Below are 223,538 nucleotides of genomic sequence, written 5' to 3' on the forward strand. Positions count from 1 at the left end.
CGGGGCCAGCCTGTTCTCGCTCGACTAGCGCGAAGGCCGGGCCGGGTTCCTAGAGCCGGACCTCCATGTTGAGGGAGTAGCGGTCCGAGCGGTACCAGGAGCGCGAATGCTCGATGGCCAGCAGCCCTGAATAGGAAACGCGGTCGAACGCCAGTACCGGCGCGCCCGTTCCGGTGCCGAGGAGCGCCCCGACGTCCGCCGGGGCGCCCTCGGACCGGACGCTCTGCCGCGCCCGGTCAATCTGGTGGCCCAACTGCGCAGCAAGTGCCTTGTAAACCGATCCCGTCAGGTCAATGTCCAGCAGCCCCCGGACGTGTTCGGGGTTGTACCAGGCGTCATCCACGCTGACCGGCCGGCCATCCGCCAGGCGGAGCCGCTTGAGGTGGATGGCCTCGGATCCCGGAACCAGGCTGAGGGCGTCGGCGGTGTCATCGGGGACTGCAGCGGCCTCCGCTACCAGCACAACAGTGCTGGGCACGTGCCCCATCGCCTCCATTTCCTGGGTGAATGAGGCCAGGTGCAGGGTGGACTGCACAGGGGAATCGGCAACGAAAGTGCCCTTCGCGGGGACGCGGACCAGGTGCCCCTCGTTGACCAGCCGCCCGATGGCGGCGCGCACCGTAATCCGGCTGACGCCATAGGAGTCCATCAGGGTCCGCTCGCTGGGAAGCCGGGCGCCGGGCTCCAGCTCCTCCTTGGCCAGCCTGAGGATGATCAGGCGCAGTTGTTCATGCTTCGGGACCTGCGAATTGTTGATGGCCGCGCTCGCCGCCGGAGCGCTGCTCCCTGGTGCTGCTGTGGCTGGCACGTCAGGCCCCTCCAATCCGTGGAGCGGTCCGGTAAGGACCACTGCTTCGGATTATTCCACAGCCTGCTTGCCCGGGGCGCACTGGATGTGTTGGCTGAAAGATACCGCCCCGGTATTTCCTGCCTCAGCGAAAACCCTTTAGTGTTAATAACACTAAGCATGCTTCCTATCTCAAAAGGGGTTGTACCTGATGCGAAAAGTACCTGCGCTTGGATTGATGACAGCAGCGATGATTGCCCTCGCGGGCTGCACGGGCGGCGGCGGTTCTGCGAGCCCCACGGCCACCGAAACGGCGAGTGCCTCGGCAACGGCAGAAGCAAAGGTCTACTCGGAGGACGATCTGCGCGAGCTGATCTCCGGCATGAAGGATGAGGACGGCAACGAACTGAAGCTGTACTCCAAGGAGCAGGTGGACCAGGGCGGCAACATCGCCAACCTGCTCCTGAGCACGGCGACCGTGGACCCTGAAGACTGCAAGGACATCGCCACTGCGGGACTGCTGGATACGGTCGAAAGAGGTGAGATCGCCGTCGCGCTGTCAGAGGGTGACCAGCCCCGCACCGTGTCTGCGCAGTCGGGCAGCGAGGGGCCTGACGCCGTCGAGGTCCTGGATGAAATCAGTGGCAAGATGGACCAGTGCGCCACGTTCTCCGTCACGGCGCTGGGGCAGACGTACGAGGTCAACAGCGAGGAGCTCCAGGCTGACACGGATGCCGAAAAGACCTTCGGCACGCTCAGCACCCGCAGCGGGGAGAACCAGCAGAAGCTGATGCAGGTATCGGCCGCCGAGGGCAGGCTGCTGGTTGTTGCCACCAAGAGCGGTGCAAACCTGGGGGATCCTGACCAGAAGGAACTCGAGGACCTGATCAACGAGGTGCTCAAGAAGGCCGACGGCGGCAGCGCAACTTCCAGCCCGACGTCCACTAGCACCTCCGGTTCCGCCAGCGCGTCGTCACCGAGCGGTTCGGCGTCACCTGAGGCAACAGAAACCGAGACTGAAGAGGCCGAGACGTCCTCCGCTTCGCCGACGGCCACGCCTTAGGGCTGGTTCTTATAGCAAGCAGCAGGGCGGGCAGGACATAAATGGTCCTGCCCGCCCCTCTGCGTTGGGATCTGGCTGGCAGTAAGCAGGGCGGGCTGAGGGGGCAGCACCGTACACTGAACCAACCAATACCCAGCATGAAGACATGGCGGACTCAATGAGCGATAAGCTGCACCTCACTCCGGAAGACCAGTTCCCGGAGGACCTGGAAACAGTCCCGGACCACGAATTGCAGGTACTGGACAGCCAAGTCCAACGCCAGCTGGATCACGAAGTGGTGGTTGACGGCGAACCGAACCCCGAAACCGAGTTCCGCCACTACGAACTGGACGAAGAATTCAACGACCGCGACAAACGCTGACGCCCGCTCGCGGACGTTAGGTGAAAGGCAGGATCATGACCACTTCGAATGAGGAACCCCGGAACACCGCCGACCTTCGCGGTCCGGGGGACCCCGACGAGGCCGGGCAGGTGACGCAGGCTCCGCAGAGCGGCCAGCACCCGGAGCTGCCGGGTGCCAGCAATATCCGCGAAGAGCAGCAGGGGCATGCAGCCGGTACTGTTCCGGCGTCGTACTCAGGAAGCGGCGAACCGCCGCAGGAGCACAAGCCGGAGGAAGCCCTGGCCGAGCCGGGAACCTGGGACGACGAAGTCTGAGGTGATTACCCGCGCCGATGTGGATGAAGCGGCACAGCGGACAGCAGGACTCACCCGGCTGACCCCTGTCCTGCAGGCCGACCCGGGCGCGTTCCCCGGCGATGTGTGGTTCAAGTGCGAATTTCTGCAGCACACCGGCACTTTCAAGGCCCGCGGCGCGCTTAACCGCCTCCTTGCCAGCAAAGAGCGCGGTGAGCTGAAGGCTGACGTCGGTGTGGTGGTGGCTTCCGGAGGCAACGCCGGACTGGCCAACGCGTATGCGGCAGCCCAACTGGGAGTGCCGGCAACCGTGTTTGTCCCGGCTGCCGCTCCGGCTGTGAAGGTGCGGAGGCTCGAGGCGATCGGTGCCACCGTAATCCAGGGCGGAGCCGAATACGCCGTGGCCTACCAGGCGGCTGTGGCGCACGCCCAGGAAACGGGTGCTGTTTACTGCCACGCCTATGACCAGCCCGAAATCGCGGCCGGCGCCGGAACCGTGGGGACGGAGCTGCTGGAGCAGATAGCCGGGGTGGACACCGTGCTGGTGGCCGTGGGCGGCGGCGGGCTGATGGCAGGGATCGCTGCTGCTGTCGAAGGCCATGCGAAGGTGGTGGGCGTTGAGCCGGAGAACGCGCCGACGCTCCACGCGGCACTTGCCGCCGGGGAACCTGTTGACGTGGCGGTATCCGGCGTCGCTGCTGATTCCCTGGGAGCCCGATGCATCGGGGACATCGGCTTCTCCGTCGCGGTCCGCGCCGGCGTCGTCAGCGTCCTGGTATCCGACGCCGACATCGTCGCCGCATGTTCGCTGCTGTGGAACGACTACCGCATCATGGTGGAACACGGAGCTGCCGCCGCCTACGCCGCCCTGACCTCGGGTGCGTACACGCCGAAGACGGGGGAGCGCGTTGCGGTGGTTTTGTGCGGGGCGAATACGGACCCGGCCACCTTCCAGGAAGGGCAGCCGGGCCCGGTCAAAGAGTAGGGCTCAGCTGCAGAACTGGCTGTAGGTGCTGCCAGCCTGCTCGTAGCCGGCCTGGAGCTCGGAAAGCTTGGCCTCGTCCGGTGTTTCCTTTGCCTGCTCGTCCGTGTATTCAAGGATCGACTGAAGGGCGGGCTTGAGGTCATCGGAGGCGACGGCATGGATGGGGCGGATCTGGTTGGCCAGGCGGTTCATGCCCGTCTTGCCGGCGTTGTTCGCAGGGTTGGATACAACGCTCTGGATCCGCTCGCACGTTTCCGCGGTGGAGAGCTGGTTCGAAGCGGTGCAGGCTGTGGCGGAAAGAACGAGTCCGGCAGCGAACAGGGCTGTGGTGAGTTTCTTCATGGGTCCCTCAGTAGTTGATTGAGGTTTTGATTGTAAGCAGAATCCGGGACCCGGTGCTGGTCTACCCTGCCTGCGGCCGGGACTATGAAGGGGGCATCAGGCTCTGGCGGGCCTTCCGGCAGGTGCTTAAACTGGCATCACCATCGTGCGGAGCTGCCGCAGATTGGGCCCCGCGCATCAGCCCAATGCAAGGAAGCATCATGCGCCGAACAGCCCAGCGCCGAACCGCCGCCGGATTCATCGCTCTTTTGGCACTGCTGTTACCCACGGCATTGCCGGCCACGGCATCACCGCCTTCCGGGGACGATGTCATAGTTCTCGACGGCGCCAAATCAGCCGAAGGCATTGCGGCAGGAGAGGAAACAACTTTTTACGCCGGAGAACTGATGACGGGCGATATCTTCCGTGGCGATATCCGTGACGGAAAGGCCAAGCGTTTCATTGACGCGCCGGATGGCAGGATGGCCGTCGGAATGAAGGCGGACGTCCGGAACGACCTGCTGTTTGTGGCCGGTGGGGCCAAGGGGAAGGCATACGTCTATAACACCGAAAGCGGCGACGCCGTCAAGGAATATGACCTGGCCCCCGGCTTCATCAATGACGTTACCCTCACCCCGGACGGCGCCTGGTTCACCAATTCGGCCGCGCCCGAGCTCTACTTCATCCCGGTTAGCCGTGAGGGCAAGCTGGGCAAAGCGGACGATGTGGAGACATTGAAGGTAAGCGGCGAGGCAGGCAGACCGTTGCAACCTAACCAGTTCGGATTCAACGGCATTGCAGCAGCCGAAGACGACGACGTACTCATTGTCGCCCACACGCAGAACCAGGCCCTCTATGCCGTTGACCGCGACACCGGCGATAGCAGCAGGATCAAAGGACCGGACCTGAAGTTCGTGGACGGGATCCTGGTGAAGGGCGATACCGTATGGGCGGTCCAGAACATGGCCAACAAGATCAGCCGGCTGGAGCTCTGCGACGACCTGTCCTCTTTCACGGTTGAGGACGTCATCACGAGCAAGCACTTTGACATCCCGACGACGGTTGCCAGGTTTGGCGACACCCTCGCCGCCGTCAACGCGCAGTTCATGCGCCCTGCCAGCCCGCATGAGGTGGTGCTGGTTCCTGCGTGGGACTAGCGAGCCAAAAATTGGCTGGCAGCTAACGTCGCCCTTGGAGCCGTCTGCTGCCAGCCAGTTTTGTATTCCGGGATGGACAGGAGCGCTAGATGGTCCGCGGCGCCTTGGCAAGGTTGTCCTTCAGTTCCTGGGCGTTCTGTCGCACCCCATACGCCGGCCGGTCGCGCTCCACTCGCCAGCTCTCCTCCAGCAGCCCGACGTTCACAGCATCGAAGCCGAATTCGTCATAGAGGCGGGTGACCAGTTCGACCGCTTCCGGGTAATCGCTGGCGGTTGCGAGCGCCCGCCGGTTCTCCGTGCCCACCGGCGTCCCGTCCGTGGTGATTTGGGCGGCACCGATGTGGTTGAAGCCCTTGGCTACCTTCGATTCAGGCAGGTGCTCCTGCAACAGCCCTGAGGTGGTGGCCTCCCCGTTGTCCAGGGCCGGGATGTGGCCGTCGCGTTCCCAGTAGTAGTTGTTGGTGTCGATGACGATCTTGCCGGCCAGCGGCTCCGCGGGAATGTCCTTGTAGTTCTTGAGGGGAACAGTGACCACGGCGAAATCGCCGGCCGCTGCCTCTTCTGCCGCTGTGGTGGCCCGTGCCTTGGGGCCGAGTTCCGCGACCAGCCCGGACAGGGTTTCCGGGCCACGGGAGTTGCTGATGACTACGTCGTAGCCCAGCTCCACCGCCTTCCGCGCGATCTGGCTTCCGATGTGTCCTGCACCAATGATTCCGATTGTTGTCATGTCCGGCCCAACTCCGCTTTGGACGCAGATATTTCCGCACCCCCACGTCCCATAACGAAACGCAATGGAACAAATTCGCCCACTAAGCAACGCAAAAATTCTTGACCCGCCCCCTCCGGCACTGATAAACCAGTAGGGCAGAAAGCGGTTTCCACGCGTCGCCAGCCAACCCCTACTTTCCCCAAGGGGGCTTCGGCTGGCGATCAGTGAAACGTTCCAAACTGTCGTGCGGCAGACTCAGCTGCCGCCGCATCAAAGGAGATGTTCTCTTGCTCTATCCCTCACAATGTTCCCGTCCGTCCCGGGCCGGCCGCGCCTGGAAGGCTGCTCCGCTGGCGGCGGCAGCCTCACTCACAGCCGCCGCGCTGGCGTTCACGGGCGTGCCCCTGGCCCAGGCCAGCCCCGGCACCGCCCCCGAGCAGTCCGGCAAGGCCGGGCTCCAGCGCCAGGTGGAGAACCTGGACCGGGCCCCTGTGGCTGTGCTGACGGACCAGGGCGTCACCCTGGGCTGGCGCATGCTGGGCCTGGACAAGGACAGCGTCGGCTTCCACGTGATCCGCGACGGCGTCCAGCTCACCGATGAGCCCATCCGGAACACCACCACCTACGTTGACCCGGCCGGAACGGCAGACTCCAAGTACGTCATCAAGACCGTGGGTAACGGAAACGGGCAGGACAAGCTCAGCGCGGAGGTCACCCCGCTGGCCCAGAACTACCTCGCCATCAAGCTGGACAAGCCGGCCGACGGCGTCGGCAAGGACGGAAAGCCGTACACCTACACGGCCAACGACGCCACCACGGCGGACCTGGACGGCGACGGCAGCTACGAGATCGTCCAGCTCTGGAACCCCTCCAACGCGCAGGACAACTCGAAGTCCGGCTACACGGGCAATGTGTATGTTGACGCCTACAAGATGGACGGCACCAAACTGTGGCGCATCGATTTGGGCCACAACATTCGTGCCGGTGCGCACTACACGCAGGTGCTTGCCTACGACTTCGACGGCGACGGCAAGGCTGAAGTGTCCATGAAGACGGCGGACGGCACCAAGGACGGGGCCGGAACCGTGATCGGTGACCCCGCCGCGGACTACCGCAACAGCGGCGGCTACGTGCTGTCCGGGCCGGAGTTCCTTACGGTGTTCAACGGCGCCACCGGCACCATTATGGACACCGTGCCGTACGACCCGCCGCGCGGGAACGTCAGCTCGTGGGGTGACGGTTACGGCAACCGCGTGGACCGCTTCCTGGCGGGCGTCGCATACCTCGACGGCGAGCGGCCGTCCATGATGTTCAGCCGCGGCTACTACACCCGCGCCGTGCTGGTCACCTATGATCTGGTGGACGGCAAGCTGGTGAAGCGCTGGACCTTCGACTCGGACGTTTCCGGGGCGGAGTACAAGGGCCAGGGCAACCACAACCTGTCCGTGGCCGACGTTGACCAGGACGGCAAGGACGAGTTCGTCTTCGGTTCAATGACCATCGACGACGACGGCAAGCCGCTGTACAACACCAAACTGGGCCACGGCGACGCCATCCATACCAGCGATTGGGATCCGTCCCGGCCCGGTCTGGAGACCTTCGCCGTACACGAGAGCATGGGCCAGAGTGGCAACCGCGGCGCCACTTTCCGCGATTCTGCCACCGGCGAGGTGCTGTGGAGCATTCCCGCTACCCGGGACACGGGCCGCGGCGCCGTCGGGGACATCGATCCCCGCCACGCTGGCGCTGAAGGCTGGGCTGTTGGCGGCGACGCTGCCTGGAACTCACCGGTCGGTTTCCTGATGTCTTCGAAGGGCGAAAAGATCGCCAACAAGATCCCGGCCGCCAACTTCATGGCCTGGTGGGACGGCGACCTGCTCCGCGAAATCGTTGACCACGACTTCGACGCCGTTGCCGGTGTGGGCGTCCCCACCGTTTCCAAGTGGAACTGGGAAACCGAAACCAGTGACCGCCTGCTGACGGCCACCGGCGCCAGGACCAACAACCACACCAAGGGCAACCCGTCGCTCCAGGCGGACCTCCTGGGTGACTGGCGCGAGGAACTCGCCTTCCCGTCGTCGGACAGCACCGAGCTGCGGATCTACACCAGCACCTCGCCCACCGAGGTCAGGCTCCGCACCCTCATGCATGACCCGATGTACCGGACAGGCGTGGCACGCGAAAGCGTCGCGTACAACCAGCCGCCGCACCCGAGCTTCTTCATTGGTGAGGGCATGGAAACCCCGGCCGCGCCGTCCGTGAAGTACGCCGGCACGGACCAGTAGCACCAGGACAGCGAAGCGCCGCCCGCCTCCAAAAGGAGGTGGGCGGCGCTTTCGTTATATGCGGAATGTCCGACGCCGGAGCCCTGCCTCAGCGGAAAGCCTCAGTCAGTTTCCGGCATCGGTTAGTCCCGGCTAGCCCCGCTGGCCGACTCCGGGGACGGGCGGCAGGCCGTCGCCGGGCACGCGGTCGTCGTCCCTGCGTTCCGCGCCGCTCAGGTTCTCGCCTTCGGCGGTCCCGTCGGACTCGCCGGTGGTGTCCACCAGGCCGTTCGTCTGATCGAAGGCGTGGCCGATCCTGTCATCGCCCAGGTCGGCGACCGAACCGGTGGAGCCGGCCGCCGCCGTCGTGCCCGTTGTTGTGCCGGTGCTTGTGGTGTCTGTTGTTGTGTCCACCGGAATGGGCGTGACGGTGACCGGCTCGCCGGGAACCACTGGAGTTACCGTTTCATCGGCAGCCGCAGTGGTGTCCTTGTTGCCGCCGGCGGCCATGGCTGCTGCTGCACCGGCTGCCGCGGCCACACCCAGGCCTGCGGCTACCTTGCCGGAGATGCCAGCCTTGCCTGAGTCGCCACGCGATCCTGCTGCGTCCTCGACCCCGGGCGTGCCTGCGGGTGCCCCTGAACTGACGCTGCCGCGCCACGCGCCGCTGGCGTAACCCTCATCCTCGATGAATTCCTTGAAGCGCTGCAGGTCTGCCTCTGCCTGGCGCTCCACGACGTTGAGCTTGTCGCCCACCTTCTCAACAATGCCTTCGGGCTCGTACTCAAGCGTCAGCTGCAGGGAGGTCTGGCCGCCGCCGATGTCCTCGAACTCGATTGCGCCGGCGTTCGTGGCGCCTTCCGTAGCGGCCCAGGCCACTTTGCGGTCGGGGATCTGCTCCAGGATCTTGGCTTCCCACTGCCTGCGGATGCCACCGATCTCGGCCACCCATTCCAGCCGGTCGTCACTGAGCTGCGTGACGCTCTTGACGCCGCCCATGAAGTGCGGGAACTCCTCGAACTGGGTCCACTGGTTGTAAGCGGTGCTTACCGGTACGTTCACCAGAATGCGTTTTTCCACCTTCGTGCTCATAACGTCTCCTTCGCTTTGTTACCGGAAGCTGATGAGTCGGTAAAAATCATCAGCATGCTTACCAACATACCTTTTCGGGTGGCTGGTTTCCAGAGCAGAAATAACGACGGCGGCAGCGGGCGCGGAGGGTCCGTGCTGTAGAAGGGCTGGTCAGGGCTGCCCGAAAAGGTTGCCGTAGGGCGGGATTCCCTCCCCGTTATGGCGATTCCGCCGCGCAGTGGAGCTGTAGTTCTCGCCTTCGGCTGTTTCGTCCGACTCGCCCTCGAAGTCCACCAGGCCGCCGGTCTGGTCGAACGGGTGCTCAAACCGGTTGTAGGGCCGCGGCTCTCCGGTAGCCTCTGCGGTTGTCTCGGTAGTCCCTGCGGCGGTCTCGGCAGTCCCGGCTGTCGCCCTGGGTGTGGCCGCTGCCCCGGTGGCGGTCCCCGGGATGGACTCACGCCAGGCCCCGGTGGCGTGGCCCTCGTGTTCGATGAATTCCTTGAACTTTTTCAGGTCGTGCTCGGCCTGGCGGCCCACGACGTGGAGCAGGTTGCCCACCTTCTCCACCACGCCTGCGGGCTGGTACTCGAGCGTCAGTGCCAGTTCGGTCCTGTTGTGTCCGAGGTCCCGAAATTCGATGGTGCCGGAGTTTGTGGCACCCTCGGTGGACGCCCAAGCCACTTGGCGGTCCGGGACCTGCTCGAGGATTTTGGCTTCCCACGTCCGGTGGACGCCGGCGATGTGGGCAACCCACCTCAGCCGGTCATCACGCAGCTGGGTCACACTGTCCACGCCGCTCATGAAGTGCGGAAAATCCTCGAACTGCGTCCACTGCTTATATGCCGTGCTGACCGGCACATCCACCACGATCCGTTTCTCCACTTTCGTGCTCATCACGTCTCTTTTGACTGAACCGATCCGATGAGAAAACTGAGGTCATCAGTAGCTTTACGATAGTCCCGCCGGAAGCCCCCAACCACCATGGGGAGGGGGACGGACGACGGCGGCACCTGGCGTTGGGAATTCGCCCACCGGGGTGCCGCCGTCGTGATCGGAGCCCGGTGATTAGGGCAGGTGGTTGCCGATCAGCGCCAGGTTCTGGATGACCGCCAGGCCGAACTGGGAGGCGTCATTGGTGGAGACGGTGGGTGCCTCGTCCACGGGCAGCAGCACCTGCGGCGGCTCGATCGTCCGCAGCGTGAAGGCCGACTCGTGGTTCAGGTGCTCTCCGCCTTCCTCGAAGCTCGCCCAGGCCCGCGCGGCCAGCTCCGGGTCGTCCAGCCGGGCCGCGGCGTACGCCGTGAGGCGGCTGTGCGCCTGGGTGAGGTAAATCCCGGCCAGCGGCTGGCCCACGGCCTCCACCTGCTCCGCTTTCGTGGCCAGGAAGAGCCGGCAGTACTGCAGCCAGGCCCGCTCGAACTTAGGATCAGGGATCAGGTCCACCAGCTCGCTGCAGATCTCCACCAGGCCGAACACGGCGCTGAGGTGTGAGACCTGGATGAGTTCCCGGCCGGTGTCGAACCGTCCCTTGTCCAGGTCGTACAGGGCCTCACCGGTGAGGAAGCCGTACTTGAGGGCGCCGATGTCTGCCATGGTGCCCAGGAGGCGGTCGCGGGAGCGCGGGTTGCCGGTGCGTTCCCAGTCGGTGAGCCAGGTGGCGGCGAGTGAGCCCCAGTCCGTGCCGAGCCCCACGCCGAGTGCGTTCCGGTTGGGACGGTAGGTGTCAGCGTCGGGCCGGACCTTGCGGACCGGGTCGAGGCCCAGGAAGTTCTGGTCGCTGTCCACCAGTTCGGTGAGGAGGTCCCCGGTGCGTTCGTCCGCGGTGAGGTAGTAGTAGAAGCGGCGGTAGGCGGGCGTGCTGATGCGCAGCTGCTTGGCGCTGCAGCCCCAGTGCTGGACGTTGTGCCGGGAACCGAGGCCCTTCCACGGCCCCAGGTGGTACACGTCCACCTCACCGGTGTGCCGGGTCATGGCCTCCGCGAACCGGAAGATGTCCGCCCTTCCGGAGCGCAGGTACGAGTACCAGAGCCACAGGTCGGGGGAGAGCTCTGAGTTGTCCCAGGCATAGCCGCCCACGTCGTAACGCCACACGTGCCGGTCGTGATCGTAGGTGTGCATGACGTCGCCGTAGTTCCAGAAGCCGTACCAGCGGCGCTGCTCCACCTGCCCGGCATAGAAGTCGAAGAGGAAGTCCAGGTGGTCCTCGAGTTCGGCCCGGGCCGGGGTGCTGCGGTCCACCGGGTCCCAATCGCCGAAGACGCCCACGGAGTGCAGGTATTCGGGGGTGGCCTGCAGCAGGGCCGGGGTTGAGGCGGCATGAGCGTCCGCAGCCAGGCGTTCTGTTGCGGGTGTTCCCTCGTAGGCGAAGAAAGTTAACTCATGTGTGCGGGCAATCCCGGTGGCGTTGCCGAAGCCCGGCTCATAGTCCTCATACGTGATTTCGAGCCCCTCGAGCTGTTCCTCGAAGGTGTCCTGGCCCAGGCCGTCGTGGTAGAAACGGAGGTCCATGGGCTGCGCCTCGGGGGAGTACAGCCAGGCGGTCATGGACGCCTCGCCGGTGGCCGCACCGCGGATGTCCAGCTGGCCGGGGTGGGACTGCCAGAAGTCCTTGATGCCCACGCCGAAACCGCCGCGGGTATCGCTCAGGGAGCAGAATCCGGCCGACCTGGTTCCGCCGGAGATCCCCACCCAGGCGTGGCCTGCGCCGGTGCGCTTGCGGAGTTCGAAGCCGTCGGCGCTGAGCTGGGTGAGCGTGTAGTCATTCCACGCCGGAATCAGGTGCAGCCGCTCTGAAACTTCAGGGTTCCATTCGGCCGGCGGCGGCGTGGGCCGGCCTTCCACCTGCGCCCGGCGCACCTCCTCACCCGGGTCCCGGCGCAGGCCCGTCAGTCCGCGCACGCCTTCAACCAGGAATCCGCCGTCGGCCCCGGCGATCCGGACGTGCCGGTCATGGAGCTCGGCCTCCAGTGGCAATAAGAACCGAACGCCCAGTCCGGCCAGGAAGTCCTGCTCGGCGTCGCCATCCCAAATAAATGAATGCACCATCCGAACACTGCGGGCGTTGGCGTAGAAATAGAACCGCACCACGAACGGCAGCCAGCTGCGCGTGCCGCTCTCCGGTGCGTCCGGGCGGTGTTGTCCTTCCAGCCGGACCACCGCACGAACGGGACCAGCTTGTTCAAGCACGACGGCGGTCACCTCGCCGGTGAAGGCTTCCCTGCTGGCAATGCCGGCATCCTCCGGAATGCTGTCCTGCAGGAGGCTGACCAGGCGGGCATCCCGGGCCACTTCGGTTCCGCCGCGGGTAAGGCTGCTGAAGAGGTGGGAACCGCTGTGGTTGATCACCATCTGCAGCGTGCCCGTGTCCACCGTGAGCGTTTCGGCCGTTTCGGTGACGGTGACGCTGGGGAGGCCCGACGCCGGGAGGCCGCCTTGGATGGGTGAGCGTCCGCCGTCGGCCGTTACCTCGTACGCCTCGGAGGGGGCGTCGGTGGCAGGGAGCGCCAGCCCGGCCCATTTGAGCGAACCGTCGGGCCAAGTGGCAAGGGGCCAGGCCTGGCTTGGGGTGGGAGTGCCGTTCCCATCACGGACGCTGAGTTCCGCAGCTTCCGCTACTTTTCCGCGTGGGAACGGCATACCCCAGGTGGTGCCGCTGCTGACTTCTGCCGGGGCGTCGCCGTCGATCCACCTGACCAGCGTATTTTCAATCATCGTGTCCAATTCTGTTGGGTCAATTTCCGCTGTTTCGGTTTCGTGCCCGAACCGCCAGCCATCGCGGCCCATAAGCGAGCACGGAAGAAACCGTTTTCTGATTCGTTTCAAAATAGTCGCCGGGGAAAGCGAACCGCAAGGGGTAGCCACGATCTGGAGGGCGTTTCTTAGCCCTTAGCCTCGCGGAACGGTGGCAGTTGGATAGCGTGAGGGCCGTGTGGTCTCCAGGGTTTGGCCGTAGTAGTGGTGCTGGCGTTCCGGGCGGCTCCTGCTACGTTGATTTGCCGGGTTCGCCTGGCGCCCCGTTCTCCCTCGTCTTCGACAGGCTCGAGCAGGTAGTGAACCTTCCAGTGGCACAGTGGGCCTGCTCATGATCAGAGGGTACTTCTCAACTGCCGGAACCGGTTCCTGACCGCGGTGATCCGTTGTTTCCGCAGGTCAGAACCGTGCAGGTACTCTTAGCTACAAAAATGTTGGGGAGCAAAAGATGAAACCGATCACTGTTGACGTCGGTAAGGGCACGGTGGAGCTCGGTGACGAGGGAGTTCTCTACCTTGTGTGGAAGCGGGGGACAGTTCTGGAGGCCGCGGATGTCCATGCCGCGATGGCAACGGTCAATGAGCTTGCCGACGGTGCCGAATATCCGATGCTGATCGACATAGCGAACACCCAGTCGGTGACCCGCCAGGCCAAGTCCGTTTTCAGCATCAGGTGCGCCGCTTCACGAATTGCCCTGCTCGGCTCAAGCCCTGTCAATCGCGTCATTGCCAACTTCGCCGTGGCACGGCGGACGCTCCCGTGTCCTACTCGGTTTTTCAGCTCCCGCAATGAAGCCTTGTCCTGGCTTCTCGAGGCGCACCTTCCCTGAGAGGAGGCATAAGTTCACAAATGCAGGTTGTTGTCATCCGAGCCGCTACCTCATTGAAGTCGCGGCGCTGGTTGAAGAGTGCGCTACCCACCTTTGCAGGGCAGCTCACCAACAGTCCCGAGTGCGCCTTTTCAGGCAAATGGGGGGCTGCAGCGCTGGCGAACCAGTGGGGATGACCACAGTCGCCCGGCCGCGGGGCCCGCCATCCGTTCCCGTCATCAGAAATAGGGGAGCACTGGCTTCTGGTGTCTCTTGCGGTCAGTGTTGGCGGGGCGTAACGTCCGCAGCATAAAGGTTGCCTTTGGAGGCCTCCATGCGTGTGCTGCTACGCCATTCCATCTCCATGGCATCAATCATGTCCGTCTGTCTTCCCAGGCTGTGGACTTTAAACCGGCGCCCCCGCGCCACTCACTCCGGGAGCTCACACCCGATCGTTGTCGCCATCGCAGTGCTGGCGTGCGTAGGCCTCTCGGCGTGCACCGCCGCAGAGGCGCCATCCCCCGCAGAAACTACGGAGGCTAGCACGGTCCCACCGCTGCCGGAGAGCGGCGACATCAGCCCCGGTACATACCTCGTCACCAGCTTCACAGAAAATTTCGAGATCATCGTCCCAGACGGCTGGTCGAGTGAAGGCGGCGAGGGCCTTGGAAAGGACGACCCGGATCACCCGGATGAAATGGCAGTCTTCGTGGGTTGGTGGCCCTCCGACCATGTGCCGACGGACGCATGCGCGTGGGAGGGCGCGCTCGTCGAGGTCGATCCGTCGGCCAAGGCGTTCGTCGACGCGCTGACGGCGCAGACGTCAACGGCCAGCACCCCTCCCGTCGAGGTGATGGTGGGCGATTACTCCGGCTTTGAGTTCGGCCACTCCATAGAGGGCGACGTGGACATCGCAGCCTGCGACCGCGACAAGTTCTGCATCCACTCAGAATTCTCAAACGAATGCACCCGCTGGTACACGACTCAGAATGAACGCGAAACCTACCGGGTGGTCGACCTGAACGGCGAACGCGCTATGTTCTGGGTGGTCCAATTCCACGAATCGATCAATCCGGAGCTGACGAGCGAGGCACGCACCGTCTTCGACTCGATCGTGTTCAGGTCCGGCAAGTGACCAGCTGATGCGATAGGCAATCAAGCAGGATGGACCCATGCCGGTCATCAATTGCCGGCAGCCGATCCGCCAACGCGAGTTCATCGACGTCTGGATAGCCGCTCCGGGTCCGCCACACCGGGCTGGGGTTATTTACCGTGCCCGGCGGCTTCCGGAGTGTCAGGTCCCTCGGCCGGGTCCTGGGTATGCACCCGGATCTCCGTGACATCGGCATCCGGGTCACCCTCGGCGGGTGCCTCTGTATGGACCCGCTCATCCTGCAGGGGATTCTCGCTCATGGTTGCTCCTGACCGCGCCGGGGACTTCGCTACAGATCATTCAGCGCTCCCCGGCCCGGGCTGTCAAGCACCTTTCACCGGCTCTGGCAGTGGTTGGTCTTCTGTGCTGGACTGGTGCTGCAGTGAGCACCAACCGTCGTCCAGGAACGGGCGGCACCTTTTCCAAGCAGATCATGGACGGCCGGCAATGACCGGCTTTTGGAAGGAACACTCATGGCACCTTTTAAGATCGGATACTTCGTGGGGAGCCTCGCTACCGGCTCCATCAACAGGGTCCTTGCCAATGCGCTGATCAAACTAGCACCGGAGGACCTCGAGTTTACGGAAATCCCCATCAGGGACCTCCCGCTCTACAGCTACGATTACGACGCCGACTTCCCGCCAGAAGGCCGCGCCCTGAAGGAAGCCATCGAGGCTTCCGACGGCATCCTGTTCGTCTCACCTGAATACAACCGGTCCATCCCCGGTGCCCTCAAAAACGCCATCGACTGGGGCTCCCGCCCCTGGGGGAGCAACTCGTTCGCCCGCAAGCCCACCGGCATTATCGGCGCCTCCGTGGGCAGCATCGGCACAGCCGTGATGCAGTCCTCGTTCCGCAGCGTGTTGAGCTTCCTGGACGCGCCGCAACTGAACGCCCCTGAGGCCTACATCCATTACGACGCCGCGGTGTTCGGTGAGGACGGCGAGGTCCGGAACGAGGGCACCGCCAAGTTCCTTCGGCACTTTATGGACGAGTACGCAGCCTTCGTTGCCCGCGTCCTGGCCGCCAACGCACCCGGCCACATCGGCGACCTGGAGCACGACAGTGCGAAGCTGACGCGGTAGCGGCACCACATGCCGAAAGCTACGGTGCCCGCCGTCCCAGCGGCGGCGGGCATCCGAGTCTTTAGGCAGTCATCCCGGTTTTCAGTCCAGCGGCAGGGTGACGGTCACGCTCGTGCCCTGACCAGGGGCGGAACAGATGTCCACGGTGCCGCCCGCCTCATGCACGGCTACGGCCATGAGGCGGAGGCCGTAGCCGTGGTGGCGGCCGCGCGTGGCGAGCTTGCTGTCAAAGCCTGCGCCGTCGTCGGACACCACCAGGCGGATCCCGTGGTCGACGGCGGCGAGCTGGACGTTGAGCTGCGACGCTTCCGAATACTTGAAGGCGTTGCTGAGCGCCTCCCGCGCCGACTGGTACAGCAGGGTGGCGCAATCCGAAGGTATCTCGATGCCCCAATGCGGAGTGTCCCAGCGGATGGCAGTCCCCCGCTGACGGAGCGGTGCGGTGAGCCGGTCAATGCAGCCGGCCAGCCCCAGGGTGTAGAAGTCGAGCGGATGCTGATCCGTGAGCAGGCCTTCTACGGCTGTTACTTCGTCTGAAACTACTTTGTTTCCCATGACTTCCTGCTCCTGCAAGCTGTTTGTCTGATACCTCCAGCGTGAACCTCCAACTGCAACGGGTGGCAAGGATTACCTCAAGATCCAATCAATTTTCCGCGCGGCGAAGGGACACGGAATCAAAAGCAGTCAGTGCTGGAACTGGGAGCGGAGTTCAGCTCCAGCCGGGGGCCGGGCGCCGGCCCGGGAAACGGTGATTGCGGCCGCAGCAGCCCAGTGAGCGGGAGCCGGGCAGGAGCGTCACCCCGGCGCCGGCGAGGTGCTCCTCGAGCACCTCGCCGCGTCGGTTCGCGCCGATGGAAGTGAGCAACCCGGTGCTGACTCCCAGGCGGGCCAGGCCGTAGGCGACGTTGGCGGTGATCCGCCGGGATGCACAGTTGTCCCCTCGGGTGTGGTGACGACGTCGGTGAGGGCTTCCCCGATCACGACGACGTCCGGCGCCGGCCGCGGAGGGTCCGGCCTGCCGTTGGTGTGCATGGCTGTTTTTCCTGGCTTGGGTGCTGCCCTACGCGAGCTGCGTGACCTGGAGGCTGTTTATGGTTGCCGTGCCGCCGGCGGCGTAGACCGAGAGGTCCGTGCTGGTTTCGGCCGGGAAGATCAGTTCGGTCATGGTGACCAGGCCGTCCTGGGCGAATACTTCAACCGAGCAGCGGTCCACGAAGATCGTGAGGTTGTAGGTGCCCGAGGTTGCCCGGAGCGGAGCAGTGTCGATGGAGGGGAAGGACTCGTGGAAGTCTGTGATCCCGGATTCGCGCCGGTCCACGAACAGTGTGCCGTCACCGGGACGGATGCCCACACGGGTTCCGGTGGCGCCGTYGCCRCGCAGGATGAGGCCGAATTCCGTTGCGCTTCCGGGCGTGAAGGTGACGTCGATGCGCTGGACGGTGCCTTCCGCGCCCGCCAGGACCTGCACGCCGTCGTTGATGGTGGTGTTGGAAAGGCGGAGCGGGGCCGGGCCGGCCAGGGCTGTCCAGTCGCCGGCGGGCTGCTGGACCAGGCGCAGGTCGCCGTCGCGTGTTTGGAGGGTGATGTCGCGGGCGAGGCTCATGGGGCTGCGCCAGGGCGTGGTGGGGATGTGGTTGGCGTAGTCCCAGTTGTTCATCCAGGCGATCATGAGGCGGCGGTTGTCCGGGGCGTCGCTGAAGGAGACGGCGGCGTAGTAGTCCCGGCCCCAGTCCAGCCACCGGTAGTCGCCCAGCCGGTCCGGGTCCTGSAGSCCTTCGGTGACGGTGGTGGTTGAGGTGAAGGTGGTGCCGTCGAAGTCGCCCAGGAAGTATTGTCCGGCTGAGCCGTTGTTGGGCCCGCCGGGGTTGAGGTTGACGGTGAGGACCCACKTGAGGTTTTCCGGGTCGCCGTCSACSGGCAACGGGAAAAGGTCGGGGCATTCCCAGACSCCGCCGGTGGCGTTTGCGGGGCCGAAACTGCTGAGGTATTCCCAGWTTTTCAGGTCSTCGGATTTGTAGAGGACCACTTGGAAGTCTGTGGCTTCGACGGCGACCATCACCCAGTAGCTGCCCGCGCCGCCGTCGTACCGGATAACTTTGGGGTCGCGGAACTCCGCGGAACCCCGGTTAAGGACGGGGTTGTCAGTGTGTTTTGTCCAGGTGTAGCCCCCGTCCAGGCTGTAGGCCAGGGACTGCGCCTGGACCCCCGCATGCTCCGAGCCCGGCTTGAAAGCGCTGGTGTAGACGGCCACGAGCGGGGCGGCGGAGCCGGTGCCGAAGCCGCTGGTGTTGTGCCGGTCATGCACGATGCTGCCGGAGAAGATATCCTCGTCCTCGTCACAGGCGATGGCCACCGCGTGTTCGGTCCAGGTCAGCAGGTCGGTGGAGGTGGCGTGGCCCCAGGACATGTTTCCCCAGACGTTTCCCAGCGGGTTGTTCTGGTAGTAGAGGTGGTAGACGCCGTCATGGAAAATCAGGCCGTTGGGGTCATTGAGCCAGGTGTTCCGGGCGGCATAATGCAGGGCCGGCCGGAAGGTCTCGGCTGTCGTGGCGGTCGCGGCAGTCATGAAGGTGGCGTCTCATTTCTTGGCAGGTGTGGTGTCTGCGGGTCCCATGGGAGTGCCCGCAGGTGGATGAGTGGGCGGGTGGGGCCGGCGCGGGCAGCGCCGGCCCCACCCGTTTTTGGGTGTTAGGAGTTCTTTTTGTAGCGGTCGTAGGCCTGCTGGTAGACCTCGACCATCTTGTCGACGCCGACGTTCTTGAGCTGGGAGACGTAGCCGTCCCATTCCTGCTCGATTCCTCCGGAGACGATCCACTTGGCCATGTTCTGCTTCACCAGTGACGTGACGTCGGTCTGGATGGTGCTGATCTGCTGGAGTTCCTCGTTCGAGAGGGCCACCGGGGGGTAACCGTCGTTTCCGGCGAAGGGCTTGTAGAGTTCCTCAACGGTCTTCTGGCGTTCCGCTGCCCGCGGTTCCGGGGCAACCACCGTCGTGAAGTTCTCAGCGGTGTTTGCCTTCGGGCCGCCGGGAGCGACCTTTTGGCGGCGTTCACCTTCGCTGGTTCCGGCCGGGGCCGGGATCTGGGTCAGCAGGCCGCTGGCGTCCTTTTGCAGGGTTTCGCCGATCGGTCCCCAGTTGGCCTGTGCGGACTGGATGGGGTCGTAGAGGTTGTCGGCCCAGCGCATGGTGGCCGCCGGGTATTTGTTGTTCCGGGTGATGGCGAAGGCGCCGCGGGCGATTTCCTGGTTGTTGGCCTGGCTGGCGATCCGCTTGCCGTCCACGCCTTCCAGCACGGGGACCAGGGCGTAGTCGTTGGCGCGGTCCGCGCCGACCATTTCGGGAATTTCCCACCAGACAAAGGAACCGAGGTTTTCGGTGGCGGCCTTGCCCTTTGCCAGGTACGCCTTGTCGTCCTGCGAGAAGGACTCAGGGTCAATCAGGCCTTCCTGGTACCACTCGTGCAGGGTCTGGATTGCCTTTTTGTAGCCGTCCTGGGTGGCGGTGAAGATGACTTTGTCGTCCTGGACAATGCGGTGGTCCATGTTGTCCGGCACGCCGCCGAGGGCAGCGATCAGGTCCACGATGTCCCCGCACCAGGATCCGGGCATAAAGCTCAGCGGGATGGTCTTTCCGGTCCCGGACGCGTCCTGGGTCTTGAACGCCAGCAAAGCATCGTGGAACTCGTCCACGGTCTTCGGCATCGGGATGTTGAGTTTTTTCAGCCAGGAGGTGTTGATGGCGAGTTCGTGGGGGAACTGGACCAGACCGAGTTCTTCGATGGAGGGCAGCGAGTAGATGTGCCCATCGGAGGAGGTGATGGCTGCCTTGATGTCAGGCCGTTCGGATAGCAGCTTGGAAAGGTTGGGGGCGTTTTTTTCGATCAGGCCCTCGAGCGGAATGAGGGTGCCGCTGGCGGAGTAGGTGGCGATCTCGGCGTCGGTCAGGCCGGTGTTGAAGAACGCGTCGGGCAGGTCGCCGCTGGCCAGGATGAGGTTCTTCTTTTCCTGGAAGACCGTCTCGGGCAGGTTCTCCCAGTTGACGTGGATGTTGGTGGCCTTTTCCCATTCCTGCACCACAGTCATGGTGTTGTAGTCCGGGGCCAGTGCGGTTTTGGTGCCGGAGAAGGTCAGGTCAAGTTTCTTGCTGACGATGGGGAAGCCTGTTTCCTGGAAACCGAAGTCAGCGGAGGCGTCTTTGATCTCCGTGGTGCCCGAGCCGCCGCCGGAGCAGGCGGTGAACGTCAATGCTCCGGCCAGGACGGCGCCGAGGACGGCGTATTTGCGGCTGAATGCCATGGTCATTCCTTATCTGAGGTGGAGGTGGTGCGAGGTGGAGTTGTTCCGGGGTGGGAAGTGCTGTTGCTGGCCGACGGCGGTTGCCGTGGCGGTGGTACTGGAAGGAGCTATTTGACGGCGCCGATCATGGCGCCCTTGGTGAAGTGCTTCTGCATGAATGGCAGGGCAATCATGAGGGGCAGGCTCGAGACGACGATCATGGCGTACTTGGTGAGCTCTGCGATCCGTTGCGCTGCGGCATAGGATTCGATGTCTCCGCCGGTGGTTCCGGTGGATGAGACGTCTGACTGGATGAGGATGTTGCGCAGGACGAGCTGCAGCGGGTATTTGGTGTCGTCGTTGAGGAAGATCAGTGCATCGAAGAACGAGTTCCAGTGCGCCACGACGTGGATCATGATCATGAGCATGATCAGTGGTTTGGACAGGGGCAGCACCATCTTGAAGAAGAACTTGAAGTCGGTTGCACCGTCCATCTGGGCGGCTTCGCGCAGTTCGTTCGGGATGGTGTGTTCAAAGAACGACCTTGCGATGATCAGGTTCCAGACACCTACGGCTCCGGGCAGGACAACTGCCCAGACGGTGTCGAGCATGCCCAGGTCGCGGACCACCAGGTACTTGGTGATGAGTCCGCCGTCGAAGAACATGGTGATGACGAACAAGAGCATCAGGAATTTCCGGCCCGGCATGTCCTTACGGGATAGGGCGTAGGCGCCGCAGAGGATGGTGCTGACGCTGACGGCGGTACCGAGCACTGTGTAGACAAGGGTGTTGCCCAGGCCATTCCAGATCCTGCTGTCGGCGAAGATCCGCTCGTACCCTTCGGTGGTGATGCCCGAGGGGAGGAGCCAGACCTTTCCTTCGTAGACGGCGTTCGGGTCGCTGATGGAGGCGATCACGATGAAGTACAGCGGATACACCACGGCCAGGATGGACAGTACGAGGACGGCGGTGGCAGCGATGCCGAAGGCGCGGTCGCCGTATCTGGCCCGCAGTGATTGCTTGGGACGGGCCTGGCTGACGGTCCGGTTCGGGGTGTCGGTAGTGCGGGGGTTGGTTATCAGGGACATATCGGCATCACCACAAGGTCGCTTGGTTGGCCCGGCGCGCAATCGTGTTGAAAACGAGCAGCAGCGCCAGGTTAAGGAGGGAGTTGAACAGGCCGATAGCGGCCGAGTAGCTGAACTGCGCCTGCTGCAGGCCCGCGTGGTAGACGTACGTCTGGATGATCTCCGAGGATGAGATGTTCAGCGGCGTCTGCATCAGCAGCGCCTTCTCAAAACCAACGTTGAGCAGGTTGCCGATGGCCAGGATGAACAGGATGGTCACCACCGGCATGATGCCGGGCAGATCGATGTGCCGGATGCGCTGAAGCTTCGAGGCGCCGTCCACCTTGGCGGCATCATGCAAGGCGGGATCGATGGCTGCCAGGGCCGCCAGGTAAACAATCATCGAGAAGCCGGCGTTCTGCCACACATCCGAGATCACGTATACGGGACGGAACCACTCCGCGGAGCCCATAAAGAACACAGGCTCCCCGCCGGCAAGCTGGATGGCGTTGTTCACCAGCCCGGACCGTGGTGAGAGGAGGACGAACATGATGCCCACCACCACAACGGTGGAGATAAACGCGGGCGAGTAAAGCACCGTCTGGGTGAACTTCTTGAACCTTTCGCTTTGAAGCTGGTTGACCAGCAGCGCGAGGATGATCGGAATCGGGAAGGCCACCAGCAGGCCGAGGATGGCGATCCACAGGGTGTTTCCGACCACCTGGCCGAACTGGTAGGAGTTCACGAACCTGATGAAGTGGGTCAGGCCCACCCAGGGGCTGCCGGTGAAGCCGTCCACCGGGTTGTAGTTCTTGAAAGCTATCTGCACGCCGTACATCGGCCAGTACTTGAAGACCAGGATATAGATGACGGCTGGAGCTAGTAATACGTATAACTGCCAGGCACGGGAAATTCTCTTGAGGCGGAGCGAAAGAGAATTTTTCCGCTGCGGCAGCGGTGCCGCAGCGGGACCGCCGTGTCGGGCCGGGATGGTGCGGCTCATGGCGTCTCCTTGGGATGGGTCACTGAGTTCCGTTCGATCAGAGGGCAGTCCATGAGCTCGACCCGGCCATCGGGTTCCGCATCCTGGAGGATCAGTTCAACCGCGCGCCGGCCCATGGCGACGAACGGCAATTCAAAGGTAGTCAGGCCCGGCCGCAGGAACGGCGCCAACGTCGCTTGATTATCAAAGCCCACAACGGACACGTCGCCAGGGATTGAAAGGCGCAGGTCAGACACCGCTTGGTAGGCGCCCCAGGCACCGCGGTCGTTGGCGCAGAAGATCGCGGTGGGCGGGTTGCTGGAGGTCAACAGCTCCATCGCGTACTTGTAGCCGTCTTCCTCACCGCCACTGCCGAAGCGGACCAGGTCCGGATCCAGTTCCAGTCCGGCTTCCTCAAGTGCTTTCCGGTAGCCGTCGTAGCGTCCGACGGCGGCCGGCAGCCCGCTTTCGAGGGTCTCAATATTGATCAGCGCGATCCGGGAATGCCCGGCCTGGAGCAGCCGTTGGGTAGCGGCATATCCGCCCGTGACTTCGTCGGGAGCTACGCTCGCAACCCTTCCGGCCCGATCCTGTGAATTCAGGACCACGGACCGGACGCCTGTCAGGGCCTCCGGAACATCCAGGCGGCGGTGGTACATGCCGGCGTAAACCACTCCTGCAACCTTGTAGGAGAGCATTGTGTCCAGCGACGCGGCCTCAAGCTCCTTGTCCCCGCCCGTGTTGACCGTCAGCAGGAGGAGCCCGTCTTCCCACGCCCGCTGCTGCGCGCCTTCAATGATGGCGCCGGCAAAAGGGGTGGTGGCAACGGTGTCGCCGATGAAGCCGATCATCCCGGCCACGCCTTCGCGAAGTGTCTTGGCGTGGGCGTTGGTGCGGTAGCCCAGCCGATTTACTGCGTCCCGGACCTTTCGGCGCGTCTCCTCTGAGAATCGCGATCCTGAAGCCGAGTTCAACACCAGGGAAACGGTGGCCTGCGAGACGCCGGCGGCGGCTGCGACGTCATGCATCGTCGGTCCGGACTTTGGCCGTGATCCAGCCATGAGGCACCTCCTTGGGCCGCTAGTAATTTCAGTAGTTATTCGTATAACCGGCTCAACTGTAGCGGGCGTCACGTTGGAGCGTCAATAGGGCAGTGGATGACGGCGTGCAGGAATATCTCCCCTGGACGCGGGCTTGTCCCCAATGGCAGGAGCAGCACACCACGAGGAGGACCATGACTATCGGCACGGGAACAACAGCGGGCACGGGGCGTACGGCTCTCGTGGTGGGCGCCACCGGCATTGCAGGATCGGCCCTGGTGGACGCCTTGGCAGGCGAAGGGTGGGACGTCCTTGCCCTGTCCCGCAGGCCCGGAGCGGAGCGCGCCGGGATCCGGTGGTTGTCCGCAGACCTGACCTCGGCTGCATCCCTTGCCAGCGTGCTCGGCCCGGAGAATCCCTCGCACGTCTTTTTCACGGCATGGTCGCGGCGCGACACGGAAGAGGAGAACATCGCCGTCAATGCCGGCATGGTCCGCGACCTGCTCGCTGCACTCCGCGGCAAGGACGTGGCCCATGTTGCCCTGATGACCGGCCTTAAGCATTACCTCGGACCCTTCGAGGCATACGCCGCCGGAGAGATGGCGGACACGCCCTTCCACGAGGAGGAGCCGCGCCTGCCGGTGCCGAACTTTTACTACGCGCAGGAGGATGAGCTCTGGGCCGCGGCAGCCGGGCAGGGCTTCACCTGGTCCGTGCACCGTGCCCACACCGTGATTGGGCATGCGGTGGGCAACGCCATGAACATGGGCCTTACGCTCGCCGCCCAGGCCACCCTTTGCAGGGAGCGCGGGGAGCGGTTTGTCTTTCCGGGATCCGAAACGCAGTGGAACGGCCTCACCGACATGACCGAGGCGGGCCTGCTCGCCGAGCACATGCTCTGGGCATCCACTACGCCCCAGGCCGCGAACGAGGCCTTTAATATCGTCAACGGCGACGTGTTCCGCTGGCGCTGGATGTGGCCGAAGCTGGCAGCCTACTTCGGCGTGGAGTGGGAGGGGTACCAGGGGGAGCCCCGGCCCCTCGAGCAGTCCATGGCAGGCCGGGAGGGCCAGTGGAGGGAACTTGCCCGGCGCCATAACCTCAGCGAGTCGGAGCTGGACCGCGTCGCCTCCTGGTGGCACACGGACAGCGACCTGGGGCGCAACATCGAGGTAGTGACAGACATGGGCAAGAGCCGGGACGCCGGTTTTACCGGCTACCGCCGGACGCTCGATGCCTTCATCGCACTTTTCGAGCGCTACCGGGCGGACAACCTCATTCCCTGACCATGGCGCTCGCCGGGGGCGGTGCCGCTGGAGCCCAGGCGCCGCTGCCCGCCCCCTGGGCTCCGGCCCTGGGACAAAGGATTGAAATCCCGACGGCGGGACGCGGCTCCCAGCCGCATCCCGCCGTCGCTTCCTGCTCGGTTAGAGGCCCTGGCGTGCCAGGTCCTCCGCCACGAGCCGTGCCAGTTCAATGGCGCCGGCCCGGTTGGGGTGCAGGGCGTCGCCGGTCATGAACAGGGCCAGCGTTGCCTCCGGACCAATCTCCGTGAAGTAGGCGGACGCCAGGACGTTCAGGTCAACCAGGGGGATGCCTTCCTCTTGGGCCAGGGCAACAGTGGAGTTGCGGTACCAGCGGTTCACCGAGGAGTGGACGCCGTCCACGAAGTCCGTTGCCCGGCCCTGCGGCGTGACCAGGACGGGCGTCGCTCCGGTGGCCGCCACCTGCCGGACCATGTCCCGCATGATCTCCTTGAACTCCGCCTCGGTGGTGGCGTTCTTGGCAGCAGTGTCATTGATGCCCATCTCCAGCAGGAACAGGTCGCCCGGCTTGATGTACTGCAGGATGGCTTCCAGCTGGCCGTCGTTGCGGAAGCCGCGGGCGATCTGTCCGCCGGTTGCCATGTTCCGGATGTCGAAGGCTTCCGGGTCAACAAACTGAGGGAGCATCTGGCCCCAGCCGCCCTGCACGCTGGTCTCCAGGGGGTAGTAGCTGGCTACCGTCGAATCCCCGCCCACCCAGATGGTCGGGTCCATCTCCGGATGGCGGGACACCTTTTCGATTTCCAGTGCGCTCAGCGTGAAGGCCGTGCCAACCTTGCCTTCGGTGACCAGCAGGTTCAACTGGCCGTCAGTTACGGGAATCTCGAAGGAAGCCGTGGCACCGTTTCCGGTCAGGTTCATCTCCTGGAAGACGCCCTCGGCTGCAACGCTCGCGCGGGAGGTGTCACCGAGGGTGACGGACACCTTGTACAGGCCTTCCTTCAGGTCCACATCAAAGGTGTTGGCGCTCTTGGTCCCGAACTGCAGGAAGCGGACGGCGTCGCTCCCTGCCCCGGTTCCCTTGGCGGGAACATTGGCCATGTGCTCGGGCGTGTTGAAGCCGTAACGCTTCTCGGGGCTGTACGCGTCGATGGCGCTGACCCCGATGTAGCCCTCTTCAACCGGTCCGCTGCCGAAGTCAAAGAGGTAGTTGCTGGGCTCAGCGTGGGCGGCGGGTGCGGACACGCTGAGTCCTGCGCCGCTCACCAGCGCCGCAGCTGCCAGGCAGCAGGCAAGGGTTTTTCGAGTGGGTTTGCCGGACGTGTTGGGCAGGCTGGGACTTTCGATCACGTTCATCTCCTTCGATGACGGTGGAGCGGGGACCACGGCGTCGTGTTTCTTGTATCGATTCAAAATGTGCGCCGACGGGGCTGCTTGATTCGAACGGGGCTTGCCGGAGGGGGATGTGAAGTACCGGCGTTACAGCATTTGTAACAGCCCGTAACCAGAGCGGTCAAGACATTTTGGGAGATTCCTGTTCTGTTTTGTTCCGCAATGTATCAGGCGGAGCGCCCAAAACTGGGTTGGCGGACCGGCCCGTTAGCCGAGTTCCCCGCTTCCGGCTGAAGCAATGGGCAGGATCCTGTCCCAGAAATCCGCGGGGATGTCCGTGCCGGCCAGCTGCAGCGTTTCCTCGACGCGGTCTGGTTCGGACATGCCCACGATGGTGGAGCTGACCCGGGGGTCGCGGGTGGAGAACTGCAGGGCAGCGGCCGCCAGCGGCACGGAATATTCGGCGCAGAGCGCCTCCATCTTCCGGACCCGGTCGATGATCGCCGGACTTGCCGGGCGGTAGCAGTAGTTGGGCGCGGCGTCGGGCCCCTTCACCAGCATGCCACCGCCAAAAGGTGCGGCGTTGATGAACGCTACCCCGCGTGCCATCGCGTCCTGGATCAGGGGCTCGGCGGTCTGGTCCACCAGGGTGTAGCGGTTGTGGCTGATGACGACGTCGAACAGGTCCGTGGCCAGGTACTTCAGCTCCAGGTCAATCGGCCCGCCGGCCACGCCCAGGTGCCCGATGACGCCCTGGTCCCGCAAATCCACCAGCGCCTCCAGCGGCCCGCCCTGCCCGGTGCCTTCCTCGAAGGTGATCTTTTCCGGATCGTGCAGGTAGACCAGCTGCAGCCGGTCCATGCCGAGCCGCTCGAGGCTTTCCTCCACGGAGCGGCGGACGCGGTCCCCGGAGAAGTCGTTGGTCCCGCGGATGGGGTCCACCTTGGTGGCCACTACGAAGCCCTCGGGGAGGCCGCCGGCCTCGGCAAGGGCCTGGCCGATCCGCTTCTCGCTGTTGCCGCCGTCGCCGTACTCGTTGGAGGTGTCGATGAAGTTGAAGGGGCTTTCCAGGACGCGGCGGATGGTTGCGACGGCGGTGTCCGTCCCGCGCGGAGCAGGGTGGCTGCCCAAGGAGCTGGTGCCGACACAGATGGCTGAGACGGAGAGGCCGGTACGGCCCAGAACGCGGTAATCCATTGCTTGCTCCTCAAGGGTGGGTTTCCCGGAAAGGCTACCCCGATCTTGAGCCGGAACAACTGGAGTACGCTCGTCCAGGAGCCGGAGCCTCACCCGGCACACCACGCAGGGAGGTGCGGATGACCTGGGAGACCGTCGCCGGAATTGCGGCCGGACTGCTGCTGGCGTACGCCGTGCTGCTGATCCTTCTGTGGTGGTACGCGCGCCGCCACCCCGAGACCGTCACCATGAAGGACGCGCTGCGACTGCTGCCGGACCTGCTCCGGCTCATCAGGAGGCTGGCCGCGGACCGGAAGCTCGCAGTCGGGGTGCGGGTGCGTCTGGTGCTGCTGCTTGCCTACCTGCTCTCGCCCATTGACCTGGTGCCGGACTTCATCCCGGTAATCGGCTACGCGGACGATGCGGTCATTGTGGCCCTGGTGCTGCGGTCGGTGCTCAAGCGGGCCGGGCCTGAGGCGCTGGAAAGGCACTGGCCCGGAAGCCGGCCCGGGCTGGACGTCATCCTGAAAGCGGCGGCCCCGGTCCGCCGTCGGCCCTAAATTCTTTGGCTTTGTCCGTTCCTTTCGCGCCGGGTGCTGTTAGCGTGGAGGCCCGGCCACTGAAGGAGGAGCAATGACCATCAACTCACCAGATTCACTGCCCGACGACGAGCTGCAGGAAGGCGCCACGGCCAGCAAGGGCAAGGACGACGGCGGCGTTCCCGGCGGGGAGGACGGCGTGGGCATCGGTGCGGATGCGGAGCCGAACACCTTCGAACCGGAAGAGGACCCGGACGCAACCGATGGGCCGGAAACGGACTAAAGCCCGGCGGCTTGTTGTTGCCATCGCCGGCTCAAGGTTCACTCAAGATTCGCGGCAAATGGCCCAACCGGGCTTTCCGGTAGTTACCAGCCGGTAGATTTTTAGGTGCTTCCAACTTTTCCCCCAAAGCGGAAGCACAACGGAAGCCCCTGCGCTGGAGCTTGACTCGCGCAGGGGCTTCCCATCACACCTGCACGGGGACACGCTCGTCCTTGATGTCCGTGGTCCCAGCGTGGAAGAGACTGTCGGCGCCGGGTCATTTACAAACGCAGGGCCGAGGCCCAGAATGAGTCAAAATCATGGCCTCCATGGCTGGGAGAGGCTGCGCCGGCTGTTGCCGCAGCCAGCCAATTGGAGGAGTCCTTATGACCATCCTGAAGGTCACGCCCGAGTCTGAGGCCACCGGCGTGATAGCCGAGATTTACGACGCCGACCGCCAGTCGCTCGGCTATGTCCCCAGCCACACAAAGACCATGAGCCTGAACCCCGAGGCCTTCCTTGCCTGGGAGTCGCTTACCAAGGCCATTAGTACTTCCCTGGGGCTGCGGCGTTACGAACTCGTGACGCTGGCGGCCGCACAAGCCATCGGCTCCACCCACTGCAGGCTTGCCCACGGGAAGAAAACGCTCACGATCATCCCTGAGGAGCAGCTTCGTGCCATCGCCAGAGACTTCCACGACGCCGGCCTGCCGGAGGCTGAAGTGGCCATGATGGACTACGCGGTGAAGCTCAGCACCCACGCGGCTGCCATGACTGACAGCGATGCCCTGCGGCTGCGCGAGCTCGGCTTCAGCGACCGGGAAATCGCCGACATCACCATGGCTGCCGCCGCGCGAAACTTCTTCAGCAGGGCGCTGCTGGCTTTGAATGTTGACGTGGACGTTCCGGAAGAACTAAGTGATGAGCTGAGAAATGCGCTGTTCACGCCTCTGCCTTGGCCGCATGTTCCTGCGGTGGGCAGCGCTCCCGGTGGGCCCGCTGTCACCTAACCGCTACAAGGTGAGTGGGGCCGGCGACGGCTGGGGGAGGTGCCCGCGGTCTCAGACGGACACCAACGTCGCCGGCCCCAGCCTGGTCCCCGGCAAATTTGCCGGGAAATCTAGGGGCTGAGAGCCAGTAGCGGGATTTGCTATCCCCGCTGTTGAAAAGACTAAATGGCTTGAGCCACGTGGACACGAGTAGTCAGTACTCGTTAACGGCAAGGACTCCACTTAGGAGAAAAGTGGCCGGTGGAGTCTGGGGGAGTTGCTGGGCCCACAGCAAAAAAGGGCGCCGCTCCGGTTGGAGCGACGCCCTTCCCATGATTGGAAATCAGTCTTTCTTGAATGCGTCTTTGACTTTTTCTCCGGCCTGCTTCAGGTCGCCTTTGGCCTGGTCGCCTTGGCCTTCGGCCCTCAGGCTCTCGTCGCCCGTAGCTTCTCCGGCGGCTTCCTTGCCCTTGCCGCCTAGCTTCTCGGCTGCGTTACCGATCTTGTCGTCCAAACCCATGGTGATTCTCCCTTCGGTCGGAATCCGCCCGCATCGCGGTGACGGACTTACGCCACCATCCTAGCTCGGCGGTTTACCGCGGGATCCTAGGCTTTCTAAAGAAATCCTTGGCTCTGCGTCTTTTCGTCAGCCACCCTGACGCCGTAGTGATAGGCAAGTTTGGCCGCCGAGGTAGCCGGAGGCGCCCACGATGGCGTAGCCCGCGAGGCTGAGGATGAAGGGGACGGTACCGAACTCCTGCTTGCCGTCTCCCAGCCTGAGGAAGAAGCTGACCGTGAAAAGCGCGACGGCGGTGAGGTTCAGTGACATGTGCACCAGCCCGTCCGGTGTGCTGGTGTGCCAGGCGTGAGCGTCATGAAATCCATCAGGCCGAAGACGGCGGCGGCGAGTGCCCCGAGGATGCCGATTGCCACCAGCCACTGCGCGCCGATCAGGAAGGGCGCGTCATCGCTTCCGAGCAGGGCAGCCACGTCGAAAATGAGGCACGCCGTCCAGGCGCCAATGGGGATGGTCACCAGGGTGGGGTGGAGCGGGTGCCCGTAGGGGCCAGCCAGCGGTGTTCGGGGATGCTTTGACCGTTGGTGGGCGGTGGGGTTTTCCATCATGTGCTCCTTACTGGCGGTGCTGGTTGTTAGGGCTTGGGCAGGTTGTCAGGGCTTGGGCAGGGGATAGTCGCGAAGGGCGAGTGCGGCCTGGACCAGCGCGGAATGCGTGAGGGCCTGGGGAAAGTTGCCCAGGAGGATGCCAGAGGATGGGTCCAGCTCCTCGCTGAAGAGTCCCAGCGGTGAGCCCTTGTGCAGGAGGGCCTCGAACAGGGCGGCGGCTTCCGGGCCTTGGCCGGTCATTGCCAGGGCTTGGACGAGCCAAAAGGAGCAGGGCAGGAACGCTCCCTCGGTCCCGGCAAGGCCGTCCTGGCCGGGCGGATAACGGTAGAGCAGCGGGAATCCGGCGGACAGTTCCTTGCGGACGGCATCGATTGTTCCCGCCAGTCGGGCCGAGCCGGGTTCTTCCAGGCCTGTGAGCGGCAGGACCAGGAGGGCTGCGTCGAGGTCATGGGAGCCGTAGGTGCGGGTGTACGAATTCTTGGAAGCGTTGTAGCCCTTCGTTCGCACCTGGGCCGCGATCTGGCTCCGGGCGGATTCCCAGCGGAGCCGGCGCCGTGTGCTGAGCCGGTGCGTAGCCGCGATGCGAAGGGCCCGGTCCAGCGCGAGCCAGGCCAGGACTTTGGAATGGACGTGCTGGGCTGCGTCGCCGCGGATCTCCCAAATGCCGGCGTCGGGTTCCTGCCAGTTGGCGGCGACCAGATCGGCGAATCCGCGCATGGCCCGCCAAGTTTCGGACGTCAGCCTCCGGCCGCTGTCCACGAATGCCCAGGCGGCGTCCAGGACCCAGCCGTAGCCATCGAGCTGGTGCTGGCCCGCCGCGAGGTTGCCGGTCCGCACCGGGCTGCTTCCGGCATAGCCGGGCCACTCTGAGAGGTTACGTTCTGCCGGGACGTGTCCCCCGGTCAGGGTGAGAAGGGCGGGAAGGTGCGGCCGTTCAAGGCGGCTGGCATGCAGGAGCCAGCCGAGGAAGTCCTCTGCCTCCTGCGTTTTACCCGCACGGAGGAAGGCGCCGACGCCGATGCTCGCGTCGCGGGGCCAGGCGTACCTGTAGTCCCAGTTGCGGATGCCTCCCGGGTGCTCAGGCAGCGAGGTGGTGGGAGCGGCCACCGGCGCTCCCGAGGGGGAGTAGGTGAGGAGCCGAAGCGTCAGCAAGCTGCGCACCACCGCATCGCGGCAGGGGATCGCGCCGTCGATCTCCTCCGTCCAGGCCTGCCACCGCGCCTCGTCCCTGCTCACCAGGTCCCACGCTGCCCCGGGGTCCACGTGGATCAGCGGTTCACCGTAGGCCAAGGCGAGGACAAGCGTGAGGGGTTTGCCCGGAACGATGTCGAACGTCAGGGGGCGCCCGGGCTCAAGATCGAGGGTGGGACTGGTTCCCAGGGAAGTTGCCAGGGGCCCCCAATTGCAGACAAGGTCCTGGCCGCGGCGCACGCGCGGGCGCCGGTGCTGTTCGCCAAGCCGCGGGTCGAAAAGCACTGTGGCGCGGACCGGTGAGCCTTCCGCTGCAAGGTGCCGCACCAGGATGGTGGTGGGCAGCAGTTCTCCGGCCACTTCCGCGATCATGGCTTCGGTCAGCGTGAGCCTGCCGTTCCCCGCCGCCCACACCGTTTCCAGCGTGGCGGTGTTCGGGCGGTACCGGCGAAAAATGATCGGGGCAGGGACAGCCGGTCCGGCGAGGAACTGCCCGGCCTCCGGTCCTCCCAGCAAGGCACCAAAGAGGGGCTCGCCGTCGAACGCGGGAGCGCAAAGCCAGTCCACTGACCCTGCCGCGGAAACAAGCGCCGCTGTCCGCGTGTCACCGAGCAGGCCGTAGTCAGCGATGGGCGTGGGTGTGCGCTGCTCCCACAACGTGCCCGGCAGCTCCCGCTCCTGCGGGGCCGTGTCCCAATGATCAACGCTCATCGTGCCCCCAGAAGCAACCCAAGCACCGCGCCGTAAATGACATGCGCCACCACGGCAACGGCAGGGGTCTGGATGCCGTAGTTCAGCCCCAGCAGGCCCGGCGGTTCCAGTACGGCGGTGGTGGTGGGACCGGCCCTGGTGGATGCCATCCGCGGATGGACTCCGGGCAGCAGGGGAAGGATGACCGTCAGGGCCACCGCCACGTGGAGGAGCCCCAGCAGTGCACCGAGCCACCACGTTGCCTGCCCCAGGAGCGCGAAGACCGCAGCGTAACCGAGGGCGAAGGCCTGCCCGGCGCCGAGGTGGATAAAGAACCCTGCCACCCGCGCCTTGTCCGGATCGGGCGTGACGAGGGTCCCGAGCACCAGCGGCAGATCCAGCCGGGTGAGCCCGGCCATTTGGGCGGCGATCATCACGGCGGTCAGCACAGAGGTTGCCACCAGCCCGAACAGGGCCCAGCCCTGCCAGTCCATCTCAGGTCACCTGACCGTTACAGCTGAGCGCGTGGATGCACCTGTGCGTTATGCCCGGATCCCCACAGCGCATCGTGGACTCCTTCTAAAAGTAGATAACCTAACTTTAGAAGCCGCGGCGAGTTTAAACAAGGGATGTGTTTTTAGAAGGAGGGCGTGCGGGGACCCGATGTTCGCGCGCGTGGGGAACCGGCTTAGGCCGGGATCAGGCCCCGCTCCTGCAGGTCCTGCCACAGCTTCTCGGGCACCTCGGTGGACATGCGTTCGGCGCTTTCGCTGATCTGCGCCGGCCTGCTGGCGCCGACGGTGACGTTGACGACTGCTGGGTGGCGGAAGGGAAACTGGATGGCGGCGGTGGGAAGTTCAACACCATGCTCTTTGCAGATGGCTGCCAGTTTGCGGGCCCGGTCCAGGATCTCTGCAGGGGCCTGGGAGTAGTTGTAATGCGCATCGGAAGGCAACTCGGGTTTGGCCAGGATGCCGGAGTTGTAGACGCCCACGCTCACCACCCCGGTGCCCAGCTCCTGGCAACGGTCGAGCAGCCCTTCCCCGGGACGGCCGTCCGAGCCCGGCTGTTCCAACATGGTGAACCTCCCGGCCAGCATCAGGAGATCCAGGCTGGCCGCTTCCACGCACTGCAGGGCGGCCCCGGCGGTGTTGGTGCCGACGCCAATGGCCCGGACGAGGCCTTCGGCGCGGAGCTTCTCCAGGGCCGGCAGAGCCGACTTCACGGCATCTTCCATGCTGTACACGTCGGGATCATGCAGGTAGGCGATGTCGATGTAGTCCAAGCCCAGCCGTTCCAGTGACTGCTCGATGCTGCGCCGCACTCCTGCCTCGGAGGGATCCCATTCGCGCCGCAGTTCAGCGGGCACGTCAAAGCCTTCCGGATCCTTTGAGTCCCTGGTTGCGGGTGACGGGACGAGGACCCTGCCCACCTTCGTGGAGAGAATGAAGTCTTCCCGCGGTTTCCGGGTTAGGACCTCGCCGATCCGCCGCTCGGACAGGCCGAGCCCGTAATGCGGCGCTGTGTCGAAGTAGCGGATGCCGGCGTCCCAAGCCGCTTCCACCGTTGCAGCCGCCTGCTTGTCAGAAATGGCGCGGTACAGATTGCCCACTCCGGTGCCGCCAAAGCCGAGGCGGCCCAGCTGATCCCGTAACTGCCCGTTGTCCTCGTTCATAGCGCTGTTCCTCCGCTTCCTTCGGCTCACAATGGCAGGAGCCTAAGTTGGGGCGTTGGTGCTGTCAACGGAATGTGGGAGGGACGGAGTGTGGAGTTCAGCTATAGGAGGCTTGTTCCGATTTCTTTGCCTATTTTTCGGAGCAGGGTGGCGGAGAGGTAGGGGTCTTTGGCGGAGTCCTGATCGGTGTATTCGGCCAGTGTGTATACGCGGGTGAGGGCCATCTCAGCCCATCGGTCCTTGGGGAGCAGTGAGCGGCCAGCGACGGCAATGATGGGACGGGTGCCTGATCGTCGTGCAACAGCGGCGGGAAGTTTGCCTGCCAGGGTTTGTTCGTCGATGCTGCCTTCTCCAGTGATCACCACATCGCAGCTGTCCTTGCGGGTGTCGAAGTCCAGCAGGTCCAGGAAGTAGTCGGCGCCGGATACCTGTTTGGCGCCGAGCAGCAGGCAGGCGTAGCCGATGCCGCCGGCGCTTCCTGCGCCTTCATGGGCTGCCAGTGACTGCGCGTCGGCGAATCCGGCTTCTGCCATTTTGGTCACGAAGTGTCCCAGACCCTCATCAAGGAATGTGACGTCCTCGGGCGTGGCACCTTTTTGTGGGGCGAAGACCGCCGGTGCGCCGTTGGGGCCGCGGAGGGGGTTGTGGACATCGCTCGCGACGACAAGTTCGGTGTCCAGCAGTTCCGGGAGCGAGCTGCGGTGAACGGACTGGACCTGTCCCAACGCTCCTCCGCTTCCGTAGAGCTGGCGCCCTTGGGAGTCGTGGAAGCTGTAGCCCAGGGCGGTGAGCATTCCCATGCCGCCGTCGGTGCTGGCGCTGCCGCCCAGCGCCAGGACGATTCTTGCAGGGTTGAGGCTGAGGGCGTACAGGACTGCTTCGCCGAAACCGCGGCTGGAGGAGTTCAGTGCCGCCAGTTTGCCTTCGGGCAGCAGTCCGAGTCCGCAGGTGTTGGCGACCTCGACGACGGCGGTGGTGCCGTCGAAAGCGATGCTGGCCTGGACGGGTTGGCCGGTGGGGCCAGCAACTGTGTAGCTGCGGCGGGTGAAGCCGGAGGTGACGGCGGCGTCGACGCTGCCGTCACCTCCGTCCGCCAGGGGGAGGATCTCGCAGTGGACCGCTCCGGCCGTGCCTTGGACATCAGCGGCGGAGCGAAGCCCTGTGGCCAAGGCCTGCGCTACTTCGCTGGCTGTGAGGCTGCCCTTGAACTTGTCGGGGGCGATGAGGGTCCGGACGGTTTTGGGGGCGGTGGTTGTGCTCATGAGAGTCAGACGGTCTCCGAGTGGCTGGGGCGAGGGCTCGTGGGGGCAAGCTCGGCAACCAGGCCTGCGTGCCTTGGAACGGTTTCTTTGGGCCCGTGGTGTCCATACTCGGTCAGGTCCTCGTCGATGTCGACGACTTCGTCCAGATGGATGGGGTCCTCGGACGGCATGGGCTCCACGATTTCACCGGCGAAGACGCGGCGGGCGCGGTCTGCGTCCAGCGTGCGATCCCACCATGCGATAAAGAGGGTGGCGACGGCGTTGCCGGTGAAGTTCACCAGGGCGCGGCATTCGGACATGAACTTGTCAATGCCAAAGATGAGCATGATGCCCGCAGCAGGGATGGTGCCGATGGTTGTCAGGGTAGCGGTGAGGGCGATAAAACCGCCGCCTGCAACGCCTGCAGCGCCCTTGGAAGTCAGAAGCATGACGGCGAGGAGGCCCAGCTGCTCGCCCAGGGTCAGGTCCGTGTTAGTGGCCTGGGCAATGTAGAGGGCAGCCAGGGAGAGGTAGATTGCCGCGCCGTCCAGGTTGAAGCTGTAGCCGGTGGGAACAACGAGGCCCACGGTCTCCTTCTTGACACCTGCGTGTTCGAGCTTGCGCATCAGGCCCGGCAGTGCCGGTTCGGCGGTGGAGGTGCCCAAGATGAGCATGTATTCCTCTTTGAGGTGGCGGATCATCGAGAAGATGTTCAGCCTCAGGAAGGCCATGATGGAGCCGAGCACGACCACCACGAAGAGGATGGAGGTGATGTAGAACAGGGCGATGAGTCCGCCCATGCTGGTCAGGGACGAGACGCCGAACTTGCCGACGGCGTATGCCATCGCGCCGAAAGCACCAATGGGGGCGGCCTTCATGATGAAGCTGAGGATCTTGAACATGACCCCGGTGAGGCGCTGTACGCCGTCCAGGACGGGTGCGCCCACCTTGCCCATAGCGTTCAGGGCGATGCCGAAGATCACGGCGATGAAGATGATCTGGAGGATGTTGCCCTCAGCAAAGGGGGCAACCATGCTTTCCGGGATGACCTTGGTGAGGAACTGCCACCATTCCTGGTTCGCGCCGGCGTCGATTAGTTTTGCGGCGGACTCGGAAGTCTCGATGCTGTCCGCGTCGGCGTTGACGCCGTCACCCAGCCGGAAGATGTTGATGGCGACGAGGCCGAAGATCATGGCCAGGATGGTGCCGACCTGGAAGTAGGTCAGGGCCTTCAGACCCGTCATGCCCACCTTCTTGAGGTCAGCGACGCTGGCGATGCCGCCCACGATCGTGAGGAACACGATGGGACCGATAAGCATCTTCATTGCATCGACGAATGTGGTGCCGATGGGTTCCATAGCGATGCCGACACTGGGCGCGAGCCAGCCGACAAGGATACCGACGACGATGGCGGTCAGTACCCAGAAATACAGTTGGCGGTACAAGGGTGTTTTGCGGGCCGCGTTTTGTGCTGTGTGCGCGCTGCCGGCAGAGCTGGTGTGATCCATGATTCCTACCTCGTTGTGGAATGTAGCTGGAAGATGTGGTGCAAGATGGGCATGACGGAGTGGGCGGCGGCGACTTGCTGCACCGCCGCCGACTCCGGGCGGGTTTGCTGCTGCCTGCCGGGATGTCTCCCGGCTGATTCGCGGCTAGACGGCAGCCAGAGTGTTGGTCAGGGCCTTGATGATGGCCTCGGTGACGTCGTCGGTGTTGGCGTTCCCGCCGACATCGCGGGTCAGATGGCCCGAGCCGGTCGCCGTTTCGACCGCGGCTTCAACCTTGCGTGCTTCCTCGTGCAGGCCAAAGTGGTCCAGCATCAGCGCCGCGGAGGCGATGGCCCCGATGGGGTTGCTGATGCCCTGCCCAGCGATGTCCGGGGCGGAGCCGTGAACCGGTTCGAACATGGACGGGAAGCGGCGCTCCGGGTTCAGGTTGGCGCTGGCCGCCAGGCCCAGGCTGCCGGCAAGCGCCGAGCCAAGGTCCGAAAGGATGTCGGCGTTCAGGTTGGACGCCACTACCACAGACAGGTCTTCGGGCTTGAGGATGAACTTCGCGCTCATCGCATCCACGAGCACGCTTTCGGTCTGCACATCCGGGTAGTCCAATGCCACGCGGTTGAAGACTTCGTCCCACAGGACCATGCCGTACTGCTGGGCATTGGACTTAGTGACTGAAGAAACCTTCTTCACCGTGCGGGTCCGGGCGAGATCGAAGGCGAAACGCATAATGCGCTCACAGCCCTTCTCGGTGAACAGGGCGGTCTGCAGGGCCACCTCGTTGCCGGGGCCGCGGCCGCTCAGGTTCCGTCCGCCGAGGCCGGCGTACTCGCCTTCGCTGTTCTCGCGGACAACAACCCAGTCGAGCTCGGTGTTGTCGGCCTTGCGCAGCGGGGACTGGACGCCCGGGAGGAACTTCACGGGGCGGATGTTGGCCCACTGGTCGAAGTTCTGGGTGATGTTCAGGCGCAGGCCCCAGAGGCTGATGTGGTCCGGGACATTTTCCCAGCCGACCGCTCCGAAGTAGATCGCGTCGAAGTCCTTCAGCGTCTCCAGGCCGTCGTCGGCCATCATCTTGCCGGTCTCTGCGTAGTAGCCGCAGCCCCAAGGGAACTCGGTCCAGTCAAAGGCGAACTTGCCGTTGGAGTTTGCTGCCAGCGCGTCCAGGACGCGGCGGCCTGCGGAGACGACTTCCTTGCCGACGCCGTCGGCGGGGATGGATGCGATGCGGAAATTCTGGGTGGCGCTCATGTGCCTACCTCCTCGTTGAGTGCTTAGCAGTGAGCCTGTTAGCGGGGTCACACTGTTCTTCCTCTTCAAGTAGACGGCCTGCTCCTGGACGGCGTCCAAGACCAAGATTCGATAAGGCATATAGGCTCTGCCTATCGGTGCGGGTTGCGGCAGTTCAGGGCCCGGTTGAGGCGTGGAGTTCTGCTACGGCCAGGAAAGCCCGGGCAGCCGGCGTCAGATCTTCCTTCCTGCTGAGAACCGCAACGTCCAGGTGGGAGACGGGCTCGATCAGCAGGGTTCGTAGTCCTGATTTGTGGGCCAGCGGTGCCCAGGATGAGGGCATGACCGCGTGGCCCACGCCTGCCAGTACGAGGGGGAGGATGGAGGTCCGATGGGCGACTTCGACTACGATTTCGGTATTGACTCCACGTGCCAGCGCGTCGTCGACCAGCCAGCGCATAAGGGATCCCCGCTGGCTCGCAATTAGCCGGTGGCCGCCCAAATCCTCCCGTTGAATCGACGCTCCGGGGTTGAACGTGTCCGCCTTCGGGTTGACGATGAGAATCAGGGGTTGGCGTTCCAGTTGAAGGACCTGGACTCCGGGCACCCGTATGGGTGTGGGGGAGCCGGCGAGGCCGATCTCGGTGCTGCCGGTCCGGACGGATTCTATGACTTCCTCGGGTGTGAAGGCAGCACCGACGTTGAGCCGGATGGAGGGGTGCAACCGGGTGAAGCCGGCGATCATGGATGTCAGCGGTTCGATGCCGGGGGAGGGCATGGTGATGATGTCCAGCCGCCCACTCCGGACGCCCCGCAGTGCCTGGACCGCCGAGGCAGCCGCATCAAGGTCACGCATGACCAGTCTGGCGGGCCCGACGAGTTCCTTGCCCGCTTCGCTGAGGACGGCGCGGCGGCCGATGCGGTGGAACAACGGCACCCCCAGATCCTTCTCCAGGCTTGCGATGGTTTGCGAGAGCGAGGGCTGAGCGATCAACAGATGCTCTGCCGCCCGGTTGAAGCCGTCGTGATCCACCACGGCCAAAAAGTACTTCAGCTTTCGCGTATCCACAGCTGCTTCCCTACATCAATCACTAGTTCCGGTCGCGGCAGGCAGTCTGCCCTTATTGCGTCCCACTCAGAGGCCCTTTGATAGGGTGCGCCTATCGAGTGTATTGCTTCTAGGTCTTGGACGCTTTCAGCTAACGAACGCTCTAATGGGAACGACAGAGCAACCGGTTCGGAAGAAATGTTTGGGTAAGCCAGACGTCCACGCTGGCATCTAAATGAAGGTCATCACATGTGCATCTCGAATCCGCGCGCGCCCCTTGGTCTCTCCAGTTCCCTTCGCCTCGAAGTGACGAACTGGCACCAGCTGAACCCCGACGACATGATCGTGCTGTTGACCTCAGACAAACTCAACCCCGGTTCGCCGGACGCGTCGATGAGATCTCCGCTGACGGCCACTACTTATGGCTGGTCCAGACCAACGGCGCCGGCCGCCGCCTGTTCCATCATGCCGAGGGGTACACGACCCTTCTGGACTCAGTTCCCTAGCCCGTGCGGACACATGCCGGGGGTTCACTGATGACCTCGTCACCTCCTCCGACTGCCTGCCACTGAACTCATTGGCAAAGCAGGCGCAGTTGGCGGGGCAAAAGGTGAAACGCCTCGGCCAGGTAGCCACTAATGCAGCCGGGCCAGGCATCCCTTGCGTGTCTTTTGCGGCACGGCGGTGCCGGGGGTATGTCCTGAGACCTGGCATCACGCAGTCGTGACTACTCTTAGTGCGCACCGATCCCGCCCTGCAACTTCCTGCCTCATGTCTTGCTGATGGCGGAGGGCTGGAGTGGAAAGATCGCGAGGCATGCGGGCCGTTCCTGCTGTGTACCACCCGGGACTGGTCTTAGCCACGCCTGGTGTGGGTACAGACCAATCCCGGCGGGTCGTGTTTATCGGCCGATGCCGGTGACGCCGATCATGATCGGGACGATGCTGATGATGAGGATTGCGCCGAGGATGTCGAAGGCGAATCCGGTGCGGACCATGCGGGTGATGGGAACTGCGCCCGAGCCGTAGACGATGGCGTTCTGCGGTGTGGAGACGGGCAGCATGAAGCCGAAGGATGCCGCGAACGTTGCTGCCAGGGCGGGTACGAGGGGGTCCACTCCCATGGCGACGCACAGCGGGATGACGATTGGAACGACGACGGCGGCGGAGGCGGTGTTGCTGGTTGTTTCCGAGATGAGGATGGCCAGGACGGCCGAGAAGGCAGTGATCGCGACGACGCTGGTGACGCCCAGGTTGTCGGCGGCAGTCTTTCCGATGGTTTCGGCCAGGCCGGTGGAGGAAAGAAGGGCGCCGAAGATGATGCCGGTACCGAAAAGGATGATAGTGCCCCAGTCGATCTTCGCCGCGTCGGACCAGGTCAAGGTGGCTCGGCGTTCCTTCCAGTTGGTGGGAAGGATAAAGAGCAGGGAGGCGCCGATGACAGCGACGATGCCTTCGTCCAGGCGGTCATCTAAAAACGTGTACAGCTCAGAGTCCGGGCCAGCGATGAGGCTGGCGAAGGCCGGGAGCAGCCACAGTGTGACGGTCAGGCCGAAAGCGATCAGCGTATTGATTTCGGCCCGGGACATCTTGCCCTGCCGTTTCTTCTGCTCCTGGATGAATTCGTCAACGCCTTCGATCCTGCGGATTTCGGGCTTGTTGAGCAGGAACATGGTCAGGGCAAGCACTACGAACATGGCGGCGCAGAGTGGGGCCACGGTGGCTGTCCACTGGACGAAGGAAATTTCGATACCGGTTGCTTCCTCGATGAGGCCGCGGCCGATCAGGTTCGGAGGTGATCCGACGGGGGTCAGGAGGCCGCCGACGCTGGCGCCGTAGGCGAGCATCAGCATCAGTGCTGCTCCTACACGCAGGCGCAACGGGTCAAAGTCCGCTTTCACGACGCCGCGGTCCTGCATCAGTTGCGCGATCACGGCGAGGATGCCTAGGGCGGTGGGCATCAGCATCGCCACGGTGGCCGTGTTGGAGACGAACGCTGACAACAGACAGGTGATTACGCCGAAGGCGATGATGACACGGTAGGTGGATTTGGCGACGCCGGGTATGGACAGGACGGCGAAGGCCAGTCGCTGTGCTATGCCGTGTTTGAGCATGGCGGCAGCGAGGATGAACGCGCCGATGAAGGTGAAGATGGTGGTTGAGCCAAAGGGCCGCAGGACGTCAGCGGCAGGTGCCACGCCGAGCAGGACTACGGCGGCCACACCAATGAGCCCGCCGACCGGAATCGGTACGGGCTCGCAGATCCAGAGGATGATGACGCCCAGCAACACGGCCGCGAGCAGCTGCTGGGTATGCTCCATTCCGGTCGGCAGCAGCGCGAAAATAATTGACACTGCCGGCGCCAGGAAGAATCCCAGCGTCTGCCGGGCCCGCTCGAACTTTTCCTCCCGCGGGGAGAGCCTCTGCTCACTCAAACTCCGGAAGGTCTTGCCACCCAGCAGGGCGGCACGAACGTCCGTCCGTTCAGGGGAGGACGCCGCCGCCGAAGACGGCGTTAGCTTGCTGGACATCTTTGTCCTTTCGGTCGTAGGAATTTAATCCCACTGTGCCCCCGTGACACGGATCACGTCTAAGACCAGTTCCCTACTGGACTGATAGGAAAAACCAATACCAGCTCAGCGTGCTCTGCGCACTGAACCTGCGGAAAGGCGAAAAGGCGCGTAAGACCAGTTCACTGCCTGCTTCTACTCGTCCCTGTCGAACGCCGCTATTGGATATTCCGTCAACCTCCCACGGTGCGCCAACCGTATGTTTGCTGATCACGCGGCCGGCACTGGTGGCGACTCTGGTCCGTCCATGGCTGGAGTAGGGAGCCGTCGGGGTAGCTCCCTGGCAGCAGTAGCGGTTGATAACCTACGAAAATTGTCCCCGGCTGTGTACAGGCGGACCGGATTTTCGTTCGAAAGTAGTTCAGTTCCGGTTGTTCTGAGGACCAACACAAGAGAGCCTTGTGCCAGCGTGGAGTTGACGTGAAGCTGCAGTATGGACAACTCATTTCGGGAACATGACCTCGTTCTCTACGGAGCGACGGGTTTCGTTGGCCGACTGATCGCCGCCTACGTCGCGGAGCATGCACCGGCCGGTATGCGAGTCGGACTCGCGGGCCGGTCCAGGTCCAGACTCGAGGCGGTTCGGTCACAGTTGCCGGTCGAGGCGCACGGATGGGCCCTCATCGAAGCCGATACGGAGGACGCGAACTCGATCGCCGCCCTGGCCGCGGGCACGCACGTGCTCTTCACAACCGTCGGTCCATACGCGAAACACGGACTACCCGTCGTCGACGCCTGCGCACGGGCCGGTACCCACCACGCCGACCTCGCGGGTGAGGTGTCCTTCATCCGAGAGGCGATTGATCGCTCCGACGCTCTGGCCAGGACGAGCGGGGCCAAGATCGTGCACTCCTGCGGCTACGACTCCGTGCCGTCCGACCTCGCGGTACTGCTGCTACATCAGGCGGCAGAAGCCGACGGCGCTGGGACTTTGGTCGAGGTCCAACTCGTTGCCACGGCCAAGGCTGGCATCAGCGGAGGAACGCTCGAATCGATGCGCGGGCAGCTGGACGCGATGCGATCAAACACCGCCCTGCGGTCATTAGCCGCTGACCCCTACGCCCTGAGCCCCGACCGCACACGGGAGCCGACGACACAACAGCCTCCTGACGCCGGTCCTGTGCGCCGTTCCGATGACGGCACCTGGACCGCGCCATTCATCATGGCCCCTGTCAACACCCGGATAGTGCGCCGCAGCAACGCATTGCAGGGCTGGGCCTACGGCCGCTCCCTCCAGTACGGCGAGGTAATGGGGGTGGCCCCCGGACCGGCAGGAGCAGTCCTCGCCAAGGCAACGGCACTCGGGCTCCGCGCATTCACGGGCGCGATGGCGTTCCCGCCCACCCGACGGGTGCTCGACCGCTTTCTTCCGGCACCAGGTACGGGTCCGAGCACCAGCACGCAGCGCGAAGGCTGGTTCCACTCCCAGGTCACCGCCCGCACAGAGAACGGGCACCGATACCAGGCGATTGCTGCCGGCCCCGGTGATCCCGGCTATGCCGCCACCGCCGTGATGGCAGGCGAGACTGCACTCGCTCTTGCCCTAGACGGTGACCGGCTGCCGACCGCGAAAGGGTCACTGACACCGGCCACCGCACTCGGCAACGTTCTCATACAGCGGCTCCGCGCGGCTGGCCACACTTACCAAGTAACCAAACTCGCCTGAACCCAGGCTCTCGCTGGCCTGACTTGGCGCAGGTGCTGGTCGGCCGCTTCCCTGCTGATCCCGTAAACGCGGCTAGGGACGAATTTGGAAATGCGGGGGAGGGCCAACGGCGCCTGTCACGAGCGGGTGTCGAGGTAGTGCAAAACTGCCCGGGCCGTTTCTTCCGGGGCGCTGACGTGGGGGCAGTGGCCGGTGGCCTGAAGCTGCACCAGGGTGTTGTGTTCCAGATTCTTGTGCAGGTAGGCGCCCACTTCCGGCGGGGCAAGCCGATCGTTGGAGCACTGCAGGATCAGGCAGTTGGTGCGCACCTTTTTCAGTTCAGGGCGGGTGTCGGAAAAGAAGGTTACCCCGGCGAAGTGCCGTGCGATGGCCGGGTTTGTCCGGCAGAAGCTGGCACGCAGGTCCTCCGCTAATTCCGGCTCCTGCGGGTTGCCCATAACCAGAGGCGCCACGGCCGCTGCCCAGGCGAAATAGTTGCTGTCCAGAGATGCCAGCAGGCCCTCGATGTCTTCCCGCGAAAACCCGCCCACGTAGCCGTCGTACGGGTCATCGGTATGACGGGGTGAAGGGGCCAGCAGGACCAGGTGGGAGAAACGGTTGGGGTCCTGCACCGCGGCGATCACGGCGATCATCGTGCTGACGCTGTGGCCCACCAGGATGATGTCCTCAAGGTCGAGGGCGGCGCAAATCTCCAGCAGGTCCGACGCGTACCCGTCCAGGGTCCCGTACTTCTCCCAGTCATAGGCGCTGATGTCGGAGTGTCCTGCGCCAACGTGATCAAAAAGCACCAGCCGGTAATCATCGACAAAGTAGGGCAGCAACTTCCGCCACATAGCCTGATCGCAGCCAAAACCGTGGGCGAACATCATGACAGGCCCATCATCCCGGCCGGTTATGGTGACATTGTTCCGGCGGATTACCGCAGCAGTTGCTTCAATCACGTTCTCACTGACCCTCGCATAGGGTGTTCTCCTGCCCCAGACTATCCACGGGAAATAGAGAAATCCCAGGGATCCTCCCACTATGACCTTCAAGACGACGTCGATACAGCCCACTACATGCCGAAGATTCCGTCAACCTGATGAGGCTCGGACAAGCTGACCGTGGTGACTCTATCCCGCCCACAGTTGGGGTCAATTCGGGTCCAAATCATCACCTCATTCACCACCTGTGGTGATGTTGGGTCACCACACGCATCCGTAGCTTTGGAAGTGTCCCCGGCACCCAGCCCAGGGCAAACCACAATAACGGAGCCCGAGATGGCAATGAGTTCGCTTACAGACCATACAAAGCGTCGCCGGCCATTCCGTCGCACACGAAAAATACTTGGCTTTGTCGCTATCACTGCGCTGGGCATAACGTTTGCATCCACAGCGGCCAACGCACTGCTGGAACAGCAGGAGAGATCGAGCACTGCCCAATACGGCGAACTAGTGGAGGTCGCGGGAGGCTCACTGAACGTCGTTCGGGCTGGCACCGAAGGTGGACAGCCCCTGGTCCTGCTCAGCGGCCTGGGCACGATAGCTCCGGCGCTGGACTTCGCCCCTTTGATCAGGGAACTCGTGGCTTACGACGTCATCGTCGTCGAGCGCTTCGGGTACGGCTACAGCGACCTGAAAGCACGTGATCGGACCGTGGAGAATATCAACACCGAGCTCCACGAGGCCCTCTCCTCACTCCACATCGGGAAGCCTTACGTTTTGGCTGGACATTCGATCGCGGGCTTTTACACACTCGACTACGCTAACCGGTACCCAAACGAAGTATCCGCCGTTATCGGCATAGACCCCACCGTGCCCACCGCCGAGCTGGAGAAGGAATCCGCGGCTGGCGGCGGAATCAATATCATCGGGATACTTTCCGCAATTGGCCTGGTCCGGACCTTGGTGTCGGTCGCTCCCGGCGAGGTGGACCCAAAAAGCGACGACTTCACCACAACCGAATTGGAACGCATGCGGCAAATGACAATCTGGAACTTCGGCAACGCGGCAGTCGCGGACGAAAGCGCCCGAGTCGCCAGCAATGCCGCAGCACTCCACGGAGTGACCTACCCTGAGAACACACCCGTTCTTCACTTCCTCGCCAGTGACAGTGTGACCACCTTGCCGAACTGGCTCGAGTCGCACAAGAACCAGCTAAAGAGCGTCAACCGCCACGAAATCGTCGAGCTCAAGGGCCTGCATAACCTGCACTGGACGCAGTCAGTGGCCATGGCTCAGAAGATCACACAATTCCTTCAGGACACTGACAGAAACGGCCAGCCGGAGAACAAGGAACAGTCCTCCTAGCAGGAGCTAGTGAAAGCCAGGCAGACAACATAGCATCAGGCGAACCTCGAATTATTTGAGACCGCCCCAACCACGGAGGACGCACCCATGACAGAACTTGCAGAGCGCATCGAGCAGTTCACCGTGACTCAGAAGCTCACGTTGATGGTCAATCGCTATGAGATACGTTCCGTCGCCGGAGACGGGCAACCTGGGCACCTGCTCGCCGTCGCCCAGCAGAAGCGGGCCGCTTTCAAGGAACAGGTGACCTTCTACCAGGACGAGTCAAGGACCCTGCCGCTTTTCTCCTTCAAGGCCCGGCAACGCCTCGACCTCGGCGCCACATACGACGTGCTGGACGCCAATGGACAAGCGATCGGCAGCTTCCGGAAAGACTTTGGCAAGTCCCTGCTGCGGTCCACCTGGCACCTCGAAGCGTCCGGACTCAAGGTCACCGGAAGTGAGCGCAGCCTCGGGGTGGCCATCGGCCGGCGTATCTGGGAAGCGACGCCTATCGGTGATGCGGTCCCTTCGCCCTTCCGTTTCCACTTCGACTTTGTGGACTCGAACGGAGAAGTGCTCATGACATCAGAACGGGGACGGTCCCTGCGCGACCGCTACCTCATCACCCTTCCAGGCGCACGACTCGACGGCCGGGTTGCGGCTGCGATGGCAGTGGCACTGGATGCTCTCCAGTCCCGGTAGAGCAGTCGATTCCTCCAACGGTGAGGACGGGAAAAATCCACGAGAGTGCGGGTCCGGGCGGGCGGCCGCTGCAGCTGGCCCGGACGCATCAGTCAGCGCAGATCGAAGCGGTCCAGCTCCATCACCTTCACCCAGGCCGCCACGAAGTCGTTGACGAACTTCTCCTTGGCGTCATCGCTCGCATAGACCTCGGCAATCGCCCGGAGCTGCGAGTTGGAGCCGAACACCAGGTCCACCGGCGTGGCGGTCCACTTCAGTTCGCCGGTGGCGACGTCGCTGATTTCATAGACGTTCTCCTCCGCCTCCGACGCCTTCCACTTGGTGCCCGGTGAGAGCAGGTTGGCGAAGAAGTCGTTCGTCAGGACCTGGGGCCGGTCCGTGAGCACGCCGTGGGCGGAACCGCCCACGTTTGTCCCGAGGGCGCGCATGCCGCCGATGAGCGCCGTCATCTCCGGTGCGGAGAGGTCCAGCAGGTACGCCTTGTCCAGCAGGAGGGTCTCCGGCTGGAGCTTCTCGCCGGGGCGCACATAGTTCCGGAACCCGTCTGCCCGCGGCTTCAGGTACTGGAACTGCTCGACGTCGGTCTGCTCCTGGGCGGCGTCGGTGCGGCCGGGCCGAAACGGCACGGTGACGGCGAAGCCTGCGTCCCGGGCTGCCTTTTCCACCGCGGCGCAGCCGCCGAGGACGATCAGGTCCGCCAGCGAGACCTTCTTGCTTCCGGCTTGGGCCGCGTTGAACTGCTGCTGGACCCTCTCAAGCGCCTGCAACGCCGTCGAAAGCTGCTCGGGTTCGTTGACCTCCCAGCCGCGCTGCGGCTCCAGCCGGATCCGCGCCCCGTTGGCGCCACCGCGCCGGTCGGTCTTGCGGAAGGTGGACGCGGCGGCCCAAGCCGTGCCGGCGAGCTGCGAGACGGACAGGCCTGAGTCCAGGAGCTGGGCCTTGAGCGAGGAGATGTCCTGCTCGTCGATCAGCTCGTGGTCCACTGCCGGGACCGGGTCCTGCCAGAGCTGGGCTTCCGGGACCCACGGCCCGAGCATGTGCGGGCCGACGGGCCCCATGTCGCGGTGCAGCAGCTTGTACCAGGCCTTGGCGAAGGCGAGCTGGAACTCATCCGGGTTCTTCAGGAAGCGCCGTCCGATCTCCTCATAGACCGGATCGAACCGCAGCGAGAGGTCCGTGGTCAGCATGGTGGGCCGGTGCTTTTTCTCCGGGTCGTGGGCGTCCGGGATGATCTCCGGGGCATCCTTGGCCACCCACTGGTGGGCGCCGGCAGGGCTCTTGACCAGCTCCCACTCGTACTCGAACAGGATCTCCAGGAAGCGGTTGCTCCACTGCGTGGGCTGGTCGGTCCAGGTCACTTCCAAACCGGACGTGATCGTGTCCGCCCCCTTGCCGCTGCCGTAGGTGCTGAGCCAGCCCAGCCCCTGCGCTTCCAGGTTGGCGCCTTCCGGCTCGGGACCTACGTGCGCGTCGGCATCACCGGCGCCGTGGGTCTTGCCGAACGTGTGGCCGCCGGCGATCAGCGCGAAGGTCTCTTCGTCGTTCATGGCCATCCGCTTGAAGGTCTCGCGGATGAAAGCTGCCGCGAGTTTGGGATCCGGGTTGCCCATCGGGCCCTCGGGGTTCACGTAGATCAGGCCCATCTCCGTGGAGCCGACCTCCTCCGACATCTGCCCCTCGCCGATGTAGCGTTCGTCGCCGAGCCAGGTGTCCTCCGGCCCCCAGAAAATCTCCTCGGGCTCCCACACGTCTTCGCGGCCGAAGGCGAAGCCGAAAGTTTTGAATCCCATGGACTCGAGGGAGACGTTGCCGGCCAAAACCAGCAGGTCCGCCCACGAGAGCTTCTGGCCGTACTTCTGCTTCACGGGCCACAGCAGCCGGCGGGCCTTGTCCAGGTTGGCGTTGTCCGGCCAGCTGTTGAGCGGTGCGAACCGCTGGCTGCCGTCCCCGGCGCCGCCGCGGCCGTCGTGGACGCGATAGGTGCCGGCGGCGTGCCAGCTCAACCGGATCATCAGGCCGCCGTAGTGGCCGAAGTCCGCCGGCCACCAGTCCTGGGACGTGGTGAGGACCTGGATGATGTCCTGCTTGAGCGCCTCGACGTCGAGCTTCTGGAACTCTTCGCGGTAGCTGAACGTGGGGCCAAGCGGGTTGCCCTTGGCGTTATGGCTGTGAAGCACCGAGAGGTCCAGCTGGTTGGGCCACCAATCGGCGACGGTCCTCGGCCGGTGCCCCTTGGGCTGCGGCGAATCGATGGCCGGGTTTTCACTCTCGCTGCCGTGTGAGGTGACGCTGCCATGCGCCACCGGGCATCCGCCTTCAACCTTGCTGTCCAGGCCTTGGGCACTTCCGGGGGTGGGGATCGGGGGGTGTTCCGGGCGATCGGTCATGTGCTTCCTTCCATATGGCCGAGGCCGTGGAGCGGACTCGGGCGGCCGGTTCAACCTTCCCATTTGAACATGGACGGCGTGGAGGTGGGAGAGCCCGTCCGCCATGAGAGAAATGGCGGTATTGCCGTTGCACTTAAGAAATTCCCAGCTCCCGTTACGGGTCCACTAGTGCGCTGCACCCAGCTCGATGAGCAGGACACCGCCGATGATGAGCCCCAGCCCGAGCATCATGATGGGGGTGATCGTCTCCTTGAAGAAGACCCGGCTGGCGAGGGCGGTCAGCGCGACGCCGGCCGCGGCCCAGATGCCGTAAGCAACCCCGAGGCTCATTCCCTGGTCCAAGGTTAGGGTGAGGAGCGTGAACGCCAGGAAGTACCCGACGCCGACAGGTAAGTACCAGCGTCGCTTACCTGCGGATGCGACGCGCAGGAACAGGGTGGCGGTCACCTCGGTCAGGATTGCCCCAGCCAGCAACAGCCACATCATGAGCGGGCCATTTCTTTTGCCGGTTCTTTTGCAGGCTCTTTATGTGACCCGAGTTCCACGCAGAGGACGCCGGCGATGACCATGGCGACGCCGATCATCATCACCGGCGTCAACGCTTCGCCAAAGATGAGGGCGGCCAGCAGCACCGTGAGGGTCACTCCCAACGCAGCCCAGATACCGTAGGCAACGCCGAGTCCCAGGCCTTTGCGGAGGACCGCCGCGAGAAAAGCAAAGGAAGCGGAATAACCGAGAACAACCACGACGAAGAATGCAGGATTCTCCAACGCCGCTTTCAAGGAGAGGGACGCCGTCACCTCACTCAGGATGGCACCGGCGAGGAGAAACCACTTCATGAGATTAGTCCTTGAGATTCGTTGGGGCTTGGTCCCCGTGAATGCAACGGCGCCAATGCTGCTGGTGTTCCCGGGCTTCCCACCCCGGCGACAACAGGTGGGAAGCCCGGACGCTGGCTTAAGCCTGGGGGACGAGCTCCAACCCGGCGACTGCTGAGCTCCCGAGATCACTCCTGGTGAGGGCCTGCTGCGAGGACAGTGCGTTGGTCCACGTGTCAGTATCGGCTACTGCTGCCCAGTTCGAGTTCAGCAGCGCGAGCAGCGTCGTGTGCACGGTCTTCGCGTCGGCGGAACCGGCATGGTTGGCAAGGTTGATGGCACCGGTGGCGTCTGAAAGGACTTCCGTGGTGAAGCCAAGGAACTCTGCCTCCACGGCGGAGGCGAGCACGCAGTTGTTGGTCATGTAGCCCGCCAAGGTGACCGTGTCGACGTCGTGCTTCCGCAGCCATTCAGCGAGGTCCGTACCGGCGTATACGGAACCATACTGCTTAACCACCGACTTCCATTCGATAGTTTTGCGGCGTTCAATCTCGGGGTGCAGCCCGAAGCCCGGCGTGCCGGGCGCGAAGACGGGCGCATCTTCGCCGGCAGAGTGTTGGATGACGGCAGTCGGAATGCCCGCGGCGGTGGCTGCATCCACTGCCCGCGCAATCATGGGGAGGGACTCCTGGTGCGGCGGGTACTGGATTTCGAGGGGGCCGCCAAAGTACTGCTGCTGCACGTCAATGAGGATGAGGGCGCGGTGGGGTGTGCTCATGGTTGTTTTCTCCCGGATGGTGACTTTTGGCCGCCGATTGGCAACTTCTCAAGTCTTCCCGGTGCCTATCGGAGCCACCAGTGGCACGAAGGCAGTTATACGATGGATTCGGGCCAAGCTAGCGAAGGGCGTCAGAATGAGGATTGCGGTCTACGCTTTCGACGGGGCGACGATGTTTCACCTTGCTGTTCCGCAGATGGTTTTTGACGAAGTGGCTCGTCAAGGCCTTGCCGAGTGGAAGACCTTTCTTTTCTCCGACCAGGAAGGCGAGGTCACAACCGCTGAGGGCTACCGGCTGGGCGAGGTGAAAGGGCCGGAGGCAGCGGAAGAGGCTGACGTCGTGGTGGTGCCCTCGTGGTTCGACGACGGTCGCGTCCTCAGCGATTCGCTGCGGCAGGTGCTTCAAGGAGCACATGGGCGTGCGGTGCCCATCTTGGGGTTGTGCCTTGGTGCGATTCCCGTTGCCGACGCCGGCTTGCTCGCCGGGCGCCGGGCCGTCACGCACTGGCAGGCTTTTGATTCCCTTGCCGGGCGGCACCCGGATATCGCCCTTGATCAGTCGGTGCTCTACATCGACCACGGTGACGTCCTCACCTCCGCCGGCACCGCCTCCGCCCTGGACGCCTGCTTGCACCTTGTGCGTACCAAGCTTGGAGCGGAGGCGGCGAACCAGGTGGCACGCAGCCTTGTCATCGCTCCGCACCGGGAAGGCGGACAGGCGCAGTACATAGAGCACCCCGTGCCGGAGCGCTCCACCGACGATCCAATCTCGCGCCTGCTCGAATGGACCCTGGGCCGCCTGGGTGAACCGCTCTCCATCGACCGGCTCGCCGCGCAGGCGCACCTAAGCCGCCGCACCTTTGTCCGCGCATTCCGGGCAGCGACGGGGACGACGCCGGCCGCCTGGATCCGCGCCCGCCGCCTGGACGCAGCCCGGCGGCTGCTCGAGACCACTGATCTTTCGATCGACCAGATATCTGCCGACTGCGGATTCGGCAACGCCGTCACCCTCCGGCAGAATTTTGCAGCCGCCTTCTCCACGACGCCAACGGAGTACAGGCGCCATTTTGACGCCCGGGTTGGGTCAGCGGGCTCGCCCTGATCAATAACGCCGGCGAGCGGGCAGCGTGGCCCGCCCGCCGGCGTCGAACATTGGTTTTCAGGGTCCGCGTCAGTCGACGAGGCCTGCTGCCCCCGGCTCGATGGGCAGGACACCGGCTCAAGTGAGCGGCGAGAGGGGAGTGACGGAAAACGGTACTGCCAATAGCGGTTCGACTTCCTTCACAAACTCCTTGACGTGGACTTCTTCGTTATGCGCTACGAGGTCTTCGTCACGCGCCCAGCCTTCGAAGAGAACGAAGGTGCCGGGCTGATGTTCGTCAGAGAAAACGGTGTATTCCAGGCATCCCGGGTCTTTCCGGCTGAGCGTCTGCAGAGCGTGGAGGGCTTCCTGGAGGTCGGCTTCGTGCCCTGCTTTGGCGATGAAAACGGGCATGAGCCAGACTTCTGCAGTCTCCTGGCGGATCGGGAGGGGATGTGGCATCTTGTCTTCCTTGGTTATGGTTTTGAGTTTCGGGAGGGACGGCTTTTGGCCGTCCCTCCCGAAAACGGGTTAATCGGTGATCTGTGGAACGTCCACCCATGATTCTTTTGCAGCAGATTCGACAATGGCGTCGTCGATGAGGGCCACCTGGTAGCCGTCTGCGAAGTTGGGGCTCACGCTGCCGCCTTCTGCAATGGCCTTGAAAAAGTCGTACGCTTCGATGATCTTCGTTTCCCCGTAGCCAATGCCCAGAGCTGGAATGGGCCAGAGGCCTTCTCCGTAGGGATGGTCCGGGCCGGTGTAAACGGTGCGGAATCCCCGGCGGTCGGCCTGGTCGGAAGCGAAGCAGACCTGCAGCTCATCGCGCCGTTCGTAGTTGAAGACGATACTGCCATCGGTTCCGTGGATTTCGAAGGTGATGTAGTTGTTCCTTCCGTGGGCGTTGCGTGTCGCTTCCACGGATCCCACGGCTCCGTTTGCAAACCGGATCATTGTCATGACCTCGTCGTCCACATCAACCTCGCCCCGCGGGCCCTCTCCGCCCCGTACGGTGCCGAGCGCATCGGCCCCGCCCGCCTGGAGGGGCCGCTCGGGGATCCAAGTGGACAGGACGGCGTTGACGGCGCTGAACTCGCCGACGAGGTAGCGGGCCATGTCGAAGACGTGCGTGGCGATATCACCCAGCGCGCCGGAGCCTGCGATCGACTTCTGGAAACGCCAGGACAATGGCGAGTTAGGGTCGGCGCTCCAGTCCTGCAGGTAGGTGCCGCGGAAGCTGATGACTTTGCCTATTGCACCTTCCTCGATGTACTTTTTGGCCAGCGCGACTGCGGGCGTTCGCCGGTAGTTGAAGGCGACCATGTGGACGATGTTCTTGTCTTTGATTGTTTCCGCCCTGCTTGGCGTCGGCACGGGCCTGGTCAGCCACTCGTTCTGGGCCGCCGCGGTTGCAGGCAGCCTGGCTATCGGAGCGACCCTGTGGCTGAGGATGCCGCATTCACCGGCGGCTGCCACAGCAGTCATCGGTACCATGGCAACCACTGGCCAGGTCGCCTTTGTGGTGTGCTCCGGCATCGCGGCCTGCATCCTCGTCGGGTTCGGAATTCTAGGGTCCCGGCTCCGCGGAGCCACGTATCCCATGTACTGGATCTGACAAGGAACGGCAGCCTTCAGAGCCTGACCGCGGACAGCGTAGCCAGCGGGCCCAGTGGCCGGCGGCCACGCTGTCCGGGAACCAGTCCAACCTGACTCCATAGGCCTTTTGCTTGTTGTGGTCCATTCCGCGCCCGCTCATAATGTGGCTGTGGGGATGTCGCTGCTCTTTGGCGTCGTGACTGCCAGTGCTTTGGTGCTGGGGGCCCTCGCCGGTGTGCGCTTTGAGCTGCCCAAGCGCGTCCTGGCTATCATCCTGTCCTTCGCGGCAGGTGCCCTGATCACTGCCCTGACGTTCGAGTTGTTCGAGGACTCCTTCGAGCGCGGCGGAGTCTGGCGCGCGGGTATTGGCCTGTTCGTTGGTGCCTTGGTGTTCACGGTGTTGAGTGCATTGCTCGACCGGTGGGCCCAAGCCGGATCCGAGCCGGTTCCCGCGGATGAATACCGGGGCAGTCCCAAGCTCGACACTGACGCCGCTGCCGAGGGCCGTGCCCCGTCCGCCGCCTCCACCAGGGGTGCGGCGGGCCTGGCTTTGCTGGCTGCCGCCACGCTGGATGGCGTGCCGGAGAATCTCGCCCTCGGCGTCTCGTTGGGTGAGGGGACCGGCGGCCTGGCGCTGCTGGCCGCGATCTTCGTCTCCAATCTGCCCGAGGCCCTTGTGGGTGCAGCATCAATGCGCAGCCAAGGGATGTCCACGGCCGCCGTTATCAGGCTCTGGGGCGTGTGCTCGGTTGTACTGGTCCTTGCCGTCGTGGTTGGTGCCGGCCCGCTCTCCGGCAGCAGCCCCGAGACGATCTCGTTGCCGCTGGCCTTCGCGGCTGGAGCGGTGATCGCCGCCCTCGCGGACACCATAATGCCCGAGGCGTTTGAACATGGGGGACCGGCAGTTGCATTGAGCACGGCGGCCGGGTTCGTGGTTTCGTTCCTGTTGTCCCTGGCGTAGGAGCCGCTGCCGGTTCGTACCCGGCGGCACCCGGGGCCCCCAAATACGCTGTCCGAGAACCGCCCCAACTTCTCCTGCGCATCCACCGGCCCACCCCAGCCGCCGGACGTAAACTGACCTTCGCACCACACCTTGTGGACACTGTGTCAGGAGCCCCCCATGCTCTGGAAGCTGCTTGTTGAATACGTCCGGCCGCACCGGAAGCTGCTGGCCGCCGCCGTGGTTTTCCAGTTGGCGCAGTCCATCGCGTCCCTGTACCTGCCCACCCTGAACGCGGACATCATCGACGAGGGCGTGGCCAAGGGCAACGTCGGGTACATCCTCAGCCTGGGCGGTGTGATGCTTGGGATCACCCTGCTGCAGATCGTCTGCGCCGTGATCGCGGTCTACTTCGCGGCAAAGGCGGCGATGGGCGTGGGCCGGGACCTCCGGGTCGCCATCTTCACAAGGGTGGGTGACTTCTCCGAGCAGGAGGTCACCAAGTTCGGCGCGCCCAGCCTCATCACCAGGTCCACCAACGACGTCCAGCAGGTCCAGCAGCTGGTGCTGATGTCCGCCACCATGCTGGTCACCGCACCCATGCTCAGCATCGGCGGCGTGATCATGGCCGTGCGGCAGGACGCGCAGCTGTCCTGGCTGATCGCCGTCGCCGTCCCGGTGCTGCTGATCGGCGTCGGCCTGATCACCGTCCGGATGGTGCCGCTGTTCCGCAAGATGCAGAAGCGGATCGACACCGTGAACCGGGTCCTCCGCGAGCAGCTCACCGGCATCCGCGTGGTGCGCGCCTTCGTCCGCGAGGACATCGAGACCGAGCGCTTCGCCCGTGCCAACGAGGACGTCACGGACACCGCCCTGCGCGCCGGCCGGCTCATGGCGCTCGCCTTCCCCGTGGTGATGCTGGTCCTGAACGTCTCGTCCGTGGCCGTGATCTGGTTCGGCTCGTTCCGCATCCAGGACGGCTCCATGCAGGTGGGCACGCTCATCGCGTTCCTGAGCTACCTGCTGCAGATCCTGATGTCCGTCATGATGGCCACGTTCATGGCCGTGATGATCCCGCGCGCCGCGGTGTCCGGGGACCGGATCGGGGAGGTGCTGCGGACCGAGTCGAGCGTCCGGCCGCCGCTTCATCCCGTGAGTACGACGGCGGGACAGGACGGACGTCCCGGCGAGCTGGAAATGCGCGACGTCGGATTCGCCTACCCGGGTGCCGATCAGCCGGTCCTCACCGGGATCAGCTTCACCGCCAAAGCAGGGCAGACGACGGCGATCATCGGCAGCACCGGCGCCGGCAAAACCACCCTGGTGAACCTCATGCCCCGGCTCTTCGACGCCACGGAAGGCTCGGTCCGGATGAACGGCGTGGACGTCCGCGAGCTGCACCCGGACCTGCTCTGGGGGCACATCGGCCTGGTCCCGCAGCGGCCCTACCTGTTCAGCGGCACCGTCCGCAGCAACCTGCTCTACGGCAAACCGGACGCCACCGAGGACGAGCTCTGGACCGCCTTGGAGATCGCCCAGGCCCGCGATTTCGTGGAGCGGATGGAGGAGGGGCTGGACGCGCCCATCAGCCAGGGCGGCACCAACGTCTCCGGCGGGCAGCGGCAGCGGCTGGCCATCGCCAGGGCCCTGGTGAAGCGGCCCGAGCTGTACATCTTCGACGACTCGTTCTCCTCGCTGGACACCGGCACCGATGCCCGGCTCCGGCAGGCCCTCAAGCGCAGCACCGCCGGCGCCACGCTGGTGATCATCGCCCAGCGCGTCTCCAGCATCGTGGACGCGGACCAGATTTTAGTGCTCGACGACGGCAGGATCGTCGGGCGCGGAACGCACCGGGAGCTGCTGGAGACGTCCGAGACGTACCGCGAGATCGTCTCCTCCCAGCTGGCAGCGGAGGAGACGGTATGAGCGCGCCGCACCGCCCGCCGTCGTCCGCTCCAGGAACCACCGCGGGAACCGCACCCGGGGCCAAAACGGCAAGCGCCGACGTCGTCCGCATTCCCCGTCCGGCAGGCGGGCCCGGAAGGGGCGGGCCGTTCGCGGGGATGAACGTCCCGGCGGAGAAGGCGATGAACTTCTGGCCGTCAGCCAAGCGGCTGATGGGGACGCTGCGGCCGGAACGGGCATGGCTGCTGCTGGTGTTCGCGACGGCGGTGGCCGGCGTGGCGCTGTCCGTGATCGGGCCGCGGCTGCTGGGGGAGGGCACCAACCTGATCTTCGCCGGCGTGGTGTCCCGGGAGCTGCAGGCCGGGGTGAGCAAGGAGCAGGTGATTGCGCAGCTGCGGGCGTCCGGGGAGGGGCAGCGCGCGGACATGCTCAGTGCCATGGACCTGGTACCGGGGCAGGGAATCGACTTCGCGGCGCTGGGCAGTGTGCTGACGTGGGCGCTGGTGCTGTATGTGCTGTCGTCGGCGTTTATGTGGGTGCAGGCGTATGTGCTGAACGGGGTGGTGCAGCGGACGGTGTTCGGGCTGCGGGAGCGGATCGAGGCGAAGATCAACCGGCTGCCGTTGCGGTATTTCGACTCGATTCAGCGCGGCGAGCTGCTCAGCCGGGTCACCAACGACGTGGACAACATTTCGCAGAGCCTGCAACAGACCATCAGCCAGGCGGTCACGTCAGTGCTGACCGTGGTGGGTGTGCTGGTGATGATGGTGATCCTCTCGCCCACGCTGGCGCTGATCGCGCTGGTGACCATTCCGCTGACGCTGGGGCTGACAGCGCTGATCGCCAAGCGCTCGCAGAAGCTGTTTGTGGCGCAGTGGAAGCACACGGGGGAGCTGAACGGGCAGATCGAGGAGACGTACACCGGGCATGCGCTGGTGAAGGTGTTCGGCCGGCAGCAGGAGGTGGGGGAGCGGTTCCGGCAGAAGAACGCGGAGCTGTACTCGGCCAGTTTTGGTGCCCAGTTCATTTCCGGGCTGATCATGCCGGCCATGACGTTCATCGGGAACCTGGTGTATGTGGGGATCGCCGTGGTGGGCGGGCTGCAGGTGGCGTCCGGGGCGATGCAGCTGGGCGATGTGCAGGCGTTCATCCAATATTCGCGGCAGTTCACCATGCCGCTGGCGCAGCTGGGGTCCATGGCGAACGTGCTGCAGTCCGGGGTGGCGTCCGCCGAGCGGGTGTTCTCTTTGCTGGATGAGGAGGAGGAGTCTGCTGAGCCTGCGCCTTCTGCCGGGCCGGTGTTTGGGCGGGGGCGGCTGGTGTTCGAGGATGTGTCGTTCTCGTATTCGCCGGAGCAGCCGCTGATTTCTTCGCTTTCCCTGGTGGCGGAGCCGGGGCAGACGGTGGCGATTGTGGGGCCCACCGGGGCGGGGAAGACCACGCTGGTGAACCTGATGATGCGGTTCTACGAGATTGATGCGGGGCGGATAACGCTCGACGGCGTGGACGTCACCTCGGTGCCGCGGCGCGAGCTGCGCTCGCGGATGGGGATGGTGCTGCAGGATACCTGGCTGTTCGCGGGGTCGATCCGGGACAACATTGCGTATGGGCGGCCTTCTGCCTCCGAGGCTGAAATTCTTGAGGCGGCGCGGGCGACGTATGTGGACCGGTTCGTGCGGTCATTGCCGGACGGGTACGACACGCTTTTGGAGGACGAGGGGTCCAACGTGTCCGCGGGGGAGAAGCAGCTGCTGACGATTGCGCGGGCGTTCCTGGCCCGGCCGTCGGTGCTGATCCTGGACGAGGCCACTTCGTCGGTGGATACCCGGACCGAGGTGCTGGTGCAAAAGGCGATGAGCGCGTTGCGGTCCGACCGGACTTCGTTCGTGATCGCGCACCGCCTGTCCACGATCCGCGACGCCGACCTCATCCTGGTGATGGAGGCCGGCCAAATCGTCGAGCAGGGGACGCACGCTTCACTGCTGGCCGCCGGCGGGGCTTACGCGCGGCTGTACGAGGCGCAGTTCGCGGCTCCTGTGGCGGAGGTTTGAGCAACTGAGCGTGCCGACAATATCTGAATCGAACTCTGAAGCTGTTTGGATGGGGTTGAACCTGAGGCAAGTGCGGATGCAGTTGTAATCACCAGCGTTTGGTCGGTGAGATTCGCACTGCCCTTCAGCTTCGACCATGAGGACTTCGTACAGATCCTGACGGACATCGCAGGGAAGCTGGGGCCGGCCTTGGGGTGGACTCCAAAAGATGGCAGCGCGGCATCCTAGTCGTCATGGTTGCCCAATTGGGCGGCTGCTCACGACCCGGGACGCGCCTCGCAGGCAACAGTTCCCCGATATCTGCCCCGGCAGGAGTTGGACCCTAACGAGTGCAATCGCGGGCATGTCCGATCCGTTGCAGTGGACCGCGCTGTTACTCCTGCGGTGGTCTGGTGCAATACGGGACGAGATCCGGCGGCTCACCGCGTGAGCGTGAGCTCACTACTGACGCGCAGCTTCGTGGGTGCCCGCGAGAGGCTGAACGGCACCTAGCTACACATCCCCGAATATGACAGCTGCTAGTTAACCTTGCAGACACCTCCAGCCTTGGTGCAAGTTCGCAACAATCTCTCTAGAGCTAGGAGGCAAAAGCGATGACGGATTGGTCCTTTCACCTCCGACCAGAGTGAACTGTCATTCTTATCGAGTGAAAAGAGCCGCTGAAGTCTATGGATTATTCCTCTAAATAGTTGGATTTGCGGCGCTTGGCGTATTTGGAATATCCGAATTACAGAAACAGGACCCTCGAGGGGTCGCCATACTCGCCCTGCTGGTGGGCGGCCTTGTCCTTACACTCATCCATATTTGGGCTCACAATCGCCGTGTCCGAAAGACACAACGGTTCTTGGTAGGAAGACCATTCCGTGCGCACACTTTCCACACATCAGCGTCGGAAGAGTATGCATATCCTCCAGCGGACGTGTGGGATGTGATCCGGGGGCCGAGGTAGCCATCCCCGTAGACGGCGCTCACTCACCAGCGGCGGACGCCGCTCAACGCGACACAAGCCCAAAAACCAATCCACGGCGGGACCCGGAACAACGACGGTCCCCATCCCCGTCGCAGCACCGTCAACAATTCAACTACGCTGAAACACCGATGTCTTTTGCAGAGGAAAACCAGAGCAGGCCAGCGAATACCGTGCTGGCCCGCTCATTTTTGGCGTCGTCATGATCTCCAGTCGGCTGGGGTATCAAAAGCATTTCCCCAAAGTGCTGGCGCCTCGGTTGGTGACTCCAGAGGTGGCGTCGGGCCGGAATAGAGCCACTCATCAAACCCTTCCCCAGTCAGTCCGACAGCAGCCCCGAGCACCCACCCCGAAACGGTCGTACGCCAAAACCAAATTACTTTTCCATCGGCGGATCTTCTCATTTCGATGCAGGGATCGGCCGGCAATCCTGCCTGCTGGAAGTCTTTCGCGCGGTAGAGATCCCCAATTATGGCTCGCTGCACGGCCCCATGTTGAGACAGTTGTGCTATTGCCGGGGTAAGTAGCTTTCTCAGCATGGCCCTTGTTTCGCGGAACTCTCGGTTGTCTATTCGCTGGCCTTTCTCGTTTACACCATCAATGCCGGTGTTCTTGGCCTCACGGTCCCGGCGAAGCCGCTGTGCTTCCTGTTGGGCCAACGGCTGTGCCCATTGGACTAAGGCGTGAATGACAGACCAGGTCTTGGCAGAGTTTTCCTTGGTGTCATAAGCAAGCTCGCGTCCATGTGCAATTGCGTGGCGGGACAAGCTTCCCGCCGCTTGGGTTTCTCCTGCACCCTCCCCGAAGATGGCCTGAAGGGTTGAGAGGCAAGCCTCGATACTGACCAACTGAGTTGGATTGATGAGATTGGCCTTTTGCGGACCCTTCGTAAAGAACTTCTTTCCCGACGACAGATCTATCACCAGCCCCTCAATTTGGGCATGAATGATCGGAATCGAAGCATCGTAGCGCCTGGCTTGGTGATGCTCGTGGGCCTTGCGGAGGAGGCGGGCCCGTTGCCTAAACAAATTGTGGTAGGCATGCTCACCCTCACCTGCCCCCATAACGGAGACACGGGAACACACCTGGCCCGTGAGTCTTCCGTCCTCCCATTGGCCGGCCAGCAAGGCATCTGCCTCAGCAGGGCGACCTAAACGGACCAGAGCGACAGCCGAAGCCACTACCGCCGAATCCATGTTGAACGGCGCCCACCCACGAGGAACCAGAACCTCCAAAGCATCTTCCATAGACCGGAGGAGTTCGACATACTCGTCTTTCCTTGCCGCCATGGACGCAAACTGACCGGCGACTTCTCGGTCCAGCGTTGAAAGCCAGCCGTAGAGGTCCGGCGCTGCATCAATAGCGGCGAACATCATTGACTGCTTGCCGGTGGGATCAACAGCCCGGCGAACCTGCTCTCTGATACTGCTAGTGCTGCCACCCTCAGCCGACTCCACCTAGCCGACCTTCTCATCGTCGGCCGCGGCACGCTTCAAGAGTGCAGGCTTGACTGTTACGAGGTCCTCCTGCGGGTCTCCATTCTCATCCACATAATGAATAGTGAAGTCGACGCCTTCGCTCATGCCGTTGTCTGTGGGCTGCCCTTCAAAGTACTTCCCTGAGAATCCGCCGCCGATTCGGCCCTCGAACGGGTCCGGGAAGCGCGGATCATACCCCCCAAAATCGAAGTATTCACTAGGAGCGGTCAACCGCACCTTGCTCACGGGGTATGCGTAGTTGTAAAGGGCGTAGTTAACCTGACCACGATGTTCCTGCGGTCGAATCTCCCAGTCCGGCTTCCGCACGGCGGCGCGTTCTGCGGCCACCTCAGCACTACGCTTTGCATAGCCCGCATCGAACTTCAGCCGTTTTGCGTCCCGTTGTTGCTCCGCTGCTAGTCGAGCCTTCGCCCAGCGGTGCTTCCTGACTGTAACGGGGGCGCGGAAGCGAAGGCCAGTAACAAAGTCCCATAGCGCAGCCCAGCGTGCTCTGCCCCTTTTCTGAACGATGGACTTGATCAGCAAGAGCAGAACAACGGCTCCGACAATCCAGGGGACAGTCCGCCAGAGGAGGCTCCCAATACGCGCGAATATTGCTGTAGGCGGTTCATTTTCTACCGGCTTGACAACGACGTATTCGAATAACACGCCAAAAATCGCTATACCTACGCCTATGAAAATCGGCAGTATGACGGTGTAAACCCAGGACTTCTTGTACCAGGGACGACCCTGTTTTTGGTTGTTCACTTGTGAATCCTCAGGCGACGTCACGCTTCCTCGCCGCTCGTAAGAGCCAGTAGCGAGCGGAAGTCGTGTTGCCCTGCGACGGGCACAGGGAAACTTCCCTCAAAAGATTGGTGATATCCGCGGGCGGTGATGCGCCATTCCGCTAAAACCTCTGAGGCATGGGCAATCAGTACAAAATCATCTCCATCGCTTACCCAAGGTGTCTGTGGTCGAAGGTTGTCCAACTCGACGACCACCTGGACCCCAGCGGGCTCGTTGCGCCAAGTCAGCGGGTAGGAACCCGTAACCACGGGGCCGGGAATGTATTGGTGGATAAATGAGTGACCATATGGGTTGGAGGCCGGTATGACCGGCGGAATGAGCGAATCAAGGTCAAGGTCATCCAGATCCTTCTTGTCCAGCCCTGTCGCATTTTTAAAAAGTATGTCAATCCGCACTGACTCTAAGAACTGTTGCTTGGTATTGCTGACCTTGATGACCGGAGCGGCAAGCGTGAAGCTGGCCAGTTCATTCAAGATATCCGGCCACGATTCAATGATTTCCTTCTGCCAGGCCTTTGCTTTCGTTTCGAATGCGTCGGACGTCAGGCGCGAAACTCCTAGCAACGCCCTGGCTGAGGACAAGTTAAGCGAGAACGGCCCGGCTTCCGCGGAATCTTCCTCGACCTCCTCTCGTCGTGCCCTCTCAATCTCGTTTTCGATGAGTTGATCTCTGGCATCCTTGGAGTGCAGGACAATGTGTGCTGCACCATTGAGCGAGACGTCGAACTGTGGTTGGTTAGCCAGTTTTCGTGAAACTGCTCCGGCCGGCTCATGTGAATCACGAACGACCGCTGGTTCTGTATCCGCTGTAGACCGAAGGCCCAACTTCTTGACTTGATCACGGATGGTTATTGCAGGCGCGTTGAGCGCGGCAGTGACGTCGCCATCACGTCGGGGACGATACCTAGCCTGGGTGACTCCTGCCAAGTCCGAGGGAAGTTTTAGATCAAGTCCGTGTGGCTGCACCATATAAGTGCGATCTCTACCAAGGGCCCCGATAAAAAGGCCGAGTTCAAAAATAACGTTGTCGCGGGGTGCCTGGGCAATGGTATCTCTACTGGACACGGTGTCATCAGGACTTAGCACCAGGACAGCGAAGTCAGACGTCTGTGCCTGTCGGATCAGGCCGTCCAGCACATGCTCCCCGAGATCAAACACGCCGTAAGTCCAGATATTGGTTTCGGCCGAGCCGTCAGCCTCCAGGTGCACTGCTAGACGCTGGGCAACATCCCTCCCCTCTGAGGACGATCCAATAAATATTCTGGGCACGCGCATTCTTATCTCCTGCAGTGGAAAGGTCTGTGATCACTCTAATTGCTGCGGCAGCCCCACAGCCGCTAGTGAGCGCCCCGGTACGCAATGACGGTAAGACGCCCACTAGCTGGGGAGCATCAGGAACCGGTAAGGCACCACAAGAACGACTGATTTTGAATGTACTTGTATCTGGCGACGGTGCCACGGTGCCGGTTCCTAGCGGACGACTGCGTTTGCCTGGCTTCCTATTTGAACAGTAGTTCCGCTAGCACGCGGCCGGGCCATGGGATAGTCATTAGTGCTAGCTCGCGAAGGACCTTACGACTGCCGCTCTCGCCTTCGTCGATGTCAGTGTTGATGAGAAGGCCTCGTAAACTTGGTACAGCAGTCCCCTCTACGAGGAACTCTGCCATCCATTCAGCTTTTCGAGGCAAGTGCCCAGGATTGAAGCCAATTTGAGCCTTTTCGGTTCCGATGGCCTGCATTGCCATTCCCGGGGAGTAGCCGACTGTACTGGTTGTGCGGATCAAGCCCATAAATGTTGCGTCGAGTCCAACCCAGAGCGGCTGATTCTGATCGAAGTGATCTCGGGTGATGTCGTGAGGACCTACATTCTTTAGCCGCAAGGTCACAAGCTGCGGGTCATTCACGGGCATTCCTTTGTATGTGAAGCCGAGGCCTTCCCGTGGCCCTCCAGTAGGCATGAGATTTGTGACGTGGTAAGCCAGCAGTAGTCTTCCCCTGCGGTTTCCCCAACGCCGTGCTGCCCAGATGCTGAAGAAGATCGCAGCAATAGCTATGACGCCGCCAATCACGATGCTCCAGAAGGCCAGCCATTCACTGCTCGTCCACTTGTCCATTCGACTATCTTGACCCAGCTCCGGTACAGAAGACTGGACTTTGCTGGGAGCCGTCGCCAACTGGTTTCAATCGACTGTCTCCGAGCCGCGCGACTGGGCGCTAGGGGAGTCACTGACGCGGGAGCCGGACTTCAGTTGCTCGGCCCTGATTTCCCGGTAGTCAAAAACGACCGTTTGCCAGTGTCGACGACCAAGCACGGAGTCCTCTCAAAAAGCCGGCTTTAGTTGGTGCATCGCCGTGTCAGAGTTCGACACCGGAAACTACTGGAGCGACCGTGGTCAAAACTTGGCGAGGGAGGTTTTTTGGATTGAGGAAGCCGGAGCCCGTTATCAACTTTGTGCAGTGGGTGGTCGTTGAATGTGGTCGCTCTTACCGTCACATGTAGAGACTTGGCTTGGCGCTCGCTGTATGGCGCCCGGCATCGCACCCCCGCCGTAGCACACAGAAACACTAAGCAATGTAATTGGCCTCCCCGCGTAACCTTGTTTGATGCCCCGTTTTGCGCTCGACATCGAATTCGTCCCCCGCCCTGCCCGTGCGCAGGAGCTCCTGGACGCAGTGAACCACCGCGTCGTCATTGCCGACGGCGCCATGGGCACCATGCTGCAGGGCCGGGACCTGTCGCTCGAGGAAGACTTCCTGGGGCTCGAAGGCTGCAACGAGATCCTCAACGACACCCGCCCGGACGTCCTCGCGGACATCCACGATGCCTACTTCGCCACCGGCATTGACGCCGTCGAAACCAACACCTTCGGCGCCAACTGGTCCAACCTTTCCGACTACGGCATCGACGACCGCATCGCCGAACTCGCCCGCAAGGGCGCCCAGATCGCCCGCGAACGCGCAGAAGCCGCAGAAAAAACAGACGGCCGGATGCGCTGGGTCCTGGGCTCGATGGGGCCGGGCACCAAGCTCCCCAGCCTCGGGCACACCACCTACGACTACCTCAAGCAGACCTTCGCCCTGCAGGCCGAGGGCCTCATCGACGGGGGAGCGGACGCCTTCCTCATCGAAACCAGCCAGGACCTCCTGCAGACCAAGGCCGCGGTCAACGGCTGCAAGCAGGCCATCGTGTCCCGCGGCATCCGGCTTCCCATCTTCGTGGAGGTGACGGTCGAGACCACCGGAACGATGCTGATGGGCTCCGAGATTGGCGCCGCGCTCACCGCACTCGAGCCGCTCGGCGTCGACGCCATCGGCCTGAACTGCGCCACCGGCCCGGACGAGATGAGCGAGCACCTCCGCCACCTCTCCAAGCAGTCCTCCGTCGCCATCGCCTGCATGCCCAACGCCGGCCTGCCGGTCCTCGGCCCCAACGGCGCGCACTACCCGCTCTCACCCACCGAACTCGCCACCGCGCACGAGCAGTTCGTGCGCGAGTTCGGCTTGGGCCTGGTGGGCGGCTGCTGCGGTACGACGCCGGAGCACATGGCCGCCGTCGTCGAACGCCTTGCGCCCTTCCGCACCAAAGCCGTGGCCGCCAAGAGCGAAAACGGCGCCGCCCGCACCCCCACCGAGCGGGAAGCAGGCATCGCCTCCCTCTACCACCATGTGCCGTTCGACCAGGATTCCGCCTACCTCGCCATCGGTGAGCGCACCAACGCCAACGGTTCCAAGGCGTTCCGCCAGGCGATGCTCGAAGAGCGCTGGGACGACTGCGTGGACATCGCCCGCGAGCAGGTCCGCGTCGGCGCGCACCTGCTCGATGTCTGCATCGACTACGTGGGGCGCGACGGCGTCGCTGACATTAAGGAGGTCGTCTCGCGTTTCGCGTCGGCCTCCACCCTCCCGCTCGTCATCGACTCCACGGAACCGCCCGTGCTGCAGGCCGGGCTCGAACTCATCGGCGGCCGCCCGGTGGTCAACTCCGTCAACTACGAGGACGGCGACGGCCCCAACAGCCGCTTCGCACGCATCATGCCGCTGGTAAAGGAACACGGCACCGCCGTGATCGCCCTGACCATCGACGAACAGGGCCAGGCCCGCACCACCGAAGGCAAGGTGGCCATCGCCTCCCGCCTGGTCGACGCCCTGGTGGGCGAATGGGGGATGCGCGTCGAGGACATCATCGTTGACGCCCTGACCTTCCCCATCGCCACCGGCCAGGAAGAAACCCGCCGGGACGGCATCGAAACCATCGAGGCCATCCGCCAGATCACCGCGAAGTACCCCGGCATCAACACCACCCTCGGTGTCTCCAACGTCTCCTTCGGCCTGAACCCCGCGGCGCGCGTGGTCCTGAACTCGGTGTTCCTGCACGAGGCCGCCCAGGCGGGCCTGACCAGCGGCATCATTGACGCCGCCAAGATCGTGCCGCTCGCCTCCCTGCCGGAAGAGCAGCGCAAGGTGGCACTGGACCTCGTCTGGGACCGCCGCGAATACGACGCCGACGGCAACACCACATACGACCCCCTGGCCGTCATGCTGGACATGTTCGCCGGCGTCGACACCGCAGCACTAAAGGACCAGCGCGCCGCCGAACTCGCGGCGCTGCCCACCGGCCAGCGTCTGGAACGCCGCATCATCGACGGCGAGGGCAAGGGCCTCGAAGAGGATCTCGACCTGGCCCGCAGCGAGGGCCTGACCCCTCTCGGCATCATCAACGACCACCTGCTCGAAGGCATGAAGGTGGTGGGCGAGCGCTTCGGCGCCGGCGAAATGCAGTTGCCGTTTGTGCTGCAGTCCGCCGAGGTGATGAAGAACGCCGTCGCGCTGCTCGAGCCGCACATGGAGAAGTCGGATTCCTCGGGCAAGGGCACCATGGTGATCGCCACCGTGCGCGGCGACGTGCACGATATCGGCAAGAACCTGGTGGACATTATCCTCACCAACAACGGCTACAAAGTCATCAACATCGGCATCAAGCAGGGCATCGCCGAGATCATGGCCGCGGCCGAGGAGCACAACGCCGACGTGATCGGCATGTCCGGGCTGCTGGTGAAGTCCACCGTGGTGATGAAGGAGAACCTCGCCGAGCTGCAGTCCCGCGGCCTGGCGAAGAAGTGGCCCATCATCCTCGGCGGCGCAGCCCTCACCCGCGCGTACGTGGAGCAGGACCTGGCCGAGCAGTTTGACGGCGTGGTCAGGTACGCCAAGGACGCCTTCGAGGGTCTCGCCCTGATGGAACCGCTGGTGCGCGTCGCCCGCGGCGAGTCACCGGACGACGTCGGCCTGCCGCCTTTGAAGAAGCGCATCCACAAGGGCGGCGCGAAGTTTACGGTGACCGAGCCCGAGGCAATGCCCGGCCGGTCCGATGTCGCCGCCGACAACGCGGTGCCCGCGCCGCCGTTCTGGGGCACCCGCATTGTGCGCGGCGTGGCACTCCACGATTACGCCGCCTTGCTCGACGAGCGCGCAACGTTCATGGGCCAGTGGGGCCTCAAGCCCGGCCGCGGCGATGACGGCGCCTCCTACGAGGAACTGGTGGAACGCGAAGGCCGGCCGCGCCTGCGCTACTGGCTGGACCGCATCCTCGCCGAGGGAATGCTCGACGCGTCCGTCGCCTACGGCTACTTCCCGGTGGTTTCCGAGGGGGAACAGGTGGTGGTGCTGCACCACGGGGAGGATCACGACGGCGTCCTGGGCACCGCGGGTCTGCTCGCCCCCGATGGTGGTTCAGGTGGCCCGATCGGCACCGACCGGCTGCGGTTCGACTTCCCGCGCCAGCGCCGCGACCGGCACCTGTGCCTGGCCGACTTCGTGAAGGGGCGTGAATCGGGACAGATCGACGTGCTGCCGGTGCAGCTGGTCACCGCCGGCTCGAAGATCGAGGAGTTCACCTCCAAGATGTTCGCCGCCAACCAGTACCGCGACTACTACGAGCTCAACGGCCTGGTCATGCAGCTCACCGAGGCGCTGGCGGAGTTCTGGCATGCGCGGATCCGCAAGGAGCTGGGGTTCGCGGCCGAGGAGCCGAAGGACACGGCAGGGTATTTCAAACTCGATTACCGCGGTGCACGGTTCTCGCTCGGCTACCCGGCGTGCCCGGACATGGAGGACCGCCGCAAGGTGACGGAGCTGCTGAAGCCCGAGCGGATGGGTGTTGTTTTGAGCGATGAACTGATGCTGCACCCCGAACAGTCCACCGACGCCTTTGTGTTCCACCACCCGGAGGCGAAGTACTTCAAGGTCTGAGGTGGGTGTGGTCTTTGGTCTGCGCGTGTGGAGGCCAAAACGCCTGGTCGGACCGATGCTGCCACGGTCAGCTTCGAAATTAGGGCTGCCAACGGAAGGCTGCAGTAAACGCGTTTGGACTCTATTCCGACGGTATTTTGAGGGGCAGTCCGGCGTCAGGTTGGGGTGTGCCCTAGCTGGACGAACTTCGGGCCGTCCTTTAGAGCGGGTCTTTGAGCCGCTGAGTCGGCGTCGCGAAGCCTGGGGCTCGGACCATAACGAAGTCGTCTTCGAACTCGACGTAGTCAAGGATCCCGCCGCGGACCAGGTGCGCGACGCGTTTGCCATGACGTGTTCGGGGCGGTGACGTGATCGACGCCGAGCTGGCCGAGGATTTCGGCGTGGGGTTCGGAGGTGGCTTGGCCTAGATCCGGGGGCCTAGGAATTTCAGGAGCCGGGAGGTGGTGAGGATAGCCCATGCAGGATGAACCTGGCGGCTATACAAGTCTTAGCTGGGCTAGAAGCACCTGAGATTCTGTTTGAGGCTTTGAAAGCCTACGGAATCGATCCGACCTGTAGCCATCTGGTCATGGAAGGACCGGCAGCGGCGGACTACATCATCAAAAGCGGGCGCCCAACATCATTTGATCATCAAGCCTGGGGGAACCAGCGACGGCTATCTGTGCTGCCGGTCTTGCTCACAGACCATCACGTTAGGGGATTTTAGGGGCACCACAATGAGGGGGTACCGGGGGTTGTTTCTGATGCTTCCTGCACCAACACTGATCGAACTGGGCATTGTCTGTGGCATTCAACTCCGGGGAGCGACATGGACTATCCATTTCTTCACAAGGGCGGACGTGATGGAGGTCCCAGGGCTTCCTGGCTTTTGGTAAGGCGGGGAGTTGAGCTCCCTACAGATCAATCGGAGCGATGGTGCTTGCCGCCGTTCTGACCCTTACAGGATGCAGTGGCAGTGGCGGTCAAGATGCCAAGGCCACTGACACGCCCAAGCCCACAACGGATAGGAAATCCATGGCTCAGAATGTTAGTGCTCGACACGCGCAAGCGGCTGCGGGATTCTTGCGCCCCGCTCCTGCGCTGCTCCGGCTCCTGCTTGTCGCGGTTTTAGCTGCGGCCCTCGCAAGCCTCACCGTGCTCACCGCCCCGCAAGCGCATGCGGCGGACGTCCTTGTGGCTCCGTCGGCGGAGACGACACCCGTTCCGAGCTCCAGTGACGCGGCAGACGACACCGCGATCTGGATACACCCCACGGATCCGTCGCAGAGTGTGGTGATCGGCACGGACAAATTAAGTACCGGAGGCGTGGGGGTCTACGACCTGTCGGGGCGCCAGTTACATTTTTACCTGCACGGCAGTATGAATAACGTCGATCTCCGATACAACTTTCCGTTAGGCAGTGAACGCATCGCCCTCGTTGGTGTAACCGAGAGGAACGTAGATTCGACCGGCGTTCGGTTCTACAAGGTAAACGTGGCAGATCGCTCACTGACAGAGGTGGGGCGCATCAGTACCCCGGGCAGGCCTCGCGGCTTCGGCATGTATCACTCCCCAGTCTCCGGGAAGTATTACGCCTTTGTGCATGACTTCAACACGAACGTGATAAGCCAGTTCGAGCTGGACGGCTCCAACGGATCGGTTCGAGGGACTTCCGTGCGTTCCTTCGACAACGGCGACAGCTCCGAAGGCATTTCGGTAGATGACGAGCTTCAACGTCTCTATGTATCCGAGGAGGAAGTCGGCGTGTGGCGGTACGGAGCTGAGCCGGGGGACGGTTCAACCCGGACACTCGTGGATCGCACCGTGGCAACCGGCGGACGAATAGTGGACAACATCAAGAACACCGCCATCTACTATGGCCGGCAGGGGACCGGCTATTTGATTGTGTCGAGCCAAGGCGGATCCAACTTCGTCGTCTACAACCGCAATGACAACGCCTTCGTCGGCTCCTTCAAGATCATCGATGGCGGTGGCGTTGACGGTGTGAATGGTCAAGACGGCATTGATGTCACCAATTTCCCGCTCGGCCCTTCCTATCCCGCTGGACTATTTACAAGCCAGGACCACAACAACACCAATGCGGGCAACGGCAACAGCGGTAACCAAAACCACAAACTCGTCTCCTGGCAGCGAATTGCCGATGCTTTCAGCCCAAAGCTGCTTGTGGACACCACTTTTGACCCGCGCCAGATAGGAGCAGAGGGCGGAGGAGGAGACCCCGGACCGGACACCACACCGCCCGATACGTCGATTACGGGTGGTCCATCAGGGACCAGTGGCAGCACTTCGGCTGAGTTCACGTTCACTGCGACGGAGCCTGGGATCTTCGAGTGTGCCCTGGATGGAGGAGCCTTCGCGGGATGTACGTCGCCCAAGAGCTACGCTAATCTCGCAGTTGGCTCGCACGTCTTCGCAGTACGGGCGACCGACGCGGCGGGCAACGCGGATCTAACTCCTGCGGAGCGAACTTGGACAATCGATACCTCGACGCCGCAAACGGTGACGTTGACGGCCACAGCGGACACGTACGTGTCTAGCGGGTCGGCGACGACGAACTTCGGGACGGCGCCGAAGCTCGCAGTGGACAACAGCCCCGTGGAGAATGCCTACCTGAAGTTTGATACGTCGGCACTCGCAGGCAAGACGATCGTCAGCGCGAAGCTTCAACTGCGGGCGACGACCAGCGGCTCAGTGGGTACCCAGAACGTCAGGTTGGTTACGGACGACACATGGACTGAGAGCGGCCTTACCTACAGCCCAAGGCCCGCGTTGGGCAGCAGCGTGCTGGGCAGCCTTGGACCGGTTACGTCGAACACCAATTATGAAGTGACGCTGAATGCGTCAGCTCTGCAGGGTGAGCTCGGCGGCCTTCTCTCGCTTGGCATCAACGGCACCAGCAGCGACGGGGCCGACTTCGGCTCAAGAGAGACTACAACCCCACCCAAGCTGGTGCTCCAATTGGGATCGGGCACGGGGACGCCACCCGGGGATACCACAGCACCCACGGTGACCTCAGTGACTCCGGCAGAGAATGCACCAAACGCAGCGATCACCGGAAATGTCACGGCTACATTTTCGGAGGCCATGAACTCGACGACGGTCAACAACACGACGTTCACGCTCGCCGAGGGAACGTCAACCACTCCTGTGGATGCGGTGGTCACACTCAGCAACAACACCGCTGCATTGGATCCCACAGCCAATCTCAAGCCTGGTACGCAGTACACCGCGAGGGTTAGCGGAGCGAAGGATTCCGCCGGTAACACAGTCGTGTCTAAGACGTGGACTTTTACTACAGCCGCGGCTACTACGCCCTCGGAGACGGTGACGTTGACGGCCACAGCGGACACGTACGTGTCTAGCGGGTCGGCGACGACGAACTTCGGGACGGCGCCGAAGCTCGCAGTGGACAACAGCCCCGTGGAGAATGCCTACCTGAAGTTTGATACGTCGGCACTCGCAGGCAAGACGATCGTCAGCGCGAAGCTTCAACTGCGGGCGACGACCAGCGGCTCAGTGGGTACCCAGAACGTCAGGTTGGTTACGGACGACACATGGACTGAGAGCGGCCTTACCTACAGCCCAAGGCCCGCGTTGGGCAGCAGCGTGCTGGGCAGCCTTGGACCGGTTACGTCGAACACCAATTATGAAGTGACGCTGAATGCGTCAGCTCTGCAGGGTGAGCTCGGCGGCCTTCTCTCGCTTGGCATCAACGGCACCAGCAGCGACGGGGCCGACTTCGGCTCAAGAGAGACTACAACCCCACCCAAGCTAGTGCTCCAACTGCAACAACCGTAGGTAACGCAGCTTGACCAGCTTCAGGCCTTGCCTGCGTAGCAAGAGGTGGCGTCTCCATTGACGCCCCTGGAAAGATCAAAAGGCGGGGTCCAGTGGATCCCGCCTTTTGCTTGCTTATTAGACAACCCCGTTGTGTCCTCATCCTTCGGGGGCTTCGGGCTTGGGGCCCTGGGCGTTGCCCCGTTCACGAAAAAGCCTTGATCAACTCAGGGCGCAGCTCCACACCGTTTCTATCGACTGCTGGTCAGCACGGGCGAGGTAGAACCAGAACCTGACGAAGCGTAGGCCGGAGCCCCTTCCGGAGCTCCTCCCTCTCATACTTATGAGCCGATAATGAATATTCCGTCAAACCTGCGTCACCGGGCAAGGACACGTTGCGCTCAGTGACCCTGCTCCGTCCATAGTTGGGGTCAATTCGGGTTATCCACGGTTGGAATCGGGAGCCGTTGGCTTAGCTCCCGTAGCAGCAGTAGCGGTGGATGACTTATAGGAATTGTCCCCGGCTGTGGGCGGCGGCGCCGATCCTCTTAGTAACCCACATCTAAGTTTCTTATTTCTAGGGCCCACGCCGACGCCCCTTAAGTCAGTTTTGGCTGTGAATACTCGGACATGTCCACCGGCGAAACTGCCCAGGCCAAGGCTGAGCTGAAGCAGGCCAGCGAAAACCCCAAGATTGTCTTCAAAGAACCGCATGACAGGAAGGGCGCCGCTCCCTATTGGAGCGGCGCCCTTCCTGGTTGATGCAGTTTTGGTTAGGCGCTGGTGGCGTCCTGGACTTCGCCGACGAGTTCTTCGATGATGTCTTCCAGGAAGAGCACGCCGGTGGTGTTGCCGTTGGCATCGAAAACCCTGGCAACGTGGGCACCGGTGCGGCGCATCGTGGCCAGCGCGTCCTCGAGCTCGGCGCCGCTGAAGGCGGAGGCGAGGCGGCGGATCCGTTTCACCGGCACGGGCCGGGCGAATTTCTCCGTGGTGGTCAGGTCCATTACGTCCTTGAGGTGCAGGTAACCGGACGGGACGCCGTCATTATCGGTGAGGATGTAGCGGGAGTACCCGTGCTTGGCCACCGCCTTCTGGATGTCAGCCGGAGTCGCGGATTCGGGCAGGAGCACCATCTCGGCGATCGGTACCTCGACATCTGCCACTGTTTTGGCGGTGAACTCGAAGGCGGCGGTCAGGGTTCCGCTGGTGTCGGTAAGCATTCCGTCGCGCGTCGACTGCTGGACGATGTTCGCGACCTCGTCCAGGGTGTAGGCGCTGGTGGCCTCATCCTTCGGTTCCACCTTGAACAGCCGCAGGATGGAGTTCGCGATCCCGTTGAGCGTCCAGATGACGGGTTTGAAAACCCGAGCAACCATCACCAGCGGCGGTGCCAGGATCAGCGCCGCACGGGTGGGAACGGAGAAGGAGATGTTCTTGGGGACCATCTCCCCAAGGACCACGTGCAGGAACGTCACCATCAGCAGCGCGATCACGAAGGCAATGATGCTGATCGCTTCGTAGGACAGGGATGTCAGTCCCAGCGGGATCTCGAGCAGGTGGTGGATGGCCGGTTCGGAGACGTTAAGGATCACCAGCGAACACACAGTGATGCCCAACTGGCTGGTGGCCAGCATCAACGTGGCATGCTCCATGGCCCACAGCGTAGTCTTCGCGGCTTTGCTGCCTGCCTCTGCCTTGGGTTCAATCTGGGAACGGCGGGCCGATATCACGGCGAATTCGGCGCCCACGAAGAAGGCATTGACCACGAGGAGAACAACCAGCCAGATGATGCCGGGAAGGTATTCACTCATGGGTCAGCTCCTGTGTGAGGTCATCGATGATGCGGTCGTGGGCACTTCGTGGTGCTTCCTGTGAGGTGTCCGGGGTGAAGCGGATCCGCTCCACATGGGTTCCCAGGACCCGCTCCACACGGAGGGTGCCGCCGTCGATCTTCACTTCATCGCCCAGTTCCGGGATGCGGTCCAGCTGGTCGGTAACGAAACCGGCCAAGGTGTCATACTCCTCGCCGTCCGGCACCGCTATGCCGGTCCGGTCCAGCAGTTCATCGGGCCGCAGGGAGGCATCAAAAGTGATGGAGCGCCCGGTCCTGACGACGCCGGTCCGGGCCCGGTCGTGTTCGTCCTCAAGCTCGCCGACAATCTCTTCCACGAGGTCCTCAAGGGTGACGATGCCGGCAGTTCCGCCGTGTTCGTCCGAGACGATGGCCACCTGCAGGCCCTGTTTGCGCAGCAGGACCAAGAGGGTGTCCACCCCCATGGACTCGGGCACCCTCAGCGGTTCGATCATCAACTCCGAAGCACGGACGTGGGCCCGTTCTTCCAGGGCGACGGCGAAGGCCTGCTTGACGTGCAGCACGCCCAGCACGTCGTCACGGTCTTCCCCGATGACGGGAAAGCGGGAGTAACCCGTGGCGGTGGCAAGGGCGACAATCTCTTCGGCGGTATCATCGGCGTTTACTGCCGTCATCCGCACACGGGGTGTCATGACGTCCGCCGCGGAGTGCTCCGAAAACCGCAACGTCCGGTGCAAGAGGACGGCGTGGTCGGCATCGAGGACGCCTTCCATCGCTGAGCGCCGGACCAATGAGCTGAGCTCCTCGGCGCTGCGGGCACCGGAAAGCTCCTCCTTGGGCTCAATCCCAAAAGAGCGGATGATCCGGTTGGCAGTGTTGTTGAACAGCAGGATCACAGGCTTGAAGACGGTAGTGAACAGGGTCTGGAACGGAACCACGACTTTGGCCGTGGCCAGCGGCAGGGCAAGGGCGAAGTTTTTGGGCACCAGCTCGCCGATCACCATCGAAAAAATGGTGGCGATGAAGATGCCCACCACTGCGCCGAGGCCGGGGACAACACCTTCAGGGATTCCCACCGAGAGCAACGGGCCGCGCAGGATGGAGCTGATCGCGGGCTCGAAGGTGTAACCGGTGAGCAGGGTAGTGAGGGTAATACCCAACTGGGCACCAGAGAGGTGCGTCGAGGTGATCTTCAGCGCCTTGATGGTGGAGCTGAGGCGCTTTTCCCCGCGGGCCTGGCGGGCTTCAAGATCGTTGCGGTCCAGATTGACAAGCGCGAACTCGGAAGCAACAAAGAAACCGGTACCGACCGTGAGAACGAGGCCGATGCCGAGCATGATCCATTCATACATTCGGGCGCCCCTCTCCCGTGATGGCCGGCGAACCGGTCAGAAGGTGGAGGGGCCAGGGCATATGTGAAGGAGGGTCATCCATAATGCACCCCATTCTATCGGCCGGGTTTGAACCCCTCCCCGCCTCTACGCCCACAGCGGAAGGGCAACAGCCTTCTCAGCCCACCATTCCAGGCCTCGTTTGTGGCGAGATTCTGGATGGCGCTGACTGCTAAAGCGGCATTATGTCGGTTTGGACGACGGTGGAGGTCGGCTATGATTTTCTTATCAAGGGGAGTACTCCCGTCTGTGATCGGCCCGTCAATACGGATGCACTGAAGCATCTCGGGTCGACGGTTCCGGTGCTATCCGGGCGGAGGAGACCTTGGCGTAACTGTCCAGCGCCTACCCCTTGGGAGCATCCTCATGCAGGTCACACCTCTGATCTGGCTCGTCACGATTGCCGTCACGATCCTGTTTTTCGTCTACGAGTTTTTCGCCCACGTGCGCAAACCCCACGAGCCATCCATTGCAGAATCGGCGCGTTGGTCCGCGTTCTACATCGGACTCGCTCTGCTGTTCGGGGTGGGGATCGGCATGGTGGCGGGATGGACGTTCGGCGGTGAATACTTCGCCGGCTACCTGACTGAGAAGGCCCTGTCGATCGACAACCTGTTCGTGTTCCTCATCGTGATGGCTGGATTCGCAGTACCGAAGAAGTACCAGCAGAAGGTGCTGATGATCGGGATTGTCATCGCACTGATCCTGCGCGGCGGGTTTATCGCCATCGGAGCGGCCCTGATCGAAAACTTCTCCTGGGTCTTCTACATCTTCGGTGTCCTGCTCCTCGTCCTGGCCTACCGGCAAGCGTTCAGCAATCACGACTCCAACCCCGCTGACGGTAAATTCATGAGTCTTGTGCGCCGGGTCCTGCCTGTCACTAACGAGTATCACCAGGACAAGGTCACCGTCATGCAGGGCGGGAAGCGTTTCGCCACGCCGATGCTGCTCACCATCATTGCGATCGGCTTCGTAGACCTCATCTTCGCCGTCGACTCGATCCCGGCAATCTACGGCCTGACCAACGAGGCGTACATCGTCTTCACCGCCAACGCGTTCGCGCTGATGGGTCTGCGTCAGTTGTTCTTCCTCATCGGAGGCCTGCTCGAGCGCCTGGTCTACCTCGCCCAGGGGCTGGCCGTCATCCTCGCCTTCATCGGCGTGAAGCTCGTCTTCCACGCCCTGCACGTCAACGAGCTCCCCTTCATCAACGGCGGGAAACCGCTCCTCTGGGTGCCGGAGATCCCCATCTGGCTCTCCCTGCTCTTCATCGCCGCCACCATCGTCGTAGCGACCGTCGCGAGTTTGCTGAAGACCCGCGGCGACGAGCACAAGGATGACCGCGGACCGATCCACAACGAACCACGGGTGATCACCGCCGACCAGCCGAACGAGGAATCCGAGGTCGACAAGAAGGCGGTGCCGACTGCCAAGTCCGAGTAGCTCCCCACCGGCAGGCGAGCCGGGGACAGGAGGCGGGAATGTGGTCCCGGCCTTAGGACTGCTGCCGGATGGTTTGTACACCCGCTGTCAGCGGACGCCGAGGTCGCTGTCAATATACGAACCCGGGCGGTTTTCAGTGCCATGCTGGCAATTGCAGCCACCATCCAGCTGCAGCCGAACGGTCACCGGACTCGGTGCTTCGAGCCGGATGTCAACCGGCTCCTTCCCGTTGCTGCTAAGGCTGAGAATTGATTCTTGGTCGTTGCCATGGGTCATGTGAGTACCTTTGCTGATGCAGGGAGAGCGGATGCGCGCTGGTGGCGCGGGCCAGGAAGGCCCGCGCCACCAGGGCGGGTTGCTACTTACGTAAAGTTTTACGCCTTGACGTATCCGTTCGGATTCAGCACGAATTTCGTGGCCGAGCCGGCGTCGAATTCGGCGTAACCGCGCGGTGCATCCTCAAGGGGGATCGCTGTGGCGTTTACTGCCTTGGCAATCTGGACCTTGTCGTGCAGGATCGCCATCATCAGCTGGCGGTTGTAGGACATGACGGGGCACTGGCCGGTGGTGAAGGACAGGGACTTTGCCCATCCGGTGCCCAAGGATAGCGACAGGGAGCCGTGCTTGGCGGCGTCGTCGATTCCACCGGGGTCGCCGGTGACATACAGGCCGGGAATGCCAAGGGCCCCGCCTGCGGCGGTGATGTCCATAAGGGAGTTCAGCACAGTGGCCGGGGCTTCGTGCGAGGCGTCCTTGCCGTGCCCCCGGGCTTCGAATCCTACGGCGTCCACGCCGCAATCCACTTCAGGAACGCCCAGAATTTGCTCGATCTGGTCCTTCGGATCGCCGTTGGAGACATTCACGGTTTCGCAGCCGAAAGAGCGGGCCTGAGCCAGCCGGTCTTCGTTCATGTCCCCGACAATTACGACGGCGGCACCGAGCAACTGCGCTCCGACGGCGGCCGCGAGGCCCACCGGGCCGGCGCCGGCAATGTAAACGGTGGATCCGACGCCCACACCGGCAGTGACGGCGCCGTGGAAGCCGGTGGGGAAGATGTCGGAAAGCATGGTCAGGTCCATGATCTTTTCCAGGGCCTGGTCGCGGTCCGGGAACTTGAGCAGGTTCCAGTCAGCGTAGGGAACCAGCACGTATTCCGCCTGGCCGCCCACCCAGCCGCCCATGTCCACGTAACCGTAGGCGCTGCCCGGGCGGTCCGGGTTCACGTTCAGGCAGATGCCGGTCTTGCGCTCCTTGCAGTTCCGGCAACGGCCGCAGGAGATGTTGAAAGGTACAGAGACGATGTCCCCGACCTTGATGAACTCCACGTCCGGACCGACTTCCACCACTTCGCCGGTGATTTCGTGGCCGAGGACCAGGTCCTTGGGAGCCGTGGTCCGGCCCCGCACCATGTGCTGGTCCGAGCCGCAGATGTTGGTGGTCACTGTACGCAGGATCGCGCCGTGGGGTACCTTTCGGCCCACATTGGCCGGATTAACGCCGGGCCCATCCCTAAGTTCCAACGTCGGGTAGTCGGTGTTGATGATTTCGACGACACCGGGTTCTTTGTAGGCGACGGCTCTGTTTCCTGACATGGACACTCCTTTTAGTAGGGGTATGGTGCAAGGTCTTCCGTTCGGATGGCCTTGCACTGGCCCGGCAAAGTTGCAGGCTCTGCCCCATGCCCGAAAGCGGTGCTTCGATGAGGATACCTCCCCAGGTTTCAGGCCACCGAAGCACCCTTTACGGGCACGGGACAGCTCTTCCTTCGCGAGGGCGAAGGCTGTCAGTGGGATGCCGTGCCCAGTGGAACAGCATCCCGCTGCTGCCTGCCCGGCGCTGAATCGGACAAGTATGGGTCCGAAGTTCGAAGAGCCTGTAAGGATGAGACTAGGGTCACAAGGCTTGCAATAAAAGCGCAAAGTCTTGGTGATAATCATGCGGAATAGCTGCATGATCGGTGCACGGCTCATCTCGCAACACGTGCGCCGGAAGGCTTCCGGAACCGGCCATAAACAGCACCGTCAGGACCGGGCAGCGCGTCCCGGGTTGGACCGTGCCACGGGTAGGTATTGCTACTGAGGGCTGAGGGCTAAGGGCTAAGGGCTAAGGGGTGGAAACGGGTGCGGACACCAGCTGAGGCGCAACTGGAGCATCCGGCCCGCTGACATCCATAGCCGCCTGGGCGGTTGCGGCGTGTTCAGCCAGGACGCCCGTCTGGTGCCTGATCTTCAGGCGGTACAGCAGTGCCCCGCCTCCGGCGACGGCGGCCACGAAGATCACGCCGCCCCACTGCAGGTACCACTCAAACGGGGGCACCGAGTTGTAGATCTCCGGGCGGGGCCAGATGAGGTTCAGGGTCATGGCGCCGCCCCACAGAACCGCGAGGATGTTCACGGGCAACCCCCACTTGCCCAGGCTGAAGCCCGGCTCGGTGCCGTCATCGGCAAGCGGCCACTTTTTCTGGAACCGCTTGCGGAGCAGCGGAACGGTGACCAGCAGGTAGGACAGGTAGATCAGGACGATGCTGATGCTGGAAAGGATGGTGAAGATGGCGGGCTGGGAGACGTTGACGATCAGCGGCATGATGGCGATGACACCGATGACGATGGCCGCCACCGTGGGCGTCTTCCGCTCGGGATGCACCTTGCTGAGCTGCCGGCTGAAGGGCAGGTTGTTATCCCGGGCCATGGCGAACATCATGCGGATGGCGGCAGCGTGAACGGCCAGGGTGCAGACGGTCACGGCCACCACGATGCACACCAGGAACGCCTTGCCGAAGGGGCCCCCCAACACGGAGAGCACGATGTACTGCAGGCCGCCGTCGGCAGCGCCCAGCTTGGGGTCGTTGAGGTCAGGAGCGGCCAGGAGTCCGCCCAGGAGAATCAGGCCGCCGAGGATGAAGGACGCCGTGATGGCACGGAGGATGGCCTTGGGGGCGGTCTTTTTCGGGTCCTTCGTCTCCTCGCCCAGGGAACTGGCGGTGTCAAAGCCATACATCACGTAACCGGAGGCCATGGCGCCGATAAGGAACACCCCAAAGAAGCCAAGGTCGTGGTCCATGCCGTAGCCTTCGGTGCTGAAAAGAACTTCCGGCCCCCGCACCACATGCCAGCCAAGGGCCAGGATGAGGAGCACGGCGGCGGCGAGCTCCACGAAGACGCCGATGCTGTTGATTTTGGTCATCAGCTTCACGCCGAAGGCGTTGATGAGGGTGGAGATGGAGATCATGATGCTGGCAAGCAGCACGCCGTTGAGGGCGAAATCGTAGGTGCCGGTGCCGTCGCCGATGATCTGGAAACCGGACCAGATCTGGGGCAGGGTGAGCTGCAGGGCAAGGGCCACGGCGCCGAGCGCCACGATCGAGGAGATGAGCAGCAGCCAGCCCGCCAGCCAGGCGAACGTCCCGGACGAGAGCCGCTTGGCCCAGTTGTACACCGAGCCGGCCACCGGATACCGTCCGGCAAGCTCGGCGAAGCAGAGCGCCACCATGAGCTGGCCGGCGAAAACGAGGGGCCAGGACCACGCGTAGGCAGGGCCGGCCATGGAGAAACCAAAGTAGAACAGCTGAAATACGCCGGTGAGAATGGAAATGTAGCTGACTCCGGCCGCGAAACTGGCGAATTTGCCGATGCTGCGGTCCAGGGTCTGGGCATAGCCGAACTCGTCCATGCCGCTTGAATCAGTACTCTTGCTGGGTTCGAACATCTGAACTCCTAAGTCAGAAAAGCACGATGGTGATGACCCGTGGCCGCCGTTGGACACGGGTTATATCGGCGGCCGGGCGCCGCGCCTGCGGCGCCCGGCCATTTCCCCAAATGCTGGTGCTAGCCGGCGGCCCCCACCCCGGTGTCGCTGGCAGGTGAGCCGAACCAGCCGCTGGGCGCGGGCTGGATGTTCTGCCAGATATGTTTTGCCTCGCGGTATTCGTTGAGGCCGGCGCTGCCAAGTTCGCGGCCAATGCCGGACTTCCCAAAACCGCCCCACTCCGCCTGCGGGACGTACGGGTGGTAGTCATTGATCCATACTGTTCCGTGCCGCAGGGCTCCCGCAACGCGCTGCGCCTTCGACGCGTCCGATGTCCAGACTGCGCCCGCCAGGCCGTACTCCGTGTCGTTGGCGATGGCGACGGCTTCCTCCTCGGTCCGGAACGTCTCGATTGTCAGTACCGGGCCGAAGGATTCCTCCCGCAGTACGCTCATGCCGGAGCGGCAGTTGCCGAGAACGGTGGGCGGGTAGAAGAAGCCGGCCGCAAGGGGCCCGTCGTCGGGGATGTAGCCGCCGCACAAAAGCTCGGCGCCCTCCGCGATGCCGGCCTGGACGTAGGCGTGGACCTGGTCACGGTGCCTGGCGGAAATCAGAGGGCCCGTTTCCGCGTTGGGATCGAAAGGCCCGCCCATGCGGATCTTTTTGGCGCGTTCCACCACCTCGGCCACGAAGCGCTCCGCGATGGACTCCTCGACCACGAGCCGCGCCCCTGCCGAGCAGACCTGGCCGGAGTGGAGAAACACGGCGGTCAGGGCATTGTCGACGGCGGCGTCCCAGTCGGCGTCAGCGAAGACGACATTGGGGTTCTTCCCGCCGAGCTCGAAGGCGACCCGCTTCACGGTCTCGGCGGCTGCCGCCATGATGGTTTGACCCGTGGCCAGGCTCCCGGTCAGGGAGACGAGGTCCACGCGCGGATCTGAACTCAGCAGCGGGCCCACCCTCGAGCCGCTACCCGTGACCAGGTTCGCGACGCCGGCCGGAACGCCGGCCTCCGCCAGCGTTTCCATGAGGAGGATGGAGGTGGACGGCGTGAGCTCGCTGGGCTTGAGCACGAAGGAGTTTCCCGCAACGAGTGCGGGCGCCACTTTCCAGGCCGCCTGCAGGAGCGGGTAGTTCCAGGGGGCGATGAGGGCGCAGACGCCGAGCGGTTCGTAGACCACACGGCTGATGGCGTTCGGCCGGCCGGTATCGATGACCCGTCCGGCATCGAGGCCCGCTATTTTGCCGTAGTAGCGGAAGCAGGAGGCGATGTCGTCAATGTCGTATTCGGCCTCGACGAGGCGCTTGCCCGTATCCAGTGCTTCGGCGCGGGCATAAGCTGCCTTGTCCCGCTCCAGCAGCGCGGCGATGCGAAGCAGGACCTCCCCGCGTTCGATGTCGGTCAGCCGGCGCCACGCACCGCCGTCGAACGCTGCCCGGGCACTGGCGATTGCCCGCTCCGCGTCCTCCGGGGTGGACGAGGCGACCACCGCCACTTCGCGCCCGTCCGCCGGGCAGCGTACAACGGTTGTGCCGCCGTCGGATGCCTGGTGCCAGGCGCCGTCAATGTACAAGCCCTTGATGGCGTCCTGCGCCTGTCCGGCGTCGCGGACCTGCTCAGCGGTGGCGGTCATCGTTTCTCCTTTTCCAGTCCATCAATCATGCCTATGCCTGTGCTGCGGGGGCAGCTGCACCGGCGGTGCCGTTACGCTCGAGCGGGCTGATTCCGTGCCGGTAAAACTCGGCATGCTGCGGCGCCAGCGGGGCCTTCCCTGCAATGAGGTCGGCGGCCTTTTCGGCGAGCATCATGACGGGGGCGTAGATGTTGCCGTTGGTCACGTAGGGCATGGCCGAGGCGTCCACAACCCGGAGGCCCTGCGTTCCGTGGACGGACATGTCGAGCGGGTTCACCACTGCCATTGGGTCGGACTCCGGGCCCATCTTGGCGGTGCAGGAGGGGTGCAGGGCGGTTTCCGCGTCGCGGGCCACCCAGTCCAGGATTTCGGCGTCGGTGCGGACGCTCTGCCCGGGCGAAAGCTCCCCGCCGTTGAAGGGCGTCATGGCGGACTGGCCCAGGATGTCACGGGCCACGTGGATGGCCTCCACCCATTCGCGCCGGTCCTGCTCCGTGGAGAGGTAGTTGAAGAGCATGGACGGGTGGACGGTGGGGTCCGTGGACTTGATCTTCAGGGTGCCGCGGGCATCGGAGTACATGGGGCCGATGTGCACCTGGTAGCCGTGCTTGGCGTCCGCCTTCTGCCCGTCGTAGCGCACTGCCACGGGCAGGAAGTGGAACATCAGGTTGGGGTAGGCAACGTCCTCGTTGGAGCGGACGAACCCGCCGCCTTCGAAGTGGTTGGTGGCTGCGGGGCCCTTGCGTCCCAGCAGCCACTGCAGGCCGATGAGGGGGTAGCGCCAGAGGTCCAGGTTGGGCTGCATGGATACCGGCTGGGTGCAGGCGTGCTGGATGTAGACCTCCAGGTGGTCCTGCAGGTTCTCGCCGACGCCGGGAAGGTTGACCACGGGGTTGATTCCGAGGGAGTTCAGGTGTCCCGCTTCGCCCACGCCGGAGAGCTGCAGCAGCTGCGGGGTGTTGATGGCGCCGCCGGACAGGATGACCTCACCGGCGTTGACCACGTGGGTCTGGCCGTTGCGGCGGTACGTGACACCGGTGGCTACCGTGCCCTTGAAATTGACCTTGGTGACCATCGCGCGGGTGAGGACGGTGAGGTTAGGACGGGCGGCGTTGGGGCGGATGTGTGCCCGGGATGCCGAGAGGCGCTGGCCCTTGTGGACGTTGCGGTCGAAGGCCGCGAAGCCTTCCTGGCGGTAGCCGTTGACGTCGTCGGTCAGGGGGTAGCCGGCTTCCTGGGCGGCCTTGAAGAAGGCCTGGAAGAGCGGGTTGGTGGCCGGACCGCGTTCCAGGACCAGCGGGCCGTCATGGCCGCGCAGTTCGTCATCCGGGTCCGCCGCCAGTGCGTTTTCCATCTTGTTGAAGTAGGGCAGGCAGTGCGCGAAATCCCAGGTATCCATGCCGGCGTCGGCGCCCCAGCGCTCGTAATCGAGGGGGTTGCCGCGCTGGAAGATCATGCCGTTGATGGAGCTGGAGCCGCCCAGGACCTTGCCGCGGGCGTGTGCGACGCGGCGGCCGCCCATGAAGGGTTCCGGGTCCGATTCGTAGCGCCAGTCATACAGCGGGTTGCCGCTGGGGAAGGTCAGCGCGGCAGGCATCTGGATGAACAGGTCCCAGGGGTAGTCGCTGCGTCCGGCCTCGAGAACCAGGACGCTGCTGTTGCCCCCTTCGCTCAAGCGGTTGGCAAGCACGGAGCCCGCGCTTCCGCCGCCGACGATGACATAGTCGTAGTGGGTTTTTGTCATGCTGGAAACTCTCTTTCTACCTGGTGCAGGCCAGCTGCTGAGGCTGGTGTGCTTCTTCCGGAAGCGGCGTTGCGCCGCGATACCGGACAAGCGTTGGAAGTCCCTGAAGTGGTGGATGCGGACTGCTGATGCGTCAGCGCTGACTCAACGCGGTGCCGGAAATCCCTGGGGTGTGGTGTACGTCATACTCATGCACAGTAATGGACGTTGAACGAGTGTTCAATAGTCTGACTGGACAAACGTTCAAGATTTAACGCGGCTGAAACATCGCGCCGTGCCACGGAGGGGGAAAGGCGCTCCCGGCCATCGAATATGACGGGCGGCTGTCATGACACGGGAACCGCACGGAAAGGCGCAGCGATGGAAGTGCGGATCGGTTTCACCCGCACTTCCATCCACGAAAGAGGTAAAGCAGCCTGCTAAGCGGCGAAGGCGATTTCTTCGGTCCGGGCGATGCTCCGCCGGATGGAATCCTTGTCAACACCGAGGAGCGCGGTGAGCCACATCCCGTTTTGCACGACGACGATGTCTGCTGCCCGCTCCCTGCATTCCTCATTGGAAAGCTCGGGCCTGGCATTGCAGATCAACGTCGCGAGCCCTTGGAGGTAGCGTTCAAACGCTGCGGCGTTGATGGAAGCAAAGTCTTCATGGGCTTGTGCCAGGGCCCATAGGTGGAGCCGCAGGGACAGGTACTGCATGGTAAGGAATTCCGGGCCCGCGACCCGCTGCAGGGCCTTCTTCAGCTGCTCGCCGGGGGACGAGCCGAGGTCGGGCGTGAGCAGCATCAGGTCATGCTGGTCTACCCGGTGCAGAGCTGCACGGATCAGGCTCAGCTTGTCTTCGTAGTAGTAGTTCACCAGCCCGAGGGCCACGCCGGCCTCGCGGGCCACAGCCCGCATATTGACTCCCGAAATACCGTGGCGCGACAGCAGATCCAAGGCCGCTTCGAGGATGCGCGACTGCCTGTCCACCTGTTCGCCGGGTTTCACAGTCTTTGTCTCCACTTGGCCAGACTATGGGCAATACCGTGGTGGCGCATCCTGCAGCATGATGATGGCTTAGACCCCGAGATCAACCCGGTCCCTGGACTGGTTGCTGCGCGCCTGCATGGCGTGGCCGCCCAGGCTTCCGCCCGTGCCGGAAACCGGCTTCACCCGCCGGAACGCGGCGAGAATGGCCCGCCCCACCACAACGATTCCGATGATCGTGGTGACGGCACGCAAGGTGTCCCAGCCCGCCGTCGACGTCACCAGCGAGTAGAGCAAGAAGCTGCTGAGGTTGGTGCCCAGCGGCGCACCGGGCTCGTACGAGATGCCGGTGCCGGCGCCCACCGCGAATGGCCAGAACCACAAGTTGGTCAGCAGTCCGAACAGGTAGGACGCCACGGCACCGTAAACGCACAGCATCCACAGTTCCGCTTTGCCGCGCACCCGGCGGGGGAGCAGGCCGGCGCCCGCGCCCACCCACGCACAGGCGAAGATCTGGAACGGCGTCCAGGGTCCGATCCCACCCCACACCGCGCTGGAGACGGCGATGGTGGCGGCGCCAAGCAGCAGTCCGAAACGGGCACCGAACGCCCGGCCGGCCAGGATCAGCAGGATAAAAACTGCCTCCACACCCCCGACGCCGGTGCTCACCACCCGCACCGCCGAACCTACCGCTGCCAGGACGCCGAGCAGCGCCACCATATGTGCCGAACGGACCGAGCCGTCCAAGGAAACGACGACGGCGACCGCGGCGACGGGCGCGATGGCCAACGCCGCGTAGGGCAGGGCCGCGACGGCGTCCTGCGGAAGGGCCGCGGCGAGCAGCGGCCAGCAGAATGCCCCGAGGGCCAGAAGGTTTGCGGCTGCGAGGACGGCGAGTTCGACGCCGCGCGGCATCCGGACGCGGTGCTGCCTTTCCTTGCCATGCGAGTCTGGTTGCTCGTCACCTACCGCTGGTTTTGGTCCGGCACCTGCCTTCCGGAGAAGCAGAGGTGCCGGTTCCGGCGCGTTGTCCTCCACGGCAGAGGGCGCGACGCCGTCACGCATCGGGAGGATCCGGGCGCCGAGGCTGTTGGCAAAGCCGTGGTCGTGGGTGGCGATCAGCACTGCTGCGCCGGCGTCCGCTGCCGCCCGCAGCGCTGCAGAGACTGCCGTGCGCGCGGCTGGATCGAGGCCGCGGGTGGGCTCGTCGATCAGGAGGACCTGGGGATGGTCCATGGTCTGCAGCGCGATGGCCAGGATCCTGCGCTCGCCTGCAGAGAGGTCCCGCGGATGCTCGTGCCCGACGGGAATGGCGATGTCGCCCCGCAACCGGGCAAGGTGTGCAGCTGCGGAACCAGGCGCAGGGTGTCCGCCGTTCTTTCGGCGCACAAGGCGCCGCTCGCCCGCCCGAAGCTCGCCCTCGACCGTATCCCTCGTGAAGAGGTCGTCCGAGGCGTCCGGCACCAAGGCCACGCGGACGCCGTCGGCCGTGCCGCCGTCGTACGTTTTTATACCGCCCGTGCCTTCAGCGCCCGTGCCCTCACCCAGTGCGAGCGCCACGAGCAGGGAGGACTTCCCGGCCCCGTTCGGCCCCACCAAGGCGACCACTTCACCGCGGTGCAGCGTGAGGGACGCGTCGCGCACAAGTGGCTTGCCCTTGCGGTGCACCGCAAGGTTTGTCGCCGCCAGCACGGGAGGGACGTCCACCGGCTGGGCCTGCGCCGGAATGGCCCGGACGGGGGCGGAAGGCGCGGACGGCGCGGCACCCGGCACGAGCGCGCGGTCATCAATGGTCCACCATGAATCCGCGATCGGCACGAGCGCTTCCGCCCGATGTTCCGCCACAATAATGCAGACACCGGCATCGCGGGCGAGGGCGTTAAGTACGTTGATGACGCGTCTGCGGGCTGCGGTGTCGAGGTCGGCCAGGGGCTCATCCACCAGGAGCAGGGCCGGATGGTCCACGACCGCGGCGGCAATGGCGACGAGCGTTGCTTCACCGGCGGAGAGGGTGCTCGGATTCCGGTCCAGCAGATCGGTCACCCCGATACGCCCGGCGACCTCCAGCACACGGGCCTTGGTGGAAGCGGATGGCAAGCCGCGCAGCTCAAGGGCGAGGGCGATTTCGTCCCGGACCCGGGTGCTGGCGAAGGCGGCGCGGGGATTCTGCAGGACGACACCTACGGTGCGGGCGGTGTCGCGCGGGGGAGTGGCGGCACGGTCGGCTCCCGCGACGCGCACGGTGCCGGCGATCTCGCCGCCGTCCACGTGCGAGAGCAAGCCGGCGAGGCCACGCAGGATGGTGGATTTGCCGGAGCCCGTCGGCCCGGTGATGACCGTGACGGACCCGCTCGACGGCGTGAACCCGGCAACGCGCACCGTCGCGTCACCGATGCGGAACTGGGCGTCCCGGATGAGGACCGGGGCTTCAATACCCCGGCCGGGCTGGTGTGCCACCCTGCTCCCAAAGCCGCGCAGCTCCAGAGCCGCGGCAACCCGGCTTGCGTGCTCAAGGGTGCGCTCGAGGATGGGCACCAGGGCGCGGGGTCCAAACTTTTCGCCCCGCAACCGGAACGCCAGGCGTACGGAGGCAACGGCGTCGGCCAGCGCCGGGAGTGCAGCCCACGCCACTACGAGAGTCCTGGCCAGGCCCTGCAGGGGGCCGCGGCGGGCCAGGTGCACGAAGCCCCGGGCCACGTCCACGAACGCGTTGAGCAGGCCGAAGCCGAGGAACATGGCGGCAATCGGGAGGGCGGAGAGGACCGCCTCCCAGAGGCCTTGTCCCGTGACCGGGCCAAGGAAGACCACATGCGCGTACGGGGCAGGCAGCCGCATGGCGGGCAGGTCAAGCAGGACCGGCCCGCCAATGCCCGCGCCGTTGAAAAGGACGCGGTAGATGACCCGCGCCGCGACGAAGACGACGGCGAGGGCCGCCGCTGCACGTAACGGCGCGGGTCGGAAGGTCATGCCGCGGAGGCTGCCGGTTCGCCGTCGACCGTGTAGAGCAGTTCCAGGCTCTCGCCGGGACTGACCTTCAGGGTGGCGAGGCCTTCCTGGGCATAGGCCCAGTCACCGGAGGCCGGCTTGACCCAGAGGGACCAGTACGCGAAAGCGGCGGGCATGCCCTTGCATTCTTCCCGGTAGGTGCCGGCCTTGTGGGTGATGTCGAAGTCCGCGGCGGGCACACCGTTTACGCGGCACACCAGTTCGGTGGGGTACTGCTCGGTGCCCTCGGTCTTGATGTTGGCTTCCTTGAGCACGTCCGCAGCGACAGTGGACTCGTCCACCTCTACGCACACGGAGGTGTCGGCGGCGGCCTGCTTCAGGGCGCCCGAATCAACGATGACCTTTACACCGTCGCAGGGCCCGGAGGCACTGGGTGTGGCACTCGATGAAGTTGCTGCCGAGGAGGCGGGCTCAGAGGCGGCCGGCTGGGTGGCAGGCGCCGAACAGGCGGCGAGGGAAAACAGGAGACCGGCGGCGGCGAGGGAGCTCGCGGCGGCGGTGCGCATCTTAGTCAAAGTCACCAGATAAGGGTAGGGCGTTCCTTGCCCGGATCCGGAGGCCGTCACGTTGTATGACGCCGGGCTTCACGTCAGCTGGTGGGTGCGCCGCCTAAAAGCAAGCGGACGACGGCGGGAGGAGCCGCCGTCGTCCGCTTCCTACTCTTCCTATGCATGGATCAGCGTTATAGCGTGAGGGCGTGATCGTCCCCAACATTTCCCAGGACGCCGTCGCAGTCGCGGATCACTACGACGACCTCGATCCTGTCTATCGCCGGGTGTGGGGTGACCATGTCCATCACGGGCTCTGGGCGACGGGTCGCGAGGCGGCCGCAGAGGCCGTCGAAGCGCTCGTCGACAAGGTCGGCGATCGTCTGCGTCTTATGCCCGGCGAGGCGTGCGTTGACATCGGCTGCGGCTATGGCTCCACCGCAAGGCAGCTCGCGGTGACACGCGGGGTGCGCGTCACCGGCTTCACGATCTCCGCTGAGCAGGCCGACTATGCCGCCGCGCATCCCGTACCCGGCGTAGACATCCGTCTCCGTGACTGGCTTGTCAACGGGCTGCCCGATGCCTCGGTCGATGCCGCATGGGCGATCGAATCGAGCGAGCACATGGTTGATAAGCCGAGGTTCTTTGACGAGGCGCATCGCGTGCTGTTGCCCGGAGGCCGCTTCGTCGTCTGCGCGTGGCTCGCCGGGACTGATGCGAGGGGGTGGAAGGTCCGCCACCTGCTCGAGCCGATCTGCCGCGAAGGGCGCCTGCCCTCGATGGGCACCCGCGAGGAGTACGAAGCGATGGCAATGGCGGCAGGGTTTACGGTCGAGGGCTATGAAGATGTCAGCCGCCGCGTAGCGCGCACATGGACGGTGTGCGCCCGTCGACTTGTGAAGGCCTTGCTCGTGGACCGCGAGACCCGCCGCCTCGCCCTCGGCGCCCGCAATCGCATCTTCATCCTGAGCATCCCCCGCCTGATCCTGGCCTACCGCACCGGTGCGATGCGTTATGGGATATTCACGCTGACGAAGGCGCGGGAGAACGGGGCGCCACACGGACCCGGCACGCCAACCCAGCCGGAGCCAGCCTGATCGCCGCCAGAACGTAAAGGTGCGCGCCTTTGGCTGCGAATTTTTAAGTCGAAACCGGCGAAAGACTCAGCCAAAACGCGACGCCCACGGGTAGCGGCCGTCCGCACCACCCAGCACAAACAGGACTTCCGAAAATGTCACACCCTCCTGCCATGCTTGTGGTTATGGAGACCGGTGTGGTTGTCGAAGCGGAAGGCGCGGCGGCGTTGGCGGCTGCCGTCGCCTCGATGGCAGGGCTGGTTAATGAGCTTGCCGGTGTTGTTGCCCGCCCGATGGCCGCGGATGGAGCTGACCGTCTTCCCGGCGCTGATACTGATCCGTTGCAGGAGTTTTCCGAAGCGTGTTTGGATGGCCTCGGGGTGTTGGCACGGGTTGAGGCCGTGACGGCGGCGGCCAAGGTCCGGCTTGTGGCCGCCTATGCGGAAGCCACAGACGCGATGGAGGGGCCGCCGGCCTGCGCGCACGAGGCGACCGCGCAGGAGATGAGCCGCGTGGCAGAAGTCGCGTGTACGCTCACCATCGGCGAACGCGCCGCAGCCGCCCTCCTTGGGGAAGCCCATGCGCTGACCACCTCGTTGCCGGCGGCACTCGATGCCCTGGAAGCCGGCACCATTGGTTGGCAGCATGCCCGCATTGTGGTCGAGGAAACTGCCGGCCTCACGCCCGCGGCAGCCTCGGCCCTCGAGGCACACTTCTTCGGCCCCGACGAACAGGTTCGCGGTGCCGCACCCGGAGAACTGGTGCCCGCCCGGCTCCGGAGGAAGCTCCGGGCCTGGCGCGAACGCCACCACCCCGAGTCAATTGAGGAACGCCATGCGAAGAGCGCGGACCGGCGGATGGAGTACAGCCCGGACCGGGACGGCATGGCTTGGATCTCGCTGTACGTTCCCGGGGCTACTGCCTGTGCCATCCGGAACAGGACAACCGCGCAGGCCCGCGGGCTCCAAGGCCCGCAGGAACCACGCACCCTCACCCAGTTGTGCGCCGACATCGCCGCAGGGTTGCTGCTGGGCAGTACAAACCACGATGCGGGAGACGTGCCCTCGCCTAAGGCGGAGGTGCTCGTGACCGTTCCCGTCTTCTCCCTTCTCGGCCTGACGGACGAACCCGCCGAAGTCGATGGGCTGGGGCCGGTCCCGGCGTCGATGGCACGGAAGCTGGTTGCTGACGGTGCTAGCTCGTTCTATCGCGTTCTAGTAGACCCGAGGGATGGAGCGCCGCTGGAAATCGGGCGCACCAGCTACCGGCTCCCGGAAACACTGAAGCGATGGCTGAAGATGCGGGACGGCAGATGCACCTTCCCGGGCTGCAGCAACCACAGCCTGGATAATGAGGCGGACCATCTCAAGGCCTGGCAGCATGGCGGGGCCACCGGGATCAGCAACCTTGGACAGGCATGCCCGAAACACCACCGGCTCAAACACCGAACGGGGTGGACACCAACAGAGGCAAGCGTGAATCAGCCACCTGGCTGGACGTCACCAACCGGCCGATACTATCCAGCCGAACACCCGGACCGTGAACCACCACTCATGCCACCCGGCTGGCTACCCCATACCGTTAGCCCCTTTGAGCAGGTCATACAGGCGCGCCTCGCTGCCTGAAGCCCGGCTCAGCCTGTCCTGCCTGGACCCTGGTAGTGCACCTGGAACCCGGGTAGTGCGCCTGGACTCTGGTGGTGCGCCTAGAACCTGGTAGTGCCGCGCATCTTTCGCGGGCGGCCGTCCGGATCCACCAGGAAGCGGTTTGCAGGAGCCGCCCAGAGTCGTTGAAGGGGCGAGACAGGTGCAGTGCTGTGGTGCCTTACGTGTCCGTTGGGCCGGGGCGATCGGCGGCCGGTTTTATGCCAATTGTCCAGGGCGTCGGCGGCGGCGTTCCACAGGCCGAGGGCGTCCGCCGGGTCGTGGAGCCGGGGGTCACTCTGTTCCAGGCCCAGGTGCTCGGCCCAGAGCTGCAGCCGGAGCCTATGGGCCAACGAACGGGAAGCTCCCGGACCAGTGTCTGCGCTTGGCGCTTCCCGCTGAGCAGCACTAGTATCGATGACTGCGCAGGTCAGCTCGCTGTCCGTGGTCCAGGACCGACGGTTGAAGTTGTCCGACCCGCACGTGAACCAGGTGTCGTCGATGATGCAGATCTTGGCATGGACGTAGATCGGCGTCCCGGTTTTGTTCTCGAGGTTGAACACCCCGAATCTGTCCGGCGCAGCGCGGCTTATCGTTTCGATGGCACGCAGTTGCCCCAGCCGCTTGGGCGGTCCTCCCAGCGGACCGTCGGAGTCGGGGTAGCGGGGCACCACTGCAATCACATTCAACCCGGGGTTCTGTTCGAGGGCTGCTGCGATTCCGGCTGCCACCTCAGCCGACCACAGGTACTGGTCCTCGATGTAAATCAGTGAACGGGCCAGGCCAAAGGCTTTTGTGTACGCCCTGGCAACACTCCGCTCACCATGGGGTGCGAACGGGAACGGCGGATGCTTCACTCCGTAGGTGCGCAGCAGCTGCACAGCGTGGGGGCCAGCCGGTGGCGGCGGCGGCGCAGTTTCCGGCAGGGGTTCGGGGTGCCGGGGCATATCGGCCAGGCGTTGCAGCAGCATCCGGTACGGTGTGCGGTGGTCCAACGGATGGGGGTCATTCCACCTTTCCGCGAATAACTCCAGCACGTCCGCCACAACCGGACCGCGCAGTTCGAGGGCGGCATCGTGCCACGGGGGTTGTTCTCCGTACCGGGGATCCATGTCCACCGCCTGGGGGTCTCCCGAGTGGTCGGCGTCGTCCCGGCGGCTGTGGGAAAGGTCGATCCCGCCAACGAACGCGACGTCCCGCGAAGGATCATTTCGATTGCGGATGACGAACAATTTCTGGTGATGGCAGCCGAAGAGGCGCACGCGCTGATCCAGCAGCACCTCGCCGCCGGCGTCGTTGATCTGGCGGCTGAGGTGCTCATTAGACAGGTTGCTCATGGGGGCAGACACACGCTCTCCATGGGACCTCCAGATCAGGCCGCGTACCTCCACTCCCGCCCGTGCCAACCGGGCCAGCAATTCGCCGATGGTAGGCCCGTCCGGCGTGAGCCGCTCGTCGCCGTCGCCACGCCAGTCGGTAAACCACACACGGTCTCCGGCCTGCAGAGCGGACAGCTCCTCATGCAGTCGGGCGAAGTAGGTGGCACCGTGAACCAGGGGCCGCACCAGATTGCCCTCCGACCAGGACGGCGATCCATCACCGCCCGCGTGCACGTCGGTGGCCCCATTCCCCCACTCATCGCCATTCAAGAACCAGTAACCAGCACTACTGTCCACTCGTCGTTCCCTCCGGGACCCGAGGCCGCCCTCATGTCCGGCCTACCCAGTAGTAGCCTACGGCTGTGCTGGTCAATGTCACCGGCCAGGTGATCGGGCAACATTGGCGGACCTTCTTTAGAGGCGGAGTTCCATAAAAACGCTGTGCGGGTCCAGGACATAATCAGCGAACGGCGGGCACTCGGTGAAGCCGTTTCGGGCGTACAGTCGGCGTGCTGAAGAGAAGTAATCCTCAGTGCCGGTCTCAAGGTAGACACACTCGAGGTTCCGGGCGCGGGCATCATCGAGAATGTGGCGGAGCATCAAGGTAGCTACGCCCCGCCCCCGTGCGCTTGCCGCAGTGCGCATCGACTTGATCTCGCCATGCATCGCGGAGCCGGAGGGCGCATCCAGGAGCTTGAGCGCGCCGCATCCCAGCAGAGCGCCGTCCTCACGCGCAGTCCAAAACGTCATTGACGGCGCGGACAGGGCGGAGTGGTCCATGGCATGGACGCTTTCGGCCGGAGAAGTGGCGTACATGTCCGCCAGGTGTTCGCTGAGGAGCTGATGGACGTCGCCGCGTGCGGGGTCGTCCCGGTCAATGGAAATCATCGGCTCAAATCTACCTGCTGTCGTGGAACCCCTAGTAGACGGAGCCCTCGAGCAGTTCCGAGAGTCTCCCGGCGGCGCGGCGGAGTTCCGGCACCCCGGCTTTTAGCGTCGCTTCGCTGGCTGCCTCAACAGGGCTGGTGAGTGAGATGGACTCACTGGGGCGCCCCAGCCTGTTTGGCACGGCGACGGCCACCGAGACAACTCCTGTGGCCCGCTCGTCCGCTGAGTATGCGTAGTCAGCGGACGGCTCAGGCAGCCGGGAGCGCAACGACTCCACCGTGAACGCGGCGCCCTCCTGGCCCCCTGCGATTGCCGCGGCCACCACCTGCTGGAGTTCGTCGTCGGACGCTGACGCGAGCAGGATCTTCCCCGCAGCACCCAGCGTGAGGGGGAGCCGCTTACCCAGGGGCAGGTCATACCGGAGGGGAGCCTCGCCGTCGACCCGGGCCACAAGGATGCGCTCGAAACCGAGCCGTGTATAGAGCGACGCCGTAAGCCCGGTCTGGGAGGCCACCTGCTGAAGGACCGGGCGGGCGGAGACGACGAGCGGGTCATTCTCGAGAAAGCTGCGGGCGGCGGGCAGGACGGCCGGGCCGATCCGGTAGGACTTGTCCGTCTGGCTGACCATGCCGAAATCCTGAAGCACCCGCAGGATTCTCAGGGTGGTGGGCAGGCTCATCCCACAGGCCTTGGCAAGATCGCTGAGCCGCTGCGGGCGCTCCGCCCGCTGAAGCTCCGCGAAGACCTCCAGGGCCCTGGAGAGGGAGCGCATGTTGGAGGCCTTGGGGCCCTCCTCGGCCGAAGGTTCCGTGGATGTCGTCATCGCCATTCTTTCATTCTATGTAAGTTTCTTGCGCTTGACAGTAGGTGTGTCTGCTGTCACTATTTCTCTGTACGCAATATAGTTTCATTCTGTGAAATAGAACAACGCGGAGTGAAAGCAGGCACAGTGAGAAGGAATCCATGACAACGGAGTCAGTCACAGCCAAACCCGCGAGCCCTGCCCGGGTGGCACCCTCCGTGCTGGCCGGCATCGGCGCGTTCGCCGCCGTCGGCGTCTACGTCCTGGTCAGTTCGATCGAGCTCGGCCTGTGGACTTCGCTGGGACCTGGACCGGGCCTGTTCCCCTTCGCCATGGGCGCAGTACTTGCCGCGATGTCCGTCGTTTGGCTGCTCCAGGAGCTCCGCCGGCCCAGCGAAACGGCCGAAGGCGTTGACCGCGGACTGGTCATTGCCGTCGTCGTGAGCCTGGCGATCCTCGCGGCCGTGATGGACCTGCTCGGCTTCCAGCTGAGCATGTTCCTCTTCCTGATGTATCACCTGAAGCTGCGCGGCGGCAGGGCCTGGCGTTCGTCCCTGATCACCTCGCTCGCCGGCAGCGTGGGCGCCTTCTACGCCTTCAACTTTGGCCTGAACGTGTCCCTGCCCGTTTCGGCCTTCCCCCTGCTGAACACGATCGGACTCTAGACGTGGATATCTTCAACGAACTCATGGGCGGCTTCGCGGCCGCCATGACCTGGCAGAACCTGCTCTTCGCCTTCCTTGGCTGCCTCCTCGGCACGATCATCGGCGTCCTGCCCGGCATCGGGCCGGTGGCAGGCGTCGCTCTCCTGATCCCCCTCACGCTGAACCTGGACGCTACCGGCGCGATCATCATGCTGTGTGCCATCTTCTACGGCACCGCCTATGGGGGAACCATCACCAGCGTGCTGCTGAATACTCCCGGTGAAGCCGCCTCGGCCATCACCACCATTGACGGCTACGCGATGACCAAAATCGGCAAGGCTGGAGCAGCGCTGACCATCGCCGCCGTCGGGTCCTTTGTCGGGGGAACGGTAGCCACCCTGGGCCTGGTGGCAGCCGCTAAACCCCTCGGGGAACTCGGCCTGCTCGTCGGCCCGCCGGAATTCTTCGCCCTTATGGTGGTGGGCATATCGCTCCTTGTCGCGCTGGCCGGAAAATCCATGGTGAAAGCAGTCATCTCCGGAGCCCTGGGCCTGCTGATCGCCATGGTGGGAATCGATCCGGTGGCCGGTGCTCCCCGCTTCACGTTCGGCATGGACCGGCTCCTGGACGGCGTCAGCTTCGTGGCCGTCATCGTCGGTGTTTTCGGCCTCTCGGAACTCCTGTCCTACCGCAAGGGCGATCAGCCGGCTGCGGTGCACGCGCCCAACTTCCGTTCTCTGCTCCCCACCGGCAAGGAATGGCGCCGGAGCGCCCCGGCCATGGCCCGCGGCACCGGCATCGGCTTCGGCCTGGGACTCATCCCCGGCATGACCGGCTCGGTATCCTCCCTGCTGGCCTACGGCGCGGAAAAGAAGTTCTCCCGCCACCGCAACGAACTGGGCAAGGGTGCCATCGAAGGCGTCGCCGGTCCCGAAACGGCCAACAACTCCCACGCCAACGCTGCACTGATCCCGCTGTTTACCCTCGGCATCCCGGCGTCACCCACTATCGCCGTGCTGATGGGAGCCTTCCTCCAGCAGGGCCTCACCCCGGGACCCACCCTCTTCACCGAACACTCCGAAATCGCCTGGGCCATCATCGCCAGCCTCTTCATCGGCAACCTGCTCCTGCTGGTCCTGAACGTCCCACTCGTCGGGCTCTGGACCTCCATCCTCCGCGTCCCGTCGTCGATCCTGACCGCACTCATCCTGCTTTTTATGGTCATCGGCGCCTACACCATCAACTTCAGCGTCTTCGATGTCTTCGTGATGATCGGCTTCGGCCTCCTTGGCCTGGCCCTGCGGCACCTGGACATCCCGCTGGCGCCCATGGTGCTGACGCTGGTGCTCGGCCCCCTGATGGAACGCTCGCTGCGCGAATCCCTCGAGATCTCCCAGGGCGACTTCAGCATCTTTACCAGCCGTCCCTTTTCCGCGGTCCTGATCGGCCTTGGACTGCTGATCGTCTTCAGCCCGCTGCTCAAGCTGCGCAAGCCAAAGGCGCTCAACGAAGACCCCGAAACCTAAACCCCAACCCATCACCGCACTGCCCTCCATACCCCTTCAAAGGAGAAGAACAATGAAAACCCGTCCCCGTATCGCCGCTGCGTTCGCAGCAGCAACCCTCATCGCCCTCACCGGCTGCGGCGCCAACGCCGGAGCCACCAACGCCGCCGCCGACGACTTCCCCAGGAAGGGCAAGACGATCGACCTCGTCGTGGCCTTCTCCTCGGGCGGCGCCGTCGACACGGCCGCCCGGCTCATCCAGCCCATCCTGGAAAAGGAGCTTGGCACCAACGTCGAGGTCATCAACAAGCCCGGCGCAGGCGGCCAGATCGGCTACACCCAGCTGACCAGCGCCGCGCCCGACGGCTACACCATCGGTGCCACCGGCTCGCCGTCCGTCGTCGTCTCGCCCTTGGATCCATCGCGCGGCGCCAAATACACCCGCGACAGCTTCCAGCCCCTCGGCCGGCAGGTCATCGACCCCACCGTCATCGCCGTCCAGCCGGACAGCCCGTACCAGACGCTGAAGGACCTCCTGGACGCTGCAAAGGCAAACCCGAAGTCCATGACCGCCAGCACCACAGGCCTGCAGACCGGCGAACACTTCGCGCTGGCACAGGTCCAGGAGACCACCGGCGCAGAGTTCGCCCCTGTCCACTTCTCCGAAGGTGCATCGCAGGCAACCACAGCCTTCCTTGGCAAGCACGTTGACATCCTCGTGGCCAACGTCAGCGACGTGACCGACCTGACCAAGCAGGGCAAGGCCCGCGTCCTGGGCGTTATGACGTCGGAACGGGCACCCTCGCTGCCCGACGTTCCCACGTTCAAGGAATCAGGCTACGAACTCGAAGCCGGCACCGCCCGCGGCTATTCGGCCCCCGCCGGCCTGCCGGAAGGCGTGGCCAAGAAGCTCGAAGCCGCCATCAAGACGGCCATCGAGGATCCGTCCGTAGTGCAGAAGATGAACGACCTTGGCCTGCAGACCAGCTACCTCGCCGGCGAAGACTACAAGCAGTTCTGGGCCGGACAGGAAGAGGACTTCAAGAAGGCCCTCCCGCTGGTCCAAAAAACAGACTAACCCTCCCTGCACCCAGCCGACGGAAGAACCCATCATGACAACCCCAGCACTCGACACCATCGACGCCGACTTTCCCCGCCCCGAGAAGGACCTGGTGGAACGGCTCGCCAAGCTTCCCGCCGCCAACATCGGTGACGCCATGGACCGGCTCGGCGTCGCAAACTCCGCAATCCAGGCCATCTGGCCCGGCGCCCTCCTGGCGGGCCCTGCCTTCACCGTATGGACCCGGCCCGGCGACAACCAGGGCATCCACAAGGCCCTTGAGTCCGCCCGGCCCGGAGACGTCATTGTTGTCGCCGGCGGCGGGGATGAATCCCGCGCACTTCTGGGGGAACTCATTGGCGAGCGCGCCATCAACCTCGGCATCGCAGGTTTCGCCCTGGACGGAGCAGCGCGCGACGCCGAAGCGCTGGCGGAGATCGGCATGCCCGTCTTCGCCCGGGCTACTACCCCCGCCGGTCCTTACAAGAACGGCCCGTTCCGCCTCGGAACGCCGCTCGCCTTCGGCGGCGTGCCCGTCCTGCCGGGCGATGTCATCATCGGTGACTCGGACGGCGTCGTGGTGATTCCCCGTGAACAGGCAGCCGCGGTAGCCGAAGCTGCGGAAGCCGTTTTTGCCGACGAGACCAACCGCCGGCAAGCCATCGTCGCGGCCCGCCACTAAGCAGCCCGCCACTAATACGAGAAAGACAGACGACATCATGACAGCGGTAACCATCATCGGTCTCGGCGAAGCCGGCGCCACCTACGCTGCGGCACTTACAGCAGCCGGCCACGAGGTCACCGGGTTTGATCCGGTTGCCCCGTCCACTCCTGCCGGCGTCACGCGTGCAGCAACGGCGGCCGAAGCCTGTGCAGGGGCTGACATCGTCCTGGTCCTGACCGGAGCTGCGGCGGCGCGAAGCGTAGCCAACGAATGCATTCCGGTCCTGGAGGCAGGCAGCTGCTACGCGGACTTCACCTCGTCCTCGCCCGGCGTCATGCAGGAGCTCGGACGGCTGCCCGGCAAAGCCGACTTTGCCGACGTCGCCATCCTTGGTCCGGTTTCCGCGCTGGGGGAGAAGACGCCCCTCATGGTCAGTGGCCCCGGCGCCCAGGCAGTTGTGGATCTGCTTGGCCCGCTTGGTGTGGACGTTGAAATCGCGGAGGGCGAGCCCGGTGCAGCCATGGCCCATAAGCTCCTCCGCAGCGTCCTGATGAAGGGACTGGCCTCAGTGGTCGTCGAAGCCGTCAACGCCGGTAAAGCAGCCGGACTCGAAGAATGGATCCGGGCCCAGATCGCGGGCCAGTTGGCCGGGGACGGCCAGGCAGTCATCGACCGTTTCCTGGCCGGCACAGCCAAACACGCCCTCCGCCGCTCAAAGGAAATGCAGGACACTGCGAGCTACCTCTCCGACCTCGGAGTGCCTGCAGAAATGACCACTGCCTCCGCTGCCGCCCTCAGCCGCATGGCCGGGGAAACGGTACCGGCCTTGCGCTGACCCCGGTGTCGGGCACAATCATGGACAGGTATCACTTGAGTATCCCCACCACCAGCAGATCGCGGTCAGGAGCAGCAGCATGATCGGCATCTGGGCCCTTGGCGCCTACCTGACCGTCATCCTGCTCTGGACGACTGTCATCAAGCGCAGTGTCGGGGAAGCCATGATCCTCGGTTTCCTGGTTGTGCTCCCCTTCACCGGTTCGGCGGCCGGCCAGATCGGCTGGACGGCGCTCTATTCGGCGATAACCGACGAAATCGTCTACGCAACCATGGCATTCGTGTTCATGGGGTACCTGCTGGATAAAACCGGGGTGCTCGACAAGCTGATCGACCTGCTGAACTCCCTCATCGGGGGAGTCAAAGGGGGACCGGCCTGGGTATCCACCGTGGCATCGGCAGGCCTGGGAGGTGTGGTCCACAACCAGGCCGCCATCGCCGCCACGGTAGGTTCCGTCACCATCCCCTGGATGGAAAAATCCAAGCTGGACAAGCCCGCGGCGGCCACGCTCGTGGCGGGCAACGCCGGCATGGGCATCACGTTCCCGTTCAGCGCGTCCATGTTCGTTCTTGTCGGGTCTGCCACGGTGGGGCCGTTGCTGGACATCAACGCGCTCGTCCTGCCGCTGCTGTTCGGCGGTCTCTGGTGCTTCCTGCACCGGCTGATCGTCACCTGGCTGCTGGTCCGCAAGAGCGGGATGACCCCGCTTGATGCCGCCCACAGGCTTTCCGTCGGTTCAGCGTTCAGCCGTGGCTGGGCAACCTTGCTGCTGTTCGTTGTGGTAGCCATTCCGCTGGTCATCACTTCGGGCGCCATCGCTGAAGCCCTCTCGGACTGGACCGGAGGAGATGTCACCAAGGCAGTGAGCGTCATTGTCTGGATCCCGGTGGTCCTCATCATCACCGGTTTGCTGCTGGGCCGGAAGAAACTTCCCCGTAAGGGACGTGCCTGGTGGGCGTTGCTGCAGGATTCCGCACCACGGTTCGGGATTGTCGGCGTGACGGTTGTGTTCGCTTTCGCCGGGGCAAACGCCCTCGCCGCGACGGGTTTGCCGAAGCAAATGACGGAACTGCTGAACGGGCTGAACCTGCCTCTGTGGCTTCTGGCGATCCTGATTGGGCTGATCATCATCGCCGTCGCCGCGCCCCTGTCAGCGACGGCGACGATGGCGGCCGTCGGGACTGTCGGCGTCGCAACCCTGGTCGCGGCGGGGGTGCCGGCAACCACCGCAGCCGTTGCCGTCCTGGTCTTCTCCTCCTGCGAGGCGGCGGTCCCGCCAGGAGGCGCTCCGTTGTACGTGGCCTGCGGGATCGCTGACGTGGACCCCATCAAGACCTTCGCCCGGCTGCTGACCCACTACGCCCTGCCGCTGCTCGGCATCGGTGTGCTGATCATCTTTGGCGTCCTGCCGATCTAAAGGAACACCACATGCATAAGATCCGAAGCGCCGTTGAAGTCCTCTTCGTCCTCACCCTGGCAGCACTGCTCATCGGCGGAGCCGTGTTCGTGACCGGACAGGCCGTTGCGCTGATCGCCGGCCAAGGCGCATGGCTGACACTGCTGAACGAGACCATCAAGACGCCAATGTGCATCACCGCCTCCGCCTGCGCCATCGCCGGGTTCCTCCTCAGCTACAAACGCCACCAGAACCAGGAACAGCCGCAGAAAGCAGGGGCGCGATGACCTCCCTTGCCGGCAACTATCCAACGTTCGCGGGGCTCCTGCGGCGGGAGGGCGTGTTGGCGGGGACCTCCTGGGGATTGTTTCCCGAGCCAACGCGCGGAACGCCGTCGTTCATTACGCCGGGCGCAATACTGGAGGCCCGGAACTGCATCCGGACCGGCACCGTGTTTGGCCTGGACTATCAGGCAGACGCCTTCGACCCCGGAATGTCCCTCAAACGCGGCGCTCCCCGGCACACCATCTACTCCTCCCACCCAGCCCACCGGGACGACTACCTTGACGGCTACTACCTGCAGGGATCGACCCAGATCGACGGACTGCGGCACCGCCGGGCCGACGACGTCGGCTTCTACAACAACACCCCCGATGACCGCATCCGGGAAGGTACGCCGGATCTCGGCATTCAGGAATGGGCCGACAGCCCCATCATCGGCAGGGGAGTGGTGGTGGATCTTGAGGGATACCGCAATGGCCAGGGCCACCCCATCGACCATGCCGAAGGTGAGCCCCTGGGCCTCGACCTGATCGAGGCGGCACTCAAGAAGCAGTCCGTCAGCCTCATGGCGGGGGACATCCTGATGCTCCACACCGGTTGGTGCGAATGGTTCCTGGCCCTGCCACCAGACGGAAAAGAACGGACGCGGGACAGTCGCCGGGCCACGGGCATTGCCCAGTCCGAAGACTTTGTTGCCTGGGCATGGGACAACCGGCTCGCCCTCCTTGCCGCGGATAATTTCGCCCTCGAATGCTTACCAGCCGTGCCAGACAGCCCCTACCGGAACTCGGCGCCGAACGACCACGGAATGATGCACCAGCAACTCCTCGCTAAACTCGGCATGCCCCTTGGCGAACTATGGCGGCTCGGCCCACTCACCCGGCACATGCGAGGCACCGGCAATTGGGACGCCTTCCTCAGCATCAAACCGCTCAACATCACTGGCGGAACAGGATCACCCGCGAACGCCATCGCGTTGACGTGAATCGGCGCTGGTGAGCTGATTACGGCGGGTTGAGCCCGGCATCTCGCCGCCGTCCACGGCGGCCGTTCCGGGGAATTCCGAAGGTCTGGACAGTGCCAGCCGGCGGACTTATCGTGCAAATGTGGCGGCTGCCTGACTGGCAGGAAGGCAAATGCTGCCAGTCCGCCTTTGCTGCCGTCCGTCATGAGGAGGAAGCAGATGGAACACGTTGAAGAGACCGTTGATGTCGCTGTCCCGGTAAGGACGGCGTACAACCAGTGGACCCAGTTCGAGTCCTTTCCGCAGTTCATGTCCGGTGTGGAATCCGTAACCCAGCTGAGCGACACCACCAACCATTGGGTTACCAAGGTGGGCGGTGTGCAGCGGGAATTCGATACCGAAATAGTGGACCAGGAGCCTGACGACCGGATTGCCTGGCGCAGCACCGACGGCAAATCCCATGCGGGCATCATCAGGTTCACGCCGCTGGACGCCAATCACACGAAGGTCAAAGTCCATTTTGAATGGGCACCCGAAACCGTCACTGAAAAGGCAGGCGCGGCGCTGAAGATCGACGAGATGCAGGTGAAAGCCGACATGCGGAAGTTCAAGGACTTCATCGAATCACGCGGTACCGAAACCGGCGGCTGGCGTGGCGAAGTCAGGGACAGCGGCCCCACCGGGCAGTTCTGAAAGTGCCAGTGGGACCAGCTGGGGAAGCAACGTTTACAAAACGGACAGCGGACGACGGCGGGTGCCTCCCGCCGTCGTCCGCTATGGCGCGAGGTCCAGCGTGGCAGTGAAACCGCCGCCCTGGTCCCGTACTGCAGCGAGATCCTCGAACGTGCCGATCCGGACAATACCGTTGAAATGGCCGACGTATTCGTAGTACAGCACCAGTGCCTGCTCGGGCGCGTAGTAGCCGATGGTCAATGGTTCAGCATCGCTGCCAGCGGGCATGCCCTCGAGGGTGAGCGGTGCCGGCAGGTCGGCGATCTTTTCCTGGCCGCCATGGTCCCTGAACGTGAGCGTCAGGGGCAGCTGATCAATCAATGCGCGGGCGGTTGTGTTGTTGTGGAGGACCCCTCTTACCGATTGCCCTGTGATGTCTATCGTGATCGGGGTGCTGTCTGATGCCGGTGGGCTTGTCATCGTGGCGATATCTTCCGTTGTAGCTGGTGTCGGCGGGAGCGACCGATCGGCAGATGGGGCTCCGCCGCTGGTGCTACAGCCAGTGATTGCGGCGGCGAAGGACAAGGCCAGTGCCGCTACTGTGAGGCGGAAGCGTTTGTCGTAGCCACCCCTGAAGGCGCCGGCGGCCATCCGTTCCATAATTCAGCTGCTCCCTACTCTTTTGGTCTGGTTTCCATCCAACGGCCCGTAGCCGGCATTAACAAGGGCTCTGCCAAGACGGGTTGCGGCAGAACCCCTTCCGTCCACCCCTTGGGGGCTCTGGCATAACCAGTTTCAACAGGGTCTCTCACTCATCAACCAGGCCGTGGTGTGCTCGAAAGGACGACGAAGTCCACCTGATACGTAACCGACCACCACGAGGATGAATACGATGAGCACGGACTACAACGCAAGGCACAACAAGGGAACCCAGGCTGAGGGTGTATCACGCCGGAACATCATCAAATTGACGGGCGCCGGCGCGGCAGCCATTGGGATCGCCAGCGCAGCGGGCCTGGCAGGAGCCGGGCCGGCTTTCGCCGCTCCAACCTCCCGCAAGGACCTGGATCCGGGTGATACCTCGAACGGGGCGGACAACTTCTACACCAGCGACCAGGTCGCGGTCCGGAAGATTTCGTTCAAGAACAGGTACGACATGAAGGTCGTGGGCAACCTGTTTATCCCCAACGACCTGAACCGGGGCACGACGCATCCGGCACTGGTGGTGGGACACCCCATGGGCGCCGTTAAGGAACAGAGCGCCAACCTCTACGCGACCAAAATGGCCGAGCAGGGATACGTGACACTCTCCTTCGACCTCTCGTTCTGGGGTGAGAGCGCGGGCAAGCCCGGCAACTCAGTACTGCCCGACGTTTACGCCGAGGACTTCAGCGCCGCTGTCGACTACCTTCGGACACAGCCCTTCGTGAACAGGGAACGCGTCGGCGCCATCGGAATCTGCGGCAGCGGCAGCTTCGTGATCAGTGCGGCCAAGATCGATCCGAGGATCAAGGCCATCGCCACGGTGAGCATGTACGACATGGGGGCCGCCAACCGGGACGGGCTGCGGAAGTCCGTGACTTTGGAGCAGCGCAAGGCCATCATCGCTCAGGCTGCCGCCCAGCGTGACGTCGAGTTTGCCGGCGGAGCTGTCCAGTACACGGGAGGGACACCGGAAGTGCTCACGGCGGAATCGACCGAGGTAGACCGGGAGTTCTACGACTTCTACCGCACGGCCCGCGGCTACCACCCGAACACCACCACGCATCCGGCCCTGGCCACCAACACCAAGTTCATGAACTTCCACCCGTTCAACGACCTGGAGCTGATCGCGCCGCGGCCGCTGCTGTTCATCACCGGCGACCAGGCACACTCAAGGGAGTTCAGCGAAGAGGCATACAGGCTCGCCAGCGGGCCAAAGGAACTCTTCTGGGTCCCGGGAGCCGGCCACGTGGACCTCTACGACCGCGTGGGCCTCATCCCCTTTGGCAAGCTGACGGATTTCTTCCGGACTCAGCTCTAACCAGGCAGGGGAGCCCGGGCCAATTGCGGCTGGCGGGCTGCTTTCAGCCGCTTGGCACCAACGAAAGCGGACGACGGCGGGTGCCTCCCGCCGTCGTCCGCTTGCCTTTTCAACTCAGTGTGAGGGTGTTAGGGAATCACCGCCCCACGAGCCCCATGTGCAGGTCGTTGTAGCGGTTCCCCTGCACCCCGATCCGGCTGGCGACGGCGTTAAGGTCGGCAACCTCGTCTGCGGAGAGCGGGACGGCTGTTGCCGCTGCGTTCTCCTCGAGGCGCTCGCGGCGCCGGGTCCCGGGGATCGGCACGATCCATGGCTGCTGCGCCAGGAGCCAGGCCAGCGCGATTTGTCCGGGTGTGGCGTTCTTGGCGGCAGCCAGTTCGGCGACGTGCTCCACCAAGGCCTGGTTGGCGGCGCGGTTCTCGGCTGTGAAGCGTGGAATGGTGCCGCGGACATCGCCTTCCGCGAACTGGGTGGACGTATCGACGGTTCCGGTGAGGAAGCCCTTGCCGAGGGGGCTGAAGGGCACAAATCCGATCCCCAGTTCCGCCAGGGTGGGCAGCACTTCCGGCTCCGGGTCGCGCGTCCAGAGCGAGTACTCGCTCTGGAGAGCTGTCACCGGAAAGACGGCGTGGGCGGCGCGGATGGTCGCGGCCGAGGCCTCGGACAGCCCGAAGTGGCGGACCTTGCCGGCCTGGACGAGCTCGCCGACGGCGCCGGCCACCTCTTCGATCGGCACATTGGGGTCCACGCGGTGCTGGTAGAAGAGGTCGAGCGTGTCGACGCGCAGGCGGCGGAGTGACTCGTCCGCAACGCGTTTGATCCGCTCCGGTGAACTGTCCAGCCCCACGGACTTGCCGCCCTCGATCCGCCACCCGAACTTGGTTGCGATGACCACCTCGTCGCGGACCGGAGCGAGTGCGTCACCGACGAGTTCCTCGTTGACGAAGGGGCCGTACACCTCGGCCGTATCGAAGAAGTTGATCCCGATCTCCACGGCGTCGCGCAGTACGCCGACCATCGCCTGGCGGTCCCCGGGGTTGGGACCATAGCTCTGCGACATGCCCATGCAGCCAAGCCCAATAGCTGAAACCTGCAGACCCTGCCCAAGTGTTCGTGTATGCATGATGACTCCTTTGCTCATGACGGTCCCGGTGCGCCGGCCTTCCTCCAGTCAACGCCTTTCCGGGTGCCTGTGGGAGTTTCTGCTGGAACGGGTACTGGCAGGACCTCCCTTAGACACCCTGCCGATTCCCTTCCAGTTCACCGGCAGGCAACCCACCGGCCCCGAACCGTTCTCCCGCGGCCAGCAGTCTTTTCACGCACCCCTTTCTGCCCGGCACACCCCACGGCCGGGCAGATATCCCCGAGGTACCAGGAGTACTCCGTGTTCGTGAAACGCACCCTTGCCGCCGTCGCCGTCCTTGCCTCCCTGGCCGGAACTGCCGCGGCACCCGCTCAGGCCGAGGCAACCAAGCCGGCGCCCGTCGTCGTCGGCCAGCCGCTGGCCCAGGCGCATGCACACAACGACTATGAGCATGACCGCCCCCTGTTCGACGCGCTGGAGCACGGCTTCACCAGCGTCGAAGCCGACGTGTGGCTGGTGGACGGCGAGCTGCTGGTGGCCCACGACCTGGAGGATGTCCAGCCCGGCGCCACCCTGGAAAGTCTCTACCTCGACCCGCTGCAGGACCTGGTCCGCAGCCAGCAGGGCCACAGCGTCTACCCGAAGTGGGACGGCAGCCTGCAGCTTCTGATCGACATCAAGAGCGAAGGCGAAGCCACCTACGCCGCCATCGAGCAGGAACTGGGCGAGCATCGCGACATCATGAGCCGCTACACCAACGGCACCACCAAGACCGGCCCGGTCACTGCCGTCATCAGCGGCAACCGTCCGCTGGCCACCATGCAGGCGCAGGAGAAGCGCTTCAGCTTCTACGACGGCCGCTCCGCCGACCTCACCACCGGTACGCCCGCAGGCCTGATGCCGCTGGTCAGTGACAACTGGACCAAGCTGTTCACCTGGCAGGGCGTCGGTCCGATGCCTGAGGCCGAGCGCGCCAAACTGCACGCCTACGTTGCCGAGGCCCACGCCAACGGCTACCGCGTCCGCTTCTGGGCAACCCCGGACATGCCCGGCGCCGCCCGCGACGCCGTCTGGAATGAACTCTTCGACGCCGGCGTGGACCACATCAACACCGACGACCTCGCGGGACTCCAGCAGTTCCTCATCGCCCGCGAATCCTAAGCCGCACCAGAATCAGGACCCTCCCCATGCCTTCAAAGACCATAAAAACGACGACGGCGGCCGCCGTCCTGGCGCTCGGCCTCCTTGCGTCCCAGCCCGCCACCGCCGCTGACAGCACCAGCGATGCCTTCACCTTCGGCGTCATCGGCGACATCCCGTACGGCGACGCCGAAATCGCCAAGTTCCCTGCCCGCGTCCAGGACATCAACGCCGACAAGGAACTGAAATTCGTCACCCATGTGGGCGACATCAAGAACGGCTCCTCGGTCTGCTCGGATGAGTACTTCACCAACATCCGTACGCAGTTCGACACCTTCGAGCACCCGCTGGTTTTCACGCCGGGCGACAACGAGTGGGTGGACTGCCACCGCACCAACAACGGCGCGTACAACCCGCTGGAGCGGCTGGACAAGCTGAGGGAAGTCTTCTTCAACGAGCCCGGCAAAACTCTTGGTGCCACCATGCCGGTGAAGAGCCAGGAGAACCTTGGGTTGCCCGAAAACGTCCGCTTCAACCAGAACCGGGTGGCCTTCTCCGTGCTCAACATCCAGGGCAGCAACAACTCGCTGCAGCCGTGGAGCGGGTTGGGCGAAACCACCGCCACCTCCGAGCAGCTGGCCGAAGTTGAGCACCGGACGGACGCCGTCCTGGACCAGATCCGCGAGACGTTCGATGACGCCGAGCGCCGCAACGACCGCGCCGTGGTGCTGATGACGCAGGCCGACATGTTCGATCCTTCATTGCTCACCGCGGCCACAGTCAATCCGGAAATTCTCTCCGGGTTCCGCGGGATCGTGCAGGCCATCATCGAGGAGACCAACAGCTTCGACCGCCCGGTCTACCTGATCAACGGCGACAGCCACGTCTTCGCCGAGAACCAGCCCCTTGCCGAGGGCTCACCCTGGCTGGACGTCTACGGCCAGCCCGCCGCGGACCACCTGCAGCGCATCACCGTGGATGGTTCCGCCAACGCCACCAACTACGTCCGGTTCACGGTGGCCGGCAACAGCTCCGACGCTGGCGTCCTGAGCTGGGAAAAGGTCGCCTTCAGCCAGTAGGCACCGAAGGGAAGCGGACGACGGCGGGCACCTCCCGCCGTCGTCCGCTTCCCTTGCTGTGGGTCTCGTCGCCTGCCTTACGGGCTGAGGTCCCAGTGGACCTGGATTGCCTCTGCGACGGGGCCGGTGGTGACGTCCACCCGGAGCGCGACGGGCGCGGTCCCTGTCTCCTCAATGACGGCGTCGCGGTACACCCGCCCGCATCGAGGGCACAGCGTGTAGAGGTCCTCGTCCTCCGGCCAGGGCGCCAGCCCTTCGGGGACCGGGGATTCCGCATAAACGGGCACGCCCTCTGAGTTCGCCTGTATCAATCCGTCCTGGCTGACAGTGTTGCCGCACACGCAGGTGATGGTGGTGACATCATGACCCACCACATCGGCGGTTTCCGCGTCCACGATGACCTCCCGGGTGCTGGAAGGGAACTGGTGGTATCAGCTTATGCCCCCCGATCCGCGTGGCACCCAGGCCTACCCAACTTCCGCAGTTTCCATTGCTTGCCTGCCGCGCGGGGTCCAGAATTAAGGCTGTCGGGAAGGCTGGGGCCAACTGAAACGCCCACGCCTGATCAAGGATTCGACATGGATAATGGTTCCGGTTTCCCGGACCGGCGTACCGTACTGAAGACCGCCGGGATTGGGGTGGCTGGGGCAGCCGGCTTACCTCTCCTGTCCGCTTCCGCCGGCACAGCTGCGCAGCCTGCACCAGGATCACTGCTCCCTGCCCCGCCCGGGCAGGTCGAACCACTGCTGGACCGCGCGAAAGTGGATAATGCCCTGAAAAGGCTTGACGAGTTCATCCAGGACGCCATGGAAAGCACCGGCCTTCCGGGCGTGGCTGTCGCCGTGGTGTACCGGGACGAAGTGGTGTACGCCAAGGGCTTCGGGGTCCGGGAAGTCGGGAAGCCCGAAAAGATCACACCTGACACCGTGTTCCAGGTGGCTTCCGTATCCAAGCCCCTGGCCTCCACCGTGGTGGCAGGGGTAGTGGGACAACAGGTCATCGAATGGACAGACCCCGTTATCGAGCACAACAAGAACTTCGCGTTCCACGATGACTACGTCACCCGAAATGCAACCTTCGCTGACCTGATGTCCCACCGCACTGGACTGCGAACGAGTTCCGGTGATCTGCTGGAGGACCTCGGGTTTGATCGTGCCTACATCCTCAGCCACCTCAACCAGCAGCCCCTTGATACCTTCCGGGCGAGTTACAACTACAGCAATTTCGCCTTCACTGAGGCCGGCCAGGCCGCAGCCGACGCGATGAAGACAACCTGGGAGGATCTGGCCGAGGAGATCCTGTTCCGCAAACTGGGCATGTCCGCATCCAGCTACCGCCACTCGGACTACGAGGGAGCCAAAAACAGGGCCACGCTCCATGTGCCGCTCGGGAACAAGGAGTGGGCAGCGAAATACCGCCGCGACCCTGACGCCGAAGCTCCCGCCGGGGGCGCGAGCTCATCTGTGCGGGACCTCGCCCAATGGCTCCGGCTGCAGCTGGGCAACGGAACCTACGAAGGCAAGCCGGTTATTGATTCCGCTGCCCTCCAGACAACCCACGTTCCCCATGCCTTCTCCGGTCCGGCGTCGGCTCCTGCAGCCCGCTCCCGCTTCTACGGGCTGGGCTGGAACGTCTCCTACGATGACCAGGGCCGCGTCCAACTGGGCCACTCAGGGGCATTCAACCTCGGCGCAGCAACCGCCGTGTCGATGCTTCCCGGCGAACAACTGGCCATTGTGGCCCTGACCAACGGCCGCCCGCAAGGGATTCCTGAGGCGATCAACGCCGACTTTATGGACACAGCCCAGCACGGGCGGCACACCGTCGACTGGCTGACCTTTATCTCTGGCATCTTCAAGCATCAGGACGAGGCCGGCAAGCCTGAGGTGGACTACACCAAGGTTCCCGCCAACCCCTCGCCCGCCAAGCCAAACAGGGCCTACACAGGCACCTACGACAACTCCTACTATGGCCCGTTGGTGGTCTTCGAAGAGAGCGGGAAGCTGGCCATGAGAATGGGGCCGGCCGGCAGCCCCACCACTTTCCCGCTCACCCACTTTGACGGCGACACGTTCAGCTTTGAATCGATCGGAGAGAACGGCAACGGCCTGGCCGGCGCAATCTTTGCGGGGGCGGACGGCGGCTCCTCACCAAACGTCACCCTGGACTTCTACAACAGAACCGGACTTGGGACCTTTACGCGGTGATGTTGGCTGGGATCACCAGGGCTCGGCAAGCAGCATGTACTCCCCAGATGGAAAGAAGGGTTTCCAGTGTCAGACCGAAAATTGTTGAACCCCAAAGAGCTTCATGCGGCGCCCGGATTCACGCACGTTGTCACCGCTCCTGGCGCAGGCCTGGCGTTTCTGTCGGGCCAGGTCGCGCTTGATGCCAACTTCGCCATCGTCGGCGGCGACGACCTTGGTGAGCAGACCAAGGCGGCGATGCGCAACGTCAAGACAGCCCTGGACAGCATCGGGGCTTCGTGGGAGGACGTCTATCGACGAACTATCTACACCCTGCAGCCCACGCAGTACGAAACAATTACCGCAGCTATCGAGGAAGTTCAGGGGTCTTCAGACCATCCTGCGCAGACGATCGTGGGCGTCACAGGCCTCGCAATGGACGGCTTGCTCATCGAAATCGAGACGACGGTAGTCCTGCCCGGATAGGCTAACGGGCCTCCTCGGCCTGCGCGCTGTCGTGTTGGAGGCACCGTCATCAGCCTGGCGTGGCAGCCGGGCGCTGGAAGTTAGGCCCCCGCCTGCAAATCCCCATTGTGGTGGCTGCCCAACCGGTCCACCATGATGCTATGGATGCTGAAACACCTAAATCTGTGGAGCTGAGCCTTCCCCAAGCTTTCCTGCTTTTGGCCACAAATGACCAGAACGGCAAACCTGAAGTGCCGCTGTTCGCACTTAGGACAACGGTGGCGGGGGCAATATTGGCCGAGCTGGACCTGCTCGGCGCAATCGAGCTGCAGGGGAAGCGCGTCAAGGCCACGGGCACCGCCCCGGTAACGGACTACCAGCACGAGCTGGAGCTCATCCGCAGCAAATCCCGGCTCCACACCCCAAAGTGGTGGGTCTCGGTGCTGGAAAGCCGCGCCGAAGTGCTGCGCGTTTACGACGGGCTGGTGTCACTGGGCATCGTGGAACATGTCGGTGAAAAGCACCTGGGCCGGTTCCGGGCCGTGCGGTACCCGGAGAAGGACCATGCTCCGGAGGCTGCGCTGCTGAAGAGGATCGAGGCCGCGCTCAGCGGCGCACCGTCCAACCTCGAGGTGCCGGATACCACGGCAGCCGGGGACGGGGCACCCGGTGCGGCGACGACGGATGGCAGGACGACCGCGCCCGTGGATCCTGGCGCCAACCCGCACAGCGCCAAGCCCGTTACCAAGGCACCCGATGCCCGGACCATCGTGCTGATCGCCCTGCTTCAGGCGTCCGGACTGCTCGGGAAGCTCTTCCCGGACGCAGACAGAATCCGGCCAGGTGAGCTGTCGAAGGACTATTGGCCCTCGCGCGCAGTAGAGGACGAGCTTCGCATGATCAGGCTGGCGGAGGAAGAAGCCGCAAATCTTTGACTCCACTGAACTCTGGCCGATGATGGTCCCGAGGCCCTGTTCTACTTAACCCTCGCCAGGAAGTCCTCCGTGAACCGCGTAACGCCATCCCACTCGGTGTACACGTAGTCCCGCGACGTGTCCGTGTCCAGGGAGCCCTTGTCACTGGCGATTTTCTTCATGACCAGGCGCTTGATGAACCCGTAGTGCGTGTAGAGGATGGCCCCGCTGAAAAGTCCCACCTGGGTAGGCCGCCAACCCGTCTCTTCCTCGAACTTCCCGACGTAATTTTCCGCGTCCATGATGTCGCTGTGCGCGGCCATGCTGACGGAGAAGAGGGCGGACGGCAGGCTTTCCAGGGTGGTTTTGTTCTTCTGCACGAAGTCCCGGACGTAATCCTCGTGCTTGCCCAGATGGACCGAAGCCCCGACGATCACCGAGTCAAACCAGTCCGGTATGTCGTCACCGGCCTGCTTGATATCCGCCGTTTGAGCCTTGTGGCCGTGTGCGTGAACCACATCCGAGATGAACTCGGCGATCTTGGCTGTCTGGCCCTCGGTGGTTCCGAAGGGAATGTAAATATTTGCCATGGCTCGGTTCCTCGTGGTCGGACTGTCAGTCACAACCAGTCTCTATCAATGGCGGTGCGTGGGCCAGAGGGACCAACGTCCTAAAGGAGCTTTGGAGCCCTGATTTTCTTACGCTGCAGCCGAAAAGGACGATGCAAATTCCACCGCGTCTTGATTGGGGCCCACGTTTCAGTGAATTTCCTGGGTTGGTTCCGACCGTTGACAGAAAAAAGACCAAGAGCGGCGCTTCTGTCACGAAGTGCAAAAGGAGATAACCGTACTCGTCAAATTCCCTGGCCGTTTCCCGGCGGCCAGGCCGCCGCTGGAGCAGGTTTTTCGAGGACTGGCATAAAAAATAAAAGTAGGTATGGTATCGGGTAACGCAAAGCATAGAAAGGCGTGATTCCGATGTCCGGAAAATCCCCGAAAAGCGGCGCCGCTAAAAAAGCCGGCAAGTCGATACTCGAAAAAAGAGCCGACAAAAGAACCAAAAACGAAAACAGTGAAATCAACTTCATAAAGCCGCGCAAAAACCAGCGCTAAAAAGGCCAGCGGGCAGCCGAAACGGGACTCCTAGCCCAGTCGGCTGCCCGCGCCATTTCGCCAGCGGCGCCTAAACCTCGTTTTTCAGCTACAAGGACAACACCATGAACACTTCCGTCAATGCCTTAGTGGTCCCTGCCCGCCTCGTTCATCCGGTCCACATCAAAACCGTGGAGCTGGACCTTGCAGCACTACAGCGGGTGGCTGCAGGGGAAGTAGGGCGTATTGCCAGCACTGACTGGCATGCCTACCTGGACAGCGAGGGAATCAGGTACACCGAGAACCTCCGGGCCGAAGTCCTCATCCGTGAAGCAGGCGTCGATCTCGACGAAACCATCCACGGAACCGCCATGTTCCTGGGCCACACAAACCCCGGCGAAGAGACCGACGCTCCCCGCCACCTCATCCGGCTCGCCGAGCAACTGTTCGATCTGCCACTGGCGGCGTAGCCGGAGCGCTGTACAGGGCGCGATGGTGGGCCCTGGCAAAAGGAACGGGCGGCGGCGGGAAGTCCCGCCGTCGCCCGTTGCTTTCCGCTGCTACGCCTCGATGGTCACGCCGCGCCAGAACGCGATGCGGTCCTCGATCTGCTTGGCGCGTGCCTTGGGTTCCGGGTAGTACCAGGCCGCGTCCACGTTCAGCCTTCCGTCCACTTCCAGTGAGTGGTAGCTGGCTTTGCCCTTCCAGGGGCAGACCGAATAGAGGTCACTGTCCCTGAGGTAGCCCGCGTTCACTGCGTCGCGCGGGAAGTAATGGTTGCCCTCCACCACCACGGTGTCCGTGGATTCGGCGATGACTTTTCCGTTCCAGATAGCCCTGACCATGTGGTTCCATTCTGTTGGGTGCCGCCGCATGGGAATGCCGCTCGTAGGTATGCCAACGCGATGGCGTGCGCGCTTGTTCCCGGAGGGCGGGTTGCAGCGCCGGAACCTGAATTACGGCCGCAAGGTTCGACGGCGGAGCTACCCCGGGTTTTGGTCGATGACGCAGAAGCGGTTCCCGTCGGGGTCGGCGAGCACCACGAAGTCCGAGTCCTCCGGATACAGGTCCCAGTCGACGCTCCGGGCACCGAGCGAGATCAGCCGCTCCACCTCGGCTGCCTGGTCGTCCGCATACAAATCCAGGTGGATGCGAGGGTGGTCCTGCACGGGTGTCTCGCTCAGCATAAGTGCCAGCTGCGCTCCCGGTCCCGACGCCGGCACGAGGATTATCCAGGTCTCATCCCCGGGCTCACGGGGAACGTAGCCGAGGGCGGCGTGCCAAAAGGCTGTGGCGCGGGCGACGTCGTTGACGCCAAGGACGGTGCTGCCGATGGTCAACATCCGCCCAGCCTAGCCACCACGGCCGTCGTCTGTCCCGGACGGCGGGGTAACTATCAACAACACCACTAGACTCGCCTGCATGGGGGAAAACAACACACCTGACGCGCAGAAAACGCCAAGACCTGCCCGCTTCCGCGGAGCTGTCCTGCCCATAGCGGCCCTTGCCGTGGTGCTGGTGGGGTGCTTCGTCGCGTGGAGCAACAGCCAAAATGTCAGCTTTGGCTGGTTTGCTTACGCGCCGCTGAGCAACGAGCCCTTCAGCGGAAGCGGCTTGGCGTTCGTTACGCCAGGGACGCAGGCCGGCCTGGCAATCGCCGTCGTCGGTTTGCTCGTCCTGGCATTCTGGGCCGGGTACCGGATTGGCACCAAAGCCAGCTCCGGAAAGCCGTAGCTGCCCTTAGTCGCTTTCACAGCCGGTCCACTCCGCTGATCCCGAGCGTGCGCGCCAGGCTGTTGGCGACCTCCCACAGTGCAGCCACTTCAGCGTCGTCGTAGCCGGCATCACGATGGGCCAGTGCGGCTTCCAGTTGGGCCGCCAGGTGCCTCCTGTCGCGCGCCGACACGGCCACCACATCAGCGGCTGTCTTCACCTTGCGGACATTTAGGGTTTCGGCGCCGCCCCAGCGCTGTCCGCCCAACATGAACTCGGCACGTGTGACCTCTTTGAAGCGGAACGACAACTCGCTGAGCAATTCGGAGACCGCAGCGGGGTGGGACTGGTCATCTACCGTGATGTGGACGGCAATAGTGTGGCTTGTCATCATGGCTCATCCCGCCTTTAGGGGCTATTAATCATCCCGTAGTCCCTTCCGCTTGTCAGCCTCCTCCTGCCCCAAAAATGCACCCCGTTTTGCATCCCGCCCCGCAACCCGGTATGGTGTGAGCCGTGTCACCCACCAGTGGCACGTGCTTATGATCTGCGGCGGGAGAGTCCTGCCGGTACGTTCTGCAGGCGCCGTAGGAGCAAATCCTCCCCAGGAATCTCTCAGGCCCACGTACCGCCGCGGCAAGGCAACTCTGGAAAGCAGTCCGGGCAACCGGGCTCACCGACGGTGCAAGTGGCGCTCTGCTGAACAGCAAAGCAACGCAAAACTCTCAGGTCCAATACAGAGCGGGGAGGAACCCGAATCAACGTGGTGTTTCGGCACCACCTGAATTATGGAGTTCCTCTCATGACGGTTCAATCGTCCCCAACCACCTTCGCAGACCGCCATATCGGCGCGCGCCGCCAGTCCGACATCGACACGATGCTCAAGGCCGTTGGCTACGACAGCGTCGATGGCCTCGTCGACAGCGCGGTCCCCGATTCCATCCGCCAGGACAAGCCCCTCACCCTTGAGAGCGCCCTGAGCGAAGTCCAGGTCCTCGCCGAGCTCCGCAAGCTTGCCGGCAAAAACAAGACGGCCGTGCAGATGATCGGCCAGGGCTACTACGACACCGTGACCCCGCCGGTGATCCGCCGCAACATCCTCGAAGCGCCCGCCTGGTACACCGCCTACACCCCGTACCAGCCGGAAATCTCCCAGGGCCGGCTCGAAGCACTGCTGAACTTTCAGACCATGGTGCAGGACCTCACCGCGCTCCCGGTAGCCAACGCCTCCCTCCTGGACGAAGCCACCGCCGTCGCCGAAGCCGTGCTGCTGATGCGCCGCGCAAACAAGTCCAAGACGGCCAAGGACGGCAAGACTGTCCTCGACGCCGACCTCCTCCCGCAGACCATAGCCATCGTGCTGGGCCGCGCCGAAGCCCTCGGCTTCGAGGTGGAGATCGCCGACCTCACCAACGGACTGCCCGACGGGGACATCAACGGCGTTGTCCTCCAGCAGCCGGGCGTGTCCGGCCGTGTGTGGGACCAGTCCGCCGTCATCGCCGAGGCCAAGGACCGCGGCGCCCTGGTCACCGTCGCCGCCGACCTCCTGGCCCTCACCCTCATCACCCCGCCCGGCGAGCAGGGCGCGGACATCGCCGTCGGCTCCACCCAGCGCTTTGGCGTGCCGTTGTTCTTTGGGGGACCGCACGCCGCCTACATGGCCGTCCGCCAGGGCATGGAGCGCACGCTCCCGGGCCGCATCGTTGGTGTCTCCAAGGACGACGCCGGTGTCCCCGCCTACCGCCTGGCCCTGCAGACCCGCGAGCAGCACATCCGCCGCGAGAAGGCCACCTCCAACATCTGCACCGCGCAGGCGCTGCTCGCCATCGTCTCGTCCTTCTACGCCGTCTACCACGGCCCCGACGGACTGAAGGCGATCGCCGAAACCGTCCACAACAACGCCCGCGCCTTGGCCACCACGCTGAAGACCGCCGGCCGCGAACTGGTGTCGGACAACTTCTTCGACACCCTCACCGTCCGCGTGCCCGGCAAGGCCGCCAAGGTGATCACCGCCGCCGAAGCACACGGCATCAACCTGCGCCTCATCGATGCGGACACAGTTGGCGTGTCAGTCGATGAAACCACGACGCCGGAGGTCCTCTCCGCGGTTGTCGTCGCCTTTGGTGCCGGTCCCGTTGTGGAGGCTGTCGGGTTTGAGCTGCCGGAGTCGGTGCTGCGCACCTCCACCTACCTGCAGCACCCGGTGTTCAACACCCACCGGTCCGAAACCCAGCTGCTGCGCTACATCCGCCGCCTCTCGGACCGGGACCTGGCGCTGGACCGCACCATGATCCCGTTGGGTTCCTGCACCATGAAGCTGAACGCCACGGCCGAGATGGAAGCCATCTCCTGGCCCGAGTTCGCCTCGATCCACCCCTTTGCTCCGGATTCGCAGACTGCCGGTTGGCGCGAACTGATTGCCGGCCTGGAAGCTGATCTCGCGGAGATCACGGGCTACGACCAGGTGTCCATCCAGCCCAACGCCGGCTCCCAGGGCGAGCTCGCCGGCCTGCTGGCGATCCGTGGCTACCACCACTCGCGCGGCGACCAGCAGCGCAACGTTTGCCTGATACCCGCTTCGGCGCACGGCACCAACGCCGCCTCCGCCGTCCTCGCGGGCATGAAGGTGGTTGTGGTGGCAACCGCCGCTGACGGCACCATCGACCACGCCGACCTGCAGGCCAAGATCGAGGCCCACAAGGACGTCCTCTCGGCCATCATGATCACCTACCCGTCGACGCACGGGGTGTATGACTCAGATGTGCGCGAGGTGTGCGATGCCATCCACGCCGCCGGTGGCCAGGTGTACGTTGACGGCGCCAACCTCAATGCTTTGGTGGGCCTGGCGCAGCCGGGCAAGTTCGGCGGCGACGTGTCCCACCTCAACCTGCACAAGACCTTTTGCATCCCGCACGGCGGTGGCGGCCCCGGCGTCGGACCTGTTGCTGCCAAGGCGCACCTCGCGCCGTTTATGCCGGGCGACGCGAACAAGGCTGCGCATGAGGACGGGCACGGGGTGGCGATTTCAGCTTCCCGCTTCGGTTCCGCAGGTGTGCTGCCGATTTCCTGGGCGTACGTGAAGCTGATGGGCGGGCAGGGGCTCACCGAGGCCACCAAGTCTGCGCTCCTGGCTGCGAACTACGTTGCCGCGCGGCTCGACGAGCATTTCCCGGTTCTTTACACGGGCGGGAGCGGCCTGGTGGCGCATGAGTGCATCCTGGACCTGCGCGAGCTCACGGCCAAGACGGGAGTCACCGCCGAGGATGTGGCCAAGCGCCTCATCGACTACGGCTTCCACGCGCCCACGCTGTCCTTCCCGGTGGCGGGCACGCTGATGGTGGAGCCCACGGAGTCCGAGGACCTTGCAGAGATCGACCGCTTCATCGAGGCCATGATCGCCATCCGCCAGGAAATCGACCAGGTGGCCAACGGCGACTTCACGGTGGAGAAGTCCCCGCTGCGCAACGCACCCCACACGGCAGCCGCCGTCGTCACCTCTGAATGGAACCGTTCCTACCCGCGTGAGCAGGCAGCCTTCCCGGTGGCCTCGCTCCGGCAGGACAAGTACTTCCCGCCCGTGGGCCGCATCGACGGCGCAGCAGGTGACCGCAACCTGGTCTGCTCCTGCCCGCCGCTTTCCGAATTTGAGAACTAAGGACTTTGCGATGACTGAGAACTACCCTGCGCCTGAGAACTACACAGCGCTGTATGAGCAGCACAAGATTGCCGGCGCCTCCTTCACTGACTTTGGCGGCTGGCAGATGCCCCTGAAGTACAGCTCCGAGCTGGCCGAGCACCATGCCGTGCGCAACGCTGCCGGCCTTTTCGACCTCTCCCACATGGGAGAAGTCTGGGTCACCGGTCCCGACGCCGGGGCTTTCCTCGACTACGCCCTGGTTGGCAAGCTGTCCGCGGTGGCCGTGGGCAAAGCGAAGTACTCGCTGATCTGCCAGGAAGACGGCGGCATCATCGACGACCTGATCACTTACCGCCTTCCCGCGGCTGCGGACGGAACAGCCAAGTACCTGGTGGTGCCCAATGCCGGCAACGCTGCGGTGGTTGCCGCCGCACTGGCGGAGCGGGCTGCCGCCTTCGACGTTGTTGTGAATGACGTCTCCGCCGCGACCTCCCTCATCGCCGTGCAGGGACCGAACGCCGAAGCCATCCTGCTCCAACTGGTCCCCGGTGAACAGCACCCGCTGGTGACGGAGCTGAAGTACTACGCGGCTGTGGAGGTAGGGATTACCGTCAACGGCACAGTGCAGGACCTCCTGCTGGCCCGCACCGGGTACACCGGCGAGGATGGCTTTGAGATCTACATTCCCAACGAGGACGCTGCCGGCCTGTGGGACGCGCTGCTGGAAGTTGGGGAGGGCCACGGGCTCATCCCCGCCGGGCTGGCCTGCCGGGACTCGCTCCGCCTGGAAGCCGGCATGCCCCTCTACGGCAACGAGCTTTCCCGCGAGGGCAACCCGTACGCCGCAGGCCTGGGCCCCGTGGTTTCGCTCAAGAAGGAGTCGGATTTCGTGGGCAGGGCCGTGCTGGCCCAGCTCAAGGAACTGGGCCCCGGCTCCACCTCCGGCCGCAGGCTGGTGGGCCTCAAGGGCCTGGGCCGCCGCGCCGGCCGCAGCCACTACCCGGTCCTCAAGGACGGCAACGTCGTGGGCGAAGTGACCTCCGGCCAGCCGAGCCCCACCCTGGGTTACCCGATCGCCCTGGCCTACGTCGACGTCGAACACTCTGCACCCGGCACCGCCCTGGACATCGACCTCCGCGGCAAGCCAGAACCCTTCGAAGTAGTAGAGCTGCCGTTCTACAAGCGCCAGAAGTAGCTCCCGGGTGACGCTGGGGCTGACATCCTCTGCGTGCTGCTCCTTCGTCGCTTTGACGCACGCTGCCGGATGCCAGCCCCACCGCCACTGTTGCCGCCTCCAACGCTCTCTCACTTGATGCGCGTTTTGAGCCAACGCTCTCTCACTTGATGTGCGTCTTATCCCAACGCTCTCTCACTTGTCACACACCAAAACCTAAGGAAATACACATGGCAAAAGTTGTTGCTGAACTGAAGTACTCCGCCGAGCACGAATGGGTTGCTGCTGACGGATCCGGCCCCACCAACATTGGTATCTCGGCCGTGGCCGCCGAGGCGCTGGGTGACATCGTGTACGTGGACCTGCCGGAGGTTGGCTCCACGGTCACCGCGGGGGAGACCTGCGGCGAGGTTGAATCCACCAAGTCCGTCTCCGACCTCTACGCACCCGTCACGGGCGAGGTTGTGGAGATCAACGACGAAGTGGTCTCCGACCCCGCCCTGATCAACAACGATCCCTACGGCGCCGGCTGGCTCTTCAAGGTGGCCGTCACCGAAGAAGGCCCCCTGCTGTCCGCCGAAGAGTACGCGGCAGCCAACGGTGGCGAGCTGTGAGCGGCGCGGGCATGACCACAACGGCAGCCTTCGAGCAGGTAGTCTCTCCGTCCCTGGACGCAGACCTGTCCGCCCTGGACCCCGAGATCGCCGCAAAAATCGACGACGAACTCACCCGACAGCGCGACGGCCTGGAGATGATCGCCTCCGAGAACCACACCGCCGTCGCCGTGATGCAGGCGCAGGGTTCGGTGCTGACCAACAAGTACGCCGAGGGCTACCCGGGCAAGCGCTACTACGGCGGCTGCGAGCACGTGGACGTCGTCGAACAGCTCGCCATTGACCGCATCAAGGCGCTGTTCGGTGCGGAGTTCGCCAACGTGCAGCCGCACTCCGGCGCACAGGCCAACGCTTCGGTGATGCACGCGCTGATCAAGCCCGGCGACACCATCATGGGCCTGAACCTGGCCCACGGCGGCCACCTGACGCACGGCATGAAGATCAACTTCTCCGGCAAGCTCTACAACGTGGTGCCGTACGGCGTCCGCGAGGACACCCACACCGTGGACATGGCCGAGGTGGAGCGCCTGGCGCAGGAGACAAAGCCCGCGCTGATCGTTGCCGGCTGGTCCGCCTACGCCCGGCAGCTGGATTTCGCCGAGTTCCGCCGGATCGCCGACTCCGTGGGCGCCTACCTCATGGTGGACATGGCGCACTTCGCCGGGCTCGTGGCCGCCGGGCTGCACCCGTCGCCGGTGCCGCACGCGCACGTCACCACGTCCACCACGCACAAGACCCTCGCCGGTCCCCGCGGCGGCATTATCCTGACGAACGACGCCGACATCGCCAAGAAAATCAACTCGGCTGTGTTTCCCGGCCAGCAGGGCGGCCCGCTGGAGCACGTCATTGCGGGCAAGGCCGTGGCCTTCAAGATCGCGGCCTCAGCCGAGTTCAAAGAGCGCCAGGAGCGCGTCCTCGCCGGCGCCCGGATCCTGGCCGAGCGCCTCGTCCAGCCCGACGTCACCGCCAAGGGCATCAGCGTGGTCTCCGGCGGCACCGACGTGCACCTGGTCCTCGTTGACCTGCGCAACTGCGAACTCAACGGGCAGCAGGCCGAGGACCGCCTTGCGGCTATCGACATCACGGTCAACCGCAACGCCGTTCCGTTCGACCCCCGCCCGCCGATGGTCACCTCCGGCCTCCGGATCGGCACCCCGGCGCTCGCCACGCGTGGGTTCGGCGAAGCAGCCTTCCGTGAGGTTGCAAACATCATCGCCGAGGCTTTAACGGCCGACGCCGATGCGGACCTTTCGGGGCTGCGTCACCGCGTCGAGGCACTCGCCAAAGCCCACCCGCTCTACCCGGGTGTAGCAAACCTCAGCTGATCCCCGGAGTTTTTGTCCAGATAAGACGAGTTCGAGGGCGTTTAAGTCTGCATATCTGGACAAAAACTCCGTACCACCTCTCCAGTTAGGAAACACGCGCATGGCTGTTGGAGTCTTTGACCTTTTCTCTATTGGGATCGGACCCTCGAGTTCGCACACTGTTGGGCCGATGCGGGCTGCCGCCGTGTTTGCCGAGGAGCTCAAGGCCTCCGGCATGCTGGCTGAGGTGGCGTCGCTGCGGGTTGACCTGTATGGGTCGCTCGCGGCGACGGGCCACGGCCACGGGACCATGACCGCCATCCTGCTGGGGCTGGAGGGGTTTCATCCGGAGTTGATCCTGCCGGACGAGGTGGAGGAACGCCTGGCCGCCATTGCCGACACCGGGACGTTGCAGCTGGCCGGTGCCGTGCCGCTCTCGTACGGGGTGAAGGACATGGTGCTGCGGCCGCTGACCATCCTGCCCCGGCACACCAACGGCATGACGTTCACCGTCTTTGATGCGGACGACGGGATCCTGCACACCGCCACGTTTTTCTCGGTGGGCGGCGGGTTCATTGTCCGCGAGGGTGAGGAGGACGCGGCGCAGCAGGAGCTGGAGGAGTCCAAGAAGGAACTGCCCCTGCCGTTCCGGACGGCCGCGGAACTGCTGGAGCACTGCCGGGAGACCGGCCTGGGCATCAGCGAGGTGATGCGGGTCAACGAGGAAGAGAGCCGCACTCCTCAGGAGATCCGTAAAGGCCTGCTGCACATCTACTCCGTGATGGAGGGCTGCGTAGCCACATCCCTGAAGCGCGAAGGCGTGCTGCCGGGCGGGCTGAAGGTCCGGCGCCGTGCCCCTGACTGGTACGAGCGGCTCAAGAAGGAAAGCTCCCGCCCTGACGATGAAGGCCAGGACGGGGACTTCCACGACCCGAAGTATTGGCAGGAGTGGGTTAACTTGATCGCCCTTGCCGTGAACGAGGAGAACGCCTCCGGCGGCCGGGTCGTCACCGCGCCCACGAACGGGGCTGCCGGGATCATCCCTGCCGTGCTGTACTACGCGCTGCACTTCGCGCCGGGCATGGAGAACGCCGGCCAGGAGGACCGGGACGACGTCGTGGTGAAGTTCCTGCTCGCCGCCGCTGCCGTCGGGGTGCTGTACAAGGAGCAGGCGTCGATCTCGGGCGCGGAGGTGGGCTGCCAGGGCGAGGTGGGGTCGGCGTCGTCGATGGCAGCGGCCGGCCTGGCCGAGGTGATGGGCGGAACCCCTGCGCAGGTGGAGAACGCCGCGGAGATCGCGATGGAGCACAACCTGGGCCTGACCTGCGACCCGATCGGCGGGCTGGTCCAGGTGCCCTGCATCGAACGCAACGCGATCGCCGCCGCGAAGGCGATCAACGCGGCGAAGATGGCGCTCTGGGGCGACGGGTCCCACCGGGTCTCCCTGGACGAGGTCATCGTGACCATGCGCGAGACCGGCAAGGACATGAGCTCCAAATACAAGGAAACGGCCATGGGCGGCCTCGCCGTCAACGTCGTCGAATGCTAAAGGAAGTACAGAAATGACATTGGCACCTGAAGGCCGGAAGCTTTTGCGCGTTGAACAGCGCAACTCTGCTGTCCCGGTGGAGCGGAAGCCGGACTGGATCAAGGCCAAGGTCCAGATGGGCCCGGAGTTCGTCCAGCTCAAGAACCTGGTGAAGAAGGAAGGCCTGCACACCGTGTGTGAGGAGGCCGGCTGCCCCAACATCTTTGAGTGCTGGGAGGACAAGGAAGCCACGTTCCTGATCGGCGGCTCGGAGTGCACCCGGCGCTGTGATTTCTGCCAGATCGATACCGGCAAGCCCTCCCCGGTGGACCGGTTCGAACCGACCAAGGTCGCTAGGTCGGTGCAGGCGATGCAGCTGCGCTACGCCACCGTCACCGGCGTGGCCCGCGATGACCTCGAGGACGAGGGCGTGTGGCTGTACGCCGAGACGGTCCGCAARATCCACGAACTGAACCCCGGCACCGGGGTGGARCTGCTGATCCCGGACTTCTCCGGCAARCCCGAACAYATCGCCGCGATCTGCGACTCCAAGCCCGAGGTGTTCGCGCACAACGTCGAGACCGTGCCCAGGATTTTCAAGCGGATCCGGCCGGCGTTCCGCTACGAGCGGTCCCTGGACGTGATCACGCAGGGCCGGAACCTGGGCATGGTGACCAAGTCCAACCTGATCCTKGGGATGGGCGAAACCCGCGAGGARATCTCCGAAGCGCTGCGGGACCTGCACGAGGCAGGGTGCGACCTGATCACCATCACCCAGTACCTGCGCCCGTCCGAGCGGCACCTGCCGGTGGACCGGTGGGTCAAGCCGCAGGAATTCGTGGACCTCCAGGACGAGGCCACCGAGATCGGGTTCCTCGGCGTGATGAGTGGCCCGCTGGTCCGTTCCTCCTACCGCGCCGGCCGGCTCTGGGCCACCGCGATGCGCAAGAAAGGCTGGGACATCCCGGCAGAACTGGCCCACATCGAGTCCTCCGGCACCACCCGCCAGGAAGCCAGCTCCCTCCTCGCAGCCACAGCCTGAGTTGGGATACCAAAACCTGATGCACAGACAGGACCAATGATGTTCCCCGTCAGAATCGAAGTCATCCCATCCCAGGGAATCGTTGAGCAGGTCCAGGCCCTGGTGCCCACGACCACCACGCTGAGCGTGACATGCCTGCCGCACCACGGTATCGAGCGGACCATGCGCACCGCCGTGGAGCTGAGCGACGCCGGGTACAAGGTGATCCCGCACCTCGCCGCGAGGAGCATCCGCAGCCGGGCCGAGCTCACCGAAATTGTCCGCGGCTGCGATGCCGCGGGCATCCGCGAAGTGTTCGTCATCGGCGGTGACCGGAAGCAGCCCGCCGGCATGTACGACTCGGCCCTTCCGGTGCTGGAGGACATTGCCCAGTACAGCAGCGGAATCATGCGGGCCGGCGTTGCGGGCTACCCGGAAGGCCACCCCCTCGTCAGCCCGCTGGAGCTGTTGGACGGGCTTCTGGCCAAGCAGCATCTGGCCTCGCATGTGGTCACCCAAATGTGCTTCTCCGCCGGAAAAATCCATGACTACGCAGCGCTCCTCCGCCGTGAGGGAGTCCACCTGCCTGTCTGGGCGGGCGTGGCCGGGTCCGTCCCGCGGACCAGGCTGGTGGCACTGTCCACGCAGATCGGCGTCGGAAGTTCCCTGAGGTTCCTCAGCCGCAAGGGCCCGCTGGCACGCAAACTCCTGAGCGGGGACCGCTACTCGCCGGACAGCCTGATCACCGGCCTCGAAAGCCAGCCCGGCTCCATCGCCGGTATCCACCTTTACAGCTTCAACAGCCTCGATCCCCTGCCTGCGGGCCCGGAGCAGGCAACCACTTCAGCACTCCAGACAGCATTGATTCGAGGAGCAGCACGTGACAACTAAACCTGTAACGCCCCACCAGGAGCCGCATCTTGAGCGGCAGCTCACCAACAGGCACATCCAGCTGATCGCCATTGGCGGCGCCATCGGCACGGGCCTGTTCATGGGCTCGGGCAAAACCATCTCCGCGGCCGGACCGTCCGTCATTTTCGTCTACATGATCATCGGCTTCATGCTGTTCTTCGTCATGCGGGCAATGGGCGAACTGCTGCTGAGCAACCTGAACTACAAATCCTTCAGCGACTTCGCGGCGGACCTGCTGGGCCCCTGGGCGGGCTTCTTCACCGGCTGGACCTACTGGTTCTGCTGGGTGATCACGGGCATCGCGGACGTCATCGCGATCGCCGGCTACTCCAAGGAACTCTGGCCGGGACTCCCGCTGTGGATCCCGGGCCTGGCTACCGTGGCCATCCTCCTGCTCCTGAACCTCGTCACGGTGAAGGCGTTCGGCGAGACCGAATTCTGGTTCGCGCTGATCAAGATCATTGCCATCGCGGCGCTGATCATCGTGGGTATGTTCATGATTTTCACGGGCTTCCAGTCCGACGCCGGCCCTGCCACCTTCACGAACCTGTGGAGCCACGGCGGCATGTTCCCGAACGAGTTCATGGGCTTTGTGGCCGGCTTCCAGATCGCAGTGTTCGCGTTTGTTGGCATCGAACTGGTGGGCACCACTGCCGCCGAGGCGAAGGACCCGGAAAAGAACCTGCCCAAGGCCATCAACTCCATCCCCATCCGCGTGCTGCTCTTCTACGTGGGCGCCCTGATCATCCTGATGTCCGTCACCCCCTGGACCCAGTTCCAGGCCGGGCACAGCCCGTTCATCGCCATGTTCTCCCTGGCCGGCCTCGGCGCCGCGGCCACCGTAGTGAACCTGGTGGTGCTCAGCTCGGCCATGTCCTCGGCCAACTCCGGCATCTACTCCACCTCCCGCATGGTCTATGGACTGGCGCAGGAGGGGGACGCGCCGTCGGTCTTCCGCGGCCTGTCCCGACGCAAGGTACCGCAGAACGCCCTGTTCCTCTCCTGCGTGCTGCTGCTCTCCGGCGTCATCCTGATGTACGCGGGCCAGGACATCGGCAAGGCCTTTGAAATGGTGACCACCGTGTCCGCCGTCTGCTTTGTGTTCGTCTGGTCCATCATCCTGGCCAGCTACCTGGCATTCCGGCGCCGCCGCCCGCAGCTGCACGAGGGCTCGAAGTACCGGATGCCCGGCGGCGTGCCGATGGTCTGGGTGGTGTTCGCGTTCTTCGCCTTCGTCCTGTGGGCATTGACAACACAGCCGGACACCCTGCTGGCGCTTTTGGTGACCCCGGTGTGGTTCCTGGTGCTCGGCGCCGCGTGGCTGATTCTGCGACGGCGGCCTGCCCACCTGGCCCGCTATGCCACCTTCAAGTCGGAGCTTGCGCAGGACCTGGAAACCGAGGCGTCTGCCATCGGCCGGGATTTTGACGGCGCGTTGAATGACGGGGTGAATAAGTGAGCACCCTGCACACTGTGGAAACGCCCGTTCCAACCCCTGCCAAGGGTGCCTCGACGGCGGAACGTCCTGCCGCCGTCGAGCATGTCCTGACGGTTGACTGCGTGGAGTCCCCAGGAATTGTCCACGCGATTTCGGCCTTCCTGCTGGAGCACGGCTGCGACATCATCGACATCAAGCAGTACGGCGATAAGGCCCAGGGGCACTTCTTTATGCGGGTGCACTTCGCCTCCGGGCCAGATCCGCAGCAGCAGCCGTTCAGCACCGAGGACCTGCGCACCAGCTTCACCCCGCTGGCCGAACAGTGGCAGATGAACTGGCAGCTGGAGCCGCACGGCCGCAAGCGCCGCGTGCTGGTGATGGTGTCCAAAATGGGGCACTGCCTCAACGACCTGCTGTTCCAGGCACGGACGGGCGGTATCCCGGTGGAGATCGTCGCCGTTGTTTCCAACCACCCTGACCAGGCAAGCCTGGTGGAGTGGGACGGCATCCCGTTCTTCCACGTGCCGGTCACCAGGGACACCAAGCCCGCCGCCGAAGCCCGGCTCCTGGAACTGGTGGACGAGCTCGACGTCGAACTCGTGGTCCTGGCCCGCTACATGCAGGTGCTCAGCGACGAGCTCTCCGCCAAGCTTGCCGGCCGGACCATCAACATCCACCACTCGTTCCTGCCCAGCTTCAAGGGCGCGAAACCGTACCACCAGGCGTATGAGCGGGGCGTCAAAACCGTGGGGGCCACCGCGCATTACGTGAACGCCGAACTGGACGAGGGGCCGATCATTTCCCAGCAGGTCATCGAGGTGGACCACACGTACACTGCCGAGGACCTGGTGGCGGCGGGCCGCGACGCCGAGTGCGTTGCGCTGCGGAACGCCGTCCGCTGGCATTGCGAGGGCAGGATCCTGCTGCTGGGCAACCGCACGGTCATCCTGCGGTAGTGCCGTGACAGCGGCGAGCGGGCAACGGTGGCGGGGGGTCTCCTGGAACGCCCTGCCGACGGGGCAGCGGGTGCGGCTTTCGCAGCACGGGCTGCCCATCGGCTCGGGCTTCGTGGACACCGCCACGCCCGATGGCTCGATCATTTGGGTTGTACTCGACGGCTGGCAGGAACGCCGCATGTTCCTTCGGGAGGACTATGTACAAGTGGAGATCAACGGGTAACCGGTCACAGCGCAGGACCCTGCGGCAGCGCCTGGAAGCGTGGGCGGTTGCTGCCACGTTCCTTGCCCTGATCGCGGTCACCGTCGCGCAGGCGCTGCCCTTGGGGGACTGACGGGACGGAAGCGGCCGACGGCGGGAGGGGCCGCCGTCGGCCGCTTTACCTTGAGCGCTTCGGATTATTGACCGTGCACCGGCAAGCGGTAACCATGAGTTATGACTGACTCAGCCGATACCTCAAGCGCCCCCTTTGACGACGACGAAACCGTGGAGGACACAGCCCATACCGAAACTCCTGAAAGCATCGCGGACGAGGTCCGCGACGAAATTCGCCTGGGCCACGTGGAGGATGACGTGAGCCATGTGCTCGAGGAACGCTTCGAGGAGGCCGGCATCGAACTGCGCCCGGAAGAGGTGGACGACCTCGCCGAGGAAATCGAAAAGGACGTGTCCAGCTAGGTAACCGTGCGGGCCGGAAACGGCAGGGAACAACCTGGATTAGTGCGCTGGCCGTGTTGGGCGCATGGCTCCTCAAACACAACGGGTGGAGGGAGCAATACCACTGGTCCAGGTGGCCCGCACTTTCCTGCTGCGAAACGCAAACGGCCGACGGCGGGAGGTTCCGCCGTCGGCCGCTTGCTTGGTTTAAGCCGTTAGTCCTCGTAGGTGTTGGCGATGTAGACATCGCAGGGGGCGTTGTGCGCGACGCTGTTGGCGACGCTGCCCAAGAGCCGGCCGATGCCGCGCATCCTGCGGTTGCCCACCACGATCAGCCGGGCGTCCAGCCGGATGGCTTCCTTGATCAGCGAATCAGCCGGCTTGCCGCGGGCGGCGGAGTGGGTGATCTCCAGGCCCTGCCCCGAGTTACCCAGTGACCTCGCGACGTGCTCGGCGCTGTCGGCGTTCGAGATTCTGACCTTGTCCGACCCTGCACCGAAGGTCTCGGCGGTCTCAAACTCGAATGCGGTCACGATGTGAAGCGACGCTCCCAGGGACACCGCCAGGTCCCTTGCAGTTTCCGCAGCCTTCCTGGCCGACTCGCTGCCATCCACTCCTACAACAACTACTCCACTCATCAATGGCTCCTTTGTTCCTTGCTGCGGCTTGTGTCCACTGGCAAGTCTAGAGAACTTGGGCTTGAAGCCCCCACATAGCAACAGGAGGGGTCCCCCCTTCACGCGAAACCTCTGGAACGAGCTTTCGATGCGGGAGTAGACTACGTCACACCGTCGATGTCGAGGCGCTGAAGCAGCTCCTCATCACCTGCACAAATAGCCACCCGGTAAGCAGACAGGCGAAACTGATGACTTCAAAAACCCTCATTGCAACGACGACGGCAGCCCTGCTCGCCCTGGGCCTCGTCGCGTCCCAGCCCGCAGGCGCTGCGGACAAAGCACCCAACAAGGATTCCTTTAGTTTCGGCGTAATCGGGGACATGCCCTACGGCGACGCGGAGTTTGACAAGTTCCCTGACCGCATCCAGGACATCAACGCGGACAGCAGGCTTGATTTCGTGGCCCACGTGGGCGACATCAAAGATGGCCACTCGGTCTGCTCCGACGATTACTTCACCAAAATCCGGGAGCAGTTCGACACCTTTGAGCACCCCCTGGTCTTTACGCCGGGCGACAACGAGTGGGTGGACTGCCACCGCATCGACAACGGTAAATACAACCCGCTGGAGCGGCTGGACACGCTGAGGGAAGTGTTCTTCGACGAACCCGGCAACACCCTCGGTGCCGCCATGCCCGTCAGGTCCCAGGATGAGCTCGGCCTTCCGGAAAACGTCCGCTTCACCCAGAACCGCGTGGCCTTCTCCGTGCTGAACATCCAAGGCAGCAACAACTCGCTGCAGCCCTGGACCGGCCTCGGGATAAATGGCGTTACACGTGCCCAGCGGGCCGACGTGAATCACCGGATAGGCGCTGCGGTGCAACAGATCCGTGACACGTTCGCTGACGCCGGGAGCCGCGACCTCCGTGCCGTGGTGCTGATGACCCAGGCCGACATGTTCGATCCCTTCCTCCTGGACACCGCTACGGCCAACCCGAACTCAGTGTCCGGTTTCAAGGAAATCGTAAAGACCATCATCAAGGAAACGAACAGCTTCGACGGGCCGGTCTATCTCATCAACGGCGACAGCCATGTCTTCGCCGAGGACAAGCCGCTCGCGGCCGGCTCAGATTGGCTGGACATCTACGACCTGCCGGCCGCGGATGACCTGCAGCGCATCACCGTGGCCGGCGCAGAAAAAGTCACCCACTACGTCCGCTTCACGGCGTCGCGGAACAGCAACTCCGGAGCCCCTGTCCTGACCTGGAAGCAGGTCCCCTTCAGCCGGTAGCGGCACACACAACCGCAGCGGCAACAACGGAAGCGGACGACGGCGGGAGGTCCCGGCGTCGTCCGCTTCCGTTTCTCACGTGCTCAGCTGAAGAAGGTCAGGCCGATTCCCGGACCACCAGTTCGGTGGGAATGGTGATGGCCGCGGGGCGCTTGCCGTTGATGACATCCAGGAGCAGGCGGACCATTTCCTCGCTGATGCGCTCGAAAGGCTGGCGCACGGTGGTGAGCGCCGGTGTGGCAGTGGAGGACGCGCTGATGTCATCGAATCCGACGACGGCGACGTCCTCAGGTGTCCGGCGCCCGGCCTCGTGCAGCACTTCCAGGGCACCGATCGCCATGAGGTCGTTGGCAGCGAAAACAGCGTCGATATCGGGAGCCCGGCCGAGGAGTTCCCGCATTCCTTTCGACCCGCTCTCCTTGCTGTAGTCACCGTGGGCGATGAGCGCCTCATCAATGCCGGCGCCCTGGTCGTCGCGGTAGGCCTCGAGCCTGCGGATGCCGCCGGAGGTGTCCTGCGGGCCGGTGATCGTGGCGATCCGGCGGCGGCCGGCGTCCCGCAGGTACCGCAGGAGGTCCCGGGCACCTTCGTAGTCGTCAGCCGCCACGTAGCCCATCTTCTTCTCGAAGCCGAGGGGGATACCGCAGGAGATGGCAGGGATGCCCGCGGAAATGATGTCCGAGATGATCCCTTTCCGGGTGGCATGCGAGGACACCAGCAGCACGCCGTCCACATGGCCCGCCGTGAGGAAGTCGGTGGCGCGGCGCTGTTCGTCGTCGGTGCCGGCCAGGATCAGGACCAGCGGAATGTCATGAACTGCCAGCGCGTCTGCCGCCCCGCGCAGGAGGACTGCGAAGTTCGGGTCCTCGAACAGGCGGTCATGCGTTTCGGTCAGCAGGAAGGCCACCGAGTTTGCACGGTTGGTGGCCAGGTTCCGGGCATGCGGGTTGACTCGATAGCCGGTCTTTTTGATGGCCGCGTTAACGGCTTCCAGAGCGGACGGGCTGACCCAGTGTCCGCCGTTCAGCACCCTGGAGACCGTGCCGCGGGACACCCCGGCTTCTTTGGCCACATCGTCAATCTTGGGCCTCGGCCGGGAGGTGGGTTGAGTCATGGTCAAAGCCTATCCAGTACTAGGCCTTGACGGCGCCGGCGGCGAGGTCGACCCGCCAGTAGCGCTGCAGCAGGAGGAACATGATGACCAGCGGGATGATCGACAGCAGGGCGCCGGCCAGGACCAGGGTGTAAAGGGCCGGTGCGGAGGCGCCCTGGTTCAGCAGCCCGTTCAGGCCCACCGTGATCGGGAACAGGTGGTCGTCACCGAGCATGATGTAGGGCAGCATGAAGTTGTTCCAGATGGCAACGAACTGGAAGAGGAAGATGGTCACCAGGCCGGGCAGCATCATGGGGGCCGCAATCCGGTTGAAGATGTACATTTCCTTGGCGCCCTCGGTGCGGGCGGCCTCGATGACATCGCCGGGTACCGACGCTGCTGCGTAGATCCGGGCGAGGTAGATGCCGTAAGGGCTGATGATCTGGGGCAGGAGCACGGACCAGTAGGTGTTGGTCAGCCCGGCCTGGGCGAGCATCAGGTACTGAGGGATGGCCAGGATGACGCCGGGCACCAGCACGCCCATCAGCAGCACTTTAAAGATTCCGGACTTGCCGGGAAAGTCGAACTTTGCCAGGACATAGCCGGAGAGGGCGGAGACCCAGGTGGAGACGATGGCGCCCACACCTGCGTACAACGCGGTATTGGCCATCCAGCGCCAGAACAGCCCGTCACGGTATTCGGTGAGGGCAACGATGTTGTCCCACAGGTGCGTGCTGGGGGCCAGGGTGAAGGTGGAGAACAGCTCGTTGCCGTCCTTGCTGGCGGCGGCCACCACCCAGATCACTGGGAACAGGCAGTACAGCGCGCCAAGGATCAGGATCCCGGTGGATAGGTAGCTCGGCTTATCGTGGGCCGAAACTGCGCCCTTGGGCGTACGGGCGGATTTTGTATTCGAGGTGCGGCTGGGCGCGAGGGTGGTCACGGTCAGTTCTCCTGTCCGAAGGCCCGCTTCTGCACAACGCGCAGGAACAGGAAGGAAATGATGAAGGTGGCCGCGGCGATCACGATGCTGGTGGCGGCGGCTGAGTACACGTCGTTACGCGTGAAGGCGTCGCGGTAGACCAGCATGAGCGGGGACCAGCTCGTGGAGAGGCTGTTGGCCAGCGGGCGCAGGGTGGTGGGCTCGGCGAAGACCTGGAGCGTGGCAATCATCGAAAACAGCGCTGTCATGACCAGCGACGGGGCGATGATGGGGATCTTGATCCGCAGGGCGGTCTGGATCTCTGAGCAGCCGTCCAGCTTCGCTGCCTCATAGATTTCGCTGGGCACGGCCTTCAGCGATGTGTACATCACGATCATGTTGAAGCCCACACCGCCCCAGAGGGCGATGTTGCAGATGGCGAACGTGACGAGGTTCGGGTCCAGCAGCGAGGGAAGCGCGACGCCGAACTGCCGGGCCAGGAAGTGGAAGGGGCTCACCCCTGGCAGGTACAGGAAGCCCCACAGAAGGGAGCTGATGACTGCGGGCACGGCGTAGGGAAGGAAGATGGCGGTGCGGGAGAAGCTGCCGGCCCTGGTTCGGCGGGAATCCAGCAGGAGGGCGAACAGCAGGGCGAAGCCGAGCATCAGCGGGATCAGGATGAGGCCGTACAGCAGCACGCGCAGCACGCTGCCCAGGAACTCCGGGTCCGTCAGGGCGCTGACGTAGTTTTCGAACCCCGCAAACACCTGGCTCTGGGAGCCCTTGCCGAGGCCCAGGCCACTGACCTTCTTCTTCTGGAAGCTCAGCACCAGCGTGTAGACGATGGGGGCTGCCATAAAGACGAGGAAAAGGATGATGCCCGGGGCGAGCATCGCGTAGGGGATGAGCACCCGGGATTTGAAATTCTTCGCCCGCCTGGAGGGTCCGGCTGCGGTATCAGCCGCCGGACCGGGCTTGGTCACGGTCATTGCCACGGGTGCACTTCCTTGTGTGGATTGGAGCTGTGTGGATTGGAGCTTGTGGGATTCGAACTTGTCAAAAATTTGAGGTGGTGCCGGTTCCGGGAGGGGCCTTGGGGATGCCCTCCCGGAACCGGAGTCTGTTGCTGCTTGCCGGACGTTACTTGACCGTGAAGCCGGTTTGCTTCAGGTCCTCAACGGTGACCTGCTGCATGGATTTCACGGCGTCGCTGAAGGCGCTTTTCTGCTTGGCCTGGGCAGCTTTGGCGAACTGGTCGTTGTAGGCGTTGAAGGCCACGTTGACGTTGGGCCCGTAGGTGAAGGAGCCCACGTTCTGCGCCGCGTCGGCCACCACCTCGTAGAAATCAGGCTGGTGGGAGAAGAATTCCGGTGCCGCCGTGAGCGCGGACTTGGCGCCTGCGTTGTCGGCGGGGTAGACGCCGGTTTCCTTGACCAGGGCCTGGACTGCTTCGGGGTCGGTGTTCAGCCAGGTGGCGAACTTCGCGGCAGCTTCCGCGTTCTTGGACTGGGTGGTCACGGCGGTGGAGGAGCCGCCCCAGTTGCCGGTGGAGGGCTTGGAGGCATCCCACTGCGGCATGGGTGCCACCTTCCACAGCCCGGCGGTGGCGCCGGCGTTGCCGGAGAGAACGCCAGGGCCCCAGGCCGCGCTCAGCCAGCCCACCTGCTTGCCCGTGTTAAGGGCGGTGTTCCATTCCGGGGTGTACATCGGCTTGTTGTCGATGGTGCCCTCTTCCACGAGGCCGCCCCAGTACTCGGCAACCTTGTTGGTGGGGTCCTCGTCGATGTTGACGCTCCAGGCGTCACCGTCGACACCCCACCAGGAGGCACCTGCCTGCTGCGCCATCCCGGTGAACCAGCCGGCATCGTTGGAGGAGAAGGTGCCGAGGTAGGCCTCGGGATCAGCGGCGTGGACTGCCTTGGCGGCCTGGGCGTACTCATCCCAGGTGGTGGGAACGGAAAGGCCCAGCTTCTCGAAGATGTCCGCGCGGTAGTAGAACACCATGGGGCCGGTGTCCTGCGGAACGGCGTAGAGGGCGTCGCCGCCGAGGGTCACCGAGTCCCACACGCCTTCCGGGAAGTGGCTCTTGGTCTCATTGGCTTCAGTGCCGGAGAGGTCGGCGAGGGCGTCGGCTGCGACCAGCGTGGGGATCTTCTGGTATTCGGCCTGGATCAGGTCGGGTGCGCCGCTGCCAGCCTTGACGGCGGTGAGCAGCTTGGTGACGGCGGGATCGCCGCCGTCCTGCTTGTTGACGGTGACGTGGATGTTGGGGTTTTTCTCGTTCCAGACCTCCACCACCTTGTCCAGGTTGGGGGCCCAGGCCCAGTAGGTCAGTTCCACCTTCTGGTTGGGATCATTTGCTGAGCCGGCGTCCGTACCTGAAGTACCGGAGCATCCTGCGGTGAGCATCGCGGCCGCGGCGAGCATGGCCACGGCGCCTGCACGAAATGACTTACGCATTTCGTCCTCCTTGTCGAAAAGCTGAATGGTCTGTCTGAAATTTCACCGCTCATCCGAACCGAGGCCGCATGACTGTGAGCGGTTCCAGTAATTCATAATGCTGTGAGCTATGTCAATAGCGGATTGGGGATGGTTTTCCCGGTTTGCGCTGTGATAGAACTGGGACCGCACACAGTCCTAAGGAGAATCCCCCATGACAGACGTCCTTCACCGCACGGTGCCGCAGACCGCTGCAGCGCCAGAGCGCTCACCTGCGCCCTGGGTCCAGCGGCCTGCCGGCCTTTGCTACGGCGGGGACTACAACCCGGAGCAGTGGCCGCGCGAGGTGTGGGCGGAGGATATCGCGCTGATGAAGGAAGCCGGAATCAACCTGGTCAGCATCGGCATCTTCTCCTGGGTGCTCCTGGAGCCGCGCGAAGGCGAGTACGACTTCGAATGGCTGGACCACCTGATGGATCTCCTGCACCACGCCGGCATCAGTGTGGACCTGGGCACGCCCACGGCAGCGCCGCCGGCGTGGTTCTGGAAAAAGTACCCGCAGGCCCGTCCGGTCACACGCGAGGGCATCACGCTGGGCAACGGCTCACGGGGAATGGCCAGCCCCAGCTCGCCCGAGTACCGCCGCGCCGCCGCCAACATCACCGAGCAGCTGGCCCGGCGCTACGCCTCACACCCCGCGCTGGTCCTCTGGCATGTGCACAACGAGTACGGCGCGCCGATCAGCGACTCCTACGATGACTACTCCGTGACGGCGTTCCGGGACTGGCTCCGGGCACGCTACGGCACCCTGGAGGAGCTGAACAATGCCTGGGGCACCCTTTTCTGGGGCCAAAAGTACGGCGAATGGGACGAGATCGACGCGCCCCGGCTCTCGGCCAGCGTCAGCAACCAGGCCCAGCGCCTGGACTTCCGCCGCTTCACCTCGGACGCGCTGCTGGAGTGCTACATCAACGAGCGGGACGTCATCCGCCGGTACACCCCGGACATTCCCGTCACCACCAACTTCATGGCCACCAACTGCCTCGCGGCCGACTACTGGAAGTGGAGCAAGGAGGTGGACATCGTCGCCAACGACCACTACCTCGTGGCCCAACGGACGGACAACCACATCCTGCTCGCCATGGACGCCGACCTCACTCGCTCCCTGGCCGGAAACCAGCCCTGGATGCTGATGGAACACTCCACCGGTGCGGTGAACTGGCAGGGACGGAACATCGCCAAACGCCCCGGCGAGCTGGCACGCAACAGCCTCTCCCACCTGGCCCGCGGCGCCGACGCCGTGATGTTCTTCCAGTTCCGGGCGTCCCGGTTCGGTGCCGAGAAGTTCCACTCCGCCATGCTTCCGCATGCCGGCACCGGCACCCGGATCTGGCGCGAAGTGCTGGACCTGGGCGATGACTTGAAGAAGCTCTCCGCCGCCAAGGGGTCCACAGTGAAGTCCCGGGTGGCCATCCTCTGGGACGTGGAGTCCTTCTGGGCGCAGGACCTGGAATGGCGGCCCAGCAGCGACCTCAACCACCGCGAACGTATCGAGGCGTACTACACCGCACTCTGGCAGGCCGGCATCAGTACTGACTTTGCGCACCCGGAAGCGGACCTCTCCGGGTACGACCTGGTGCTCGCCCCGGCCCTCTACCTGGTGGGGGACAAGGCTGCTGCCAACCTCAAGGACTACGTCCAGGGCGGCGGCAACCTGCTGGTCTCCTACTTCTCCGGCATTGTGGACGCCAATGACACCGTTCCGATTGGCGCGTCACCCGGTGCTCTCCGGGACGTGCTGGGCCTGGAGATCCACGAGTTCCTGCCGCTGCGCGAGGACGAGACAGTCACCCTGACCACCGGTGCCGCGGGCAGCGTCTGGGCAGAGGAGATCCATCCCGGTACCGCAACAGTCCTCAGCCACTACGTGGACGGGCCGGCAGCTTCCCGTCCCGCGGTGACCCGCAACCACTTCGGCAGCGGAACTGCGTGGTACGTCTCCACCAAGCTCGACGGCGGCGACCTCGCCGCTGTGGTGCTTGACGCCGTCGGAAGCTCCGGCATTGAGGCGGCACCGCGGCCGCCGGCCGGGCTGGAAGTCGCCTCCCGCAGTGCCGGGACGGACACCTTCACCTTCCTGATCAACCATGCAGACACCGACGCCGAGTACCCGGCCACCGGGCGCGACCTCCTCAGCGGCGAAACCGTCACCGGTACCGCCGTGGTCCCCGCCGGGACCGTCTGCGTTATCCACTCCAGCAAGGAATAGGGGTAGGACATGACCGCCGCAACTGTTGAGTACAGGGAAATCAGGGTTAGCAGCGCTGACGAGGTCGAGGACCGGCTGAATTCCGCCGTCAGGGACCTGCAGGTGATCGCAACCCGCAGCCGGACCCACGGGATCCTGGTCACCCGCCTCAACCCCGGCCACTTCAGCGTCTCCCTAAGCGACCAGGTGCCTTTCGGGCTGACACGGGAGCTGATCCACTAGACGGCTCAGGCTGCGGTGATGATCGCGTCCAGCTTCCGCAGCGGTCCCCAGGCGCCGCCCTCGCTGTTGGCTACAACAGCGAGGGTGACATCCTGGGCAGGGTAGTAGCGGACCATGGCGCTGGCGCCCACGTTGATGCCCTCCTTGTAAATGGAGCGCACTGCTCCATCCGCGGTGAGCTCGATGGCGGGGCCGAGGCCATAGTGCAGCTCGGCCCGTGCGCCCGGCGCCGGGTCCGCCTTGGAGCTGTGCAGCGCGTGCGGCGTGAGGAAGGCCTGGGTTGAGGCCGGGCTGAGCAGTTCGCCCTCGCGCACGGCAGCCAGGAACCGGGTGAGATCCGCCGCTGTGGCGTGGGCGCCGCCGTCGGGAGAGCCGATGGGCGGGTAGGAGTAGATGTTCTGCCGCCACCCCTTGACGGGCCCGCCAGGTTCTTCCCGGACGGGCTCCCAGCCTTCTGCGACGTCGGGCTCGGCTTCACGCATGTCGAAAAACCCGGCGGTCCCCATCCCTGCCCTGGCAAACACGTCCCGGCGCACTGTGTCGCGGTAGGTTTCACCGGTGGCGTGCTCCAGGGCAAGGCCGCACAGGATGTAGCCCACATTGCAGTACCTGCAGCCGTCCCCGGGTTGAAAGACGGCAGGTTTGTGCACGAATTGCGGCAGGAAGTCTGCTGTTTTGGTAACGGAGTAGGAGGGGCGGTCCAGCCAGAGCGCCTCGTAGGACTCACCCGCTTCCTCATCGGCGTCGTCTGCTACGCCGGAGGTGTGGCTCAGCAGGTGCCGCAGCGTCACCGCGGGGGAGATGGTGGTTCCGGCCAGGTCCACGTAGGAATGGATGGATTCACCGAGGTCGAGGGTGCCGGCATCCACCTGCTGCAGGATGGCGACGGCGGTGAAGAGTTTCGTCACCGACGCAACGTCGAAGCGGGTTGCGGGGGTTACCGGGACGTTCCAGCGCCGGCTCGCTGTGCCATGGGCAGCCTCCATCAGCACCTCGCCTGCCCGCTCCACGCGTACGACGCCGGAGAAAGCGTCGGCGGCCGAAAGGGCAGCGAGCTCGGCATTGACGTCCAGCAAAGGGCTTTCGAGCGAAACGGTCATGTGGCGTCCTTTCATCTGAGGCCATCCTAGGGACCACAAGGGGCGGCCACCTGGCAGTCCACACCTTCCACGTGGCTTTGACGTGACCGACGGCACTGTTTATACTTTTATGAAACGATTCAAAGAAAGCAGCGACCTACTGGCCCCTCAGCGTAGCCAGTCAGCTCCGCCGGCGTCCCCGTGATCACTAAGACAATCCGGAATAGGACACTTCCGGTTCCTTGCCAACGACGAGAAGGAAATCAGCGAATGACCATAACGACCACCGGGAGTGCCCAGCCCGGCCACAAAACCGGCATCGAAGGCAGGGACCCGAAGCGGGCCGCGATGAGCGGCTGGATCGGTGGAGCGCTGGAGTACTACGACTTCGCGCTGTACGGCCTGGCCGCGACACTCGTCTTCCCGGCCATCTTCTTCCCTTCCGAAAACCCCACCGTCGCGATCATCGCCTCGTTGGCGACATACGCGGTGGGATATGTCTCCCGGCCTGTCGGCGCTGTTGTCCTGGGCGCCTACGGCGACAGGCACGGGCGCAAGAACGTGCTTGTCCTGGCGATGCTGCTGATGGGCTTCGCGACGTTCGCCGTCGGGCTCCTGCCCACGTACGGGCAGGTGGGTATCCTCGCCCCCATCCTTCTGGTGGCCCTCCGCCTGATCCAGGGTTTTGCGGTGGCAGGCGAACTCGGCGGCGCCAGCGCCATGATCGTGGAGCACTCACCTGACGCCCGGCGCGGCTTCTTCGCAAGCTTCAGCCTTCAGGGCACCCAGGTGGGATCCATCCTGGCCACCGGCGTCCTGCTGCCGTTGGCGGCCCTTCTCCCCGCCGACCAGTTCCAGAGCTGGGGTTGGCGCATTCCCTTCCTGCTCAGCGCCTTCGTGATCCTTGCCGGCTACATCATCCGCCGGCGGGTCCAGGAGCCCCCGGCCTACCTGGCGCAGTCCGAAACCGGTACAGCCAAGCGACGGTTCCCGATCGTTGACCTCCTGCGCACGCACCCGCGCGTCATGATCCTGTGCGTCATCATGACCTTCACCAACGTGGTGGGCATGGCGACCCTGATCTTCGGCGTCTCCTATGCCACCCAGGAGGGCTACGGCATCGGCTTCTCCAGCAGCGAGTTCCTGTGGGTAACCCTCGTGGCCAACCTCGCCGCAGTAGCGACCATCCCGGTGTTCGGCGCCCTGTCCGACCGGATCGGCCGGCGGGTGCTGATGGTGGCCGGCGGAATCGGCGGCGGCCTCATGTCCGGGGCCTACTTGTGGGCCATCGACCAGAAGAGCCTGTTCCTGGTCTTTGTCTGCGTGGTGATCGTGCAGGGCATCTTCTTCCAGATGTGGAACGCAACCTTTGCCACGTTCTTCCAGGAGCAGTTCCCCATGCGGATCCGCGTGACCGGCTTCGCGGTGTCGCAGAACGTCGGCCTTATGATCGCGTCGTTCTTCCCGAGCATCTTCACGGCGGTGGCTCCTCCCGGCTCAGGAAACGTGCCGGTGGTCATTGGCCTCATCACCTTCGGGATTTGCCTTGTGGCAGCGGCGGCTACTTTCCTGTCCTCCGACACAAAGGGCAAGTCGCTCGAGGACCTCGAGGCACATTAGGCCTAACGCACCAGCCAAAAAGCCGCGGCTGCCCCAACGGGCAGCCGCGGCCTTTTTGCGCAAAGGGGTCAGCGCTTGACGTCGGGATCCGGCGCAAATTCCTGCAGCGCCGGAAGGGCCCGGCCGTCGAAGCTGAACATCGCCTGGTTTTCCCACGCGTTGCCCGTGGTGGCGTCTGCGGGATCCCAGCCGTTGCCGGGAACCGCCGTCCAGGCAGGCTCCCAGGAGACAACGCCGAGGCCGCGTCCGCCGGGTGCAGAGGCCAGCACGTCCTGGACCGCACGGAAGTTGGCTGCCTGTCCCTCCGGCGTGGCCGGGTAGCCGGGGATGAGCTGGTTTTCCCGGGCTATGACGTTCTCCCATGGATCAACCGGGTTGTCCGCGAGCGTGAACGGGTAGGAGTTTTCCACCACGATCACGTTCCGGTCGTAGCGGGCGGACAGGGTGGTGACGGCGTTCTGCAGGTCAGCCATGGAACCGTGCCAGAAGCCGTAGTATGACAGGCCGATCGTGTCGAACTGGACGCCCCGTTTGGTGACCTCGTCGTACCACCAGGTCAGGCCGCCGATTCCGTTGTTGATGTTGGTCAAATGCAGGATGACGTCCGTCTGGGCATTGACGTCCTTGGTGGCCCGGGCACCGGCCGAGAGGAACAGTGCCAGGTTGTCCCACTGGGCCCCCTTGACGTCATCCGTCGGGTTGACGTCCCAGGTTTGTCCGAGGGGCCAGAGCATACCCGGGTTGATTTCATTGCCCACCTGCACCGAGTCCGCCGTGGCGCCGGCGTTCTTCAACGCAGTCAGCACCTCGAAGGTGTGGGCGTAGACGGCGTCGGCCACAGCCTGTGGGCTCAGGCCCACCCAGGCCGCCGGCATCCCCTGGGCACCGGGATCGGTCCACCGGTCGCTGTAGTGGAAATCCACCAGGACCTTCATGCCGGCTGCCTTGGCGCGCTTGGCGGTTGCGACTACTTCATCTGTGGTGTTGTAGCCGTCAGCGGGATTGACCCACACCTTGAGCCGCACGAGGTTGGCCCCGGCATCGGCGAAGGCCTCCACAGCGTCCACCGGCCGGCCGTTTGCGTCGAAGTAAACCGCACCCATGTCCTCGTTCTTTGCGAGGTTGGAAAGGTCGGCGCCCCGGACCGCACGCTGCACAGATCCGGGGGTGAGCGTGACATCGTCAACCACTGCCCAGTCACCGGCCCTGCCGCGGGTTTCGATGACGATCTCGCATGCACTCTTTGTGACGTAGGCGTCGGCGGAGATCCGCAGCCACGCGCCGTCCTGTGCCGTGGACGGAAGGACGGTCTCGCCGTCGACACCGCAGTTCCTGAGCCCGATCCGGGAAGCCCCAAGTGTCCCCTCTGCCTTGACCCGCGCCGAAACCGTCCACCAGCCCTCGGCCAGGTTCCCGGTTTTCTGGCGCAGGTTCACCGTGCCGTCCGAGCCGAGCCGCTGGACCAGTTGCGAATTGCCGGCCTCTGCCGCCGTGGTGGTTGAGGCCGGGTCGCCGGTGGCCTTCCATCCGGCCAGTCCTTGGGAAAAGTTTCCATTGACCACGCCGCCCTCCGCCTTGGCGTGCGGGCTCTCAGCAACGGCGGGGGCAATTCCTGCCGGCAGTGCGACAGCGGCAAGGAGCGAGGCCACCACCACTGCTGATCGCCGTTTCCGGTTCCTGGGATGCTGGATCTTTGAGTCGTGCTTTTCCATGTCGTCCTCCCTGACGGTATGAAGTTGGAGCCGGTCCGTGGCTACCAATGCGCGCGTATGGACCGTGTGCGCTCCCAGTAGTAGCACACGGGGATATCCCTGCACTAGAGGCGTTCATACAACTCAGTTGCGGCCCTCCGTGGCAACTCAACTGTAATCGCTCCCAGTAGGGCATAGGTTAGCCTGGATGCCCATTTCTTCACAGGCGGCCGGCCGGGCGCACCGTCAGCCAGTGGCCAGACGCATCCGAAGCGAGTCGAGGAGGAGCTGGAGGCCGGTCTCGAAAGCCCGGTCGCTGCGTTCCCGGCCGCGGCCGGAGGCCTTGAGCAGCCGCGACAAGGTGGCGGCGGACTCGGTCGGTTCCCAGACGTCGTCGGGGGCTGCAAGGTCCAGGCCGGCACCCAGGGAAAACGAGTCGATGACTGAGATGATCGTCAGCACCTCGTCGTCAGGGAACCCGCCGGCGATGAGTGCCGAGGCCATCCGCTCGTAGGCGGTGATCACTCCGGGATCGGTAATGGTCTTACCCACGATGAGCGGCACCACGAACGGGTGGGCCGCGTACATCTCCCGCTGGCCGCGGACAATCAGCGAGACCACCTCATGCCAGCCGGCATCCTCCGGAACCTCGGGGATGGATTGTGTGGCCAGCCGCGCGCGCATCAGCTCGATGATCTCGTCACGCCCGGAGATGTGGTTGTACAGGGACGATGCCGTGACGCCAAGACGGCGGGCGAGGGCATTGACGCCGAAGCCGGCCCCTTCATCCACCAGTTCGATGGCGGCATCGGCGATGCGGTCCACCGACAGGATCGGGGTTCTGGGCCGTGGCATGGGGCTCCCTTCGTCAAATGCCAGTCTATGGACTCTTCCCTTTGATCCACGTCACATGCATAATAAAACGAACGCCATTCGTTTTAGCGGAGGCTGCCGGTGACGGCAGCAGGCGCGGAGGACGCAACGGAGCGCCGCCGGCCCTGTACCGCGCATATTCCTGTTCAAAGGACACATCCAATGACCCAGCCAGAACCGCAGCGGCTTCCGCTGACCACCCAACGCGCTGTCTCCACGTTCGGGATCGGCGTTGTCGGCTTTATGAGCGCCAACCTTGTCCCGTTTATGATCCTCGCCATTCAGGACTCCCTCGGCGTGGGCGCGACGGAAGCCGGAACACTCATGACCGCCTGCCTCCTGGCCACGGCTCTCGCCTGCCTCCTGGTCACCCGCTTCACGGAAGGCCGCGGGCGTTACCTCGTGGCACGGCTGGGGCTGGCCGTGACGGCGGCAGGGTTCGGCCTCGCCGCCCTGGACCTGGCTCCCTCCGCGTCCATAATCGGCATCATCGCCGGTGGTGTTGGGGCCGGTGGTGCCGTGGCATCCGGCGGGGCAGCACTGGCCGCCCTCCGGAACCCAAACCGGACGTCCGGTATCAGCGGATTGGCTAACCGTGCCATCGTCACGGTTGTGCTGGCAGTTATCCCGGCGGTGGGCATCGGGATGGGAAGCGCCTTCGGCTTCGTGGCCGGGCTTGCGCTCGTGCTGCTGTTCACCGCCGGGTGGCTGCCGATGGCTGGAGCGCCAGAGGGACACGGCGGGACGCCGGGCGCGTCATCGGCGCCGAGTACGACGGCGGCAGCCGCCACCGGGGGAACCGTCGCCACGGGGACGATCGCCACAAGGACCATCACCGTGGCAGGTTTCGCTTTGCTGGCAGTTTTCGCGCTCTGGGCCGTGGGCGAAGACTCACTCTGGGCGATGTCCGGAGCCATCGGTGTTGCCCAGGCCGGCATGACGGAGGAACAGTTGGGCCTGGTGCTGAGCGCGTCCACCGCAGGAGGGCTGCTGGCCGCCATCGCGCTGATCTTCCTGGGAACCCGGCTGGGCCGGGCGCTCCCGCTGGGCATCCTGCTGGTACTCGGCAGCGCCTTGAAACTGACCGCCTGCCTCACCGACGACCCCACCATTTTCCTCGTCACCATGATCGCCTGGAACACGGTGTACGCCGTCGCCTTTATGTTCTTCATCGCCACGGCGGCCGCCCTTGATGCCAGTGGCCGCTGGTCCGGCCCTGTGCTGGGCGTCTACCTGGTGGGATCCAGCTTCGCGCCTATGTTCGGGGCGTGGATCGGAGAGGCGTTCGGCTTCCCCGCCCTCGGTTGGGTGCTCGCCGGCTTCAGCCTGGTGCTCCTGGTTCCCGCCGTGCTCATCGCCCGGCTCTCGTCAAGGGTCGAGGCGGAACACGCCTCAACCACACCAACCTCATCCGACATCGCCACCATCCGAACTGCAGGAGTCTGAAACCCCATGACTGTGCTCTACCGCAACGCCCGCGTCTTCACCGCCGACCAGTCTGCCCCCTGGGCTGAAGCGTTCGTTACCGACGCCGGCAAGCTCACCCATGTAGGCAGCGATGCCTCCGCCACGGCGGCTGCCGGTGACGCCGCGGAGGTGGTGGACCTGGGCGGGAGGCTGGTGCTGCCGGGGTTCATCGACGCGCACACGCACGTGATGATGCTCGGCGAGGCACTGGGAAAGGTGGGCCTCACAGATGCCAGGACCCTGCCTGAGATACAGGAACGCCTGCGCACCGCACGGGCCGCCGACTCCGGGGCCAGGCGGATCCTGGGCAGGGGCTGGCTGTTCGACTCGCTGCCTGGAGCACCAACCTCGGCCATGATCGACGAAGCAGTATCCGACGTCCCCGTCTACCTTGACGCCAACGACTACCACTCCTGCTGGGTGAACCGGGCCGCGCTGAAGGAACTGGGCATTACCCGGGACACCCCTGATCCGCTCGGAGGACGCATCGGGCGGGACAGCCAGGGCGAACCGGACGGGATGCTGTACGAGACCGCAGCACAGCAGTTTGTGTGGCCGTTCCTGGGGCAGGTGACCTCGGACGCTGACCGGGATGCCGCCATCGAACGTTCCCTTGCGGCCTACCTGGCCGCCGGGGTGACCGGAGCAGTAGACATGGCCCTGGGGGAACTCGACCTGGCAGCGTTCCTCCGTGCGGCAGCGCGGCGCGGCGGCCGGCTGCCGATCCGCGTCGTGGCGCACTGGTTCATCCACAACACCGGCGACGAGGCCGAAAACCTGGCGCAAGTGGAACGGGCCGTACTGCTGGCCAGGGACGTCAACACCGAGTGGCTCCGCGTGGCCGGCATCAAGCTGGCACTGGACGGTGTGATCGACGCCTGCACTGCTGCCATGAACCGGCCCTACGCGGACGGTTCACAGGCCGGGCCCATCTGGTCCCCTGAGCAGTTGGATCCGGTGGTGGCAGCCGCCGATGCCGCCGGGCTGCAGGTTGCCCTCCACGCCATCGGGGACCACGCCAGTGATATTGCCCTGGATGCCCTGGAACGCGCCGCAGAAATGAATGGCCCGCGCCGCCGCCGCCACCGCATCGAGCACCTCGAATACGCCTCACCGGAGACTCCCGCCCGGATGGCCCGGCTCGGCGTCACCGCGTCCATGCAGCCCGTCCACGCCGACCCCGCCATCTACGGCAACTGGGTGGCGATGCTGGGCGACGACCGGCCGGACCGCAGCTTCGCCTGGCCGGAATACGTGGCGGCCGGCGCCCTGTTGGCCTTTTCCACCGACGCCCCCACCGCGCCGTACGAGGCCCTGCAGAACATGTTCGTCGCTGCGACTAGGCAGTCGGCCCTGGACCCGTCCTTTCCGCCAAACAATCCGCATTTCGCCCGTCCCCTGGCTGACGCCATAGCGCACGCAACCCGCGACGCCGCGGCGTCGGTGATGGAGGAGGGCCGCCGTGGCCGCCTGGCGGCTGGCCTCGCTGCGGACTTCACCGTGCTCGACGCCGATCCTTTCAAGGACGGCGAGGAATCACTGCTGAATGCCCGCGTACTGCGCACCGTTGTTGGCGGCCGCACGGAGTACGTTGCCTGACTCGGCCAGCTGATGGGGCCGGGGCGAGGAAACTCTTCCTATGGCAGCTCCCATGCCGCCACCCGGTGCCCTCCGGTACCCTGTTGAGATGGCGCGAGAACTTGCCGAATTGAACGCGGAGGGCATCCTGCTGGCGGGGGCTGGACGGGCCATCCTGCTTCAGCTTGCCGATCCGGCGGTGGGCCGCGGCGTCGCCGAGAACAGCACCTTCACGGACCGCCCGATCAATCGGCTTAAAGGCACCCTCACTTACGTGTACGCCGTCACCTACGGGACCGAGGAGCAGGTCAAGGAGGTCCGCCGCAGGGTGAACCGCGCCCACATACCTGTCCGCCGGGATGCCGATGACACATCCCCCGGGTACAACGCCTACGACCCGGAGCTGCAGCTGTGGGTGACGGCAACGCTGTACGACACTGCCCTCACCATCATCGAAAAGATCTACGGCCCGCTCGACGACGAATCCGCCGATGCCATGTACCAGGACTACGCCAGGCTCGGGACGGCCCTGCAGCTTCCGCCGGACAAATGGCCCAAGGGCCGCGAAGAGTTCAACCGCTACTACGAAGAACGCATGGCAAACCTTCGGGCCAGCGACGCCGCTGTGCGTGTGGGCCGCGGCCTCCTATACCCGAAGCGTGCAGCACTGTGGTACCGGGCGATCATGCCGTTCGCCAGGTTCCTCACGGCCGGTCTCCTTCCGGACCAGCTGCGCCAGGACTTCGGCCTGCCGTGGAGCGGCCGCCATGAGCGCCGCTTCCACCGCACCATGAAAGTCCTCGCCGTGACCTACCCCAAGCTGCCGCAGGGCATCCGGCACTGGTTCAAGAACTACTGCCTCAACGACCTGGAAACGTCCCCGCGCCGGGCAGTGAGTGCGTAGTTCCGCCCCGCTGGAGCAGCGCCTCGATGAGCGCGCGCGCCGTTTCCTTGAAAGCGCCCCGGCCAGCCGCATCCGCCCCAAGCTCACCGAGTTCGTTGTCTTCGGCCTCAAGCAGGGCTGGGCCTGCATCTTCGGCGCCGCCCTCCTCGCGGTGCTTATGGCCGCCAGGCTCTGGTACCCGGACCACGCCGGCCTGGCCAGGAACGACTTCCTGACCCTGGCCGCCGTCGCCATCCAGGTCCTCATGGTGGTGTTCAACCTGGAGACCCTCAGGGAGTTGCGGGTCATCATCCTCTTCCACCTGGTGGGCACGGTGATGGAGCTGTTCAAGACCGATGTCGGCTCCTGGTCCTATGAGGCCGAGGGCGTGCTGCGGATCGGGGCGGTCCCGCTCTTCAGCGGGTTTATGTACGCTGCCGTGGGTTCGTACATGGTGCGGGTCTACCGACTGTTTGACCTCAAATTCGCCGGCTATCCGCGGCGCTGGATCACGGCGGTCGTTGCCGCTGCCATCTACGTAAACTTTTTCACCCACCACTACATCTGGGATGCGCGCTGGGTGCTGCTGGCCGCCGTCGCCGTCGTTTTTGGCCGGTGCGTCATGCACTTCCGGGTGTTCCGGAAGCACCACCGGATGCCGCTCGTGATTGCGTTCCTGCTGGTGGCGCTGTTCATCTGGATCGCCGAGAACATTGCCACCTGGTCCGGTGCCTGGCTCTACCCCAGCCAGCTGGACGGCTGGCAGCCGGTGGGACTGGAGAAGCTGGTGGCGTGGTTCCTGCTGATGATCATCTCCGTGGTGCTAGTGGCCTGGGTCTACAAGCCCGAGCCGCCGAAGGCGGTGGACATAACGGAGCCCGCCGCGCAAGGTAAGGTTGCTTACTAATTTCATAACGCGGCAGGGAGGGCTCAAAGAGATGGTTGCAGGAAAGACTCCGCCTGAGACCGGTGTGAGCGGTGAAGTCCACCAGGACCGCTTTGTCGGCGGGCAGGACCTCACCCGGTGGGACAGCAAACCCGGCCGGTTCCTGGCCTCCACGGTTCAACGGATCAGCAGGCTGCTCGGCCCCCATGCGGCGTTGGTCCTCACCCTTGCCGTCGGGGCAGTGCTGGCCGTTGCGCTCGCCGCCGTATTCGCCGAGGTGTATGAATCCGTGGTCCAAGCCGACGGCGTCGCCGGGCTGGACCATCCGGTCCTGGACGGTGCCAAGACGCTCCGGTCACCGGGCCTGGACACGATTATCACCGGCTACACCGACGTGGGCGGAACGGTGGGGATGCCCTTGTTGGCGCTGGCCATCATGATTGGGCTGGCGTTGAGGCGGCGGTCCTGGACGCCGGTCATCCTGATGCTGGTTGCCGGGCTCGGTTCGCTCCTGATGACCATCGCGGGCAAGGAACTGGTGGGCAGGACCAGGCCGGACCTGGCAGATGCCGTGCCGCCCTACGAGTACTCCGCTTCATTCCCCAGCGGCCACTCGTTGAATTCCGTGGTGATCGCCGGGATTGTGGCGTACCTGGTGATTCTCCGCCTCAAGTCCCCCCGCGCACGTGTCCTCACGGCAGTGGCAGCAGGGATCTTTGCCGCCACGATGGGGCTGAGCCGTGTTTACCTGGGCCACCATTGGCTTACCGACGTGCTGGGGGCGTGGGCGCTGGGGGCCGCCTGGCTTGCGCTGGTCATCACCGCCCACCGCCTCTACCTCACTACCCGGGTGCACCCGGCCTGACTGGAGTGGCGAGGTTGCCGGACGACGGCGGGAGCTTCCCGCGCCGCCCGGCAACCTGATGCGCCGGCCCGCCTGCTGCCCAGCTTCAGCGGCTGCGGCGGCGCAGCACCGGATCAGACAACGACGGCAGCCGATAGCCGGCGGCGTCGCCATGGTTCAGCCTCGTGCTGGGCGGGACGGCCTCGTCGATCCAGCTGTCTGGCCATCAAAACGCCGATCCCATCGATGCCAGTTTCCCTGCGCCCGCGCCGGCGTAGCGGTTGGCCGGGCGTTCCAGGCCGTAGTGCTCCCGCAGTGTCCTGCCGGTGTATTCCGTGCGGAACAGGCCGCGTTCCTGGAGGATGGGAACCACCCGGTCCACGAATGCCTCCAGCCCCGAGGGCAGCACCGGCGGCATGATGTTGAAACCGTCCGCCGCGCCGCCGTCGAACCATTCCTGGATCGCGTCCGCCACCTGGACCGGGGTGCCGGTGAAGGTGCGGTGACCGCGGCCGCCGCCCAGCCGTCCGATGAGTTGGCGCACGGTGAGCTTTTCGCGGCGGGCCAGCTGGACGATCAGCGTGTAGCGGCTCTTGGCGCCCTCAATCTCGTCTTCGCTGGGCAGGTTGTCCGGCAGCTGACGGTCCAGGGGCAGGTCCTCCGGGGCGACGCGCAGGGTCTTGGCCAGCTGGATCCGCGCGTACTCCGGCTTGATCAGCCGGTCCAGTTCCCGCTCAAGCTCCAGGGCTTCCGCTTCCGTGGCACCGATGACCGGCACGATGCCCGGCAGGATCTTGATGCTTTCGGGATCGCGGCCGACGGCGGCGGTCCGGTCCTTGAGGTCCCGGTAGAAGGCCTGTGCATCAGCAAGCGTCTGGTGGGCGGTGAAGACGGCGTCCGCGTAGCGGGCGGCGAGGTCCTTGCCGTCCTCGGACGAGCCGGCCTGGACGATCAGCGGGTGGCCCTGCGGCGAGCGGGGCACGTTGAGCGGTCCCCGGACCTTGAAATGCTTGCCCTCATGGTCGATCACGCGAATCTTGTCGGCATCGCCCCACACGCCCTCGGCTTTGTCCGCGAGCACGGCATCGTCCTGCCAGCTGTCCCAGAGCTTCTGTGCCACCTCGAGAAACTCGGCGGCACGTTCGTACCGGACGGCGTGGGCAGGCTGGTCGTCCACGCCAAAGTTGCGGGCTGCGTCCGGACCGGCGGTGGTGACCACGTTCCACCCCGCGCGGCCGCCGCTGACCCAATCCACTGATGCAAACCGGCGGGCCAGGTTGAAGGGCTCGTTGTACGTGGTGGAGGCGGTGGCGATCAGGCCAATGTGCTCGGTGGCGCCGGCGATTGCGGTGAGGAGCACGGTGGGCTCGAGCTTGCCGGCCGGGCGCCGGCCCACCTCGCCGAAGAGCACGGGGGAGTCGGCGAAGAAGATGGAGTCAAGCTTGCCGCGTTCAGCAGTTCGTGCGAGCTGTTTGTAGTGCTCCACGTTGGTGCTGGAGTGCGGGTCGCTATCGGGCAGCCGCCAGGATGCCTCGTGGTGTCCGGTGCTCATGAGGAAGGCGTTGAGGTGGAGTTGGCGGGTAGTGGGAGAGTTGTCAGAAGTCATGGGATGGTCCTTCAGCTGAGGTAGAGGTCAGTGGCTGGTGCCGACGACGCCAAGGTCGGCAAGGAGGTCGCGGCGCAGGGCTTCGTGTCCGGCGGCATCCACCGCGGTGCTGATCTCCGGCGTTACGGTGCGGACGGTGGCAACGCGGCCGCTGTCCAGCACCACGATCCGGTCCGCCAGGGCAATGGCTTCGTCGACGTCGTGGGTGACCAGCAGGACGGCCGGGCGGTGTGCGGCCACCAGGTCCTGGAGCAGTCCGTGCATCTTGATCCGGGTGAGGGCGTCGAGCGCCCCGAACGGCTCGTCGGCCAGCAGCAGCTGCGGCTCCCGGACCAGGGACCTGGCCAGCGCCACGCGCTGCTGCTCGCCGCCGGAGAGCTCGTGGGGCCAGGATTTTTCCCGGCCGGCGAGCCCCACTTCGGCGAGGGCCTTGCGTGCCCGGGAGTCGGCGTCGTGCTCCCGCAGGCCCAGGGTGACGTTGCCCAGCACGCTGTCCCACGGCAGCAGCCGCGAATCCTGGAAGACCACGGACACCCTTTCGGGGACGCTGATCACACCGCTGCCGCGGACGTCGTGGTCCAGCCCGGCGAGGGCCCGGAGCAGGGTGCTTTTGCCGCAGCCGCTGGGGCCGAGGAGGGCCACGAACTCGCCGGGAGCGATGTCCAGGTCCACGCCGTTCAGGACGCCTTTCGGGCCAAAGCTGCGGATCAGGTTCCGGACCGAAACTGCGTTGCCGGCGCCGGTTGCAGGGGCTGTGCCGGAGGAAGAGCCGACGGCGGACCGTACCGTGCCTGAAGAAGCGACGGCGGTCAGCCCGCCAGGGTGCGCTGCCATGAGAGGGCCTTTCGTTCGAGGAAGCGGACGGCGCCGTCGGACAGCAGGCCGAGGATGCCATAGACGGCCAGTCCGAGGACGATGATGTTGGTTTGGCCATACGTGCGGGCGAGCTCCATCATGTAGCCGATGCCGCTGGTGGCGTTGATTTGTTCAACCACCACCAGGGACACCCAGGCTCCGGTGACGGCGAAGCGCAGGCCCAGGAAGAATCCGGGGAGCGCGCCGGGGAGGACCACCTTGCGGATGAAGGCGGCGCGGCTGAGGCCCACGGTCTGGGCGAGTTCGACGTAGCGCAGGTCGATCCCGCGCAGGCCGGCGTGGGTCTGCAGGTAGATGGGGACGAAGACGCCCAGGGTGATGGTGAGGACCTTCATGGTCTCGTCGATGCCGAACCACAGGATGAGGAGCGGAATCAGGGCCAGGCCGGGGATGGCGCGCTTGATCTGCACCGGCCCGTCGATCAGCGCCTCACCCACGCGGCTCAACCCGGCGAGGAGGGCCAGCACAGCACCCACCACGATGCCGAAAAACAGCCCCAGGCCGGCGCGCTGGGCGGAGATGGCGAGGTTTTCCTGCAGCCTGCCGTCGGCGATCAGTTCACCGGCGGTGGCCACCACGGTCCAGGGCTCCGAGAGGATCCGCGGGTCCAGCAGCCCTGTTGCGGAAGAAACTGTCCAGAGCCCCAGCAGGACGGAGGGGCCCAGCAGCCAGGCCAGGCGCCGTCGTCGTCCGGGGCCCAGCCTCCTGCCGGTGGGCCGGACGTCCTCGCGTGCCGCGAGGGCCGGGTCCAGGTGGGGCTCGACGGCGGGACGTTCCAGGACCGGGGCGGCGCTCATGCTGCGCCGCCCTTGCCGGCCACGGTGAAGGCGGTGCCCGCGATGGCCTCGAAGCGGGTGTCGTAGAGGTCCGCCGCCTTCAGTTGCGGCTTCTTCTGTTCCCTGGCCAGCAGGTCGATGGTCTGCTGGTGCCGCTCGATGGCCTCGGTCCAGGATGTGGGGACGTCCCGCTTGCCGGCGGCGTCGATCAGGTACTGCCCGTCCTCGGCGGAGAGTCCCTGGTCCTTGATGTAGTAGCCTTCGAGCCATTCCTTGGGGTGGTCCTCGATCCAGCGCTGGGCCTTGCCCCACGCCTCGGCGTACTTGGCTAGGGCGGCGGCCTTGGCGGGATCGGCCAGGACCTTGGCGGGGGAGTACAGGTGCCCCGGGTCGTCGCGGAGGCCGTGGCGGAGGGTGGTGGCGCCGTCGGCCTGGTACTTGGCGAGGTACCGCTTGATCTGGACGCCGCCCAGCGGTGCCGCGTCAACCTGCTTGCTGGAGAGCGCCGAGGAGTACGCGTCTCCCGTGCTGGGCAGCTCGATGAGCTTCACGTCATCCTGGGCGAGCCCGGCCTTTTCCAGGATGCGCAGGACCAGCGCGCCCTGGGCCTGGCCCGGGCTGTACGCCACCTTCTTGCCGCGCAGGTCCTCCAGCTTTGCGATGCCGGAACCGGGGGCGATGCCGAGTTCGTACAGCGGATGGTTCACGGCGTCCTGCCGGTAGGCGCTCGCAATAATGCGGACGTCCAGGCCGGTCCAGGTGGCGTGGATGGGCGGGATGTCCGCCACCGAGCCGACGTCCAGAGCGTTGGCCCGGAACGCTTCGGTGGTCTGGGGTCCGCCGGAGATGTTCGCGAACTCCACGTTGATGCCGTCCAGGTCCTTGATCAGGCCGGACAGTTCCAAGGCAACCCGGATGCTCGGATCACCCACCTTGATGGTGGTGCCGGCCGGAACGGAGGCGGCAAGCGGTGTGAAGGACGCCTGGCTGGTGGGGTTGCCGGCGGTGGCGGTTCCGCCGCAGGCCGTCAGGAGGCCGAGTGCGGGCAGGGCCAGGAACGCGCCCAGGGCGCGGCGCCGGCTGAAGGCACCGCTGAAGGATTGTTGAGGCGGGGAGGATGTTGCGGGGGACATGCTGTGCCTTTCGAAGGGACGGTATGTGGGCATCAGGGCGCGACGAAGCGCCGGGGGACCGGGATAGCCGGGGAAAAGGGAAAGAGGTGCGTGCCGCCGTCGGACGCTGTGGCGGTGGTGCTGCGGTATTACGTCAGCGGCTGGTGGTTGAGCTTGTCGAAACCAGGGAGTGGGTGCACATTCGGCGGAGCCAACACAGCGGACCGAAAGTGCGGGTGCCTTGCGGGCGGTCGGATGGGTGCGGCATCGGTCCTCCTGTTCACTGTCAGAGTGTGTTGCGCTCGGCCTGGCGTGTGCCGTGGAAACACCTAAGCACGGTCTTCAATGCCTTGGCCAGCACCCCGCAACGGAAGCGAAACGGGAGGAAACGGCGCTACTTATGGCGCCATCAGGAGGACAAACCGGGCAACCGGGCGCCATGATCCGCAACGGGGGTTAATGTGACTGGAACGACTCGTTAGGAGAAGCGCATGCGCCACCGGACCCTTTCCGCGGCTGCCATTGGGACGGGTATTCTCCTGGCTGGCTGCACAGCTACTCCGCCGCCGTCGCCCACAGCGACGTTCCCTGCCCCCTCGTCCTCGGCGCCGGTTACTTCCGCCCCGGCCGCTTCCACAGCCAGTCCAGCCCGGACAACCCCAGCCACGATCGCCGGGACTCCGCAGCCTGTCGCAACTGGCCTTGCCGCGCCGTGGTCCGTCGTGTTCCGCGACGGAACGCCGTTGGTCAGTGAGCGGAACAGTGCGCGCATTCTCGAACTCGCGCCGGACGGTTCTGCACGGCCCATCGGGACCGTTGAGGGGGTGGTTGGCCGGGGAGAGTCAGGACTGCTGGGCCTCGCGGTAGGTGGCGGCGGCGACCTCTACGTCTACTCGACGGCGTCGGACGGCAACCGGGTCCAGCGTTTTGCCGTGACCGGCACACCAGGATCCCTCTCGCTTGGGCAGCCGGACACACTGCTGGCAGGGATTCCGGCCGCTAGTACGCACGACGGCGGCAGGATCGCCTTTGGTCCCGACGGCATGCTGTACGTGACGGCCGGGGACGCGCAGCAGCGCAACAGCGCCCAGGAGAGGGATTCCCTTGCCGGAAAAATTCTGCGCATGACTCCCGAGGGTGAGGTTCCGGCCGACAACCCCTTCCCGGGCTCCCTGACGTACAGCTACGGGCATCGAAACCCGCAGGGCCTTGCGTGGGCGGAGGACGGAACCCTGTTCGCCACCGAATTCGGGCAGAACACGTGGGACGAGCTGAACGTCATCAGGCCTGGCGCCAACTACGGGTGGCCCACCGTGGAAGGGATTGCGGGCCGGGAAGGTTTCGTCGATCCCGTGCAGCAGTGGCAGCCCGGCACGGCCAGTCCCAGCGGCATGGCCCACGCCGGCGGCACCCTGTTCATCGCCAACCTCCGGGGACAGGTTTTGCGGTCGGTTCCCGTCTCGGATCCCACCACGTTCACCGACCACTACAGCCGGGAGTACGGCCGTATCCGCGACGTAGCACTGTCACCGGACGGGCAGCTGTGGTTCATGACCAACAACACCGACGGCCGCGGTGACCCACAGCCCGGGGATGACCGGATCCTCGCCGTTCCCCTGTCATAACGGCACGCCTCGCCAGGGCAGGTTGGGGCTTTAGCTCCTGGTGTTTAGCTCCGGGCGTGGGCTTGGGCTGTCTCGACGATGTTCTCGGTCGCGGCCCACGAGGCGAGGAGTTTGAGGGCTTCCTCGGAGGGGCTGCCCGGCGTGGCGGGGTAGACCGTCAGGGTATGGCCGGGATCCTCTTCCAGCCCCAGGACCTGATAGTTCAGCTCGAGGAGCCCCACCACGGGATGCTTGAAGAACTTTGTGCCGGCGTAGTGGCGGCGGACGTTGTGTGCAGCCCAGCGCGTACGGAATTCGTCACTGCGCATGGACAGCTCGCCGATCAGCTCGGCAATGCCCTTGTCGTGCGGGCTGCGGCCCGCTTCGCGGCGCAGGATGGCGACATTGACGTTGGCTGCCCGGTCCCAGTCCGTGTAGAAATCGTGCGCGCGGGGGTCCAGGAAGATGAACCGGGAATGGTTTGCCGGCCGTGCCGTGCCACGGTACATGTCGGAATACAACGCGTAACCCAGGGCGTTGGCCGCCACGATATCCAGCCGGTTGTTGCCAATGAAGGCCGGCGCCGCGGTGATGGTGTCCAAGAGGTACTGCAGTTCGGGCCGCACCCCGGACGGGACGGAACCCGCTGCGCTCGCAGCACGCTTGCGTCCAGACGTGTTGGCCGCCCGGGCCAGGTCGTAGAGGTGGTCGTGTTCAGCGCGGTCCAGCTCCAGCGCCTGTGCAATGGCGTCCAGCACACTGTCGGAAACCCCGGTGAGGTTTCCGCGTTCCAGCCGCGTGTAGTAGTCAACGCTGACCCCGGCCAGCCGGGCCACTTCTTCGCGCCTCAGGCCCGGCACCCGCCGCCGCCCGCCGTACTGTTCGATACCCGCCTGCTCCGGCGTGATGCGCCCCCGGCGGGTAGAAAGAAACTGCCGGACCTCGGCTCGGTTATCCATACGGACACGTTACGACGAAACCGCAAACCCTAAGGAGGGTCTGCCAGAACCCGTTACGCCAGGGCCCTCGCTACGCTTGCCGGCTGCCGGTTTGATGGAAATACCCCCCCTTTTAGCCATCAACGACCTGGAGCACCAACCCATGCTGCCCACTGCAACCACCCGCGGGCGATCGGCCGGCGCCGTCCCGGCCACGCTGGTTGCCACGGTCATCTTCCTGACGGCCGTGGCGCCGCTCGCTACCGATATGTACGTTCCGGCCTTCCCGCGGGTATCCGAAGAGTTCGGCACCACCGCGTCCGCCGTGCAGTTGACCTTGACCACGTTCTTCGCCGGGATGGGGCTCGGACAGCTTGTGGGCGGGCCCTTCAGCGACCAGCGCGGCCGGCGGATGCCGCTGGTAGCGGGAACGGTGCTCATGATTGTCGCATCGGTCGCATGCGCCGTGGCACCGGACGTTTGGATCCTGATGCTGGCCCGGTTCCTGCAGGGGTTCGGCGGAGGCTGGGCCATGGTCATCGGGCGCGCCGTCATTGTGGACCTGGCCCACGGGCCGCAGCTGGTCCGGGTACTCAACCTCGTGATGGGGATCGGCGGCGTCGCTCCAATCATCAGCCCGCTGCTCGGAGCCGTGATCCTCCAGCTGACCGGGTGGCGGATGACCTTCTGGTCGCTTGCCGCCCTAGGCATCCTGATGACCCTCTGTGCGCTGTTCATCGTTCCGGAGTCGATGCCGCCGGAAAAGCGGCACGCAGGCGGGCTGGGGGAATTTGGCCGCGCGGCGAAGGCCGTGCTCTCAAACCGCCGGTTCGTTGGCTACGTGGTGGTGGCGTCGTCGGCCTTTATCGCCCTGTTCGCCTACGTGGCAACGTCCGCGTTCATCCTGCAGAACATGAACGGCCTGTCGCCCGTGGCGTACTCCATAGTGTTCGCGGCGAACGCGGGCGGCATGACCCTCGCCGCGCTGGTCTCGGCGCGGCTTGCCGGCCGTGTGTCCACCCGGAAGGTCATCTTCGTGGGGCAAATCATTGCCCTGGCTGCCGGTGCGGCCATGCTGGCCGGGGCCCTCTGGTGGGCCACCCCGCTGCTGGTGGCGATGGGCAGCTTTTTCGCACTCATGGTGGCCCAAGGCCTGATTAATACCAACGGCGGCGCCCTCGCCTCGGCCGAAGTACCCGAACACCCGGGCACCAGCTCAGCCGTGCTGGGACTCGTCCAGTGGACCACAGCCGGCGTCGTCGCTCCGATAGCGGGACTGGGCGGCTCGGACACAGCCGTGCCCATGGCGTTGCTCATGATTGGCGGAGCGCTGCTTTCCCTGTTCGGACTCCTTGTCCTGGCCCGCCCGCAAACCCGCAGGTGCCCCAGCGGGCATCAGAGGTGACGAGTAGGAGGGCGGTTGAAGGGGGTTCTGCCATAACCCGTTTCAACAGGGCCCTCGCTACGCCTCCCCACCGCGGGGTTTGATGTTAATCGACCCTGTAGCATTCAGTAATCCCCCCCAAAAACCACAGGAGAACCATGACCACCGTCAAGGCCTATGCATCCCCGTCCGCCACAGAGGACCTTTTTGCGACCACCATTGAACGCCGCGAAGTGGGCCCCCACGACGTCCTGATCGAGATCAAGTTCGCCGGCATCTGCCACTCAGACATCCATACCGTCCGCGGCGACTGGGGCCCGCAGCAGTACCCGCTGGTTCCCGGCCACGAAATCGCCGGTGTTGTCACGGAAGTTGGCTCCGCTGTCACCAAGCACGCTGTGGGTGACCGCGTCGGTGTCGGCTGCATGGTCAACTCCTGCCGCGAATGCGCCAACTGCCTGAAGGGCGAAGAGCAGTACTGCCTCAAGGGCATGGTGGGTACCTACGGCGCAGTGGACCGCGACGGAACCATCACCCAGGGCGGCTACTCAAGCCACGTCGTCGTGACCGAAGATTTTGTGGTCCGCATCCCCGAAGGCATCGAGCTCGACGCCGCGGCCCCGCTGCTGTGCGCCGGTATCACCACGTACTCCCCGCTGCGCCGCTGGGGCGCCGGCCCGGGCAAGAAGGTCGCCGTCGTCGGCCTCGGCGGCCTCGGCCACATGGCCGTCAAACTCGCCGCCGCTATGGGTGCTGAGGTAACGGTCCTGTCCCAGTCGCTGAAGAAGCAGGAAGACGGGCTGCGCCTGGGCGCGGACAGCTACTACGCCACCAGCGATCCGGGCACGTTCGAACAGCTCGCCGGCACCTTCGACCTGATCATCAACACCGTCAGCGCTTCGATCGACATCAGCTCCTACCTGCAGCTGCTCACCCTCGACGGCGCACTGGTCAACGTCGGCGCCCCCGCCGAACCGCTCCCGGTCAACGCCTTCGCCCTCATCACGGGCCGCCGATCCTTCGCCGGTTCCATGATCGGCGGGATCCGCGAAACCCAGGAGATGCTCGACTTCTGCGCCGAGCACGGCATCGGGGCGGAGATCGAGGTCATCCCCGCTGAGAAGATCAACGACGCCTACGAGCGCGTGCTGGCCTCGGACGTCCGCTACCGCTTCGTGATCGACACCGCCACGCTCTCATAACAAAACGCGTTCGACGGCGGCCCGCTCCCCTGGGGGCGGGCCGCCGTCGTGCGTTAAAGCTCCAAGACTCTTCTGTTATTCGGCGCAACGGTTCGGCGCCAATCACTCAGCGCCCGGCCCGAAACCTGTACGCGGTTCCACAATTGGAGGACAGGTTTTCCTAGCCCCGGGAGGGTGACATGCGTAGGTCCGGCGGGCTGCTTCCCACGATGATCCTGGTTTCTGTGGTGCTGGCCGGTTGCGGCCCGCAGGCAGGGCCGCCGACGGCAACAACCCCGGCGGCGACGGCCACGACCCCCGCCACGTCCGCTGCCCCCAGCCCTTCCGTCACCTCGACCCCGCCGGACGGCGGTGCCACCGCGACCGCCACCGCGAAGCCCCCCGCAGAGGGGGCAGCATGGATGACCTTTACGACGGCGGACGGGCAGCTCGCGTTTGACCTGCCGGCGGAGTGGAGCGTACGGGACCCGGCAGGGGAGCTCCCGGAAGGCGGGGGCGCCTTCGCGGAGGTCACCAATGAAGCAGGAAAGCCGCTGGCCACCCTCCGGACCAACATGGCCACCGGTTCCACCTGCATGGAGAAGTATCCCTTCTCGGAGTTTGAGTCGCAGGAACTCCCGGCCCTGGCTCAGGACGGCGACGTGCCCCGGTACGTGTTCGAAACCCGCGGCGATGCCACAGCCCCCGGCCCCGCCGATACCCCTGCTGCCGCCTACGGCATCACCACCGTTGAAGCTCCCACCGGCGGCTCGGCATGCCCCATCTTCCACTTCTTCACCTGGCCGCCCACCGCGGCGATGTTCGGTGCGTTCTACAATCCGGAAAACAACGTGACGCCCGGTGCCGAGTCCCTGCCATACCTGGAACAGGCCCGCAAATACATGGACACCGCCGAGTACCAGGACATCAGGCGGATGATCACGTCGCTCCGGCCGGCCGGTTAAAAGCCGTCAGTTTTCCGCCATCCGGGCCCACCCTGACAACGAATTACCGACATGAACTATTACAGCCCGGCGGCGCAGGAACGGGCCCGGGACGCTGCATACGACGCAATGGAAAAAGTCCTCGACGGCATGTTCTCGCCGCTGAACCGGCACGCCCTGAACGCGCGCTGGAATCAGGCCTGCGAAGCCATGGCGAGATACCTGGAAGCCGAAGACAACGGCGAGGAATAGGTGCCGCCGCCGGGCCTTATCCGGCCCGGCGTGGCTCGAACTTCTCGCCGTCCCTAGCCCGCGGCGCTCTCCGCTTCATCCGCAAAGAGCTGGTCAACAGCATCGGGGGCGAAGATCTTGCGCATAACGAGGGTAGTGAGCCCGTGGCAGGCGGCGAGGTCTTCCGGATGGCCCGCCTCCACCACCATGCCTTCGGCGATCCGCTCCACCACGTCGGTGAGGACGCGGGAGGACACCTTTTCCACAAAGTCGGGCAGTCCACCAATCTGCCCACCCAGCACCAGGCGGTCAGGGTTGAGCGTGGTGACGGTGGCTGCAAGCGCCCGGCCAAGCACGTCCGCAGCATCACTGAGGGCCTGCAGGACCTCGGGATCTCCCGTCCCCGCTGCCGCGCTGATGTCATCAATTTTCGTCAGGCCCAAATGGCCAAGCCTGTCCCTGAGGGCGCGTCCTGAGCTGTAGGCAGCCAGGCACCCGTGGCGGCCGCAGCGGCACAGGGGGCCGTCGGCGGACATGCGGATATGGCCAATGTCCCCGGCAGAACCATGGGCGCCCCGCAGGATGGAGCCTTCCACCACGATGCCGCAGCCAATGCCCGTTCCGACCTTGACGTAGACAACGGTCTCAGCGTCACTGGCCCTTTCGCCCAAGGCTGCGGCACGCGCGTCGTTCTCGATAACCAGGGGCAGGTCCCAGGTCGCCTTGACAGCCCGCACCACTGAGTCGGGTGACCATCCGGGGATGGTGGTCTGGTGCTTCACGTGCCCGGTACCGGCTTCCACCGGTGCTGGAAGACTGACGCCGATACCCAGCAGGGTCTCATCGGAACCCTGCTCCAGGAGTTTCCGTCCTTCTTCGACCAGTGGGAGGAGGACCGAGTCAGCCGGCGCGCTGATCTCCAGTGCGAACGTCTCCGAGCGCAGTTGGCGCCCGGTGGTGTCCGTTATGCTCACGGTGCCGTGTGTCTGGCCGAGTGTCAGCGCCAGGACAACGCGCCCGCGGTCCTGGAAGCGGATCTTCCGGGAAGGGCGGCCACCGGTGGAACCGAGGGGTTCGGCCTCGTAGATGTAGCCGCGGCGGGTGAGCGTGTCCAGCCGCTCATAAAGGGTGGCACGAGACATCCCGGTGGTTGACAGGAGTTGCTGGCGCGACAGGCCGTCCGCCGAACGGATCAGCTCCAGCAGATGCCCGTGCGAGGTTGCCCCGCCCAGGCTTGCAGGCATTCTTTCAACTGTCACGCCGGCCCCCTTTCTCCGGTCTACAAGCCTACTTCCTTACCGGCCCGGGCCCTCCAGGGGCTGGCCAGTTCCGGCTGGAAGGTAAGCGCCGGCCAGGTGGACCGCACCGAAGACCGGCTCGACGGCGAGGGGCTTGGCGGCAGCCAGCCCTTCCCCGGCCAGGTGGGCGTTCAGGGCTTCGACAAGCGCAGGCTGGTGGACGCCGAGGCCGCCGCCAAGAACCACCGGGCCGACCAGGGCGAGGCGCCGGGCAACCTGCAGGACCTGGTCCGCCAAATGCCATCCGCCTTCCCGGATAATGGCCTGACTGAGCACATGGCCGTGGGCTGCCGCCTCGAAAACCACGCCGGACCGCTGTGCCCAGTAACGGCGGTCGTGGTTGGTGTGGAAGTGGCTGATGAGCTGTTCGGGATGGTCCAGCCCGCACTCGGACAGCAGCAACCGTGTGAGCTCGTCCGGCGCAAGTCCCAGGTTGAACTGCCGGAGGCTGTGGCGGACAGCCTCCCGCCCGAACCAGTATCCGCTGCCTTCGTCACCGAGCAGGTAACCCCAGCCGCCGCTCCTGGCCTCGTCGCCGGCCTCGTTGGTTCCCCAGACGGCAGAGCCCGTGCCGGCGATGACTGCTATCCCTGCGTCCTGGCCTGCTGCTGCCAGGATGAGCCTGGTGTCATGGACAATTTCCACACTGGCCTGGGGAGCATGCGGGGAGATGAGCTTGCGGAGGTTGGCCGCATCCTCCCTGGTGTCGATCCCCCCGGCACCGACATAGACTGCGTCAGCATCATGGCCGCCAAGGGCAGCCATGAGGTGCCCGACGTTCGCGGCTGCCGTGGCCTGGTCCACGTTCTGCACGTTTGCACTGCCGGCCACCTCATTCCGGGTGACCCTGCCGCCGTCGATCCTGACACCATGGGTTTTCGAACCCCCGATATCCAGCCCCACGATCACCTTCTCATGGAGTGCCGGTGCGGGCTGGCGACCGCTGGATTCCGCCGGTGCCTTTGGAATTGTGGTCACTTGGGGTTCTCTTGGATTTCGGCGTGTCCCGCGGCAGGCCCGGCTCCCATCCATTCCAAGGCAGCAGCCGCGGTCCAGGCCTGGGCCAGGCTGCCCAAGGGTTCGCCGGTGAAGGGTTCGTAGTACTCGCCGAACTGCAGATCGGCCAACTGTTGAAGGGAAGCAGACCTAAGTTGGCCGTAGAGACCGGCTTCGCCGTCCCTGGCAGAGGCCCAGCCAAGCAGGAGGTTGAGGAACGGCCAAACGGGCCCCCTCCAGTACGTCCGGGGTTTGAAGGCGGCGCTCGCAGGAGAAGTGGACGGCGGCAGCGGGAACCGGAGGTCCGGGAAGCCCATCCACCGCGGCCCCTGCAGCAGCTCGCGCTGGGCGGCCAGGAGGGCAGGGTCTCCGCCGGACACCAGCGGTGCGAAACCGGAGACGGTTTCGGTGCTGATCCACTGTCCGGCCAGCACGTCGTAGTCCCTCGCCAGGCCCGTAGAGGGATCCACAGTGGACGCCACTCCCGCCCGGAACTGGGCCGCCATCAGCCGCAGTTCCTCGGCTTCCTTGCCCCTGCCGATCTCCTCGGCAAGGTCTGCCAGTACTGTGCTGGAAGCGGCCATGATGGCGGAGAAGAACACGTCGCGCACCCGGAAGTGGACCACTTGCTGGACAGCTGCGTCGTCGAAGTGCACGTCCGCCATCTGCTGGACCAGCCACAGGTACTTTGTGTACTCGGCGTCGTCCGGCCGTTCGCTGGTGTCCGCCACGTGGAGGGTGTCCCGGCGTGTGAAGGGAGCGACGTCGCCGGGCACTACCCGTGCATACGGGCCGTCCCAGCGGGGGGAATTGTCGAAGCCGGATTCCCAGCCGTGGTGGATTTCAATGAGGCCCACACCGTCCGGGTCCCGGACCGTGGCGAGCCAGCGGTGCCACGCGAGCCAGCCGTCAAAGGACTCGGCAAGAAACGCTTCCGCCGCTGCCTGGTCTGCACCGCCATTTTCGCGGCCACGGTCAACGATGTGGCGAAGGGCGATGGCGTGCACCGGGGGCTGGCAGATTCCGCTGCTCTTAACCCCTGGCGGCAGGGCTGCCGCGCTCGCCGTTCCCCACCGGTCGAAGCCGGGAAAGTAGCCGGTGTGGTTGTCGCTGAACACGATGTGGGGGATCATTCCGGTGGACCACTGGGCGTTGAGCAAGGTCCGGAGTTCGGTGACGGCGCGCGGGACGCTGGTGCGTGCCAGGCCGATGGCTACGAACGCGGCATCCCAGCTCCACATGTGCGGGTAAAGGTTTGGTGCCGCGCTGGTCATGGTGCCGAGGTCATTGAGGCGCAGGACTTCAATGGCGGCGCTGCGGAGCTCTTCCATGGAAACGGACGTGACGGGGTTCATTTGGCCTCCAGTGCCATCGAAGTTTCGCGGTCGTAAACGCGCATGGTGTTCGGGGCGAAGCCCAGCCAGATCGTTTTGTGGGGTGCCGTCCGGAAAGTGGGGGGCGCCTGGACTTTCAGGGTGTGGCCATCCACTTCCACCGTGAGGAGGATGGTTGAGCCCATGGGTTCAACCACCAGGACCGTGGCCGCGACGTCGCCCGAGGACCGCTCGTTTCGGACCGTCACGTTTTCGGCCCGGACGCCCAGCAGCACGTCCCTTCCGGCGAAGGACCTCAGGATGGACGGGGCCATAAGCTGCTGTTCGCCCAGGACCAGGGTGCCGCCGTCGTGGCTGACTGCGGCGTCCATGAAGTTCATGGGCGGAGATCCGATGAAGCCGCCCACGAAGCGGTCCGCCGGGGCGTCGTAGACGTCCAGCGGGTCACCGAGCTGGGCGATGCGGCCCTTGCGCATCACGGCCACCTGGTCGCCGAGGGACAGGGCCTCGCTCTGGTCGTGCGTGACGTAGACGGTGGTGGTGCCCAGGTCCTGGACGATCTTTTTCAGTTCCGAGCGGAAGGTCAGGCGCAGCAGGGCGTCCAAATTGGAGAGCGGCTCATCCATAAGCAGGACGTCGGCATCCATGACAATGGCCCGGGCGACCGCGACGCGCTGGCGCTGGCCGCCGGACAGGTTGGCGGGAAGCCGGTCCAGGTACGGGCCAAGCTGCAGGAGGTCCGCCGCCCACTGGACCTTCCGTTCGATTTCTTCGGCCGGGACCTTGGCCATGCGCAGGCCGAAACCGATGTTGTAGCGGACCTTGCGGTGGGGGAATACGGCGTAGGACTGGAACACCATGGACAGGTTGCGCTTGTTGGGCGGCAGGTAGGTCACGTCACGGCCGCCGATGGCAATCGAACCCGAATCAGGGAGCTCGAGTCCGGCGATCATGCGCAGCAGGGTGGTCTTGCCGCAGCCGGAGGGGCCCAGCAGGACGGTGAACTCGCCGTCCTGGATCTGCAGGGACACGTCGTCGGTGGCCCGTTCGGATCCGCCCGGATAGGTCTTTACGAGGTTGGAGATCTGGATATCAGCCACGATCGGCTCCTTCTGAAGTGCGGTGATAGGTCGGGCGGACCTAGCGGATGGTTGAGCCCCACATGTTGGTGAGGTAACGGCGCATCAGCGCAATGAAGATGATGGACGGGATGACCAGCGCAAAACCGCCGGCGAACCGGTAGGCGAGCGGTGAGTCGGACAGTGAGCTAAGCACCTGGGCCGGCAGTGTGCGGTGGTCCAGGGTCAGGATGGAGGCGCCCAGGACTTCGTTCCAGGACATAACGAAGGTGAAGATCGACGCCGCTGCCAGGCCGGGCAGTGCCATGGGCAGGACCACCCGTCCGAAGGCCCCGAGCGGCGTGCAGCCAAAAAGCCTGGCTGCCTCCTCAACGTCAATGGGAACGCTAAGGAAAACGCTGGCAGAGATGAGGATGGTGGTGGGCAGGGCAAGCGCGGTATGCAGCAGGATCACGGCGTACGTCGTGTCGTAGATGTCCACCGTTAGGAAGAGCCTGGCCAGCGGAACGGACAGGACCACGATGGGAAGCGCGCGTGTGAAGAGCAGGAACAGCTGGTAGGGATCTTTGCCCTTGAAGCTGTAGCGTGCGATTGCATAGCCGGCGGGAACCCCGATAATTGCGGCGAAGAGCAGTGTTCCCAGCCCAACGATCAGCGAGTTGCCCAGGGCCCCGAAGATGCCCGTGGACCCGAGGAACGCGTTGAGCGTCTCCACCGACAGGTTGGTGGGCAGCAGCGAGAGCGGAAACTGGTTGAGGGAGTCCCTCGTGGACAGTGCCGCCAGCGAGATCAGGTAGATGGGGATCAGCATAAAAAGTGAGACGGCGATGCAGGCAGCCTGCAGCAGGAAGCGGTTGCGCTTCTGCCGGGCGATGGGTGTTGTGTCCACTGGTGTGCTCATCGGAGCCCTCCCTGGTTCTTGTCGCGGAGTGCCCGCAGGTAGAAGATCGACGTCAGCATCGAGACGACGAGGATGACCAGTGCCAGCGCAGCGGCGACGTTCGGGTTCTGCAGGCCGGTGTACCAGCGGTAGGTCTCGCCCACCACAAGGGGGAAGTTTTGGCCGGTCAGGGCTTGTGCCACGGCGAAGGTTTGGAAGGCCAGGATTGTCCGGAGAATGAGGGCGACCTGAAGGCTGGGCTTGAGCAGCGGCAGGGTTACGTGCCGCAGCCGCTGCCAGAACGTGGCGCCGAAGACCTGGGCGGCTTCGTCGTAGTCCTTGGGAATGCCCTGGAGCCCGGCGACCACAATGATCAGCACCAGCGAGGTTGCCCGCCAGAGTTCGGCGATCAGGACGCACATAAACATGCTCGCCTGGTTGTCATAGGCAAGCCAGGAACCGCCTTCAATGCCGAACAATGACAGGGCTGAGTTCAGGTAGCCGCGGTCGTTGAAGATCGCCAGCCAGACAAGTCCGGCTGCCAGGTCGCTCAGTGCCAGGGGGATGGCCCAGACGAAGAAGTGGACTTTGTGCAACCGGGGATTGGTCCGCAGCATCAGGGCCATGCCGATCGCGAAAGCGAACTGCAGCGGAATCATCACCACGATGAGCAGCAGGGTGTTGCGCACGGCGGGCCAGAAGTAGGGGTCCTGGACCATCCGCGTGACGAAATCCAGGGTGAAGCCGTTTTCATCGCGGAAAGCCTGGAGGATTCCCTGGATGACAGGCCAACCCAGAAGAAGCGCCATAAAGACCACCGAAGGGGCGATCAGCAGGACGGCGGGAGGTATTTTGCGCCGGCGAGGCGGGGCCAGCGTTCCGGCGGGAGTGGGTGGTGCCTCTACAGCCATTACGCTACCTCGCACTTCGTTGAGATCGGATCGGGTGCCCAGCATGGAACGCTAAGGCCCTGCAGGATGGTATTGAGCTGTGTTGCCTGGGTATCGAGGACCTGCTGGATAGGGCGGTTTTCCAGGCAGATTTGCTGGAAGCAGTTCTTGAAGACTTGGGATACTTCGCCTTCCTTCGCGCCGAGCCCCACTGGGGGAAGGGCAAGAAGGGCGCCTTCTGACCGTTGCTGCCGCCGGACTGCCGCGGCTTCCAGGGCAATGGCGCCGGTCAGGTCTGACGGGAGTTCCGTCTGGACAACCGGGAAGAAGGCGTTGCTGCGCAGGGTCTCAATCTGGGACAGCGGTTCGGACAGGGCACGGATGGCCTTCTCTGCCAGGTCTCTTTCCTGGCCGTTCTTCGGCAGTGCGAGGCCGGCGATGATGAGCATGTAACCGCGGCCCTTGGGGCCTCGCGGTGCGGGGACCATCAACCATTCATCCGGGTTGTTGGCCGGTGCATTGACCAGCCGCGCAACGTGGTCCCACCCCACCAGTACTTCGCCACGTGCCAGTGGTTCCTGCATGTTGTCGAAGTTGGTGGAGGCGGGGGTCAGGGCGGACCACAGTTCCTGCATGTAGGTCCAGGCCGTGGCGGCGTCCTCGTTCCGGAATGTGGTGATCTGGCCGCCGGTGAAGCTCGGCAAGAGGAAGCCCTGGTAGAAGCGGTGGTGCAGGCCTTTGGGGCCGGCGGGCATGCCAAACACCGGACGTCCGGCTCCCTGTTTTGCCGCCTTTGCCCACGCAAGGTAACCCTCGTAGGTCAGATCGTTGACGTCCACTCCCGAGGGCAGCCATTCAAGGGCCTTTTTGTTCACGGCCACCACATACGTGGCCTGCATCCAGGGGACGTAGCGGGATGTGGAGCCGCCCACTTTAGTCAGCTCGAGCATCTCCTTGGTGAAGCCGCGGCCGGAGAGATCGCGGAGGAGGTTGTCCACGTCCTCCAGGGACTCTGCGAGGGGGGCAAGCTCGCCGTGCAGCCCGCCAAGCAGGGAGGTCTTGACGTTGCCGGCAGAAGCCTGGGTGCTGACGGTGGAAGAGAAAACGCCCGGATCCACGGAGTTGTAGGCGACGGGTGCCTTCGCGAACTTCTTCAGCACGGCCTCGTAACGCTGCTTCTCCTCAACGGGCGTGAACTGGGTGGACAGGAAACCGACAGTCCCTTCCCCGGCAGCCGCGCCGCTCGTGTCAAAACCTGCGCACGAAGCCAGGAAGGGAGCCGACATAGCCGTTCCCAGTCCGGCCAAGAGGAGGCTCCTGCGGGACATTGCGGCGTGCTTGGGCTGGAAATACATGTCTTTCATTGACTGCTCCAATCGAGTGTGCGCCACTGCACAAACTTTCGTCTAAGCATTAGACATAAGCCTCGACCTGTCAACCCCCAGCGGGGTCTATGGGGGCCTTAGGCGGGAGAAGGGGAGCCGCGGCTGGGCATAAAAGAGCCACTGCAGGGGCGGATCTACATGCAATAGCGCCGGGGGTTGAGCCTGGCAGTGGCGGGACGGGTTCGGGAAGGCTGCGCCTGCTCAGGTGTGATCCGGCCGCCGTCCGGAGAAACCCTCCACGGCGTCCTCGATACTCAGGGCCGCACGCTCGACGTCCTCCAGGTAAAGCGTGCCGGCAGTGATTTTGCCGTTGCTGACCTCAAAAAGCGTCACTCCCCGGACCCTGAAGTCCTGGCCATCAGTGCGGTTTCCGGACCAGGCCCACTCACTCCAGGTCGTGTCGCCGTCATCGACCGAACGGAGCAGTTCGGCGTGGAAATCGGGAATGCCAGCCAGCATCGCCTGCCAATTGGCGTGCATCTGGGCCCGACCGACGAAGGCCCTGCCGGGGTGTGCGGGTTGTTCACTGCGGTAGTCCTCGTGGATGAGTGCCGCCGCCGCCTCGAGGTCATGGGCATTCAGGGCAGCCATCAACCTGTCTACAACTTCACCCATGGTTCCATCCGCTCTATTCGCCGCCGGCTTCCTCTTCAAGCTCTTCGAGCACCTCGGCGGCGTCCCGGTTGCCTCCTGCCGCCAACCGGCGGAGCTCATCGAGGTCGCCCGTCTCGCCGGCTGTTTCCACCAGCTGGTCCGCCGCGTCGCGGCTGCCCGCGTCAGCCAGCCGCCGGAGTTCGTCCAGGTCCCCCCGCTCGGCGGCACGCTCAATCAGTTCATCGACGGCGTCGGACTCGCCGCGGGCCGCCCGCTGCCGCAGGGCCTCAACCTCAGGATCAGGTGTCTGCACGCTCCCACTATGGGCTCCCGCGTCCTTCACGTCCAGAGCAGGAAAACCCCAATTCGGCAGAAGGCGTCAGTACAGGAAGATGTCGATCCATTCGCGGTTGTGGGCATGGATGAGGACCAGGAACAGCACGAAGTCGAACAGCAGGTGGACGCTGACGATATAGGACAGCGACTTCGTAATCGTGAAGAGCCTCGCTTGGAGCAGGGCAAAGGGGAAGATGAAAAACGGCGCCCAGGAGTGGAATCCCAGCTCCCACAGGAAGGACGTGAAAAGCACTGCCTGGAGCAGGTTGGCCTGCCAGTCCGGAAGGTGCCGGCGCAGGAGCGTGAACGCTGTGCAGATAAAGAACAGCTCGTCCCAGATCCCCAGCACGTTGGTACCCAAAAAGAGCCGGGCGATCCCCTCGGGATCGCTGACGGCCGGCCAGTTGTTGTAGACGCCGGTCCGGATCATGTAAACGGGCATCAGGGCGTACCCGATCAGCAGGACTGCGGGCAGGTACCATTTTTCGGCCCTGGTCCACGGCTGGCCGGTCCGGACGGGGAAGCGGATGGCGTGGTCCCGGGTGACAAACCGCGAAACCGCGTAGGGGATGCCCACGGCCAGGATCATCGCGGTACCCATCACGGCCATGTGCTCTGTGCTGATGTCCGTGGTGATGGGAACCAGGCTCATGGCGGTCAGGCCCACGGCAATCAGCGCCAGGTCAATAACAAGGCGGCGGCTGATGATCCCGGCCAGCACCAGGGCGGCGGCCAGGAGGAGGAAGCCCGGGAGGCGGTCCTCCCGGGCGAACAACAGAAAGCCCGACGCCGACACCATCACTGCCGGGATCAGGCTCAGTGACGCGCGGGGCAGGTCAGCAGGGCCGGCGTCATGCACTTGGGCTTGCGCCGCAGATTGCTGCCTCACAGCGTCGCCAGGAGTCCGGCCGCCTCGTCGAGCGCGCCGGGGACGAGGGAGTAGTAGGCCCAGGTGCCGCGCTTTTCGCGGTTGAGCAGGCCGGCGTCCACCAGGATTTTCAGGTGGTGGGAGACCGTGGGCTGGCCGAGGTCCAGCGGCTCGGTAAGGTCGCATACGCAGGCTTCGCCTGATTGCCCCGCTTTGACGATCGACAGCAGGCGGAGCCGGTTCGGATCGGCCAGCGCCTTGAAAACCAGTGCCCTCTGCTGGGCCTCCTTGGCGCTGAGGGCCGGCTTCCCGGACGGCGCGCAGCAGGAGACGTCCACCTCGGGTTCGAGAATCTGCAGGGAGGTCATGCACCCCATTATGCAACAGATTGACATTCGTCGATATAGGTGGCCATACTTCATATATCGACGTCTATCGATTTAGTAAGTCCGCGCAGGAAGACCGTGAGTGCAGGAATTCGAAGCCTCTGGTAGACGCACAGCACCCGGATGCCCAGTAGCCTTTTCCCAAACGCCTGAAGCAAAGGAACCCGCCGTGACCATCACCTCGAACAACCAGCACGCCGCAACGGAGCAGTTGATCATTATCGGTTCCGGCCCGGCCGGGTACACCGCGGCCATCTACGCTGCCAGGGCGGGCCTGGAGCCGCTGGTGCTGGCCGGGTCCGTAACGGCCGGAGGTGCGCTGATGAACACCACCGAGGTGGAGAACTTCCCCGGCTTCCCGGGCGGGATCCAGGGGCCGGAGCTGATGGACGGGCTGCAGGAGCAGGCCGAGAAGTTCGGCGCGAAGGTAGTGTTCGACGACGTTACGGAGGTCCAGTTGAAGGGCCACCTGAAGACGGTGGTCACCGGCGGCGGCGAAACCCACCGTGCCCCGGCCGTCATCCTTGCCACCGGTTCCGCATACAAGGAACTCGGGCTGCCGGAGGAGAAGAAGTTCAGCGGCCATGGCGTGTCCTGGTGTGCCACCTGTGACGGGTTCTTTTTCCGGGAACAGGACATCGTCGTGGTGGGCGGCGGTGACTCGGCCATGGAGGAAGCGATGTTCCTGACCAGGTTCGGGAAGTCCGTGACCGTCGTCGTACGTAAGGGCGAGTTGCGTGCGTCCCGGATCATGGCGCAGCGGGCCAAGGACAACCCCAAGATCAGTTTCGCCTGGAACTCTGCCGTCACGGCCATCCATGGTGACGGAAAGGTCTCCGGGGTGACGCTGACGGATACGCGCACGGGGGAGACCCGGCGCCAGGACGCCACGGGGATTTTCGTTGCGATCGGCCACGTGCCGCGCACCGAACTGCTGACCGGGCAGGTGGACCTCGACGAGGACGGCTACATCAAGGTCGATTCGCCCACCACCGTCACCAACCTCTCTGGCGTGTTTGCCTGCGGCGACGCGGTGGACCACCGGTACCGCCAGGCCATCACTGCCGCGGGCACGGGCTGCGCCGCTGCCTTGGACGCCGAACGCTACCTCGCCGCGCTGGAGGATGCGGACAGCATCGCCACCGCCCTGGTCGAGGAACCAACCCACAGCTAGGACCCGGAACAGGGGGAGGGGGTGAGCGGAATGACGACAGGATGCTGCGGTGACTCCGGTTGCTGCGACGACGATCAGGACTGCTGCTGACCCACTCCCGCCCAGCCCAACTAGGTCGCGCTAAGTGTCGTTTTGGAGCCTCAAAACGACACTTAGCGCTACCTGGTTGGGCCGCCCGAGCGCTAAACCTACGGATGAGACAGAGGAAAGCATGGAATCAACGAAGGCCCTTCCCGTTGCCGTGATCGGCGCGGGGCCCGTGGGGCTGGCCGCCGCGGCCCACCTGCTGGAGCGCGGCCTGGAGCCGCTGGTCTTCGAAGCTGGCCCGACGGCGGGCACGGCCATTGACCGGTGGCGCCACATCCGCTTGTTCTCGCCGTGGCGGTTCAACCTCGACGCCGCCGCCCTCCGCCTGCTCGAGGCCCACCGTTGGGAGGCTCCCCGACTTACAGCTTTGCCCTACGGCGGCGAGCTGGTGGACAACTACCTCACCCCGCTGGCGGCGCTGCCGGAGATTTCCTCCCGGCTGCAGACGGGCGCCCGCGTTGTTGCCATCAGCAGGCAGGGCCTGGACAAAACCCATGTACGCAACCGCGACGCTGCGCCGTACCTGGTACGTGTGGAGCACGGAGACGGCGAAACCCGCGACCATACTGTGGCGGCAGTCATCGATGCCTCCGGCACCTGGTCACGGCGCAATCCGCTGGGCGTATCCGGGTTGCCCGCGCTCGGCGAGGACGCGGCGGGAGACCGGATCTCAGGACCCCTGCCCGACGTCACGGGACGGGACAGGGCAGACTTCGCGGGGCGCCGGGTCCTGGTGGTGGGAGCCGGGCACTCCGCTGCCAACACCCTTATCAGCCTGGCCGGGCTCGCGAAGGACGAACCGGACACCAGGATTTTCTGGGTCGTACGGGGAGCCTCCGCCGAGAAGGTCTATGGCGGCGGTGACGCGGACGGCCTGCCGGCGCGGGGACAACTCGGCGCCCGGGTGCGGCGCCTGGTGGAGGCCGGCAGGATCGAACTCCTGACGGGCTTCGGTATCGCCGCCTTGAAGGACACACCTTCCGGCGTGATCGTGGACGCGGTGGACGGCCGCACTGTGGAGGCCGACGTCGTGATTCCCTGCACCGGCTTCCGCCCGGACCTGGAGATGCTGCGGGAACTCCGGCTGGACCTGGATCCCGCCGTGGAAGCTCCCCGGCAGCTGGGCCCGCTGATCGATCCGGAGTTCCACTCCTGCGGCACTGTTCCGCCGCACGGCGCAAAGCTGTTGGCCCACCCGGACAAGGACTTTTACATCGTGGGCATGAAGTCCTACGGCCGGGCGCCCACGTTCCTCCTCGCCACGGGTTACGAGCAGGTCCGGTCCGTGGTGGCTGCCCTGGCCGGTGACCGTGAAGCCGCTGACGCTGTCCAGCTCGAACTCCCCGAAACGGGAGTGTGTTCCACTGACGCCGGCAGCAGTTGTGGCGTTCCTGGCCCGGCCGCTGCTGATTCGGACGGGGAGGTCATCTGCTGTGCAGCCCCGGAGCCGGTGCTGGTGGGCTTCCCCGCCGGGCTGTCCCGTGGCCGGTCGGCCGGCAACTGAACCACCGCAAAAGCGGGAAAAGCGGGCGACGCCGGAACCTCCCGTCGTCGCCCGCTTTTCCTTAAGCGGTGGTGGACTTAGGCGGAGGCCAGCGCGCGGTCTTCGCCGCGCACGCTCAGCGTAAAGGTGTTGGGTCCGCTGCAGGTGACGGCAATGCGGCAGGTGGTGGTGTTGTGGCGCGCGGAAAGATCGCTTACGGCGGTGTCCAGGGTGTGGTGGAGGGCCGACCGGTCCCAGATCTTCAGGGTCACGGAGTCATTGGCATCGAACGTCATTATTCAACTTCCATTTCATGCGGTTGGCGGCCCGGAGTCTTCATTGCCCGGACCGTGTCCTCGTCGGTGAGGACGGACTGCAGGTGGGAAAGCGCATTCCCGTACTTCCATGGTGCAGGTTGCTCTGGGGATTGGCAACCGTAACAGGGCTGATGTGACCAAGCACACGGGATTGCCGGGAGTGTCGCCCGGAAGCCGCAAGCCCTGCTTTTCCATGGTGCCCAGAGCCGGGTGGAGTCTCAAGCAATATGCGGATTGTTGCAGGTGAGACTCGTCACCTCAGGGCAACCGGGCGGCGCTACTCGTCGAAGTAAGTGACGATCTGCTGCTCGCCCGAAATGGACCTGATGACGGAAGCCGCTACATCCCGGAGCTTGATGTTGCGGGTGTTGGAGGCCCTGGTGAGGATCTGGAATGCAGTGTCCCGGCTGCACCTGTTTTCGGCCATAATTGCGCCAACCGCCATGTCGATGATGGTGCGGGACTGCATGGCCGACGCGAGGTCGCTCCTGGCCTCGCTGAGCTGGGTGATGCGAAGCACCAGCCGCACCGAACTTGCGGCCTGGCTGGCGAAGGCTTCCACGGTGGACACATCGTCCTCGGAAAATCCGTTGCTTCGGCCGGAATAGAGGTTAAGGACCGCTTCTGCCTCGCCGGCCAGGTCCAGCGGTACCGCGAGGATGGAGGAAACGCCATGCTCCCTGGCGACCTTCAGGTACGGAGCCCAGCGCCGCTCAGTGGCAAGGTCCGATACCAGGACAGTCTTTCCGGCCCGGAGCGCCGTCAGGCAGGGTCCATCCCCGAACCCGTTCTGCAACTCGTCCAAGGCGTGGGCTGCCGCGTCGCTGCTGGCTACTGCTTCGGCTCTCTTGCGCCGGATGACGGTGACTCCCGTATGGATGCGGTTGTCAGGCGAGGACAGCCTTGAAGAGGAAACCACCGCTAAGTCCGTCAGGAATCCGACGACGTCCCGGCTGTCCAGGACCATCTCCTGCAGCCGCAGCTCAATGTTCGACGCCGATTGCGGTACTTCCGGGGGTGCGGCGTCAAAGCTGCCGGCGCTGGAATCGTGAGCAGTCATGGTAGGTCGTCTTCCGTTAGTTCCGTAATCGCCGTGGCAATCAAAGCCACTTGTGAGGCCGGAATATCGAGTGCTTCGTGGAGGTAGGCATCCAGGGACATCTCATCAATGCCGCCACCGAGCCCGTAGTAGTACGTCCACAACTTGGCCAGCGGCAAATCGGTGTTCCGAAAGCGTTCAGCTGTGCCGCGCCGCTCTTCAGCTGCACGGTTCGGTTGCTCGGAACCTTCGCCCCCGTCGGTATACATTCCTACCCTCCGTTGAACCGGCCTGCCGGGAGCTGAGCTCCCCGGACGATGTCGTTGGCGATGTCATGGACCCGCCGGTTGTTGGACTTGGCGGCCAGCTGGAGGATCGCCAGGGCGTCCTCCCGCCCGCCACGCTGCTGGAGCATGATCAGGGACACCGCAGCGTCCACCACGGCCCGTGACTTGAGCGCGGCGCGGAGGTGCTCGGGATGCACATTCGCGCCGTGCAGCCGCAGGGCGATCCGCAGAACCCGGGACATGGACGCCGCGTGCTGCTCCAACAGGCCTTTGGTTTCCTCGGTGAAGGCGTCCACCGTGCTTGCATAGCAGTTCAATCCGGCACGGGAAAAGGGCTCGGTGGGGATGGGGACAGCCAGGACGGAACGTACGCCTTCCTGGAGTGCTGCCTCCAGGTAGTCGCTCCAGCGTGCGTCGCCCCTCAAGTCCGGAATCCATACCAGGCGCTGCTCCCGCACGGCCGTCAGGCAGGGCCCGTCATGGAACGCGTACTGTGTTTCATCCAGCCGGCGGCCGGCCTCGCTGCTGCTGGCAACCGTTGCCGGGCCCCCGTCGCGCTCCACGGTGATGGTGCACGTCACCTGTCCCTCAGCGTCAACCAACGAGGCGGACATTGTGGCGAGACCCAGGAGGAACTCAGGAAATTCAGGGGTGTCCAGCAGCAGATCCTGCATGTGGTCGGAAGTGGTAAGTCTGCTGTCCTGGGCCATGAGGCCTCGATCCCTGGGTTTGCCGTGAGCATTTGCCCCTGGCCAGCGGCCTCCGCTCTCTGCGCGGGTGACCTGAGTATTCAACCTCTGGATCTGTTTATATCCCGAAATCTCCTACTACCGACACTACGCCGGTACGGGACCTATTGATACGCCCGCAGGTTGCGATCTACTCGTCCGGCCCGGTTTGGCGGCTCGTGTCGTCATCCCGGCTGTCCGCCGCCTCGGGACCGGAGGCGGCGCCGCCGTCGAAATCATCGGAGTACGGTGCGCGGGGGCGGGGAAGGTCGTCAATCAGCTCATTGGCGGCCAGCGCCAGCAGGTCGCGCTGGACGGGCGGCAGGGAAAGGAGCCCCTGCAGGTAGGCTTCCACCTCGTATTCGCCCGCATCGCCGGACATACCGAAATATTTCAGCCACAGCTCGGATACCTGGATATCTGCGGCCTTCAGCGCGGAGCGCAGCCTGCGCCGTTGTTCCGGTTCGTTCGGATCAAAGCCCACGGGCAGCTCCTACGCCCCGTGTGCCGGCGTCCCGGCCAGGACACGTTCGCTGATCTGCTGCAATGCGGTGTTCTCGTCGCGGGCCTGCTTGATTAACCGATGCAGGGCGGCTTCGTGGCTAATCCCCAGGCGTTCCATCAGCACGCCGCACGCCCGGTTCACCACGTCGCGGCTGTACAGGGACGCCTGCAGGCCCTGAGTCATTCTGTGTGGTGCCTCGCTGGCCTGGATGTGCGAGAGCAGCGTGGCGGCCGGGGCAGCAAAGAGTTGAAGCAGGATAACACTGGACTCGTCATAGGTATTCGGGGTGGCAGCGTACAGCTTCAGGGCGCCGATGGATTCCTTGCCTGCGACCAGTGGAGCACTGACAACCGAACGCACAGGCAGGCCCGCTACGGCGTTGCGCCATTCGGGCCACCGCGATTCCTCCGTGAGGTCCCTGACCAGTACAGGTTCCTCCGTGGCCCAGGCGGTCAGGCACGGACCCTCCCCGCACTCGTACTGCGTGGCATCTGCCTGGCTGACAATCCTGTCCGTGTAACCGCTGCTGGTGCGGCGCCCCCGTGCATCCAGGAGGGAGACTCCCGCTCCGATGGTGCCCGGAACGGACTCCTTGGCTGCCTGGGCAAGCAGCCTCACTGCGGTGTGCACTTTTTCTTCTGTCAGCAGCAGCCCCTGAATGCGAGCGATCACAGTGCTGAGCTCGTCCAGGGGAAGTTGCTGCGCCATAGTCCCAGCATAGGCCCAAGGGCTCGCCGCCGCCCCTTGGCTCACAGGGACGGCCAGCCTGAGGGACTTACGACGGCGGCGCCGCGGCCATGCGTGGCAGTTTAGAAAGCCTGTTCCGGGCTTGGATGCGGTTGGTTGCCCGCGACGGTGAAGCGCAGGGAGTAGTTGTTGAGCTCACCTGGAAGCCGTGATTGCGGGTCCAGGGCATGCCGCGAGGACAGCGAAAAAGAGCCCTTCTCGATGAGGCAGGCGAGCATGGCGCTGGTGAGCATCAGCGCCAGTTGGCGTCCGGGGCAGAATACGGGACCTGCACTGAACGGAACCAGTGGCCAGTCCTCGCTATCGTTGCGGTCCAGCCACCGTTCCGGCACGAAGGAATGCGCCTGGGGGACGTGGTCTTCGTCCCGGTGAAAGTACGGGACATAGATCAGAACGCCGCAACCGGTTCCCATGTCGCCGTCCGGCCATTGGACTTCCCGAGTGGTCTGGCGAAGGATTGCGGGCGTTGTGGGCCACAGCCGCAACGACTCCAGGACGCAGGCGCGCAGGAACGGAAGGTGCCGGCGTTCCGTTTCGTCCTGCTGTACCTCAGCCCTGGCCGCGGCCAACTGTTCCGGATGGGTGGCAAGGAGCGCCAAGGTCCTGAAGGTGGCCAGGCCCGACGTTTCCAGGGCGAACAGCCACTGCGGGACCTGGTCAACCGGGGCGGCGTCCTGGCCCGGATGCATGCTGGCCATCACAAATGCCAGGCTTCCCGGTTCAGCGGTCTTCAGCCGGTCATCAACGCGGGCGAGGAACTCTGCCCTGAGCTTGGTGTCCTGCCGTTTGAGGAAGGACCAGTTTGCGTTTCCCCGGAGCTCGGCGAGCATCCCGGTCAGCTCGTGGTCGTCGCGCGCCTTGTCCCCGAAGACTGTCCGCCGCACGGTCCGGCGCCAGGCCTCGATGAGGTCGTCCCAATCGAGTTCAAAGCTTTCTGACGCGCTGCCGTTTCCAACGTTTTGAAGCAGCTGTTCGCACTCTTCCCGGACGATCGGCAGGAACGATCCTGCAAGCCGGTGCACGGGGCTGTGGGCGTCAAGGACCTGGTCCTGCAGTGCCCTTCGCGCGCTCCTTTCCGGCCCTTCCGAAATGAGAACGAAGCGGGGCTCAAAGTGCGCGAGGGCGGCCCTCTTTTCACTGCTTGCCGGGGAGAACGGCTCCGGTGAGTTGGCCAGCACATAATGCAGGTGTTCCGGATGCAGCACCACTGCCTGTTGGCGCCTGGGGAGGCGAAGCATCAGCGGTCCCCGCCGGTATTTCCGGGCAAGCTTCACCATTCTGCGGACTGCCCTGTCGTCCAGTCCCAGCCGTTCTGCACCTGCCTCTGCCTTCGGCCTGCGGATGAGTGGCCCCTTCGCGGCCGTGGGCAGGAATACGTCGAGCAGGAAAGCGGCCGACTCCAGGGCCGTGGCCCTGGGAAGACCCATGTTGTTTCGCATCTCGGGCTCCTTACTTACTGGATGAGGTCTTCCAGGTACGGTGCGCGGGGCAATGGTGGAAATTCATCGATGAGTTCATTCGCCGCGTGTGCTATCAAATCGCGTTGGTCCGGTGGCAGTGACATCAGCGACTGGATGTAGGCGTCCACTTCGTATTCGCCTACTGTGCCGCCGATGCTGAAGTAGCGAAGCCACAAATCCCCGTGCCGGATGCCCGCGTGGTGCAGGGCCTTGCGCAGGAGCCGGCTTTGCTCCTGCTCGAGTCCTGATCCAGGGTCCGGCCTGCCTCGGTCACCGTCACCCGTCATCAGGACCGCTTTTCGTTTCGGTGAGTATGTCGGTGCTGACGCTGAAGAGCGACTGCCTGCTGGTCTTGGACAGCTCCAGGAGTCTCTGCAGGGCCGCGCCCTGGTCCAGGCCGTGCCTGTGCATCAGGAAACCCTGGGCGCGGTTGATCGTGTCCCGGCTCAGCAGTGCAGATGTCAGGACCTGGGTGAAGCGCTTCGGTGCTTCCGAGCTCTGGATGTTGGCCAGCAGCGTGGCGGCAGGGACGACGAGTTTCTCCAGGGGCCGCGCGGTGGCGGCGTCGTACGCCCCCGGTTGGGTTGAATAGATCTTCAGTGCTCCCAGGCAACGGGTGCCGGCCATGAGCGGAGCGCTGATCACGGATCGGATGGAGAGGTCCCTTACCGCTTGGGACCACAGCGGCCAACGGTCATCAGTGGCGACGTCGTGCATCAGCACGGTGCGTTCTGTCGCCCAGGCTGTGAGGCAGGGTCCCTGCCCGAGCTCGTATTGGGCCTCGTCTGCCTCGAGCACCACAGGGTCGGTGGCACCTGTGCTGGTTCGGTTTCCGTGTTCGTCCAGGAGCGACACCCCGGCACCGGAACTTCCCGGAAAGGCGTCCCGAATTCCCTCGGCCAGCAACTGAACGGCGCGGTCAACCTTCTCCTCGGTCAGGAGCAGGCCGTTGATGCGCGCGAGCGCGAGGGTGAGTTCGTCCAGGGGGAGCTGCTGTGGCATGGTAGCCAACCTTCTGCGTCGGACGATTGCCGTCCTTCGGAGTGCCCCCTGCTGGGCCGGGACCGGAAAAATTCCTCCGGCCCATATCCAGCATAGCCCCTGGCGCAACCACCATGTCTGGGTCCGGCACGCCGGTTTGCCGCTTGTCCAGAAAATCGATGTAGGCTGGGGGAACGTTTGGAAGTGGGCGTCTTAAGGCCGCATGCGAAAACTGAATGCGGTTGTAGCCCAACTTCAGGAAGTGCCATGGACGCTGTGCCCGAAACTGCAGATTCTTTGCCCGACACTGCAGAATCCTTCCCTCGCGTTGCAGACGCCTTAGTCAATGCCGCAACTGAGGACGGGATCGTTTCCCGCCTGCAGGATCTGGTCCTGCAAACGGCTGACCCCCAGGACTTCTTCAAGGAATTCGCCGTCTTTTCGGCGTCCATGCTGGCCCCGGCCGGGGGCGACGTCCATTGCAATGTCACCGTGGTGCGGCGGAAAAGGCCCGTCACAGTGGCTTCCAGTACAACGCGGGCGCGAATCTTGGATGAGCTGCAATATGGCCACGGCGACGGTCCGTGTCTTTTGGCGATGCGGACTGGAAAAACCGTCTACGTCGGCGACGTCACGAACGAGCGCCGTTGGCCGGAATACGCCCGTGCGGTGGCTGTCCAGGGTGTCCGCTCAATTCTTGGCGTTCCCCTGCAGCTCGAGGGCGATTCCACTGCTGCCCTGAACATCTACTCCTCAGCGGTCCAGGGATTTTCCGCGGCGGACATCGTACGGGCTGAATTGTTCTGCGAGCAGTCCTCCAAAACGCTCCGGCTTGAATTGCGCATGGCCCAGTTGAAGGACGCGAAGGAGGACCTGGAGGCGGCAATGAAGTCCAGGACGGCGATCGACATCGCCGTCGGGGTCATCATGGCGCAAAACCGCTGCAGCCAGAGCGCAGCCATGGCAATCCTGAGGACGGCCTCCAACAGCCGCAATATCAAGCTGCGGGACGTGGCCGCAGGTGTCATCGAATCTGTCTCACCTGAATCGGAATTGCACACACACTTCGACGAATAGCGACGGGTGCGGGACTGCTGGACAGCAGGGCGCCGAGTGCGTAGATTCTAAGTGGCGGGCGTCACGTTATCGGGACGCTTCCCCTCCGGGTCAAGTGCAGGGCCATCAGGAGGAGCCGCTGTAGCAACACGGCGGACAGATGCACACCAGCGAAAGAGAGCCATCATGGCTGCCTCGCATTTCTCAACCTTTCTTGCCGAAGCCACAGTTCCCGAATTCGATACGGACTGTCCTATGTCCGCGGACTGCCTTTACGGCCTGTACGTCAGCTGGTGCCTCCTTCACGGCCTGGAAGCGAAACCGGACGTTACGTTCCGCACCGCAATGCACCGGGCCGGCGTCGATGTTCATGACAGCAGGCTCCGGATGGTTGGTCCGGCAGCTGCCGACTACATTCTGTCCAGCTACCCCGCTGCGGCCTGACCATGTCGATCCATCCCGAGGGTCCCAACAACGGCGTCAGGGGGGAGCAGGCTGAGGACTATCCCCTCATCTGCACCAAGTGCGGCTCGGACCGCCACTTGGCCCTGCACTCCATCGCGGCGCTCACCCCTCCTGCCAGCGGTTCCGTGGAAGTGGGTTACTCCTGCAGGACGTGCAGGAACCATTACCTCCACCGGGCGGGCGTTGTTGCTGTTGCCGCGGTCCTGAACCGGGTCCGGAGCCCGGAGGACGTGCTCGCTTTGGGTGGGCACTACATCCACTGCGGGCAGCCCATGCAGAAGACGGGCTCGGAACTCCGCCGCCTTTATGCGCCTGCAACTACGGACCAGGACCTGGTAGACGCCTTGGATGTATACCTCACAACGCAGGTATTGCACTGTCCATGCGGTTTCCAGATGGAGCTCCCCGAATAGGCATCAAGCTTCTAACCGCCGGATGCGAGCGTCGACGGCAGCCCAGTCGCCGGGCTTGTGGTCCTTGCGTACCGCATAATCCCGGCGCGCCAGGGTAAGGAGGAACCGTCCACCAGGCTTCTTCGGCTTCTTTGGAGCCGGAGGCCCGGCACTGCAACACAACGTTCCCCAGTCCAGTCCCATCGACCCCCGCCCGGACGGATGAGAATAGGATAGGCCCATGTCGAATTCATCAGGGAGCGAACCTGCAGAGCTGCTCCAGAGCATTCTGGTGGGCACGGAAGATGCAACTGAATTTCTCTCCGGGCTCTCAAAGCTGGCGGCTGCGGCGGTTTCGGAGGCGGCCGGTGACGAGATCGAATGCGCAGTCACCGTCAAGCTGAGGCGCAAGCCCTCTACTGCCGCGGGGAGCAGCGAACGCGCGATCGAGCTGGATGAGCTGGAGCAGGCAGTGGGCGACGGTCCCTGCATCAAGGCGCTCAGGGACATGTCCCCGGTGATAATCGATGACGTCGCGTCGGATCAGAGGTGGCCGGAGCTGAGCCGGAAATTTGCCGAGGCGGGCGTCTACAGTTCCCTGGGAGTGCCCCTGGAGATCAGCGAAGGAGCCAGCGCCGCACTGAACTTTTTCGCATCAAAGCCCGGCGTCTTCACACCGAATGTCTACGACAAGGCTCTCGGCTTTGCTGCGGCCGCCCACAGCACGCTGCAGCTGTCGGTCCGCATCAAATCGGCAGAACACCGGGCCGAGGACCTCGAGGCGGCCATGGAAAGCCGGACCGCCATCAATTTGGCCTGCGGTGTAATCATGGCGCAGAACAGGTGCTCGCAGTCGGAGGCAATGGAAATCCTGACCAAGGTCTCCAGCAACCGCAACCGGAAGCTGCGCGACGTCGCCACCGAACTGATCGAACAGTTGTCCGGCACCAGTATCCATACGCACTTCGAGTAGTAGGCCCAGTCCCCTCAGCCCTGTGGTACTGGTTTCAGTTGCCCGCCGAGCGGACGGAAACGCTGCACCCTGTGCCCGTGCTGCGGACATCCCAGCAGTTGCCGCGGCCGATCATTTCGTATTCCACGTCGCCGGCACCGGGCAGGAGAATTGCGGTGTTTTCGTCCACCGCCACTGCCCTGTCCACGAGGCCCGCGGCCACGGCACCCACGGCCCTGCTGAGGGTGCCGGCCTGGGCGGCGTGGACGTCCACGGAGAAGGGAACGAGCCCCAGTCCGTCGCGTACATCCACCTCGTCGAGGTCCTCGGAGCACTCCTCGCCGCATACCTCGACGCCCCCGATCCGGTAGCCGCCGATAATGCCCCTGCGGGGCGCAACCATGGCGCCGGCGGAAAACCCAAGGTAGGGGGCGCCGTCGGCCACTCTTGCCGCAATGGCACCCGCGCAGCCCCGAAGCCCTTCGAGGTATGCCGGGGTCAGCCCGCCGCCCACCACCACTGCGTCAGCGTCATCGAAAGCCGCCGGATCCGCCGGGCTGCCCGCATGGAGCAGGACCGGTACCACCTCGCAGGAGGTCAGGGATTGAAGCGGCCCGGCGTAATCCTGCAGCACACTTTCAGGGTTGCCGCCACGGTGGTGCACCACAACGGCGATCCGGCGCAGCTGGCCGCGGCGCCCGGGGATGTCCTTAGCGAAGCGCGCAAACACGTCGGGAAAGGAATGGTAGTCCGGTCCGGCACCGGCCAGGAAAATGCCCATGGGCTACAAGATACAGCGCGGGACGAAGCTTGCCGGGCGGAAACAGGCATTCCACGAAGCATTGACACCCGTGTCAAGCGGGACTATCGTACAACCAAATGGTTGTAGATCAGCTCCGTGAAACCGAACTTGACCGCCTCTTCCAGGCGTTCGCCGATTCCACACGGCGGGATATCGTCCGCCGGGTGACGGTCGGAGAATACACCGTCTCCGGCCTCGCGGGCCTTTACGCCATGAGTTTCGCCGCCGTCCAAAAGCATGTTGCGGTGTTGGAGCGCGCCTCCCTGGTCACCAAGGAAAAGCGCGGAAGGGAGCAGATCGTGCGGGGTAACCATGAAGGGCTGCAGAAAGCCCGCCGGCTGCTCGATGAGTACGAGGCGATTTGGCAGCAGCGCGTAGGCCGGATCGCTGACATTCTGGCCGAAGGATAAGGAAAGGTTTCTGCAATGCCGGTAATCAGTTCCACCAAGAATCTTGAAGCGCTGAGCTTCACGCTGATCGCAGAATTCGATGCGGACATCCAACGGGTCTGGCAGATCTGGGAAGACCCGCGCCAGCTGGAACGCTGGTGGGGTCCGCCTACCTGGCCGGCCACCTTCGAGGAGTTCGACTTCCGCGCAGAAGGGAAGGCCAGCTATTACATGAGCGGTCCCGAGGGTGAAAAGGCCCGCGGCTGGTGGCGCTTCACCACCATCGATGGCCCCAAGAGGCTTGCCTTCGACGACGGATTTGCCGATGACAACGGCCAGCCAGTGGATGCCCTGGGAACCACCCACGCCACCGTTAACCTGGAGGGCGTTGGCGACCGCACCAGGATGACGATCGTCTCCTCCTTCGAGTCGGAGGAGCAGATGGAGCAGATGGTCCAGATGGGTATGGAGGAAGGCATGCGGGAGGCCGTCGGACAGATCGACGCCCTCCTTTCCGAACACGCCAAGGCCTGAGCAGCTAACCCGGCCCACAACCCAAGAGAGCGGACGACGGCGGGACCTCCCGCCGTCGTCCGCTTAGGGCGTTCCTGGTGCGGCGCCCGCGGCGATGACGAGGAGCGAGCTCGTGGCGGTGGCCAGCAGCTCGCCGGCCGGGCCAAGAATGCGACCCTCGGCAAAGATGACGCGCTGCCCTTGCTTGACCACTGCTCCCTCGGCCCGAAGGATCCCGTGGTGGGCCGTGATGGGGCGAAGATAGCTGACGGAAAGGTCAATGGAGGTGTAGCCGAACCCTGCCGCCAAAGTACTGTGGGCGGCGCACCCGACCACCGTATCCAGGAGCGTGCACGCCAGGCCGCCGTGCACCACGCCCAGAGGGTTGTAATGCGCTTCAGCGGGCCGGCATTCAAACTCCACCCGCCCGGACTCCACTGCCACAAGGGCCAGGTTCATCAGTGCTGCCATGGGCGGCCGCGGAATGGCCCCGTCGCGCATTCCGGAGAGGAATTCCAGCCCGGACATCCGCGGGAGGTGTGCCAGCCCCACCCGGGGGTCCATCCAGCGAAAGGTTTCCGCCCGCTCTGCTGATCCGCTGGAATCCATGGACGTGCTCCTCTTTGATCGGCCGGCCTGAACAGCTTAAACCTCTCGCCCGAAGTGATCCACGGCTGGCGTTGAAGCCGACGAAAAGCTTCTGAATACTGGAAGGAAGGATCATTCCGACGTGAGGCGGTGGCAGCGATGGGCAGCGGTGCGGAGGACTTCCGGAAGCGACTGGAGCGGGCCGCGGAAGTCCGGTCCTACCGGGGAGCCGGCATCAGCGCCGAGGAGGAGGCGGCGCTTGACGCCCTCGATGCCCAGGAGCGGGAGAAGCGCCGGAAGGTGAGTGATGCTGCCAGGGCGGAGTATCTGGTCCGGGATGCCATGGCGCAAGGAAAGTTCGACAACCTCAAGTACGCGGGCAAACCGATTCCGGGGTTGGGGGAGTCCTATGATCCTGACTGGTGGGTCAAGGGCCTCATTCAGCGGGAAAACATCAGCGGCCTCGGTCCCGCGGCCATCCTGCTCCGCACCGAGGACACCGAGCTGGAGGCCAAGCTCGATGCCCAGTACACAGAGCAGCAGGTCCGCGACATCCTGCAGGATTTCAACCGCCGGGTCATCGACGCGCGGCGCCAGCTTCAGGGCGGGCCGCCGGTCATCACCAAGACCCGGGACGTGGAGGAGGAAGTGCGGCGGTGGCGCGAACGCCGGGCAGCCTCGCAGGTTCCCCAGGCTGAGGCGGAGCCGGAAGCGCCCCGCTCGTGGTGGCGGCGGCTGTGGAAAGGTTCGGGCCCGGCCTACTGATCAGGCGGGCGGACGACGCCGGTGCTGCCCGCCGTCGTCCGCCTGGATTTTGGCGGGTGCTTTGCTTTGATGGGGTGCTTTCGCCTCGAAAAGCTCGCAGAGTGCGTTGTAGTACTTGTCGGTCTGGCCCAGGTGCGTCATGCCGATCCTTACGCAGACCCGCTGGGAAGCGGTGTTGGCCGGGGCCGTGACTGCCACAACTTTGTCCAGCCCGCTGTCCAATGCGTAGGCAAGGACCGCGGCTGCCGCCTCTGTTGCGTAGCCGTTTCCCCAATGATCGGGATGGAAATGCCACCCAATCTCGGTATCACCGGAAGGCTGCAGGGGCAGTGTTCCGCTGGACGCCGGGATGGATTTCAGGAGCATGGTCCCCGCCAGGGTCGCCCGCGTAGCTGGTTCCTTCAGCTCCACTGCCCAGATGTCGTGGACGGGGTGGGCCATGTCCTGCTGGCCGATGCTCCGCCAGATGCGGATGCGCTCCTCGGCTTCGGCACGGTCCCGCATCACCTGTGGATGGTTGCCGATGAAGCGCTGTACCTCCCACCGCGAGTAGAGATCCAGCACAAAGTCGGCGTCCTCCGGCTCCCACTGGCGGAGAACCAGCCGTTCGGTTTCGAGCCTCTTCACCCGCCAATCCTGCCAGAGACTCCCGGTTTGCAGTCAGTGGCCCGCAGTCAGCTGCCCGCAGTCAGCGGCTCCCAGCCGGCGGCCCTGAGTCAGCTTTTCGGGGTGGGCGGAGGCGTGGGGCTCGACATGGACGGCGGAGGCCCCGGGAACGGCGCGGCGGGATACAGCGGTGCCACATTCACCATGTAGTTGGCCCACTGCGGCCCGGCGATCATAAAACCATCCAGCCGGGGATAGAACGTGCCGTTGATCGTGACGTTTTGCCCTGGGCGCTTCTGGCCTTCCAACGCGTCCCCAAAGAAGGAAGCCGTGGCCAGTCCGGTGGTGTAACCCACCACCCAGGTGGCCCCGTTGTTGTTGGAGGTTCCGGTCTTTGCCGCCACGGGAACCTTGTCCTGGACCTTGGGGTTGATCCAAACCCCGGAGCCCACCTTCATCACGTCCTGCAGCACGGAGTTCACGCCACGGGCCACGTCCGGCTTCACTGCATCCCGGCAATCGACGGTCTGGGCCGGAAGTTTCCCGCCGGCGGCGTCAGTTACGTCCAGCAGGGCGATGGGTGTGCAGTACTTTCCGTCATTGGCGAAGGTGGCAAAGGCATTGGCCATATGGAGCGGTGCCACATTGGTTGCACCCAGGAGGTTGCCCAGCTGGTGCATGTTGATGGGGGAACCGTCGTGGCCGCTGTGCAGGCCCACAGCGTCCACCATCTTCTGGATGCCGCAGAAGTCCAGCTGTGTGGCGGAAGCGAAGGTAGCGGTATTGATGGAGTTGTAGAGGCCGTAGTTGATGGGCATCTTCCGGTAGAAACCCTCCTCGGCGTTCTGGAGGTCATCTGCCGCGCCCAGTTCGGGGTTGTTCTGGGCTGTGCTGTAGGCGCCCAGCACCTTTCCGCAACTGGAACGCCAGGGGAAACCCAGGGGGTAGACGCGCTTCGAGGCATCGATCTCGGCGTTCAGCGGCTTGCCCTCATTCAGCCACTGGGCGAAGGTAAACGGCTTCATGGTGGATCCGGTCTGGAAGCCGCCCGCCCCGTTCAGGTCATTGCCCTGCGGGTCCTTTGCATCCACGTTGAAGTTCAGTTGGGTATCGAACTTGCCTGGCTCGGCCAGGAACACCGTGTTCTGCGCCATCGAAAGAATCTTTCCGCTGCCGGGCTGGACGGATACCAGGGCTGCTCCCCACCGGTCCGGATTGGGCCCGGCCGTACCGTCCACCTGTGACTGGGCTGCGGCCTGGAGCCTGCTGTCCAGGGTTGTGGTGATGGTGAGGCCGCCCCGGTAGAGCTTCCTCTCCCGTTCCTTCAGGGTGGGCCCATACGCGGGGTTGTTCAGGATGAGGTGCGAGATGTAGTCGCAGAAATACGGTGCCATGGTGGCATTCGCACAACCCTGCCGTTCCGGGCTGATCTTCAGCTCGATGGGGGTGGCTACCGCCTGGTCATGCTCTTCCTGGGTGATCATCTCCTGCCGCAGCATCTCGCCGAGCACCTGGTCGCGGCGGACGACAGACTTGTCCGGGTTAAGCGCGGGGTTGTAGAACGTGGGGCTGTTTACCAGCCCGGCCAGCAGCGCGGACTGGGGAAGGGTAAGGTCCTTGGCGGTGCTGCTGAAGAAGTAGCGGGCGGCCGCCTCGATCCCGTAGGCGTCGCTGTTGAAGAACACAATGTTCAGGTATCCCTCAAGGATCTGCTCCTTGGTGAACTTCTTCTCCAGGGCAACAGCCAGTTTCATTTCCCGCAGCTTGTCCCCGATGTCCTTTTGGCCGCTCAGGATCACCTCATCCGGCCGCTCCTGCGAGAGCCTCGCCTCGTTGATCACGTTGGTGACGTACTGCTGGGTGATGGTGGATGCCCCCTGCTGGTCACCCTTCGTCAGGTTTGCCACCACGGCGCGGAGGATGCCTTGGGGATCGAGGCCGGCATGTTCATAGAACCTGCTGTCCTCAATGGCGATGACGGCGTCCTTGATGTAGGGCGACATCTGGTCCAACGGGATCCTGACCCGGTTCTCCGCATAGAACGTTGCGATGGGCTGGCCATCCGAGGTGAGGACTTTGGTGGATTGCGACGGCGGCTGGACCGTCAGCTCCTCCGGCAGGCTTTCGAAAAATCCGATGGAAGTGGTGACGCCGTAGCCTGCCGCCGCAACGGACGGCACCACCAGGCTGGCGGCGAGCACCCCACACATTGCGCTCGCCGCGAGGAATCCGAAAATGCTTCCCAGAATGGAACCGCGACCACGCCGTCGCTTCTTTTTATTCGCCATTTTTCAGCCCTCGAGCTTGAAGAGTGCCACCAGACTACGCCGCTGCCGAGGCTGTGAACCAGACGTGGAAGATCATATTTTGGTCAATTCTTTTATTGACTCAGCGATAGTTAACGACATATCGTTAACTATCGCCGAAAACGGCAGTGAAGACTAACAGGACGAAAGGACGATGCCACGATGAAGGGCATTTCTCATGACGAATTTTCAGGCCCCCACTTGGATCGGGGCCGGTTTGAACGCGGCCGCGGCAGGCGTGGACCGCACGGGCACCGGGGCGGTGGCTTTGGCCCCGGGTTCGGAGCCGGATTCGGCGGCGGTTTTGGACCAGGTTTTGGACCAGGTTTTGGGCCGGGGTTTGGGCGCGGACCGCGAAGGGCAAGCCGGGGTGACGTCCGCTCGGCCATCCTCTCGCTCCTGGCGGAAGCGCCCTCAAATGGTTACGGACTGATCAAGACGATTGCCGAAAAGACCGGAGGGGCCTGGCGGCCGAGCCCGGGTTCCATCTATCCCACACTGCAGCAGCTCGTGGACGAGGAACTTATTACCGCGCTGAGCGAAGGCCGCGGAACGGAATTCACCCTCACGGATGCCGGAAGGGCATGGGTGGCAGAGCATGCAGAGGAGATGGAAGCTGCGTGGAACTCCGGGCCGGACAACCCGGACCGGGATTTCCACCAGAGCATCGGGAAGCTGATGGGCGTAATTCACCAGTTCCGCACCGGTGTCACTGAAGAGCAGCGGGCAGCAGCCATTGAGAAGCTGGACGAGACCCGCCGGGCCCTCTACAAGATCCTGGCTGACTGACCGGCAGGGACGGAGGACTGCGCCATGACGTGGCCCGCCGGGTTGAACGCGGCTCCCAGCTCCCCGAACGCGTAAGCGCTCTCAGCGTGCTCGGACAGATCAACTCCTGCAGTCTCTGCCTCGCGGCTGACCCGGAACCCGATTGTTTTGTTGATGGCCCGGCCAATAACCAGGGTCCCGACCCCGGACAGCAGCAGCGTGATCACCACAGCCACGGACTGGGCTACGAGCTGCTGGAAGCCGCCACCGTAGAAGAGTCCGCCGCCCAGCCCGTCTACCGGAAGGGCGATGAAACCGAGTGCCAGTGTTCCGATGAGTCCTGCGCCCAGGTGGACCCCCACCACATCGAGGGAATCATCCAGCCCGAACAGGTATTTGAGGTCCACGAAGACGGCGCAGGCTGCCCCGGCCACCAGGCCCAGGCCGATAGCGGCCACTGGGCTGATGTTGGCGCAGGACGGCGTGATGGCCACCAACCCGGCCACCACGCCTGACGCTGCTCCCAGTGAGGTGGGGTGGCCGTGGCGGATCTTTTCGGTGACCAGCCAGCTGAGCATCGCAGCTGCGGGAGTCACCAGGGTGTTGACCCAGATCAGGCCGGCCTGTTCGGCAGTCGTCGCCGCCCCGCCATTGAAGCCAAACCAGCCAAACCACAGGATGGCAGCACCCAGCATTATGAACGGGACGTTGTGCGGGCGGTGGTTGGGATCCTTGGCGAAACCGTGGCGCTGGCCCACAATCAGGGCCAGGACCAGGGCGGCCGTCCCGGAGCTGATCTCCACCACGGCGCCGCCGGCAAAGTCGATGACCTGCCCAAAAATCGCGGTGATGGCTCCATCGGCGCTCATCAGGCCGCCGCCCCAGATCATGTAGGCGAGCGGGCAGTAGACCACGGTGACCCAGACAGGAACGAACACTGCCCAGGCGCCAAACTTGGCGCGGTCGGCGATGGCACCGCTGATCAGGGCCACCGTGATGATGGCGAAGGTGGCGCTGTACCCGGCCTTGATCAGGTCCGGGGAACCCATCAGGTTCTGCAGCCCGAAGCTGGCGAAGGGATTGCCGAAGATGCCCAGCACGCCGTCGCCGGTTGTCATGGAGTAGCCCCAGAGAACCCACACCACCCCGACGATGCCGGCGGAGATGCAACTCATCATGATCATGTTCAGGGCTGCTTTGGCGCGCGTCATGCCACCGTAGAAGAGGCCGAGCCCGGGCGTCATCAGCAATACCATCGCGGCTGAAATCATCAGCCAGACATGTTGGGCAGTGATCTCCACCTGCGGGTCCCTTCGCGTTGCGCCTCGAAGCGGGGCGCTCTTGCCGGCCCTCGCATTTCCCCCGCCCTCCATCTTTGGGGTGGTGTGTTTCGGGGAACGCGCCTGAAAGTTGCGCTGGCGTTACAGAAAGGGCGGCTGTGTGAAGTCCCCGTGTCGAAAATGTTGCGACCGTGTAAACGGCGGCCATCGGCGGGGAACCAGAGGGTATGGATGCCCGCTGGATTGCTTGGTGCGCGGGCGGCGGGGTCAGGAGCGAAGGTGAGAAGCCGCCGTCGCGCGCCCAGCCCGCAGGTTACAAGGCCGTAAACGCAGGTTCACCGCATGCGTGGGCTGAATTTCCCACCCAAGGAAAACGACGACGGCGTGCCGCACGGAAGATGCGGCATGCCGTCGTCGTTTGCTGGCAAAGCCGGGGAGACTTACCAGGCCATCGCCACTTCCAAGGTGGATCAGAATTGGTGGGCGTTAGCCAGTACCGGAAGCTTGGTGCGCACCTCGTCCACGATCGACGGATCGATATCGACGACGGCGAGTTCCGGCTTTCCGCCCAGAGCGGCTACTGCTGAGCCCAGGGGAGTGATGACAGCGCTGTGGCCGATGCCCGTGGGGGCGGTTCCCGCCGGTCCAGCGCCGATGGTCTCGGGGTCGCCCTGGCCGCAGGCCACTACGAAGGTGGTGCTGTCCAGTGCGCGTGCCCGCACCAGCAGGTCCCACTGCTCTGCCTTGCCTTCGCCGGCGCCCCATGAGGCGCAGACGATGTTGACCCGGGCACCGGCGCGGGCGTTGGCCGTGAACAGGGCGGGGAACCGGACGTCGTAACAGGTGGCCAGGCCGAACACGGTGCCGTTGATCTCGAAGGTCACCGGGCTGGTTCCCGGGTCCACGGTCCTGGATTCCTGGAAGCCGAAAGCGTCGAAGAGGTGCACCTTGTCATAGGACGTGTCCACGCCGGGGCCGGTGACCAGCAGGGTGTTGCGGACCCTGCCGTCCTTCCCGGGAGTGAACATTCCGGCTACGATCGCAATGTCCAGTTCCTTGGACAGGGCACGGACATTTTCCGCCCACGGTCCGTCCAAGGGTTCTGCGACGTCCGTCAGTGAGTTCCCGAACGCGCGCATGGCAGCTTCGGGGAATACCACCAGCTCCGCGCCGGCAGCTTTGGCTTGGGTGGCGTAGTCCCGGATCAGCTCCAGGTTGGCGGCAGGGTCCGCGCTGCTGATGATTTGGGCGACTGCTAGACGCATGGATAGCTCCAATCTGTTGTATACATAATGTATGGGAAAAACGGCGGGTACGGCTGCGTCCGGACGGGAAAAGGCGTATGTCCACCTGCGTGAAAACGTCCTGATCGACCCCGAACTCCAGGGCCGCTTCCTGAACGAACAGGAGCTTGCCGCCGAAATTGGAGTCTCCCGCACGCCCGTCCGTGAAGCCCTTTTGCTCCTGGTCTCGGATGGGCTGGTGGAGCTGATTCCGCAACGCGGGGCGTACGTTCCGCCCGTCACCGGCCGGGAAATCTCCGAACTGATGGAACTCCGCGGTGTCCTCGAGACCCACGCAGCCCGGCTGGTGATCGCCGAGAACCGCGTGCCTGCCGCGCTGATGCAAGAGACCCTGGACCTCCAGGCCCGGATCCCGGACACCAGCGAAACTGATGATGCCCGGGAGTTCATCCGCCTGGACACCCTCTTCCATCAGCAGCTCATTGACGCGGCCGGCAACGAACTGATTTCCCGGACCTACAGCAAGCTTCACGTGCGGCAGATCCTGGTGGGGGTTGCCGCCCTGTTCCGGATGGGCGGCCGGCGCCAGGACGTCTGCGCCGAACATCAGGGGATCCTTGACGCATTGGTGTCCGGAGATGCCGACCAGGCGCAGAAGGCGATCGACGAGCATCTGGCTGTCACGCGGGATATCCTGCTCCGGACCTGACGCAGTTTTGTCCACGCGGCGCGGGCTGCAAGGCATTTGTGAACACGCCACGTGGACAAAACTTTTCCCTCGGTCAGCGGGATTCGCCCACACCCGACGCCCGGGTTGCGTTGCTGGCTCCTTCCAGGAGGAGCCGGTAGTCCTGGTCCTCCACAGTGTCGTTGTCGCGGCCCATGGCGAGCCCCACTACGGTCACGACGGCGGCAACGGCCACGTAGATGGCCACCGGAACCCAGGTGCCGAACTGCGAGAGCAGCACGGTGAACATCAGCGGGGCGATGGCGCCGCCGATCACGCCGGCGAACGTGTACGCCAGGGAACTTCCGGTGGAACGAAGCCGGGGGGAGAACTGCTCCACAATGAAGGCCGCCTGCGGACCGTACATAAAGGAGTGCGCCATGAGGCCCAGGACAATGCCGATGATCAGCATCGGCTGGTTGTTGCCGCCGAGAATGGCGAAGAAGATAAACGTCCAGACGGCGCCCACCACCGCACCCACCCCGTAGACCAGGCGGCGGTTGAACCTGTCGGACACGGCGCCGGCCAGCGGGATCATAAAGAGCTGGAAGGCGGAGCCGATCAGGACTGCGGTGAGTACTTGGTTGCGCTCGTAGCCCAGCGACTGGATGCCGTAGGTGAGTGTAAACACCGTGAACAGCGCGTACAGCACGTCAGGTCCCACGCGGGAGAGGATGGCGGCGATCAGTGGGCGCAGTTCATGGCTGAACACCTCGCGGATGGGGGCATGGGGCTGTTCGCCGTGGGCCGCGATCGCCTTGAAGACAGGAGTGTCTTCCAGCCGGAGGCGGATCCACAGGCCGAACGCGACCAGCAGTGCCGACACAAGGAAGGCGATACGCCAGCCGAAGCTGAGGAACTGTTCCTCCGTCAGCATCAGGGTCAGGACCGCCAGGGCACCGTTGGCGAGCAGGTTGCCTGCGGGCGGGCCCACCTGGGCGGCGGAGGCCCAGAAACCCCGGCGGTGCGGATCGCCATACTCGCTGGAAAGCAGGACGGCACCGCCCCACTCGCCGCCGACGCCCACGCCCTGCGCGAACCGCAGGAGCACCAGGATGATGGGAGCGGCGATGCCGATGCTGTCGTAGCCCGGAAGAACACCAATCAGCACCGTGGCCACGCCAATGATCATCAGCGTAGTCACCAGCACCTTCTTGCGGCCGATGCGGTCACCCAGGCGGCCGAAGATGATCCCGCCCACCGGGCGGGAAACGTAGCCCACCGCGTAGGTGGAGAACGCCAAAATGGTGCCCGTCAGGGGATCGCTTGCGGGAAAGAAGACGAGGGGAAAGACGACGGCGGCGGCCGCTGAGTAGACGGCGAAGTCGTACCACTCAAGGGCCGTCCCGGTGAGGCTGGCGGCAAAGGCCTTGTATAGACCCTTGGGATGAATCGGCGGGTGCGGCGCCGCACCGTGTGCCGGAACGGGAGAGTTGCTCATGATGTCCTCCACTGGAGTGCTCAAAGGTGACGCCTGTCACGCTGGCGTGTAATGTATACATTACGCATACTGGATGTACATTGGCGACCCTTTCCGGTTTCCGGTTTGTTAATTTTTCCTGCAGCACCACGAAAAGGACGGATCCACCATGACGGTTCTCAGCTTTGAACTTCCCGACGGCAGCACCAGGGACGTGGAGGTCAAGCACCTTCTCAATGCCGGCTATGCGGGACGCGAGCAGGATGAAGTCCAGGCGCACATTGCCGAACTGGCGGAGCTTGGCGTTCCGGGGCCCACCACCACTCCGGCCCTCTACCCGGTGTCGCCCTACCTGGCGCAGCAGGTGTCCGAAGTGCGCGTGCAGCACGGAAGGACGTCCGGAGAAGCGGAGTGGGCGCTGGTGATCGCGGACGACGGCGTCCTGCTGACGGTGGCCTGCGACCACACGGACCGGGAGCTCGAAGTCCATGGCGTGGCCTGGAGCAAGAACGCTAGCCCGGACGTCCTGGGCCGGAAGGCATGGCGGCTTGACGATGTGCGTGACCACTTGGACAAGATCACGCTGAAGGGCTGGGTGGGGGAGGGGGAGACCCCGGACACCCTCATCCAGGACAGCACGCTGGAGGCGCTGCTGACGCCGGACTACTGGCTGGAGGTGCTGGCCGAGCGCGGCCTGAACCAGCCCGGCACCGTGCTCATCTCCGGCACCGTGGCCATGACAGGCGGCGTGAACCAGTTCGCCCGCAGCTGGAAAGTCGAAATGGCGGACCCCGTCACCGGGCTGTCCGTGGATGCCCAGTACGTGGTGGAGCAGATGCCGGAACCCATCGGCTGAAAACGCGGCCCGGCTGCGAAGTAGGGGGCTACTGCTTGTAGCCTTCTACTTCGCTGACGGGACGGGCTTCGGCTTCGTTGGGGTTTTCGCCTGACTCCGCTTTGGCCCTGCGCTGGCGCAGCAGGTCCCAGCACTGGTCAAGGCGTTCTTCCACCTGCCTCAGCCTGTCCCGGTCCGGCGCCTGGCCGTCTGCGGATCCCTCGCGGAGTGTGTGCTCCTCCTCCACCAAGGCCTGAATGCGGCTCAAAAGATCCTCGTTGTTCATGTCTGCCCCTTTCGCCGGAAACGATTCCCTCAGGGTACGCCTGTACCATCAGAATCATGCCCACTGTGCTTGATATGGCAGGTCCAATCCTGGAAATGCTCACTTGGTTGTGCCTGCCCGCCGGGCTGGGATTGCTCTTCTACACCGGCTTCCTGCGCCGCTTCGTGCATCCGTGGGCGGTGGCCGAAGCCGTGGTGTATTCGGACAGCAGCGGCGTGGGCTTCCGCTGGTTCGACCGGAAGTACCAGGTGCACCATGCGCCCATGTCGCCCCATGACATCAAGGACCTGGCCGTGGGCGATACCCTTCCCATCTACTACCACCCCAAGCGGCCCACCCAGTGGCAGATGGCGGCTCCGGAAGAGGCTGGAAAAACGGCAGCGGTGCTTGGCCGTTGCCTTACCGGGATCGGCGCCGTGGCGCTGCTCGCGGGGTTTGTCCTGCCGATGTTCTAGGGCCGGATCAGCGGGTTCGCTCAGCCGGCGAGGACGACGCCGATGCCGAGGCCGCCCAACGACACCCCCGCACAGGCCGTCCACAGCACGGCGGTGATGTCGGCGTCGACATTTTCCCTTGCAATGCCGCGGGAGCTGGCGCCGTAGCGGCGGCGCTGCGTGAAGTAGATGGCGGCAGCCGCCCCGGCCGAGACGGCGAACAGCAGCAGGATGGGCAGCCCGTGGGCAGGAAGCCAGCGCAGGAAGATCGCGCTGACCGTGACCAGTGCCATCATCGTCCTGCCCCAGGCGAGCGTGGTGCGCTCCGGCTGAAGGCCCGGATCGCCGTGGCCGCCCGCGGGGTGCGTGACCACTGCTCAGCGCCAGAGAATAAAGATCAGCACGACGGCGGCCGCCAGCGCCCCTGCCCCGGCAAGCAGCGGGACAATCAGCGGCAGCGGCAGCGGGGCTTTGCTGCGCATGCTTCGTTCCACCCGCAGCCACCGCACCGCGGCGCCCGCGCTCAGCAGCATACCCAGCAGGAGCAGCACCACGGCCAAGCCCTTTCGGACGGGCTCCAGGAAAAGGTCCGCGGTGAAAGCCTCGATGGCAATGCCGCCGGCGAGGAGCGCCAGGGATGTACGGATCCAGGCAAGGAAGGTGCGTTCGTTCGCCAGGGTGAACCGCGGGTCCGGTTCCTCCCCGCCGGGCAGCAGCCGCTCGGCAATTTTCCCGCGCGACGGCGGAATGTTGGCGCTGGCGGGCTGCTCGCTGTTGGTCACGCTGCCAGTTTAGCCAGCGGGGTTGCCCCGGCCGACTGCGGTGCGGATCGGCAGCCGGTTAGTCCTGGGGCGCTCCCAGAGCAGGCCGAACTGGAATCAGCCTGCGTTCCGGGGCGCGAACATAATAACCGCCACCCCCAACAGGCAGATGAGGGATCCAGCCACGTCCCAGCGGTCCGGGCGGAAGCCGTCAAAGATCATGCCCCAGGCCAGCGATCCCGCGACGAACACCCCGCCGTAGGCTGCCAGGATCCGGCCGAAGTGGGCGTCCGGCTGTAGCGTTGCCACAAAACCGTAGAGGCCCAGGGCTATCACGCCCAGGCCGGCCCACCACCAGTCCTTGCCTTCGCGGACCGACTGCCATACCAGCCAGGCACCGCCGATTTCAGCGGCAGCTGCAATTGTGAACAGCACAACTGTTTTGGCAATGGTCGCAGCTTCTTCAGAAATACCCACCCGGCCATCATGCCAGCCGGGAATGCCTGCCGCCCCGCTGCAGTTGGGGCAGGTATGGAGCGCATCGGATTCCTATCTTTCGGCCATTGGGGCCCCGGCCACGGTTCCCGCACCCGGACTGCCGGGGACGCCCTCCTCCAGGCCATTGACCTTGCAGTCGCCGCCGAGGAACTGGGGGTCAACGGGGCATTCTTCCGCGTCCACCATTTCGCCCGGCAGCAGGCCTCGCCGTTTCCACTGTTGTCTGCCATTGGTGCACGGACGAGCCGGATCGACATCGGCACCGGCGTGATCGACATGCGGTACGAGAACCCCTTGTATATGGCAGAGGAAGCCGCCGCGGCCGATCTCATCAGCGGCGGCCGGCTCCAGCTGGGGATCAGCCGCGGTTCGCCGGAGCCGGCGCGGGAAGGGGCGGCTGCGTTCGGTTACCGCCCGCAGCCGGGCGAGACTGACGCGGACATGGCGCGCCGCCACACAGCCCTGTTCCGGAAGGCCATCAGCGGTGCTGGAGTGGTGGAAGCGGATCCCCGCTATGCCGGCGGTGCCATCGGACTCCTGCCCGTCCAGCCGCAGTCACCAGGCCTGGCCGAGCGCATCTGGTGGGGAGCCGGCAGCAGGAAGACAGCCGTCTGGGCCGCGGAACTGGGCATGAACCTGATGAGTTCCACCCTGCTGACAGAGGACACCGGCGTGCCCTTCCACGAACTTCAGGCGGAGCAGATCCAGTTGTTCAAGGACGCCTGGGCCGCAGCCGGGCACCAGCACCCACCCCGTATTTCGGTCAGCCGCAGCGTGCTTCCCATCGTGGATGAAGAGGACAGCCGCTACTTTGCGGGCAGTGCCCTGCGCGACAGTCGGGACCAGGTGGGCGTTATTGACGGACTGACCGCCCGGTTCGGGAAAAGCTATGTGGGCGCCCCGGACTTCCTGGCCGAAGAACTCGCTGCGGACGCAGCCGTACAGGCCGCAGACACACTGCTGCTCACGGTTCCCAACCAGCTCGGCGTCGAGTTCAATGCCAAGCTCCTTGGGAACGTCACCCGGTATCTAGCGCCGGCATTAGGGTGGCGGCCGGCGTCCTCTTGACCAGCCGTGATGCCTCCGGTCATAAAAGAATTTTGTCGGCGGAAGCAGGGCCCTGACGATACACTAAGCATGCTTACTGAAAAACGGGGAACCTTCTGCAGGCCGCAGCCGTTACTCTTATAGTGCGGCTTTGGGGGCTTAGCGCCGTTACTACAGCGTGACTGCGGAACGGTCATATGACGGAGAGAGAGAAATATGGCCCGCGCCCTTTTAGGCTTTAACGCATGATCCGGCTACGTCAGCTGGCCCAGGCGGCCTCAGTCCTCACAACGCCCTTGGCCCCGGAGGACATCCTCGCGTTGTTCAATCCGGTCTACTCGGCGCGGCAGCTTCGTGGTGTGGTCACCCGCGTAGTGCAGGAGACGGCACAGTCCGCAACAATCTTTTTCCGGCCCGGCCGCGGTTGGCACTCCCACCTGGCGGGCCAATGGGCGCGCATCGGCGTCGAACTCGATGGCGTCCGCCACTGGCGGTCCTACTCCCTAAGCGCCCCAGCCGGCAAGGATCCCGCCATCACTGTCACCGACGTCGGTGCAGTCTCCGGAACCCTCGTGCGCACCACCAAACCCGGTGACGTCCTGTTCCTGGCACCTCCGCAGGGTGACTTCGTGCTCCCGGAGCACCCCCGGCCCCTGCTGATGGTGACCGCGGGCAGCGGCATCACTCCGGTGATGTCCATGATCCGCACCCTTGTTCCACGGCGTCCGGATGCCGACGTCGTCCTGGTCCACTCAGCGCGCACCCCAGGTGACAGCCTCTTCCGCGAGGAACTTGCCGAGCTCGCCGACCAGTTCCCCAATTTCCGCCTCGCACACTGGTTCACCGGCGAGCAAGGCCGAATGGACCTCACCAACACCAAGCAGCTGGACGAGATCTGCCCGGACTGGAAGGACCGCGCCGCCTACGCCTGCGGGCCGGACAGCTTCCTGGACGACGCCGAGGCCCTGTGGAAGCGCGCAGCGCTGACCACCGCCGCCCCCGGCTCGGACGTCGCGGTGGCCGGCAGTGCCGGCAACCTCATGATCGAGCGCTTCAACACCACCTTCGAAGGCGGCGTCGGGCACGACGGCGGCCTGGTCACCTTTGAAGCTTCGGACCGTGAGGTGGAAGCCGACGGCGACACCCCCATCCTGGACGTCGGCGAGGACGCCGGGGTGCTGATGCCCAGCGGTTGCCGCATGGGCATCTGCCACAGCTGCCTCACCCCGCTCCTGTCAGGGCAGGTCCGGGACCTCCGAACCGGGGAAGTCCATGGCGAACCCGGCCAACTGATCCAAACGTGTGTCTCGGCAGCCGCCGGACCCGTCAACCTCGAAATCTGAGGAGCACAACGGTATGACTGTAATTTCACCCAGCAAGGCCACACCCACCAGCGGCAGCTCCACCGGAGGGTCAAGGACGCGCCCCGGAAAGCTGGCAGAATCCGGCAGCCCCACGGTCCGGCCGCCAGCCGCAGCCCACCTGACCGATGAACAGGTGGCCGAGCTCGGACGCGAACTCGACGCGATCCGCGACGAAGTGCTGGCCAAGCGCGGGGCGGAAGACGCCGCCTACATCCGCCGGATGATCAAGATCCAGCGCGGCCTGGAGATTTCCGGCCGCGCCGCCCTGCTGGTCAGCAAGAACAAGGCCGCCTGGGTTACGGGCACCACCTTGTTGAGCCTGGCCAAGATCCTCGAAAACATGGAGCTGGGCCACAACATCCTGCACGGCCAGTGGGACTGGATGCGGGACCCGGACATCCACTCCACCACCTGGGAGTGGGACTTCGTCACGCCGTCGCGCTCCTGGCAGCACACCCACAACGACCTGCACCACCGCTGGACCAACGTGGTGGGCAAGGACAACGACGTCGGATACAACCTCCTGCGTATGGACGAGAACCAGCCGTGGAAGCCCATCAACCTGGCGAACCCGCTGTTCAACGCCATCCTGGCTCCCGTCTTCGAATGGGGCATCGCCATCTACGACCTCGAGCTGACCGAGTACAAGGAAGGCACGAAGTCCAAGGAAGCGCTGCTCAAGGACCTCAAAGCACTGGGCAAGAAGGTCGTTACGCAGTTCACGAAGGACTACGCCGCCACGCCCGCCGTCGCGATGCTCACCGGCTCCGGCAAGCAGGCCCTTTATGGCACGCTGGCTGCCAACGCGGTGCGCAACGTGTGGGCGCACGCCGTTATCTTCTGCGGCCACTTCCCCGAAGGCACTGACACCTTCACCGAGGAAATGGTGGAGGGCGAAACCCGCGGTGACTGGTACGTCCGCCAGATGATCGGGTCCGCCAACATCTCCGGTTCCAAGTTCATGCACCTGATGACCGGTAACCTGTCGCACCAGATCGAGCACCACCTCTTCCCGGACCTGCCGTCCAACCGGTACGCCGAAGTGGCACCGAGGGTCCGTGAGATCTGCCAGCGTTACGGCCTGAAATACACCACCGGTCCGCTGCTCAAGCAGGTCGGCTCCTCCTGGGCCAAGGTCTTCAAGCTGGCCCTTCCGGGCAAGGCTGCCAGCGCCTGATCAAAAGCACTGCCTGTTCAATACACAGAAGGCACCTCCGGTACCGGGATATGTTTCGGGACCGGGGGTGCCTTTTTGTCTCCGCCCCCGGACGCTCTCTCACTTAACGCCGGTTTTCCTGCGACGCTCTCCCACTTAACGCGGGTTTTCCGGCCACGCTCTCCCACTTACCGCGGGTTTTCCCTAATCGCTCTCTCACTTTTGCCGGCCGACGCGCATAATTGAACCCACAGCCGCCACGGCCTATGGAGGAATCATGCGGATTCTCGGAGCTCTTGTTGTCATCTGGCTGATCATTGGTGGTGTGGCAGCCTGGCAGCGCGGCTACTTCGGCTCCGCGCCGGGGAACTGTGCGCAAGCCGGGACCATAGCTATCACCATCGTCGCCGGCCCGCTGAACTATATGGGTGCCAATCCCCAGATATCCTGCGAGCTTCCGCAGCCCTCCCAGTAGCGTGGAGCACGGCGGACCACCCTAGAGTAGGAATTGCGCGGGCAAAGCAAGTCCCGCCCGCATCGATCCCACAGTCTCGAAAGGACCGCCGCGATGGCTTTCATCACCGTTGGAACTGAAAACAGCACTGACATCGAGCTTTACTACGAGGACCATGGGTCGGGCCAGCCGGTGGTGCTGATCCACGGCTATCCCCTGGACGGCGCCTCCTGGGAGAAGCAGACTGCCGCGCTGCTGGCTGCAGGTTACCGGGTGATCACCTATGACCGCCGCGGCTTCGGGAAGTCGAGCAAGACCACTGAGGGATATGACTACGACACGTTCGCTGCCGATCTCAACACCATTTTGACAACTTTAGACCTCAGCGACGCGGTGCTGGTCGGCTTCTCCATGGGTACCGGCGAAGTGGCCCGCTACCTGAGCACCTACGGCTCGGCACGGGTGGCGAGGGCGGCGTTCCTCGGCTCCCTCGAACCTTTCCTGCTGAAGACCGACGACAATCCGGACGGTGTCCCGCAGGAGGTCTTCGACGGGTTGCATCAGGCTGTCACGGCAGACAGGTACGCGTTCTTCACCGAATTTTTCAAGAACTTCTACAACACCGACACCTTCCTTGGCACGCCCCGCCTCAGTCAGGAGGCAGTCAATGCCAGCTGGAACACGGCCTCCGGCGCAGGGGCTACTGCTTCCGTTGCGGCGCAGGCCACCTGGCTCACCGACTTCCGGCAGGACATCCCCAAGATTGACGTTCCCGCGCTGATCCTCCACGGCACCGCGGACAACATCCTTCCCATCGACTCCACCGGACGACTGTTCGCCAAGGCCCTGCCCAGCGCGGAGTATGTGGAGATCGAGGGCGCCCCGCATGGCCTGCTGCTGACCCACGCCGCGGAGGTCAATGAAGCGCTGCTGCGCTTCCTCGCCCAGTAGTTTCGCCTTATGCCGGAACCTTCGGCGACGGAGGGAATCCCCCGTCGCCGAAGGTGATGGTGCGTTGGGGTTTTGCGTGCGGGAGGTGATGGAGCGTTGGTGGTAACCGGCGGGGCCCGCCGCCTGAGGCACTTGGCGTTCCCGGCCGGCGTCGCTCGATAGGATCGAACGCGTGACTGGCTCCCGTGACACTGTGCTGCGCCTCAGGCGTCTCCTGGTCTTCACCGTGTTCGCGGTTTGCGTCGTCACAGCGTTGTCATTCTGGGCGCTGCAGCAGTCCGGCGCGGATGCCCGTGTGGCCCTCGATCCGCCGCCGAGGTCGGAGGCGAAACTTGAAACGCTTTCCACCGGCATCACGCCGGCCGTGAACATCACCCGGAATGCGGACGCCGAGTGGCTCGCACAGGCTGCCGCGCAGACCGGGATTCCCTCGCAGGCGCTCCGGGCGTACGTGGCTGCGGCCGGCGCGGCCAACGAGTCCTCTCCGGGCTGCGGGATCGGCTGGAATACGGTGGCGGCAGTCGGCTTCGTCGAATCCCACCACGGGTCCTACGGCGGCGGAAGCCTGGACTCTTCAGGGCAGGCCAGCGGACCCATTGTTGGCCCAAGCCTGGACGGAAACGGGTTCGCCGCCATCGCTGACACGGATGGTGGAGCCCTCGACGGCGACGCACGCTGGGACCGTGCCGTGGGGCCCATGCAGTTCATTCCGTCCACGTGGGAGATTGCGGGGAGGGACGGCAACGGTGATGGGGCAGCGGATCCCTTCAACATCGACGACGCTGCGCTCAGTACAGCCAGCTACCTGTGTGCCCGCGGCGGTGATCTCACCACCGCGCACGGATGGACCGGTGCCATCTACTCCTACAACCAGTCGGATGCCTACCTGGTCCAGGTACGTGACCAGGCCACAGCATATGCCCGGACGACGGGCGCCATCGGATAAGTACCGCGGCGCTACTCGCCCCGTCCTACGCCGCTGGCCGGCTTCCGCGGGGCCCTCCCCGCAGGGTTCCCCGCATAGAGGGATACCGCTGCCCGACGCTGACGAAGCGGCCCGACGCCGGGCTGCTACCCGTCGTAGTGGGTGCGGGCAGGACCCTGGCCCAGGGCGTTGACCACTGCCGTGGCAACGTCATGCAGTTTCGAATTGCGGGTGCTGGACGCCGTCTTCAGGATCTCGAAAGCGTCGTGCTGGCTGCAACGGTTCTGGGCCATGATGATGCCCACCGCCATGTCGATGACTGTCCGTGATTCCAGGGTTGCCCGCAGGTTTGCCGCTGTTTCGCTGTAGTGGGCAAAGCGGACGGCAAGCCGGAGCGCGAGGGAGGTCTGGCTGACGAAGTCCTCGGCGAATTCGAGCACCCGTGCTTCGAAACGGTTGGGGCGGCCCGAGTACAGCAGCAAAGCCGCTTTGGTGCCGCCTTCCAGCTGGAAAGGCAGCGCAAGGACGGAGCGGACGCCTTCACCCAGCAAGGCCGCGGAGTATTCAGGCCACTGGCCGTCGTCGCGGATATCCGGGACGTGGACAGTTTCCTGGGTGGTGGAGGCAATCATGCTGGGCGTTTGGTTGAATTCGTACTCAAGCCGTGCAACGGCCTCGGCGGCCGGACTGCTGCTGGCCACCATGGCGGCTTTCCGCTCCCGCAGCAGGGTGATGGCGCACAGGATCTCGTCGCCGGGCTCGGACAGATTGCGGGCGGACACCTGCGCCAGTTCGGTAAGGAAGTCCTCGACATCGGAGCTGTTGAGGACAAGTTCATGCAGGTGGTCAGTAATGGATGTATCAGTTTTTGCAGTTGACTCGCTGGCCACGGTTTCTTGGTGCCATTCGCTCAGGTCAAAACGAGCCGGCAACATGCTCCGTCCACCCGAAGGGCGGAAGGCGGCGATGCTCGCTGGATCGACGAACTTTCCAACGGCCTGCTGCTAAACCGATACCGAAAAGTATATACATCCTCCGGACACGGGAAACGTCATATTGGCTTCCCCTGTTACCCCGTGGCTGCTGGTGCCGGAACGGGTATTGCGGGCAGAATAGGGGACGCGCCGGAGCCGCCGGCGGCGGACCCGGAAACCAGCGGTGCTGCGCCGTGGAGGGACAGGAACATGACCAGACTGCTCATCATCGGTCCGCCCGGCTCCGGCAAGGGAACGCAGGCGGAACACCTGGCACGGCATTTCGGCATTCCAGCCGTATCCACGGGCGAGATCTTCCGCAGCAACGTCAGCCGGGAAACTGAACTCGGCAATGAAGCTGCACAGTACCTCGACGACGGTGACTTCGTTCCGGACCACCTCACCAATGCCCTGGTCAAGGACCGGCTCCTCGAGGCCGACGTCAGGGCAGGCTTTCTTTTGGACGGCTACCCGAGGACCGCGCCCCAGGTTATGGAGCTCGACAACATGCTGGCTTCCCAGGGGCACGCCCTGGATGCGGTGATCGAGCTCCAGGCCCCCGACGCCGAGCTGGAACAGCGGATGCTGCAACGTGCCAGGGACGAGGGCCGCAGGGACGATACCGTGGACGTGTTCCGGCGCCGCCTTGACCTCTACCACCGCGAGACCCACGAAGTGGTGTCCGTCTACGCAGGCCGGGGCTTACTGGTGCCGGTGAACGGCAGCGGCGAACCCGGCGACATCACCAAACTTGCGATCGCCGCCGTCGAACGCTTTATCAACCGAAAAGGAGAACACGCATGAGGGTGGCAGTAACCGGGGGAAGCGGAAAGCTGGGACGGCACGTGGTCCGCAGGCTGGCCAACGACGGGCACCAGGTGCTCAACCTGGACCGCGCAGGGGAGCGGAACCCGGGGCTGGTGGTGGTGGACCTGCGCAACTACGGCCAGGTGGTGGATGTCATGCTGGGGCTGGACGACCGCCACGGCGGATTCGACGCAGTGGTCCACCTCGGCGCCGTTCCCGCGCCCGGCATCATCCCGGACGCCGCCACCTTCGAGAACAACATGCTCGCCACCTACAACGTGTTCCAGGCAGCCCGCCGGGCCGGAATCAAGAAGGTGGTGTATGCCTCCAGCGAGACGGTGCTGGGACTGCCGTTCGACGTCGACCCGCCCTACATTCCGGTGGACGAGGAGTATCCCGCCAGGCCGGAGAGCACCTACTCGCTGGTGAAGCACCTCGAGGAGCAGATGGCGGTGGAGCTGACGCGGTGGGACCCGGAATTGAGCATTTCCGGGCTCCGGTTCTCCAACGTCATGGACCCCGAAGACTACGACAGGTTTCCGGCTTTCGACGCCGACGCTACGCTGCGGAAATGGAACCTGTGGAGCTATATCGATGGCCGTGACGGAGCGCAGGCGGTGGCCCGTGCGCTGGAAAACGCAGGGCCCGGCTTCGAGGCGTACATCATCGCCAACGCGGACACGGTGATGAGCCGGCCAAGCGCGGAACTGGCGGCGGAGGTGTTCCCCGACGTCAAGGTCACCAAGGACCTGGGCGAGCACGAGACCATGTTGTCCATTGACAAGGCCAGGCGGCTGCTCGGTTTCGAGCCAGAATACTCCTGGCGGAACCACCAGGTGGACGTCCCGGCAGGCGCCTCAATCTAACCCGCCACGTCCGGGCCGCAGGAATCTCATAGGGTTGGCACAAGATCCTGCAAGGACCGGGTTTCGGTGCCGAACCGGGTCCTAACCTTTTGGTAGGGCGGATAAATTCCCTGCCCGCGCAGCCCGCAACGCCAAAACAAGGACCCCAAAATTCGCACTCCATCCTTTGTGCTGCCCGCCGCAGCAGTGTTGGTCTCCGCCGTCGCCCTTTCCACCGCATCCGTGCCGGCGTCAGCAGCCCCGCCGGCAGATGCCGGCGAAACGGGCCGCTACATCGTCCGGTACGCTGCCAATGCCGACGTAGCCGCGGAGGCAGCCGGGCTGCGGACGCAGGGGCTCGGCGTCGGCCGTACTTTTGCCCACGCCGTCCGTGGTGCCGTGGTTACCGCCAATCCTGCACAGGCAGCGGCGCTGGCACGCTCCGGCCGCGTGGTGTCGGTGGAAGCCGATGCCCCCGTCAGGCTCTCCGCAACCCAGCAGCCAGCACCTTGGGGCCTGGACCGGGTGGACCAGAGGCCCCTGCCCTTGTCCGGGTCCTACTCCTGGACGGCATCCGGAGCCGGCGTGAGCGCGTACGTGGTGGACACCGGTGTCCTGGCCTCGCATGCGGACTTCGGCGGGCGGGTGGCGGCCGGCTGGAGCGCCGTCGCTGACGGCCGGGGCTCCAGCGACTGCAACGGGCACGGCACCCACGTGGCAGGATCGGTGGCCGGGTCCACTTACGGTGTAGCCAAGGGCGCTACCGTCGTGCCGGTCCGGGTGCTCGACTGCAACGGCTCCGGCTACAACTCAGACGTGGTGGCGGGCCTGGACTGGATCGCGGCCCACCATACGGCGGGAACGCCCGCAGTGGCCAACCTCAGCCTGGGCGGCGGAGCCAGTACCGCCGTGGACGCGGCCATCCAGGCGGTAATGAACGACGGCGTCACTGCTGTGGTTGCCGCCGGCAACTCCGCCGTGGATGCCTGCGGGAGCTCTCCCGCCCGCGTTCCGGCAGCCGTCACCGTAGCTGCCAGTGACTCATCTGACCGTCAGGCGTCCTTCTCCAACTTCGGATCCTGCGTGGACCTCTACGCACCCGGGGTGGGGATTACCTCAACCCATCACACGTCTGCCACCGCCACTGCATCCATGTCCGGAACCTCCATGGCCGCTCCCCACGTGGCGGGGGCAGCAGCAGTGCTGCTTTCCCAGAACCCCGCGCTCTCACCGGCCCAGGTGGCGGGCACGCTCACGTCCAATGCAACCGCAGGCGTCATTACCGGGGCCACCAGCGGAACCCCCAACCGCCTGCTGTTTGCCGGCGCTGCTGCTGCCGCACCGGCACCCGCCCCCGCTCCCGCTACGGCCCCCGCCCCCGCTCCCGCTCCGGCCCCCGCCCCCGCTCCGGCGCCCACTGTCACTGCCATCACCCCGGGATCCAACGCAACGGCAGTAGCAGCGGGAGCCAACGTGACTGCCACCTTCAGCGCCGCGGTCCAGGGCGTTACCGCCGGAACGTTTGTGCTCAGGAATGCGGCCGGCAGCGCCATCCCGGCCACGGTCACCTACAACTCCACCACCCGTACGGCCACACTGGACCCGGCTGCCGGCCTGCCCGTTGACGCAACCTACACGGCCACACTGGTGGGCGGAGCCTCCGCCATCCGCGACGCCGCAGGAACCCCGTTGGCCTCCGTCACCTGGAGCTTCCTCACCGGCCCGGCCCCCGTGGTCACCGCCTCCACACCTGGCAGCAACGCGCTGCTGGTCCGGCGGACCAACAACATCAGCGTTACCTTCAACGAGGCCGTCCAGGGGGTGGCCGGGGCGACGTTCGCGGTAAAGAACGCTGGCACCGGCGCGGTGGTTCCGGCCGCCGTGTACCGGAACGGCACCACCAACCAGTGGATCCTGGACCCCCAGCAGGCGCTGGCAGCCAAGACCAAGTACGCCGTGACGGTGACCGGTGGCAGCGCCGGAGTCCGCGACCTCGCCGGAAACCCGTTCGCCGGCAGGAGTTGGCAGTTCACCACCGGCTCGTTCTAGGCCATCCCAGCGCGGGAGCTAGGCCATCTCCAGCACGAACTCGGTGCGCCCATGCGCGGCGCCGTTGATCTGAAGCTCCAACGCGTGCAGTCCCGGATGATGCACCCTGGTGGTCATCTGCCTGAACGCGTGGCGCTTGGAGATGCTCCTGCTCTCGCCCGGCGCCAGGGTCAGGGTTGAGATCTTGAAGACCTTCGCCGACTGGCTGCCATTGGCCTTGCGGTAGTGGACCAGGTAATCCACGGCGAGGCGGACATTCCGGGTGCCGGTATTGGAAATCTCGAAGGCGAACGTCAACTCTCCGGGCATCGTGAGGATTTCCTGGTCAAGGCGCAGCCCGGAAACGGCCACCGACGCCGGCGTGAAGCCAAGCAGCGCCAGCGCGCCCGGATGCCCCTTCTTGATGAGGGTGCGGAGGCCATGACGGACCACCCAGCCCGTGTTGCGGTCTGCCGCAGTAAGCCAATGCCGGGCTGTGTCCACAACAGCATCGGGCGCGTGGCGGGCGAGATCGTTGAGGTGGTTGGCTACAGAACGCCGTACATACTCGGACGGGTCGCGGTAGAGGGCTGTGAGGATGGGCAGGGTGGCTTCTGGCCGCCGGACGAGGGCTGGGACGCGCACCGCCCACGGTAGGTATGGACGTGTGCCCTCGCTCGCCAGGCGGCGGACGTGCTCATCAGGGTGTGCTGTCCACGTCAGGATTTCGGCCAGGGCCCGGTCCATATCCCTGGCCAGGAGGCGGCGGACGGCGAATTCCCCGGTGAGCCGTGGCGTCAGTTCGGCGATCAGGGCCAGGCAGTCGTCGAAGTCCTCCGCTGCATCCGAGGCGAGGGCGAGGGTGACGGCCGCCTCCGAAACCGGCCAGAGGACCCAGCCTGTGAATTCCGGAACTGCAAGTGCCGCACGGAAGCTGGCGGACGCCGTCGTATATCCCGGGACCGCACCCGTGCTGATATCGGCCACAAGGGCATCGGCCACCAGGTCGGTCCGTGCACGTAAGTTCAGGTCACCCAGCAGGGATGCGGTGGCAGCAGTTTGCTTCCACTCCACCGTGGGCGCACTTTCCGTCAAGATATGCGTGAGCATGCCTATGCCCGGAGGATCAATCAGTTCGTTCATCACGCCCATGCAGTCAGGCTACCGTCGGGCTACGACAGTTCGCGCGGCCGCCGGATTTCCTGATGGAAAGGACCGGACCCGATACCGCGCCAAGGCCGGGCAACCGGGATAATCTTCACCCTAGGCAAATCTCCATCTAGGGACGGGCATGCAGTGGCACAGCAGGGATCAGCGGGTTCCGGGGCTACCGGTAAAAGGGCCAGCAAGTGGCGGGTCTTCCATGACAAATTCGTGGTGGAGGAGCGCTATGTGGAGCCGGACGACCGGCGGGGCCTGTACCGGGCGTCGATCGTTCTGGTGGCGCTGGGGGTGGCGCTCTTCATCGCCACCCTGATCAGCGTGGTGCAGGCCGATGGCCTCTCCGCCGCCGACGGCCCGGTGCGCGACTGGCTGCTCGGGCTGAGGTCACAGACCCTCACAGTCGTCATGATCTTCCTGGCCGTGGTCTTCGGTCCGGTCGCCCTCCCCATCATCGTCCTGGTGGTGGTTGCCGCCTGGGGCTTCGCGGCAAAGCACGCCTGGCGCCCTATCCTGCTGGCCTCCGCGATGATTACGGGCGTCATCATTTCGCAGATCATCCTCCAGATTGTGCGGCGGTCCCGTCCTCCGGTGGACCAGATGCTCTTCGGCATTGACCACACCTTTTCGTTCCCGTCCGGGCATGTCCTGGGGGCCTGTGACTTCCTGTTGGTGGGTGCCTTTTTGATCTACTCCCGGCGAAGCAACCGGCGGGCTGCCGTGTTCGGGTTCATTGGGGCAGGCATCGGCATTGTGCTGGCGGCCCTCAGCCGTTTGTACCTGGGATACCACTGGCTCAGCGATGCCCTGGCATCGCTATCGCTGTCCTTGGTGATCCTGGGCGGAGTAATCGCCCTCGACACCTGGCGGACGGCGAGGGTTCCAGGCGAGCGGATCACCGGCGAACTGTCCAAGGCGGACGTGCCGCGGGACTGAACTCCGGGAGGTTGAACAAGGCGTTCCAAGGAGGCCGAAGTGCGGGTGCCGGTGAGCCGGGCGGGGCGCTGAAGCGGCTGGCCGTCGTCGTGCCTTTCACGCCGCCGGCTCACCGCCGGCTCACGCCGGTGGCCGGGACCGCGCCCGCTTGAGCGCCCGATGGAGCTTGACGTTGGCTTCCTCCAGCTCCAGCACCTTGGCAACGCCTGCCAGGTTCAGGCCCTGTTCCAGGAGTTCGCCGATCCGCAGCAGCACGGCGATGTCGGCATCGCTGTATTGCCGTGTGCCGCCGGAAGTACGCGACGGCCTGAGCAGGCCCCGCGTCTCATAGAGCCGGATGTTCTGCTGGCCGGTCCCTGCCAGCTCCGCGGCCACGGAGATGGCATACAGTGCGCGTCCCTTTGCGGGCGCTTGCGCCCGTCCTGCTTCCTGCCCTGCCATCAGTTCTCCAGAAATTGTCGGTGAGTCTTGCTTCAGTTTCCCACGGGTGCTATAAAAAATCTATATCCATCACCATAGATCATGGGAGCGGATATGGTATCGATCCAACATCTGAAAAGCTGAAGGAGTGGGAAATGATGTTGATGCGTACGGACCCGTTCCGTGAGCTGGACCGGCTCACGCAGCAGGTCTTTGGGACCGCCGCCCGCCCGGCCGCCATGCCCATGGATGCCTGGCAGGAAGACGGTGAGTTCGTGGTGGCCTTCGATCTTCCGGGCGTCAAGCTCGATTCGCTGGACCTGAACGTTGAGCGCAACGTCCTTACCGTCCGGGCGGAACGCCAGGACCCCACCCAGCCCAATGTTGAGCTGGTTGCCTCCGAGCGTCCGCGCGGCGTCTTCAGCCGCCAGTTGATCCTGGGCGACACCCTGAACACGGACAACATCAAGGCCAGTTACGACCAAGGCGTCCTGACGCTGCGGATCCCCGTGGCGGAAAAGGCCAAGCCGCGCAAGATCGAAATCGAGACGCAGCAGCAGGGCCAGATGCAACAGATCGGAACCTAGGCCAGCGGTGGACGGCGCAGGGCAACCCCTGGTTGCCCTGCGCCGCCCGGATTCGGAACTGAGCTGGAACCGGAAGACTGACATGAGCCAAACCCCGGATTACTACGCCGCCCTGCACATCCCGCATGACGCCACGCGGCAGCAGATCTCACGCGCCTACCGTGCCCTGATGCGCAACCATCACCCGGACATGGAAGGCGGAAGGGCTGCGTCGGGTGTGCACGAGGGCGCCCAGGACGCGGTGCAGAAGACCGGGTCTGGTGGAGGAACGTCACCGGAAGCGGAGCTGCTGCGCATTATGCAGGCCTTCGCCGTCCTGCGCGATCCTGCCCGGCGGGCAGCGTATGACCGCGAGGTGGAGGCGCAGCCGGCAGTCCGTGCAGTACCGGCATCCCAAGCGGGGACGGAGATCCCGGTCCGCAAGGTCCGGCACGCCGCCAGCCGGGGCGGGAACATCATACGAATCACACCCGTGCGCTGGGAAAGCGGCCCCTGGGCCTAGCTGCCACAACACCTGTCATGCCGCAGCAAACCCCCGCGATCCAGCCCGAAAACCACTTCGAGAGGCGGAGAACTGTATGAGCGATTGGCGCCGCTATGATTCACACCTGATGCCTGCATTCCACGAGCGCTTCGAACAACGGTGGGGCCAGGGTACCGCTCCGTTTTTGGATCCGGAGGCACATGAGGAGCCGGTTCCACGTGCCCAGTGGATCAACCCCGCAACCGGAGCGGCGCTGGCTGTGGTGCCGGTATGGACGAACGACGAGAGGCAGCAACGGTCCTTCGGCGTCTTCTATCTTCCGCCCGCGGGGGACATCTGGGTGCTGCGGCCGGGCTACACCGGCTACCTGGAACCGGCGGACGGCGAAACGGAGCACCTGGTCACGTTGCGGAACGATGCTTTCCGCAAGGCCGTGGCGCACGCAAAGGAATTTCTGTTCGGCGACCAGTAATCCCGGGAAGCCTCTCAGCGCAGGGCTGCCGTTAGGCGATTCCTGCCGCGCCGCTGCCCAGCAGGCTCCTGGTCAGGGATTCGGCGTCGCCCAGCAGTTCTTCTGCCGCCGTTGCCAGATGGGAATCGGACACCGGCACGTCCTCGAGTGCTGCGGCCACCACGGCCCGGCGCACCAGTTCGCGGGCGAAGGAAGCGGTGGTTCCGTCGGTGCGCTCGGCGGCGGCAGCCACGGCGTCGGGACTGAAACCGGCCTGCCGGCCGTAGAGGCGAAGGAGCTCAATCCGTTCGTGGAGTGCAGGCAGCGGGATCTCCACCGCAAGGTCTACCCGGCCGGGCCGCTGCGCCAGCGCGCGCTCCAGCATGTCCGGCCGGTTGGTGGTGAGCACAAATGCGACGTCGGCGTCATTATCCAGGCCGTCCATGGCATCCAGGACTTCAAAGAGGAGCGGCTGCGGCCCGTGGCCGAAACTCCGGTCCTCGGCGATGAGGTCGCAGTCCTCGAGCACTACCATCGAGGGCTGCAAGGCGCGGGCCATCCGTGCCGCCTCCGAGATCCGGGCGAGCGAACCGCCGCTGAGGAGGATGGCGGTAGTGCCCTCGCTTTGGCCGAGCAGATAGCGGACGGTGTGCGTTTTGCCTGTTCCGGGAGGTCCGTACAGCAGGACGCCCCGTTTGAGGTGCTGTCCGTGGCGCTTCAGGGACTCGCGGTGGGCGGCTATGCCGACGGCGTGGCCCGCCACCTTGTGCAGGAGGCCAGGCGGAAGAATGACCTCCTGCTCGTGCAGCTGCGGCCGGTGATGGAAGGTCACCCCGCCGCTGCTGGGCCCGAACTCACCCATGGCCAGGGATATGACCTGGCCCTTGAAAACACTCTGGCTGTCCATCCGGCGCCGGTACTCGGCCAGGAACGCAGCCCCCGTTTCGGTGTCTTCAGGCGCCACCTCCAGGGTAGCGGTTTGCCGCCCGGACCGGGGATCCGCCGCCCGCTGCAGGACGGCCAGCCGCCCGCCGTCGTACGTTAAGAGCCGCACCCCGAAACCCACCGCCTGGCGCTGGCTGTCCGGCCCCACAGGCAGGTTGATGTAGTCGGGCTGGGCCAGCGGGAATTGCGGAAAGGCCTGTGATTGCTGAAGCATGTCGCTCAACGACTGGTGGTGCCGCTGGCCGCCGCCGCCGACCCCCACCAGCCTGCTGTCCGGGTCCAGGGCCGCGAGCCCGGCCATAACGATGTCCGCATCAACGAACCGGTGGGGCGGAATCTGTTCCTCCACCACCGCAAGGTCTTCGGCAGCCAGGCCCAGGTGCCCGGTCAGCGTATCCAGCAGCTGCACCCCGGCCTGGCGCCTGTGGCTGCGGGCCTGTGCCAGCTGCACCAGATCAGCAAAATCGTCGATGAACTTCCCCAGTTTTTCATCCATTCCCAGACCCTAGCAGCACGCTCACCGGCACCCTGGGAATCGTGCGAGGATATGGTCCTGACCTCGCGGAAGTTGAAGGACTCCGCAGGTGCCGTCCTGTTCGTCAGTAAGGGTTGAATCAATGCACATTACCGCCAGGGACCTCGCAGCACTCATCCCGCCGGGGTTCACCCTCGGCGTGGCCACCGCAGCCTTCCAGATCGAAGGCGCGCTGGATGAGGACGGCCGCGGACCTGCAGGCTGGGACGTGTTTTCCCGCAAGCCCGGCGCCATCGTCGAGGACCACAGCCCGGCCGTAGCGTGCGACCATTACCACCGCATGCCCCAGGACGTGGCGCTCATGAAGCAGCTCGGTGTGGACTCGTACCGGTTCTCGTTCGCCTGGCCCCGTATCCAGCCCACGGGCAGCGGCCCCGCAAACCGCGCCGGCCTGGCCTTTTACGACCGGCTGCTGGACGAACTCCTCGCCAATGGCATCTCACCCATGGCCACGATCTACCACTGGGACACTCCCCTCGCTTTGGACGAGGCCGGCGGCTGGATGAACCGCGATACCGCCTACCGCCTGGGGGAGTACGCCGGCATCCTCGCCGAAAAGTTCGGCGACAGGGTAGCCCGGTGGGTGACCATCAATGAGCCCGCCACCGTGAGCACCAACGGATATTCGCTCGGCCTGCATTCGCCCGGGAAGGAGCTCGTCCTGAACGCCTTCCCCACAGTCCATCACCAGCTGCTGGGCCATGGCCTGGCCGTGCAGGCCCTGCGTGCCGCGAATGTGCCCGGGGAAATCGGCATGACCAACGTGTACTCGCCCATGGTCCCGAACTCCATCAACCCGCTGGACTACATCAGCGCAGGCCTGATGGACCTGGCCCAGAACCGTCTCTATGCGGACCCCGTGCTGACCGGAAAATATCCGGACCTGATCCGGGCCGCCAAGTTCTTCAGCGCCTTCGACCACCCCGCCGAGGACATGGAACTCATCTCCCAGCCGCTCGATTTCTACGGGCTCAACTACTACATGCCCACCAAGGTGGCCGTCGGGCCCGGCGCAGGCGCGGTGCCGGCGAGCATGGCCGAGGCCATGGGCAGCGACCTCAGCGCGGCGGGCAGCGGTGGAACCCCCTTCCACGTGGAAACCTGGCCGGAGGCAGACATCACGTCCTACGGCTGGCCGGTGAAACCGGAGTACATGGGAGTCGCGCTGAAGGAAATGGCCGAACGGTACCCCAACCTGCCGCCCGTCATCCTCACCGAGGGCGGGGCCAGCTTCGAGGACATCATCGTCCGGGACAAATCCACCAACACCCGCTTCATCCCGGACGAGCGGCGCCTGAAGTACCTTTCGGACCATCTTGAGGCCGCGCTGCGGGCCACCGCACCGGGTGGTGACGCTGAGTCGATCGATTTGCGCGGCTACTACGTCTGGTCCCTCCTGGACAACTTCGAGTGGTCGGCCGGCTACAACCAACCCTTCGGCCTGCTCCATGTGGACTTCGAGACCCAGGAGCGGACGCCCAAGGCCTCCTACTTCTGGTACCAGGAACTCATCGAGGAGCGCGACCTTGTCAACGCCGCGGGGGCGGCCATCGCGCAGGCAGCAGCGCCTGAGGTCCTTGATACCGAAGCGCCCGACGACGGCGTGGCGCCTTTGGGTGCCAGCGCCTAGGGCGTTCGCGGCTGCTGGAGCTTGGGGCCGGGCCGCGCGGGCAGTCCAGGACGCGCGGTTCCGGACCGGGGCCTAGAGAAGTTCCAGCGTGGCGAGCTGCTTGGCTATGCCGGCACCGTCCGGGGAATAGATCCAGGGCACCCTGGACGTGGTGTGGTCGCCGTCCTCCGAGTGTCCGCCCGCGAACACGGACTCGCTGACGGACAGTTGCCGGATGGCGATGGCTGCAACCTTGTCGGGGTTGTCCTGGGCAAAGCTTGAGTAGATCGCCTCATCGTGCTGGCCGTTGTCGCCGACCAGGAGCCAGCGCATGTCCGGGAACTCCTTGGCCAGCCGGTCCAGGTTTTGGCGTTTGTGGGCCTGGCCGCTGCGGAACCAGCGGTCCTGCGTCAGGCCCCAGTCGGTCAGCAGCAGGGCGCCGGACGGATACATATTGCGGTTGAGGAAACGGGCCAGCGTGGGCGCCGCGTTCCAGGGTCCCGTGGACAGGTAGATCACCGGCGCATCCGGGTGTTCGACGGTGAGCCGGTCCAGCAGCACCGCCATGCCCGGCGTGGCCATGCGCGCCCGTTCGCTCAGCACAAACGTGTTCCAGAGGGCAAGGAATGGCCGGGGCAGGGCCGTCACCATCACGGTGTCGTCGATGTCCGAGACGATCCCGAACTTCACATCGGGTGCGATTACCTGGATCAGGGCCTCGACGGGTTCTGTTCCTTCCGCCCGGAGGACAGCTGTGTGCCAGCCCGGTGAAAGCTTGACGTCCACTTCAATGTCGATCAGCCCGCCACGGTCCGCTTTGACGTGGGTGACAACATCGCCGATGGTGATTTCGACGTCGGTAAACTGCAGCGGCACGCTGGTGAAGGCACGCCAGCCGCGGACGTTCTGGTTGCCGTTCCGTGCCGCGTGTTCCGCTTTGCTCCCCGGCAGCGGCTTTTGCGTGAGCAGGACCCGTCCCAGCACGCGCACCAGGCTGGTGGAGCCATAGCCCTGGTAAGCGATGGTCTGGGGCACAAAGTGCCAGCGCTTGGCAAGCCGGATCCGGGCCGAATTAACGGTGTCCGAGATCCAGTGCGCCAGCCGGAATACCTGGTTTCCCGAGAGCGCGCCCGGGACCGGAGTGTGCGCTGTTTTCTGTGACGAATTGTTCGGAGCCGTGTCCATGGCTCCACTCTGCCACAGGGCGGCGCCGGGGGAAGGGAACACTGGTCCCTGGGGAGGAGTATGACGTCAGCCTTCTCCCAGGATCCCTCGCAGGGTCTCGGCGTTCCGCACGGCGTGGCCCTCGCCGTCGTTATTGAAGTAGGCGTAAACGTCCAGGCCGCTGCCGGACCACTCCCGGATCCGTTCCGCCCACCAGTGCAGGTCCGCATCCGAGTAGGAGCCAGCGTAGAGGTGCTCGTGGTCCGGCCCGTGCAGCCGGACATAGGTAAAGGGGGCCGTGGTGCGCAGGATGCAGGGCAGGTTGGCGCCACTCATGATGCAGTAGGCGGCCTGGTGCCGCTCCAGCAGGGTGAACACTTCCGGGCGGTCCCAGCTGGGGTGGCGGAACTCGACACAGACACGGATCCAGTCCGGGACCGCAGCAAGGAAGTAGCCCAGCCGGGCATCGTCCCGCTCCATGCCGGGCGGCAACTGGACCAGGAGGACCGCCCGTTTATCGCCGAGTTCGTGCCAGCACCGCGTAATGCGCTCCAGCCACACCTCGGGCTCGTACAGTTTTCGGGCGTGGGTCAGCCCCCGGGGGGCCTTGACGGACATGCTGAAGCCGGGCGGCAGCCGCTGGTTCCACCCCGCAAATGTTGTGTCCCGGGGCCAGCGGTAAAAGCTGGCATTGAGTTCGACGGTACGGAACCGGGCCACGTAGTGCTGGAGCCGGTCCTTGACCGGCAGCTTCGGCGGATAAAGGACGTTCTCCCAGTGGTTGTAGCTCCATCCCGAGGTGCCGATATGGATTGCCATGAGTGCCTCCGGTGCCTGCTGCCGTTGATGTGAAGGCTACACCCCTGTTCCCGGTCCACTTCGGAGCTGGCTGTGGCAGGGTAAGGGCATGGCGCGAATTGAAGACTATGCAGTTGTCGGTGACCTCCATACCGGGGCGTTGATCAACAAGGAAGGCTCCATCGACTGGCTCTGCCTTCCCCGGTTCGATTCGCCCGCCTGTTTCAACGCGTTGCTGGATACGCCTGAAGCAGGGCGCTGGCTCCTGGCGCCGGCAGGCGGCGGCTCCTGTACCCGCCGGGGCTACCGGGACGGCAGCCTTATCCTGGAAACGGAATGGGACACCCCCGAAGGCAGTGTGCGGGTCATCGACTTCATGCCGCCCCGGGACTCGGTGGCGGACATTGTCCGCATCGTCGAAGGCGTCAGTGGCAGCGTGAAGATGCACGGCGAACTCACCCTCCGCTTCGATTACGGCCACATCATCCCCTGGGTGCGCCGGGACGAATACGGCCTGCACGCCATCGCCGGCCCGGACGCGGTCTACTTTGTCACCCCGGCCCCGCTTCACGGCGAAAACATGCACACCGTCAGCGACTTCACCGTCAACGCAGGGGAGCGGGTCCCCTTTGTCCTGACGTGGGCGCCCAGCCATGTTGGGCGGCCGCATACTGTCGACGCCGAAGAAGTGCTGGGCACCACTTTTGCGTTCTGGCGCGGCTGGGCCTCGCAATGCACCGTAGAGGGCCCGTACCAGGATGCCGTGGCCCGGTCCCTCGTGACGTTGAAGGCCCTGACCTATGCCCCGACCGGCGGAATTGTGGCGGCAGTGACCACCTCGCTGCCCGAACAGCTGGGCGGCCCCCGCAACTGGGACTACCGCTACTGCTGGCTCCGCGACGCAACCATGACGCTCCAGGCGCTGCTGGCTGCCGGTTACACCGCAGAAGCCGCCGCCTGGCGGGACTGGCTGTTGCGGGCAGTGGCTGGCGACCCCGCGGACCTGCAGATCATGTACGGGATCCATGGCGAACGCCGCCTGCCCGAGATGGAGCTGCCCTGGCTGAAGGGTTACGAAAACTCGTCCCCGGTGCGCATCGGCAATGGCGCCGCCGAACAGCTCCAACTCGATGTGTGGGGGGAGGTGCTCGACTGCCTGGCATTGACGCGGAACTCCCTGCTGAAGCACTCGGATGAGGCCTGGGACGTCCAGGTCGCACTGATGGAGCATCTGGAGACCATCTGGGACCAGCCTGACAACGGGCTCTGGGAAATGCGCGGTCCCCGCCGCCACTTCACCCACTCGAAGGTGATGGCCTGGGTTGCAGCGGACCGGATGGTGAAGGGTGTCCGCGAATCGGGACTGCCCGGGCCGGCGGAGCGCTGGGAGAAGCTGCGGGACACCATCCACCGTGACGTGATGGCCAACGGGTTCGACGCCCGCCGCAACACATTCGTCCAGTCCTACGGGCGGCCGGAACTCGACGCCAGCCTGCTCCTGATTCCCCGGGTGGGATTCCTGCCGCCTGATGATCCCCGCGTCATCGGAACCATTGAAGCAATTCAGCGGGAGCTGACCGAGGACGGTTTTGTGCTCCGTTACCGCCCCGACGTGAGCGACGACGGCCTGCCCGGTGATGAGGGCGTCTTCCTGGCCTGTTCGTTCTGGCTGGTGGAGGCGCTGCTGGGTGCGGGCCGCCACGAGGAATCGAGGGAACTCTTTGAACGCCTCCTTGAGCTGCGCAACGACGTGGGCCTGCTGAGTGAGGAATGGGGCGTGCGGGCGGGCCGGCAGCTGGGCAATACACCCCAGGCTTTCAGCCACTTCGCGCTGGTGACTAGCGCTTTGGAGCTGCATCAGGATACGGTTCGGCGGAGTGACACCCCCATTCCGCCGGAGACGGCGGAAGCGCGCTGAGGCGGCGCGTACAAGGGTGCGACTTCTCCTTCGCAGAATAGATAAGTATACTTACTAACACCTCATGGAGTGCTCCCAGTAAGCACGGTGCGGTGACTGACGGAGGAGTGATTGCAAATGGCCGGGTATTTTGAGCTCGTGGATGCGCCTGACGGCGGCTACCGGATCAGGATGATGGACGGAACCGGGAACCTTATGGCCATCTCGGTCACGTTTCCCACGAAAAGGGCAGCTGTAGCCGGAGTGGCAATGGCGCGGGAGATCGCCGGGACGGGCCTCATCAGGGACAAGAGCCACGATGGTGCAGGCACGGTGATCCGGGAGCGCGTACGTCCGGTGAATACGGCCAAGGAGGAGGCCGCCCTCGCCAGGAAATCTGCGGGGGCCAAGCGGGCAGCGGTCAGTTGATGGCCCTGCGGGCTGCCGGGTCCCCTGACGGCGGGCGCCGGCAGGGGATCCTTTTTGATGTTGATGGCACCCTGATCGATTCGTCATACATCCACACCATCTCCTGGTGGGGCGCCTTCCGCCAGCAGGGTTACGACATCCCGATGGCATCCATCCACCACTTCGTGGGCATGGGCGGGGACCGCCTGGTGGACAGCCTCCTCCCGGCAGACCGGGACCGTTCCCTTGATTCCGACATCATGGCCAGCCACGGGGCCCTTTACGCCTCGCACTGGCCGGCGCTGCGACCCTTCGACGGCGCCAAGGACCTGCTGGCCCAGTGCCACGCGGCGGGACTCACCGTTGCCCTTGCCTCCTCCGCCCGCAAGCAGGATCTGCAGGTCATGAAGGCCACCCTGGATGCCGACGCCTTCATCGATGCCGCCACCAGCGCCAATGACGCCAAGGACAGCAAGCCTGCCCCGGACATCCTCGTGGCGGCGCTGGAGGCCATCGGCGTGGAGGCGGCGGACGCCGTCTTTGTGGGGGATGCGGTGTGGGACATGAAGGCCGCTGCGGCGCTGGGTATTCCTGCGATTGCCGTTACCTGCGGCGGGGTCAACGCCGGCGAACTCCGTGACGCGGGCGCCGTGGAGGTCTACGAGGGTCCGCGCGACCTGCTCGAGAACCTCACATCAAGCGCCATCGGACGGTTGATCTCCCTGGCGCCCGACTCCTGACACCCAACTCCGACGCCCGGCTTCTAACGCCGGCGTGCCCCCCGCTGCCATGCCATCCGCCGTCGGACTTTTGCCGTTCGGCGCTACAGGACCTGGGCAACAGGAACTGGGCTACAGGACCTGGGCTACAGGACCTGGCCGCCGGCAACCGAGTCCTCGTCACCCTGATTGGCAGGCTTGGCCCAGGAGACAGCCACACGCACTGAGCCGTCGTCGCCCCGGTCAATGTCCGTGGCCACGTCCGATGCGCTGGCCCCCATCTCCATGATCCGCTCGCGGTAGGTAGCCACGAGCTGCTCCAGGCTCTCTTCCGTCCACTCTCCGGGCCGCATGCGGGTGGAGATTTCAACCGGTTCGGGCTGGTAGAGCGACATAACGTTCCTCTTTCACTTCTGCGGGGTCTGCGGGTGTGACTCTTCCTACGCTAGGAGCACGAGGTCGGAACAACAAGGATTTTAGTCAGGTTGCTTACTTTTTGCCCCGTGAGCCGATAGCGTCGAAGGATGGGCGCGAGTCCCCAAAGCAGCGAAAAAACTTCCGGGAAAGGTGAATTGTGAAAGCACTGACATGGCAAGGAAAACGCTCGGTAAGTGTGGAAGAGGTCCCCGATCCCGTTATCCAGGAACCCACGGACGCGATTGTCCGGATCACCTCCACGGCCATCTGCGGATCGGACCTGCACCTGTACGAAGTGCTGGGGCCATACATGCACAAGGGCGACGTGATCGGCCACGAACCGATGGGCATCGTGGAGGAGGTGGGAAGCGCCGTCACCAACCTCCGCAAGGGCGACCGTGTGGTGGTCCCGTTCAACATCGCCTGCGGCCGGTGCTACATGTGCGCCCAGGGCCTGCAGTCCCAGTGCGAAACAACCCAGGTCAAGGACAAGGGCTCCGGTGCTGCCCTCTTTGGTTATTCGGAGCTGTACGGTTCCGTTCCGGGCGGGCAGGCCGAGTACCTGCGCGTTCCCCACGCCGACTACGGCCCGGTGAAGGTGGGAACCGAGCTGCCGGACGAGCGCTACCTCTTCCTCTCGGACATCCTTCCTACGGCCTGGCAGGCCGTGGAGTACGCCGACACCCCGGCCGGCGGCACGCTGGCCGTCTTCGGGCTGGGGCCGGTGGGCCAGTTCTCGGGCCGCATCGGCGTGCAGCGCGGGCTGCGGGTGATCGGCGTGGACCCTGTGCCGGAGCGGCGCGAGATGGCGGCGCGGCACGGCATCGAAACGCTCGATTACGGTAAGGACGTGGCGGACCAGCTGCGGGAAATGACGGCCGGAAGGGGCCCTGACGCGGTGGTTGACGCCGTCGGCATGGAAGCACATGGGTCCCCGGTTGCCGGCTTCGCCCACCAGGCACTGGGCCTCCTGCCCGACAAACTGGCCCAGAAGGCGATGGAGACGGCCGGCGTGGACCGGCTGGCAGCGCTGCACACGTCCATCAACGCCGTCCGGCGCGGCGGGACCGTGTCCCTGAGCGGGGTCTACGGCGGCCAGGCCAGCCCGATGCCCCTGCTGACAATGTTCGACAAGCAGATCCAGGTGCGGATGGGGCAGTGTAACGTCCGGCGGTGGACGGACGACTTGCTCCCCCTGGTGGAGGACGACGCCGATCCGTTGGGTGTGATGGATCTGGTCACCCACCGTTCGGGGCTTGAAGGAGCGCCGGCGCTGTACGAAAAGTTCCAGAAAAAGGAAGACGGCTGCATCAAGGTGGTCCTGAACCCCTGACGCGTTGAACCCCTGAACTCCTGAAGCCCAGCTTTGCGACGTTGGCTTTCACGGCCTGCCCTGGGTCCTGCCCGTAGCACCCATTTTCCCCCAACTAAGTAGCGCCAAGTGTCGTTTAGGGGTTCCAAAACGACACTTGGCGCTACCTGGTTGGGAATAGGGGTTACGTGAGGCGGACCTGCCGGTTCATGTCCTTGTAGAGCAGGTAACGGAATTCGCCCGGGCCGCCGGCGTAGCAAGCCTGCGGGCAGAAGGCGCGCAGCCACATGAAGTCGCCGGCCTCAACCTCAACCCAGTCGTTGTTCAGCAGGTACATGGCCTTGCCCTCCAGGACGTACAGGCCGTGCTCCATGACGTGGGTTTCGGGGAACGGGATGACGCCGCCGGGCTGGAACGTCACGATGTTCACCTGCATGTCGTGGGCGAGGTCGTTGGAGTCCGTGAAGCGGGTGGTCTTCCAGGCGTCGTTGGTATCCGGCATCGACGTAGGCTGCACGTCCTTTTCATTGGTGACGAAGGACTTGGCCTCGTAACCCTCAAGGCGTTCGTAGGCCTTGCGGATCCAGTGGAAGGACACAACGTCGTCGGAAACGTTCTCCAGGCCCCACTCCGAACCGGCAGCCAGGTAGGCGTAGCCGCCTTCCTCCAGCTGGTGCAGTTCACCGTCGAGGGTGAGGTTCACCTTGCCGCGGGTCACAAAAATGACGCCTTCGACGCCGGCCTCGAACTCGGCCTTGGGAGCACCGCCGCCCGGGCCGATCTCCACGATCAGCTGCGAGAACGTGGTGGCGAAGCCGGAGATGGGCCGCGCGATGATCCAGGATCGGGTGTTCGAAAAACCCGGAAGGTTGGACGTGACGATGTCAGTCATGACGCCCTTGGGAATGACCGTGTACGCCTCGGTCACGATGGCCCGCTCCGTGGTCAGGTGCGTCTGCGGCGGCAGCCCGCCGGTGGGGGAGTAGTACTTGCCCATGGTTGGATCCTTACTTGGAAGTGGTGGCGAGCCTGGGGTGGGCCAGCGCAGTGAGTTGGGGGATGCCGACACCGGCGAGCGCCTGCACTTCTTCCGCACCGACGGCGCCGCACTGGACGCCACGCAGCACAAAGGCGGCCAGGGCCCGGGCCGTGGCGGGTTCGTCCATCACGCCGCCTTCGGTCTGCTCTACATAGTTCCGCAGCCGGGCTGCGGCGGCCGGAAGTCCCTGCCGGTAGAAGGCATAGGTGGCGGCGAAGCGGCTGGGCAGCTGGGCCGGGTGCAGGTCCCAGCCCTGGTAGTAGCCGCGTTCCAGCGACCGCCGGACCAGCCGGCCGTGCAGCTGCCAGGCGTTCTCCACGTTGTCGCCCACCGGGATGATGTTGGTGGATCCGTCCGAGAGCCGGATTCCGGTGCCCGCCACGGCGAGCTGCATGACTTCCTTGGCGAAGTCCGCCACCGGATGCTCCATGGACTGGTACTCCGCGGAGATCTGCAGGGACGCGGAATAGTCATACGTGCCGTAGTGCAGTCCGCTGATCCGGCCGGGGACGGCGTGCGGCAACTGTGCAACCGGTGACATCCCCTCGGGGCCGAGGATCAGCTGGGGCGTTTCCACCTGCACCTCGAAGCGGAGCCGTCCGGCGGGGAGGGAATGGACTTCCTCCAGCCGGGACACGGCGTAGTCCATAGCCTTGACCTGGGCCACGGTAGTCACTTTGGGCAGGGTCAGGACCAGCCCCTCCGGCAGCTCGCCGGCCGCGGCCAGGCCGGACACAAACAGGTCCAGCGTGCGCAGTCCGCGTGCCCTGGTGGGCGCCTCGAAACACTTGAAGCGGATGCCGATGAACGGGGGAGCGGAGCCGGCAGCGACGGCGGCGGCCACAGCGGAGGCCGCGGTGACAGCGGCGGCGTCCTCGGCGTCGTCGCCCCTGTCCCCGAAACCGTCCTCGAAGTCGAGGCGCAGGTCCTCGATGGGCTCACTCGCCAGCTTGGCTTGAACCCGCGGGGCAACAGCTTCCGCGAGGGCCGCGTCCTGGCCCAGCAGCGCGCCGAGCTTCGCCACGCCGCCGTGCGCTTCAACGGTATTCAGCGCCTCGGCGCCCCAGTCGGCAGCGAACGACGCCGTGAACCGGTCAGCGGGCACGTACACCGTGTGGACGGGCTGGCGGGAGCCGTCGTCGCCCGGGTAGTTCTGCTCCAGCAGCCGGTCCGTGGCGGCCAGCTGCCCGTCGATGTGCGCGAGGTCCCGCGGGGAGAGCGAGAACTTGGGTGTTGCCGGCATGCGTCAGCCCACCAGTTCGTAGGCCGGGGTGGTGAGGAAATCCGTGTAGTCCTCGGAGAGGCAGATGTCCGCGATGAGTTCGCTGGCAGGCTGGTAGTAGAGGCGGAAGGCCTGGTCGCCGAACTCGGTGCGGAGCCGCTCGGTTTCCTCGCCCAGGATCCGCTCCACCAGTTCACGGGTGACGGTGTTGCCGGTGTCCGCCAGGACTGACTTGTTGCGGATCTGCTGCCACACCTGCGAGCGGGAGATTTCCGCCGTGGCCGCATCCTCCATCAGGTTGTGGATGGCGACGGCGCCGTTCCCGGACAACCATACGGCGGTGTACGCGACGGCCACGTAGAGGTTCAGCCGCAGGCCCGCCTCGGTCACCTGGCCCTCGGCGGAGGCCACGTCCAGCAGTTGCTCAGCGGTCACCGAAACCTCGGGGCGCTGCTTGTCCAGCTGGTTCGGCTTGTCGCCGAGGACGGCGTCGAAGACTTCCCGGCAGGTGGGAACGAGGTCCGGGTGCGCAACCCAAGAGCCGTCAAAGCCGTCGTTCGCCTCGCGGGTCTTGTCCGCGCGGACCTTGGCGAAGGCCGCCTCGGTAACCTCCGGGTGGCGGCGGTTGGGGATGACGGCCGCCATGCCGCCCATCGCGAAGGCGCCGCGCTTGTGGCAGGTCTTCACGAGCAGTTCGGTGTAGGCGCGCATGAACGGGGCGGTCATGGCAACGGAAGCGCGGTCCGGCAGCACAAACTCCTCGCCGGCGTCGCGGAAGTATTTGATGATGCTGAACAGGTAGTCCCAGCGGCCGGCGTTCAGGCCGGAGGCGTGGTCGCGCAGTTCGTACAGGATCTCGTCCATCTCGAATGCGGCCGGGATGGTTTCGATCAGCACGGTGGCGCGGATGGTGCCCTGGTGCAGGCCGAGGTAGTCCTGGGCGAAGACAAAGACATCGTTCCAAAGCCGGGCCTCCAGATGGCTCTCCATCTTGGGCAGGTAGTAGTACGGTCCCTGTCCGTTGAGGACCAGCTGCTTGGCCACGTGGAAGAAGTGCAGGCCGAAGTCCACCAGCGCGCCGACGGCGGGTTCGCCGTCGATGAGCAGGTGCTTCTCCGGCATGTGCCAGCCGCGGGGCCGGGCCACCACGACGGCGAGCGGCGCGTCAGTGCGGAGCCTGTACTCCTTGCCCTCGGCCGACGTGTGGCTGAGGGTCCCCTGGGCGGCGTCGCGGAGGTTCAGGATGGCGTCGATGACGTTGGCCCAGGTGGGGGTGCTGGCATCCTCGAGGTCCGCGAGCCACACCTTGGCCCCGGAGTTCAAGGCGTTGATGGCCATCTTTGCCGGAGAAGCCGGCCCGGTCATCTCAACCCGGCGGTCCTGCAAAGCCGCTGGTGCCGGCGCAACCTTCCAGTCGCCGTCGCGCACGTCCTGGGTTTCCGGCAGGAAGTCCAGCTTGCCGGTCTCGGCAACGCGCTGCCGCTTGACGCCGCGGGCTGCCAGGAGTTCGTTGCGGGTGCCGGCAAAACGGGTGTGCAGCTCCTCCAGGAATGCCAGCGCCTTGGGGGTGAGGATCTCCTCCGCGCGGTCGATGGGCCGGGGGTCTGTGACAGTGATGGCCATTTCTGGTCCTTTCCTTGTACTGAAGTCAGGCAGTGAATCAGGCGCTGGCCAGGGCTTCTTCGAGTTCCTTGGCTGCAGCCGCGGTTGCCACGTTGGCGGCGTGGGCGGCGGCAGCAACGGCTGAGGCAACATCGGCGGCCACGTGGGGATCGAAGACGCTGGGGATAATGTAGCTGGCATTGAGCTCGTCGTCAGCTACCCGGTTGGCGATCGCCTCCGCGGCGGCCACCAGCATCTCCGGAGTGATGTCCGATGCGCCGGCGTCGAGCAGGCCCCGGAAGAAGCCGGGGAAGGCCAGTACGTTGTTGATCTGGTTGGGGAAGTCGCTCCGGCCGGTGGCTACCACTGCGGCATGCCGGGACGCGATCACCGGATCGATCTCCGGCGTGGGGTTGGCCATGGCGAACACGATGGCGTTCTCTGCCATGGCGGCAACCTGCTCCTCGCCGATCACGTGCGGGGCGCTGACGCCGATGAAGACGTCCGCACCCACGAGGGCCTCGTGCAGGGTGCCGGCGAAGCCTTCTTCGTTGGTGTTCGCGGCAATCCAGCTGCGGTGCTCGTCGCTGTACTTCTCGCCGGCGTGGATGGCGCCGGAGCGGCCTGCGGCGATGATGTGCCGTGCGCCCTGGGCCTTCAGGAGCTGGATGATGGCGGAGCCTGCTGCCCCGACGCCGGAAACCACAACCCGAACCTCGTCCAGCTTCTTGCCCACAACACGGAGTGCGTTCACCAGTGCGGCCAGGGTGACGATGGCGGTGCCGTGCTGGTCGTCATGGAATACCGGGATGTCCAGTTCCTCGCGGAGCCGGTTCTCTATTTCGAAGCAGCGGGGCGCGGCGATGTCCTCGAGGTTGATGCCGCCATATACGGGGGCCATGGCCTTGGCGATCATGATGATTTCCTCGGTGTCCTGCGTGTCGAGGCAGACGGGCCAGGCGTCCACGTTGGCGAACTGCTTGAACAGCGCGGCTTTGCCTTCCATCACGGGCAGGGCGGCGGCCGGGCCGATGTTGCCCAGGCCCAGGACGGCTGAGCCATCCGTGAGGACGGCGATGGTGTTGCGCTTGACCGTCAGGTTGCGGGCCGCTGCCGGGTCCTCGGCGATGGCAAGGCAAACGCGTGCGACGCCGGGAGTGTAGGCGCGGGAGAGATCGTCGCGGTTGCGCAGGGCTACTTTGGGGACGACTTCGAGCTTGCCGCCCAAGTGCATCAGGAAGGTGCGGTCCGAGACGTGCTGGACCGTGACGCCGTCAAGCGCGTTGAGGGCGTCTTTGACCCTGCCGGCGTGCTCGTCATCCGTGGTGTTGCAGGTGACGTCAACAACCAGGGTCTCGTGGTGGGACTCGCTGACATCCAGGGCGGTAATGGCTGCACCGGCGGCGCCGACGGCCGCGGCGAGCTCGCTGGTGGCGCTGAAGCTTGACGGTGCTTCCACGCGCAGGGTGATCGAATTTCCGGGGCTGGGGTTCGCCATTGAATGTCCTCCTGTAGGGCCCGGGACGGGCTTCTGATCGAATCCGAATGTTTTCGTATTATGGATATTATTATCTACCTAATGGAAATACAAGCCCATCTTGCTCTTCATCGCGTCTGCCGGGCCGGTGCTGTATCTTGAGAGCATTAGGGCAATTCTTTTCACGATGCGGATAAGACTTGTCGGAATCCGAGTCCACAGGAGACTGGTACATGGCTGAGAAAGCCGCAGGTGGCGTCCAATCCGTTGAGCGCGTCTTCGAACTGCTGGAACTGATCACTGACGCCGGCGGCGATGTCACCCTCAGCGAGTTGTCCTCGTCCACGGACTTGCCGCTGCCTACAATCCACCGCCTGCTGCGCACCCTGGTCTCGCTGGGCTACATCCGCCAGCTGCCCAACCGGCGCTACGCCCTGGGTCCGCGGCTCATCCGCCTGGGCGAGGGAGCCAACAAGCAGCTTGGTGCCGTAGCCCGCCCACAGTTGAAAACGCTGGTGGACCGGCTGGGGGAGACCTCCAACATGGCCGTGCTCGACTCGGACATGGTGATCTACGTGGCGCAGGTGCCCTCGCTGCACTCGATGCGCATGTTCACGGAGGTGGGCCGGCGTGCCCATACCCACGCCACCGGCGTCGGGAAGGCCATCCTGGCGCAGCTGGACGACGACACGGTCCGCGGCATCGTCACCCGTGCCGGGATGCCTACCCCCACGGCGAAGAGCATTGGCGACGTCGAGGAACTCCTGGCCGACCTCAAGCTCATCCGGGAACGCGGCTACTCCATTGACGAGGAGGAGCAGGAACTGGGCGTCCGCTGCTTCGCCATGGCGGTGCCCAACGCTCCGACCCCCACCGCAATTTCCGTTTCCGGTCCCGTGTCCCGGGTGGATGAGCACTTCGCGGACAAGGCCGTGCCGGTCCTCCGCGAAGCTGCCGAGGCCATCTCCCTGGAGCTCAATCGCAACTGATCCAACCCCTGGAGTTTTTGTCCAGATATGCAGGCTTTCAGGCACTTCAAACCTGCATAGCTGGACAAAAACTCCTAGGATAACGCCGACGGCGGCCTGCTCCTTTCGGAAGCGGGCCGCCATCGGCGTTCAATGGTGCTAGTGCTCTGACGCCTTTTCGGACGACTGGACGGGGACTTCCTTGCCATCACAGTCGATGAGCTTGCCGCCTTCGAAGCGGTCGCCGTCGGCCAGGCATTTCAGGTCCTCTTGCCGGACCACGCGTTCGGTGCCCGCCACAAACACCGACTGGTTCTCCGAGTTGCCCGCCTTGAGGTGGTTGAACAGCAGGTTCAGCAGGATGGCCATCACGGCGGCTGAGCTGATGCCGGAGTGGAAGATTGTGCCGAACCAGGACGGGAACTGGTCGTAGAAGCTGGGAGCGGCGATGGGGATCATGCCGAACCCGATGGACGCAGCCACGATGATCAGGTTCATGTTGTTCTTGTACTCCACCTTGGAGAGGGTGCGGATGCCGCTCGCGGCCACCGTTCCAAAGAGTACGACGCCGGCGCCGCCCAGCACGGGGGTGGGCACCGCTGCGACCACCCGGCCCAGGACGGGCAGCAGGCCGAGGATCACCAGGATCAGGCCGCCGGCGCTGACCACGAAGCGGCTCTTGACGCCGGTGATGGCCACCAGGCCAACGTTCTGGGCGAAAGCGCTCTGGGTGAAGGAGTTGAACAGCGGGGAGATGGCGCTGGACAGCATGTCCGCACGCAGGCCGTCGCCAATCCGCTTGGAGTCCACCTTGGTACCCACGATCTCACCCACGGCGATGATGTCCGCCGAGGTTTCGGTCAGGGTCACCAGGATAACAATGAGCATGGAGATGATGGCGGCGATCTCGAACACCGGCGGACCGAAGGCGAACGGCGTGGGGAAGGCGACGATCTCGCCCTGGCCCACCTTGGAGAAGTCCGCCATGCCGAAGGCGAAGGCGATCGCGGTGCCCAGGACCATCGCGAGCAG

Annotated in this window: 213 protein-coding genes, 2 pseudogenes and 1 riboswitch (2 of these 216 running past the window's edge); of the genes and pseudogenes, 102 read left to right on the forward strand and 113 right to left on the reverse strand. The window is 64.6% G+C overall.

All coding sequences use genetic code 11. The features are described from left to right. Positions 1–28: the 3' portion of a glucose PTS transporter subunit IIA gene (locus tag G6R19_RS13845; RefSeq protein WP_163165905.1), read on the forward strand. 431 nt of this gene lie to the left of the window's left edge; the window shows 28 of its 459 coding nt (coding positions 432–459); its start codon lies beyond the left edge, outside the window; the stop codon is at positions 26–28. 21 nt (positions 29–49) lie between these two features. On the opposite strand, the gene G6R19_RS13850 is transcribed toward G6R19_RS13845, so the two are convergent. Continuing rightward, positions 50–808, reverse strand: a complete 759-nt coding sequence (locus tag G6R19_RS13850) for a GntR family transcriptional regulator (RefSeq protein ID WP_163165907.1) — start codon at positions 806–808, stop codon at positions 50–52. A gap of 190 nt (positions 809–998) precedes the next feature. Between G6R19_RS13850 and G6R19_RS13855 the strand changes: the two genes are divergently transcribed. From G6R19_RS13855 to G6R19_RS13870, 4 genes are all read left to right on the forward strand, one after another. After that, positions 999–1,850 (forward strand): hypothetical protein, encoded by an 852-nt coding sequence (locus G6R19_RS13855; RefSeq protein ID WP_240341887.1) that lies wholly within the window; start codon positions 999–1,001, stop codon positions 1,848–1,850. 157 nt (positions 1,851–2,007) lie between these two features. Beyond that, positions 2,008–2,211 (forward strand): hypothetical protein, encoded by a 204-nt coding sequence (locus G6R19_RS13860; RefSeq protein ID WP_163165909.1) that lies wholly within the window; start codon positions 2,008–2,010, stop codon positions 2,209–2,211. 35 nt (positions 2,212–2,246) lie between these two features. After that, on the forward strand, positions 2,247–2,507 hold the full coding sequence (locus tag G6R19_RS13865) for a hypothetical protein (RefSeq protein WP_163165911.1): 261 nt from the start codon (positions 2,247–2,249) through the stop codon (positions 2,505–2,507). A 1-nt stretch (position 2,508) separates the two neighbouring features. Continuing rightward, on the forward strand, positions 2,509–3,471 hold the full coding sequence (locus G6R19_RS13870) for a threonine/serine dehydratase (protein WP_163165913.1): 963 nt from the start codon (positions 2,509–2,511) through the stop codon (positions 3,469–3,471). A gap of 3 nt (positions 3,472–3,474) precedes the next feature. Here the strand turns inward: G6R19_RS13870 and G6R19_RS13875 are convergent, their stop codons facing one another. After that, the gene (locus G6R19_RS13875; protein ID WP_163165915.1) at positions 3,475–3,813 is read right to left on the reverse strand and encodes a hypothetical protein; all 339 of its coding nucleotides are present in this window, start codon (positions 3,811–3,813) and stop codon (positions 3,475–3,477) included. A 200-nt stretch (positions 3,814–4,013) separates the two neighbouring features. Here G6R19_RS13875 and G6R19_RS13880 point away from each other — a divergent pair, with 200 nt between their 5' ends. Beyond that, positions 4,014–4,949, forward strand: coding sequence for a hypothetical protein (locus G6R19_RS13880; RefSeq protein ID WP_163165917.1), 936 nt, complete (start codon positions 4,014–4,016; stop codon positions 4,947–4,949). Between the two features lie 85 nt (positions 4,950–5,034). Here the strand turns inward: G6R19_RS13880 and G6R19_RS13885 are convergent, their stop codons facing one another. Next, a complete protein-coding gene (locus G6R19_RS13885) occupies positions 5,035–5,676 on the reverse strand; it encodes an NAD(P)-binding domain-containing protein (protein WP_163165919.1) in 642 nt (213 codons plus the stop codon). 269 nt (positions 5,677–5,945) lie between these two features. Here G6R19_RS13885 and G6R19_RS13890 point away from each other — a divergent pair, with 269 nt between their 5' ends. Next, positions 5,946–7,943, forward strand: a complete 1,998-nt coding sequence (locus G6R19_RS13890) for a rhamnogalacturonan lyase (RefSeq protein ID WP_163165921.1) — start codon at positions 5,946–5,948, stop codon at positions 7,941–7,943. Positions 7,944–8,075: 132 nt separating this feature from the next. Here G6R19_RS13890 and G6R19_RS13895 read toward each other — a convergent pair whose 3' ends face one another. The 3 genes from G6R19_RS13895 to G6R19_RS13905 form a co-directional block, all read right to left on the reverse strand. Then, complete coding sequence (locus G6R19_RS13895) at positions 8,076–9,014, reverse strand: SRPBCC family protein (protein ID WP_163165923.1); 939 nt, start codon at positions 9,012–9,014, stop codon at positions 8,076–8,078. Between the two features lie 150 nt (positions 9,015–9,164). After that, positions 9,165–9,887 (reverse strand): SRPBCC family protein, encoded by a 723-nt coding sequence (locus G6R19_RS13900; RefSeq protein ID WP_163165925.1) that lies wholly within the window; start codon positions 9,885–9,887, stop codon positions 9,165–9,167. A 171-nt stretch (positions 9,888–10,058) separates the two neighbouring features. Then, complete coding sequence (locus tag G6R19_RS13905; protein ID WP_163165927.1) at positions 10,059–12,704, reverse strand: Tat pathway signal sequence domain protein; 2,646 nt, start codon at positions 12,702–12,704, stop codon at positions 10,059–10,061. A gap of 487 nt (positions 12,705–13,191) precedes the next feature. Here G6R19_RS13905 and G6R19_RS13910 point away from each other — a divergent pair, with 487 nt between their 5' ends. Together G6R19_RS13910 and G6R19_RS13915 are read left to right on the forward strand one after the other, a co-directional pair. Then, on the forward strand, positions 13,192–13,572 hold the full coding sequence (locus G6R19_RS13910) for an STAS/SEC14 domain-containing protein (protein ID WP_163165929.1): 381 nt from the start codon (positions 13,192–13,194) through the stop codon (positions 13,570–13,572). 313 nt (positions 13,573–13,885) lie between these two features. Next, complete coding sequence (locus G6R19_RS13915) at positions 13,886–14,686, forward strand: hypothetical protein (RefSeq protein ID WP_240341888.1); 801 nt, start codon at positions 13,886–13,888, stop codon at positions 14,684–14,686. 128 nt (positions 14,687–14,814) lie between these two features. On the opposite strand, the gene G6R19_RS20255 is transcribed toward G6R19_RS13915, so the two are convergent. Continuing rightward, positions 14,815–14,964: a hypothetical protein gene (locus G6R19_RS20255; protein ID WP_205484424.1), complete on the reverse strand. Its 150-nt coding sequence runs from the start codon at positions 14,962–14,964 to the stop codon at positions 14,815–14,817. Between the two features lie 213 nt (positions 14,965–15,177). Between G6R19_RS20255 and G6R19_RS13920 the strand changes: the two genes are divergently transcribed. Further along, positions 15,178–15,789: an NADPH-dependent FMN reductase gene (locus tag G6R19_RS13920; protein WP_163165931.1), complete on the forward strand. Its 612-nt coding sequence runs from the start codon at positions 15,178–15,180 to the stop codon at positions 15,787–15,789. 81 nt (positions 15,790–15,870) lie between these two features. Here the strand turns inward: G6R19_RS13920 and G6R19_RS13925 are convergent, their stop codons facing one another. The 7 genes and pseudogenes from G6R19_RS13925 to G6R19_RS13955 form a co-directional block, all read right to left on the reverse strand. Beyond that, on the reverse strand, positions 15,871–16,344 hold the full coding sequence (locus tag G6R19_RS13925) for an ATP-binding protein (protein ID WP_163165933.1): 474 nt from the start codon (positions 16,342–16,344) through the stop codon (positions 15,871–15,873). Positions 16,345–16,561: 217 nt separating this feature from the next. After that, a pseudogene (locus G6R19_RS20460) lies at positions 16,562–16,821 on the reverse strand (PfkB family carbohydrate kinase); the annotation flags it as partial. A gap of 28 nt (positions 16,822–16,849) precedes the next feature. After that, positions 16,850–18,355, reverse strand: coding sequence for a glycoside hydrolase family 32 protein (locus G6R19_RS13935; RefSeq protein ID WP_163165935.1), 1,506 nt, complete (start codon positions 18,353–18,355; stop codon positions 16,850–16,852). A gap of 122 nt (positions 18,356–18,477) precedes the next feature. Then, positions 18,478–20,085 (reverse strand): ABC transporter substrate-binding protein, encoded by a 1,608-nt coding sequence (locus G6R19_RS13940; RefSeq protein ID WP_163165937.1) that lies wholly within the window; start codon positions 20,083–20,085, stop codon positions 18,478–18,480. A 107-nt stretch (positions 20,086–20,192) separates the two neighbouring features. Next, entirely contained in the window at positions 20,193–21,152 is a 960-nt protein-coding gene (locus G6R19_RS13945) for a carbohydrate ABC transporter permease (protein WP_163165939.1), read from the reverse strand. A gap of 7 nt (positions 21,153–21,159) precedes the next feature. Next, positions 21,160–22,134 carry an ABC transporter permease subunit gene (locus tag G6R19_RS13950; RefSeq protein ID WP_205484428.1) on the reverse strand — a complete coding sequence of 325 codons (975 nt, stop codon included), beginning with the start codon at positions 22,132–22,134 and terminating at the stop codon, positions 21,160–21,162. Further along, on the reverse strand, positions 22,131–23,174 hold the full coding sequence (locus G6R19_RS13955) for a LacI family DNA-binding transcriptional regulator (RefSeq protein ID WP_240341889.1): 1,044 nt from the start codon (positions 23,172–23,174) through the stop codon (positions 22,131–22,133). The genes G6R19_RS13950 and G6R19_RS13955 overlap by 4 nt, the downstream gene beginning before the upstream one ends. Before the next feature lie 173 nt (positions 23,175–23,347). On the opposite strand from G6R19_RS13955, the gene G6R19_RS13960 reads away from it, so the two are divergent. Beyond that, positions 23,348–24,439 carry an SDR family oxidoreductase gene (locus G6R19_RS13960; protein WP_163165941.1) on the forward strand — a complete coding sequence of 364 codons (1,092 nt, stop codon included), beginning with the start codon at positions 23,348–23,350 and terminating at the stop codon, positions 24,437–24,439. Positions 24,440–24,580: 141 nt separating this feature from the next. On the opposite strand, the gene G6R19_RS13965 is transcribed toward G6R19_RS13960, so the two are convergent. Next, positions 24,581–25,768, reverse strand: a complete 1,188-nt coding sequence (locus G6R19_RS13965) for a GDSL-type esterase/lipase family protein (RefSeq protein ID WP_240341890.1) — start codon at positions 25,766–25,768, stop codon at positions 24,581–24,583. A gap of 249 nt (positions 25,769–26,017) precedes the next feature. Beyond that, complete coding sequence (locus tag G6R19_RS13970) at positions 26,018–26,947, reverse strand: aldo/keto reductase (RefSeq protein ID WP_163165945.1); 930 nt, start codon at positions 26,945–26,947, stop codon at positions 26,018–26,020. A 119-nt stretch (positions 26,948–27,066) separates the two neighbouring features. Here G6R19_RS13970 and G6R19_RS13975 point away from each other — a divergent pair, with 119 nt between their 5' ends. The 3 genes from G6R19_RS13975 to G6R19_RS13985 all read left to right on the forward strand — a co-directional run bounded on the left by G6R19_RS13975 (position 27,067) and on the right by G6R19_RS13985 (position 28,737). Continuing rightward, positions 27,067–27,486 carry a YkvA family protein gene (locus G6R19_RS13975; protein WP_163165947.1) on the forward strand — a complete coding sequence of 140 codons (420 nt, stop codon included), beginning with the start codon at positions 27,067–27,069 and terminating at the stop codon, positions 27,484–27,486. 73 nt (positions 27,487–27,559) lie between these two features. Then, complete coding sequence (locus G6R19_RS13980) at positions 27,560–27,748, forward strand: hypothetical protein (protein ID WP_163165948.1); 189 nt, start codon at positions 27,560–27,562, stop codon at positions 27,746–27,748. Between the two features lie 365 nt (positions 27,749–28,113). After that, positions 28,114–28,737: a carboxymuconolactone decarboxylase family protein gene (locus tag G6R19_RS13985; protein ID WP_163165950.1), complete on the forward strand. Its 624-nt coding sequence runs from the start codon at positions 28,114–28,116 to the stop codon at positions 28,735–28,737. A 322-nt stretch (positions 28,738–29,059) separates the two neighbouring features. On the opposite strand, the gene G6R19_RS13990 is transcribed toward G6R19_RS13985, so the two are convergent. From G6R19_RS13990 to G6R19_RS14035, 11 genes are all read right to left on the reverse strand, one after another. Then, complete coding sequence (locus tag G6R19_RS13990; protein ID WP_163165952.1) at positions 29,060–29,236, reverse strand: CsbD family protein; 177 nt, start codon at positions 29,234–29,236, stop codon at positions 29,060–29,062. A 126-nt stretch (positions 29,237–29,362) separates the two neighbouring features. Continuing rightward, entirely contained in the window at positions 29,363–29,545 is a 183-nt protein-coding gene (locus G6R19_RS20465) for a hypothetical protein (protein ID WP_240341891.1), read from the reverse strand. Further along, on the reverse strand, positions 29,536–29,838 hold the full coding sequence (locus G6R19_RS20470; RefSeq protein ID WP_240341892.1) for a DUF2231 domain-containing protein: 303 nt from the start codon (positions 29,836–29,838) through the stop codon (positions 29,536–29,538). Before G6R19_RS20470 ends, G6R19_RS20465 begins: the two co-directional genes overlap by 10 nt. 48 nt (positions 29,839–29,886) lie before the next feature. Then, positions 29,887–31,743, reverse strand: a complete 1,857-nt coding sequence (locus G6R19_RS14000; protein WP_163165954.1) for a glycoside hydrolase family 15 protein — start codon at positions 31,741–31,743, stop codon at positions 29,887–29,889. Then, the gene (locus tag G6R19_RS14005) at positions 31,740–32,216 is read right to left on the reverse strand and encodes a hypothetical protein (protein ID WP_163165956.1); all 477 of its coding nucleotides are present in this window, start codon (positions 32,214–32,216) and stop codon (positions 31,740–31,742) included. Before G6R19_RS14005 ends, G6R19_RS14000 begins: the two co-directional genes overlap by 4 nt. 194 nt (positions 32,217–32,410) lie before the next feature. Then, a complete protein-coding gene (locus G6R19_RS14010) occupies positions 32,411–33,397 on the reverse strand; it encodes an aldo/keto reductase (RefSeq protein WP_163165958.1) in 987 nt (328 codons plus the stop codon). 101 nt (positions 33,398–33,498) lie between these two features. Then, positions 33,499–34,659, reverse strand: a complete 1,161-nt coding sequence (locus G6R19_RS14015; protein ID WP_163165959.1) for a glycerate kinase — start codon at positions 34,657–34,659, stop codon at positions 33,499–33,501. 5 nt (positions 34,660–34,664) lie between these two features. After that, a complete protein-coding gene (gene dctA, locus G6R19_RS14020) occupies positions 34,665–36,146 on the reverse strand; it encodes a C4-dicarboxylate transporter DctA (protein ID WP_163165961.1) in 1,482 nt (493 codons plus the stop codon). A 144-nt stretch (positions 36,147–36,290) separates the two neighbouring features. Next, positions 36,291–37,388 (reverse strand): tartrate dehydrogenase, encoded by a 1,098-nt coding sequence (locus G6R19_RS14025; RefSeq protein ID WP_163165962.1) that lies wholly within the window; start codon positions 37,386–37,388, stop codon positions 36,291–36,293. Positions 37,389–37,542: 154 nt separating this feature from the next. Further along, positions 37,543–38,436 (reverse strand): LysR family transcriptional regulator, encoded by an 894-nt coding sequence (locus G6R19_RS14030; RefSeq protein ID WP_163165964.1) that lies wholly within the window; start codon positions 38,434–38,436, stop codon positions 37,543–37,545. Between the two features lie 880 nt (positions 38,437–39,316). Continuing rightward, on the reverse strand, positions 39,317–40,945 hold the full coding sequence (locus G6R19_RS14035; RefSeq protein ID WP_163165966.1) for a DASS family sodium-coupled anion symporter: 1,629 nt from the start codon (positions 40,943–40,945) through the stop codon (positions 39,317–39,319). A 472-nt stretch (positions 40,946–41,417) separates the two neighbouring features. Between G6R19_RS14035 and G6R19_RS14040 the strand changes: the two genes are divergently transcribed. Beyond that, entirely contained in the window at positions 41,418–42,650 is a 1,233-nt protein-coding gene (locus G6R19_RS14040) for a saccharopine dehydrogenase NADP-binding domain-containing protein (RefSeq protein ID WP_163165968.1), read from the forward strand. Between the two features lie 116 nt (positions 42,651–42,766). On the opposite strand, the gene G6R19_RS14045 is transcribed toward G6R19_RS14040, so the two are convergent. Then, the gene (locus G6R19_RS14045) at positions 42,767–43,591 is read right to left on the reverse strand and encodes an alpha/beta hydrolase (RefSeq protein WP_163165970.1); all 825 of its coding nucleotides are present in this window, start codon (positions 43,589–43,591) and stop codon (positions 42,767–42,769) included. Between the two features lie 324 nt (positions 43,592–43,915). On the opposite strand from G6R19_RS14045, the gene G6R19_RS14050 reads away from it, so the two are divergent. Together G6R19_RS14050 and G6R19_RS14055 are read left to right on the forward strand one after the other, a co-directional pair. Next, complete coding sequence (locus G6R19_RS14050; protein WP_240341893.1) at positions 43,916–44,938, forward strand: alpha/beta hydrolase; 1,023 nt, start codon at positions 43,916–43,918, stop codon at positions 44,936–44,938. Positions 44,939–45,025: 87 nt separating this feature from the next. Then, the gene (locus tag G6R19_RS14055) at positions 45,026–45,622 is read left to right on the forward strand and encodes a hypothetical protein (RefSeq protein ID WP_163165974.1); all 597 of its coding nucleotides are present in this window, start codon (positions 45,026–45,028) and stop codon (positions 45,620–45,622) included. A gap of 92 nt (positions 45,623–45,714) precedes the next feature. Here the strand turns inward: G6R19_RS14055 and katG are convergent, their stop codons facing one another. The 4 genes from katG to G6R19_RS14075 all read right to left on the reverse strand — a co-directional run bounded on the left by katG (position 45,715) and on the right by G6R19_RS14075 (position 49,605). Further along, positions 45,715–48,009 (reverse strand): catalase/peroxidase HPI, encoded by a 2,295-nt coding sequence (gene katG, locus G6R19_RS14060; protein ID WP_163165976.1) that lies wholly within the window; start codon positions 48,007–48,009, stop codon positions 45,715–45,717. A gap of 165 nt (positions 48,010–48,174) precedes the next feature. Further along, the gene (locus tag G6R19_RS14065; RefSeq protein WP_163165978.1) at positions 48,175–48,495 is read right to left on the reverse strand and encodes an SMR family transporter; all 321 of its coding nucleotides are present in this window, start codon (positions 48,493–48,495) and stop codon (positions 48,175–48,177) included. Further along, positions 48,492–48,848: an SMR family transporter gene (locus G6R19_RS14070; protein WP_163165980.1), complete on the reverse strand. Its 357-nt coding sequence runs from the start codon at positions 48,846–48,848 to the stop codon at positions 48,492–48,494. Before G6R19_RS14070 ends, G6R19_RS14065 begins: the two co-directional genes overlap by 4 nt. Positions 48,849–48,966: 118 nt before the next feature. Next, positions 48,967–49,605, reverse strand: a complete 639-nt coding sequence (locus G6R19_RS14075; protein ID WP_163165982.1) for an isochorismatase family protein — start codon at positions 49,603–49,605, stop codon at positions 48,967–48,969. A 136-nt stretch (positions 49,606–49,741) separates the two neighbouring features. Between G6R19_RS14075 and G6R19_RS14080 the strand changes: the two genes are divergently transcribed. After that, positions 49,742–50,707 (forward strand): helix-turn-helix domain-containing protein, encoded by a 966-nt coding sequence (locus G6R19_RS14080; protein WP_163165984.1) that lies wholly within the window; start codon positions 49,742–49,744, stop codon positions 50,705–50,707. A 117-nt stretch (positions 50,708–50,824) separates the two neighbouring features. Here the strand turns inward: G6R19_RS14080 and G6R19_RS14085 are convergent, their stop codons facing one another. Then, entirely contained in the window at positions 50,825–51,148 is a 324-nt protein-coding gene (locus tag G6R19_RS14085) for a putative quinol monooxygenase (RefSeq protein WP_163165986.1), read from the reverse strand. Between the two features lie 69 nt (positions 51,149–51,217). Then, positions 51,218–52,009: a Gfo/Idh/MocA family oxidoreductase gene (locus G6R19_RS14090; RefSeq protein ID WP_240341894.1), complete on the reverse strand. Its 792-nt coding sequence runs from the start codon at positions 52,007–52,009 to the stop codon at positions 51,218–51,220. Between the two features lie 7 nt (positions 52,010–52,016). Here G6R19_RS14090 and G6R19_RS14095 point away from each other — a divergent pair, with 7 nt between their 5' ends. The 5 genes and pseudogenes from G6R19_RS14095 to G6R19_RS14115 form a co-directional block, all read left to right on the forward strand. Then, positions 52,017–52,301: an HPP family protein gene (locus tag G6R19_RS14095; protein ID WP_240341895.1), complete on the forward strand. Its 285-nt coding sequence runs from the start codon at positions 52,017–52,019 to the stop codon at positions 52,299–52,301. 150 nt (positions 52,302–52,451) lie between these two features. Beyond that, positions 52,452–53,243 carry a ZIP family metal transporter gene (locus G6R19_RS14100; RefSeq protein WP_163165990.1) on the forward strand — a complete coding sequence of 264 codons (792 nt, stop codon included), beginning with the start codon at positions 52,452–52,454 and terminating at the stop codon, positions 53,241–53,243. 159 nt (positions 53,244–53,402) lie between these two features. Beyond that, positions 53,403–55,148, forward strand: a complete 1,746-nt coding sequence (locus G6R19_RS14105) for an ABC transporter ATP-binding protein (RefSeq protein WP_163165992.1) — start codon at positions 53,403–53,405, stop codon at positions 55,146–55,148. After that, complete coding sequence (locus G6R19_RS14110) at positions 55,145–57,178, forward strand: ABC transporter ATP-binding protein (protein WP_163165994.1); 2,034 nt, start codon at positions 55,145–55,147, stop codon at positions 57,176–57,178. The genes G6R19_RS14105 and G6R19_RS14110 overlap by 4 nt, the downstream gene beginning before the upstream one ends. A 105-nt stretch (positions 57,179–57,283) precedes the next feature. Beyond that, a pseudogene (locus G6R19_RS14115) lies at positions 57,284–57,406 on the forward strand (LLM class flavin-dependent oxidoreductase); the annotation flags it as partial. 939 nt (positions 57,407–58,345) lie between these two features. Here G6R19_RS14115 and G6R19_RS14120 read toward each other — a convergent pair. From G6R19_RS14120 to G6R19_RS14135, 4 genes are all read right to left on the reverse strand, one after another. Continuing rightward, on the reverse strand, positions 58,346–59,521 hold the full coding sequence (locus G6R19_RS14120; protein WP_163165996.1) for a hypothetical protein: 1,176 nt from the start codon (positions 59,519–59,521) through the stop codon (positions 58,346–58,348). A gap of 81 nt (positions 59,522–59,602) precedes the next feature. Further along, positions 59,603–60,391, reverse strand: a complete 789-nt coding sequence (locus tag G6R19_RS14125) for a hypothetical protein (RefSeq protein WP_163165998.1) — start codon at positions 60,389–60,391, stop codon at positions 59,603–59,605. Between the two features lie 20 nt (positions 60,392–60,411). Then, positions 60,412–61,707 carry a nucleotide-binding protein gene (locus G6R19_RS14130; RefSeq protein ID WP_163166000.1) on the reverse strand — a complete coding sequence of 432 codons (1,296 nt, stop codon included), beginning with the start codon at positions 61,705–61,707 and terminating at the stop codon, positions 60,412–60,414. Positions 61,708–61,931: 224 nt separating this feature from the next. Then, positions 61,932–62,546 carry a hypothetical protein gene (locus G6R19_RS14135; protein WP_163166002.1) on the reverse strand — a complete coding sequence of 205 codons (615 nt, stop codon included), beginning with the start codon at positions 62,544–62,546 and terminating at the stop codon, positions 61,932–61,934. 490 nt (positions 62,547–63,036) lie between these two features. On the opposite strand from G6R19_RS14135, the gene metH reads away from it, so the two are divergent. Both metH and G6R19_RS14145 read left to right on the forward strand, forming a co-directional pair. Continuing rightward, the gene (metH, locus tag G6R19_RS14140) at positions 63,037–66,681 is read left to right on the forward strand and encodes a methionine synthase (protein ID WP_163166004.1); all 3,645 of its coding nucleotides are present in this window, start codon (positions 63,037–63,039) and stop codon (positions 66,679–66,681) included. Between the two features lie 1,014 nt (positions 66,682–67,695). Continuing rightward, positions 67,696–70,479: a phytase gene (locus G6R19_RS14145; protein WP_163166007.1), complete on the forward strand. Its 2,784-nt coding sequence runs from the start codon at positions 67,696–67,698 to the stop codon at positions 70,477–70,479. Between the two features lie 752 nt (positions 70,480–71,231). Here G6R19_RS14145 and G6R19_RS14150 read toward each other — a convergent pair. Next, positions 71,232–72,272, reverse strand: a complete 1,041-nt coding sequence (locus tag G6R19_RS14150) for a hemolysin family protein (RefSeq protein ID WP_163166009.1) — start codon at positions 72,270–72,272, stop codon at positions 71,232–71,234. Further along, complete coding sequence (locus G6R19_RS14155; RefSeq protein WP_163166011.1) at positions 72,265–73,626, reverse strand: hemolysin family protein; 1,362 nt, start codon at positions 73,624–73,626, stop codon at positions 72,265–72,267. The genes G6R19_RS14150 and G6R19_RS14155 overlap by 8 nt, the downstream gene beginning before the upstream one ends. Before the next feature lie 405 nt (positions 73,627–74,031). On the opposite strand from G6R19_RS14155, the gene G6R19_RS14160 reads away from it, so the two are divergent. Next, positions 74,032–75,108, forward strand: a complete 1,077-nt coding sequence (locus tag G6R19_RS14160) for a TerC family protein (RefSeq protein WP_163166013.1) — start codon at positions 74,032–74,034, stop codon at positions 75,106–75,108. A 374-nt stretch (positions 75,109–75,482) separates the two neighbouring features. On the opposite strand, the gene fdhA is transcribed toward G6R19_RS14160, so the two are convergent. The 7 genes from fdhA to G6R19_RS14195 all read right to left on the reverse strand — a co-directional run bounded on the left by fdhA (position 75,483) and on the right by G6R19_RS14195 (position 86,725). Beyond that, on the reverse strand, positions 75,483–76,700 hold the full coding sequence (gene fdhA, locus G6R19_RS14165; RefSeq protein WP_163166015.1) for a formaldehyde dehydrogenase, glutathione-independent: 1,218 nt from the start codon (positions 76,698–76,700) through the stop codon (positions 75,483–75,485). Between the two features lie 511 nt (positions 76,701–77,211). Continuing rightward, positions 77,212–78,813 carry an APC family permease gene (locus tag G6R19_RS14170; protein ID WP_163166017.1) on the reverse strand — a complete coding sequence of 534 codons (1,602 nt, stop codon included), beginning with the start codon at positions 78,811–78,813 and terminating at the stop codon, positions 77,212–77,214. Positions 78,814–78,932: 119 nt separating this feature from the next. Beyond that, complete coding sequence (locus tag G6R19_RS14175; protein WP_205484432.1) at positions 78,933–80,486, reverse strand: aldehyde dehydrogenase family protein; 1,554 nt, start codon at positions 80,484–80,486, stop codon at positions 78,933–78,935. Positions 80,487–80,517: 31 nt separating this feature from the next. Then, on the reverse strand, positions 80,518–82,230 hold the full coding sequence (gene betA / locus G6R19_RS14180) for a choline dehydrogenase (protein WP_163166019.1): 1,713 nt from the start codon (positions 82,228–82,230) through the stop codon (positions 80,518–80,520). 419 nt (positions 82,231–82,649) lie between these two features. Beyond that, positions 82,650–83,234, reverse strand: a complete 585-nt coding sequence (locus G6R19_RS14185) for a TetR/AcrR family transcriptional regulator (protein ID WP_163166022.1) — start codon at positions 83,232–83,234, stop codon at positions 82,650–82,652. A gap of 54 nt (positions 83,235–83,288) precedes the next feature. Continuing rightward, positions 83,289–86,165, reverse strand: coding sequence for an ATP-binding cassette domain-containing protein (locus G6R19_RS14190; RefSeq protein ID WP_163166024.1), 2,877 nt, complete (start codon positions 86,163–86,165; stop codon positions 83,289–83,291). After that, positions 86,162–86,725, reverse strand: coding sequence for a hypothetical protein (locus tag G6R19_RS14195; protein ID WP_240341896.1), 564 nt, complete (start codon positions 86,723–86,725; stop codon positions 86,162–86,164). Before G6R19_RS14195 ends, G6R19_RS14190 begins: the two co-directional genes overlap by 4 nt. 176 nt (positions 86,726–86,901) lie before the next feature. On the opposite strand from G6R19_RS14195, the gene G6R19_RS14200 reads away from it, so the two are divergent. Together G6R19_RS14200 and G6R19_RS14205 are read left to right on the forward strand one after the other, a co-directional pair. Then, a complete protein-coding gene (locus G6R19_RS14200; protein ID WP_163166026.1) occupies positions 86,902–87,789 on the forward strand; it encodes a class I SAM-dependent methyltransferase in 888 nt (295 codons plus the stop codon). Between the two features lie 134 nt (positions 87,790–87,923). Next, positions 87,924–89,393, forward strand: a complete 1,470-nt coding sequence (locus G6R19_RS14205) for a DUF222 domain-containing protein (RefSeq protein ID WP_346010085.1) — start codon at positions 87,924–87,926, stop codon at positions 89,391–89,393. Positions 89,394–89,473: 80 nt separating this feature from the next. On the opposite strand, the gene G6R19_RS14210 is transcribed toward G6R19_RS14205, so the two are convergent. From G6R19_RS14210 to G6R19_RS14220, 3 genes are all read right to left on the reverse strand, one after another. Next, complete coding sequence (locus tag G6R19_RS14210) at positions 89,474–91,087, reverse strand: phospholipase D-like domain-containing protein (protein WP_163166028.1); 1,614 nt, start codon at positions 91,085–91,087, stop codon at positions 89,474–89,476. 117 nt (positions 91,088–91,204) lie between these two features. Next, a complete protein-coding gene (locus tag G6R19_RS14215; RefSeq protein ID WP_163166030.1) occupies positions 91,205–91,678 on the reverse strand; it encodes a GNAT family N-acetyltransferase in 474 nt (157 codons plus the stop codon). Positions 91,679–91,709: 31 nt separating this feature from the next. Further along, positions 91,710–92,501 (reverse strand): IclR family transcriptional regulator, encoded by a 792-nt coding sequence (locus tag G6R19_RS14220; RefSeq protein ID WP_163166337.1) that lies wholly within the window; start codon positions 92,499–92,501, stop codon positions 91,710–91,712. Between the two features lie 140 nt (positions 92,502–92,641). Between G6R19_RS14220 and G6R19_RS14225 the strand changes: the two genes are divergently transcribed. The 9 genes from G6R19_RS14225 to G6R19_RS14265 all read left to right on the forward strand — a co-directional run bounded on the left by G6R19_RS14225 (position 92,642) and on the right by G6R19_RS14265 (position 100,523). Then, positions 92,642–93,145: a tripartite tricarboxylate transporter TctB family protein gene (locus G6R19_RS14225; RefSeq protein WP_163166032.1), complete on the forward strand. Its 504-nt coding sequence runs from the start codon at positions 92,642–92,644 to the stop codon at positions 93,143–93,145. A gap of 2 nt (positions 93,146–93,147) precedes the next feature. Beyond that, complete coding sequence (locus G6R19_RS14230; protein ID WP_163166034.1) at positions 93,148–94,650, forward strand: tripartite tricarboxylate transporter permease; 1,503 nt, start codon at positions 93,148–93,150, stop codon at positions 94,648–94,650. Between the two features lie 52 nt (positions 94,651–94,702). After that, a complete protein-coding gene (locus tag G6R19_RS14235; protein ID WP_163166036.1) occupies positions 94,703–95,707 on the forward strand; it encodes a tripartite tricarboxylate transporter substrate binding protein in 1,005 nt (334 codons plus the stop codon). A gap of 34 nt (positions 95,708–95,741) precedes the next feature. Next, a complete protein-coding gene (locus G6R19_RS14240) occupies positions 95,742–96,371 on the forward strand; it encodes a methyltransferase (RefSeq protein ID WP_163166038.1) in 630 nt (209 codons plus the stop codon). Between the two features lie 37 nt (positions 96,372–96,408). Further along, positions 96,409–97,188 carry a DUF1932 domain-containing protein gene (locus tag G6R19_RS14245; protein ID WP_163166040.1) on the forward strand — a complete coding sequence of 260 codons (780 nt, stop codon included), beginning with the start codon at positions 96,409–96,411 and terminating at the stop codon, positions 97,186–97,188. A gap of 79 nt (positions 97,189–97,267) precedes the next feature. Further along, positions 97,268–98,605 carry a TRAP transporter large permease subunit gene (locus G6R19_RS14250; protein ID WP_163166042.1) on the forward strand — a complete coding sequence of 446 codons (1,338 nt, stop codon included), beginning with the start codon at positions 97,268–97,270 and terminating at the stop codon, positions 98,603–98,605. Positions 98,606–98,616: 11 nt separating this feature from the next. After that, a complete protein-coding gene (locus G6R19_RS14255; protein ID WP_163166044.1) occupies positions 98,617–98,871 on the forward strand; it encodes a hypothetical protein in 255 nt (84 codons plus the stop codon). Beyond that, on the forward strand, positions 98,868–99,851 hold the full coding sequence (locus G6R19_RS14260) for a cyclase family protein (protein ID WP_163166046.1): 984 nt from the start codon (positions 98,868–98,870) through the stop codon (positions 99,849–99,851). Before G6R19_RS14255 ends, G6R19_RS14260 begins: the two co-directional genes overlap by 4 nt. A 198-nt stretch (positions 99,852–100,049) precedes the next feature. After that, positions 100,050–100,523: an SRPBCC family protein gene (locus G6R19_RS14265; RefSeq protein WP_163166048.1), complete on the forward strand. Its 474-nt coding sequence runs from the start codon at positions 100,050–100,052 to the stop codon at positions 100,521–100,523. Positions 100,524–100,604: 81 nt separating this feature from the next. On the opposite strand, the gene G6R19_RS14270 is transcribed toward G6R19_RS14265, so the two are convergent. Then, positions 100,605–100,982, reverse strand: coding sequence for a cyclophilin-like fold protein (locus tag G6R19_RS14270; RefSeq protein ID WP_163166050.1), 378 nt, complete (start codon positions 100,980–100,982; stop codon positions 100,605–100,607). 412 nt (positions 100,983–101,394) lie between these two features. Between G6R19_RS14270 and G6R19_RS14275 the strand changes: the two genes are divergently transcribed. Beyond that, positions 101,395–102,525, forward strand: coding sequence for an alpha/beta hydrolase (locus tag G6R19_RS14275; RefSeq protein ID WP_163166052.1), 1,131 nt, complete (start codon positions 101,395–101,397; stop codon positions 102,523–102,525). Between the two features lie 136 nt (positions 102,526–102,661). Here the strand turns inward: G6R19_RS14275 and G6R19_RS14280 are convergent, their stop codons facing one another. Then, positions 102,662–103,648 (reverse strand): aldo/keto reductase, encoded by a 987-nt coding sequence (locus G6R19_RS14280; protein WP_163166055.1) that lies wholly within the window; start codon positions 103,646–103,648, stop codon positions 102,662–102,664. Between the two features lie 261 nt (positions 103,649–103,909). Between G6R19_RS14280 and G6R19_RS14285 the strand changes: the two genes are divergently transcribed. Then, complete coding sequence (locus G6R19_RS14285; RefSeq protein WP_163166056.1) at positions 103,910–104,770, forward strand: phosphatidylinositol-specific phospholipase C/glycerophosphodiester phosphodiesterase family protein; 861 nt, start codon at positions 103,910–103,912, stop codon at positions 104,768–104,770. A 26-nt stretch (positions 104,771–104,796) separates the two neighbouring features. After that, a complete protein-coding gene (locus G6R19_RS14290; RefSeq protein WP_163166058.1) occupies positions 104,797–105,828 on the forward strand; it encodes a hypothetical protein in 1,032 nt (343 codons plus the stop codon). A gap of 77 nt (positions 105,829–105,905) precedes the next feature. On the opposite strand, the gene G6R19_RS14295 is transcribed toward G6R19_RS14290, so the two are convergent. After that, on the reverse strand, positions 105,906–106,223 hold the full coding sequence (locus G6R19_RS14295; RefSeq protein WP_163166060.1) for a hypothetical protein: 318 nt from the start codon (positions 106,221–106,223) through the stop codon (positions 105,906–105,908). Positions 106,224–106,406: 183 nt separating this feature from the next. Here G6R19_RS14295 and G6R19_RS14300 point away from each other — a divergent pair, with 183 nt between their 5' ends. The 3 genes from G6R19_RS14300 (at position 106,407) to G6R19_RS14310 (ending at position 109,414) form a co-directional block, all read left to right on the forward strand. Beyond that, a complete protein-coding gene (locus tag G6R19_RS14300; protein WP_163166062.1) occupies positions 106,407–108,035 on the forward strand; it encodes a serine hydrolase in 1,629 nt (542 codons plus the stop codon). 66 nt (positions 108,036–108,101) lie between these two features. Continuing rightward, on the forward strand, positions 108,102–108,500 hold the full coding sequence (locus G6R19_RS14305; RefSeq protein WP_240341897.1) for a RidA family protein: 399 nt from the start codon (positions 108,102–108,104) through the stop codon (positions 108,498–108,500). Between the two features lie 140 nt (positions 108,501–108,640). Next, positions 108,641–109,414, forward strand: coding sequence for a GPP34 family phosphoprotein (locus G6R19_RS14310; protein WP_163166064.1), 774 nt, complete (start codon positions 108,641–108,643; stop codon positions 109,412–109,414). A 41-nt stretch (positions 109,415–109,455) separates the two neighbouring features. Here G6R19_RS14310 and G6R19_RS14315 read toward each other — a convergent pair whose 3' ends face one another. Continuing rightward, entirely contained in the window at positions 109,456–109,983 is a 528-nt protein-coding gene (locus tag G6R19_RS14315) for a flavodoxin domain-containing protein (protein WP_163166066.1), read from the reverse strand. Positions 109,984–110,609: 626 nt separating this feature from the next. On the opposite strand from G6R19_RS14315, the gene G6R19_RS14320 reads away from it, so the two are divergent. Next, positions 110,610–110,954 (forward strand): hypothetical protein, encoded by a 345-nt coding sequence (locus G6R19_RS14320; RefSeq protein ID WP_163166068.1) that lies wholly within the window; start codon positions 110,610–110,612, stop codon positions 110,952–110,954. 90 nt (positions 110,955–111,044) lie between these two features. On the opposite strand, the gene G6R19_RS14325 is transcribed toward G6R19_RS14320, so the two are convergent. After that, complete coding sequence (locus G6R19_RS14325; protein ID WP_163166070.1) at positions 111,045–111,329, reverse strand: DUF427 domain-containing protein; 285 nt, start codon at positions 111,327–111,329, stop codon at positions 111,045–111,047. 138 nt (positions 111,330–111,467) lie between these two features. Beyond that, a complete protein-coding gene (locus G6R19_RS14330) occupies positions 111,468–111,827 on the reverse strand; it encodes a VOC family protein (RefSeq protein WP_163166072.1) in 360 nt (119 codons plus the stop codon). Positions 111,828–111,906: 79 nt separating this feature from the next. Here G6R19_RS14330 and G6R19_RS14335 point away from each other — a divergent pair, with 79 nt between their 5' ends. Beyond that, positions 111,907–112,218, forward strand: a complete 312-nt coding sequence (locus tag G6R19_RS14335; protein WP_163166075.1) for a hypothetical protein — start codon at positions 111,907–111,909, stop codon at positions 112,216–112,218. Between the two features lie 16 nt (positions 112,219–112,234). On the opposite strand, the gene G6R19_RS14340 is transcribed toward G6R19_RS14335, so the two are convergent. Continuing rightward, on the reverse strand, positions 112,235–112,591 hold the full coding sequence (locus tag G6R19_RS14340) for a hypothetical protein (protein ID WP_163166077.1): 357 nt from the start codon (positions 112,589–112,591) through the stop codon (positions 112,235–112,237). A gap of 149 nt (positions 112,592–112,740) precedes the next feature. Further along, positions 112,741–112,838: riboswitch (glycine riboswitch) on the forward strand. A 161-nt stretch (positions 112,839–112,999) separates the two neighbouring features. Here G6R19_RS14340 and gcvP point away from each other — a divergent pair. From gcvP to G6R19_RS14395, 11 genes are all read left to right on the forward strand, one after another. Continuing rightward, a complete protein-coding gene (gene gcvP, locus G6R19_RS14345) occupies positions 113,000–115,852 on the forward strand; it encodes an aminomethyl-transferring glycine dehydrogenase (RefSeq protein ID WP_163166079.1) in 2,853 nt (950 codons plus the stop codon). 10 nt (positions 115,853–115,862) lie between these two features. Continuing rightward, positions 115,863–117,029 carry a glycine cleavage system aminomethyltransferase GcvT gene (gene gcvT, locus G6R19_RS14350; RefSeq protein WP_163166081.1) on the forward strand — a complete coding sequence of 389 codons (1,167 nt, stop codon included), beginning with the start codon at positions 115,863–115,865 and terminating at the stop codon, positions 117,027–117,029. 209 nt (positions 117,030–117,238) lie between these two features. Next, positions 117,239–117,622 (forward strand): glycine cleavage system protein GcvH, encoded by a 384-nt coding sequence (gene gcvH, locus G6R19_RS14355; RefSeq protein ID WP_163166083.1) that lies wholly within the window; start codon positions 117,239–117,241, stop codon positions 117,620–117,622. Between the two features lie 11 nt (positions 117,623–117,633). Further along, positions 117,634–118,947, forward strand: coding sequence for a serine hydroxymethyltransferase (gene glyA / locus G6R19_RS14360; protein WP_163166085.1), 1,314 nt, complete (start codon positions 117,634–117,636; stop codon positions 118,945–118,947). Between the two features lie 100 nt (positions 118,948–119,047). Beyond that, positions 119,048–120,475 (forward strand): L-serine ammonia-lyase, encoded by a 1,428-nt coding sequence (locus tag G6R19_RS14365; protein WP_163166087.1) that lies wholly within the window; start codon positions 119,048–119,050, stop codon positions 120,473–120,475. 13 nt (positions 120,476–120,488) lie between these two features. After that, positions 120,489–121,496 (forward strand): lipoyl synthase, encoded by a 1,008-nt coding sequence (gene lipA / locus G6R19_RS14370; protein WP_163166089.1) that lies wholly within the window; start codon positions 120,489–120,491, stop codon positions 121,494–121,496. A gap of 36 nt (positions 121,497–121,532) precedes the next feature. Then, positions 121,533–122,366: a methylenetetrahydrofolate reductase gene (locus G6R19_RS14375; RefSeq protein WP_163166091.1), complete on the forward strand. Its 834-nt coding sequence runs from the start codon at positions 121,533–121,535 to the stop codon at positions 122,364–122,366. Next, positions 122,356–123,846, forward strand: a complete 1,491-nt coding sequence (cycA, locus tag G6R19_RS14380; protein ID WP_163166093.1) for a D-serine/D-alanine/glycine transporter — start codon at positions 122,356–122,358, stop codon at positions 123,844–123,846. Before G6R19_RS14375 ends, cycA begins: the two co-directional genes overlap by 11 nt. 14 nt (positions 123,847–123,860) lie before the next feature. Continuing rightward, positions 123,861–124,781 (forward strand): formyltetrahydrofolate deformylase, encoded by a 921-nt coding sequence (gene purU / locus G6R19_RS14385; protein WP_163166341.1) that lies wholly within the window; start codon positions 123,861–123,863, stop codon positions 124,779–124,781. 4 nt (positions 124,782–124,785) lie between these two features. Continuing rightward, positions 124,786–125,004, forward strand: a complete 219-nt coding sequence (locus tag G6R19_RS14390; RefSeq protein WP_163166096.1) for a hypothetical protein — start codon at positions 124,786–124,788, stop codon at positions 125,002–125,004. Between the two features lie 213 nt (positions 125,005–125,217). After that, positions 125,218–125,460, forward strand: coding sequence for a hypothetical protein (locus G6R19_RS14395; protein ID WP_163166098.1), 243 nt, complete (start codon positions 125,218–125,220; stop codon positions 125,458–125,460). A 194-nt stretch (positions 125,461–125,654) separates the two neighbouring features. Here G6R19_RS14395 and G6R19_RS14400 read toward each other — a convergent pair whose 3' ends face one another. Beyond that, positions 125,655–126,077: a universal stress protein gene (locus G6R19_RS14400; protein WP_163166100.1), complete on the reverse strand. Its 423-nt coding sequence runs from the start codon at positions 126,075–126,077 to the stop codon at positions 125,655–125,657. Positions 126,078–126,304: 227 nt separating this feature from the next. On the opposite strand from G6R19_RS14400, the gene G6R19_RS14405 reads away from it, so the two are divergent. Further along, entirely contained in the window at positions 126,305–127,345 is a 1,041-nt protein-coding gene (locus tag G6R19_RS14405) for a metallophosphoesterase (RefSeq protein WP_163166102.1), read from the forward strand. A gap of 97 nt (positions 127,346–127,442) precedes the next feature. On the opposite strand, the gene G6R19_RS14410 is transcribed toward G6R19_RS14405, so the two are convergent. The 4 genes from G6R19_RS14410 to G6R19_RS14425 all read right to left on the reverse strand — a co-directional run bounded on the left by G6R19_RS14410 (position 127,443) and on the right by G6R19_RS14425 (position 131,820). Continuing rightward, positions 127,443–128,459: a LacI family DNA-binding transcriptional regulator gene (locus G6R19_RS14410; RefSeq protein WP_163166104.1), complete on the reverse strand. Its 1,017-nt coding sequence runs from the start codon at positions 128,457–128,459 to the stop codon at positions 127,443–127,445. A 19-nt stretch (positions 128,460–128,478) separates the two neighbouring features. Beyond that, entirely contained in the window at positions 128,479–129,279 is an 801-nt protein-coding gene (locus tag G6R19_RS14415; RefSeq protein ID WP_163166342.1) for a carbohydrate ABC transporter permease, read from the reverse strand. A gap of 104 nt (positions 129,280–129,383) precedes the next feature. After that, positions 129,384–130,349, reverse strand: coding sequence for a sugar ABC transporter permease (locus tag G6R19_RS14420; RefSeq protein ID WP_163166344.1), 966 nt, complete (start codon positions 130,347–130,349; stop codon positions 129,384–129,386). A 151-nt stretch (positions 130,350–130,500) separates the two neighbouring features. Further along, positions 130,501–131,820: an extracellular solute-binding protein gene (locus G6R19_RS14425; RefSeq protein WP_163166106.1), complete on the reverse strand. Its 1,320-nt coding sequence runs from the start codon at positions 131,818–131,820 to the stop codon at positions 130,501–130,503. Between the two features lie 193 nt (positions 131,821–132,013). On the opposite strand from G6R19_RS14425, the gene G6R19_RS14430 reads away from it, so the two are divergent. Together G6R19_RS14430 and G6R19_RS14435 are read left to right on the forward strand one after the other, a co-directional pair. Further along, the gene (locus G6R19_RS14430; RefSeq protein WP_163166108.1) at positions 132,014–134,068 is read left to right on the forward strand and encodes a beta-galactosidase; all 2,055 of its coding nucleotides are present in this window, start codon (positions 132,014–132,016) and stop codon (positions 134,066–134,068) included. Between the two features lie 9 nt (positions 134,069–134,077). Further along, on the forward strand, positions 134,078–134,290 hold the full coding sequence (locus tag G6R19_RS14435; protein WP_163166110.1) for a hypothetical protein: 213 nt from the start codon (positions 134,078–134,080) through the stop codon (positions 134,288–134,290). Positions 134,291–134,295: 5 nt separating this feature from the next. Here G6R19_RS14435 and G6R19_RS14440 read toward each other — a convergent pair whose 3' ends face one another. Further along, the gene (locus G6R19_RS14440; protein WP_163166112.1) at positions 134,296–135,390 is read right to left on the reverse strand and encodes a serine hydrolase domain-containing protein; all 1,095 of its coding nucleotides are present in this window, start codon (positions 135,388–135,390) and stop codon (positions 134,296–134,298) included. A gap of 249 nt (positions 135,391–135,639) precedes the next feature. Here G6R19_RS14440 and G6R19_RS14445 point away from each other — a divergent pair, with 249 nt between their 5' ends. Then, the gene (locus G6R19_RS14445) at positions 135,640–136,989 is read left to right on the forward strand and encodes an MFS transporter (RefSeq protein ID WP_163166114.1); all 1,350 of its coding nucleotides are present in this window, start codon (positions 135,640–135,642) and stop codon (positions 136,987–136,989) included. 68 nt (positions 136,990–137,057) lie between these two features. On the opposite strand, the gene G6R19_RS14450 is transcribed toward G6R19_RS14445, so the two are convergent. Then, positions 137,058–138,701: a glycosyl hydrolase 53 family protein gene (locus G6R19_RS14450; RefSeq protein ID WP_163166116.1), complete on the reverse strand. Its 1,644-nt coding sequence runs from the start codon at positions 138,699–138,701 to the stop codon at positions 137,058–137,060. Positions 138,702–138,926: 225 nt separating this feature from the next. Next, positions 138,927–139,535, reverse strand: coding sequence for a TetR/AcrR family transcriptional regulator C-terminal domain-containing protein (locus G6R19_RS14455; protein WP_163166118.1), 609 nt, complete (start codon positions 139,533–139,535; stop codon positions 138,927–138,929). A gap of 180 nt (positions 139,536–139,715) precedes the next feature. On the opposite strand from G6R19_RS14455, the gene G6R19_RS14460 reads away from it, so the two are divergent. The 5 genes from G6R19_RS14460 (at position 139,716) to G6R19_RS14480 (ending at position 145,232) form a co-directional block, all read left to right on the forward strand. Beyond that, positions 139,716–140,999, forward strand: coding sequence for an MFS transporter (locus tag G6R19_RS14460; protein WP_163166120.1), 1,284 nt, complete (start codon positions 139,716–139,718; stop codon positions 140,997–140,999). 6 nt (positions 141,000–141,005) lie between these two features. After that, a complete protein-coding gene (locus tag G6R19_RS14465; protein WP_163166122.1) occupies positions 141,006–142,619 on the forward strand; it encodes an amidohydrolase in 1,614 nt (537 codons plus the stop codon). Positions 142,620–142,707: 88 nt separating this feature from the next. Further along, entirely contained in the window at positions 142,708–143,502 is a 795-nt protein-coding gene (locus G6R19_RS14470; RefSeq protein WP_163166124.1) for an oxygenase MpaB family protein, read from the forward strand. Then, positions 143,495–144,388: a DUF817 domain-containing protein gene (locus G6R19_RS14475; protein WP_163166126.1), complete on the forward strand. Its 894-nt coding sequence runs from the start codon at positions 143,495–143,497 to the stop codon at positions 144,386–144,388. The genes G6R19_RS14470 and G6R19_RS14475 overlap by 8 nt, the downstream gene beginning before the upstream one ends. A gap of 31 nt (positions 144,389–144,419) precedes the next feature. Continuing rightward, positions 144,420–145,232 carry a phosphatase PAP2 family protein gene (locus tag G6R19_RS14480; protein ID WP_163166127.1) on the forward strand — a complete coding sequence of 271 codons (813 nt, stop codon included), beginning with the start codon at positions 144,420–144,422 and terminating at the stop codon, positions 145,230–145,232. Positions 145,233–145,437: 205 nt separating this feature from the next. On the opposite strand, the gene G6R19_RS14485 is transcribed toward G6R19_RS14480, so the two are convergent. From G6R19_RS14485 to G6R19_RS14500, 4 genes are read right to left on the reverse strand one after another with little or no spacing between them, the layout of a single operon-like run. Then, positions 145,438–146,817 (reverse strand): LLM class flavin-dependent oxidoreductase, encoded by a 1,380-nt coding sequence (locus G6R19_RS14485; RefSeq protein ID WP_163166128.1) that lies wholly within the window; start codon positions 146,815–146,817, stop codon positions 145,438–145,440. Positions 146,818–146,844: 27 nt separating this feature from the next. Further along, on the reverse strand, positions 146,845–147,651 hold the full coding sequence (locus G6R19_RS14490) for an ABC transporter ATP-binding protein (RefSeq protein ID WP_163166130.1): 807 nt from the start codon (positions 147,649–147,651) through the stop codon (positions 146,845–146,847). After that, entirely contained in the window at positions 147,627–148,490 is an 864-nt protein-coding gene (locus G6R19_RS14495; protein ID WP_163166132.1) for an ABC transporter permease, read from the reverse strand. Before G6R19_RS14495 ends, G6R19_RS14490 begins: the two co-directional genes overlap by 25 nt. Further along, complete coding sequence (locus tag G6R19_RS14500) at positions 148,487–149,602, reverse strand: ABC transporter substrate-binding protein (RefSeq protein WP_163166134.1); 1,116 nt, start codon at positions 149,600–149,602, stop codon at positions 148,487–148,489. Before G6R19_RS14500 ends, G6R19_RS14495 begins: the two co-directional genes overlap by 4 nt. Positions 149,603–150,072: 470 nt before the next feature. Here G6R19_RS14500 and G6R19_RS14505 point away from each other — a divergent pair, with 470 nt between their 5' ends. Next, complete coding sequence (locus G6R19_RS14505) at positions 150,073–151,206, forward strand: PQQ-dependent sugar dehydrogenase (protein WP_163166136.1); 1,134 nt, start codon at positions 150,073–150,075, stop codon at positions 151,204–151,206. Between the two features lie 44 nt (positions 151,207–151,250). Here the strand turns inward: G6R19_RS14505 and G6R19_RS14510 are convergent, their stop codons facing one another. Next, on the reverse strand, positions 151,251–152,144 hold the full coding sequence (locus G6R19_RS14510) for a helix-turn-helix transcriptional regulator (protein WP_163166138.1): 894 nt from the start codon (positions 152,142–152,144) through the stop codon (positions 151,251–151,253). A gap of 142 nt (positions 152,145–152,286) precedes the next feature. On the opposite strand from G6R19_RS14510, the gene G6R19_RS14515 reads away from it, so the two are divergent. The 4 genes from G6R19_RS14515 to G6R19_RS14530 all read left to right on the forward strand — a co-directional run bounded on the left by G6R19_RS14515 (position 152,287) and on the right by G6R19_RS14530 (position 155,884). Beyond that, a complete protein-coding gene (locus G6R19_RS14515) occupies positions 152,287–153,528 on the forward strand; it encodes a multidrug effflux MFS transporter (RefSeq protein WP_163166140.1) in 1,242 nt (413 codons plus the stop codon). 137 nt (positions 153,529–153,665) lie between these two features. Continuing rightward, on the forward strand, positions 153,666–154,709 hold the full coding sequence (locus tag G6R19_RS14520) for an NAD(P)-dependent alcohol dehydrogenase (RefSeq protein WP_163166142.1): 1,044 nt from the start codon (positions 153,666–153,668) through the stop codon (positions 154,707–154,709). Positions 154,710–154,888: 179 nt separating this feature from the next. Continuing rightward, positions 154,889–155,653, forward strand: a complete 765-nt coding sequence (locus tag G6R19_RS14525) for a hypothetical protein (protein ID WP_205484444.1) — start codon at positions 154,889–154,891, stop codon at positions 155,651–155,653. A 51-nt stretch (positions 155,654–155,704) separates the two neighbouring features. Beyond that, positions 155,705–155,884, forward strand: coding sequence for a hypothetical protein (locus G6R19_RS14530; protein WP_163166144.1), 180 nt, complete (start codon positions 155,705–155,707; stop codon positions 155,882–155,884). Between the two features lie 53 nt (positions 155,885–155,937). On the opposite strand, the gene G6R19_RS14535 is transcribed toward G6R19_RS14530, so the two are convergent. The 11 genes from G6R19_RS14535 to G6R19_RS14585 all read right to left on the reverse strand — a co-directional run bounded on the left by G6R19_RS14535 (position 155,938) and on the right by G6R19_RS14585 (position 165,891). Next, the gene (locus tag G6R19_RS14535; RefSeq protein WP_205484446.1) at positions 155,938–157,107 is read right to left on the reverse strand and encodes an ROK family transcriptional regulator; all 1,170 of its coding nucleotides are present in this window, start codon (positions 157,105–157,107) and stop codon (positions 155,938–155,940) included. A 51-nt stretch (positions 157,108–157,158) separates the two neighbouring features. Next, entirely contained in the window at positions 157,159–158,139 is a 981-nt protein-coding gene (locus G6R19_RS14540; RefSeq protein WP_240341898.1) for a BadF/BadG/BcrA/BcrD ATPase family protein, read from the reverse strand. Next, the gene (locus G6R19_RS14545) at positions 158,136–159,512 is read right to left on the reverse strand and encodes a glycogen debranching protein (protein ID WP_163166149.1); all 1,377 of its coding nucleotides are present in this window, start codon (positions 159,510–159,512) and stop codon (positions 158,136–158,138) included. Before G6R19_RS14545 ends, G6R19_RS14540 begins: the two co-directional genes overlap by 4 nt. Continuing rightward, positions 159,509–160,591: an ABC transporter ATP-binding protein gene (locus G6R19_RS14550; RefSeq protein WP_163166151.1), complete on the reverse strand. Its 1,083-nt coding sequence runs from the start codon at positions 160,589–160,591 to the stop codon at positions 159,509–159,511. Before G6R19_RS14550 ends, G6R19_RS14545 begins: the two co-directional genes overlap by 4 nt. A 40-nt stretch (positions 160,592–160,631) precedes the next feature. After that, a complete protein-coding gene (locus tag G6R19_RS14555; RefSeq protein ID WP_163166153.1) occupies positions 160,632–161,471 on the reverse strand; it encodes a carbohydrate ABC transporter permease in 840 nt (279 codons plus the stop codon). After that, positions 161,468–162,361 carry a sugar ABC transporter permease gene (locus tag G6R19_RS14560; protein ID WP_163166155.1) on the reverse strand — a complete coding sequence of 298 codons (894 nt, stop codon included), beginning with the start codon at positions 162,359–162,361 and terminating at the stop codon, positions 161,468–161,470. Before G6R19_RS14560 ends, G6R19_RS14555 begins: the two co-directional genes overlap by 4 nt. Next, positions 162,361–163,704: an ABC transporter substrate-binding protein gene (locus tag G6R19_RS14565; RefSeq protein ID WP_205484448.1), complete on the reverse strand. Its 1,344-nt coding sequence runs from the start codon at positions 163,702–163,704 to the stop codon at positions 162,361–162,363. The genes G6R19_RS14560 and G6R19_RS14565 overlap by 1 nt, the downstream gene beginning before the upstream one ends. A gap of 222 nt (positions 163,705–163,926) precedes the next feature. Then, positions 163,927–164,340 (reverse strand): nuclear transport factor 2 family protein, encoded by a 414-nt coding sequence (locus tag G6R19_RS14570; RefSeq protein ID WP_163166157.1) that lies wholly within the window; start codon positions 164,338–164,340, stop codon positions 163,927–163,929. 13 nt (positions 164,341–164,353) lie between these two features. Beyond that, entirely contained in the window at positions 164,354–164,632 is a 279-nt protein-coding gene (locus tag G6R19_RS14575; protein ID WP_163166159.1) for a hypothetical protein, read from the reverse strand. 66 nt (positions 164,633–164,698) lie between these two features. Further along, a complete protein-coding gene (locus G6R19_RS14580; protein ID WP_240341900.1) occupies positions 164,699–165,454 on the reverse strand; it encodes a CPBP family intramembrane metalloprotease in 756 nt (251 codons plus the stop codon). A gap of 86 nt (positions 165,455–165,540) precedes the next feature. Beyond that, entirely contained in the window at positions 165,541–165,891 is a 351-nt protein-coding gene (locus G6R19_RS14585) for a metalloregulator ArsR/SmtB family transcription factor (protein ID WP_163166161.1), read from the reverse strand. A 187-nt stretch (positions 165,892–166,078) separates the two neighbouring features. Between G6R19_RS14585 and trxB the strand changes: the two genes are divergently transcribed. Together trxB and G6R19_RS14595 are read left to right on the forward strand one after the other, a co-directional pair. Continuing rightward, positions 166,079–167,083 carry a thioredoxin-disulfide reductase gene (gene trxB / locus G6R19_RS14590; protein WP_205484450.1) on the forward strand — a complete coding sequence of 335 codons (1,005 nt, stop codon included), beginning with the start codon at positions 166,079–166,081 and terminating at the stop codon, positions 167,081–167,083. Positions 167,084–167,294: 211 nt separating this feature from the next. Beyond that, positions 167,295–168,674: an FAD-dependent oxidoreductase gene (locus G6R19_RS14595; protein WP_163166163.1), complete on the forward strand. Its 1,380-nt coding sequence runs from the start codon at positions 167,295–167,297 to the stop codon at positions 168,672–168,674. A 77-nt stretch (positions 168,675–168,751) separates the two neighbouring features. Here the strand turns inward: G6R19_RS14595 and G6R19_RS14600 are convergent, their stop codons facing one another. From G6R19_RS14600 to G6R19_RS14640, 9 genes are all read right to left on the reverse strand, one after another. Next, on the reverse strand, positions 168,752–168,949 hold the full coding sequence (locus G6R19_RS14600) for a hypothetical protein (RefSeq protein ID WP_163166165.1): 198 nt from the start codon (positions 168,947–168,949) through the stop codon (positions 168,752–168,754). 298 nt (positions 168,950–169,247) lie between these two features. Further along, positions 169,248–170,030: a GAF and ANTAR domain-containing protein gene (locus tag G6R19_RS14605; protein ID WP_163166167.1), complete on the reverse strand. Its 783-nt coding sequence runs from the start codon at positions 170,028–170,030 to the stop codon at positions 169,248–169,250. Next, the gene (locus G6R19_RS14610; RefSeq protein WP_163166169.1) at positions 170,027–170,278 is read right to left on the reverse strand and encodes a hypothetical protein; all 252 of its coding nucleotides are present in this window, start codon (positions 170,276–170,278) and stop codon (positions 170,027–170,029) included. The genes G6R19_RS14605 and G6R19_RS14610 overlap by 4 nt, the downstream gene beginning before the upstream one ends. Positions 170,279–170,280: 2 nt before the next feature. Next, entirely contained in the window at positions 170,281–171,006 is a 726-nt protein-coding gene (locus tag G6R19_RS14615) for a GAF and ANTAR domain-containing protein (RefSeq protein ID WP_163166171.1), read from the reverse strand. A 169-nt stretch (positions 171,007–171,175) separates the two neighbouring features. Further along, entirely contained in the window at positions 171,176–171,508 is a 333-nt protein-coding gene (locus G6R19_RS14620) for a hypothetical protein (protein ID WP_163166173.1), read from the reverse strand. Positions 171,509–171,517: 9 nt separating this feature from the next. Further along, positions 171,518–172,237 (reverse strand): GAF and ANTAR domain-containing protein, encoded by a 720-nt coding sequence (locus G6R19_RS14625; protein ID WP_163166181.1) that lies wholly within the window; start codon positions 172,235–172,237, stop codon positions 171,518–171,520. Positions 172,238–172,338: 101 nt separating this feature from the next. Beyond that, positions 172,339–173,715 (reverse strand): cytochrome P450, encoded by a 1,377-nt coding sequence (locus G6R19_RS14630; protein WP_163166183.1) that lies wholly within the window; start codon positions 173,713–173,715, stop codon positions 172,339–172,341. 14 nt (positions 173,716–173,729) lie between these two features. Continuing rightward, a complete protein-coding gene (locus G6R19_RS14635; RefSeq protein WP_240341899.1) occupies positions 173,730–174,023 on the reverse strand; it encodes a hypothetical protein in 294 nt (97 codons plus the stop codon). Continuing rightward, a complete protein-coding gene (locus G6R19_RS14640) occupies positions 174,013–174,738 on the reverse strand; it encodes a GAF and ANTAR domain-containing protein (RefSeq protein ID WP_163166185.1) in 726 nt (241 codons plus the stop codon). The genes G6R19_RS14635 and G6R19_RS14640 overlap by 11 nt, the downstream gene beginning before the upstream one ends. Positions 174,739–174,984: 246 nt before the next feature. On the opposite strand from G6R19_RS14640, the gene G6R19_RS14645 reads away from it, so the two are divergent. The 4 genes from G6R19_RS14645 (at position 174,985) to G6R19_RS14660 (ending at position 177,603) form a co-directional block, all read left to right on the forward strand. After that, positions 174,985–175,794 (forward strand): GAF and ANTAR domain-containing protein, encoded by an 810-nt coding sequence (locus tag G6R19_RS14645; RefSeq protein ID WP_163166187.1) that lies wholly within the window; start codon positions 174,985–174,987, stop codon positions 175,792–175,794. A gap of 165 nt (positions 175,795–175,959) precedes the next feature. Continuing rightward, positions 175,960–176,217, forward strand: coding sequence for a hypothetical protein (locus G6R19_RS14650; protein ID WP_163166189.1), 258 nt, complete (start codon positions 175,960–175,962; stop codon positions 176,215–176,217). Between the two features lie 2 nt (positions 176,218–176,219). Continuing rightward, complete coding sequence (locus G6R19_RS14655) at positions 176,220–176,651, forward strand: hypothetical protein (RefSeq protein WP_163166191.1); 432 nt, start codon at positions 176,220–176,222, stop codon at positions 176,649–176,651. 220 nt (positions 176,652–176,871) lie between these two features. After that, on the forward strand, positions 176,872–177,603 hold the full coding sequence (locus G6R19_RS14660) for a GAF and ANTAR domain-containing protein (protein ID WP_163166193.1): 732 nt from the start codon (positions 176,872–176,874) through the stop codon (positions 177,601–177,603). 34 nt (positions 177,604–177,637) lie between these two features. Here G6R19_RS14660 and G6R19_RS14665 read toward each other — a convergent pair whose 3' ends face one another. Beyond that, a complete protein-coding gene (locus G6R19_RS14665) occupies positions 177,638–178,363 on the reverse strand; it encodes a Type 1 glutamine amidotransferase-like domain-containing protein (RefSeq protein WP_163166195.1) in 726 nt (241 codons plus the stop codon). Between the two features lie 98 nt (positions 178,364–178,461). Between G6R19_RS14665 and G6R19_RS14670 the strand changes: the two genes are divergently transcribed. Together G6R19_RS14670 and G6R19_RS14675 are read left to right on the forward strand one after the other, a co-directional pair. Next, positions 178,462–178,794, forward strand: a complete 333-nt coding sequence (locus G6R19_RS14670) for a metalloregulator ArsR/SmtB family transcription factor (protein ID WP_163166197.1) — start codon at positions 178,462–178,464, stop codon at positions 178,792–178,794. Positions 178,795–178,809: 15 nt separating this feature from the next. Next, complete coding sequence (locus G6R19_RS14675) at positions 178,810–179,307, forward strand: SRPBCC domain-containing protein (protein ID WP_163166199.1); 498 nt, start codon at positions 178,810–178,812, stop codon at positions 179,305–179,307. Positions 179,308–179,370: 63 nt separating this feature from the next. Here the strand turns inward: G6R19_RS14675 and G6R19_RS14680 are convergent, their stop codons facing one another. After that, on the reverse strand, positions 179,371–179,895 hold the full coding sequence (locus tag G6R19_RS14680; RefSeq protein WP_163166201.1) for a PaaI family thioesterase: 525 nt from the start codon (positions 179,893–179,895) through the stop codon (positions 179,371–179,373). Between the two features lie 138 nt (positions 179,896–180,033). Here G6R19_RS14680 and G6R19_RS14685 point away from each other — a divergent pair, with 138 nt between their 5' ends. Then, positions 180,034–180,639, forward strand: coding sequence for a DUF1992 domain-containing protein (locus G6R19_RS14685; RefSeq protein ID WP_163166203.1), 606 nt, complete (start codon positions 180,034–180,036; stop codon positions 180,637–180,639). Here G6R19_RS14685 and G6R19_RS14690 read toward each other — a convergent pair whose 3' ends face one another. Both G6R19_RS14690 and G6R19_RS14695 read right to left on the reverse strand, forming a co-directional pair. Beyond that, on the reverse strand, positions 180,640–181,266 hold the full coding sequence (locus G6R19_RS14690) for a GNAT family N-acetyltransferase (protein ID WP_163166205.1): 627 nt from the start codon (positions 181,264–181,266) through the stop codon (positions 180,640–180,642). Between the two features lie 89 nt (positions 181,267–181,355). Then, positions 181,356–183,533 (reverse strand): transglycosylase domain-containing protein, encoded by a 2,178-nt coding sequence (locus G6R19_RS14695; protein ID WP_163166207.1) that lies wholly within the window; start codon positions 183,531–183,533, stop codon positions 181,356–181,358. Positions 183,534–183,713: 180 nt separating this feature from the next. Between G6R19_RS14695 and G6R19_RS14700 the strand changes: the two genes are divergently transcribed. Further along, entirely contained in the window at positions 183,714–184,340 is a 627-nt protein-coding gene (locus tag G6R19_RS14700; RefSeq protein ID WP_163166209.1) for a PadR family transcriptional regulator, read from the forward strand. Here the strand turns inward: G6R19_RS14700 and G6R19_RS14705 are convergent. Together G6R19_RS14705 and G6R19_RS14710 are read right to left on the reverse strand one after the other, a co-directional pair. Beyond that, positions 184,319–185,620 (reverse strand): ammonium transporter, encoded by a 1,302-nt coding sequence (locus G6R19_RS14705; protein WP_163166211.1) that lies wholly within the window; start codon positions 185,618–185,620, stop codon positions 184,319–184,321. The two genes, G6R19_RS14700 and G6R19_RS14705, sit on opposite strands and share 22 nt — an antisense overlap. Positions 185,621–186,069: 449 nt before the next feature. Further along, positions 186,070–186,864, reverse strand: a complete 795-nt coding sequence (locus tag G6R19_RS14710; RefSeq protein ID WP_163166213.1) for a carbon-nitrogen hydrolase family protein — start codon at positions 186,862–186,864, stop codon at positions 186,070–186,072. A gap of 31 nt (positions 186,865–186,895) precedes the next feature. Between G6R19_RS14710 and G6R19_RS14715 the strand changes: the two genes are divergently transcribed. Then, the gene (locus G6R19_RS14715; protein WP_163166215.1) at positions 186,896–187,552 is read left to right on the forward strand and encodes a GntR family transcriptional regulator; all 657 of its coding nucleotides are present in this window, start codon (positions 186,896–186,898) and stop codon (positions 187,550–187,552) included. 73 nt (positions 187,553–187,625) lie between these two features. Here the strand turns inward: G6R19_RS14715 and G6R19_RS14720 are convergent, their stop codons facing one another. Beyond that, the gene (locus tag G6R19_RS14720; protein ID WP_163166356.1) at positions 187,626–189,011 is read right to left on the reverse strand and encodes an MFS transporter; all 1,386 of its coding nucleotides are present in this window, start codon (positions 189,009–189,011) and stop codon (positions 187,626–187,628) included. A 148-nt stretch (positions 189,012–189,159) separates the two neighbouring features. Between G6R19_RS14720 and G6R19_RS14725 the strand changes: the two genes are divergently transcribed. Beyond that, positions 189,160–189,846 carry a DUF2848 domain-containing protein gene (locus G6R19_RS14725; protein WP_163166217.1) on the forward strand — a complete coding sequence of 229 codons (687 nt, stop codon included), beginning with the start codon at positions 189,160–189,162 and terminating at the stop codon, positions 189,844–189,846. A 28-nt stretch (positions 189,847–189,874) separates the two neighbouring features. On the opposite strand, the gene G6R19_RS14730 is transcribed toward G6R19_RS14725, so the two are convergent. Next, a complete protein-coding gene (locus G6R19_RS14730) occupies positions 189,875–190,111 on the reverse strand; it encodes a DUF2630 family protein (protein ID WP_163166219.1) in 237 nt (78 codons plus the stop codon). Between the two features lie 56 nt (positions 190,112–190,167). Here G6R19_RS14730 and G6R19_RS14735 point away from each other — a divergent pair, with 56 nt between their 5' ends. Further along, positions 190,168–190,566 (forward strand): DUF3592 domain-containing protein, encoded by a 399-nt coding sequence (locus G6R19_RS14735; RefSeq protein ID WP_163166221.1) that lies wholly within the window; start codon positions 190,168–190,170, stop codon positions 190,564–190,566. A gap of 20 nt (positions 190,567–190,586) precedes the next feature. Here the strand turns inward: G6R19_RS14735 and G6R19_RS14740 are convergent, their stop codons facing one another. The 3 genes from G6R19_RS14740 to G6R19_RS14750 all read right to left on the reverse strand — a co-directional run bounded on the left by G6R19_RS14740 (position 190,587) and on the right by G6R19_RS14750 (position 191,783). Then, positions 190,587–190,841, reverse strand: a complete 255-nt coding sequence (locus G6R19_RS14740) for a hypothetical protein (protein WP_240341901.1) — start codon at positions 190,839–190,841, stop codon at positions 190,587–190,589. Positions 190,842–190,922: 81 nt separating this feature from the next. Then, positions 190,923–191,327, reverse strand: coding sequence for a DUF202 domain-containing protein (locus tag G6R19_RS14745; RefSeq protein WP_163166225.1), 405 nt, complete (start codon positions 191,325–191,327; stop codon positions 190,923–190,925). Positions 191,328–191,423: 96 nt separating this feature from the next. Next, the gene (locus G6R19_RS14750; RefSeq protein ID WP_163166227.1) at positions 191,424–191,783 is read right to left on the reverse strand and encodes a YnfA family protein; all 360 of its coding nucleotides are present in this window, start codon (positions 191,781–191,783) and stop codon (positions 191,424–191,426) included. Between the two features lie 54 nt (positions 191,784–191,837). On the opposite strand from G6R19_RS14750, the gene G6R19_RS14755 reads away from it, so the two are divergent. The 6 genes from G6R19_RS14755 to G6R19_RS14780 all read left to right on the forward strand — a co-directional run bounded on the left by G6R19_RS14755 (position 191,838) and on the right by G6R19_RS14780 (position 197,722). Then, positions 191,838–192,872, forward strand: coding sequence for an LLM class flavin-dependent oxidoreductase (locus G6R19_RS14755; RefSeq protein ID WP_163166229.1), 1,035 nt, complete (start codon positions 191,838–191,840; stop codon positions 192,870–192,872). 224 nt (positions 192,873–193,096) lie between these two features. Beyond that, positions 193,097–194,194 carry a ferredoxin reductase gene (locus tag G6R19_RS14760; protein WP_163166231.1) on the forward strand — a complete coding sequence of 366 codons (1,098 nt, stop codon included), beginning with the start codon at positions 193,097–193,099 and terminating at the stop codon, positions 194,192–194,194. 13 nt (positions 194,195–194,207) lie between these two features. After that, positions 194,208–195,392 (forward strand): acyl-CoA desaturase, encoded by a 1,185-nt coding sequence (locus G6R19_RS14765; RefSeq protein WP_163166233.1) that lies wholly within the window; start codon positions 194,208–194,210, stop codon positions 195,390–195,392. Positions 195,393–195,648: 256 nt separating this feature from the next. Further along, entirely contained in the window at positions 195,649–195,846 is a 198-nt protein-coding gene (locus tag G6R19_RS14770) for a hypothetical protein (RefSeq protein ID WP_163166235.1), read from the forward strand. Positions 195,847–195,939: 93 nt separating this feature from the next. Further along, positions 195,940–196,776, forward strand: a complete 837-nt coding sequence (locus G6R19_RS14775; protein ID WP_163166237.1) for an alpha/beta hydrolase — start codon at positions 195,940–195,942, stop codon at positions 196,774–196,776. 193 nt (positions 196,777–196,969) lie between these two features. Continuing rightward, entirely contained in the window at positions 196,970–197,722 is a 753-nt protein-coding gene (locus tag G6R19_RS14780; protein WP_163166358.1) for a lytic transglycosylase domain-containing protein, read from the forward strand. A gap of 125 nt (positions 197,723–197,847) precedes the next feature. On the opposite strand, the gene G6R19_RS14785 is transcribed toward G6R19_RS14780, so the two are convergent. Further along, the gene (locus G6R19_RS14785; protein ID WP_163166239.1) at positions 197,848–198,591 is read right to left on the reverse strand and encodes a GAF and ANTAR domain-containing protein; all 744 of its coding nucleotides are present in this window, start codon (positions 198,589–198,591) and stop codon (positions 197,848–197,850) included. Between the two features lie 294 nt (positions 198,592–198,885). On the opposite strand from G6R19_RS14785, the gene G6R19_RS14790 reads away from it, so the two are divergent. From G6R19_RS14790 to G6R19_RS14800, 3 genes are all read left to right on the forward strand, one after another. Beyond that, positions 198,886–199,479 (forward strand): adenylate kinase, encoded by a 594-nt coding sequence (locus tag G6R19_RS14790; protein WP_163166241.1) that lies wholly within the window; start codon positions 198,886–198,888, stop codon positions 199,477–199,479. Then, complete coding sequence (locus G6R19_RS14795) at positions 199,476–200,348, forward strand: NAD(P)-dependent oxidoreductase (protein ID WP_163166243.1); 873 nt, start codon at positions 199,476–199,478, stop codon at positions 200,346–200,348. Before G6R19_RS14790 ends, G6R19_RS14795 begins: the two co-directional genes overlap by 4 nt. A 168-nt stretch (positions 200,349–200,516) precedes the next feature. Continuing rightward, the gene (locus G6R19_RS14800; RefSeq protein ID WP_163166245.1) at positions 200,517–202,376 is read left to right on the forward strand and encodes a S8 family serine peptidase; all 1,860 of its coding nucleotides are present in this window, start codon (positions 200,517–200,519) and stop codon (positions 202,374–202,376) included. 18 nt (positions 202,377–202,394) lie between these two features. On the opposite strand, the gene G6R19_RS14805 is transcribed toward G6R19_RS14800, so the two are convergent. After that, entirely contained in the window at positions 202,395–203,507 is a 1,113-nt protein-coding gene (locus G6R19_RS14805; protein ID WP_163166247.1) for a DNA alkylation repair protein, read from the reverse strand. Positions 203,508–203,651: 144 nt separating this feature from the next. On the opposite strand from G6R19_RS14805, the gene G6R19_RS14810 reads away from it, so the two are divergent. Next, on the forward strand, positions 203,652–204,452 hold the full coding sequence (locus tag G6R19_RS14810) for a phosphatase PAP2 family protein (RefSeq protein ID WP_163166249.1): 801 nt from the start codon (positions 203,652–203,654) through the stop codon (positions 204,450–204,452). A gap of 120 nt (positions 204,453–204,572) precedes the next feature. On the opposite strand, the gene G6R19_RS14815 is transcribed toward G6R19_RS14810, so the two are convergent. Continuing rightward, positions 204,573–204,893, reverse strand: a complete 321-nt coding sequence (locus G6R19_RS14815) for a MerR family transcriptional regulator (protein WP_163166251.1) — start codon at positions 204,891–204,893, stop codon at positions 204,573–204,575. Positions 204,894–205,030: 137 nt separating this feature from the next. Between G6R19_RS14815 and G6R19_RS14820 the strand changes: the two genes are divergently transcribed. The 3 genes from G6R19_RS14820 to G6R19_RS14830 all read left to right on the forward strand — a co-directional run bounded on the left by G6R19_RS14820 (position 205,031) and on the right by G6R19_RS14830 (position 206,415). Beyond that, the gene (locus G6R19_RS14820) at positions 205,031–205,459 is read left to right on the forward strand and encodes an Hsp20 family protein (protein ID WP_163166360.1); all 429 of its coding nucleotides are present in this window, start codon (positions 205,031–205,033) and stop codon (positions 205,457–205,459) included. An 82-nt stretch (positions 205,460–205,541) separates the two neighbouring features. Then, the gene (locus G6R19_RS14825; RefSeq protein WP_163166253.1) at positions 205,542–205,961 is read left to right on the forward strand and encodes a J domain-containing protein; all 420 of its coding nucleotides are present in this window, start codon (positions 205,542–205,544) and stop codon (positions 205,959–205,961) included. Positions 205,962–206,037: 76 nt separating this feature from the next. Then, positions 206,038–206,415: a hypothetical protein gene (locus G6R19_RS14830; protein ID WP_163166255.1), complete on the forward strand. Its 378-nt coding sequence runs from the start codon at positions 206,038–206,040 to the stop codon at positions 206,413–206,415. Positions 206,416–206,446: 31 nt separating this feature from the next. Here G6R19_RS14830 and G6R19_RS14835 read toward each other — a convergent pair whose 3' ends face one another. Then, positions 206,447–207,835: an ATP-binding protein gene (locus tag G6R19_RS14835; protein WP_163166257.1), complete on the reverse strand. Its 1,389-nt coding sequence runs from the start codon at positions 207,833–207,835 to the stop codon at positions 206,447–206,449. Between the two features lie 121 nt (positions 207,836–207,956). Between G6R19_RS14835 and G6R19_RS14840 the strand changes: the two genes are divergently transcribed. Then, positions 207,957–209,504 carry a GH1 family beta-glucosidase gene (locus tag G6R19_RS14840; protein WP_163166259.1) on the forward strand — a complete coding sequence of 516 codons (1,548 nt, stop codon included), beginning with the start codon at positions 207,957–207,959 and terminating at the stop codon, positions 209,502–209,504. A gap of 72 nt (positions 209,505–209,576) precedes the next feature. Here the strand turns inward: G6R19_RS14840 and G6R19_RS14845 are convergent, their stop codons facing one another. After that, complete coding sequence (locus tag G6R19_RS14845) at positions 209,577–210,668, reverse strand: phosphatase domain-containing protein (RefSeq protein WP_163166261.1); 1,092 nt, start codon at positions 210,666–210,668, stop codon at positions 209,577–209,579. A gap of 66 nt (positions 210,669–210,734) precedes the next feature. Beyond that, positions 210,735–211,466 (reverse strand): DUF72 domain-containing protein, encoded by a 732-nt coding sequence (locus tag G6R19_RS14850; protein ID WP_163166263.1) that lies wholly within the window; start codon positions 211,464–211,466, stop codon positions 210,735–210,737. A 70-nt stretch (positions 211,467–211,536) separates the two neighbouring features. Here G6R19_RS14850 and G6R19_RS14855 point away from each other — a divergent pair, with 70 nt between their 5' ends. The 3 genes from G6R19_RS14855 to G6R19_RS14865 all read left to right on the forward strand — a co-directional run bounded on the left by G6R19_RS14855 (position 211,537) and on the right by G6R19_RS14865 (position 214,490). Further along, positions 211,537–213,363 carry a glycoside hydrolase family 15 protein gene (locus tag G6R19_RS14855; RefSeq protein WP_275898069.1) on the forward strand — a complete coding sequence of 609 codons (1,827 nt, stop codon included), beginning with the start codon at positions 211,537–211,539 and terminating at the stop codon, positions 213,361–213,363. A gap of 117 nt (positions 213,364–213,480) precedes the next feature. Next, the gene (locus G6R19_RS14860; protein WP_163166267.1) at positions 213,481–213,771 is read left to right on the forward strand and encodes a hypothetical protein; all 291 of its coding nucleotides are present in this window, start codon (positions 213,481–213,483) and stop codon (positions 213,769–213,771) included. Next, a complete protein-coding gene (locus tag G6R19_RS14865; protein WP_163166269.1) occupies positions 213,771–214,490 on the forward strand; it encodes an HAD family hydrolase in 720 nt (239 codons plus the stop codon). The genes G6R19_RS14860 and G6R19_RS14865 overlap by 1 nt, the downstream gene beginning before the upstream one ends. A 125-nt stretch (positions 214,491–214,615) precedes the next feature. Here the strand turns inward: G6R19_RS14865 and G6R19_RS14870 are convergent, their stop codons facing one another. Continuing rightward, positions 214,616–214,864 carry a hypothetical protein gene (locus G6R19_RS14870; RefSeq protein WP_163166271.1) on the reverse strand — a complete coding sequence of 83 codons (249 nt, stop codon included), beginning with the start codon at positions 214,862–214,864 and terminating at the stop codon, positions 214,616–214,618. A 179-nt stretch (positions 214,865–215,043) separates the two neighbouring features. Between G6R19_RS14870 and G6R19_RS14875 the strand changes: the two genes are divergently transcribed. Next, positions 215,044–216,219, forward strand: coding sequence for a zinc-dependent alcohol dehydrogenase (locus tag G6R19_RS14875; protein ID WP_163166273.1), 1,176 nt, complete (start codon positions 215,044–215,046; stop codon positions 216,217–216,219). Positions 216,220–216,382: 163 nt separating this feature from the next. Here the strand turns inward: G6R19_RS14875 and G6R19_RS14880 are convergent, their stop codons facing one another. Genes G6R19_RS14880 through G6R19_RS14895 form a run of 4 tightly spaced genes read right to left on the reverse strand, consistent with a single transcriptional unit; the run spans position 216,383 to position 221,559 of the window. Then, positions 216,383–217,195, reverse strand: coding sequence for a bifunctional allantoicase/(S)-ureidoglycine aminohydrolase (locus G6R19_RS14880; protein WP_163166275.1), 813 nt, complete (start codon positions 217,193–217,195; stop codon positions 216,383–216,385). 10 nt (positions 217,196–217,205) lie between these two features. Next, entirely contained in the window at positions 217,206–218,480 is a 1,275-nt protein-coding gene (locus G6R19_RS14885) for an aldolase (protein WP_163166277.1), read from the reverse strand. Positions 218,481–218,483: 3 nt separating this feature from the next. Then, positions 218,484–220,082, reverse strand: a complete 1,599-nt coding sequence (gene aceB, locus G6R19_RS14890; RefSeq protein WP_163166279.1) for a malate synthase A — start codon at positions 220,080–220,082, stop codon at positions 218,484–218,486. Positions 220,083–220,119: 37 nt separating this feature from the next. Beyond that, complete coding sequence (locus G6R19_RS14895) at positions 220,120–221,559, reverse strand: NAD-dependent malic enzyme (protein WP_163166281.1); 1,440 nt, start codon at positions 221,557–221,559, stop codon at positions 220,120–220,122. 212 nt (positions 221,560–221,771) lie between these two features. Here G6R19_RS14895 and G6R19_RS14900 point away from each other — a divergent pair, with 212 nt between their 5' ends. Then, entirely contained in the window at positions 221,772–222,527 is a 756-nt protein-coding gene (locus G6R19_RS14900; RefSeq protein ID WP_163166284.1) for an IclR family transcriptional regulator, read from the forward strand. A 138-nt stretch (positions 222,528–222,665) separates the two neighbouring features. On the opposite strand, the gene G6R19_RS14905 is transcribed toward G6R19_RS14900, so the two are convergent. Continuing rightward, positions 222,666–223,538, reverse strand: partial view of a nucleobase:cation symporter-2 family protein gene (locus tag G6R19_RS14905; protein WP_163166286.1) — the 3' portion only. 633 nt of this gene lie beyond the right edge of the window; 873 of the gene's 1,506 nt are visible here — the last part of the coding sequence; its start codon lies beyond the right edge, outside the window — the gene reads right to left on this strand; it ends in the stop codon at positions 222,666–222,668.

This window comes from Arthrobacter sp. Alg241-R88, assembly GCF_900537115.1.
GTDB lineage: Bacteria > Actinomycetota > Actinomycetes > Actinomycetales > Micrococcaceae > Arthrobacter.

What these genes read in the sequence shown, in the direction of transcription:
- G6R19_RS20255 (WP_205484424.1), bottom strand. Translation starts at nt 14,964, where the DNA reads ATGAGCGAGAATCCCCTGCAGGATGAGCGGGTCCATACAGAGGCACCC.
- G6R19_RS13940 (WP_163165937.1), bottom strand. Translation starts at nt 20,085, where the DNA reads ATGGCATTCAGCCGCAAATACGCCGTCCTCGGCGCCGTCCTGGCCGGA.
- G6R19_RS14820 (WP_163166360.1), top strand. Translation starts at nt 205,031, where the DNA reads ATGTTGATGCGTACGGACCCGTTCCGTGAGCTGGACCGGCTCACGCAG.
- G6R19_RS14435 (WP_163166110.1), top strand. Translation starts at nt 134,078, where the DNA reads ATGACCGCCGCAACTGTTGAGTACAGGGAAATCAGGGTTAGCAGCGCT.
- G6R19_RS14830 (WP_163166255.1), top strand. Translation starts at nt 206,038, where the DNA reads ATGAGCGATTGGCGCCGCTATGATTCACACCTGATGCCTGCATTCCAC.
- G6R19_RS13900 (WP_163165925.1), bottom strand. Translation starts at nt 9,887, where the DNA reads ATGAGCACGAAAGTGGAGAAACGGATCGTGGTGGATGTGCCGGTCAGC.
- G6R19_RS14515 (WP_163166140.1), top strand. Translation starts at nt 152,287, where the DNA reads ATGCTGCCCACTGCAACCACCCGCGGGCGATCGGCCGGCGCCGTCCCG.
- G6R19_RS14630 (WP_163166183.1), bottom strand. Translation starts at nt 173,715, where the DNA reads ATGCGAAACAACATGGGTCTTCCCAGGGCCACGGCCCTGGAGTCGGCC.
- G6R19_RS14160 (WP_163166013.1), top strand. Translation starts at nt 74,032, where the DNA reads ATGCAGGTCACACCTCTGATCTGGCTCGTCACGATTGCCGTCACGATC.
- G6R19_RS14280 (WP_163166055.1), bottom strand. Translation starts at nt 103,648, where the DNA reads ATGCATACACGAACACTTGGGCAGGGTCTGCAGGTTTCAGCTATTGGG.
- G6R19_RS14365 (WP_163166087.1), top strand. Translation starts at nt 119,048, where the DNA reads ATGGCTGTTGGAGTCTTTGACCTTTTCTCTATTGGGATCGGACCCTCG.
- G6R19_RS14290 (WP_163166058.1), top strand. Translation starts at nt 104,797, where the DNA reads ATGCCTTCAAAGACCATAAAAACGACGACGGCGGCCGCCGTCCTGGCG.
- G6R19_RS14755 (WP_163166229.1), top strand. Translation starts at nt 191,838, where the DNA reads ATGGAGCGCATCGGATTCCTATCTTTCGGCCATTGGGGCCCCGGCCAC.
- G6R19_RS14080 (WP_163165984.1), top strand. Translation starts at nt 49,742, where the DNA reads ATGAGGATTGCGGTCTACGCTTTCGACGGGGCGACGATGTTTCACCTT.
- G6R19_RS14495 (WP_163166132.1), bottom strand. Translation starts at nt 148,490, where the DNA reads ATGAGCGCCGCCCCGGTCCTGGAACGTCCCGCCGTCGAGCCCCACCTG.
- G6R19_RS13920 (WP_163165931.1), top strand. Translation starts at nt 15,178, where the DNA reads ATGGCACCTTTTAAGATCGGATACTTCGTGGGGAGCCTCGCTACCGGC.
- G6R19_RS14865 (WP_163166269.1), top strand. Translation starts at nt 213,771, where the DNA reads ATGGCCCTGCGGGCTGCCGGGTCCCCTGACGGCGGGCGCCGGCAGGGG.
- G6R19_RS13860 (WP_163165909.1), top strand. Translation starts at nt 2,008, where the DNA reads ATGAGCGATAAGCTGCACCTCACTCCGGAAGACCAGTTCCCGGAGGAC.
- G6R19_RS14395 (WP_163166098.1), top strand. Translation starts at nt 125,218, where the DNA reads ATGACTGACTCAGCCGATACCTCAAGCGCCCCCTTTGACGACGACGAA.
- G6R19_RS14580 (WP_240341900.1), bottom strand. Translation starts at nt 165,454, where the DNA reads ATGGTGTCGGCGTCGGGCTTTCTGTTGTTCGCCCGGGAGGACCGCCTC.
- G6R19_RS13925 (WP_163165933.1), bottom strand. Translation starts at nt 16,344, where the DNA reads ATGGGAAACAAAGTAGTTTCAGACGAAGTAACAGCCGTAGAAGGCCTG.
- G6R19_RS14805 (WP_163166247.1), bottom strand. Translation starts at nt 203,507, where the DNA reads ATGGGCGTGATGAACGAACTGATTGATCCTCCGGGCATAGGCATGCTC.
- G6R19_RS14260 (WP_163166046.1), top strand. Translation starts at nt 98,868, where the DNA reads ATGACCTCCCTTGCCGGCAACTATCCAACGTTCGCGGGGCTCCTGCGG.
- G6R19_RS13980 (WP_163165948.1), top strand. Translation starts at nt 27,560, where the DNA reads ATGACCATCAACTCACCAGATTCACTGCCCGACGACGAGCTGCAGGAA.
- G6R19_RS14460 (WP_163166120.1), top strand. Translation starts at nt 139,716, where the DNA reads ATGACCCAGCCAGAACCGCAGCGGCTTCCGCTGACCACCCAACGCGCT.
- G6R19_RS14420 (WP_163166344.1), bottom strand. Translation starts at nt 130,349, where the DNA reads ATGACCGTGACCAAGCCCGGTCCGGCGGCTGATACCGCAGCCGGACCC.
- G6R19_RS14720 (WP_163166356.1), bottom strand. Translation starts at nt 189,011, where the DNA reads ATGAGCAACTCTCCCGTTCCGGCACACGGTGCGGCGCCGCACCCGCCG.
- G6R19_RS14270 (WP_163166050.1), bottom strand. Translation starts at nt 100,982, where the DNA reads ATGACAAGCCCACCGGCATCAGACAGCACCCCGATCACGATAGACATC.
- G6R19_RS14815 (WP_163166251.1), bottom strand. Translation starts at nt 204,893, where the DNA reads ATGGCAGGGCAGGAAGCAGGACGGGCGCAAGCGCCCGCAAAGGGACGC.
- G6R19_RS14795 (WP_163166243.1), top strand. Translation starts at nt 199,476, where the DNA reads ATGAGGGTGGCAGTAACCGGGGGAAGCGGAAAGCTGGGACGGCACGTG.
- G6R19_RS14330 (WP_163166072.1), bottom strand. Translation starts at nt 111,827, where the DNA reads ATGTTGACCATCGGCAGCACCGTCCTTGGCGTCAACGACGTCGCCCGC.
- G6R19_RS14790 (WP_163166241.1), top strand. Translation starts at nt 198,886, where the DNA reads ATGACCAGACTGCTCATCATCGGTCCGCCCGGCTCCGGCAAGGGAACG.
- G6R19_RS13970 (WP_163165945.1), bottom strand. Translation starts at nt 26,947, where the DNA reads ATGGATTACCGCGTTCTGGGCCGTACCGGCCTCTCCGTCTCAGCCATC.
- G6R19_RS14710 (WP_163166213.1), bottom strand. Translation starts at nt 186,864, where the DNA reads ATGCGTCTAGCAGTCGCCCAAATCATCAGCAGCGCGGACCCTGCCGCC.
- G6R19_RS14275 (WP_163166052.1), top strand. Translation starts at nt 101,395, where the DNA reads ATGAGCACGGACTACAACGCAAGGCACAACAAGGGAACCCAGGCTGAG.
- G6R19_RS14555 (WP_163166153.1), bottom strand. Translation starts at nt 161,471, where the DNA reads ATGAGCACACCAGTGGACACAACACCCATCGCCCGGCAGAAGCGCAAC.
- katG (WP_163165976.1), bottom strand. Translation starts at nt 48,009, where the DNA reads ATGACCGATCGCCCGGAACACCCCCCGATCCCCACCCCCGGAAGTGCC.
- G6R19_RS14090 (WP_240341894.1), bottom strand. Translation starts at nt 52,009, where the DNA reads ATGGTCGCCTTCAACTACCGGCGAACGCCCGCAGTCGCGCTGGCCAAA.
- G6R19_RS13990 (WP_163165952.1), bottom strand. Translation starts at nt 29,236, where the DNA reads ATGGGTTTGGACGACAAGATCGGTAACGCAGCCGAGAAGCTAGGCGGC.
- G6R19_RS13910 (WP_163165929.1), top strand. Translation starts at nt 13,192, where the DNA reads ATGAAACCGATCACTGTTGACGTCGGTAAGGGCACGGTGGAGCTCGGT.
- G6R19_RS14265 (WP_163166048.1), top strand. Translation starts at nt 100,050, where the DNA reads ATGGAACACGTTGAAGAGACCGTTGATGTCGCTGTCCCGGTAAGGACG.
- G6R19_RS14455 (WP_163166118.1), bottom strand. Translation starts at nt 139,535, where the DNA reads ATGCCACGGCCCAGAACCCCGATCCTGTCGGTGGACCGCATCGCCGAT.
- G6R19_RS14215 (WP_163166030.1), bottom strand. Translation starts at nt 91,678, where the DNA reads ATGATTTCCATTGACCGGGACGACCCCGCACGCGGCGACGTCCATCAG.
- metH (WP_163166004.1), top strand. Translation starts at nt 63,037, where the DNA reads ATGCCCCGTTTTGCGCTCGACATCGAATTCGTCCCCCGCCCTGCCCGT.
- G6R19_RS14535 (WP_205484446.1), bottom strand. Translation starts at nt 157,107, where the DNA reads ATGCCTGCAAGCCTGGGCGGGGCAACCTCGCACGGGCATCTGCTGGAG.
- G6R19_RS14075 (WP_163165982.1), bottom strand. Translation starts at nt 49,605, where the DNA reads ATGAGCACACCCCACCGCGCCCTCATCCTCATTGACGTGCAGCAGCAG.
- G6R19_RS14765 (WP_163166233.1), top strand. Translation starts at nt 194,208, where the DNA reads ATGACTGTAATTTCACCCAGCAAGGCCACACCCACCAGCGGCAGCTCC.
- G6R19_RS13915 (WP_240341888.1), top strand. Translation starts at nt 13,886, where the DNA reads ATGCGTGTGCTGCTACGCCATTCCATCTCCATGGCATCAATCATGTCC.
- G6R19_RS14320 (WP_163166068.1), top strand. Translation starts at nt 110,610, where the DNA reads ATGAACACTTCCGTCAATGCCTTAGTGGTCCCTGCCCGCCTCGTTCAT.
- G6R19_RS14145 (WP_163166007.1), top strand. Translation starts at nt 67,696, where the DNA reads ATGGCTCAGAATGTTAGTGCTCGACACGCGCAAGCGGCTGCGGGATTC.
- G6R19_RS14670 (WP_163166197.1), top strand. Translation starts at nt 178,462, where the DNA reads ATGGTTGTAGATCAGCTCCGTGAAACCGAACTTGACCGCCTCTTCCAG.
- dctA (WP_163165961.1), bottom strand. Translation starts at nt 36,146, where the DNA reads ATGGATCACACCAGCTCTGCCGGCAGCGCGCACACAGCACAAAACGCG.
- G6R19_RS14685 (WP_163166203.1), top strand. Translation starts at nt 180,034, where the DNA reads ATGGGCAGCGGTGCGGAGGACTTCCGGAAGCGACTGGAGCGGGCCGCG.
- G6R19_RS14560 (WP_163166155.1), bottom strand. Translation starts at nt 162,361, where the DNA reads ATGGCTGTAGAGGCACCACCCACTCCCGCCGGAACGCTGGCCCCGCCT.
- G6R19_RS14735 (WP_163166221.1), top strand. Translation starts at nt 190,168, where the DNA reads ATGCCCACTGTGCTTGATATGGCAGGTCCAATCCTGGAAATGCTCACT.
- G6R19_RS14725 (WP_163166217.1), top strand. Translation starts at nt 189,160, where the DNA reads ATGACGGTTCTCAGCTTTGAACTTCCCGACGGCAGCACCAGGGACGTG.
- G6R19_RS14035 (WP_163165966.1), bottom strand. Translation starts at nt 40,945, where the DNA reads ATGTCCAGCAAGCTAACGCCGTCTTCGGCGGCGGCGTCCTCCCCTGAA.
- G6R19_RS14715 (WP_163166215.1), top strand. Translation starts at nt 186,896, where the DNA reads ATGGGAAAAACGGCGGGTACGGCTGCGTCCGGACGGGAAAAGGCGTAT.
- G6R19_RS14155 (WP_163166011.1), bottom strand. Translation starts at nt 73,626, where the DNA reads ATGTATGAATGGATCATGCTCGGCATCGGCCTCGTTCTCACGGTCGGT.
- G6R19_RS14675 (WP_163166199.1), top strand. Translation starts at nt 178,810, where the DNA reads ATGCCGGTAATCAGTTCCACCAAGAATCTTGAAGCGCTGAGCTTCACG.
- G6R19_RS20470 (WP_240341892.1), bottom strand. Translation starts at nt 29,838, where the DNA reads ATGGAAAACCCCACCGCCCACCAACGGTCAAAGCATCCCCGAACACCG.
- G6R19_RS14120 (WP_163165996.1), bottom strand. Translation starts at nt 59,521, where the DNA reads ATGATGTTCGCCGCTATTGATGCAGCGCCGGACCTCTACGGCTGGCTT.
- G6R19_RS14730 (WP_163166219.1), bottom strand. Translation starts at nt 190,111, where the DNA reads ATGAACAACGAGGATCTTTTGAGCCGCATTCAGGCCTTGGTGGAGGAG.
- G6R19_RS14610 (WP_163166169.1), bottom strand. Translation starts at nt 170,278, where the DNA reads ATGTATACCGACGGGGGCGAAGGTTCCGAGCAACCGAACCGTGCAGCT.
- G6R19_RS14510 (WP_163166138.1), bottom strand. Translation starts at nt 152,144, where the DNA reads ATGGATAACCGAGCCGAGGTCCGGCAGTTTCTTTCTACCCGCCGGGGG.
- G6R19_RS14300 (WP_163166062.1), top strand. Translation starts at nt 106,407, where the DNA reads ATGGATAATGGTTCCGGTTTCCCGGACCGGCGTACCGTACTGAAGACC.
- G6R19_RS14000 (WP_163165954.1), bottom strand. Translation starts at nt 31,743, where the DNA reads ATGAGCGTTGATCATTGGGACACGGCCCCGCAGGAGCGGGAGCTGCCG.
- G6R19_RS14010 (WP_163165958.1), bottom strand. Translation starts at nt 33,397, where the DNA reads ATGAACGAGGACAACGGGCAGTTACGGGATCAGCTGGGCCGCCTCGGC.
- G6R19_RS14900 (WP_163166284.1), top strand. Translation starts at nt 221,772, where the DNA reads ATGGCTGAGAAAGCCGCAGGTGGCGTCCAATCCGTTGAGCGCGTCTTC.
- G6R19_RS14440 (WP_163166112.1), bottom strand. Translation starts at nt 135,390, where the DNA reads ATGACCGTTTCGCTCGAAAGCCCTTTGCTGGACGTCAATGCCGAGCTC.
- G6R19_RS13875 (WP_163165915.1), bottom strand. Translation starts at nt 3,813, where the DNA reads ATGAAGAAACTCACCACAGCCCTGTTCGCTGCCGGACTCGTTCTTTCC.
- G6R19_RS14490 (WP_163166130.1), bottom strand. Translation starts at nt 147,651, where the DNA reads ATGGCAGCGCACCCTGGCGGGCTGACCGCCGTCGCTTCTTCAGGCACG.
- G6R19_RS14565 (WP_205484448.1), bottom strand. Translation starts at nt 163,704, where the DNA reads ATGAAAGACATGTATTTCCAGCCCAAGCACGCCGCAATGTCCCGCAGG.
- G6R19_RS14410 (WP_163166104.1), bottom strand. Translation starts at nt 128,459, where the DNA reads ATGACTCAACCCACCTCCCGGCCGAGGCCCAAGATTGACGATGTGGCC.
- G6R19_RS13905 (WP_163165927.1), bottom strand. Translation starts at nt 12,704, where the DNA reads ATGATTGAAAATACGCTGGTCAGGTGGATCGACGGCGACGCCCCGGCA.
- G6R19_RS14485 (WP_163166128.1), bottom strand. Translation starts at nt 146,817, where the DNA reads ATGACTTCTGACAACTCTCCCACTACCCGCCAACTCCACCTCAACGCC.
- G6R19_RS14220 (WP_163166337.1), bottom strand. Translation starts at nt 92,501, where the DNA reads ATGACGACATCCACGGAACCTTCGGCCGAGGAGGGCCCCAAGGCCTCC.
- G6R19_RS14040 (WP_163165968.1), top strand. Translation starts at nt 41,418, where the DNA reads ATGGACAACTCATTTCGGGAACATGACCTCGTTCTCTACGGAGCGACG.
- G6R19_RS14340 (WP_163166077.1), bottom strand. Translation starts at nt 112,591, where the DNA reads ATGATGACAAGCCACACTATTGCCGTCCACATCACGGTAGATGACCAG.
- glyA (WP_163166085.1), top strand. Translation starts at nt 117,634, where the DNA reads ATGACCACAACGGCAGCCTTCGAGCAGGTAGTCTCTCCGTCCCTGGAC.
- G6R19_RS14625 (WP_163166181.1), bottom strand. Translation starts at nt 172,237, where the DNA reads ATGGCGCAGCAACTTCCCCTGGACGAGCTCAGCACTGTGATCGCTCGC.
- G6R19_RS14055 (WP_163165974.1), top strand. Translation starts at nt 45,026, where the DNA reads ATGACAGAACTTGCAGAGCGCATCGAGCAGTTCACCGTGACTCAGAAG.
- G6R19_RS13945 (WP_163165939.1), bottom strand. Translation starts at nt 21,152, where the DNA reads ATGTCCCTGATAACCAACCCCCGCACTACCGACACCCCGAACCGGACC.
- G6R19_RS14640 (WP_163166185.1), bottom strand. Translation starts at nt 174,738, where the DNA reads ATGCCACAGCAGCTCCCCCTGGACGAACTCACCCTCGCGCTCGCGCGC.
- G6R19_RS14325 (WP_163166070.1), bottom strand. Translation starts at nt 111,329, where the DNA reads ATGGTCAGGGCTATCTGGAACGGAAAAGTCATCGCCGAATCCACGGAC.
- G6R19_RS14445 (WP_163166114.1), top strand. Translation starts at nt 135,640, where the DNA reads ATGACCATAACGACCACCGGGAGTGCCCAGCCCGGCCACAAAACCGGC.
- G6R19_RS14615 (WP_163166171.1), bottom strand. Translation starts at nt 171,006, where the DNA reads ATGGCCCAGGACAGCAGACTTACCACTTCCGACCACATGCAGGATCTG.
- G6R19_RS14885 (WP_163166277.1), bottom strand. Translation starts at nt 218,480, where the DNA reads ATGCCGGCAACACCCAAGTTCTCGCTCTCCCCGCGGGACCTCGCGCAC.
- gcvT (WP_163166081.1), top strand. Translation starts at nt 115,863, where the DNA reads ATGACTGAGAACTACCCTGCGCCTGAGAACTACACAGCGCTGTATGAG.
- G6R19_RS13895 (WP_163165923.1), bottom strand. Translation starts at nt 9,014, where the DNA reads ATGAGCACGAAGGTGGAAAAACGCATTCTGGTGAACGTACCGGTAAGC.
- G6R19_RS13855 (WP_240341887.1), top strand. Translation starts at nt 999, where the DNA reads ATGCGAAAAGTACCTGCGCTTGGATTGATGACAGCAGCGATGATTGCC.
- G6R19_RS14680 (WP_163166201.1), bottom strand. Translation starts at nt 179,895, where the DNA reads ATGGATTCCAGCGGATCAGCAGAGCGGGCGGAAACCTTTCGCTGGATG.
- G6R19_RS14775 (WP_163166237.1), top strand. Translation starts at nt 195,940, where the DNA reads ATGGCTTTCATCACCGTTGGAACTGAAAACAGCACTGACATCGAGCTT.
- G6R19_RS14655 (WP_163166191.1), top strand. Translation starts at nt 176,220, where the DNA reads ATGTCGATCCATCCCGAGGGTCCCAACAACGGCGTCAGGGGGGAGCAG.
- G6R19_RS13950 (WP_205484428.1), bottom strand. Translation starts at nt 22,134, where the DNA reads ATGAGCCGCACCATCCCGGCCCGACACGGCGGTCCCGCTGCGGCACCG.
- G6R19_RS14170 (WP_163166017.1), bottom strand. Translation starts at nt 78,813, where the DNA reads ATGTTCGAACCCAGCAAGAGTACTGATTCAAGCGGCATGGACGAGTTC.
- G6R19_RS14545 (WP_163166149.1), bottom strand. Translation starts at nt 159,512, where the DNA reads ATGAACCCCGTCACGTCCGTTTCCATGGAAGAGCTCCGCAGCGCCGCC.
- G6R19_RS13960 (WP_163165941.1), top strand. Translation starts at nt 23,348, where the DNA reads ATGACTATCGGCACGGGAACAACAGCGGGCACGGGGCGTACGGCTCTC.
- G6R19_RS14650 (WP_163166189.1), top strand. Translation starts at nt 175,960, where the DNA reads ATGGCTGCCTCGCATTTCTCAACCTTTCTTGCCGAAGCCACAGTTCCC.
- G6R19_RS14645 (WP_163166187.1), top strand. Translation starts at nt 174,985, where the DNA reads ATGGACGCTGTGCCCGAAACTGCAGATTCTTTGCCCGACACTGCAGAA.
- G6R19_RS14070 (WP_163165980.1), bottom strand. Translation starts at nt 48,848, where the DNA reads ATGAAGTGGTTTCTCCTCGCCGGTGCCATCCTGAGTGAGGTGACGGCG.
- betA (WP_163166019.1), bottom strand. Translation starts at nt 82,230, where the DNA reads ATGACAAAAACCCACTACGACTATGTCATCGTCGGCGGCGGAAGCGCG.
- G6R19_RS14860 (WP_163166267.1), top strand. Translation starts at nt 213,481, where the DNA reads ATGGCCGGGTATTTTGAGCTCGTGGATGCGCCTGACGGCGGCTACCGG.
- G6R19_RS14105 (WP_163165992.1), top strand. Translation starts at nt 53,403, where the DNA reads ATGCTCTGGAAGCTGCTTGTTGAATACGTCCGGCCGCACCGGAAGCTG.
- G6R19_RS14190 (WP_163166024.1), bottom strand. Translation starts at nt 86,165, where the DNA reads ATGACCTTCCGACCCGCGCCGTTACGTGCAGCGGCGGCCCTCGCCGTC.
- G6R19_RS20465 (WP_240341891.1), bottom strand. Translation starts at nt 29,545, where the DNA reads ATGTCACTGAACCTCACCGCCGTCGCGCTTTTCACGGTCAGCTTCTTC.
- G6R19_RS14465 (WP_163166122.1), top strand. Translation starts at nt 141,006, where the DNA reads ATGACTGTGCTCTACCGCAACGCCCGCGTCTTCACCGCCGACCAGTCT.
- G6R19_RS14530 (WP_163166144.1), top strand. Translation starts at nt 155,705, where the DNA reads ATGAACTATTACAGCCCGGCGGCGCAGGAACGGGCCCGGGACGCTGCA.
- G6R19_RS14660 (WP_163166193.1), top strand. Translation starts at nt 176,872, where the DNA reads ATGTCGAATTCATCAGGGAGCGAACCTGCAGAGCTGCTCCAGAGCATT.
- G6R19_RS14840 (WP_163166259.1), top strand. Translation starts at nt 207,957, where the DNA reads ATGCACATTACCGCCAGGGACCTCGCAGCACTCATCCCGCCGGGGTTC.
- G6R19_RS14150 (WP_163166009.1), bottom strand. Translation starts at nt 72,272, where the DNA reads ATGAGTGAATACCTTCCCGGCATCATCTGGCTGGTTGTTCTCCTCGTG.
- G6R19_RS14695 (WP_163166207.1), bottom strand. Translation starts at nt 183,533, where the DNA reads ATGGCGAATAAAAAGAAGCGACGGCGTGGTCGCGGTTCCATTCTGGGA.
- G6R19_RS14235 (WP_163166036.1), top strand. Translation starts at nt 94,703, where the DNA reads ATGAAAACCCGTCCCCGTATCGCCGCTGCGTTCGCAGCAGCAACCCTC.
- G6R19_RS14595 (WP_163166163.1), top strand. Translation starts at nt 167,295, where the DNA reads ATGGAATCAACGAAGGCCCTTCCCGTTGCCGTGATCGGCGCGGGGCCC.
- G6R19_RS14450 (WP_163166116.1), bottom strand. Translation starts at nt 138,701, where the DNA reads ATGGAAAAGCACGACTCAAAGATCCAGCATCCCAGGAACCGGAAACGG.
- G6R19_RS13880 (WP_163165917.1), top strand. Translation starts at nt 4,014, where the DNA reads ATGCGCCGAACAGCCCAGCGCCGAACCGCCGCCGGATTCATCGCTCTT.
- G6R19_RS14250 (WP_163166042.1), top strand. Translation starts at nt 97,268, where the DNA reads ATGATCGGCATCTGGGCCCTTGGCGCCTACCTGACCGTCATCCTGCTC.
- G6R19_RS14095 (WP_240341895.1), top strand. Translation starts at nt 52,017, where the DNA reads ATGTTCTTGTCTTTGATTGTTTCCGCCCTGCTTGGCGTCGGCACGGGC.
- G6R19_RS14500 (WP_163166134.1), bottom strand. Translation starts at nt 149,602, where the DNA reads ATGTCCCCCGCAACATCCTCCCCGCCTCAACAATCCTTCAGCGGTGCC.
- G6R19_RS14850 (WP_163166263.1), bottom strand. Translation starts at nt 211,466, where the DNA reads ATGGCAATCCATATCGGCACCTCGGGATGGAGCTACAACCACTGGGAG.
- G6R19_RS14025 (WP_163165962.1), bottom strand. Translation starts at nt 37,388, where the DNA reads ATGAGCGCCACCCAGAATTTCCGCATCGCATCCATCCCCGCCGACGGC.
- G6R19_RS14005 (WP_163165956.1), bottom strand. Translation starts at nt 32,216, where the DNA reads ATGGACTGGCAGGGCTGGGCCCTGTTCGGGCTGGTGGCAACCTCTGTG.
- G6R19_RS14570 (WP_163166157.1), bottom strand. Translation starts at nt 164,340, where the DNA reads ATGGGTGAAGTTGTAGACAGGTTGATGGCTGCCCTGAATGCCCATGAC.
- G6R19_RS14470 (WP_163166124.1), top strand. Translation starts at nt 142,708, where the DNA reads ATGGCGCGAGAACTTGCCGAATTGAACGCGGAGGGCATCCTGCTGGCG.
- G6R19_RS14825 (WP_163166253.1), top strand. Translation starts at nt 205,542, where the DNA reads ATGAGCCAAACCCCGGATTACTACGCCGCCCTGCACATCCCGCATGAC.
- G6R19_RS14700 (WP_163166209.1), top strand. Translation starts at nt 183,714, where the DNA reads ATGAAGGGCATTTCTCATGACGAATTTTCAGGCCCCCACTTGGATCGG.
- G6R19_RS14635 (WP_240341899.1), bottom strand. Translation starts at nt 174,023, where the DNA reads ATGACGGGTGACGGTGACCGAGGCAGGCCGGACCCTGGATCAGGACTC.
- G6R19_RS14740 (WP_240341901.1), bottom strand. Translation starts at nt 190,841, where the DNA reads ATGATGGCACTGGTCACGGTCAGCGCGATCTTCCTGCGCTGGCTTCCT.
- G6R19_RS14245 (WP_163166040.1), top strand. Translation starts at nt 96,409, where the DNA reads ATGACAGCGGTAACCATCATCGGTCTCGGCGAAGCCGGCGCCACCTAC.
- G6R19_RS14175 (WP_205484432.1), bottom strand. Translation starts at nt 80,486, where the DNA reads ATGACCGCCACCGCTGAGCAGGTCCGCGACGCCGGACAGGCGCAGGAC.
- G6R19_RS14605 (WP_163166167.1), bottom strand. Translation starts at nt 170,030, where the DNA reads ATGACTGCTCACGATTCCAGCGCCGGCAGCTTTGACGCCGCACCCCCG.
- aceB (WP_163166279.1), bottom strand. Translation starts at nt 220,082, where the DNA reads ATGGCCATCACTGTCACAGACCCCCGGCCCATCGACCGCGCGGAGGAG.
- gcvP (WP_163166079.1), top strand. Translation starts at nt 113,000, where the DNA reads ATGACGGTTCAATCGTCCCCAACCACCTTCGCAGACCGCCATATCGGC.
- G6R19_RS14205 (WP_346010085.1), top strand. Translation starts at nt 87,924, where the DNA reads ATGTCACACCCTCCTGCCATGCTTGTGGTTATGGAGACCGGTGTGGTT.
- G6R19_RS14480 (WP_163166127.1), top strand. Translation starts at nt 144,420, where the DNA reads ATGGTTGCAGGAAAGACTCCGCCTGAGACCGGTGTGAGCGGTGAAGTC.
- G6R19_RS14110 (WP_163165994.1), top strand. Translation starts at nt 55,145, where the DNA reads ATGAGCGCGCCGCACCGCCCGCCGTCGTCCGCTCCAGGAACCACCGCG.
- G6R19_RS14240 (WP_163166038.1), top strand. Translation starts at nt 95,742, where the DNA reads ATGACAACCCCAGCACTCGACACCATCGACGCCGACTTTCCCCGCCCC.
- G6R19_RS14425 (WP_163166106.1), bottom strand. Translation starts at nt 131,820, where the DNA reads ATGCGTAAGTCATTTCGTGCAGGCGCCGTGGCCATGCTCGCCGCGGCC.
- gcvH (WP_163166083.1), top strand. Translation starts at nt 117,239, where the DNA reads ATGGCAAAAGTTGTTGCTGAACTGAAGTACTCCGCCGAGCACGAATGG.
- G6R19_RS14665 (WP_163166195.1), bottom strand. Translation starts at nt 178,363, where the DNA reads ATGGGCATTTTCCTGGCCGGTGCCGGACCGGACTACCATTCCTTTCCC.
- G6R19_RS13865 (WP_163165911.1), top strand. Translation starts at nt 2,247, where the DNA reads ATGACCACTTCGAATGAGGAACCCCGGAACACCGCCGACCTTCGCGGT.
- G6R19_RS14130 (WP_163166000.1), bottom strand. Translation starts at nt 61,707, where the DNA reads ATGCGCGTGCCCAGAATATTTATTGGATCGTCCTCAGAGGGGAGGGAT.
- G6R19_RS13885 (WP_163165919.1), bottom strand. Translation starts at nt 5,676, where the DNA reads ATGACAACAATCGGAATCATTGGTGCAGGACACATCGGAAGCCAGATC.
- G6R19_RS14870 (WP_163166271.1), bottom strand. Translation starts at nt 214,864, where the DNA reads ATGTCGCTCTACCAGCCCGAACCGGTTGAAATCTCCACCCGCATGCGG.
- G6R19_RS14310 (WP_163166064.1), top strand. Translation starts at nt 108,641, where the DNA reads ATGGATGCTGAAACACCTAAATCTGTGGAGCTGAGCCTTCCCCAAGCT.
- G6R19_RS14600 (WP_163166165.1), bottom strand. Translation starts at nt 168,949, where the DNA reads ATGACGTTCGATGCCAATGACTCCGTGACCCTGAAGATCTGGGACCGG.
- G6R19_RS13985 (WP_163165950.1), top strand. Translation starts at nt 28,114, where the DNA reads ATGACCATCCTGAAGGTCACGCCCGAGTCTGAGGCCACCGGCGTGATA.
- G6R19_RS14400 (WP_163166100.1), bottom strand. Translation starts at nt 126,077, where the DNA reads ATGAGTGGAGTAGTTGTTGTAGGAGTGGATGGCAGCGAGTCGGCCAGG.
- G6R19_RS14050 (WP_240341893.1), top strand. Translation starts at nt 43,916, where the DNA reads ATGAGTTCGCTTACAGACCATACAAAGCGTCGCCGGCCATTCCGTCGC.
- G6R19_RS14845 (WP_163166261.1), bottom strand. Translation starts at nt 210,668, where the DNA reads ATGGACACGGCTCCGAACAATTCGTCACAGAAAACAGCGCACACTCCG.
- G6R19_RS14375 (WP_163166091.1), top strand. Translation starts at nt 121,533, where the DNA reads ATGATGTTCCCCGTCAGAATCGAAGTCATCCCATCCCAGGGAATCGTT.
- G6R19_RS14405 (WP_163166102.1), top strand. Translation starts at nt 126,305, where the DNA reads ATGACTTCAAAAACCCTCATTGCAACGACGACGGCAGCCCTGCTCGCC.
- G6R19_RS14255 (WP_163166044.1), top strand. Translation starts at nt 98,617, where the DNA reads ATGCATAAGATCCGAAGCGCCGTTGAAGTCCTCTTCGTCCTCACCCTG.
- G6R19_RS14895 (WP_163166281.1), bottom strand. Translation starts at nt 221,559, where the DNA reads ATGGCGAACCCCAGCCCCGGAAATTCGATCACCCTGCGCGTGGAAGCA.
- G6R19_RS14520 (WP_163166142.1), top strand. Translation starts at nt 153,666, where the DNA reads ATGACCACCGTCAAGGCCTATGCATCCCCGTCCGCCACAGAGGACCTT.
- G6R19_RS14880 (WP_163166275.1), bottom strand. Translation starts at nt 217,195, where the DNA reads ATGGGCAAGTACTACTCCCCCACCGGCGGGCTGCCGCCGCAGACGCAC.
- G6R19_RS13955 (WP_240341889.1), bottom strand. Translation starts at nt 23,174, where the DNA reads ATGGCTGGATCACGGCCAAAGTCCGGACCGACGATGCATGACGTCGCA.
- G6R19_RS14015 (WP_163165959.1), bottom strand. Translation starts at nt 34,659, where the DNA reads ATGAGCACAACCACCGCCCCCAAAACCGTCCGGACCCTCATCGCCCCC.
- G6R19_RS14760 (WP_163166231.1), top strand. Translation starts at nt 193,097, where the DNA reads ATGATCCGGCTACGTCAGCTGGCCCAGGCGGCCTCAGTCCTCACAACG.
- G6R19_RS14505 (WP_163166136.1), top strand. Translation starts at nt 150,073, where the DNA reads ATGCGCCACCGGACCCTTTCCGCGGCTGCCATTGGGACGGGTATTCTC.
- G6R19_RS14770 (WP_163166235.1), top strand. Translation starts at nt 195,649, where the DNA reads ATGCGGATTCTCGGAGCTCTTGTTGTCATCTGGCTGATCATTGGTGGT.
- G6R19_RS14315 (WP_163166066.1), bottom strand. Translation starts at nt 109,983, where the DNA reads ATGGCAAATATTTACATTCCCTTCGGAACCACCGAGGGCCAGACAGCC.
- G6R19_RS14335 (WP_163166075.1), top strand. Translation starts at nt 111,907, where the DNA reads ATGGGGGAAAACAACACACCTGACGCGCAGAAAACGCCAAGACCTGCC.
- G6R19_RS14585 (WP_163166161.1), bottom strand. Translation starts at nt 165,891, where the DNA reads ATGACCTCCCTGCAGATTCTCGAACCCGAGGTGGACGTCTCCTGCTGC.
- G6R19_RS14085 (WP_163165986.1), bottom strand. Translation starts at nt 51,148, where the DNA reads ATGCCACATCCCCTCCCGATCCGCCAGGAGACTGCAGAAGTCTGGCTC.
- G6R19_RS14065 (WP_163165978.1), bottom strand. Translation starts at nt 48,495, where the DNA reads ATGATGTGGCTGTTGCTGGCTGGGGCAATCCTGACCGAGGTGACCGCC.
- G6R19_RS14835 (WP_163166257.1), bottom strand. Translation starts at nt 207,835, where the DNA reads ATGGATGAAAAACTGGGGAAGTTCATCGACGATTTTGCTGATCTGGTG.
- G6R19_RS14225 (WP_163166032.1), top strand. Translation starts at nt 92,642, where the DNA reads ATGACAACGGAGTCAGTCACAGCCAAACCCGCGAGCCCTGCCCGGGTG.
- G6R19_RS14430 (WP_163166108.1), top strand. Translation starts at nt 132,014, where the DNA reads ATGACAGACGTCCTTCACCGCACGGTGCCGCAGACCGCTGCAGCGCCA.
- G6R19_RS14135 (WP_163166002.1), bottom strand. Translation starts at nt 62,546, where the DNA reads ATGGACAAGTGGACGAGCAGTGAATGGCTGGCCTTCTGGAGCATCGTG.
- G6R19_RS13975 (WP_163165947.1), top strand. Translation starts at nt 27,067, where the DNA reads ATGACCTGGGAGACCGTCGCCGGAATTGCGGCCGGACTGCTGCTGGCG.
- fdhA (WP_163166015.1), bottom strand. Translation starts at nt 76,700, where the DNA reads ATGTCAGGAAACAGAGCCGTCGCCTACAAAGAACCCGGTGTCGTCGAA.
- G6R19_RS14525 (WP_205484444.1), top strand. Translation starts at nt 154,889, where the DNA reads ATGCGTAGGTCCGGCGGGCTGCTTCCCACGATGATCCTGGTTTCTGTG.